This is a genomic window from Bacteroides sp. AF34-31BH (assembly GCF_003602795.1).
Lineage (GTDB): Bacteria > Bacteroidota > Bacteroidia > Bacteroidales > Bacteroidaceae > Bacteroides > Bacteroides uniformis.
Map to the genome: position 1 here is coordinate 473,615 of NZ_QTLV01000001.1, position 230,686 is coordinate 704,300.

At 46.2% G+C, this 230,686-nt stretch carries 185 protein-coding genes, 1 tRNA gene and 1 pseudogene (2 of these 187 cut by a window edge); 100 read left to right on the plus strand and 87 right to left on the minus strand.

The features are described from left to right. The 8 genes and pseudogenes from DWZ67_RS02065 to DWZ67_RS02100 all read left to right on the plus strand — a co-directional run. A pseudogene (locus tag DWZ67_RS02065) lies at positions 1–188 on the plus strand (YWFCY domain-containing protein) (its annotated part extends 733 nt beyond the left edge of the window); the annotation flags it as partial. A 639-nt stretch (positions 189–827) separates the two neighbouring features. Then, on the plus strand, positions 828–2,480 hold the full coding sequence (gene ltrA, locus DWZ67_RS02070; RefSeq protein ID WP_120138040.1) for a group II intron reverse transcriptase/maturase: 1,653 nt from the start codon (positions 828–830) through the stop codon (positions 2,478–2,480). Between the two features lie 4 nt (positions 2,481–2,484). Further along, positions 2,485–3,705, plus strand: a complete 1,221-nt coding sequence (locus DWZ67_RS02075) for a TraM recognition domain-containing protein (protein WP_120138041.1) — start codon at positions 2,485–2,487, stop codon at positions 3,703–3,705. Between the two features lie 283 nt (positions 3,706–3,988). Further along, positions 3,989–4,228, plus strand: coding sequence for a hypothetical protein (locus DWZ67_RS02080; protein ID WP_243635129.1), 240 nt, complete (start codon positions 3,989–3,991; stop codon positions 4,226–4,228). A 19-nt stretch (positions 4,229–4,247) separates the two neighbouring features. Next, positions 4,248–4,514 carry a hypothetical protein gene (locus DWZ67_RS02085; protein ID WP_120138042.1) on the plus strand — a complete coding sequence of 89 codons (267 nt, stop codon included), beginning with the start codon at positions 4,248–4,250 and terminating at the stop codon, positions 4,512–4,514. A gap of 11 nt (positions 4,515–4,525) precedes the next feature. Then, positions 4,526–4,780, plus strand: a complete 255-nt coding sequence (locus DWZ67_RS02090; RefSeq protein ID WP_120138043.1) for a DUF6926 domain-containing protein — start codon at positions 4,526–4,528, stop codon at positions 4,778–4,780. An 11-nt stretch (positions 4,781–4,791) separates the two neighbouring features. Beyond that, positions 4,792–5,289 (plus strand): hypothetical protein, encoded by a 498-nt coding sequence (locus DWZ67_RS02095; protein WP_120138139.1) that lies wholly within the window; start codon positions 4,792–4,794, stop codon positions 5,287–5,289. Between the two features lie 11 nt (positions 5,290–5,300). After that, a complete protein-coding gene (locus DWZ67_RS02100; protein ID WP_120138044.1) occupies positions 5,301–5,591 on the plus strand; it encodes a DUF4120 family protein in 291 nt (96 codons plus the stop codon). A gap of 59 nt (positions 5,592–5,650) precedes the next feature. Here the strand turns inward: DWZ67_RS02100 and DWZ67_RS02105 are convergent, their stop codons facing one another. From DWZ67_RS02105 to DWZ67_RS02125, 5 genes are all read right to left on the minus strand, one after another. Beyond that, complete coding sequence (locus DWZ67_RS02105; protein ID WP_120138045.1) at positions 5,651–6,505, minus strand: hypothetical protein; 855 nt, start codon at positions 6,503–6,505, stop codon at positions 5,651–5,653. 40 nt (positions 6,506–6,545) lie between these two features. Then, the gene (locus tag DWZ67_RS02110) at positions 6,546–7,763 is read right to left on the minus strand and encodes a transposase (RefSeq protein WP_120138046.1); all 1,218 of its coding nucleotides are present in this window, start codon (positions 7,761–7,763) and stop codon (positions 6,546–6,548) included. A gap of 238 nt (positions 7,764–8,001) precedes the next feature. After that, positions 8,002–8,637 (minus strand): PP2C family protein-serine/threonine phosphatase, encoded by a 636-nt coding sequence (locus tag DWZ67_RS02115; RefSeq protein WP_120138047.1) that lies wholly within the window; start codon positions 8,635–8,637, stop codon positions 8,002–8,004. Beyond that, complete coding sequence (locus tag DWZ67_RS02120; RefSeq protein ID WP_120138048.1) at positions 8,624–9,472, minus strand: nucleotidyl transferase AbiEii/AbiGii toxin family protein; 849 nt, start codon at positions 9,470–9,472, stop codon at positions 8,624–8,626. The genes DWZ67_RS02115 and DWZ67_RS02120 overlap by 14 nt, the downstream gene beginning before the upstream one ends. Next, positions 9,450–10,472, minus strand: coding sequence for a type IV toxin-antitoxin system AbiEi family antitoxin (locus DWZ67_RS02125; protein ID WP_207888798.1), 1,023 nt, complete (start codon positions 10,470–10,472; stop codon positions 9,450–9,452). Before DWZ67_RS02125 ends, DWZ67_RS02120 begins: the two co-directional genes overlap by 23 nt. 896 nt (positions 10,473–11,368) lie before the next feature. Between DWZ67_RS02125 and DWZ67_RS02135 the strand changes: the two genes are divergently transcribed. From DWZ67_RS02135 to DWZ67_RS02145, 3 genes are all read left to right on the plus strand, one after another. Beyond that, complete coding sequence (locus DWZ67_RS02135) at positions 11,369–13,138, plus strand: DUF3945 domain-containing protein (RefSeq protein WP_120138050.1); 1,770 nt, start codon at positions 11,369–11,371, stop codon at positions 13,136–13,138. A 40-nt stretch (positions 13,139–13,178) separates the two neighbouring features. Next, entirely contained in the window at positions 13,179–13,439 is a 261-nt protein-coding gene (locus DWZ67_RS02140; RefSeq protein WP_120130341.1) for a DUF4099 domain-containing protein, read from the plus strand. 105 nt (positions 13,440–13,544) lie between these two features. After that, positions 13,545–15,641 carry a type IA DNA topoisomerase gene (locus DWZ67_RS02145; protein WP_207888799.1) on the plus strand — a complete coding sequence of 699 codons (2,097 nt, stop codon included), beginning with the start codon at positions 13,545–13,547 and terminating at the stop codon, positions 15,639–15,641. Here DWZ67_RS02145 and DWZ67_RS02150 read toward each other — a convergent pair. Further along, positions 15,619–15,921: a hypothetical protein gene (locus DWZ67_RS02150; RefSeq protein ID WP_165852442.1), complete on the minus strand. Its 303-nt coding sequence runs from the start codon at positions 15,919–15,921 to the stop codon at positions 15,619–15,621. The genes DWZ67_RS02145 and DWZ67_RS02150 overlap by 23 nt on opposite strands. On the opposite strand from DWZ67_RS02150, the gene DWZ67_RS20330 reads away from it, so the two are divergent. From DWZ67_RS20330 to DWZ67_RS02190, 9 genes are read left to right on the plus strand one after another with little or no spacing between them, the layout of a single operon-like run. Beyond that, positions 15,842–16,078, plus strand: a complete 237-nt coding sequence (locus DWZ67_RS20330) for a hypothetical protein (RefSeq protein ID WP_120138053.1) — start codon at positions 15,842–15,844, stop codon at positions 16,076–16,078. The genes DWZ67_RS02150 and DWZ67_RS20330 overlap by 80 nt on opposite strands. Positions 16,079–16,090: 12 nt before the next feature. After that, positions 16,091–16,390, plus strand: coding sequence for a hypothetical protein (locus tag DWZ67_RS02160; protein ID WP_243635130.1), 300 nt, complete (start codon positions 16,091–16,093; stop codon positions 16,388–16,390). Between the two features lie 50 nt (positions 16,391–16,440). Next, positions 16,441–16,668 carry a hypothetical protein gene (locus DWZ67_RS02165; RefSeq protein WP_120138141.1) on the plus strand — a complete coding sequence of 76 codons (228 nt, stop codon included), beginning with the start codon at positions 16,441–16,443 and terminating at the stop codon, positions 16,666–16,668. 34 nt (positions 16,669–16,702) lie between these two features. Further along, positions 16,703–17,650 (plus strand): PRTRC system protein E, encoded by a 948-nt coding sequence (locus tag DWZ67_RS02170; RefSeq protein WP_120138054.1) that lies wholly within the window; start codon positions 16,703–16,705, stop codon positions 17,648–17,650. A gap of 4 nt (positions 17,651–17,654) precedes the next feature. Then, a complete protein-coding gene (locus tag DWZ67_RS02175; RefSeq protein ID WP_120138055.1) occupies positions 17,655–17,876 on the plus strand; it encodes a PRTRC system protein C in 222 nt (73 codons plus the stop codon). Between the two features lie 5 nt (positions 17,877–17,881). Next, positions 17,882–18,046, plus strand: coding sequence for a hypothetical protein (locus DWZ67_RS20335; protein WP_243635131.1), 165 nt, complete (start codon positions 17,882–17,884; stop codon positions 18,044–18,046). Between the two features lie 38 nt (positions 18,047–18,084). Further along, a complete protein-coding gene (locus tag DWZ67_RS02180; RefSeq protein WP_243635132.1) occupies positions 18,085–18,990 on the plus strand; it encodes a hypothetical protein in 906 nt (301 codons plus the stop codon). 3 nt (positions 18,991–18,993) lie between these two features. Beyond that, entirely contained in the window at positions 18,994–19,713 is a 720-nt protein-coding gene (locus DWZ67_RS02185) for a prokaryotic E2 ligase family D protein (RefSeq protein ID WP_120138057.1), read from the plus strand. Continuing rightward, entirely contained in the window at positions 19,710–20,498 is a 789-nt protein-coding gene (locus DWZ67_RS02190) for a PRTRC system ThiF family protein (protein WP_120138058.1), read from the plus strand. Before DWZ67_RS02185 ends, DWZ67_RS02190 begins: the two co-directional genes overlap by 4 nt. Positions 20,499–20,565: 67 nt before the next feature. Here DWZ67_RS02190 and DWZ67_RS02195 read toward each other — a convergent pair whose 3' ends face one another. After that, positions 20,566–21,321 (minus strand): response regulator transcription factor, encoded by a 756-nt coding sequence (locus tag DWZ67_RS02195; RefSeq protein ID WP_120138059.1) that lies wholly within the window; start codon positions 21,319–21,321, stop codon positions 20,566–20,568. A 113-nt stretch (positions 21,322–21,434) separates the two neighbouring features. Then, on the minus strand, positions 21,435–22,592 hold the full coding sequence (locus DWZ67_RS02200) for an MFS transporter (RefSeq protein WP_120138060.1): 1,158 nt from the start codon (positions 22,590–22,592) through the stop codon (positions 21,435–21,437). 298 nt (positions 22,593–22,890) lie between these two features. On the opposite strand from DWZ67_RS02200, the gene DWZ67_RS02205 reads away from it, so the two are divergent. The 16 genes from DWZ67_RS02205 (at position 22,891) to DWZ67_RS02280 (ending at position 36,275) form a co-directional block, all read left to right on the plus strand. After that, entirely contained in the window at positions 22,891–23,511 is a 621-nt protein-coding gene (locus tag DWZ67_RS02205) for a DUF1349 domain-containing protein (RefSeq protein ID WP_165852446.1), read from the plus strand. A gap of 6 nt (positions 23,512–23,517) precedes the next feature. Then, positions 23,518–24,075: a sugar O-acetyltransferase gene (locus DWZ67_RS02210; protein ID WP_120138062.1), complete on the plus strand. Its 558-nt coding sequence runs from the start codon at positions 23,518–23,520 to the stop codon at positions 24,073–24,075. Positions 24,076–24,095: 20 nt separating this feature from the next. After that, the gene (locus DWZ67_RS02215; protein ID WP_120138063.1) at positions 24,096–24,770 is read left to right on the plus strand and encodes a DUF1349 domain-containing protein; all 675 of its coding nucleotides are present in this window, start codon (positions 24,096–24,098) and stop codon (positions 24,768–24,770) included. A gap of 7 nt (positions 24,771–24,777) precedes the next feature. Then, a complete protein-coding gene (locus DWZ67_RS02220) occupies positions 24,778–27,132 on the plus strand; it encodes a GH92 family glycosyl hydrolase (RefSeq protein ID WP_120138064.1) in 2,355 nt (784 codons plus the stop codon). A 50-nt stretch (positions 27,133–27,182) separates the two neighbouring features. Beyond that, the gene (locus DWZ67_RS02225) at positions 27,183–27,569 is read left to right on the plus strand and encodes a VOC family protein (RefSeq protein ID WP_120138065.1); all 387 of its coding nucleotides are present in this window, start codon (positions 27,183–27,185) and stop codon (positions 27,567–27,569) included. Then, positions 27,566–28,747 carry an acyltransferase family protein gene (locus tag DWZ67_RS02230; protein ID WP_120138066.1) on the plus strand — a complete coding sequence of 394 codons (1,182 nt, stop codon included), beginning with the start codon at positions 27,566–27,568 and terminating at the stop codon, positions 28,745–28,747. Before DWZ67_RS02225 ends, DWZ67_RS02230 begins: the two co-directional genes overlap by 4 nt. 16 nt (positions 28,748–28,763) lie before the next feature. Continuing rightward, on the plus strand, positions 28,764–29,096 hold the full coding sequence (locus tag DWZ67_RS02235; protein WP_165852447.1) for a hypothetical protein: 333 nt from the start codon (positions 28,764–28,766) through the stop codon (positions 29,094–29,096). Positions 29,097–29,132: 36 nt separating this feature from the next. Further along, complete coding sequence (locus DWZ67_RS02240; RefSeq protein ID WP_120138068.1) at positions 29,133–29,501, plus strand: hypothetical protein; 369 nt, start codon at positions 29,133–29,135, stop codon at positions 29,499–29,501. Positions 29,502–29,586: 85 nt separating this feature from the next. After that, positions 29,587–29,913, plus strand: coding sequence for a hypothetical protein (locus DWZ67_RS02245; RefSeq protein ID WP_120138069.1), 327 nt, complete (start codon positions 29,587–29,589; stop codon positions 29,911–29,913). 27 nt (positions 29,914–29,940) lie between these two features. Beyond that, positions 29,941–30,546, plus strand: coding sequence for an HAD family hydrolase (locus DWZ67_RS02250; protein WP_120138070.1), 606 nt, complete (start codon positions 29,941–29,943; stop codon positions 30,544–30,546). Positions 30,547–30,722: 176 nt separating this feature from the next. Next, positions 30,723–33,050 (plus strand): hybrid sensor histidine kinase/response regulator, encoded by a 2,328-nt coding sequence (locus DWZ67_RS02255; protein ID WP_120138071.1) that lies wholly within the window; start codon positions 30,723–30,725, stop codon positions 33,048–33,050. Then, a complete protein-coding gene (locus tag DWZ67_RS02260; RefSeq protein WP_120138072.1) occupies positions 33,025–34,341 on the plus strand; it encodes a sigma-54-dependent transcriptional regulator in 1,317 nt (438 codons plus the stop codon). Before DWZ67_RS02255 ends, DWZ67_RS02260 begins: the two co-directional genes overlap by 26 nt. A gap of 357 nt (positions 34,342–34,698) precedes the next feature. Further along, a complete protein-coding gene (locus tag DWZ67_RS02265; protein WP_243635133.1) occupies positions 34,699–35,115 on the plus strand; it encodes a hypothetical protein in 417 nt (138 codons plus the stop codon). A gap of 217 nt (positions 35,116–35,332) precedes the next feature. Beyond that, entirely contained in the window at positions 35,333–35,650 is a 318-nt protein-coding gene (locus tag DWZ67_RS02270; RefSeq protein WP_120138073.1) for a helix-turn-helix domain-containing protein, read from the plus strand. A gap of 20 nt (positions 35,651–35,670) precedes the next feature. Continuing rightward, the gene (locus tag DWZ67_RS02275) at positions 35,671–35,967 is read left to right on the plus strand and encodes a helix-turn-helix domain-containing protein (RefSeq protein ID WP_120138074.1); all 297 of its coding nucleotides are present in this window, start codon (positions 35,671–35,673) and stop codon (positions 35,965–35,967) included. Further along, entirely contained in the window at positions 35,964–36,275 is a 312-nt protein-coding gene (locus DWZ67_RS02280; RefSeq protein WP_120138075.1) for a helix-turn-helix domain-containing protein, read from the plus strand. Before DWZ67_RS02275 ends, DWZ67_RS02280 begins: the two co-directional genes overlap by 4 nt. Positions 36,276–36,344: 69 nt before the next feature. Here DWZ67_RS02280 and DWZ67_RS02285 read toward each other — a convergent pair whose 3' ends face one another. Next, positions 36,345–37,646, minus strand: coding sequence for a site-specific integrase (locus DWZ67_RS02285; protein WP_120138076.1), 1,302 nt, complete (start codon positions 37,644–37,646; stop codon positions 36,345–36,347). A 22-nt stretch (positions 37,647–37,668) separates the two neighbouring features. Beyond that, a complete protein-coding gene (locus DWZ67_RS02290) occupies positions 37,669–38,892 on the minus strand; it encodes a site-specific integrase (RefSeq protein WP_120138077.1) in 1,224 nt (407 codons plus the stop codon). A 470-nt stretch (positions 38,893–39,362) separates the two neighbouring features. Between DWZ67_RS02290 and pfkA the strand changes: the two genes are divergently transcribed. After that, positions 39,363–40,343, plus strand: a complete 981-nt coding sequence (pfkA, locus tag DWZ67_RS02295) for a 6-phosphofructokinase (protein WP_005827137.1) — start codon at positions 39,363–39,365, stop codon at positions 40,341–40,343. Between the two features lie 60 nt (positions 40,344–40,403). On the opposite strand, the gene DWZ67_RS02300 is transcribed toward pfkA, so the two are convergent. From DWZ67_RS02300 to DWZ67_RS02325, 6 genes are all read right to left on the minus strand, one after another. Next, positions 40,404–41,243 (minus strand): SDR family oxidoreductase, encoded by an 840-nt coding sequence (locus DWZ67_RS02300; RefSeq protein WP_005827139.1) that lies wholly within the window; start codon positions 41,241–41,243, stop codon positions 40,404–40,406. Positions 41,244–41,279: 36 nt separating this feature from the next. Next, the gene (locus DWZ67_RS02305) at positions 41,280–42,503 is read right to left on the minus strand and encodes an NADH:flavin oxidoreductase (protein WP_008664036.1); all 1,224 of its coding nucleotides are present in this window, start codon (positions 42,501–42,503) and stop codon (positions 41,280–41,282) included. 72 nt (positions 42,504–42,575) lie between these two features. After that, entirely contained in the window at positions 42,576–43,346 is a 771-nt protein-coding gene (locus tag DWZ67_RS02310) for a DUF1295 domain-containing protein (protein ID WP_120138078.1), read from the minus strand. Positions 43,347–43,592: 246 nt separating this feature from the next. Continuing rightward, positions 43,593–44,936: a citrate/2-methylcitrate synthase gene (locus tag DWZ67_RS02315; protein ID WP_009037962.1), complete on the minus strand. Its 1,344-nt coding sequence runs from the start codon at positions 44,934–44,936 to the stop codon at positions 43,593–43,595. 12 nt (positions 44,937–44,948) lie between these two features. Beyond that, on the minus strand, positions 44,949–46,109 hold the full coding sequence (icd, locus tag DWZ67_RS02320) for an NADP-dependent isocitrate dehydrogenase (RefSeq protein ID WP_120138079.1): 1,161 nt from the start codon (positions 46,107–46,109) through the stop codon (positions 44,949–44,951). A 3-nt stretch (positions 46,110–46,112) separates the two neighbouring features. Further along, positions 46,113–48,356, minus strand: a complete 2,244-nt coding sequence (locus DWZ67_RS02325) for an aconitate hydratase (RefSeq protein ID WP_057087214.1) — start codon at positions 48,354–48,356, stop codon at positions 46,113–46,115. A gap of 132 nt (positions 48,357–48,488) precedes the next feature. Between DWZ67_RS02325 and DWZ67_RS02330 the strand changes: the two genes are divergently transcribed. Then, complete coding sequence (locus tag DWZ67_RS02330) at positions 48,489–50,384, plus strand: AAA domain-containing protein (RefSeq protein WP_120138143.1); 1,896 nt, start codon at positions 48,489–48,491, stop codon at positions 50,382–50,384. Positions 50,385–50,445: 61 nt separating this feature from the next. Here the strand turns inward: DWZ67_RS02330 and ilvC are convergent, their stop codons facing one another. From ilvC to ilvD, 5 genes are all read right to left on the minus strand, one after another. Further along, positions 50,446–51,489: a ketol-acid reductoisomerase gene (ilvC, locus tag DWZ67_RS02335; protein ID WP_005833131.1), complete on the minus strand. Its 1,044-nt coding sequence runs from the start codon at positions 51,487–51,489 to the stop codon at positions 50,446–50,448. A gap of 50 nt (positions 51,490–51,539) precedes the next feature. After that, positions 51,540–52,289 (minus strand): acyl-[acyl-carrier-protein] thioesterase, encoded by a 750-nt coding sequence (locus DWZ67_RS02340; RefSeq protein WP_120138144.1) that lies wholly within the window; start codon positions 52,287–52,289, stop codon positions 51,540–51,542. Further along, positions 52,289–52,849, minus strand: coding sequence for an acetolactate synthase small subunit (ilvN, locus tag DWZ67_RS02345; RefSeq protein WP_005833135.1), 561 nt, complete (start codon positions 52,847–52,849; stop codon positions 52,289–52,291). Before ilvN ends, DWZ67_RS02340 begins: the two co-directional genes overlap by 1 nt. Positions 52,850–52,881: 32 nt before the next feature. Further along, on the minus strand, positions 52,882–54,633 hold the full coding sequence (ilvB, locus tag DWZ67_RS02350; protein WP_057087213.1) for a biosynthetic-type acetolactate synthase large subunit: 1,752 nt from the start codon (positions 54,631–54,633) through the stop codon (positions 52,882–52,884). 91 nt (positions 54,634–54,724) lie between these two features. Then, entirely contained in the window at positions 54,725–56,527 is a 1,803-nt protein-coding gene (ilvD, locus tag DWZ67_RS02355; protein WP_044467846.1) for a dihydroxy-acid dehydratase, read from the minus strand. Between the two features lie 489 nt (positions 56,528–57,016). Here ilvD and DWZ67_RS02360 point away from each other — a divergent pair, with 489 nt between their 5' ends. After that, complete coding sequence (locus DWZ67_RS02360; protein WP_005833142.1) at positions 57,017–57,589, plus strand: peptidylprolyl isomerase; 573 nt, start codon at positions 57,017–57,019, stop codon at positions 57,587–57,589. Positions 57,590–57,688: 99 nt separating this feature from the next. On the opposite strand, the gene DWZ67_RS02365 is transcribed toward DWZ67_RS02360, so the two are convergent. Both DWZ67_RS02365 and DWZ67_RS02370 read right to left on the minus strand, forming a co-directional pair. Continuing rightward, positions 57,689–58,966 (minus strand): serine dehydratase subunit alpha family protein, encoded by a 1,278-nt coding sequence (locus DWZ67_RS02365; RefSeq protein WP_034532834.1) that lies wholly within the window; start codon positions 58,964–58,966, stop codon positions 57,689–57,691. A 119-nt stretch (positions 58,967–59,085) separates the two neighbouring features. Continuing rightward, positions 59,086–60,279 (minus strand): DUF4925 domain-containing protein, encoded by a 1,194-nt coding sequence (locus tag DWZ67_RS02370; protein ID WP_057252979.1) that lies wholly within the window; start codon positions 60,277–60,279, stop codon positions 59,086–59,088. Between the two features lie 374 nt (positions 60,280–60,653). Here DWZ67_RS02370 and aroC point away from each other — a divergent pair, with 374 nt between their 5' ends. From aroC to DWZ67_RS02390, 4 genes are read left to right on the plus strand one after another with little or no spacing between them, the layout of a single operon-like run. Continuing rightward, complete coding sequence (gene aroC / locus DWZ67_RS02375) at positions 60,654–61,730, plus strand: chorismate synthase (protein ID WP_008664052.1); 1,077 nt, start codon at positions 60,654–60,656, stop codon at positions 61,728–61,730. A 9-nt stretch (positions 61,731–61,739) separates the two neighbouring features. Beyond that, a complete protein-coding gene (locus tag DWZ67_RS02380; protein WP_057255780.1) occupies positions 61,740–63,095 on the plus strand; it encodes a dipeptidase in 1,356 nt (451 codons plus the stop codon). Between the two features lie 15 nt (positions 63,096–63,110). Beyond that, positions 63,111–64,190 (plus strand): anhydro-N-acetylmuramic acid kinase, encoded by a 1,080-nt coding sequence (locus tag DWZ67_RS02385; protein ID WP_005833148.1) that lies wholly within the window; start codon positions 63,111–63,113, stop codon positions 64,188–64,190. Between the two features lie 14 nt (positions 64,191–64,204). Then, positions 64,205–64,759 (plus strand): NUDIX hydrolase, encoded by a 555-nt coding sequence (locus tag DWZ67_RS02390; RefSeq protein WP_005827192.1) that lies wholly within the window; start codon positions 64,205–64,207, stop codon positions 64,757–64,759. An 11-nt stretch (positions 64,760–64,770) separates the two neighbouring features. Here DWZ67_RS02390 and DWZ67_RS02395 read toward each other — a convergent pair whose 3' ends face one another. The 3 genes from DWZ67_RS02395 to mutA form a co-directional block, all read right to left on the minus strand. Beyond that, a complete protein-coding gene (locus DWZ67_RS02395; protein ID WP_120138080.1) occupies positions 64,771–66,960 on the minus strand; it encodes a DNA topoisomerase 3 in 2,190 nt (729 codons plus the stop codon). A gap of 313 nt (positions 66,961–67,273) precedes the next feature. Continuing rightward, positions 67,274–69,421, minus strand: a complete 2,148-nt coding sequence (scpA, locus tag DWZ67_RS02405) for a methylmalonyl-CoA mutase (protein WP_005833154.1) — start codon at positions 69,419–69,421, stop codon at positions 67,274–67,276. A gap of 46 nt (positions 69,422–69,467) precedes the next feature. Beyond that, positions 69,468–71,366: a methylmalonyl-CoA mutase small subunit gene (mutA, locus tag DWZ67_RS02410; RefSeq protein ID WP_005833156.1), complete on the minus strand. Its 1,899-nt coding sequence runs from the start codon at positions 71,364–71,366 to the stop codon at positions 69,468–69,470. Between the two features lie 270 nt (positions 71,367–71,636). Here mutA and DWZ67_RS02415 point away from each other — a divergent pair, with 270 nt between their 5' ends. Continuing rightward, a complete protein-coding gene (locus DWZ67_RS02415) occupies positions 71,637–73,298 on the plus strand; it encodes a putative transporter (protein WP_044467851.1) in 1,662 nt (553 codons plus the stop codon). Between the two features lie 77 nt (positions 73,299–73,375). Here the strand turns inward: DWZ67_RS02415 and DWZ67_RS02420 are convergent, their stop codons facing one another. Together DWZ67_RS02420 and DWZ67_RS02425 are read right to left on the minus strand one after the other, a co-directional pair. Next, entirely contained in the window at positions 73,376–74,005 is a 630-nt protein-coding gene (locus DWZ67_RS02420) for an AAA family ATPase (protein ID WP_044467857.1), read from the minus strand. A gap of 104 nt (positions 74,006–74,109) precedes the next feature. Continuing rightward, positions 74,110–75,462, minus strand: a complete 1,353-nt coding sequence (locus tag DWZ67_RS02425; protein WP_044467852.1) for an MATE family efflux transporter — start codon at positions 75,460–75,462, stop codon at positions 74,110–74,112. A 257-nt stretch (positions 75,463–75,719) separates the two neighbouring features. Between DWZ67_RS02425 and DWZ67_RS02430 the strand changes: the two genes are divergently transcribed. The 5 genes from DWZ67_RS02430 to DWZ67_RS02450 all read left to right on the plus strand — a co-directional run bounded on the left by DWZ67_RS02430 (position 75,720) and on the right by DWZ67_RS02450 (position 81,316). Further along, positions 75,720–76,127 (plus strand): HU family DNA-binding protein, encoded by a 408-nt coding sequence (locus DWZ67_RS02430; RefSeq protein ID WP_098032130.1) that lies wholly within the window; start codon positions 75,720–75,722, stop codon positions 76,125–76,127. A gap of 93 nt (positions 76,128–76,220) precedes the next feature. Then, the gene (lysS, locus tag DWZ67_RS02435; protein WP_120138145.1) at positions 76,221–77,951 is read left to right on the plus strand and encodes a lysine--tRNA ligase; all 1,731 of its coding nucleotides are present in this window, start codon (positions 76,221–76,223) and stop codon (positions 77,949–77,951) included. A gap of 98 nt (positions 77,952–78,049) precedes the next feature. Continuing rightward, positions 78,050–79,045, plus strand: a complete 996-nt coding sequence (locus tag DWZ67_RS02440; RefSeq protein ID WP_009037944.1) for an NAD(P)H-dependent glycerol-3-phosphate dehydrogenase — start codon at positions 78,050–78,052, stop codon at positions 79,043–79,045. Positions 79,046–79,093: 48 nt separating this feature from the next. Continuing rightward, on the plus strand, positions 79,094–80,431 hold the full coding sequence (locus DWZ67_RS02445; protein ID WP_016273016.1) for a glucose-6-phosphate isomerase: 1,338 nt from the start codon (positions 79,094–79,096) through the stop codon (positions 80,429–80,431). Between the two features lie 129 nt (positions 80,432–80,560). Next, positions 80,561–81,316: an HAD family hydrolase gene (locus DWZ67_RS02450; protein WP_008664065.1), complete on the plus strand. Its 756-nt coding sequence runs from the start codon at positions 80,561–80,563 to the stop codon at positions 81,314–81,316. A gap of 55 nt (positions 81,317–81,371) precedes the next feature. On the opposite strand, the gene DWZ67_RS02455 is transcribed toward DWZ67_RS02450, so the two are convergent. Next, the gene (locus DWZ67_RS02455) at positions 81,372–81,998 is read right to left on the minus strand and encodes a hypothetical protein (RefSeq protein ID WP_016273017.1); all 627 of its coding nucleotides are present in this window, start codon (positions 81,996–81,998) and stop codon (positions 81,372–81,374) included. Between the two features lie 202 nt (positions 81,999–82,200). Between DWZ67_RS02455 and DWZ67_RS02465 the strand changes: the two genes are divergently transcribed. Next, complete coding sequence (locus DWZ67_RS02465) at positions 82,201–82,638, plus strand: PepSY-like domain-containing protein (RefSeq protein ID WP_005833165.1); 438 nt, start codon at positions 82,201–82,203, stop codon at positions 82,636–82,638. A 421-nt stretch (positions 82,639–83,059) separates the two neighbouring features. Here the strand turns inward: DWZ67_RS02465 and DWZ67_RS02470 are convergent, their stop codons facing one another. The 5 genes from DWZ67_RS02470 to DWZ67_RS02490 all read right to left on the minus strand — a co-directional run bounded on the left by DWZ67_RS02470 (position 83,060) and on the right by DWZ67_RS02490 (position 86,286). Continuing rightward, positions 83,060–83,941 carry an alpha/beta hydrolase gene (locus DWZ67_RS02470; protein ID WP_117958956.1) on the minus strand — a complete coding sequence of 294 codons (882 nt, stop codon included), beginning with the start codon at positions 83,939–83,941 and terminating at the stop codon, positions 83,060–83,062. 108 nt (positions 83,942–84,049) lie between these two features. Beyond that, positions 84,050–84,880, minus strand: a complete 831-nt coding sequence (locus DWZ67_RS02475; protein WP_005833169.1) for a MerR family transcriptional regulator — start codon at positions 84,878–84,880, stop codon at positions 84,050–84,052. 90 nt (positions 84,881–84,970) lie between these two features. Beyond that, positions 84,971–85,444, minus strand: coding sequence for a hypothetical protein (locus DWZ67_RS02480; RefSeq protein ID WP_005833171.1), 474 nt, complete (start codon positions 85,442–85,444; stop codon positions 84,971–84,973). A 6-nt stretch (positions 85,445–85,450) separates the two neighbouring features. Continuing rightward, the gene (msrA, locus tag DWZ67_RS02485; protein ID WP_225982599.1) at positions 85,451–86,002 is read right to left on the minus strand and encodes a peptide-methionine (S)-S-oxide reductase MsrA; all 552 of its coding nucleotides are present in this window, start codon (positions 86,000–86,002) and stop codon (positions 85,451–85,453) included. A 211-nt stretch (positions 86,003–86,213) separates the two neighbouring features. Continuing rightward, positions 86,214–86,286, minus strand: a tRNA-Arg gene (locus tag DWZ67_RS02490). A 212-nt stretch (positions 86,287–86,498) separates the two neighbouring features. Here DWZ67_RS02490 and asnA point away from each other — a divergent pair. Together asnA and ung are read left to right on the plus strand one after the other, a co-directional pair. Continuing rightward, positions 86,499–87,536: an aspartate--ammonia ligase gene (gene asnA, locus DWZ67_RS02495; RefSeq protein WP_008664075.1), complete on the plus strand. Its 1,038-nt coding sequence runs from the start codon at positions 86,499–86,501 to the stop codon at positions 87,534–87,536. Positions 87,537–87,640: 104 nt separating this feature from the next. After that, a complete protein-coding gene (ung, locus tag DWZ67_RS02500) occupies positions 87,641–88,303 on the plus strand; it encodes a uracil-DNA glycosylase (RefSeq protein WP_005827240.1) in 663 nt (220 codons plus the stop codon). Positions 88,304–88,306: 3 nt separating this feature from the next. Here the strand turns inward: ung and DWZ67_RS02505 are convergent, their stop codons facing one another. The 3 genes from DWZ67_RS02505 to DWZ67_RS02515 form a co-directional block, all read right to left on the minus strand. Next, positions 88,307–91,084: a putative LPS assembly protein LptD gene (locus tag DWZ67_RS02505; RefSeq protein WP_087331656.1), complete on the minus strand. Its 2,778-nt coding sequence runs from the start codon at positions 91,082–91,084 to the stop codon at positions 88,307–88,309. 79 nt (positions 91,085–91,163) lie between these two features. Continuing rightward, complete coding sequence (locus DWZ67_RS02510) at positions 91,164–91,700, minus strand: HD domain-containing protein (RefSeq protein ID WP_005827246.1); 537 nt, start codon at positions 91,698–91,700, stop codon at positions 91,164–91,166. A gap of 27 nt (positions 91,701–91,727) precedes the next feature. Beyond that, complete coding sequence (locus DWZ67_RS02515; RefSeq protein ID WP_120138081.1) at positions 91,728–93,461, minus strand: ArnT family glycosyltransferase; 1,734 nt, start codon at positions 93,459–93,461, stop codon at positions 91,728–91,730. A gap of 187 nt (positions 93,462–93,648) precedes the next feature. Between DWZ67_RS02515 and DWZ67_RS02520 the strand changes: the two genes are divergently transcribed. The 7 genes from DWZ67_RS02520 (at position 93,649) to DWZ67_RS02550 (ending at position 97,845) form a co-directional block, all read left to right on the plus strand. Then, positions 93,649–94,026 (plus strand): GtrA family protein, encoded by a 378-nt coding sequence (locus tag DWZ67_RS02520; protein WP_005833184.1) that lies wholly within the window; start codon positions 93,649–93,651, stop codon positions 94,024–94,026. Between the two features lie 51 nt (positions 94,027–94,077). Then, positions 94,078–95,049, plus strand: a complete 972-nt coding sequence (locus DWZ67_RS02525; RefSeq protein ID WP_022401421.1) for a glycosyltransferase family 2 protein — start codon at positions 94,078–94,080, stop codon at positions 95,047–95,049. A gap of 380 nt (positions 95,050–95,429) precedes the next feature. After that, positions 95,430–95,717, plus strand: coding sequence for a hypothetical protein (locus tag DWZ67_RS02530; protein ID WP_044467809.1), 288 nt, complete (start codon positions 95,430–95,432; stop codon positions 95,715–95,717). A 256-nt stretch (positions 95,718–95,973) separates the two neighbouring features. After that, on the plus strand, positions 95,974–96,456 hold the full coding sequence (locus tag DWZ67_RS02535; protein ID WP_087331997.1) for a GNAT family N-acetyltransferase: 483 nt from the start codon (positions 95,974–95,976) through the stop codon (positions 96,454–96,456). Beyond that, the gene (locus tag DWZ67_RS02540) at positions 96,453–96,812 is read left to right on the plus strand and encodes a DUF3795 domain-containing protein (protein WP_087331652.1); all 360 of its coding nucleotides are present in this window, start codon (positions 96,453–96,455) and stop codon (positions 96,810–96,812) included. Before DWZ67_RS02535 ends, DWZ67_RS02540 begins: the two co-directional genes overlap by 4 nt. Positions 96,813–96,843: 31 nt before the next feature. After that, on the plus strand, positions 96,844–97,425 hold the full coding sequence (locus DWZ67_RS02545) for a Crp/Fnr family transcriptional regulator (protein ID WP_016273024.1): 582 nt from the start codon (positions 96,844–96,846) through the stop codon (positions 97,423–97,425). 144 nt (positions 97,426–97,569) lie between these two features. Continuing rightward, on the plus strand, positions 97,570–97,845 hold the full coding sequence (locus DWZ67_RS02550; RefSeq protein WP_229078164.1) for a hypothetical protein: 276 nt from the start codon (positions 97,570–97,572) through the stop codon (positions 97,843–97,845). Between the two features lie 12 nt (positions 97,846–97,857). Here DWZ67_RS02550 and DWZ67_RS02555 read toward each other — a convergent pair whose 3' ends face one another. After that, complete coding sequence (locus tag DWZ67_RS02555) at positions 97,858–98,811, minus strand: transporter (protein WP_009037935.1); 954 nt, start codon at positions 98,809–98,811, stop codon at positions 97,858–97,860. A 200-nt stretch (positions 98,812–99,011) separates the two neighbouring features. Here DWZ67_RS02555 and DWZ67_RS02560 point away from each other — a divergent pair, with 200 nt between their 5' ends. The 3 genes from DWZ67_RS02560 (at position 99,012) to dnaA (ending at position 102,891) form a co-directional block, all read left to right on the plus strand. Then, the gene (locus DWZ67_RS02560; RefSeq protein ID WP_120138082.1) at positions 99,012–100,247 is read left to right on the plus strand and encodes an N-acetylmuramoyl-L-alanine amidase; all 1,236 of its coding nucleotides are present in this window, start codon (positions 99,012–99,014) and stop codon (positions 100,245–100,247) included. A gap of 13 nt (positions 100,248–100,260) precedes the next feature. After that, complete coding sequence (locus DWZ67_RS02565; protein ID WP_005827282.1) at positions 100,261–101,154, plus strand: MlaD family protein; 894 nt, start codon at positions 100,261–100,263, stop codon at positions 101,152–101,154. Positions 101,155–101,505: 351 nt separating this feature from the next. Then, the gene (gene dnaA / locus DWZ67_RS02570; protein ID WP_005827286.1) at positions 101,506–102,891 is read left to right on the plus strand and encodes a chromosomal replication initiator protein DnaA; all 1,386 of its coding nucleotides are present in this window, start codon (positions 101,506–101,508) and stop codon (positions 102,889–102,891) included. 78 nt (positions 102,892–102,969) lie between these two features. Here dnaA and DWZ67_RS02575 read toward each other — a convergent pair whose 3' ends face one another. Further along, the gene (locus DWZ67_RS02575; protein WP_044468986.1) at positions 102,970–103,704 is read right to left on the minus strand and encodes an NADPH-dependent oxidoreductase; all 735 of its coding nucleotides are present in this window, start codon (positions 103,702–103,704) and stop codon (positions 102,970–102,972) included. Between the two features lie 417 nt (positions 103,705–104,121). Between DWZ67_RS02575 and DWZ67_RS02580 the strand changes: the two genes are divergently transcribed. The 3 genes from DWZ67_RS02580 (at position 104,122) to folB (ending at position 110,124) form a co-directional block, all read left to right on the plus strand. Beyond that, a complete protein-coding gene (locus tag DWZ67_RS02580) occupies positions 104,122–106,659 on the plus strand; it encodes an adenosylcobalamin-dependent ribonucleoside-diphosphate reductase (RefSeq protein WP_005827290.1) in 2,538 nt (845 codons plus the stop codon). Between the two features lie 131 nt (positions 106,660–106,790). Further along, positions 106,791–109,484 carry a 4-alpha-glucanotransferase gene (locus tag DWZ67_RS02585; protein ID WP_009037932.1) on the plus strand — a complete coding sequence of 898 codons (2,694 nt, stop codon included), beginning with the start codon at positions 106,791–106,793 and terminating at the stop codon, positions 109,482–109,484. 274 nt (positions 109,485–109,758) lie between these two features. After that, complete coding sequence (gene folB, locus DWZ67_RS02590; RefSeq protein WP_005830212.1) at positions 109,759–110,124, plus strand: dihydroneopterin aldolase; 366 nt, start codon at positions 109,759–109,761, stop codon at positions 110,122–110,124. Positions 110,125–110,777: 653 nt separating this feature from the next. Here the strand turns inward: folB and DWZ67_RS02600 are convergent. From DWZ67_RS02600 to mtaB, 4 genes are read right to left on the minus strand one after another with little or no spacing between them, the layout of a single operon-like run. Continuing rightward, positions 110,778–111,296 (minus strand): methylglyoxal synthase, encoded by a 519-nt coding sequence (locus DWZ67_RS02600; RefSeq protein WP_005833226.1) that lies wholly within the window; start codon positions 111,294–111,296, stop codon positions 110,778–110,780. 47 nt (positions 111,297–111,343) lie between these two features. Further along, positions 111,344–112,360: a glycosyltransferase family 2 protein gene (locus DWZ67_RS02605; protein WP_005830203.1), complete on the minus strand. Its 1,017-nt coding sequence runs from the start codon at positions 112,358–112,360 to the stop codon at positions 111,344–111,346. After that, complete coding sequence (locus DWZ67_RS02610; RefSeq protein ID WP_016273035.1) at positions 112,353–113,252, minus strand: lysophospholipid acyltransferase family protein; 900 nt, start codon at positions 113,250–113,252, stop codon at positions 112,353–112,355. The genes DWZ67_RS02605 and DWZ67_RS02610 overlap by 8 nt, the downstream gene beginning before the upstream one ends. 54 nt (positions 113,253–113,306) lie before the next feature. Beyond that, the gene (mtaB, locus tag DWZ67_RS02615; RefSeq protein WP_044469108.1) at positions 113,307–114,623 is read right to left on the minus strand and encodes a tRNA (N(6)-L-threonylcarbamoyladenosine(37)-C(2))-methylthiotransferase MtaB; all 1,317 of its coding nucleotides are present in this window, start codon (positions 114,621–114,623) and stop codon (positions 113,307–113,309) included. Between the two features lie 85 nt (positions 114,624–114,708). Between mtaB and DWZ67_RS02620 the strand changes: the two genes are divergently transcribed. From DWZ67_RS02620 to DWZ67_RS02630, 3 genes are all read left to right on the plus strand, one after another. Continuing rightward, on the plus strand, positions 114,709–116,382 hold the full coding sequence (locus DWZ67_RS02620; RefSeq protein WP_120138084.1) for a long-chain fatty acid--CoA ligase: 1,674 nt from the start codon (positions 114,709–114,711) through the stop codon (positions 116,380–116,382). A gap of 157 nt (positions 116,383–116,539) precedes the next feature. Beyond that, positions 116,540–116,752, plus strand: coding sequence for a hypothetical protein (locus DWZ67_RS02625; protein WP_005833237.1), 213 nt, complete (start codon positions 116,540–116,542; stop codon positions 116,750–116,752). Positions 116,753–117,086: 334 nt separating this feature from the next. Next, the gene (locus DWZ67_RS02630; protein ID WP_005830186.1) at positions 117,087–117,332 is read left to right on the plus strand and encodes an RNA recognition motif domain-containing protein; all 246 of its coding nucleotides are present in this window, start codon (positions 117,087–117,089) and stop codon (positions 117,330–117,332) included. Between the two features lie 253 nt (positions 117,333–117,585). On the opposite strand, the gene rplI is transcribed toward DWZ67_RS02630, so the two are convergent. From rplI to rpsF, 3 genes are read right to left on the minus strand one after another with little or no spacing between them, the layout of a single operon-like run. Continuing rightward, positions 117,586–118,035: a 50S ribosomal protein L9 gene (rplI, locus tag DWZ67_RS02635; RefSeq protein ID WP_005830185.1), complete on the minus strand. Its 450-nt coding sequence runs from the start codon at positions 118,033–118,035 to the stop codon at positions 117,586–117,588. A 15-nt stretch (positions 118,036–118,050) separates the two neighbouring features. Then, entirely contained in the window at positions 118,051–118,323 is a 273-nt protein-coding gene (rpsR, locus tag DWZ67_RS02640; protein WP_004288442.1) for a 30S ribosomal protein S18, read from the minus strand. A gap of 2 nt (positions 118,324–118,325) precedes the next feature. Continuing rightward, positions 118,326–118,670 (minus strand): 30S ribosomal protein S6, encoded by a 345-nt coding sequence (gene rpsF, locus DWZ67_RS02645; protein WP_005657357.1) that lies wholly within the window; start codon positions 118,668–118,670, stop codon positions 118,326–118,328. A 159-nt stretch (positions 118,671–118,829) separates the two neighbouring features. Here rpsF and DWZ67_RS02650 point away from each other — a divergent pair, with 159 nt between their 5' ends. Next, positions 118,830–119,276: a MarR family winged helix-turn-helix transcriptional regulator gene (locus DWZ67_RS02650; RefSeq protein ID WP_005830183.1), complete on the plus strand. Its 447-nt coding sequence runs from the start codon at positions 118,830–118,832 to the stop codon at positions 119,274–119,276. A gap of 200 nt (positions 119,277–119,476) precedes the next feature. Continuing rightward, the gene (locus tag DWZ67_RS20030) at positions 119,477–119,653 is read left to right on the plus strand and encodes a hypothetical protein (protein WP_005830181.1); all 177 of its coding nucleotides are present in this window, start codon (positions 119,477–119,479) and stop codon (positions 119,651–119,653) included. An 88-nt stretch (positions 119,654–119,741) separates the two neighbouring features. Here DWZ67_RS20030 and DWZ67_RS02655 read toward each other — a convergent pair whose 3' ends face one another. The 3 genes from DWZ67_RS02655 to DWZ67_RS02665 form a co-directional block, all read right to left on the minus strand. Continuing rightward, entirely contained in the window at positions 119,742–120,443 is a 702-nt protein-coding gene (locus DWZ67_RS02655; RefSeq protein WP_005830176.1) for a response regulator transcription factor, read from the minus strand. Between the two features lie 5 nt (positions 120,444–120,448). Continuing rightward, entirely contained in the window at positions 120,449–121,993 is a 1,545-nt protein-coding gene (locus DWZ67_RS02660) for a sensor histidine kinase (protein WP_005830174.1), read from the minus strand. A gap of 300 nt (positions 121,994–122,293) precedes the next feature. Further along, complete coding sequence (locus DWZ67_RS02665; protein WP_005830172.1) at positions 122,294–124,450, minus strand: elongation factor G; 2,157 nt, start codon at positions 124,448–124,450, stop codon at positions 122,294–122,296. Between the two features lie 250 nt (positions 124,451–124,700). On the opposite strand from DWZ67_RS02665, the gene DWZ67_RS02670 reads away from it, so the two are divergent. Both DWZ67_RS02670 and DWZ67_RS02675 read left to right on the plus strand, forming a co-directional pair. Next, a complete protein-coding gene (locus DWZ67_RS02670) occupies positions 124,701–126,470 on the plus strand; it encodes a gamma-glutamyl-gamma-aminobutyrate hydrolase family protein (RefSeq protein ID WP_009037926.1) in 1,770 nt (589 codons plus the stop codon). A gap of 147 nt (positions 126,471–126,617) precedes the next feature. Beyond that, positions 126,618–129,938, plus strand: a complete 3,321-nt coding sequence (locus DWZ67_RS02675) for a beta-galactosidase (protein ID WP_117680595.1) — start codon at positions 126,618–126,620, stop codon at positions 129,936–129,938. Between the two features lie 114 nt (positions 129,939–130,052). On the opposite strand, the gene uxuA is transcribed toward DWZ67_RS02675, so the two are convergent. After that, positions 130,053–131,234, minus strand: a complete 1,182-nt coding sequence (gene uxuA, locus DWZ67_RS02680; protein WP_009037924.1) for a mannonate dehydratase — start codon at positions 131,232–131,234, stop codon at positions 130,053–130,055. 162 nt (positions 131,235–131,396) lie between these two features. On the opposite strand from uxuA, the gene DWZ67_RS02685 reads away from it, so the two are divergent. Next, the gene (locus DWZ67_RS02685; protein WP_118273904.1) at positions 131,397–131,969 is read left to right on the plus strand and encodes a DNA-3-methyladenine glycosylase I; all 573 of its coding nucleotides are present in this window, start codon (positions 131,397–131,399) and stop codon (positions 131,967–131,969) included. On the opposite strand, the gene DWZ67_RS20340 is transcribed toward DWZ67_RS02685, so the two are convergent. The 4 genes from DWZ67_RS20340 to DWZ67_RS02710 form a co-directional block, all read right to left on the minus strand. Next, positions 131,929–134,088 (minus strand): glycoside hydrolase family 88 protein, encoded by a 2,160-nt coding sequence (locus tag DWZ67_RS20340; protein ID WP_243635134.1) that lies wholly within the window; start codon positions 134,086–134,088, stop codon positions 131,929–131,931. The two genes, DWZ67_RS02685 and DWZ67_RS20340, sit on opposite strands and share 41 nt — an antisense overlap. Positions 134,089–134,284: 196 nt before the next feature. Continuing rightward, positions 134,285–135,373, minus strand: coding sequence for a hypothetical protein (locus DWZ67_RS02700; protein WP_120138146.1), 1,089 nt, complete (start codon positions 135,371–135,373; stop codon positions 134,285–134,287). A 103-nt stretch (positions 135,374–135,476) separates the two neighbouring features. Then, complete coding sequence (locus tag DWZ67_RS02705; protein WP_120138085.1) at positions 135,477–137,462, minus strand: RagB/SusD family nutrient uptake outer membrane protein; 1,986 nt, start codon at positions 137,460–137,462, stop codon at positions 135,477–135,479. A 12-nt stretch (positions 137,463–137,474) separates the two neighbouring features. Then, positions 137,475–140,795: a SusC/RagA family TonB-linked outer membrane protein gene (locus tag DWZ67_RS02710; RefSeq protein WP_120138086.1), complete on the minus strand. Its 3,321-nt coding sequence runs from the start codon at positions 140,793–140,795 to the stop codon at positions 137,475–137,477. A 379-nt stretch (positions 140,796–141,174) separates the two neighbouring features. Here DWZ67_RS02710 and DWZ67_RS02715 point away from each other — a divergent pair, with 379 nt between their 5' ends. Next, the gene (locus DWZ67_RS02715) at positions 141,175–145,242 is read left to right on the plus strand and encodes a two-component regulator propeller domain-containing protein (protein WP_120138147.1); all 4,068 of its coding nucleotides are present in this window, start codon (positions 141,175–141,177) and stop codon (positions 145,240–145,242) included. A gap of 136 nt (positions 145,243–145,378) precedes the next feature. Here DWZ67_RS02715 and DWZ67_RS02720 read toward each other — a convergent pair whose 3' ends face one another. The 9 genes from DWZ67_RS02720 to DWZ67_RS02760 all read right to left on the minus strand — a co-directional run bounded on the left by DWZ67_RS02720 (position 145,379) and on the right by DWZ67_RS02760 (position 163,224). After that, a complete protein-coding gene (locus DWZ67_RS02720; protein ID WP_120138148.1) occupies positions 145,379–148,474 on the minus strand; it encodes a glycoside hydrolase family 2 TIM barrel-domain containing protein in 3,096 nt (1,031 codons plus the stop codon). Between the two features lie 177 nt (positions 148,475–148,651). Then, positions 148,652–150,601, minus strand: coding sequence for an alpha-L-arabinofuranosidase C-terminal domain-containing protein (locus DWZ67_RS02725; RefSeq protein ID WP_120138087.1), 1,950 nt, complete (start codon positions 150,599–150,601; stop codon positions 148,652–148,654). A 54-nt stretch (positions 150,602–150,655) separates the two neighbouring features. After that, entirely contained in the window at positions 150,656–152,647 is a 1,992-nt protein-coding gene (locus DWZ67_RS02730; protein ID WP_165852448.1) for a glycoside hydrolase family 127 protein, read from the minus strand. A gap of 57 nt (positions 152,648–152,704) precedes the next feature. After that, entirely contained in the window at positions 152,705–155,248 is a 2,544-nt protein-coding gene (locus tag DWZ67_RS02735) for an alpha-L-arabinofuranosidase C-terminal domain-containing protein (protein ID WP_120138088.1), read from the minus strand. 225 nt (positions 155,249–155,473) lie between these two features. Beyond that, positions 155,474–157,420: a glycoside hydrolase family 97 protein gene (locus DWZ67_RS02740; protein ID WP_057252946.1), complete on the minus strand. Its 1,947-nt coding sequence runs from the start codon at positions 157,418–157,420 to the stop codon at positions 155,474–155,476. 30 nt (positions 157,421–157,450) lie between these two features. After that, positions 157,451–159,391 carry a family 43 glycosylhydrolase gene (locus DWZ67_RS02745; RefSeq protein ID WP_120138089.1) on the minus strand — a complete coding sequence of 647 codons (1,941 nt, stop codon included), beginning with the start codon at positions 159,389–159,391 and terminating at the stop codon, positions 157,451–157,453. Between the two features lie 110 nt (positions 159,392–159,501). Continuing rightward, positions 159,502–160,629 (minus strand): glycoside hydrolase family 88 protein, encoded by a 1,128-nt coding sequence (locus DWZ67_RS02750; protein WP_005833269.1) that lies wholly within the window; start codon positions 160,627–160,629, stop codon positions 159,502–159,504. 17 nt (positions 160,630–160,646) lie between these two features. Next, positions 160,647–161,978 (minus strand): BNR repeat-containing protein, encoded by a 1,332-nt coding sequence (locus tag DWZ67_RS02755; protein ID WP_057087279.1) that lies wholly within the window; start codon positions 161,976–161,978, stop codon positions 160,647–160,649. Further along, on the minus strand, positions 161,971–163,224 hold the full coding sequence (locus DWZ67_RS02760) for a DUF2264 domain-containing protein (RefSeq protein ID WP_005830116.1): 1,254 nt from the start codon (positions 163,222–163,224) through the stop codon (positions 161,971–161,973). Before DWZ67_RS02760 ends, DWZ67_RS02755 begins: the two co-directional genes overlap by 8 nt. Before the next feature lie 505 nt (positions 163,225–163,729). Between DWZ67_RS02760 and hemW the strand changes: the two genes are divergently transcribed. From hemW to DWZ67_RS02790, 6 genes are all read left to right on the plus strand, one after another. Beyond that, complete coding sequence (gene hemW, locus DWZ67_RS02765; RefSeq protein WP_009037910.1) at positions 163,730–164,860, plus strand: radical SAM family heme chaperone HemW; 1,131 nt, start codon at positions 163,730–163,732, stop codon at positions 164,858–164,860. Positions 164,861–164,880: 20 nt separating this feature from the next. Beyond that, positions 164,881–165,426, plus strand: coding sequence for an RNA polymerase sigma-70 factor (locus DWZ67_RS02770; RefSeq protein ID WP_057097576.1), 546 nt, complete (start codon positions 164,881–164,883; stop codon positions 165,424–165,426). A gap of 286 nt (positions 165,427–165,712) precedes the next feature. Further along, positions 165,713–166,231 (plus strand): DUF4974 domain-containing protein, encoded by a 519-nt coding sequence (locus DWZ67_RS02775; RefSeq protein WP_117963324.1) that lies wholly within the window; start codon positions 165,713–165,715, stop codon positions 166,229–166,231. Positions 166,232–166,233: 2 nt separating this feature from the next. Next, positions 166,234–168,963 carry a TonB-dependent receptor domain-containing protein gene (locus tag DWZ67_RS02780; protein ID WP_243635073.1) on the plus strand — a complete coding sequence of 910 codons (2,730 nt, stop codon included), beginning with the start codon at positions 166,234–166,236 and terminating at the stop codon, positions 168,961–168,963. A gap of 12 nt (positions 168,964–168,975) precedes the next feature. Then, complete coding sequence (locus tag DWZ67_RS02785) at positions 168,976–170,109, plus strand: DUF4249 domain-containing protein (protein WP_117963326.1); 1,134 nt, start codon at positions 168,976–168,978, stop codon at positions 170,107–170,109. Positions 170,110–170,399: 290 nt separating this feature from the next. After that, a complete protein-coding gene (locus DWZ67_RS02790) occupies positions 170,400–170,753 on the plus strand; it encodes a hypothetical protein (protein ID WP_005830102.1) in 354 nt (117 codons plus the stop codon). A gap of 138 nt (positions 170,754–170,891) precedes the next feature. Here the strand turns inward: DWZ67_RS02790 and DWZ67_RS02795 are convergent, their stop codons facing one another. Continuing rightward, entirely contained in the window at positions 170,892–171,644 is a 753-nt protein-coding gene (locus DWZ67_RS02795; protein ID WP_005833286.1) for a LytR/AlgR family response regulator transcription factor, read from the minus strand. Positions 171,645–171,776: 132 nt separating this feature from the next. Further along, positions 171,777–173,807: a histidine kinase gene (locus tag DWZ67_RS02800; RefSeq protein WP_117749108.1), complete on the minus strand. Its 2,031-nt coding sequence runs from the start codon at positions 173,805–173,807 to the stop codon at positions 171,777–171,779. A 345-nt stretch (positions 173,808–174,152) separates the two neighbouring features. Here DWZ67_RS02800 and DWZ67_RS02805 point away from each other — a divergent pair, with 345 nt between their 5' ends. The 7 genes from DWZ67_RS02805 to DWZ67_RS02835 all read left to right on the plus strand — a co-directional run bounded on the left by DWZ67_RS02805 (position 174,153) and on the right by DWZ67_RS02835 (position 182,860). After that, entirely contained in the window at positions 174,153–175,598 is a 1,446-nt protein-coding gene (locus DWZ67_RS02805) for a serine/threonine protein kinase (RefSeq protein WP_005830096.1), read from the plus strand. Beyond that, entirely contained in the window at positions 175,585–176,355 is a 771-nt protein-coding gene (locus DWZ67_RS02810) for a BACON domain-containing protein (RefSeq protein WP_005830094.1), read from the plus strand. Before DWZ67_RS02805 ends, DWZ67_RS02810 begins: the two co-directional genes overlap by 14 nt. 72 nt (positions 176,356–176,427) lie before the next feature. Further along, complete coding sequence (locus DWZ67_RS02815; RefSeq protein WP_117749107.1) at positions 176,428–177,252, plus strand: double zinc ribbon domain-containing protein; 825 nt, start codon at positions 176,428–176,430, stop codon at positions 177,250–177,252. A 12-nt stretch (positions 177,253–177,264) separates the two neighbouring features. Next, complete coding sequence (locus DWZ67_RS02820; protein WP_005830090.1) at positions 177,265–178,539, plus strand: FHA domain-containing serine/threonine-protein kinase; 1,275 nt, start codon at positions 177,265–177,267, stop codon at positions 178,537–178,539. A 16-nt stretch (positions 178,540–178,555) separates the two neighbouring features. After that, positions 178,556–180,298 (plus strand): FHA domain-containing protein, encoded by a 1,743-nt coding sequence (locus tag DWZ67_RS02825; RefSeq protein WP_005830088.1) that lies wholly within the window; start codon positions 178,556–178,558, stop codon positions 180,296–180,298. Positions 180,299–180,306: 8 nt separating this feature from the next. Then, the gene (locus DWZ67_RS02830) at positions 180,307–181,365 is read left to right on the plus strand and encodes a PP2C family protein-serine/threonine phosphatase (RefSeq protein ID WP_120138090.1); all 1,059 of its coding nucleotides are present in this window, start codon (positions 180,307–180,309) and stop codon (positions 181,363–181,365) included. Positions 181,366–181,381: 16 nt separating this feature from the next. Next, positions 181,382–182,860, plus strand: coding sequence for a serine/threonine-protein kinase (locus DWZ67_RS02835; RefSeq protein WP_005833302.1), 1,479 nt, complete (start codon positions 181,382–181,384; stop codon positions 182,858–182,860). A 59-nt stretch (positions 182,861–182,919) separates the two neighbouring features. Here the strand turns inward: DWZ67_RS02835 and DWZ67_RS02840 are convergent, their stop codons facing one another. Next, the gene (locus DWZ67_RS02840; RefSeq protein ID WP_057087163.1) at positions 182,920–184,050 is read right to left on the minus strand and encodes a DUF2027 domain-containing protein; all 1,131 of its coding nucleotides are present in this window, start codon (positions 184,048–184,050) and stop codon (positions 182,920–182,922) included. 127 nt (positions 184,051–184,177) lie between these two features. Here DWZ67_RS02840 and DWZ67_RS02845 point away from each other — a divergent pair, with 127 nt between their 5' ends. Then, entirely contained in the window at positions 184,178–185,407 is a 1,230-nt protein-coding gene (locus DWZ67_RS02845) for an S-adenosylmethionine:tRNA ribosyltransferase-isomerase (protein WP_120138091.1), read from the plus strand. A 5-nt stretch (positions 185,408–185,412) separates the two neighbouring features. Continuing rightward, positions 185,413–185,916, plus strand: coding sequence for an NUDIX hydrolase (locus DWZ67_RS02850; protein WP_120138092.1), 504 nt, complete (start codon positions 185,413–185,415; stop codon positions 185,914–185,916). A gap of 16 nt (positions 185,917–185,932) precedes the next feature. Here DWZ67_RS02850 and DWZ67_RS02855 read toward each other — a convergent pair whose 3' ends face one another. The 9 genes from DWZ67_RS02855 to DWZ67_RS02895 all read right to left on the minus strand — a co-directional run bounded on the left by DWZ67_RS02855 (position 185,933) and on the right by DWZ67_RS02895 (position 197,159). After that, complete coding sequence (locus tag DWZ67_RS02855) at positions 185,933–187,288, minus strand: alanine/glycine:cation symporter family protein (RefSeq protein ID WP_016273073.1); 1,356 nt, start codon at positions 187,286–187,288, stop codon at positions 185,933–185,935. Positions 187,289–187,387: 99 nt separating this feature from the next. Beyond that, positions 187,388–188,776: a phosphoglucosamine mutase gene (gene glmM, locus DWZ67_RS02860; protein ID WP_120138093.1), complete on the minus strand. Its 1,389-nt coding sequence runs from the start codon at positions 188,774–188,776 to the stop codon at positions 187,388–187,390. 25 nt (positions 188,777–188,801) lie between these two features. Beyond that, positions 188,802–189,413: a DUF4827 domain-containing protein gene (locus DWZ67_RS02865; protein WP_005830068.1), complete on the minus strand. Its 612-nt coding sequence runs from the start codon at positions 189,411–189,413 to the stop codon at positions 188,802–188,804. Positions 189,414–189,516: 103 nt separating this feature from the next. Then, a complete protein-coding gene (locus DWZ67_RS02870) occupies positions 189,517–190,554 on the minus strand; it encodes a DHH family phosphoesterase (RefSeq protein ID WP_005830066.1) in 1,038 nt (345 codons plus the stop codon). Between the two features lie 86 nt (positions 190,555–190,640). Continuing rightward, positions 190,641–192,677 (minus strand): ComEC/Rec2 family competence protein, encoded by a 2,037-nt coding sequence (locus tag DWZ67_RS02875; RefSeq protein WP_120138094.1) that lies wholly within the window; start codon positions 192,675–192,677, stop codon positions 190,641–190,643. A 58-nt stretch (positions 192,678–192,735) separates the two neighbouring features. Then, complete coding sequence (gene rpe / locus DWZ67_RS02880; protein WP_120138095.1) at positions 192,736–193,386, minus strand: ribulose-phosphate 3-epimerase; 651 nt, start codon at positions 193,384–193,386, stop codon at positions 192,736–192,738. Between the two features lie 265 nt (positions 193,387–193,651). Next, complete coding sequence (fmt, locus tag DWZ67_RS02885) at positions 193,652–194,623, minus strand: methionyl-tRNA formyltransferase (RefSeq protein WP_120138096.1); 972 nt, start codon at positions 194,621–194,623, stop codon at positions 193,652–193,654. A gap of 173 nt (positions 194,624–194,796) precedes the next feature. Beyond that, on the minus strand, positions 194,797–196,587 hold the full coding sequence (locus DWZ67_RS02890; RefSeq protein WP_117865985.1) for a chloride channel protein: 1,791 nt from the start codon (positions 196,585–196,587) through the stop codon (positions 194,797–194,799). Positions 196,588–196,595: 8 nt separating this feature from the next. Further along, on the minus strand, positions 196,596–197,159 hold the full coding sequence (locus DWZ67_RS02895; protein ID WP_005830050.1) for an L-threonylcarbamoyladenylate synthase: 564 nt from the start codon (positions 197,157–197,159) through the stop codon (positions 196,596–196,598). A gap of 80 nt (positions 197,160–197,239) precedes the next feature. Here DWZ67_RS02895 and DWZ67_RS02900 point away from each other — a divergent pair, with 80 nt between their 5' ends. Together DWZ67_RS02900 and DWZ67_RS02905 are read left to right on the plus strand one after the other, a co-directional pair. Then, positions 197,240–197,674: an acyl-CoA thioesterase gene (locus tag DWZ67_RS02900; protein WP_005830048.1), complete on the plus strand. Its 435-nt coding sequence runs from the start codon at positions 197,240–197,242 to the stop codon at positions 197,672–197,674. Positions 197,675–197,741: 67 nt separating this feature from the next. Beyond that, positions 197,742–198,914: a xylose operon transcription regulator XylR gene (locus tag DWZ67_RS02905; RefSeq protein ID WP_117865986.1), complete on the plus strand. Its 1,173-nt coding sequence runs from the start codon at positions 197,742–197,744 to the stop codon at positions 198,912–198,914. 1 nt (position 198,915) lies between these two features. Here DWZ67_RS02905 and DWZ67_RS02910 read toward each other — a convergent pair whose 3' ends face one another. The 12 genes from DWZ67_RS02910 to yaaA all read right to left on the minus strand — a co-directional run bounded on the left by DWZ67_RS02910 (position 198,916) and on the right by yaaA (position 218,798). Next, a complete protein-coding gene (locus DWZ67_RS02910; protein WP_120138097.1) occupies positions 198,916–200,364 on the minus strand; it encodes a PA14 domain-containing protein in 1,449 nt (482 codons plus the stop codon). A gap of 12 nt (positions 200,365–200,376) precedes the next feature. Then, positions 200,377–202,698, minus strand: a complete 2,322-nt coding sequence (locus tag DWZ67_RS02915) for a glycoside hydrolase family 20 protein (protein ID WP_016273081.1) — start codon at positions 202,696–202,698, stop codon at positions 200,377–200,379. Further along, entirely contained in the window at positions 202,695–204,146 is a 1,452-nt protein-coding gene (locus tag DWZ67_RS02920; protein ID WP_005833321.1) for a glycoside hydrolase family 125 protein, read from the minus strand. The genes DWZ67_RS02915 and DWZ67_RS02920 overlap by 4 nt, the downstream gene beginning before the upstream one ends. Positions 204,147–204,160: 14 nt before the next feature. Beyond that, positions 204,161–205,765: an MGH1-like glycoside hydrolase domain-containing protein gene (locus DWZ67_RS02925; RefSeq protein ID WP_005830037.1), complete on the minus strand. Its 1,605-nt coding sequence runs from the start codon at positions 205,763–205,765 to the stop codon at positions 204,161–204,163. A gap of 21 nt (positions 205,766–205,786) precedes the next feature. Further along, the gene (locus DWZ67_RS02930) at positions 205,787–206,929 is read right to left on the minus strand and encodes an alkaline phosphatase (protein ID WP_120138098.1); all 1,143 of its coding nucleotides are present in this window, start codon (positions 206,927–206,929) and stop codon (positions 205,787–205,789) included. A 13-nt stretch (positions 206,930–206,942) separates the two neighbouring features. After that, on the minus strand, positions 206,943–207,806 hold the full coding sequence (locus DWZ67_RS02935; RefSeq protein ID WP_044468243.1) for an endonuclease/exonuclease/phosphatase family protein: 864 nt from the start codon (positions 207,804–207,806) through the stop codon (positions 206,943–206,945). 18 nt (positions 207,807–207,824) lie between these two features. Beyond that, positions 207,825–210,755, minus strand: coding sequence for a GH92 family glycosyl hydrolase (locus DWZ67_RS02940; RefSeq protein WP_120138099.1), 2,931 nt, complete (start codon positions 210,753–210,755; stop codon positions 207,825–207,827). 202 nt (positions 210,756–210,957) lie between these two features. Beyond that, entirely contained in the window at positions 210,958–212,595 is a 1,638-nt protein-coding gene (locus tag DWZ67_RS02945) for a RagB/SusD family nutrient uptake outer membrane protein (protein ID WP_005833325.1), read from the minus strand. A 22-nt stretch (positions 212,596–212,617) separates the two neighbouring features. Next, a complete protein-coding gene (locus DWZ67_RS02950) occupies positions 212,618–215,800 on the minus strand; it encodes a SusC/RagA family TonB-linked outer membrane protein (protein ID WP_005833326.1) in 3,183 nt (1,060 codons plus the stop codon). 173 nt (positions 215,801–215,973) lie between these two features. Beyond that, positions 215,974–216,798, minus strand: a complete 825-nt coding sequence (locus DWZ67_RS02955) for an ROK family protein (RefSeq protein WP_005833328.1) — start codon at positions 216,796–216,798, stop codon at positions 215,974–215,976. 83 nt (positions 216,799–216,881) lie between these two features. Beyond that, positions 216,882–217,877 carry a phosphatidylinositol-specific phospholipase C gene (locus tag DWZ67_RS02960; protein WP_005833330.1) on the minus strand — a complete coding sequence of 332 codons (996 nt, stop codon included), beginning with the start codon at positions 217,875–217,877 and terminating at the stop codon, positions 216,882–216,884. A 147-nt stretch (positions 217,878–218,024) separates the two neighbouring features. Next, positions 218,025–218,798 carry a peroxide stress protein YaaA gene (yaaA, locus tag DWZ67_RS02965; RefSeq protein WP_005830017.1) on the minus strand — a complete coding sequence of 258 codons (774 nt, stop codon included), beginning with the start codon at positions 218,796–218,798 and terminating at the stop codon, positions 218,025–218,027. 195 nt (positions 218,799–218,993) lie between these two features. On the opposite strand from yaaA, the gene recJ reads away from it, so the two are divergent. The 9 genes from recJ to DWZ67_RS03015 form a co-directional block, all read left to right on the plus strand. After that, positions 218,994–220,709 (plus strand): single-stranded-DNA-specific exonuclease RecJ, encoded by a 1,716-nt coding sequence (recJ, locus tag DWZ67_RS02970; RefSeq protein WP_005833333.1) that lies wholly within the window; start codon positions 218,994–218,996, stop codon positions 220,707–220,709. Between the two features lie 210 nt (positions 220,710–220,919). Beyond that, positions 220,920–222,830, plus strand: a complete 1,911-nt coding sequence (locus tag DWZ67_RS02975; protein ID WP_005830014.1) for an ATP-dependent DNA helicase RecQ — start codon at positions 220,920–220,922, stop codon at positions 222,828–222,830. Positions 222,831–222,942: 112 nt separating this feature from the next. Continuing rightward, complete coding sequence (locus DWZ67_RS02980; RefSeq protein WP_005830011.1) at positions 222,943–223,902, plus strand: tetratricopeptide repeat protein; 960 nt, start codon at positions 222,943–222,945, stop codon at positions 223,900–223,902. A 21-nt stretch (positions 223,903–223,923) separates the two neighbouring features. Further along, entirely contained in the window at positions 223,924–224,673 is a 750-nt protein-coding gene (locus tag DWZ67_RS02985) for an endonuclease/exonuclease/phosphatase family protein (RefSeq protein ID WP_005830009.1), read from the plus strand. A gap of 294 nt (positions 224,674–224,967) precedes the next feature. Further along, entirely contained in the window at positions 224,968–225,816 is an 849-nt protein-coding gene (locus DWZ67_RS02990) for a prephenate dehydratase (RefSeq protein WP_005830004.1), read from the plus strand. Beyond that, positions 225,791–226,972, plus strand: a complete 1,182-nt coding sequence (locus DWZ67_RS02995) for a pyridoxal phosphate-dependent aminotransferase (protein ID WP_120138100.1) — start codon at positions 225,791–225,793, stop codon at positions 226,970–226,972. The genes DWZ67_RS02990 and DWZ67_RS02995 overlap by 26 nt, the downstream gene beginning before the upstream one ends. Before the next feature lie 214 nt (positions 226,973–227,186). Continuing rightward, entirely contained in the window at positions 227,187–228,254 is a 1,068-nt protein-coding gene (locus tag DWZ67_RS03000) for a bifunctional 3-deoxy-7-phosphoheptulonate synthase/chorismate mutase type II (protein ID WP_005829998.1), read from the plus strand. Positions 228,255–228,271: 17 nt separating this feature from the next. Further along, positions 228,272–229,045 carry a prephenate dehydrogenase/arogenate dehydrogenase family protein gene (locus DWZ67_RS03005; RefSeq protein WP_120138101.1) on the plus strand — a complete coding sequence of 258 codons (774 nt, stop codon included), beginning with the start codon at positions 228,272–228,274 and terminating at the stop codon, positions 229,043–229,045. 492 nt (positions 229,046–229,537) lie between these two features. Next, positions 229,538–230,686 carry the 5' end (the start) of a response regulator gene (locus DWZ67_RS03015; protein ID WP_022401361.1) on the plus strand. 1,956 nt of this gene lie beyond the right edge of the window, so the window shows 1,149 of its 3,105 coding nt (coding positions 1–1,149); its start codon is at positions 229,538–229,540; its stop codon lies beyond the right edge, outside the window.

Here is a 230,686-nt window from a genome sequence, read left to right on the forward strand (position 1 = left end):
TAGCCTACAACCATCTGCTCAAGCACAGACAACATTACAAGGTCAAGCCGGAATTCTATGTCATCAATTTCGACGACCCCAGACGCAGCCACCGGTGCAATCCCATCAACCCCAAATTCATGGCGGATATATCGGATGCCTACGAAAGTGCCTACACGATAATGCTCAATTTGAACAAGACCTGGGTGTGACCTGGAAAGTCACGTAATTGATTGTTAAACAACAATGTATATTGTAAGATTTAACCCGCTGTTCCGTCAGCGGTAGCCTACTATAAGGTGCATCTCCAGTGATGGGTTGTGCCAAGCTTATAGGACAAAGTACACTTTCCGAAAGGACAAGACTGAACCGTGAGGGAAAGTCAAGGGTGGTTAGTATCATACTGCCAAGTGGCGAGGCTGGATAGCATGGTTAACGTAAGTGAACTGACTTTAGCCGTCGTAAGGTTTGAAGGAGCGCAAGATACTTTAGCTCTCACCAAAAGGTAAGCAGTCGGATAACCCTTGCCCATGTTAGGGTTACACGGACACAGAACTGCCGGCGGACTTGGCAGAACCTAAACTATCCGTTTGTCAATTACGTGGAACAGGGCAAGCCTGTATCTCTCTCGTAAGAAAACGAGTAAGCAAACCGCAAGGCAAGCCGAATGGGGTGCAGGTATGAGATAACGGAAAAAGCGAACGCCATCCTGTAATGGGGTGGATACGGATTGAATCGACATCACGGGTTGCTGTTGGTGACATCATCCGACACGAAAGTGGGCAGACTTCCGTATATGGTAACTCTTTACAAGATAACTTATAGAACTTTCAAAAGGAGGAAAGCAAATGAACGAAATTAAAACATCGTGTGCGCCTGCTGACAACAGGAATCAGACTTGGGACGGTATGGACTGGTCCAAGTGTGAAACCTATGTCCGAAAGCTACAAGCGCGTATTGTAAAGGCTCAGAAAGAAGGCAGACATAATAAGGTAAAAGCCTTACAATGGATGCTTACTCACTCTTTTTACGCCAAGGCATTGGCGGTAAAGAGGGTTACTTCCAACAAAGGGAAGAATACGTCTGGAGTAGATAAACAGCTTTGGGATTCTCCCAAGCGCAAGTACAAAGCAATTGATGAACTCAAACGCCGTGGTTATAAACCTCAACCGCTCCGTAGGGTTCATATCAAGAAAAAGAACGGCAAACTTCGACCGTTGGGAATACCGACAATGAAAGACAGAGCGATGCAAGCATTATACCTAATGGCTTTGGAACCGATAGCCGAAACGACAGGCGACCGTTTTTCCTATGGTTTCCGCAAGAAACGCAGGACAATGGACGCTATCCGTCAGATTGACACGGTTCTAAACCGCCAACATTCCCCCGAATGGATTTTGGAGGGAGATATTAAAGGCTGCTTCGACCACATCAGCCACGACTGGCTTCTTAATCATATTCCTATGGATAAGACGATACTCAGAAAATGGCTGAAATGTGGAGCTGTATTCAATGGCAAACTGTTCCCGACAGAAGAAGGTACACCACAAGGAGGTATCATATCACCGACACTTGCAAATATGGCACTTGACGGACTTCAACCACTCTTGGCCGAAAGATTCAAAAGACGTTTCATCAACTATAAGACATTCCACTACAAAGTGAATCTTATCAGATATGCGGACGATTTTATAATCACTGGTCGGGATAAGGAGCTTTTGGAAAACGAGGTCAAACCTATAGTAATAGAATTTCTCAAAGAAAGAGGTCTTACTTTATCCGAAGAGAAAACTACCATTACAAACATATACAACGGTTTTGATTTCTTAGGTTTCAATATAAGGAAGTTTGGCAAAAAGCTATACACGTCACCGTCAAAAGAGGCACAGAAACGCTTTAGAGCTAAAATTAGTGACATCGTTAAAGGACATAAAACGTGTAAGCAGGAATCGCTGATACGAATGCTCAATCCTGTAATTACAGGCTGGGGAAATTACTACCGATATGGTGCATCAACCGCTGCTTTTCATGATTGCGACTACCACATTTATAACCTCACGAAACAATGGGCTTTACGCCGTCATCCGAAGAAACGCATAACCTGGGTGGCAGACAAGTATTGGCAGGAAATTCGGGGGCGTAAATGGACATTTGCATGGAAATATGAATCAAAGAACAAGAAAGTAAATTACTTGACTCTTAAAAGGTTGTCGGATATACATTATACTCCGTATAAACAAATCAAGGGTGAAGCAAATCCTTTCGACCCTGACTATGATGATTATTTCTCTCAGCGAAAGGAACAACAAATGCTGGAATCTCTCAAAGGACGTAAGTCTCTCTTATATTTATGGAACAAGCAGAATCGGACATGTCCGTTATGTGGAAAAGTTATAGATTGTACAAAAGCATGGAACGTCAACGAAATACATGTTAACGGTTCGATTGTACGACAACTTGTCCACAACAACTGCTACAAGCAAAATAAACGAAAATGTTGAAAGTATGAGCCGATTTCTAATAACAAATAGGAATATTGAGTTGCTTGAGCCGTATGAGGGGAAACTCTCACGTACGGTTCTTAGGGGAGGAAGAGGCAGCAATGCCTCTGACTTACCCGATATACAGAAACAGGGTGATTTCTTCGTGGAGTCACCGATTATCCTGCTTGCCGCCATCATCTGGTATTTGCGGATTTACAAGGACGGCAAGTACTGCACGTTCCCTCACGCGATAGAGTTTTTGAACAAGCCGTATGCCGACATTTTCACGATTCTGACCTCGTATCCTTCGCTGGAAAACTACCTTTCTCCTTTCATGGATGCCTGGCAAGGGGGCGCACAAGACCAGCTCCAAGGCCAGATAGCTTCGGCGAAAATCCCGCTTTCAAGAATGATTTCACCGCAGCTTTACTGGGTCATGACAGGCGATGATTTTACGCTTGATTTGAACAATCCCGAGCACCCGAAAATCCTTTGTGTGGGCAACAATCCCGACCGCCAGAACATCTATTCGGCTGCATTGGGACTGTACAATTCCCGTATCGTGAAATTGGTGAACAAGAAGGGACAGCTGAAGAGTTCCATTATCATAGACGAGCTTCCGACCATTTATTTTCGCGGCATCGACAATCTGATAGCCACCGCCCGAAGCAACAAGGTGGCGGTCTGTCTCGGCTTTCAGGACTTCTCGCAGTTGGCCCGTGACTACGGTGATAAGGAGGCGAAGGTTATCCAAAATACGGTAGGAAACATCTTCAGCGGCCAGGTGGTCGGCGAAACCGCCAAGAACCTTTCGGAACGCTTCGGAAAGATACTCCAGCAGCGGCAGTCCATTTCCATCAACCGGCAGGATACATCCACCTCCATCAATACGCAGTTGGATTCCCTGATTCCCGCTTCCAAGATCGCCAACCTCTCGCAGGGCACATTCGTGGGCAGTGTGGCGGACAACTTCGGGGAGGAGATAGACCAGAAGATTTTCCATTCACGTATTATTGTCGACAGCGAAAAGGTGGCGGCGGAAACGAAAGCCTACAAGAAAATCCCGGTCATCAACGAGTTCAAGGATGCGGACGGCAACGACATCATGCAGCAACAGATAGACCGGAACTATTCGCGCATCAAGGCGGATGTGATGCAGATAATAGAAGATGAAATGGAACGTATCAAAAATGACCCTGATTTGCAGCACCTGATTCCGCAGGAGGATGACGACGAGGAATAATATCAGACAGACCGCTCTTTTATTTCAGCCTGCAAAGTTCGCCCCGTGCCTGTTTGGATTGAGCAAGGCCGTGCCCTTACGGGTTTCCGCAAAAATCATCCTCGCTCCGCTTGCGGTATTTTTCCGTAAAGCCTTGCACAATCCGGCACGGAACGGTATGGCAGGCAAGAAATAAAATATCGGCTCACGAGCCGGTAAGTGTTTAACTGAAAAACGAATGGTCATGTGTACAACAAATGTGAACAATGCTACAAAAGGACTGTTAAGTTAAATTTCCGGAAATATGAAAAATATAGTCATCGGACAGATTCATTGGAAAGGATGTGCCTATCCCGTCAGGAAAATAGATACCGAAAGACAGACATTCAGGGTATCCGTGGAGAGTCTTATGGATGAACTGATAAACGATATGCGTAACGGCATATATGAGGCAATGGAAGCGTGTGAAGAGATTGACGGCTTTTGTACCGAAGAAGAACTGAGAACACTGTCTGATAGCGAATTGTACAGAATGTATTGTTAAACTATAAATATAAAAAGGCATGAAAAAGAGAAGCAACTTCACACCGATGGAAAGATTCCATGAGATTCTCATCGGTCATGGTCTGAGCGCAATGAATGTGGGAATTAACCATATTCGTATTTTCTTCAACGGCAAGAAGCTATTTGACTACTATCCGCTGAGGATGAAACTCTTTGACTACCACAACTGGCATCAGCTGACTTATCCCTCTTTCGGGAACGGTGACGGGAAATGGGAAACCGAACTTGAAGGCATTATCAGTAGACTTATCGCATTACCCCAATAAATAAAGAAACCATGGATGACAATAAAAAGGAAACGCTCGTTTGGGACAACATTCCCGAATGGGCGATTTTTTCATTGGAATACGGAATTGAGGAAGAACTGTTCCTGACCGATGAAGACAAGGATTTGATAACCCGGTTTATCACTGAAAACTTCCCGAACGGGTACACGATGAGCGTGGACTGGGAATCATACAAGGAGTTCGACTGTTATCCTGCTTTCGGGAAACCGTGCAAGACTTATACGGTCAAGTTTTGTAATTTATAAATCAGATGAATATGAGAAAGATAACATTAAGTGAATACAACGCCATTCCGGAAGACTACCGTGGAATCTGGACTGTGGAGCGTTGGGACTTGCCGGATTGGGCTGAAAAACGTGAAAGGCATATCGGTAAACGCACCATGATGGTCAATGACAACGGCACGTGCCTGTTGGTTGAAGGAATGGGCTTTGAAATCGTGGATGACAGTACATGGAAAAAGCCCGGTGAAGTCAGACGGGAAATTGGCGGCCTTTATCTGAAATTCTACAGCGGACAGGGACGTGAACCTCATTATGCGGATTGTGTCATCCGCTGGCGTGACACTCTGGAAACGGTAGAGGCAAGGATTGCCTTGTCTATGGACTCCGATACAAAAATGGATGACGAGATATTCTATTACTGCAACGGGGTAGATGACCTGAAATCATTGGCGGATAAAAGCATGGAGGACTTTACCATAGCAGAGTGCCTCGGTTTCGGCATATATGAAGAACTGTTACAAACAACTTAAAATTATCGGATATGAAAATCAAATGTCAGGAACACTACGACAAGGTGCTGGAGTATGCCAAGAGCATTGGCGACACAACTTTTGAGAAATGTATCGAACGCCTCAAACAGTGGGAGAAGAACTCCAACGGCAGGTATGAAATTGAACTCTATTGGGATTTCGCGCCGTATTCATTCGGTTTTGCTGAGGTGGCTGCGGACGGAAGCAGGGGTGTTGTCGGTGGATTGCTATACCATGGCAAACCGGATGAATCTTTTGCCGTAATCATGGAACCGTTCCACGGCTGGAGCATTCACACGTAATACAAATCTCTAAAAGCCCATTCATATAGATTCTTTAGCTTGAATGGGCTTTTGATTTTTTATGGAACAGGAAATATTATTCTCCAATTTTCATCTGGATTATAAATATCATTTTCGTTAGTATCAATGCACCATGCTCCAAAAAAGTCCTCTACCATACCTTCAGTCATAGTATTAATAATTGAAAGAGGACGAGCAACTTTTCTTTGAATATAATTCAATCGATAACCGTCTTCAGAATCTATAAATTGAAAGTTTTTCTCACCATATACATAGGTTCGAATAATTTCCATTTCATCTATTGGATAGTGTTGCGTAACATGTTTTGCAATGGCAGCTTCTAAAATGGCACTTTGCAACTGTGCAATTTCACATAAAAGGCGACAAACAATGACCACATCTTCAAAATTTATTAGATGGCCAGTCAATCCATTTGCAGGGAATTTATAAGAAAAAATCTCCCTATATTCTCGCGCCCAATCTATAAGTTTCTTTATTTCATCTCCTTTTTTCTTATTATATTTTGCAACAATATCACCAATAAGATTTATTGTTTTAGAATGAGTCATTGTTACCAAATCATCACTCCACCCTATATGTGGATTCGTAAAAATAACAGATCTTGCACAGCTAAGAAGAGGGTAATATAATAAATAAGGTTCTACGATTCTTAAATTTTTAGATTTAGCATATTGTGCGGATGTTAGCAACACGGAAGAAGCTAAAATCATTTTTGATGCTAAATAAGTTCGTATAATCCACTGTGTATTAGATTTGATATCAAATACTTTTGCTATTTCAGTAAAAGGTGGGCGTAAATCGTTTATTCTTGTTTCAATTATTTTTTCACCAAAGTTTGAATACAATTCTTTATATTCAAAATAATCGTTTTTTATTCCAGACAAATAATCCATAAATTATAATTTTCAATAGTTCGTTAAAAATTAGCCCAGCCTAAACGGCTCTGGCAGTAAATAAAATGAGTTCTTTGAAAAGTTTGTCAATTAATTGCGTGTTTGGTTCAATCCCAGACACGCAAATAAATCGTTCAAGCATGTAAGCATTGTGTATGACTGACTTGCATGATGATATGGAATATTTTATTCCCATCTTCTTACAGGCAGCTTTGGCAAGGTTTATCGCAGCAAGTGATGCATTAAAGTGAAAAGCCAGTTTCCTGAAGTCTGTAGACTGACAGTTTGTTATTCCGGCATGTTGCTTTGCATCGCGAAAGCAGAATTCCAGTTGGAAACGTGTCCTGTAAAAGTCCAGAACATCCTGTGCGTTCTGTATTTCGTTTGTAGAGAAATACAGTTGCCATTTGTCCGTTCTTCCATCCATAGGATACCATACAGCCAGGCTCACAAAACGTTTGAGTGCTTTTGAGTATGCTTTCAGTCCGTAAAGTTTACCTTTGTTCACTTTGTAGTCGGTACATCTTGTGATGTCCAGATTTTCAAAGTCAATCTTTCCGTCATACAATTTTGGACGTCCGCGTTTTCCTGTCCTATTTTCTAAGGTGGGATAAAACAACACTGCATCATTTCTGAAACGGCTTATAACGTGGAATCCGTTCTCGCACAATGGTTTGATGAAAGTTGCCTTTGAAAAGAACGCATCACATACGACAGTGCCAGAAATACGTTTCAGATGTTCCTGTATGCTGATAAGGTAAGAACTGTACCAGTCTACAAGATTCTTCCCGCAGCTTTCCAACGTTGCGTTGTCAGGTGTCTGTACAGAGCCCAAAGTCATACATTCATGGTTGTCAACGTCAATAACTCCGATACCCGTTATTTCCAGTCCACGCCTGTATTCGCCGGCACAACCGGACCAGAAATAGCCAATCCACGGTGTTTTGCTGCCTGATTTTGGAATGAAAGACGGATCAACGGCTATCGCCTTGCGACCACCTTTAAGGTGTTCCCTTATGATGGCTTCATTGAAGGAAAACCGGTCAAAGTCATCATTTTCAAAATTGTTCCGGTATGTCTGTTCCGAGAAACATCCATATCGTCCCATTTGAAGGAAATTGATGCGGTCAGGTATGGCCATGAACAATTTCATTGCATCCATGAATACTTTCTGAAAAGATTTGCTTATATTTACAGCTGATTCGAGAGCGTTTCTGCACTCGGATTGGTATTGCATAAGGAGTGATTCTTTAGTCATAATTAAAAGTGGTAGAATACTTCTAATTTACTAATAATCAACGAATTATGCAATACTTTTCCTGCTAATTTTCAGCTGTTTAGCATATCTTTTTCATCCCTTTTCTTACTCCTTGACGATTCATTCTTGACAGTATTTCAATGATCTCTTGAATATATTTTTGAACCGGATTATGCCGATTCTATGTTTAATTTTAATTTATCGGTAAAAATTTACCGAAGTATTGTAATTTTAATAACTATATTAAATTAATTTCTAATAAAGAGCTGTCATCGAACATGTTCTTCGCGGAAATAATGAAATTCTGTCCAGCCAATTCTGCGAAATCCACATATTGATAACAACCATCGGAACAGATGTATATTCTGTCGGTTTGTTCCAACTTTTCTTGCTTAATTGGAACTTTGTCCCGGTATCCTTTACCATTGACGCATCGTGTCAAAAACGGGCCTTCTACATCGGTTACAATATGGTCTGTGCTCAACAGTATCAGTTCTCCGTTACAGACCTTATACAACCTCACATTGCCTTGCCAAGCGTAATACAAAAAATCATCAATTATCAAAGCCACGGTTACAGCGGCTCCCATCCTACATTTCAATTCCTTGCATTTTTTAGATATAGCAGTATCGGCTGCGTCGAATGCCATACACAAAACATCTTCCGGTGAACTATCCTGAACATGATCAAGAATTGTTGTCATTATGGATTCAGATACAATTTTTGCGGCCTCTGCACCATAAGACAAGCCTCCCATGCCATCCGCAAGAATGGCAATAAGACTATTGTCGGACAGCTTATGGCATAAGATATAATCCTCGTTGATTTTATCTTTTCCGGAGTAACTGATAGTTTTGAACTCAATCGTTTTCATCCTCTATTGCTTTTTGAAAAACATCTGCAATGATTTGCCATGTCTCCTTTACTGTTTCATAGGTCAAGTCATAACTGTGTTCTATAATTTGATTGAATAGTCTGCTCTCATCATCTTTCTCAAGCTCCTTTTCAATGCAGCCCTTATAATAGGCTATCTGTTCCTTGGTCAAAAGAAGAAGCAAATCTCGGGCAAGCCAATACCCGCCGACAATATATTCATCGAATTTTTCCCAATCATAAACTTCGGGATAAGCATTACGGTCGAGGTTAGCCATGAAATAATTGGATAGAATAAACGACATATCTTCCGCATCTTTACTTGTTTCGATGTTCCTATCCAACCACGCATTGAATTTCAAAAGGAACAGACCGTGAAGAGAGGCTATCTTGATATCAAATTCATTATCTATGTTGACAGTAATTGCTTCCGATAACACTTCATCAAAACCCTTCACCGACATCGCAATCTCTTCTTCGGGCGGCCAATATATGTTATCGTCTTCTTTAGCAACGCCATACGGAACAACATCCAGTTCATATTCACCATAGTAGAACCGTTGGTGCATGTGCTGTGATTTCTGAAAACCATCGGCAACCAATCTTTCTTTGATTTCATCGAAGACACTCCAGTCAGGTATTGCAATCGCAATATCCAAATCCTTTGTCTTCCTTCCGGAAGTGGTACCGATAAGCTGACGGATAATTATATCACGGGCTGTTGCTCCGATGACATAAAACTCCCGCCCCATACGATTGAAACTATCCGTCAGTTTCTCCAGCAATTCCACTAATAACGGATTGGCTATTTTCTCACTTGTAATCTTTAAGTCCATAATCCAAAAGTCTTTCTGCCATTTCCAGACAACGGCTGTTACCACTACCTATCAAATCCGCATAGATAAGCATCAAAGGAACGAGTTGATTGTCCGTTTCCCATTTCCAGAATTTTTGATAGATTCTTATCTCTCCATTCTCATTTTGCATTACCATCCCTGTCTTCAGGAGGTTTGCAGCAGGAATATCTGTATATATGTCAAATACCCCCGGTTCCAAATAACCATCTATCTTATTTGCTCCGCCTTCTCCTCCCCAATACATGCCTTCTGGCAACTTCAATGCAGTCCAATTCATCCGCTGGTCATTCGTTCGGAAACTCATTTTCCCAAGCAACAATTTGGGTTTCAACACTTGATTGTAATTTTCCGCCCAAAGATTGAAAAGAGCGTTTACGTTTTTGAGAACTCGTCTTCTATTGGTTTGCAAGATGAAATTTCTCTCCGTCAAGGCATCGAATACATTCTTAATGGCTCCCAAAGAAATCCCGGTTGCGCCTTGTATTTCTCTGTAAGGCTTGTTTACATTAGCAATATCCTGTAATAGATAAAAAATTACTTTCAATCCAGCTTCCTGAAATGCCGGATAAGGCTTCTCTGCTATTAAAGTGTTTTTTTCTCCTTTATTTGTCAGGTGAAATATCACCTTATTTTCTTTTTCATATCTGATATAGCAATTACCGGCACAATCAAGCGTGTTGATACCATTGTTTGCCAAATCGTCCATAACGGTTGGCGTGATATATTTGGCAATCAACAATACGGGTTGCTTTTCCGCTGTTGCTAATGCCTTTAGGCGGCTTGCAACATTCCCGACAGTTGCAGTTGTCACCGTGTTTTTGACTTCACATAGAAAATCCACATTCATAATTCGGATGACAGCATCAAAATTCCGGTATGGATTGTTCTCCATTTGAATGACTGCTGTTTCAGGTAATGTCAATTTTTCCCGTAATGCCTTCAATGCTAAATTCAATGTCTCATGTTCTGTCAACACCATATCTTGTTCATTTTATTGTTGTGTTCATTTATAATGAACACTGCAAAGGTAGTGAACAAACTCCAAATCACCAACAGTTTTGTTCATTATTTCTATTTGTTCATTAAAAATGAACAAATATTTAAGAGTGAACAAAAACTGCTTTACAAAAATAATCAAAAAGAGATTACCTATGGTACTATTCAATAGAGTCATAGTATCTTATTCCATATTCCTCCATAAAATTCCATCCTAAGTGCGCTTCCCTTGTCAAGTCCCATTAAGAAGTTAACTCGGAGGGACGATACCTTCCACGTTCAAGCCTCCGGTTTTCGCGCAAAAAATTCCTTTCAGTAATTTTTCACCCGAAAAAACGCTCCGGTATCGCCGTCCGAGTTGAGGAATGGGTCGGGACTTAGCAAGCGAAGCGACCTACGACGCATAGGACAATTCTAAAAAACAACATGACGGCTATATTTTATCGGTTAATGTTGTCCCAATGCTCTATGCCATCTTATCATTTCCCAACCTTACACTGCCTTCTGTCTTATAGAGTGCCACAAGAAAGCGGGGACTAAAGACAGCTCGCTCCCAACTCTGCATAAGACAGGTTTTCTTTCTTTTTGTCGCTCGTTTTTCCACTTTTCGGTCTGTTTCGCGCTTTTTCTTTCCCAGCGTTCCCTTTTTATGCTTTTCCCTTTTGCGGTTGTGTGCCATTTTCAGGGCGTTTTCATGCTTTCTCCCTCCGTTTTCTCTCTTTTCTCTCTTTTCTCTTCCTCTGTTTTCCATCCTGCGGTGAAACGTGATGACAAGCGATGAAACTTATAGTCTAACACATTGTAAATTAATTATTTATCAAAATTCATCCTATATATTTGCACTGACATTTTTAAGTATCAACTCTAAAAACCAAAGTTATGGCAAAGAAAAATGGAAGGGACGATCCCCCTAAACCGCAAGTCACCGAGAACGAACAGATGAGCGACATTGTGTTCATCCTCGACAAGATGGAACTGATTTTACAAGCGGTGTCTGAAATCAATAAGGACGGCCGGTTCAAGACGGTTCCGGCAGACAAGGAGCACCAAAACTCCTTTCTGAAAATCGACCGCTACGCCAACCTGTTCGAGAATTTCCTGAAGAACTTCTGGAGCCAGCTCAAAGACCCGACACGGTTCGGCATCCTCACCGTCAAGGAGGACACGCTGGATAACCCGGAAGTAAGGCAGGCAGTAGAGGACATGGCGACAGGAAAGCAGACGAAAGCCGTGGAGGAATTTCTAAAGAAGTACGAGATTGTTCCACGCGACAAGGAAAACCAAAGTATCAACCAAAAAAATCAAGAAGAAATGGCAAAGAAAAATGAAACCACGCAGCAGGCAGTCCAGGAGGGCGGCCAGCAGCAACCCAAGCACCGCTACAACGAATCCATGATCAACTGGGAGGAGCTGAAGAATTTCGGGCTGTCCCGAGAGTACCTTCAGGAACGCGGACTCCTCGACCAGATGCTCAGGGGCTACAAGACCAATCAGGTCGTGCCCATCAGCATGAACTTCGGTTCCGCCGTATTGCGCACCGACGCACGCCTGTCGTTCCAGCAGACCGCCGGCGGCCAGATAGCCCTCGGCATCCACGGCATCCGCCAGAAACCCGAACTTGACCGCCCGTATTTCGGGCACATCTTCTCCGAGGAGGACAAGAAGAACCTGCTTGAGACAGGCAACATGGGGCGTGTCGTGGAACTGAAGGGGAGAAACGGCGAATACATCCCCTCTTTCGTCAGCATAGACAAGCTGACCAACGAGGTGGTCGCCATGCGTGCGGAGAACGCTTTCATCCCGAGGGAAATAAAAGGCGTGCAGCTCACCGAACAGGAGCAGAACGACCTGCGTGAAGGCAAGAAGGTGTTCATCGAGGGGATGATTTCCAACAGCGGCAAGGAGTTCGATGCCCACATCCAGATAAATGCCGAGCGCAGGGGCGTCGAATTTATCTTCGAGAACGACAAACTCTTCAACCGTCAGTCATTAGGCGGGGTGGAGCTGACCAAGCAGCAGATTGAAGACCTCAATATGGGCAAGGCCATTTTCGTGGAGGGAATGGAACGCAAGGACGGTGAGATTTTCTCCTCGTATGTAAAGTTGGACGAAGCGACCGGCAGACCCGCCTATACCCGCTACAACCCGGATTCGCCGGAAGGAGCACGCGAAATCTATATCCCGAAGGAAATCAACGGCGTGAAAATCACCGCCGAGGAACAGCAGCAGCTCCGCGAGGGCAAGACCATCTTCCTCAATGACATGGTGAACCGCAAGGGCGAAGAGTTCTCGTCGTTCATCAAGGCAGACCTTGAAACCGGCAGGTTGAGTTACTCCCGCACCCCAGACGGCTTCGAGCAGCGTGCCGAGTTCAAGATACCGGCAAAGGTATGGGACGTGGAACTTACCCGCAAGCAGCGTGCCAACCTTCAAGACGGAAAGGCGGTCCTGGTCGAAGGAATCAAGGGTTATGATGGCAAGACCATTTCGCAGTATGTGAAGGCGAATTTCAACCAGGGCAGGCTGGACTTCTACAACGAGAACCCGGACCGGAAACGCGATGCGTCACAGCGTAATGTGGTGGCCAACGCACAGAAGCAGGGACAGGAACAGAACAACCGGAAATCCAAAGGTGTGGGTATAGCCTAAACTAAAGTCAAATGAATGTAAAATCTCAAAATTCAGCAATATGAACAAGAATAATGGCAACAACACGCCTTTCAAGGCGGAAGACGTGAACTGGGACGAACTGGCAGGCATCGGTATCCTGAAGGACGAGCTTGAAATGTCGGGAGAACTTGATACCCTGCTTAAAGGGGAAAAGACGAAGGTCCTGTCTCTAAGCCTGGTGCTTCTCGGTGTGGACGTGGTGATGGACGCCACCCTTCAACTGGTACGCAAGGACGGCGAGCCGCTGATTGAAATCCTCGGTGTAAAGCCTTCGGCATAGCCATCGGAAACAGTCGAATCAACAAATAAACAAGTAAAAATGTCAAACCGCCGTTTCCTGTTTTCCAGTTCCGGTAATGGGGAACGGCTTAAATTTTATCCGAACATGAAAGCAATCATAGCAGAAAAACCGAGTGTAGGAATGGATATAGCCCGCGTAATCGGGGCTACAGAAAAAAAGGACGGCTACTGTATCGGCAACGGGTATATGGTCACATGGGCGTTGGGGCACCTCGTGTCGCTGGCATTGCCCGGCACATACGGCTACACGAAAACTGCCGCCGATGATCTCCCGATGATTCCCGAACCTTTCCGGCTGGTCGCCAGGCAAATAAAGACGGCCAAAGGTCTGGTGACAGACATAACCGCCAACAAACAGCTCAAGACCATTGATGAGGTTTTCTCCAAGTGCGACAGCATTATCGTGGCAACGGATGCGGGTCGGGAAGGAGAACTCATCTTCCGTTGGATATATGACTATTTGGGCTACACAAAGCCGTTCCAACGCCTGTGGATTTCCTCGCTGACAGACGAAGCCATCCGCGAAGGGATGGAAAACCTCAGGGACGGCAGCGACTATGACAGCCTCTATGCCGCCGCGGACAGCAGGGCGAAGGCGGACTGGCTGGTGGGCATGAACGCCAGCCGTGCGTTGGCGATAGCTTCCGGCTCGGCAAACAGTTCCATCGGCCGTGTGCAGACCCCGACTCTCGCCATGATATGCGCACGCTTCAAGGAGAACCGCAACTTCGTTTCCACCTCATACTGGCAGCTGCATATCACACTGAAGCAGGGAGAGGTGCACCGCCAGTTTGTCCACCCGGAAGAGTTCAAGGACAAGGAAACGGCCGGGACGGCATACGGGAAAATCACTTCCGGTTCCGTCGCGATTGTCACTAAGGTGGAACGAAAGAGGACATCCCAGCAGGCTCCGCTATTGTACGACCTGACAACCCTTCAGAAAGACTGTAACATCCATTATGATCTGACGGCGGACAAGACCCTTTCCATCGCCCAGGCGTTGTACGAGAAGAAGTTGATATCGTATCCGAGGACCGGAAGTCGGTATATACCGGAAGATGTCATGGCGCATATCCCATCCCTGCTGGAAAAAGTCGTGGCTATGCCCGATTTCAAGGAATATGGGGACACTCTCGATTTTTCCGGTCTGAATACGCGGAGCGTGGACAATGCGAAAGTGACCGACCACCACGCCATGGTCATCACGGGTATCGCGCCACAGGAACTGTCCGAGGCGGAATCGGCCGTCTATACCCTGATAGCCGGCAGGATGTTGGAATCCTTCTCCCCACCCTGCGAGAATGAGTCGCTGGTCATGGAATGTACCTGCGAGGGGATGGATTTCCGTTCCCGATCTTCCGTCATTATCAGTCCAGGATGGCGCGGCGTGTTCCGCAGGAAAGAGGACCGGGACAAGGACGAGCCGGAGGGCAACGGGGGAAGTGCAGAATTTGCCGAAGGAGAGAAAATCATGGTCATGGGACACGGGCTGGCGCAGAAGAAGACCATGCCCAAACCGCTTTACACGGAGGCCACCTTGCTGGCAGCCATGGAGACGTGCGGCAAGCACATCACGGACGAACAGGCAAGGGAGGCTATAAAGGATTCCGGTATCGGTACGCCAGCCACACGTGCCGCCATCATCACCACGCTGGTGGGACGTGACTACATCGCACGATCAGGCAAAAGTGTCGTACCGACCGAAAAAGGAATGCTTGTCTACGAGGCGGTGAAGGATATGCGCGTGGCGGATGTGGAGCTGACCGGCAGTTGGGAAAAAGCCCTGTTGCAGATAGAGGGGCATACCCTTGATACGGAGACATTCATGCGCTCCATCCGGGACTACACCGGCAAGGCGACCGGCGAGATACTGCGACTCAGTTTGCAGGCAATGCCGGGCAAGGTCTTCACCTGTCCCAAATGCAAGACGGGGAAAATCATCATCCGTTCCAAAGTGGCCAAGTGCGACCATGACGGGTGCGGGCTGCTGGTGTTCCGCAAATTTCTGAACAAGGAACTGACCGACCAACATCTGGAGCAGTTGCTTTCGTCAGGCTCTACCAAGCTGATAAAGGGTTTCAAGGGCAAGAAGGGAGTTTCTTTCGACGCGGTGGTCGCCTTTGACGAGGGCTTCAACCTCAAGCTCTTATTTCCAAAGCCTAAAGGCGGGAAAGGCAAATAGCACGGTCATTCCAATTCACGGGCAAAGGTAGCGCACCGCCTTGTTCCGCCTGCAAGGTCAGGCCTTTCAGGTTTCGGGGAAAATCATCCTCACCGTTCCGGCTCCGGTATTTTCCCCGAAAACCTTGCCTGTGGAGGCGGTACGCTTTCCGGCCCCGGAAATTGGAAATGACATGTTTCACCTCATAATAATGTAAGGTCATGAAGGCAAGGGAATGTATCGAAAAAGCAAGGACAAGCAGATGGATACGGATAGTATCATTGGCTGTTGTCGCATTCATCGTGTTCAGTTACCTGTACACGAGAGGCATATCTCCGGTATGGGCGGCGGTCGCCATCGTCTGTTTCAGGGGATTCTTCAGGTTCATCTACCGGATTGCCTGTTTCCTGTTGGCGGCAGCGATACTGTTCTGCATCCTCAGCTATCTGGTTTTCTGACAAGATGAAAATATGAAACGGATATATCATACGGATTTCTGTAAAACCTTACAGAACGGAGCTGTCCTGCCGGGCGGCTCTTTTTGTATCCTGAACTTAGTGAAACTGATAACAGCACGGATAGAGAAGAAAAAGAAGTCAATACAGCCATTGACAGACCGAAGAACTACCGGGCAAAGTTGGCAAACGCTTCTTTCGGACGGCAAGGTCGGGCCTTGCGGTTTCGGGAAAAATCATCCTCACCGTTCCGGCTCCGGTATTTTTCCCGAAAACCTTGCCTTACCGGAAGCGTCCGCCGTAAAGCCCTTGTAGTTCAACGGGCTGCCAAAGCCCGAGTATTCACAAATAAAATAAATAAAATCATGAACCAGGCAATCATCACAAGACCGCCGATGGCACCGTTGCAGATACGTACACCGATGCCCGCAACAAGAAGGAAAAGGACAGTGGAACCGAAACCGGCAGTAAAGTTCCCGCCGCGTGGAACGACAGGGCCGGTGCATATTTCCACTCTATTGAATCCGATTTTGGAAATATGCCGCCATCCCGACAGGGACAGGCTGCTGGCAGAGCTTTTCAACGAAATGTAAATCAATTTTTCAATAACATCAAAAAATCAAGATTATGTTTTTCTCGACAATCCACCAGATGATGACCGATGGCGTGGACCTCACGCTCGTCATCCGCAAAGCGAACGGACAACTGACAGTATCCACACTGCCGAAGTCAAACGGGTTGAAGGACGAAGCCCAAAACCACATCGTACCGCTGACGGTCAGCGGACAGCCGCAGGAACTGGATGCAGGATTCCTGCAAGCCATCGCACGGCCGATACAGAAAGCGGCAGGTCTGCTCACCAACATGGCGCAGTTCGAGGCGCAGGCGGAGAAAGCCGCGTCCGAAAGCAAGGCTGCCAAAGAAGTAAAGGCTAAGGAAACGAAAGAGGAGAAGGAGAAACGCGAGAAGTACGAGAAGCACTTCAAGAAAGCGGAGGAACTGATCACCGCCAAAAAGCACAGCGAGGCTGTCACCGCCCTCGGTCAGGCACGCCTTTATGCCAAACCACAGGACCAGAAGAAGATTGACGAGATGGTTGCTGAACAGAAAAAGGCGATGAATGCGGGCAGTCTCTTCGAGCTAATGGAAGAATCTGCGCCTCAATCACAGGCACAACCTCAGCAGCCTCAAGTGCAACAAGCACCTCAGTATCCGCCGCAACCGCAAATGCAGAGACCGGTGTCCGCACAGCCGCAAAACGGGCAGCGGAATCCGCAACAGCAACAGCAGACCATGTGGCCGCCACAACAACCTGCTCAAAGGCCGGTGCAACGTCAGGTTCCTACACAACCGCAGTATGGCGCACAGCCGCAGATGCCACCCCAACAGCCGCAACCGGTGTATGGGGAGCAATATGGCGCGCACTGGCAGGAACAGGCTTGCCGTCAGGAGGATATGTATCCGCCTTACGGACAGAATGAACCCGCCTATCGCCCGGAGGATTACGAGGAATATCCAGATTTTCCCCAGTCCATGTTAGAACATCATACTTCACATTACGCTCAAACAGTTTAAGATTATGGCACTCGAAATTACAGGAATGACACGTTCATTCACATTCAAGAAAGGTAACGGGATGGTCACGCTTGATGACCCGAACCCGTCGGACAGCCCGGAAATGGTCATGAGTTATTACTCCAACTTCTACCCGGAACTGACAACAGCAACGGTACACGGACCGGTCATCAAGGATGACAAAGCCGTGTACGAGTTCAAGACCACTATCGGAACCAAAGGATAGGATATATGAAGAAGAACAGCAAAAAAGAGAAATCATGTGTACCATTGGACGAACAACGGCTGGGACAACTGGCAAGGCTCATCATCGGGCAGACCAAACGGGAAACCCGGTACGGGGTGGACAGGAAAGAACGGATTGCGGCTCCAAGCGGGGCTGTAATTCTTTTCTGAGCACGGCACTTGCTCCGATAGCACAGAAGAACCTTGTCGTGGATACATACGACGGCAACAGCATCAACGTGGTCACGCGGGAAAACTACGAGTTCCTGCGTGACTCGTTTTTCAATTATGCCCTTCTGTTGAAAAAAGAAGCTGTGCATACTCCGGGCAACAGTATCGGTGAAAGCATCGCCAGGCTGTATGACGAAATGGACAATCTTATTGGAGACAATCTGAATGTGAATATCGAGCAGGAAGAAGGCAGGCTCTTCTTCCGCTTATGGAAGGACCACAAATGGGGAAGCTATACCTTGTATTATTTCCCGGTGAAATTCGTGGAATTGCTCACTCCGGCTTTAAGGAAGATTGCCATTACATTTATCCATAAGTTGATGAGAGCGAACGGCATTTGGACATTTTTAGATTACGAAGAGTCGGACTTCATGTTTGAAATGCTGGCGGAAGATGACGATTCCGATTCATCGGACAGTAAGGAAAGAATGAAATTGTTGGATTCCTATCAAAATGGAAAAATCAAAAAACTGCTCAAAAGGGTGGAATCGAAGTCCTATTATAAGAACTTGCAGAAATCACTTGAATCGTACACTCCGCAAAACGGTTTTGAAATGCAGTTGATTGAAGTGATGAAGAAAGGACTTCCGTTCCTTATACCGGGACAGGGCATAATGCAGTACGCCTACGATGCCTATTATGAGGAAAATCCTGATTTTCATCCTATGTACCTGCAACAGCAGATAAGGGTGGTGTATGATACCAATGATATAGTCACGGATTATCTTGTCGACTATTACAATTCCTATAGTCGTGAAACATACGATATTGTGCCGATAACGACCTTTGACCTGTCACCAAACACAAAAGAATTGTTCCGAATGGACGATTATCCGGAACGATTCTTCAAGTGGGCGGATGAATTTATCAATGTAATATGTTAAGTCATGCTTGAAACTAACGAACTTACAAGAAAATTGAGGACGCTGCTTCACCCGCAAGCGGCGTTGATTGTCTATGCTGAAGAAAAAGACAACCACAACACTTATAGCAATAATTATTTTGTCGAAGTCAGGGATATAGAAGAAAGCGGAAGAATGGGCGAAGGCCGTCCGGTGACAGTAGAGTTCATGAACGAGCTGGTACGGGGATATTCAGAAAGTCATAGCACTACACCATACGGCAGGATTCCGTCCAACCTGTTGTGGTGCGAACCAAGCAAGGGCAGCGAGAAATACATCTGGTACAACCCGCCCCAAAAGCGCATGATGTTCTTCCGTGATGTCCTCAAGATTGAAAGCGCGGAATACAACCTGCCGGGTGTAATCTATGAGGCGGGAGAAAGCTGGCTGAATGTCTATGCCTACAAGGACAAAATACTGACGGACAAGACGGATCTTTTTGCAGCACCGTTCTTCAACGTGACTGGAGCAAGTGTCTGTTTAGGTTCCGCAAAAATAGAAAAGCCGAAAGACCTGACCTACGCAAACCTGCTGGAGTATTGGGAAAAGAAGTTCTGGCTGACAGAATTTTCTCATCTCGGCGGCGGTGGAAATCCCACGAAATCCAATCTGGTACTGGTGACGAAAGCGGCAAAGGACAAGCCTTTCAATCTTGAAGAACTGAAACCATTGAATAAACTGAAACTAAAAGACATATTACGATGAAAAGAGTACATTATACAGACAGTTACCTGATGAACCCGCAACATCCGGTGACGGTGAATATCATTGGTGCAGGCGGCACAGGCTCGCAAGTGCTGACCTGTATGGCAAGGCTGGACGTCACTCTCCGTGCGCTTGGGCATCCGGGATTGTTCGTGACACTTTACGACCCTGACATCGTGACGGAGGCGAATATCGGACGGCAGCTTTTCGGACCGATGGACTTGGGGCTGAACAAGGCACAATGCCTGGTAACGAGGATAAACAACTTTTTCGGCAACGACTGGAAAGCGGAGGCAAGGCTCTATCCATCGGTATTGAAAGAAGTAAAACGGAGTGAAATCGCAAATATCACCATTACCTGCACGGACAATATCAAGTCCAGGCTCGACTTGTGGAATGTGTTGGGGAAAATGCCGTTATCCACCTATACGGACAACAACACTCCTCTCTACTGGATGGATTTCGGGAACACACAAACAACCGGGCAGGTTGTGCTTGGAACCGTGCCGAAGAAAATAAAGCAGCCGGCTTCCACGATGTATGAAACGGTCGGCTCCCTGAAAGTTATCACCCGGTTTGTGAAATACGCGAGAGTGAAGGAGGCTGATTCCGGACCGAGTTGCTCGCTGGCGGAAGCATTGGAAAAACAGGATCTGTTCATCAATTCCACGCTGGCGCAACTCGGTTGCAATATCCTCTGGAAAATGTTTCGGAACGGCATGATCGAGCATCACGGGCTGTTTCTAAATCTGGGAACAATGAAAGTGAATCCTATAAGTTTATAGAGATTGCTATTACATGCGAATGACATACTAAGAGCCATATTGCACACTCATACAGTAAACTATTACCTTAAATCAATTCCAAATCTTTTGCGACACGGCAGGCTTCGATAGAATTCTTTACTTGAAGTTTTTCCAAAATTTCCTGACGATGCCTACTGACAGTATGTACGCTAATGGAAAGCATCTGTGCAATTCCCTTGCTCGACAATCCTTTGGATATCAGAGCTAAAATTTGCTTCTCTCTGGAAGATAGAATTTTAGCATTGTTTTGTTTTTCCTGTTTGATGATTTCGCCGTTGGTAGAATTGACAAATATACATTGCGATGGAATATTGAATACCAACGGGCTGTAAAGGCAGATGGCAAGCCACAATGTACCATCAGACGGAGTTGTTACATAAAATATTCTGTGCAACACTTGGATATAGGAATCTGTTCCCGTCTTCATCCGCAACTTTGCCATCATATAATAGTCAGAACGGTTCCTTTTGGGCTGTTTCTTTATAAAATGGTAAAAACAGAGTTCCTGCAGATGCTTGGCCGCCAAATCATCAGGATGAATCAGCCTGAAAATCTCATCTTCCCAAATGGAAGCCACTTCGGTATTCTCCTGCACGACACCCGTATCCAACATTCTGGCAAAACCGCCATAATAGATATAACTAACCTTAGACTTCAGGTCGCTCAAAACAGCAATAGCATTTTCCATCTTGGAATAATTACATGCCACGGTTTTGTACGTGTTCAGCATATCGGCATATTGTTGTGTTTCCGAAAAATCCTGCGTGGAAAATTCCTTGTTCAATTTGTCTATCGTATCCATATTAGAAAATGGTTAGTTGAAATCATTTTTTTGCAAAGAATTGCATTTTAACCATGCAAATATACGCAAATTATATGGTTATCTCCTGGATACGCTGTCTTTTCCTGAAAAAATTATTTTCGTGATTTAATACAGAATGAGAACACCGACACAGCAAGCCCAAGCAAGGAAGCCAATCCGAGAGCAACGCGGAGATTTGTCATGTCCGAAATAAGTCCGATAACAGGAGGACCAATCATAAACCCGATGAAACTCACTGACGATACGACTGTGATGGCAATACCGGTAGGTATCTTATTCTGATGCCCTGCAAGACTGTAGCAGATGGGAATAATGGAAGATATTCCTGTACCGATAAACATAAATCCTATTGTTGCCGGAACAAGATATGGAAATGATACGGCTGTCAGCAAACCAATGGTTATAAGACTGCCGCTGACTTTCAGTACGGCACTTTCGTTGAAATGCTTCAGGAATCGCCCTGCAGTAAACCTCCCTATAGTCATCATTGCAAATCCAGCAATATATCCCAAACGGACAAGACTTGCAGCAGGCTTCACAACAGTGGCGAAATATACATTGCTCCAGTCATATAGAGTACCCTCGCAGCACATTCCGCAGAATGCAATCACCCCAAGCAGCATAATCGATTTATCAATATCAGACAAAGAAAAGCGGGGTTTTGTCTTGGCAGTCTCTTCCGAAGAGTCTTCTTTCAAAAGATGTGTGTCGGCATAAGCTATCACAATCAACGACATTGCCATAACCGCAAGGAAATGCGCCGCAATCGGCATATTTGTCTGGGCAAAAACTGCTCCCAAAATACCACCGGAAAGCCCGCCCAAACTCCAGACTCCATGAAAGGACGGCATTATTGTACGTCCGTATATATTTTCAAGAAAGCATGCTTGAGTATTGGCAGCTATATTTTGCAGATTGGCACTTATCCCGAAAACGACCAGAACGGCAAACAATCCTGCAAAACTTTCGGTAAAAGGAATCAAATTAAGTACCATAACATATGCAATAGTTGAAATAATAAGAGTTATCCTGCTGCCGTAACGATTCACGAGAAAACCGGACACAGCCATCATCAATAACTGACCGAGTGGAATGGCAAACAGAACGAGACCGAGATCACCATCGCTCAAACCGAGGTTCTGCCTGATATCCGGTATCCGGCTTGCCCAGCTTGCGAATGTCAGACCTGTAACAAAGTAAAAAAGGCATATTGATATGCGTGTAATCCGTAAATTCCTATCAATTGTCATATATCTGTATATTAAAACCGCAAAATTACTCGTTTTGGAATTTATGCACAATGGTGAATATTAACCATTATTTACCCACTGTTTTCCTATCCCACTATTTATCGTCAAAAAATGGTTATTTTTGACTATTGTGTAATGATACATAATGCAATACCTTTGTATCGACATTACATAATATGGTTGTTTCAAATTAAAAAAAATACTAAATATGAGTAAGTATTTATTTCAGGTATTAGCCTGTACTCTTATTCTGCATGCTTGCAACAATAATAGCGAAAGTCTAAACTTATCGACAATTATGGATAAAAACATTATTGAATGTGGGGACTACCAATTTACCCATTCACTTAACCTAAAAAAAGAAGCTGTAAGAGCCGAAAGAGACACGTTGTCTCTGACAGCCGGTGAACAGACGGATCTATTCTGCGACCCCAAAGGAGTGGCGACAAACACTTCCGCTCCGCTGCTGTTTTCCACTGTGGACAACACCAAACCATTTACGTTTACTGTGAAGGTTAAACCTCTATTCACCAATACCGGCACATACTCAGCCGGAGCTATCCTTGCATTCGTTGACAAAAGCCATTGGCAGAAGCTATGCTTTGAACAAGACGAGGAAGGTAATCATCGCATTGTAACAGTGCGTACCGTTGAAACTTCTGATGATAATAACCACGAGAGTGTGGATTCTGCTTCCGTGTATCTCCGTATGTCATCAGACACCAAGGTTATTGGAAATTATTATTCTGAAGACGGTAAGAATTGGCATTTGGTCAGAATATATAAGAACGAGTATCCTGCTGAATTTTATCTGAGCATAAGCAGCCAGAGTCCGAAGGACAAGGCTCATACATGCCTTTTCTCAGATATAATATTGGAATACCGTCCGGTAATTGATTTTAGAAAAGGTAATATGTAAGGAAATATGTCAAGCGAAAAAGAAAAATGTCTCCGTGGAGAGTTGTATGATGCCAATTACGACCCGGAACTGATTCAGGAAAGGCAGAAAAGCAAGGAACTGCTGTATGATTATAATCGTCTGCGACCATCGGAAACTGAACGCAGGACGGAAATCATTAGGCTGCTCTTCGGAAAAACCAGAAAGAAGTTCATAATAGAACAGCCGTTCCACTGTGATTACGGTTACAATATAGAAATAGGGGAAAACTTCTATACAAATGTCAACTGCGTGATTTTGGATGAGGCAAAAGTTGAATTCGGGGATAATGTCTTCATTGCACCGAACTGCGGTTTCTACACGGCGGGTCACCCTTTTGATGTGGAACAGAGGAACAGAGGTCTGGAATATGCCAAGCCGATAGTGATAGGCAACAATGTTTGGATTGGCGCTCAGGTTTGTGTGTTGCCGGGCGTGACAATCGGTGACAATAGCGTCATCGGTGCCGGAAGTGTCGTAAACAAAGACATTCCGGCAAACACACTGGCGGCAGGTAATCCGTGCCGAGTTATCCGAAAATTATAACAATATGAAGTGAACAAAATATGAAAAAATTAGTATTATTAAGTGGATTGATGATTGCGGCATCTATTTCGGGTTTTGCGCAGTCATTGGACAAAATGCAATGGTTCAACGAACCGGAACAATGGGAAATCAGAAATAATACACTATCTATGGACGTTACCTCGCACAGCGATTACTGGCGTATCTCCCATTATGGATTTACAGTGGATGACGCACCGTTCCTCTACACAGTGCGCGGTGGCGAATTTGAAGTGAAAGTCAAGATTTCGGGAGACTACAAGACTCGTTTTGACCAGTCAGGACTCATGCTGAGAATCGACCATGAAAATTATATTAAGGCTGGAATCGAATTTGTTGACGGAAAATACAATCTGAGTACTGTCGTCACCCACAAGACAAGCGACTGGAGCATCATCCCGCTTGAAAAACCTGTACCTTATGTATGGATAAAAGCAGTCAGGAGACTGGATGCTGTGGAAGTGTTCTATTCATTTGACGACAAAGAATATACAATGATGCGCAATGCCTGGCTTCAGGACAACCATCCCGTAATGGTGGGAGTTATGAGCGCTTGTCCCGACGGCAACGGCTTCAAAGCAAAATTCGAGTATTTCACCATCAAACACCTGCCTGACATCCGCAGGACTGAATGGTTGAAGAAAAACAACTCTGAAACCGAACCCGGCAAAAAATGACAATGAAATGATAAAGAAAATAAAATCCTTTAAGGCTGCCGGAGTGCTTCTGGTAGCTTTGTCGCTGTTCTCCTGTGGTACAGAACATGAACAGGTATCCCTGGTAGATTATGTTGAACCCAGAATCGGAACCGCACATTGCAGATGGTTCCATTTCGCTCCCGGAGCCATGCCTTTCGGACTGGCAAAACCTGGCCCAGCCACAAATGCAAGTCTCGGAAACCGCTCGGGTTGGGAAGCGACAGGTTATGATTACAGGGACAGTTCAATCGAAGGTTTTCCCTGTCTTCACGAATTCCAGGTCGGAGGAATCGTGCTGATGCCGTCGGTCGGAGAATTGAAAACTGTTCCCGGAAAGCCCGGAACGACTGGGGAAGGCTACCGTTCCGCATTCAGCCATGACAATGAAGAGGCAACAGCAGGATATTATTCAGTTCTTCTCGATGACTACAATGTCAAAGCGGAGGTAACTGCAACAGAAAGAGTTGCCTATCAGCGTTTCACTTTCCCAGCTTCTGATTCATCGCATATTATTTTTGACATCGGAAACCGTCAGGGAGAAAGCGGTGCAGCCAAAGATGCAAGAGTTGAAATTAAGGATGACGGTACCATCGAAGGATGGGTGACTACATTGCCGGAATATGTCAACAAATATCAGAAGGGTTCCACTTTGACCATGTATTTCTCCGCAGCATTGGACACGAAGCCTACCTCATACGGAACTTTTGTCGGAAAGGATGTCCATGCCGGTTCCAATCTGTCTGAAGGAGTGGGCGCAGGTGCTTATCTTACGTTTGAAACTTCTGAAAATCAGTCGGTCACAGTGCAGGTAGGCCTTTCTTACACTTCTGTTGAAAATGCCAGACTCAACAGAACCGTCGAGACTGACGGCGGCAGACTCACTTTCGATGTGGCAAGGGATAATTCCAAAAAGACATGGGAAAGTTATCTCGGCAGAATCAGGGCCGAGGGAGGAACTCATGATGATCTGGTCAAATTCTACACAGGACTCTATCATGGTTTGCTCGGCAGAGGACTCGCCGGCGACGTTAACGGTGCATATCCCAAAAATGACGGTACCATCGGTATGATTCCGTTGGAAAACGGCAGACCTGCTTTCAGATTCGTGAATACCGACGCTATTTGGGGCGGCCAGTGGAATCTGGTCCAGCTGTGGGCTCTGGCATATCCCGAATATCTTTCAGATTATGTCAGGACACATCTCCAGGTCTATAAGGACACAGGTTGGATTGGCGACGGACTTGCCTGCAGCCGCTATGTTTCAGGTGTTGGCACCAACCAGTTGAGTCTTGCGTTTGCCGCCGCATATCTCAACGGTATCAGGGACTATGATGTGGAACTTGCGTACGAGGCTATCAGAAAGAATGAACTTGACGGAGTGGACAGACCTCGCGGAGCCGGATGTCTGGACAAAGACAAGTTCGTGGAATACGGCTATGTTCCTCACCTTGATGAAGGGCCGGCAGGAATTGACGAGGCGTGGAAGTTCTCCGCTTCCCACACGTTGGAATATGCTTTCAGTTGTCATGCCGTTGCGGAAATGGCCAAGGAAATGGGCAGGACGGAAGATTACGAAAAATTGAACTACCTGTCAAAAGCATGGGACAGAATCTATGACAACGCCCTGAACCTCGTGCATCCGAAAACCGCCGACGGCAGATTCATTGACAATTTCAATCCGATGGAAGTATGGAGAGGATTTCAGGAAGGAAATGCATGGCACTACACTTTCTATGTGCCACATGATGTAAAGGCACTTATTGCCAAAGTGGGTGAGGAAGAGTTTGTCAGACGTCTGAACGACATCTTCGAGAAATCCCGGAGCAAGATTTTCAGCGGTGGTACCACAATTGACGCATTCGCCGGTCTTGAAACCTATTATAACCAGGGCAATCAGCCTTGCCAGCACATTTCATGGCTGTTCAATGATGCCGGAGCTCCGCATCTCACACAGAAATGGACCAATGCAATTCTTGATGAATTCTACGGCACTGACGGCATCCACGGATATGGATATGGTCAGGATGAAGACCAGGGGCAGCTGGGATCATGGTATGTCATCACGGCACTCGGTCTTTTCGATATCTCCGGACTGGCTGAGAACGATGCTAACATGGCTGTAGGATCTCCGAAGTTCGACAAGGTGACAATCACTCTGAACAGGAAATATTATAAAGGAGACAAGTTTGTTATCGAGACCCGCAATAATGCTCCGGAGAACGTTTATGCAAGTGAAATGCTGCTGAACGGCAAGGCGATAACCAAGCCTTTCGTCAAATTTTCCGACATAACAGCAGGTGGGAAACTTACAGTCGTGAAGTCTGCGGAAAGCGGAAAATAATTCGGCTGGTCAGGATAATTGTGATAGTATGATAATTAAACATTAAAAACATGAAAATAGATCATCTTGCAATCTGGGCGGAAGATCTTGAACTACTCAAAGATTTTTACACCAAGTATTTCGATATGGACTGTGGGAAAATGTACCACAATCCCAAAAAGAATTTTAGTTCCTATTTTCTGCGCTCCGCAGAAGGAGGCGCAGCCATTGAACTGATGAACATTCCCGGAAAAGACGCTCCTGCAAGCAGAGGCGACCTGAAAGGACTGGCGCATTTCGCAATATCTGTCGGAAGCAAAGAAAAAGTGGACTCATACGCAGAACGTTTCCGTGCAGACAGTTACACCATTCTCAGTGCACCGAGAATCACCGGAGACGGTTACTATGAATGTGCCATCGCCGACCCCGAAGGCAATTATGTGGAGGTTGTGGCATGACATCAACTTATCTTGCATCAAAACAACGCTACGAAATTTTGGACGGACTTCGTGGTGTTGCTGCCATGATTGTAGTGGCTACTCATTTGTTCGAGTTCTATTCACCCACTACTTTTGAGAGGCTGTTCAACCACGGCTATCTGGCAGTAGATTTTTTCTTTGTACTTTCCGGCTTTGTCATCGGTTATGCTTATGACGACCGCTGGGACAGAATGACGACATGGGACTTTTTCAAACGCCGTCTCGTCAGACTTCATCCTATGCTTGTTTTAGGAACTCTGATAGGAGCCGCACTGTTCTACTTCGGTGCCGGTGCAGCTTTTCCCGAACTGATAGATGTTCCATGGTGGAAAATGCTGCTGATGACCCTGTTGGGCTGTCTGATGATTCCGGCTCTCACATCTTGGGACATAAGAGGATGGTCGGAAATGAACTCATTGAACGGTGCTACGTGGTCACTTACATGGGAGTACCTCGCAAATATACTTTATGCACTTGCAATCCGCAGATTCAACAAGGTTCTGCTGATGATATTCGTATTCATATCAGCCTTTTTCACTCTTGACGTAGCTTTGAATATCAACATCTTCGGTCTGCTTTCAGACCGAAAGGACGCTGCATTCACACTCATCGGCGGTTGGTGCATCACTCCGGAACAACTTTATATCGGAGCGACAAGACTGCTGTATCCATTTTTTGCAGGACTCCTGATTTCAAGGATGCACAAACTCATAAAAATCAAAGGCGGATTCTATTGGTGCTCACTGCTGATATTCGTAATTCTTACAATGCCGCGTATCGGAGGCGAGACCCACATGTGGATGAACGGAGCCTACGAAGCATTTTGCGTACTGATTCTTTTCCCTCTGATTGTATCAATCGGAGCCGGCAGCGAGATTGCTGGGAAACGTTCAGTCGCAGTGTGTAAGTTTTTAGGAGAAATTTCCTACCCACTCTATGTAACTCACTTCCCACTGATTTATATGCAGATAGCATGGGCGAAAAGATTCCCTGACGCACCGTTAGGCACCCATATAACTGTTTGCGTATTTGTATTCATCCTCGCTGTAGCAATAGCATATGCTTGTCTGAAACTCTATGACGAGCCTGTTCGCGAATGGCTCAAACAGCGAGTTCTGCACAAGAAAAGCAAAACTATAAAACAATCAATTGTTTAACGATAATACATACAACATGAGTAAAACATCCTTTCCTCTTTATGACCTGCACTTGCACAGATTAGCTAAACAAAGTGTGCAAGATATGGTTGACAAGGCTGGTAAAAATGGCTTTGAATGCTTCGGTATCGTGCATAATGTGGCACCGTGGGGCATCAAGACAAACGATGACCTGCAAAAATACATCAATGAAGTAAAAGACTACCCTTGTCTCATGGGGTTACAACCTGCAGCTCCGGGTTGGAGCAAGAATCTGTCAAGAGACTTGATTGACCAAGTTGATTATATCTTAATGGATCCACAATATATGCCGGACGGCAACAAATATGGTGACCAGATGGAAGTGTAGGATCACAACTGCTACATTGATGATCCGGAAGATTTCATGGAGCGTAATATGAAATGGTACATGACCATTCTGAACGGTAATGAGCCGCTTGACATCTTTGGCTGGCCGCTGTACCTCCCGTTGAGCATCCAGAGAGAATATAACAACCTATGGACACAGGAGCGTATGGAGCAAGTTATCGAAGCTGTACGCAAACGTAATGTGGCATTGGAAATTAACGATTTGGCTCATACCCCTCATGCGGAATTCATTCTTATGGCCAAAAAAGCGGGTATAAAATTTACTTTCGGTTCAGATACACGTGACGAACGTTCTTTCCGACTGGACTATTGCAAGGCAATCGCTAATCTGTGTAACCTGACGGAAGACGATTTTTTCATTCCTAAACGTAAACCAAGAAAATAGTCATTATGAATTCCAACCTACATTCAGCGATGGATATAGTGAGAAATTTAATTTCTCTGGTAATCAGATTACCGAATCATCCGCAGTGGAAATAGAATTGGAGCCATCATACAGCATCGGGAAATGGAAAATATGGGCGAGTGCACGGTACTATAGCCGTCAGTATGTGAATATCACTAATTCGTTATATTTCAAGCCGCGATGGGAAACGTTCGCCGGACTGCAATTTAATCTGAATGACAAGGTCGGTTTCGGAGTCGATGTGGTGAATTTCCTTAATCAGACCGGCGCCAGTGCAGGCATTCAAGCAGCGTCTCTCGCGACCGATGCTTCCGCTTTCCGGAATTATCTCACATCCGGTACTTATATACGTCCTTTCACCCTTGAATTCAGCACTTCACTTCGCTTCTGATGTAACAACAAAGCATAATCAAAATAGATGACAACAATTAAGAATATTATTTTTGATTTCGGAGGAGTTTTAGTCGACTGGAACCCACGCTACTTCTACCGCTCCTACTTCAATGATGACGAGGAAATGGAATATTTTCTGTCAAACATCTGTACTACTGAGTGGAATGCCGAACATGACAGAGGGGTCAGTTTTGCGGAAAACATCTCGCAACTGCAGGCAAAGCATCCGGAATGGAGCGAAGCAATAGGCATGTTCAGAACCGGCTGGGAATCGATGATGCGCTCCTATATCCCCGAAAGTGTGGAGTTATTGAAAAAACTGAAAGCTCAAGGATTTCATCTGTACGGTCTTACCAACTGGTCAGCAGAAACCATTCCCGTAGCATACAAACGCTTCGGCTTTTTCAGTTTCTTTGAAGGCATTGTTGTATCCGGAGAAGAAGGTTTTATCAAACCGGATTTGCGTCTTTACAACATCCTTCTTGAACGCTACCAACTGGTCCCAACAGAATGCATATTCATTGACGACAACGAACTCAATGTCACCGCAGCCAACACACTCGGCATACACGGCATATATTTCACCGGAGCGTTATCTGTCAAAGCCAGTATTTGTGCAATAACGAAGTAATAACAATTATACAAGCCTTGTCACAAAACAAGTTGCGACAAATACGGAATCCGATCCGCAACGCATGCAGCAATTGAGGACAAAGGGAATAAACAAAAAAGGTTGTTTAACTCAAATTCACCATTTAATTACTTTTGAAGTAATAACCATTAAGCAGAATAAAATACAATCATTGAATGAAACTGTTATTGAAACACAAAATAGTTGCGGGCTATTTACTATTGATGGCGGTCATCGGTTGTATGGTCGCCATAGTTCTACATGAGCGTAAACGTGTAGCGGAGATAGAGCAAGAGTCTATAGGCATATTCCAAACTCAAAATAACATCAACACCGCCCACCGTTACATCACCGTGCTGGCTACTTTCGGTGAGTCCGTTATGATATGGAACGACAAGGACAGCGAAACATATCATGACCGTCGCCTGAAAGCAGATTCTTTGCTGCAAGTTTTAAGCTGGCAATGTAAAGAATTTATTCGCCCGGAACAGGTGGATTCACTTCGTACCCTCTTGCTTAACAAAGAAGAGTACTTGTTCCGGATGAAAGAGATTTTCCAGGAACAAAAGCAGATTGACAGCCTGCTGGCCAATCATTATTCACTTGCAGCATCTCAAACAAGCGCACCCCGCACCATAACCCGAAAGAAAAAGGGAATCGCCGGATTCTTCGGCGGTAAGGAAACCGTGCCGGTGCCATCCGTCAATTCAAAAACCAAATCCCGTAATAGCGAATTGATTTCCTTGCAGGAAGAACGGCAACGTGATATAGAAATCCTCACGGACAGTTTGCGTTTACACAATCGTGAACTCAACCGCAAACTGCGCAGCCTGATAACCAATTTGGACGAACAAAGTTTACTTGCTTTTCAAACTAAAGAAGCACGCCTGAAGAAATCATACGAGTATTCCACTTCCATCATAACCGGGTTGATAATCTTCTCCATACTTCTGTTGGTCGTTTCGTACCTAATTATCCAGCGCGACATACGAGAAAAAGCTAACGGCAGGATGCGACTGGAAGAAACCATAAGGCAGAATTCCGCGTTACTGGAAATGCGGAAGAATATTATCCTGACCATCTCCCATGACATCCGCGCCCCGTTGAACATTATCAGCGGCAGTGCCGAACTGGCCATGGATACCCGTGAGAAGAAACGCAGGAACTCCCACCTGAATAACATCAGAATTGTTTGCAAGCACGTGGTGCACCTGCTCAACAACCTGTTGGACGTGTACCGTCTGAACGAGGCAAAAGAAACCCGGAATGATGTCCCGTTCAGCCTTAATGACTTGCTCGAACGTGTCGCATCGGGCTTTTCCCATGTAGTCACTAACAAGGGAATCCTGTTCAGGCCGGATTTCAAAGATACCGATGTCAATCTGTATGGAGATGTGGACCGCATCGAACAAATAATGGATAACCTGCTGACCAATGCAGTCAAGTTTACTGAATCCGGAGCCATCGAACTGAATGCCCGCTACCATGACGATGTATTGTTATTAGAGGTAAAGGATTCAGGCATCGGTATGAGCCCGGAAACGCTTTCACGCATATTCCGACCGTTTGAACGCCTGACTTCCGCAACGAACGTGGATGGTGTCGGGCTTGGATTGCCTATCACGAAAGGGATTGTCAGACTGCTCGGCGGCGAAATAAAAGTAACGAGTGATATAGGACAAGGTACAACTTTCCGTGTGACACTTCCTCTCAATATAACAGATGAACCGGTGGAGAGCGAGAACAGGATACTTCCGCACCCGGAACATCTGCCCCAGAATGTGCTTGTAATCGACGATGACACGATGTTTCTTGACGTGATAAAGGAAATGCTGGAGCGTAACGGCATAACCTGTACTTTATGCCGGACAGCCAAAGAGGTAGTCAAAGCAATACGAAGCAAAGATTATGACCTATTGTTGTCTGATATACTGATGCCAGGAACCAGCGGCTTCGATTTGCTGGACCTGCTCCGTAACTCGAATGTCGGGAACTCCCGTGAGATACCGGTCATAGCCATGACCGCACGGGGCGACAAGGAAAAAGATGCGTTCCTTAATGCTGGTTTTACAGAGTGCATCTACAAGCCGTTCTCTTCAACGGAACTGCTCAGCCTGCTTTCTACAATAAAGACAGGTCGAACGGAGGAAAAACAGAAAGCGGACTTCAGTATGATACTCGCGGAGGTCAGTGACAAACCTAAGACACTCAGGTCTTTCATTGCCCAATTGAAAAATGACCGCAAGGAACTTGAGGCTGCCATGAGACATGGTGACAGACAGAGCCTGCGTGAGCTTACACACCGGATGCAGCCGATGTGGGAGTTATTGCAAACCGAAGATGTATTGCTTGGTTTACGTTCCTTATTGAAAAAAGACGATTATAATGACAGCGAGTTGAACAGTCATATCCAAAAAGTAATAGACACCGTCTCCGTCCTTATCACTGAGGCGGAGGACGAGATAAAAAAGTTGGCGAATGAAACGGAAAATATTAATAGTTGAAGACAACATAGGCCTGTCGCAGATGCAGAAAGACTGGTTCGGACAGGCAGGATATGATGCCATAACGGCGATGAATGAACCCATCGCCAGGTCGCTTATACGCAAAAACAATTTTGACCTTATCATATCGGATGTGAGATTGCCCGAAGGGGACGGAATTTCCCTTCTGAAATGGCTGAAAAAGGAAAAGATGGATATACCGTTCATCATCACGACGGAATATGTCTCTGTGCCCGATGTGGTACGCACCATCAAGCTGGGTGCAAGGGATTATCTGCCTAAGCCTGTACACAGGGAACACCTGCTGGAACTGGCTGAGGATATATTCCGTCCGATCGCGACCAGATGGGAGCAGAAAAGGGAATTGCTCAAACGTACATGTCCCAAGATGCTCGAAGTGGAACGGTGCGCAAAACTGGTTGCCCCATCCGATATGTCTGTACTGATACTCGGTGCAAACGGGACGGGAAAGGAATCCGTGGCACAGAGCATTCACGAGGGCAGCGAACGTGTAGGGATGCCTTTTGTGGCTGTCAACTGCGGTGTATTGCCTCGCGAACTTGCATCCGCCATGCTGTTCGGGCACGCAAAAGGGGCTTTTACCGGTGCGGACACGGCAAAAGAAGGCTTTTTCGACATGGCCAAAGGTGGCACTTTGTTTCTGGATGAAATCGGGACGATGCCTTTCGAGATACAATCCATGCTGCTTAGGGTATTACAGGAAAATACTTATATTCCTATTGGCAGTAACAAGGAGCGCGTTGCGGATGTGCGCATTGTGGCCGCGACGAATGAAAATATTGAAAAAGCGATTTTGGAAGGCCGGTTCAGGGAAGACCTTTATCACCGTTTGAACGAGTTTGAAATCCGACAGCCATCCTTGGCGGAATGCCCGGAAGACATCATTCCTTTGGCCGAGTTTTTTCGTAAACGCTTCTCGAAAGAGCTGAAACGGGATACTACCGGTTTCTCTGATGCGGGTATGTGCAGGTTGCGTTCTTATTCCTGGCCGGGCAATGTCAGGGAGTTGCAGAACAGAGTAAAAAGAGCCGTGCTGCTTGCCGAAGGACCGCTACTGGATTTTGCGGATTTGGAAATGAAGAAACAGCCGGACAAGGTGGCCTTGGTTCCTGCTCTTGTCATATCCCCATTGAAAGATGAAGAGAACGAAAAAGAGACTATCATCAACGCGCTGAAAGCCTGCAACGGACATCGTGAGCAAGCAGCTCGGCTGTTGAAAATCAATCCGTCAACACTGTATCGGAAAATGAATAAATATAGATTAAAATGAACAAGTGTTTATGATTGTGACATTTGATAGGATGAATAAAATGCAATAACGATTGAAACTGTTTTCTATATGGATGAAAATTCGTAATTTTGCAAAAGATTGAACGGGTCATGGGTCCGTGAAAATCTGAACATAAAAAAATAACAGCGGAGTCTAATCGCCCTGCTGATTATATACATAAGTCGTAAAACGTCTCGGACGGGAATCTGACAAATTCAAAAATACAGAGGCTTTTGCGTGTAGCTTATGCTATGCTTTATGGCGTGAGCTCATGCAAGTTTCTGTATTGGGCTTTGTCAGAGCCTCCGTCCGAAACCGCGTGAGTTTCACGCTTTTTCTTTATAACAGGATAGAGGTATGGCAAAAGTGCAAATCATAACGGCTATGACATTGGACGGTTTTCTTCCCGGTGAGAACGAGGAACTGTTCAAATGGGTAAAGACGGACAAACGGGGGTTCCCGTTCTGGCACGGGAGAAGTACCTTTATGCTGTCCATCGGCTATCCTATGCTGGATCTGATTTGTGAAAAGGACGAAAAGAATGTCTCCTGTATCTATACGGCGGAAATCTCAAACAAGGAAAGTCTTGAATTGCTGCATAGTCTTTCCATCTATCATCTCATTGACGAAATTGTAGTCTATATCCTTCCTCTGACATACGGGAAAGGGAGTGCTGTCCTCCGGCAGTTGCCCGCCACCCGTTGGCGGCTGCATGAATCCACCATCACCCGTAACGGCATCTGCCGTTTGGTTTACCGTAAGTTCTCGCGATAGTCCATTGCATCCTGCAAGGAAATCTTGCATTTTGCAAGATTTTCCAAATCACCTATTTTACACCATAAAAATTTTATTCCGCTGATATACAATGTTGTATCGGCGCTTTTTGGTGTCTATCGGTGTCATTGGTATGCTGTTAGCCCTTTAATATGATATAACCTGTTGCGCGACAAGGTGTAAGCAAACGATTATTTACACTCAAAACAGATTAGTCATGTTACAAATAAACAATGAGACCGCCCACAAGATGTTCTTCCAGATCATGGAACGGTTCGACAAGATAGACCGGGCATTGGAACGCATGAACAAGCTGAAGGATTGTCTGGACGGTGACACGCTTTTAGACAACTACGACCTGTGCCAGTTGCTCGGCATCACCAAACGCACGCTGGCGCGTTACCGCCAGAAGAAACTCGTCACCTATTACATGATTGACGGGAGAACCTACTACAAGGCGTCAGAAGTGGAGGCTTTTCTCAATCAAAAAGGGAAGTCATTGCCGGCAAGATTCAGGCAACAGGCGAATGTCTAACTACAAACAGAGCAAGAATTATGGAAATCATATGTATTGACAAACAGACTTTTGAAGAACTCCGTGTCCGCTTTTGCGAGTTCGAGGAACGGTTGACACGTGTATGCCGTCCGGCTGAAGACCTCGGTCTGAAAAACTGGCTGGATAATCAGGATGTATGCGAAGTGCTGCGCATCTCCAAGAAGACCCTTCAGGTATATCGTACCAAAGGCATCCTGCCTTTCAGCCGCATCAAGAACAAGCTCTTCTACAAGCCGGAAGATATACAGAGATTATTGGAATTGAATTATCACCCTTTAATAAAGAACAAATCATGAGTTATCATTTTATAGACAAGAAAGACCCGCGTATCGACGTGATGTTCCAGGGGATGGAAAAGATGGAGAAGATGCTCGCCAGAATAGAAGATGTCCCCAAATCCCTCTTCAACGGGGAACGGTTTCTCACGGACGAGGAACTTTCCAAAATACTGCGGATAAGCAGGCGCACTTTGCAAGAATACCGTACTTTCGGGGTGATTCCTTATTATATGGTACAAGGGAAGGCACTTTATAAAGAATCCGACATAATGAAGATTCTGGACGATGCCTACAAACGCTGCCGGGAGGAGCAACGCTGGGTATAGCCACGCACATTCAGACAGAGACGGAGAAACGACTGCCCGAACTGCAAGTCGTTTCTCCGTTTTTTCATTTCATACGGTCTGTGGTTTTCTTTTTCGTTTCTTTTTTGCGGTGAAATCCTCTTCGCAAAGGTCAATCCGACTTGCGAAGCCTGTGGATCTCAATTTCTTCATGTCCTCATCCACTTTATTATCCGTTACCTGCGCATAAAGTTGGGTGGTGGAAATGGAGGTGTGCCCCATCATGCGGCTGACCGTCTCTATCGGCACACCGAGCGAGAGGGTGATATGGGTTCCGAAATTATGCCTGGCCTGATGAAAGGTCAAATCAAAACCATAAACCTTTCCCAACTCCCTCGTGAGTACAATGAAATAACCACGCTCATAAACATTGAATACCTTATCTCCGGTCCTTTGACTGCGGTATTTTTCGATGATTTGAAGGGGAATATCCAACAGGCGCACAGACGAAAGCGTATCCGTCTTTTGCCTGTGGATGTGAATCCACCATGTGCCGTCCTCAGCTTGCGTAATATCATTTGTTGACAGTTTCTTCAAATCCGCGTACGCCAGTCCGGTGAAAGTTGAGAATATGAACATATCCCTCACGAATTGCAGTTGTGGTTTCTCCACCGGTGTGGTCATCAATGTCTTGAGGTCCTCCAGTTTCATGTGGCGGCTCTTCCTTTTGGGCAACTCGGGATGCAGGCGACAATATGGGTCACGGCGCAATGTCCCCTGGCTGACCGCCCGCATCGTGAGTTTCTTCAGACGGTACAGGTGCTCATGCACGCTCTTGGGTTTCAGGTTGCGGTCCGTGCGCAGGAACAGCTCGAAATCATCATAAAACACACAGTCAAGGCTTCGCAAAGTCACATCCTCCACGCCTTTCTTTTTCTGAATAAAAGCGGAAAGATGCTTGTATGACCGCTGGTAGGAATCGAATGTCTCCTGTATGCGGTCTATCCCGACACGCTTCTTGAACTCCTCGTTATGTTCCCTGAACAAGGCAAGCAGGGTGAGCGGTTTCTGACCGATACCCTTGACCGCGTTCTTGACCAGCTCAGCCGTGATAAAGCCCAGGCTGTTCTTTATCCGAAGATAATGTCCGGTTATCTCGTTTGTCAGATCATCTATGGCGCGGTTCACGGTGACGGCATTCTCGCTGCGTCCGTCAGCCCGTCCTTTTTCAGGATTCCAAATGTTTGGATTGACGGACACTTTAGTCCCTATCTGTACCCATTCCGCATCAATGCTCACCTTGCACAGGAGCTGACACATCCCGTCCTTGCGTACTTTCGTGCGGTTGATATAAAACAATACGGCAAAAGTGCTGCGACGTTTGGTGTTCTGGTTTTCTGCATTTTTTCCCATGTTCTTGTTTTTTAAGAGATAATCAAATTACTACGGTGAAATGTTCCGATATTTTCCTGTTCAAAGTCTTTGTATCGGAATCAATCTTGTTGTCTGTCACTTTCGCGTAAATACGTGTGGTTTCAATCTGTCTGTGTCCAAGCATCTTACTTACGGTTTCAAGAGGAACTCCGTGGGAGAGCGTGATTTCTGTCGCGTAGGTATGCCGGGCCGCGTGAAAGACCAACGGACGGTTGATGTTGCAGATCCGGGCAATCTCTTTCAGGTAAAGATTCATGTTGGAATTACAATACATCGGTAGCAGCCTGCTATCAGAGGTGGTATCGCTATACTTTTTAATAATCTGCAAAGGCAAGTCCAATAAGGGTATCTCAAATTCTATTTTGGTTTTCTGTCGGGCACTTTTAATCCACCATGTACCGTCTTCCGCAAGCGACAGGTTTTCTTTTGTCAGCGAGCGCATATCCCTGTATGAAATACCGGTGAAGCAAGAAAACAGGAACATGTCACGGACAAGGTAAAGGGTCTGCTTGTGAAGCGGAGTGGTCATGAGCCGTTGCAGTTCCACATCGGTAAGGTATTTTTGCACCGCTTTCGGACGAATCGGTTCGTAACCCATGAACGGATAAGCGGTAATGATGCCGTCCGCGATGGCTTCACCGACAATGGTCTTCAACTGGACAGTCAGGTTGATAATGGTTCCGGGAGCGAGATTGCGTTCTGTCCGCAGGTACAGGTCATATTTGTCTATGAAGGAACGGTCCAATGCCGAAAAAGGAATATCCGTCAGCCTGTATTTTTCTTGCAGGAAGTTCTCTATATGCCTGTATGCATTGCGGTATGCTTGCAGACTTTTTGCTGTGCGGTTGACCCCGACTCGCTTTTCAAAGTTGTTGATGAATTGCTTGAAATAGCTCAAAAGCGTTTCCTGTTCGCTTGCCATTCCAAGCAAAATGCTTTTTACTTCCTCGGCGGTCACACCGTCACGGACGGCAGACTGTTCGCTATAGATACTCAATGCCATCGCACGGATTTCATCCAACCGGTTATTGATTTCCTTCGCCGCCACACTCTTGCCGGAGGCACGCCCCGAAGTCCACCGGGATTGCGGCACTTTCATCTTCACACTGAATGCCGCTTCGGAATATTTTCCGATGTTCAACTTAGCCATTACGGGACAATTCCCGTCGACATCCGCCTCGCTCTTTTTCAGGTAGAACGACACCTTTACATTTGCCTGATTCATAATCAATTCCTTTGTTTGCAAAATTATTATATAGCGAGCAAATGAAAGGCATGAAAAATATAGCGGAACATAGAAAAAAGCCCCTCGATTCTCAGACAAAGCCTGTATTTTTTCCAGTACGGAAAATTTTGACTAACTTTGCATTAGCAAAAGATAGACAGAAACAGCGTTCCTTGCGGAGGCGAACAGGAGAATAAAACAGTTTTGGAAGTAAAATCCATACCGATTTTCAATCCCGAAAAGGCAACGGATAAGTAGCGATTTGTTCTCCTAACTCCATCAAAAACGGCTAAAAACCGCTAAAGGAAGAATATGGTACAACGCTACATATCCCATTCGATTTCAAACACTTTGCATTATTCCTCCGAAATCCATCCGTATGTGGGCGAGTTTTACTATCTTTGCGGCATGAAAAAATAGTCCAAATCTATTTTTCATCATGATTATTAATACTAAACAAAAAGATTGTTATGGGAACAGTTAAGTGCATTGGTATCTTGACATCAGGAGGTGATGCTCCGGGAATGAACGCAGCCATACGTGCCGTGACACGTTCGGCTATTTACAACGGACTTTCAGTTAAAGGTATATATAGAGGTTACAAAGGTCTGGTAACCGGCGAAATCAAAGAATTCAAAAGCCAGAATGTCAGCAACATCATCCAGCTGGGTGGTACAATCCTGAAGACAGCCCGCTGCAAAGAGTTCACGACTCCCGAGGGCCGCCAGATTGCTTACGACAACATGAAGAAAGAAGGCATTGACGCCTTAGTGATTATCGGAGGCGACGGTTCGCTGACCGGTGCTCGTATCTTTGCACAAGAGTTTGACGTGCCTTGTATCGGGCTGCCGGGAACTATCGACAATGACCTTTATGGAACAGATACCACTATCGGCTACGACACCGCGCTGAACACGATCCTGGATGCTGTGGACAAAATCCGTGATACAGCCACTTCCCATGAGCGCTTGTTTTTCGTAGAAGTCATGGGACGCGATGCCGGTTTCCTCGCTCTGAACGGCGCCATCGCCTCCGGAGCAGAAGCAGCCATTATCCCGGAATTCAGTACGGAAGTGGACCAACTGGAAGAATTCATCAAGAACGGTTTCCGGAAATCCAAGAACAGCAGTATCGTACTGGTAGCCGAGAGTGAACTGACCGGCGGTGCAATGCACTATGCAGAGCGTGTAAAGAACGAATACCCCCAATATGACGTACGCGTAACCATCCTCGGTCACTTGCAACGCGGTGGTAGCCCTACGGCACACGACCGTATCCTTGCCAGCCGTCTGGGCGCAGCCGCCATCGACGCCATCATGGAAGGACAGCGCAATGTCATGATAGGCATTGACCACGATGAAGTGGTATACGTTCCCTTCACGAAGGCCATCAAGAATGACAAACCCATCAAGAAAGACCTTGTAAATGTATTGAGAGAACTGTCTATCTAATGACAGACAGTTCAGATACCCCATAAACAGAGAAGGCGACATATGCGCCTTCTCTGTTTTTTACAACCATTTTTTCACTATACTTTCCGTCCTCTCCCACAGTTCTTCCATCTGTACATGCCGGGTGTACTTCTCCGAAAGAGACTTGGGACGGCAACTGGCATTCAATGTCCCCGTACGTTTACCGGCATCCTCATCCAGCAATAAGCCGACAGCCGTTGCAGCTCCCTTACGGGGAGTACGGATAAAAGGCCTGAAAAGTATATCTGTCAGCGGGTCAAACCACATATGCATGGTGATGATATTGGTAGACACAATCCCCGGGTCGGCCGCATTCACAACAATACCTTTGTGTTTGACGCGACTGGCCAAGTCGATGGTGAACAGAGTCAATGCCAGCTTCGTGTTGCTATATATAGGAATGCGCCAAAAGCCACCCTTCCTTCCCCGGAGGAAAAAATCCGGAAAGTCAAGATGACCGATGGCATACGTACAAGATACCATATTCACAATACGGCTCCCCTCTCCCATCAATGGTAGCAGCTTGCGGGTCAGCAGGTAAGGGCCTACATAATTGACACTCACCGTCCGTTCCAGTCCGTCTTCGGTAATGCGGCGTTCCGTTTCCATGGTTCCGGCATTGTTCATCAGCAACGCCAACGGCTCTCCCCGCTTCAACAGATGCTCTGCAAATGCGGCCACTGAAGCCAGAGATGCCAAATCAATGGGAGCAGTCTCAATACGCGGATTACCGGTTTCACGCATCAGTAGTTGCCGCTTGGGTTCGGCAGCTTGGGGGTCACGGCATGCCATGATGACCTGATAGCCGGCAGTTGCCACTGCGCGGGTAATTTCCATGCCCATGCCACCGTCTGCCCCGGTTATAACAGCTAAATTCACTTTAATAATTAAAAATTGAAAATTAAAAACTAAAAATCAGCCTTTCGCTTCGATTTTCTCTATCTCCCTTTTCAGACAAGGTGGAAGCTCCTCCTTCAAATGCTGATGGCATGCCATCTCGATGGAATACATCCGGGCAATGCAATAATTACTATGCCGGCAGTTGCAACGTGCATTCTCTTCGGCACGCATGCGGTTGACAAACCCCGGCTCATTGAGCAGAGCGCGTGCCATTTGCACAGCCTCGAAGCCGTCATCCAGCACCTCATCTATCTTGTCCCTGGAAACCAGGCCACCCACATAAACCAACGGTATCTTCAAGGCGGCACGGAATTTCAAGGCATCTTCCAGGAAATAAGCTTCCTTAAACGGTACGCTCGGTATCATCCATTTGCCTACCATGCGTACACCGTATTTCAACCACCAGCAGGTCATGTAATGCGTCATGCTGCGGATAGGCATTTCGCCCCGCATGACATACATCGGCGCCTTACTGACGAACCCACCGCTCAAGACCAGCGCATGTGCTCCCGACTGCTCCAGCCTGCGCGCCACCTGCATCGTCTCGTCCAGCTCCATCCCTCCACGGAAACCGTCGCGCATGTTCATCTTCACCAGCACAGCCATATCACTGCCGGCAGCCTTCATCACTTCTTCCATCACCATATCCATAAACCGCATACGGTTCTGCAACGAGCCCCCGAATTCGTCTTTCCGATGATTGGTGGACGGGGACAAGAACTGGCTGATGAGATAACCATGCCCTGCATGAATCTCTACAGAATCAAATCCGGCCTCCCGTGCCAGATTCACCGAGCGTCCGTATGCACGCGCCATCTCCGGCAGCTCATCGGCACGAAGTCCGCGCACAAAGGTAGGAGAATAAAGATTGAATCCGGAAGATGCGCCGACGGGCATACAACCGCAAATACTTTTATGGGACATGTTGCCACAGTGTCCCAACTGGATGCCTGCCGCAGCCCCTTCCGCATGTATGGCATCAGTCAGCCTACGGAGTCCGGGGATAATCTCGGGACGCATCCACAACTGGCGGTCAAAAGACAGGCCGCTCTGAGTAACTGCCGCATAAGCAACAGTAGTCATACCTATACCTCCCGCCGCTACCGACCGATGATAGTCGAGCAACATGTCCGACGGAGCGTTTCCGGGACACATGCTCTCGAAAGCAGCCGAACGGATGGTACGGTTACGCAAGGTCAACGGTCCGAAAGTGACGGGTGTGAATAACTTGGATTCCATCGTTATGAGTTATGAGTTATGAATTATAAGTTATGAATTATTCATTTTCCATTTTCAACTTTCCATTTTCCATTAATAAAGAAATGGAATGATGCGTTTGCGCTTTCCTACCGCCTCATCGCCAAACTCCTCCCGATAACGGCGGTGAATGGCATCGGCACGGGGAACAAGGTTGGCAAACGTCCACCAGACGAACACCCAGGCGGCGGGAGAAGCTGTGAGTATGGCAAACCCCGTCCATTCCACCAGTTCACCGAAGTAATTGGCAGAAGTGACGTATCGGTAAAGTCCTTTTCCGGGAAGATAATGCTTCGTATCACCCGGCCTGCGCAGATGACGTATCACATAGTCGGAATGCAAATTGATGAACATACCCGCAAAAAACAGAATGACTCCCAACAAGGCATGAGGTTTCAACAAATAGGCCCAGCCATCGGCATACAAGCCTTCGGGAGCGAAATAGAACAAACCGCCCGCCTGCATCATCCCGTTCAAAAGGTTGAAGACGATACCCATCGCCATAATAGCTACCGGCATCCGGCTTTTACCTTTCAGCAGGAACGGAAAAATAAAGGCCCGCTGAAGATAGTGCAACTGAAACAGCAGGAAGAAGAAATATACCGGCACGGCAAATCCCGCTCCACTCTTCCCCCACAACCCAAACATGACGATGAATACCGGCGCTTCCATAAGCACCCACGCCAGTTTATTATTGATGGAGATTCCCCACGAGGCAGTACGGAACATGCCATAACCCGCTTTGACAAAATAGAGCGCAATAAAGACAACCAATGCCACAGCACTCATTACCCACAGAAATATCTGAAAAGTTTCCTGATTCATAGTTCTTTATTTATGCGAAGCAAAGATAAAGAAAACTCACAACAAACAAATCGTTTTCCCCGGATAATTGTTTTTTCATGCAAAAACCAGTGTTTTTTACTGAGAAGATTAAGCAGTAGAGATACGAAAATCTAATCGTTCCATCATGGAGTAAATTTCATTCCACCATGGAGAAAAAATCGTTCCACCATGGTGGAACGATTTTTCCCCCGTGATGGAACGATTTAAAAGATACAAGTCTAATCCTTACCGTTTCTTAATGGGCACATAAGCCACCTCATCCAAAACATTCTTATAGGCAGGACGGATAATACGCTTACCTTCAAAGTTCAATTCTTCATTGCGATGTGCACACCAACCGACAATACGTGCCATGGCAAACAAAGGCGTGAAGATTTCCTGCGGCAGCCCAATCATCTCGTAGACAAAGCCCGAATAGAAATCCACATTACTCGAAACCGTCTTGCCATTATTCTTCACACGGCCAAACACATCAATGGCGCGCTCCTCGAGCAGTTCAAGGAAAGCGAACTCGCGTTCTTTCCCTTTTTCGCGGGCAAGGTCGCGGGCAAGCTCCTTCAGCAGAATGGCGCGCGGGTCGGAAATGGTATAGACGGCATGTCCGATACCATATATCAAGCCGGTCTTGTTATAGGCTTCCTTGTTGAGCATGCGGGTGAAGTAAGTATCAATCTCATCCACATTCGTCCAGTCCTGAATGTTTTCCTGCAGATGGTGGAACATATCGGCAACCTGGATATTGGCACCTCCATGAAGCGGCCCTTTCAAGGAACCGATACCTGCCGCTATCGAAGAGTAAGTATCCGTCCCGGTAGAAGAAGTGACACGTACGGTAAAAGTGGAGTTGTTACCACCACCGTGCTCGGCCTGAAGAACCAGCAGCAAGTCGAGCGTGCGGGCATCCAGCTCCGTGTAGTCCTTCTTCAGCATATAGAGGAAATTCTCGGCAATGGAAAGGTTTTCCTGCGGATGGCGGATATGCAGTGAACGGCCATGGGTGGCATGGCGAAGCATGTTATAGGCATACGCAATGATGGTCGGGAATTTCGAAATAAGCTCAATGCTCTGCCGCATCAGATTATCGCGGGAAGTGTCATCTGCATCAGGGTCAAAACGATACATCTCGAGTACGCTGCGCGCCAGGATGTTCATAATGTTGTTTCCTTCGAGTTCAATGATATTCATCTTGGTCTTCTGCTCCAGCGGCATGTTGTCGTTGATGAGTTCACGGAAAGAAGAGAGTTCTTCCTTGTCGGGCAGGCGACCGGAAAGCAACAAGTAGGCAATTTCCTCAAAACCGAAACGCTTCTCTTTGATGATGGCGTGTGCCAAGTCATCCACATCATAACCGCGGTAGAACAATTTGCCGGGAATAGGCTTCAGCCCTCCACCGGGGATGCGTTCATAGCCGACCACATTGCCTATTTTGGTCAACCCCACCAAGACTCCCGTGCCGTCCTCATTACGCAAACCGCGCTTCACATCAAACTTCCTGAACAGTTCATTCTCAATCCGGGTAGCTTCCTTCAAATCTTCGGAAAGCTTGTAAATCAGATACTCCTTCTTCATAATCGTTTCGTTTTATTCGTTATTCCCATTTTCTATTCTCCTTACAATCTCCCGGGTGAAAGCCGAAGTGGACAGCGAGACGCCACCCGGCATAAAACGGGCCAAGTCGGCAGTAGCACGGGCTTCTGTGAAACTTTGCTCCAAGGCGTTCTCTATAAGAGAGGCTGCTTCCTTCCAACCCAGATATTCAAGCATCATCACAGCGGAAAGGATGATGGAACAGGGATTCACAATGTCTTTCCCGGCAATGTTCGGAGCCGTCCCGTGAGTAGCCTCAAAAATGGCATGCCCCGTTTTATAGTTGATATTCGCACCCGGTGCAATGCCGATGCCGCCTACCATGGCAGCCAGTTGGTCGGACACATAATCGCCGTTCAGATTCAACGTGGCAATCACGGAATATTCTTCGGGGATAAGCAACGTGTTCTGCAAGAATGCATCGGCAATGCAGTCCTTGATGACCAGACGCCCTTCTGCCAGTTCTTTACCAAACTCACGTTCTGCCAGTTCGTACCCCCACTTCTTGAAGCCGCCTTCCGTAAATTTCATGATGTTTCCTTTGTGTACCAACGTCACGGAAGGCAGATGATGCTCAAGGGCGTATCGGCAGGCGGCACGCACCAAGCGCTCTGTTCCTTCTCTTGAAACGGGCTTCACGCCAAACGAGGAGGTTTCGGGAAAACGGACTTTTGTCACCCCCATGTCATCATGGAGAAAACGATAGAACTTTTCAGCCTCCGGAGTTCCGGCTTCCCATTCGATGCCTGCATAAATATCCTCGGTATTCTCACGGAATACGCACATATCCACCTTCTGCGGCTCTTTGAGTGGAGAAACAATGCCCTTATACCAACGTACCGGACGTTGGCAGACATACAAATCGAGCGTCTGACGCAAGGCTACGTTCAAGGAACGGATACCTCCACCGACGGGAGTTGTCAAAGGACCTTTGATGCCCACCTTATAGGTGCGGAAGGCTTCCATGGTTTCGTCCGGCAACCAGGAGCCGGTTTCGTGGAAAGCACGTTCTCCTGCCAGCACTTCTTTCCATTCAATGCCACGCCGGTCACCATAGGATTTCTTGACAGCGGCATTCACGACAGCCTGCATGGATGGGGTCACTTCTGCTCCCACTCCATCGCCGGTAATAAAAGGTACAGTAATTTTTTCCATATTCTATCTTGCATTAAGTGCAGAACCGGCCCGGAACCAGGCTATCTGCTGTTCGTTATACGTATGTTGTACTTCAAAACTTTCTTTACTCCCGTCCTCGTGATGAAGAACCACCTTCAACGTACGTCCCGAAGCAAAATCTTTCAACCCCATGACAGAAATCAGGTCGCGTTCCCGAATCTTGTCATAATCGGCCTTATCCGTAAAGGTCAGCGCCAACATGCCTTGTTTCTTTAAATTCGTCTCATGGATACGGGCAAAGCTTTTCGCCAAAATGGCGCGTACATTCAGGAAGCGTGGTTCCATGGCAGCATGCTCACGGCTGGAACCTTCACCATAATTCTCTTCGGCAACGACAATGGAAGGGATGCCTTCTGATTTATACAGCTTCGCAGTGCCTGACACTGTTCCATAGGTATTGGTGGAGCGGTTCCAAACCTTGTTCGTCTCTCCATTGAAAGCATTGACAGCCCCCATCAGCATATTGTCCGAAATATTCTCCAAATGTCCCCGGAAACGGAGCCATGGCCCCGCCATAGAGATGTGGTCGGTGGTACATTTCCCTTGCACTTTAATCAATAAAGGCATATTCAGCAAGTCCATGCCATCCCAGGCAGGGAAGGGAGTCAGCAGTTGCAAGCGCTGTGAATGAGGATTGACCGTAATTTCCGTCTGTCCTTTGCCTGGAGCAATGTATCCTTCCTTTCCTCCTATAAACCCGTGTGCCGGCAGTTCTTCACCGACCGGTTCGGACAGTTTCACAACCTCTCCTTTGGCATTGACCAGCGTATCCCTCAACGGGTCGAAACAAAGGTCACCGGCAATGGTCAGCGCCATCGTTATCTCCGGGGAAGCGACGTAAGCAAAAGTGTTGGGATTTCCATCGGCACGTTTGGCAAAATTACGGTTAAAAGAGGTGACGATGGAATTTTTTCGTTCAGGGTCATCAGTATGGCGCTTCCACTGGCCAATACAAGGTCCGCAGGCATTCGCCATTATCGTTGCGCCAATATCTTCGAAAGCGGCAATCATGCCGTCGCGTTCAGCAGTGGCACGTATCTGCTCCGAACCGGGGTTGACAATCAGCGAGGAAGCAACCTTCAAATTCTTTTCCTTTACCTGCCGGGCAAGGGAGGCTGCGCGGCTCAAATCCTGATAGGACGAATTGGTACACGACCCTATCAGGCCGACTTCCATCCGGCGGGGATAGTTATTGGTTATCACTACCTCGGCAAATTTCGATATCGGTGTTGCTGCATCCGGCGTAAAGGGCCCGTTGATATACGGTTCCAACAGCGAGAGGTCTATTTCAATGATGCGGTCGTAATATTTTTCCGGATTTGCCAGCACTTCGTCGTCGGCGCGAAGGTCGGCAGCTACGGAAGCAGCCATTTTTGCCACTTCTTCACGTCCGGTAGCCTTCAAATAAGTACCCATGCGCTCATCGTAAGGGAAAAGGGAGGTAGTCGCCCCCACCTCTGCCCCCATATTGCAGATGGTAGCCTTTCCAGTGGCAGACAATGAAGCGGTTCCCGGTCCAAAATATTCAATGATGGCATTGGTTCCCCCTTTTACAGTAAGAATACCCGCCAACTTCAGAATAACATCTTTGGGAGCTACCCAGCCACTCAATTTACCCTTCAAGTGTACGCCTATCAGACGCGGCATTTTCAGTTCCCATTCCATGCCGGTCATCACATCCACCGCATCGGCACCACCCACACCAATGGCCACCATGCCCAAACCTCCGGCATTGGGCGTATGAGAGTCCGTGCCTACCATCATTCCACCCGGAAATGCGTAGTTCTCCAATACCACCTGGTGAATAATGCCTGCTCCCGGCTGCCAAAAACCTATGCCATAGCGGGAAGAAACATCACGGAGAAAATTATAGACCTCCTCGTTGGTCTTCGTAGCAGTCGCAACATCTTCTTTTGCACCTTTATATGCTTGAATCAAATGGTCACAATGCACAGTGGAAGGCACGGCAACCTGCTCACGGCCTGCATTCATAAATTGCAATAAGGCCATTTGAGCCGTTGCATCCTGCATGGCCACACGGTCGGGACGGAAATTCACATAGTCTTCTCCCCGTCTGTAGTTCTTCACTTTATCCCCATCATACAAATGAGCATACAAAATTTTCTCCGCTAAAGTCATCGGACGCCGCAGTACGTTCCGTACGCGTTCTATCTTCTCCGAATAAGCGGCATAAAACGTTTTGAGCATCGTTAAATCATATACCATAACCACTATTTTTTAGTTTTTCATTATTGTAAAGATTACAAATTAATATCATAAACAAATAAAAAGGCTGAATAGTTTAACAAAATAAAGCATTTTTTCCGTCGGAAGCGAAGAATGATTACCTTTGCAACCATGAAGGAACAAGATTCAAATAGTCCTATTATTCACCTCCAGCAGCAACAACTTTTGCTGCGCATGGAATACGAATACGAAAAAGAGGAATTCAAACGCCAAACCGAAAACATGGGAGTTGCCCGGAAAGTGAAACGGGGACTTTGCTGGTATCCTGCCACTCCGGGACGAAGTTACTATAATTCACTGAATCAATTAGTAATAGAAATTACACACACAGAAAATACCGATATAGAACATAATTTTGAGTTCGGCCGTCCCGTATGTTTTTTCCGCCAGTCTGCCGATGGAAAAATAACCTATATGAACTTCACCGCTACCGTAAGCTATGCCGACGAGACACGGATGGTAGCGATAATGCCCGGAGCCGGTGCCGTTATGGAAGTGCAGGAAACGGACAACCTCGGCGTGCAACTTTATTTCGACGAAACATCCTATCGGACCATGTTCGAAGCCTTGGAAGATACGTTACGCTCCAAAGGCAACCGCCTGGCCGAATTGCGGGACATATTGCTGGGAACCTCGAAAGCCGGTTTCCGAGAGCTCTATCCCGTACGGTTTCCCTGGCTGAACTCCACGCAGGAGACAGCTGTAAACAAAGTGCTGTGTGCCCGCGACGTGGCCATTGTACACGGTCCTCCGGGAACCGGAAAAACGACCACCTTAGTGGAAGCCATCTACGAAACCCTGCATCGGGAACCGCAGGTACTGGTATGTGCCCAAAGCAATACTGCCGTCGACTGGATTTCGGAAAAACTTGTGGACCGTGGCGTCAATGTCCTGCGTATCGGCAATCCGACCCGTGTCAACGACAAGATGCTTTCCTTTACCTACGAGCGTCGTTTCGAGAACCATCCGCTTTATCCGGAACTGTGGAGCATCCGGAAAAATCTCCGTGAACTGGGCAGCCGTGCCCGCCGTGGCAGCTATGACGAACGCGAAGGAGTACGCAGCCGTATGAGCCGCCTGCGCGACCGCGCCACCGCATTGGAAATACAAATCAATGCAGAGCTTTTTGATGGGGCACACGTCATAGCCTCCACGCTGGTAAGCAGCAATCACCGGCTGCTGAACGGACGCCGTTTCGGCACCCTTTTCATTGATGAAGCAGCCCAGGCCTTAGAGGCTGCCTGCTGGATAGCTATCCGAAAAGCAGACCGCGTGGTATTGGCGGGTGACCACTGCCAACTTCCGCCCACCATAAAATGCCACGAAGCCGCCCGTGGAGGTCTGGAACGAACATTGATGGAGAAAGTGGTGTCCAACAAACCTGCCGTTGTCTCTTTGCTGAAAGTGCAATACCGCATGCACGAGGAAATCATGAAATTTCCTTCCCAATGGTTTTATAATGGCGAGTTGGAAGCCGCTCCCGAAGTGCGTTACCGGGGCATCCTGGACTGGGATACCCCTATCCACTGGATTGACACCTCCGAAATGGATTTCAAAGAAGAATTTGTGGGAGAGACTTTCGGACGCATTAATAAGGCGGAAGCGGACCTGCTCCTATCAGAACTGAAAATCTACATCAACCGTATCGATGGCAGCCGCATTCTGGAAGAAAAAATAGACTTCGGCATCATCTCCCCTTACAAGGCACAAGTGCAATATCTCCGCAACAAGATAAAGGCAGACGCTTCACTCAAGCCTTATCGCAGCTTGTTCACTGTAAATACGGTGGATGGCTTCCAAGGGCAAGAGCGCGATGTTATCTTCATCAGCCTTGTCCGCGCCAACGAAGAAGGGCAGATAGGATTCCTGAATGATTTAAGGAGAATGAATGTAGCCATCACCCGGGCACGCATGAAGCTGGTAATATTGGGAGAGGCAGAGACGCTGAAACATCACGGTTTTTACCGGAAGCTATTGGAGTTTATTCAAAATATAGGGAATCAATAATAAAGAAATACCCCCTCCGGTAACACCGAAGAGGGTATTTCACCTATTTATATAAAGCTGATTAATTGTTTTCCGGACGAAGTTTACGAACTGTAACAGCTGTCTGCCACATTTCGCTTTCACGCAAGGCTTTCAATTCTGCATTCAGCTTCTCACGATAATCGGGTTTGGAGTTACTGTCGATAGAAATCTGAGCTTCGTTGCCCGACTTCACACTTGCATACAATTTCTGTACAACCGGCTTGATGGCATCATGGAACGGGGTCATCCAATCCAGCGCACCACGCTGTGCCGTAGTAGAACAGTTGGCATACATCCAGTCCATACCGTTCTTGGCAAACAATGGCATCAAAGATTGAGTCAACTCTTCCACTGTTTCATTGAATGCTTCAGAAGGAGTATGGCCGTTTTCGCGCAATACTTCATACTGAGCCAACAGCAATCCCTGGATAGCACCCATCAATGAACCGCGTTCACCGGTCAAGTCGGAAGTGGCTTCGCGGATGAAAGTTGTCTCGAACAAATATCCCGAACCGATACCGATACCCAGTGCAATCGTCTTGTCAAAAGCCTTACCCGTAGCATCCTGATAGACGGCATATGATGAGTTCAAGCCACGCCCTTCGAGGAACATGGTACGAAGTGAAGTACCGGAACCTTTGGGAGCAACCATAATAACATCAATATCTTTAGGAGGAACCACGCCGGTACGGTCGTTCCAGGTAATAGCAAAACCATGAGAGAAGTAAAGAGCCTTTCCGGGAGTCAAATAAGGTTTGATAGTCGGCCATACAGACATTACAGCCGCATCAGACAACAGACACATGACGATAGTACCTTTCTGGCAAGCCTCTTCGATGCCGAACAAGGTCTCACCCGGCACCCATCCGTCAGCCACAGCCTTTTCGTATGTCTTGCCCGGACGTTGTCCTACAATCACATTGAAACCGTTATCACGCAAGTTGCAAGCCTGGCCCGGGCCTTGTACGCCATAACCGATTACTGCAATTGTTTCATCTTTCAAAATCTCACGTGCTTTTTCCAAAGGAAATTCTTCGCGGGTCATTACATTCTCAATAACACCGCCAAAATTCAATTGTGCCATTTTTTGTTTTAATTTTTATTTGTGGCTTACGCCAACGTTGATAAATTTATTTATTTCTCTGTAAATATCACTTTAGAGCGACAGACCACTTCGCTGCCATTCTTTTTCACCTCCACATCGTAAACGCCCTCACCGGCATCATCCATGAACAAAGTCAACTCATCCCCATAATAGCTTTCGGCTACATATGCCATCTCAAAACGACGGATGCGCTTCTCCTTATACATCTCTATCGGGAACAAATCAAGGATATGCTCGATGTAACGGATGCTGTTCACATGCCCGTTAATGTCAATATCACTGTATTTGGCTACCAAAGCAGCAACCGGTTCCTTTGAGGCCACCTTTATCCGCGAAGGTTTTTCTATCGGGCAAGGCTCATCGCAAACATAATCTACAATGCTGCCACTATGAAGAGCCAGCAAATCTGCCGGCTTACGGGTATTCATGCTAATCATCGCCCAAACGGAACGTGCATACCCAATCTTCTTGCCCTCCTTATCGATGATAGTGAAATTACGGTCTGTAAAAAGGCGATAGACATTCTCCACCCAAGTCTGAATGGAGAAATCTTCGTACTGATAAGGCATTTCATCCAGTTCGACAGCCAGACGGGACAATACCCAAGTATAATTGTCCTCGTTTAGAGTCGCGATGCCAAAACCGCGGTCGCTGGCATGGAAACCCGCACAATTCAACAAATGGTTGCCTAATACTCCCATTGTCAGCCGTCCGGTAAAGTCGACATGAAACGGTTCGGCAACAAACTTGTAGGTACCTATCTTATTGTTCTCGCTCATCATGATTCTTGGTGTTTACTTTGACGATATTTTGCTTCACGGTCCGCCAGATATTCATTGACACGCTCAAAGCAGCTGGTCGTAATGGCTACGCGACCCGAACGGACGAACTGAAGTACGCAATCCAACTGGCGCAACTCCTCATAAAGATTGGTTATTTCCTCACTCATGCCATTCTTCTCAACAATGGCAAATACAGCATTCACCTCCACAATACGGGCATTGTACTTACGGATTACTTTGGACACCTCCGGTTTTTCTTCCAGCGTAGGGGTCGTTATTTTATAGAGAGCAATCTCGTGCTGATAGATTTCATCATCCGTAAAATAATGGGCTTGCAGCACATCTATTTTCTTGGTAATCTGCTTGGTCACCTTTTCAATGGTATCCTTGTCCGTCCAAGCGGTAATGGTATATTTATGTACCCCCTTGATGGAGGAGGCCGATACATTTAAACTTTCGATGTTTATCTGCCGACGGGTAAACACAGCCGTCACTTGATTCAGCAAACCGGCAAAGTTTTCCGAATGAACAATGATTGTATATAGTTTTTTATCCATAGATAGAGTAAATTCTTTAATTTCGCATGACTTCAGCATTCCAACAACATCTGATTGACCGAACCGCCCGGAGGTGTCATCGGCATTACATTTCCTTCTTCCTCCACACAAGCTTCGAGCAGGAACGGTCCGTCGGTTGCTATCATCTCGTCAATCGCTTTTGCCAGCTCCTCGCGGGTCATTACCCTGCGTGCAGGAATATCATATGCCGAAGCAATCTTCATATAATCCGGATTCATCATCGGAGTAAACGAATAACGACGATTGAAAAACATCGCCTGCCATTGACGAACATTGCCCAAGAAGTTATTGTTCAACAGAATCATCTTCACCGGAGCCTTTTGTTCCATGATGGTACCCAGTTCCTGCAGGTTCATCTGCAAGCCGCCGTCTCCCATGAATACGCATACCGTGCGGTCCGGACGTCCAAAAGTGGCACCGATAGCTGCCGGAAGGCCGAAGCCCATAGTACCCAGGCCACCGGAAGTAACAATGCTACGTTCCTTGCTGTATTTGAAATAACGGGCGGACATCATCTGATTCTGGCCGACATCAGTCACCAATATCGCCCCGTTATGGGTAGCCTCACTCACAGCACGCACCACCTCACCCATGCTTAGCGCTTTTCCTGCCGGATGTAATTCCGGACGGATTACCTTTTCCTCTTCCACTTCCTCGTATTGCCGGAAACTGTCAATCCATTCCTGATGGTTGGCGGGTTCCAGCAATTGGGTAACGGCAGCCAGTGTCTCTTTGCAATCTCCCAGGACAGCAACATCGGTCTTTACATTCTTATCTATTTCGGCAGGGTCAATATCAAAGTGGATAATCTTCGCCTGCTTGGCATATGTTTCCAATTTACCCGTCACACGGTCATCAAAGCGCATGCCTACGGCGATAAGGACATCACATTTATTGGTATTGATATTGGGCCCCAGGTTACCGTGCATACCAAGCATTCCTTTGTTCAACGGATGGTTCGTAGGTAATGCGGAAAGTCCCAATAAAGTGCATCCGGCAGGCATTCCGGCTTTCTCAATGAAAGCACGAAGCTCTTGCTGGGCTTCTCCCAGCTCCACGCCTTGTCCTACCAGCACCAAAGGCCGTTCCGCACCATTTATTAATTCAGCAGCCTGCCGTATGGCCTCCGGCTCCATTTCGGGAACGGGAAGATAGCTACGGACATAGTCCACCTTAGTAGGCGCATATTCTGTTTTCTCCACTTGGGCGTTTTTAGCAAAATCCAGCACGACCGGTCCCGGACGTCCGCTCTTTGCCACATAGAAAGCACGTGCCACTGCCCAGGCCACATCTTCTGCACGACGAATCTGGTAACTCCATTTCGTGATAGGCTGAGTAATGCCTACCAAGTCCACTTCCTGAAATGCATCCGTACCCAAGAAGTTCGTCCCTACCTGGCCGGCAATGACAACGATAGGCGTACTGTCAATCATGGCATCTGCAATGCCCGTGATAGTATTGGTAGCACCCGGTCCACTGGTAACCAGACAAACGCCAACCTCGCCTGATACACGTGCAAAGCCTTGTGCCGCATGGGTTGCTCCTTGTTCATGACGAACCAAGATGTGGTTCAATTCCTTCCGATGGTCGTATAAGGCATCGAATACCGGCATGATGCTCCCTCCCGGATAACCGAAAATAGTCTTTACTCCCTGATGCTCCAGAGAGCGCATCAATGCTTCTGCGCCTGTTATTAGAGCCTCACCCCGACCCTCTCCTTGGGAGAGGGAGGAAAAGTTACTCTTTTTATTATTATCAGCCATACTTTATCTATTCATTATATTTAAAAGCTCAATAGTAGCTTGAAAAATTTGTTTCATTCTCTCCTCCCCTCGCTTTCGGAAAGGGGGGCTTTTAATCAATCAGCCTCACAGCCCCTTTGTCAGCGGAACTCACCATACTGGCATATGCTTTCAATGCTTTGGAGACTTCACGGTTGCGGGTTACCGGAGTCATAGGGCGTGCTGCAAGCTCTTCATCCGTCAACTTCACATTGATAGAACGGTTCGGTATATCAATTTCGATAATGTCCCCATCCTTAATCTTGCCGATATTACCACCGGCAGCCGCTTCGGGAGAAACATGTCCGATACTTAGTCCGGAAGTACCACCACTGAAACGCCCGTCGGTAATCAATGCACACTCCTTACCCAGATGGCGGGATTTGATATAAGAAGTAGGATAAAGCATCTCTTGCATACCCGGTCCACCTTTCGGCCCTTCGTGAGTGATGACGACGACGTCTCCACTGACCACCTTTCCACCCAGAATACCGTCACAAGCCGCATCTTGTGAGTCGAAGACTTTCGCTGGCCCCGTAAATTTCCAGATACTCTCGTCTACACCGGCAGTCTTGACAACGCAACCGTCCTGAGCTATATTTCCCTTCAAAACCGCCAGACCGCCATCCTTGCTGTATGCATGTTCCAAATCACGGATACAACCGGTCGCACGGTCCGTATCGAGTTCCTTATAAGACGCATTTTGTGAGCCGAGTACCAGATTGAACTTTCCGGCTGCCGCACTGGAGTATTTCTTGATTGCCTCTTTACATACATTAGAGCTGGTAATACTATACCGGTCGATTGCCTCTGCCAACGTCATTCCATCCACACGGCGGACATTCGTATCGACCAATCCGCCCTTGGCAAGCTCATCCATGATGGCAATGATGCCACCGGCACGGTTAACGTCTTGTACATGATACTTTTGGGTATTGGGAGCCACCTTGCATAAGCAGGGGGTCTTGCGGGAGAGCATGTCAATGTCGTCCATCTTAAAATCCGCTCCGGCTTCGTGAGCCACAGCCAACAAATGAAGTACCGTATTAGTGGAACCGCCCATCGCAATATCCAGCGTCATGGCATTCAAAAATGCCTCGCGGGTAGCAATACTGCGCGGGAGTACACTCTCATCCCCTTCTTCATAATATCTAAAGGCATTCTCTACAATCAACCTGGCTGCATCCTCAAATAGTTTCTTGCGATTTTCGTGAGTGGCTACAATCGTGCCGTTACCGGGCAGTGCCAATCCAATCGCTTCATTCAAGCAATTCATGGAATTAGCGGTAAACATGCCTGAGCAGCATCCGCAAGTGGGGCAGGCATGTTGCTCAATCTGTGCCACCTCTTTATCGCCCACACTTTCATCAGCAGATTTAATCATGGCATCAATCAAATCCAAATGCTGTCCGTTCCATTCCCCGGCTTCCATCGGACCGCCTGAAACAAACACAGTCGGTATATTCAGCCTCATAGCCGCCATCAGCATCCCCGGAGTAATCTTGTCACAGTTACTGATGCAAACCATAGCATCTGCCTTATGGGCATTTACCATATACTCCACACTATCGGCAATGATATCTCTTGAAGGCAGGGAATAAAGCATACCGTCGTGTCCCATAGCGATACCGTCGTCAATGGCAATCGTATTGAACTCCGCAGCAAAACACCCCAGTTTTTCAATCTCTTCCTTTACAAACTGGCCTATTTCGTGCAGATGTACATGCCCGGGGACGAATTGTGTAAATGAATTGACTATAGCGATAATGGGCTTACCCATCTGTTCCTTCTTCATACCATTCGCCGTCCACAATGCACGGGCCCCCGCCATGCGGCGACCTTGTGTGCTGAACGAGCTGCGTAACTGATGCTTCATTTTCAAATCTCCTTTTAATGAAAAAGCCTCTCCCACTATAGTGAGAAAGGCTTAATAAATTATCTTCTAACGTACGAATACATACATAACCTTTCTCACGCTCTTGATGCCACCACCACGACGCGAATAATATGCAGGACTGCCAGGTTAATAGATGTATGTAAATTCATAACTTAATTCTTCTTTTTTGTTTCAAACGTGCTGCAAAGGTAAGGGCTTTTTTATAATCTCCAAACAAATTGATGAAAAAAATAAGATAAATATGAATAATCGTAAGAAAATGTCGCCCTAAAATCCTATTTTATCACTTAACAGTTCTAAATAGAACCATTCAGACAGCCAATGTAAATGTATTGCCAATCATTGAAACCATTTAATAATCTGAAAATTACCAAAGGCTCTCTACATCCCGAAACAAATAATTCGTATCTTTGTCTCTTCAAATACTCAAAAAAAAGTATTTACTAATTAAATAAAGATAGAAAATTAATGGAAACAGTAGAAAACAAGTACATCACCGTAGCATATAAGCTGTACTCAATCGAAAACGGAGAAAAAGATTTCGAAGAAGAAGCACCCGTAGAGCATCCTTTTCAGTTTATCTCAGGTCTGGGAATGACACTCGAACCCTTTGAAGCCCAGATAAAAGACTTGCAGATAGGCGATAAATTCGACTTTACCATTCCGGCATCAGAAGCTTATGGTGAATATGACGACGACCATGTTATTGACCTCCCCAAAGAAATCTTCATGATAGAAGGAGAATTCGACAGCGACCGTGTAGTGGAAGGCGCCGTCATCCCCTTGATGACTTCTGAAGGTCAACGCATCAATGGAAGTGTAGTAGAAGTAAAGGAAGACGTAGTTGTAATGGACATGAATCATCCACTCGCAGGTTGTGATTTGAACTTTACCGGAGAAGTGGTGGAAAGCCGTCCGGCTACGAACGAAGAGCTTGCTGAAGTTGCCCGTATGATGGGTGGCGGTTGCGGCAGCTGCGGTTGTGGTGACTGTGGCGACGGATGCGGCGACCATGAATGTGGAGGCGGATGCTGCCACTAAAGAATTAAGAATTAAAAATTAAAGAATCAGACTACACAGTATTAAGCATGCCGCATGGTAATTCTTTAATTTTTAATTCTTTAATTTTCAAATTCTATATTATTTACTTGTCATTATCTCCAATACCAATTTATCCGTTTCATTCATTCCTTTAGAACCGATTTTTGTCAGATTACGGATACTCTGATCCACATCCTCATCAATAATACCTTCTACGGAAGTCACACAACGGTTTTCCATGGCCATGATGGCTGAAAGCACTGCGGTTGAAACTCCGGTAGTTACTTTCAATGCACAACTGGGTTTGGCACCATCACAAATCATTCCGGTAAGATTGGCAATCATGTTCTGCACAGCATATGCCACTTGTTCATAAGTTCCTCCCATTAGCCAGGTTATACCGCAACTGGAACCCGTGGCAGCAACCACACAACCGCATAAGGCAGATAAGCGTCCCAAACTCTGCTTGATATAGATTACTGTTAAATGGCTCAACATCAAGGCACGAATCAATTCTTCTTCCGATTTTCCATTTTCTTCGGCATAGACCAGTACGGGAAGGGTAGCGGATATCCCTTGATTGCCACTGCCGGAATTGCTCATCACCGGAATCATGGCACCGGCCATACGGGCATCACATGCTCCCGAAGTGTAAGAAAGGATATGAGAGAAGACACTGTCGCCCATAATCCGGTGTTCGTAAGTGCCACGTAGGATTTTACCCAGTCCATGACCATATTCACCTTCGAAGGAACGTTCGGCGGCAGTCTTGTTCAGTCGTGCCGTATCAAGAATAAAACGGATGTCGTCTAATGGGGTTGTCATGGCGAAGTCATACACTTTGCGTAAAGTCAAGTCCAATACATCCTCCTCTTCGATACAAGAGGCAATTTGTTTGTCCAATAAGATGTCACCGTTGCGCGTTATATAAGTAAAGCAAGTATGCCCACCGGCAATAATAGCTGTTGCCTTGTTCGTATCAGCTTCACAACATACTTCTATATAAAGCTTCTCTTCCATATCGTTTTTTAAAGATATATGAATACGCTTTTCTTCTATGAAACGCTTTCCTGCCTCCACTGCATCAGGAGTACTTTCTTTCAAAACCTCCAATTGATATGCCGACTTACCTATTAAGGCGCCAAGCGCCACAGCAATCGGTAATCCAATCATCCCCGTACCTGGAATACCCACTCCCATTGCATTTTTCAGAATATTGGCACTCAGCAATACAGTTATCTTTTCGGGACGCTTATTCAGCACTTCCGCAGCCTTTGCTACACACAATGCCACAGCTATAGGTTCTGTACAACCAATGGCAGGAATTACTTCAGATTTAACCAAAGCAATAATCTGTCGTCTTTCCGTTTCTGTCATATCATTTCTACAATTTGATTATTTATCATGCAAATGTAGGAAAAAACAAACAAAAATCCCTCCTCTATAACCTGAAAATCAGGAGACAAAGGAGGGAAAATTCTATATCGAAAAAAAAGTTATTTAGCGGCAGTCAAGTTCAAACCAACTTCCAAACGAGTTGTTTCATTAATTATTTCAGGTAAACCCTTCAACATACCTTCTGCCATACCGGCCATACTTCCAAAATCAGGATCAGCTTTCATTGCTTCGATAAGCATATTTACAAACTCCTCATCCGAGAATAAAGGAGCAACTATATTTTTCATCAAAGGCAATAACAAATCCGTATTCAAATAAACCTTTAATTTACCTTCGTTCTTTTCGTAAGTCAAAGGCACACCGTCAGTTACCAAAGGAAGCAAAGACGTAACAGCCTGAGACAAAATTTCACTCATATCTATAGCCTTGGTAGAACTGCCCAGACGTTTTACATTGGCAATGATGGCATCCAGATTCAAATATACCTTCATTTGGGTATCACTGAGAACTACATATTGTGCAACATTCGCAGGAGTCTTAACAACAGAGGTACCTCCCTGAGCGGCATCAACATAAGAAGCTGAAATATTACCGTCAACACCCAAAGTAATATCATGCAACACACTACACAACATATCCTCTACATTCACTTTATCATCACCACCTGCGTCAATTAAAGGCATACGAAGAGCTAACGTCAAAATTGTTTGAATCGGTAGCTCCCAGCCAGGCATTACCTCTACATTCTTATTGGATTCCCAAATCAAATGAATCGGTTCTTCCGTATAATCAGAATTAAGGGGTGTAGGAACCCAAGTTGTTCCGGATAAAGCGGAATTTTTCAATGCGACATTAGTTAAATCTAATTTCAAGGAAGAAGCAGTAACCTTTCCTGCATAGTCAAAAGTACAATAATCGGTCTCACTTGTGCCGGAAAACGAACATTCATCACCTTGTATATTCAAAGTAACCGGAAGGGTTACAACCGGAGAACCAGGGAATACGCCTGCACCAAAAGAACCGGAAGCCGCTTCACGTGTAAGAATACCGGAAAGATCCAAATTGCCAGCCAATACCAAAGTAGCCTTGGTTGCATCAGAAGCATCCGGAGTAAAAGTTACTTTCTTTCCCAACATTGATCCACCGTTATAAGTCAAGTTCAAACCTGTTGCAACTGTAAACTCTGTTTGCGGCACAGGACATACTACCTTGTCATCGTCATCATCACTACAAGCCGTGAATAAACTCATTGAACAGATCAATGCAAATAAATAAAATAAATTCTTTTTCATACTTTTTTGAGTACTTGTTTAGTTAATAAAAAGCTTCCCAAGGGAGCTATTAATTTCCCATTTTAAATCAAAGGTGCAAAGTAACACTTTTTAAGGTTACAGTACAAGGTCTTTTCTAAAAAATAAATGTTCCTTTTTTCATCATTACGAGTGAAATTCAGATGCAGATTTCATAAAGAGTAAGCCATTTTTATAAAGAACAAGCCATTGACCAAACTCTGGCAAAGGCAGGCAACTTTATGCGGAAAAGACTTTTTATCTTATTTCCTTAAACGTTTTATGAAAAAAAGTTGTTATCTTTATAAAGTCAAAAGCATTTCTTATAAAGCGTATTGGCACATTAACCTCATATATAAACCTTTAAAGCATTTGATATGTTCAACTCATTTGGAAATATTCTCCGTCTTACCAGTTTTGGGGAATCGCACGGTAAGGGCGTGGGAGGAGTGATAGACGGATTCCCTGCAGGAATAGTCATTGATATGGATTTCGTCCAGGCAGAGCTCGACCGACGCCGCCCCGGACAGTCACGTATCACTACCGCCCGGAAAGAAGGTGATAAAGTGGAGTTCCTCTCCGGCATCTTCGAAGGAAAATCCACAGGCTGCCCCATAGGATTCATTGTATGGAACCAAAACCAACATTCTGACGATTACAATAATCTGAAAGAAGTCTACCGACCGTCACATGCCGACTATACTTATAAAGTGAAATATGGCATCCGCGACCACCGCGGAGGTGGACGTTCATCAGCCCGTGAAACAATCTCGCGTGTAGTAGCGGGTGCCCTGGCCAAATTGGCGCTGAAGCAGCTGGGTATACACATCACGGCGTACACTTCACAAGTAGGTCCTATCCGCCTTGAAGAAAATTATACCGCATACGACCTCGACCTGATAGAGACCAATCCGGTCCGCTGCCCCGACCCGGCGAAGGCAAAAGAAATGGAAGAACTCATCTTCAAGATAAAGGGAGAAGGAGATACCATCGGAGGAGTGGTGACTTGTGTCGTCAAAGGATGCCCCATCGGACTGGGACAACCCGTATTCGGCAAGCTCCATGCAGCACTTGGAGCAGCCATGCTCAGCATCAATGCAGCAAAAGCATTCGAGTATGGAGACGGTTTCAAGGGATTAAAGCAGAAAGGCTCGGAGCAGAATGATGTGTTCTACAACAATAACGGACGTATCGAGACCCGCACCAATCATTCGGGCGGTATACAAGGTGGAATCAGTAACGGGCAAGACATCTATTTCCGTGTAGCCTTCAAACCCGTGGCAACCGTACTGATGGAGCAACACACCGTGAACATTGACGGTGTAGACACCACCCTGAAAGCCCGAGGACGCCATGACCCGTGCGTATTGCCACGCGCAGTACCCATCGTGGAAGCAATGACAGCAATGACATTGTTGGATTATTACCTGATTGACAGAACAACACAACTATAATATTCACCCATGGAAATAAAGAAATACATCACCGAGAACGAGCCTAAAATGCTGGAAGACTTGTTCAGCCTCATTCGCATTCCAAGCATCAGTGCCAAACCCGAGCATCACGACGATATGCTTGCCTGCGCCGAACGCTGGGCACAGTTGCTGCTCGAAGCCGGAGCGGATGAAGCCCTCGTAATGCCCTCCAAAGGTAACCCGATTGTTTTTGGACAGAAAATCGTAGACCCGGACGCCAAGACCGTATTGGTATATGCCCACTACGACGTGATGCCAGCCGAACCTCTCGAACTTTGGAAAAGCGACCCCTTTGAACCGGAAATACGCGACGAACATATCTGGGCACGTGGTGCTGATGATGACAAAGGGCAATCTTTCATACAAGTGAAAGCGTTTGAATACCTCGTACGCAACGAACTGCTGCAAACCAACGTAAAATTCATCTTCGAAGGAGAAGAAGAAATCGGTTCGCCCAGCTTAGAAAGCTTCTGCCAGGAGCACAAAGAGTTGCTGAAAGCAGACGTCATTCTGGTTTCGGACACCAGCATGCTTGGTGCAGACCTGCCTTCACTGACCACCGGACTGCGCGGACTGGCCTATTGGGAAATAGAAGTGACCGGCCCCAACCGCGACCTACACAGCGGTCACTTCGGCGGTGCTGTTGCCAACCCCATCAATGTACTTTGCCAGATAATCAGCCAAGTGACGGACGCAGAGGGACGTATCACCGTACCGGGCTTCTATGACGATGTGGAAGAAGTTCCCCAAACCGAGCGCGACATGATAGCCCGCATTCCTTTCGACGAAGAGAAATACAAAAAGGCTATCCATGTAAAAGCACTTTTCGGAGAGAAAGGTTACAGTACGCTGGAACGTAACAGTTGCCGTCCGTCTTTCGACGTATGCGGCATCTGGGGCGGATATACGGGTGAAGGGTCCAAGACCGTGCTCCCATCCAAGGCATACGCCAAGGTATCCTGCCGGTTGGTTCCCCACCAGGACCACCACAAGATATCCCGGCTCTTTGCCGACTACATTCTGGACATAGCGCCGGATTCAGTACAGGTAAAAGTCACTCCGATGCATGGAGGCCAAGGATATGTATGTCCCATCACCCTACCCGCCTACCAAGCCGCCGAAAAAGGTTTTGAAAAAGCTTTTGGAAAGAAACCGCTGGCAGTGCGTCGGGGTGGAAGTATCCCCATCATCTCCACTTTCGAGCAAGTACTGGGCATCAAAACCGTTCTGATGGGCTTCGGGCTCGAATCCAACGCCATCCACTCACCTAATGAGAATATACCGTTGGACATCTTCCGTAAAGGAATAGAAGCTGTTGTCGAATTCTACCTCAATTATAAATAAAACAAGAAAATCAGGATGAAAGACTTCCAAATTCAAGCCATCGGCCTGATGTCCGGCACTTCCCTTGACGGGCTGGACGTATGTTGTTGCACTTTCCGGCAGCAAGCCGGAAAATGGTCTTTCCACATAGACTGTGCAAAAGGCTATAGCTACCCCGACGCCATGAAGCAGATATTGGGTACCGGTGCACAGACAATGAGTGCTTTGGAGTTCATCACTTTCCACAGCTCCTATGGAAAGTTTCTCGGTGAACGTGTCAACGAGTTCATGCAAGAATTTGGAGTCCACCCCGATATTATCGCCTCCCACGGGCATACCATCTTCCATGAGCCTCAAAAGAGAATCATGTACCAAATAGGTGACGGAGCCGCCATTGCCGCTGAAACCCGTATACCTACCGTTTCGGATTTCCGGCGGCTGGACATCATGCTGGGTGGGCAGGGCGCTCCACTCGTACCTATTGGCGACCGGTTGCTTTTTGCCGACTACGACTTCTGTTTGAATATCGGCGGTTTCTCCAACATCTCATTCGAGCAGGACGGGCGGCGCATCGCTTTTGACATCAGTCCGGTGAATTACGTCATCAACCATTACTGCCGGCAAATAGGATTGGAATTTGACCGTGACGGCGAGATAGCACGGCAAGGCAACATCTGCCAAGAACTGCTGGACGAACTGAACGGAATGGATTTCTACCATCAGTCCGGACCGAAGTCATTGGGACGGGAGTGGGTGGAAACGCTGGTATATCCCATGCTCGAGCGTTATGGCTTGAGTATGGAGAATATGCTACGTACCTTTTACGAGCATGCCGCCTGGCAAATATCACGCATCATCACCGCCCGCCCCTTGCCCGATGGTAACGGAAAACTGCTGATTACCGGCGGAGGTGCATTCAACAAGTTCCTCATAGAACGTATCGACGCCTTGTGTCCGTGTGAAATCGTGATTCCCAGCCGGCAAATCATAGAATACAAGGAAGCCCTAATCTTTGCTTTCCTGGGTGCCCTCTATATGGCGGACACACCCGGATGCCTCGCCTCGGTGACGGGAGCCACGACAGATAATATCGGAGGGATGCTGTTTAAAATATAGTCAATTCTACCATTATGGAAAAATCAAAAGACACCTGGACCGTCTTATCCAGCGAATACCTTCATCGGGCCCCATGGCTCACTGTGCGTAAGGACCATGTAGTACTGCCCAACGGCAACCACATTCCCTCCTATTATATATTGGAATATCCCAACTGGGTGAATACCATTGCCATCACCCGTGACGGACAATTCGTCTTTATCCGCCAATACCGGCATGGCATACAAGAAACATCCTATGAACTCTGTGCAGGGGTATGCGAAGAAGAGGACGGCTCTCCGATGGTTTCCGCACAACGGGAACTTTTGGAAGAAACCGGCTATGGAAACGGAGTATGGAAAGAGTTCATGCAAATCTCTCCCAATCCAAGTACCCACACCAACATTACCTACTGTTTCCTGGCTACGGACGTGGAGAAAATCTCCGAGCAACAGTTGGAAGATACGGAAAACCTGACCGTACACCTGCTTTCCTTGCAGGAGGTCAAGGAATTGCTGCAGCAAGGAAGCATCCGCCAGGCGCTGATGGCTGCTCCCCTCTGGAAATACATGGCGGAGAGAATTATTTAATGTGATTACCCTTATTCAAACGGCTTACGGAATGTGCATCCGGATTTCCATTCGGAACAACCGTAAGCCGTTTTCCCCTTGATAACGGTACCTTTTCCGCAAAGCGGACAAGGCTGACCGACGAAATCGTCAGCTTGTACGGAAGCCTCCGTACTTGAAGCTGCCACAGCGCCCGAAGCCTGCTCCGTCTTTTTACCTGCAGCGGCAGACTTTCTCGGTGTTCTTTTCTTCGGCTCCTTTTTCGGCTTATCGGCAGCCTCTGTCTTGGCAGAAGCCTTACTGCCCTTTTCGGGAGCAGGCGCTTGGATGGTGATGTGGCGGTTGCTGTTATCAGAAAGTACACTCATCACGACTTCCGATACCATCTGCTTCAATTCTTCCAAGAATTGTCCGGCATTGTAAGTTCGTTTTTCTATCTCACGCAGTTTCTTCTCCCAAATACCGGTCAGTTCCGCCGACTTCAACAGCTCCTCATGGATAATCTGTATCAGCTCCACACCGGTAGGAGTGGCTATCAGGTTCTTCTTTTCCTTGCGGATATAGTTTCGTTTGAACAGCGTCTCGATGATGGCTGCACGGGTAGACGGACGACCGATACCATTTTCCTTCAGCGCATCACGCAGTTCGTCGTTATCCACCAGCTTGCCCGCCGTTTCCATAGCACGCAGCAGGGTGGCTTCCGTATAAGGCCGGGGCGGCTGCGTCCACTTCTCATATAAATCGGGAACGTGCGGCCCGCTTTCTCCTTTCACAAAAGCCGGAAGCACATTCTCCTCTTCTCCCTTTTCCTCTTTCTCCTCCTGCGATTGTGCCGAGGGGGTGCCGAAGATAACACGCCAACCCGGTTCCAGAATCTGCTTGCCGGTGGCCTTGAACTCTATGCTCTCTACCTCTCCCAATACGGTGGTAGTGGCAAACTTACAATCGGGATAGAATACAGCAATGAAACGGCATGCTATCAAATCGAATACGCGACGCTCCATATCCGTCAGATTCTGCGGATGCTGGCCGGTAGGAATAATGGCGTGGTGGTCTGTTACCTTCGAGTTATCGAAAACCTTTTTGGACTTCAACAATGCAGTTCCTGTCAAAGGGGCTGTAAATGTCTCGTAATCACGCAGACCTTTCAAGATGCCGGGGCATTTGGGATAGATGTCATCACTCAAATAGGTAGTGTCTACACGTGGATAGGTAGCCACTTTCTTCTCATACAAAGACTGGATGATTTTCAGCGTCTCATCAGCGGAATAGGCAAACTTCTTGTTACATTCCACTTGCAAAGAAGTCAAGTCAAACAAGCGGAGTGGCGCCTCCCTCCCCTCTTTCTTGGTGACATCCGTCACGGTAAAAAGAGAATTCTTAATCTGGTCCAATAAAACAAGCCCACGTTCGCGGTCGGTAATGGGGTCGATACCCCGATTCTCTTCTTCTTTTTTAGGTTTCTTCCCGGCAGCTATAGCCTCTTTCTGCTTCTCGGCTTCCAATACCAGTTCCTCCTCACTTTTCCGGAGGATGGTGGAGAAAGTGGTATCTCGATAGACAGTCTTCAGCTCCCAGTATTGCTTGGGAACAAAATTCTGTATTTCCAACTGACGGTTTACAATCAGTGTCAGTGTCGGTGTCTGCACACGGCCAATAGAAAGTACCTGCCGGTTCTGCCCATACTTAATGGTGTAGAGGCGGGTGGCATTCATCCCGAGCAGCCAGTCGCCAATGGCACGCGACAAGCCTGCCTCGTACAAAGGCTGGAAATCCGACGCATCGCGCAGCTTGGCAAAGCCCTCACGGATGGCTTCCTCTGTCAATGAAGATATCCAAAGACGTTTCACCGGGCAACGTGCCCCGGCTTTCTGCATCACCCAGCGCTGTATCAATTCTCCTTCCTGCCCGGCATCACCGCAGTTTATAATCATATCGGCATGTTGCATGAGGTTCTCTATCGTATGGAACTGGCGCTCGTATGTGGGATTGCTAATCAGCTTAATGCCGAAACGGGGAGGTATCATGGGGAGGCTTCCCAAACTCCATGACTTCCAGTTAGGGGTATATTCATGCGGCTCCTTCAGCGTACAAAGATGGCCGAATGTCCAGGTCACCTGGTATCCGTTTCCTTCGATGTATCCGTCCTTCTTTTCTTTCGCTCCCAATACATCGGCTATGTCACGCGCCACAGAGGGCTTTTCGGCAATACAAACTATCATTCGTTATTCTTTTAGCGGGACAAAGGTAATAAAAAGGGGGCAAGAACGAAACGATAAGCAAGAAACGATAACATAGACCAGGTGATTTTTCTCCCCCAAAGCTGACGTACGGACATAAAAAAAGGAGTACCGCTGTACTCCAACCTTTGTTAACCTTAAATCTAATACTATGAAAAACACATTGCAAAGATACGGACTTCTGATAAATCTGCAAATTATCCAACTAAAAAAGTATGTTCTATAACACAGATTAAGAAAAAGGGACGGATATGTAAACACATACCGTCCCTCTTTTAACATTTAACGTGTCGGATTATTCTTCATCCAACAAGATTTCCAATATCTGGCAAGCAGCCTTGGCAACCGGAGTACCGGGGCCAAAGATGGCAGCTACACCTGCCTTGTAAAGGAAGTCATAGTCTTGTGCGGGAATTACACCACCGGCAATCACTACGATATCCTCACGTCCCAACTTCTTGAGCTCTTCGATAATCTGCGGAACTAATGTCTTGTGTCCGGCAGCCAATGAAGAAACCCCCACTACATGAACGTCGTTCTCAACCGCTTCGCGGGCAGCCTCGGCCGGTGTCTGGAACAAGGGTCCCATATCCACATCGAAGCCACAGTCGGCATATCCGGTTGCAACAACCTTGGCACCGCGATCGTGACCGTCCTGGCCCATCTTGGCTACCATGATACGAGGCTGACGTCCCTCTTTCTTCGCAAACTTCTCCGCCAATTCACAAGCACGGTGGAAGTCGCTGTCATTCTTACTTTCTGATGAATACACGCCTGATATAGTTCTAATTACTGCTTTATAACGTCCTACAATCTTTTCGCAAGCATAAGAGATTTCCCCCAAAGTGGCACGGACACGGGCTGCCTCGACTGCCAGTTCCAGCAAGTTTCCCTTACCGGTCTTTACACATTCAGTAATAGCCTCCAATGCCTTGTCCACTTCCGCCTGGTTACGTCCTTCCTTCAGACGCTTCAGGTTCTCAATCTGTTCCTGACGGACAGCCGTATTGTCGATTTCAAGAATATCAATCGGAGCTTCTTTCTCCAGACGATACTTGTTCACACCGACAATGGTCTGCGAACCGCTATCGATACGGGCTTGTGTACGCGCAGCAGCCTCTTCGATACGCATCTTGGGGATACCGGTTTCGATGGCTTTTGCCATACCGCCCAGCTTCTCTACTTCCTGAATCAATTCCCAAGCCTTGTGAGCCAACTCATTAGTCAAACTTTCCACATAATAAGAGCCACCCCATGGGTCTACATTCTTGCAAATGTAAGTTTCTTCCTGAATATAAATCTGCGTATTACGTGCAATACGTGCAGAGAAATCCGTCGGCAAGGCAATAGCCTCGTCAAGAGCATTGGTATGCAGTGACTGGGTATGTCCCAATGCAGCAGCCATCGCCTCGATACAAGTGCGGCCCACATTGTTGAACGGGTCTTGCTCTGTCAGCGACCAGCCGGAAGTCTGGGAGTGCGTACGCAAAGCCAGCGACTTCGGATTCTTTGGGTTGAACTGCTTCACAATCTTTGCCCACAACATACGTGCGGCACGCATTTTGGCAATTTCCATAAAGTGGTTCGTTCCGATGGCCCAGAAGAAAGAGAGACGCGGTGCGAAAGCATCGATGTCAATACCCGCAGCCGTTCCGGCACGCAGATATTCCAAACCGTCTGCCAGGGTGTAAGCCAACTCGATGTCTGCCGTAGCACCCGCTTCCTGCATGTGGTAGCCGGAGATGGAGATAGAGTTGAACTTAGGCATTTTCTGGGAAGTATATTCAAAGATGTCAGAGATAATCTTCATAGAGAATGCAGGCGGGTAGATATAGGTATTACGCACCATGAATTCCTTCAAGATATCGTTCTGGATAGTACCAGCCATTTCTTCCAACTTGGCACCCTGCTCCAGACCTGCGTTGATGTAGAATGCCATAACAGGAAGTACGGCACCGTTCATAGTCATAGAGACGGACATCTTGTTCAAAGGAATTCCATCGAACAACACCTTCATATTCTCCAAGGAACAGATAGATACACCTGCCTTACCAACGTCACCCACTACACGTTCGTGGTCGGGGTCGTAGCCACGGTGAGTGGCCAAGTCGAAAGCTACGGACAAACCTTTCTGTCCGGAAGCCAAATTACGACGGTAAAAGGCATTTGATTCTTCCGCTGTGGAAAAGCCTGCATACTGGCGGATGGTCCAAGGACGCAACGTATACATCACCGAGTACGGACCACGCAGATAAGGAGGAAGCCCGGCAGCATAACCCAAATGTTCCATTCCCTCAAGGTCTTCTTTTGTATAAACAGGCTTCACCTCAATGTGTTCCGGCGTTTTCCAATCAGCATGGATGCCGTTAGCCTTTTGCCACTCAGCACCATTGACGGGTTGAAAAGCGGCATATATATCTAAGTTTTTAAAATCTTTTCGCATCATGTTATTTACGATTTGACGATTTACGATTTACGATTGAAGTTGCTTACTTCAAAAGTTTGGCGTTGAATTCTTTTAATGTCTCTAATACGTTGACACGGACATGGATAAAGTTCTCGATACCGGCAGCCTTCAAGTCGTCCATGCAAGCAGGAGCACCGGCTACGATAAACATGGCACGGCCATTCAGAGCCTTGAAGGCAGGAACAGCATATTCTGCATATTCATCATCACTTGAACACAATACCACGATGTCGGCCTTGGCAGCCATAGCTGCTTCTATACCTTCTTCTACGGTGGGGAAACCGAGGTTATCCACAACTTCGTATCCGGCACAAGCCAGAAAGTTGCAAGAGTACTGTGCACGTGCCTGACGCATGGCCAGATTACCGATAGTCAGCATAAACGCTTTCGGGCGTTTGCCGGAAGCCTCTGTTTCGAGACGCAACGCTTCAAATTCACTGGCAGCACGGTCAAAGTTCAGTGTCGGAACATCTTTTTCGCAGGTATGTCCGCCGCCGCAACAGCAAGTAGCCTCAACCGGTTTCTTATCTCCCGCCTTTTCATTAAAGTTGGGGAACTGGTTGGTACCCAGCAACACTTCCTTACGCTTGGCGACTGCAGCATGACGTGCCTTGTTGCTCTCGTTTACGGCAGCCTGCACTTTTCCGGCTTTCACGGAAGCATAGAAACCACCGTCTTCTTCTACAGCGAGGAAGAGGTCCCAAGCCTGCTTGGCAATAGAGACGGTCAAGTTCTCGATATAGTAAGAACCTGCAGCCGGGTCTATAACCTTATCGAAGTGCGATTCTTCTTTCAACAGCAATTGTTGGTTACGCGCCATACGCTCAGAGAATTCGTTAGGAGCATCATAAGTCTTGTCGAACGGAGTAACCGTCATTGAGTCAACACCAGCAAGGGCGGCACTCATCGCCTCAGTCTGCGTACGCAACAAGTTTACGTGTGCATCAAACAAAGTCAAGTTGAATGAAGAAGTTTCCGCATGAATCTTCATCTTGGCTGCACAGCGACACTCGTTATCCTTACCCTTGTTTTCGCAGTCGCGCAGACACTCAGGACTGTAAGAAGCCACAATATTAGCCCACAGCATACGTGCAGCGCGGAATTTGGCTATTTCAAGGAAGTAGTTGGAACTGATACCGAAATTAAACTTAATCTTCTTGGCTACCATTGCAGCCGGCAGACCGGCATCAACCAACTGATTCATATATTCATTACCCCAAGCCAAAGCGTAACCCAACTCCTGGAAAATATAAGAACCTGCATTGTTTAATGTCAACGCATTCACATTCAACACACGGTATTTCGGAAGGGAAGCGGTAGCCTCGAGCAGCGCCTTGGCTGTTGCCACCATATCACCTTTTTCTTTACCTTTGGCCAGCATCTTGTTGAAGTAGTCATAGTTGATGGAGCCCTGCAATTTCGTCAAGTCATAATCCTTTTTCTGGAAATAAGCGACAAGAAGTTCTGCAAGTTCCACCACATGCCCCTGGCAGGTAGAGAAATTCAACTCGACACATTCCGCGCAGATATCTTTCAACAAAGTTTCAATATACTCTGCGTTCAATTCCTTGGCCTTTACATGGAAAGAGAGTGAATCTACACCTTTATTCAAGATGTCCAACGCCTTGGCATTGGCCTCTTTGGGGCATTCCACTTTGATTTCCTGACGAACAAGCCATTCATTGTTGTCTTTCTTGGTACCTCTGAGATAAGGAAACTCGCCGGGAAGGGCATCTGTCGTCTTCAAACCTTCCAGGTCCTCCATACGGTAGAAAGGTTTCACCTTAAATCCTTCGTTTGTCTTCCAAACGAGCTTCTTCTCGAAATCCGCCCCTTTCAGGTCTGCGGTAACTTTCTCCATCCACTGCTCAGTGGAAACGGGAGAAAAGTCGGAGAAGAGTTTTTCTTTACTGTCTGCCATAGTTTATTTAAAATTTAAATAGATGAATACTATTCATTTTTGTCATCAAGAGACTTGCAAATATAAACAAATACTTAGAACAAAATCTTTTTTTAGAGAAAATTGCACTTACAGATGACTCCGTGTCCATACGGATTCAGCGTATTCACCGGAAGCATACTCTACTTTTGCAAAGTTGATATAGCAAAAAGTACCACAAAGCCTTTGCTACCTCCTTTTTATTAAGTAATTTTGCGCGAAATTTAAAAAACGACATATTAATAAGGTACTATGAATTGGTTAGAAAGCTTGCTATGGGACCCTTCATCTGTCGCTCACATCGTTTGTTTGTATGCATTCGTAATATCTGTGGGCGTATTGCTGGGTAAGATTAAGATTTTCGGGGTATCGTTGGGGGTTACATTCGTCCTCTTTGCGGGTATCCTGATGGGGCATTTTGGCTTCACGGGCGAAACACACATTTTGCATTTCATCCGCGAATTCGGTTTGATTTTATTTGTATTCTGTATCGGTCTGCAAGTCGGGCCTTCCTTCTTCTCTTCCTTTAAAAAAGGGGGGATGCGGCTGAACATGCTTGCTGTTGGTATCGTGTTGCTGAATATCGCAGTAGCATTGAGCATCTACTTCATTGACGGAGGGATAGACTTGCCAATGATAGTAGGTATTCTCTATGGTGCCGTAACCAATACTCCGGGTCTGGGTGCCGCACAAGAAGCCCTGAACCAAATAAACTATACGGGAGACCCCATCGCATTGGGATATGCCTGCGCCTATCCGCTTGGTGTGGTAGGTATCATAGGTTCCATCATAGCCATCCGTTATATCTGCCGGGTGAACCTCAAGAAAGAGGAGCAGGAACTCAATACGCAAGAAGCAGATGTAAAGCATCAGCCGCACATGCTTCACCTCGAAGTACGCAACGAATCAATTTCCGGAAAGACCCTGCTCCAGATAAAGGATTTCCTGGGACGTCCGTTTGTCTGTTCACGCATACGCCATGAGGGGCACGTCAGTATCCCCAACCATGAAACGGTATTCCACGTAGGAGACCAGCTCTTCATCGTATGCTCCGAAGAAGATGCCGAAGCGGTAGCTGCCTTTATCGGAAAAGAAATACATGTAGACTGGGAAAAGCAGGACACCCCAATGGTTTCCCGTCGTATCCTCGTCACTAAGTCCGAAATCAACGGTAAGAAGCTGGGAAGCCTCCACTTCCGCAGTATGTACGGTGTAAATGTAACCCGTATCAACCGCTCAGGTATGGACTTGTTTGCTGATCCCAATCTGGTACTTCAAGTAGGTGACCGCGTAATGGTGGTTGGCCAGCAAGATGCCGTAGAGCGTGTAGCCGGTGTATTGGGCAACCAGTTGAAACGTTTGGACACTCCGAATATCGTTACTATTTTCGTGGGAATCTTCCTAGGAATCCTGCTGGGAAGCCTCCCCATCGCATTCCCGGGTATGCCGACACCGGTTAAGTTAGGTCTTGCAGGTGGTCCGCTGGTAGTGGCAATCCTTATCGGACGTTTTGGTCACAAAATGCATCTTGTGACGTACACCACCATGAGCGCTAACTTGATGTTGCGTGAAATCGGTATTGTACTCTTCCTTGCCAGTGTAGGTATAGAAGCCGGTGAGCATTTTGTACAAACAGTAGTAGAAGGCAGCGGATTACTGTATGTAGGCTATGGATTCCTGATAACCGTCATCCCTTTGTTGATAATCGGCATGATAGCCCGTTTCTATTGCAAAGTGAACTACTTCACCCTGATGGGTTTAATAGCAGGTAGCAACACAGACCCTCCTGCATTGGCATACGCCAATCAGACATCAGGCAATGATGCTCCGGCAGTAGGTTACTCCACGGTATATCCATTGACAATGTTCCTGCGAATTCTGGCGGGACAGATGATACTGCTGACAATGATGTAGGAGGAAATTAAGGAATTAAAATTAAAGGCTGCGCAATGTTGGTTTAACCCAACTACGCAGCCTTTAATTTTAATTCCTTAAAGTCTTAGCTTCTTCTTGACGAACTCTTCTATAAAGTCCACCGTAGCCTCAATACCCAATACGGAAGAATCGATACACAAGTGGTATGTTTCGGCAGCTCCCCATTTTTTGTAGCTGTAGTAGTTATAGTATTCGGCACGCTTCTTGTCCGCTTTGTTCATCATCTCCTCCGCTTCACGCTCAGAAATGGAATACATTCGGCAAATACGCTTGATGCGCTCCTCATTGGAGCAGGAAATGAAGACATTGGCACAGCGTGGATGTTCTCGCAGAATGTAATCGGCACAACGCCCCACAAACAAGCAGGACTTCTCCTCCGCCAATCTGCGTATCACGTCACTCTGCACTTTGAACAGAGCATCATTACTCAGGCAATTCGTGGCCGGGATAGCCCCGTCACTGACAAAAGGGAAACGCATGCCGAAGAGCCCTCCAATAATACCTTGTGAAGCTTTCTCATCAGCTTTCTCAAAGAACTCACAACACAGTCCACTCTCTTCAGAAGCCAACCTAATCAGTTCCTTATCATAAAAGTCAATACCCAGACGGGCAGCCAGTTTCTCGCCTATCTCCCGTCCGCCACTGCCCAGTTGACGGCCTATATTGATTATAAAATTATTGCCCATACGCTTATTCATCTATTGGTTTGCAGATAGCAAATATAAATATTCTTACGGAATATCTGCAGAAAGTAGGAAGAAAAATTCAGAGCCTCTCCCCCGACCTATCCCTACAAGGGAGAGGTTCTGAATTTGCGGAATTGACAAACCAACATCACCAATGCTATCAAACTTGCAAGCAAATCGGATACCGGCATGCTGTACCACACTCCTGCCACTCCGAAGAACTGCGGCAGGATAAGCAGGCAAGGAAGCAGAATCAGCATCTGTCGGGTAAGGGAAAGGAATATCGCTTTGCCTGCCATGCCTATGCTCTGGAAAAAGTTGGAAGTCACCATCTGGAAACCGATAATCGGGAAGAACATTACCGTAATGCGCAGTCCCGTGACCGAAAGCTCTGTCAGTTCCGCATCCGATGTAAAGATGCCCACTACCAGGTCCGGCACCAGCATACCGACCAGAAAGCCGAAAGTGGTCACTGCCGTGGCATAGATTATCGTCAGTTTCAGCACCTTGTTCACCCGTCCGTACAGCTTCGCCCCGAAGTTATATCCGGCAATAGGCTGCATACCCTGATTCAGCCCCATCACAATCATCACTACAATGAAAACCAGACGGTTCACGATGCCGAAAGCCCCGATAGCCAAGTCGCCGCCATACTTCTTCAACCCCTGATTGATAATGATAACGATGAAGCAGGCTGCCAGGTTCATCAGGAAAGGAGACATGCCGATGGCGAGCGAATCGAATACAATCTTACGTTTCAGACGGAATATCCCCCGGTGGAAATGCAACAGCTCATCCTTATTGCTGAAAAGCTTGAACTGCCACGTCAAAGAGATGATTTGCGCCACAATGGTAGCGACGGCAGCACCACGTATGCCCCAGCCAAAACCATAGATAAACACCGGGTCGAGTATGGTATTGATAACCACCGTGGCTATAGTGGCGTACATCGCCTTCTGTGGATGCCCTGAAGAGCGCAGCACTGCATTCAGCCCCAGATAGAGGTGCGTAACGGCATTTCCCAAAAGGATAATCTGCATATAATCCCTCGCGTAGCCCACCGTCTGGTCACTGCCTCCGAAGAAATAGAGAATCGGGTCGAGAAAGAGCATGACAATGATGGTAAAGGCAATTCCCAGTACCATGTTCAGCACAAAAACATTGCCCAGCACACACTGTGCCGTGTCATAATCCTTCTGCCCCAGCTTGACGGAAATCAGTGTAGAAGCCCCCACTCCTACCAACGAACCGAACGCCGCAGCCAGATTCATCAACGGGAAAGTCAACGCCAATCCCGAAATAGCCATCGTCCCAACGCCGTGACCGATGAAGATACTGTCTACCATATTATATAAAGAGGATGCCGTCATTGCGATGATTGCCGGAACGGCATATTGCATCAAGAGTTTACCTATACTTTCCGTTCCCAACGCCGTGGGAGTCTTTTGTCCTGCCATATTATATACCTATTTCTTTTTAGCGGGTGCAAAGGTACTCTTTTTTTAAAACAGAACAGCAGAAAAAACACCTTAAACCTGCACACTATGCGGATGATTTATGCTATCTTTGCGGTTCAATGATAAATCATAAGATATGATTACCATAATCATACCGTATGATTGATATAATCATACCGTATGATTGGCACATTCATACCGTATGAACCATGCCTGACCTACCGGTTGAGCCGGACACATAATAACAACAAGCCCCCATGGCATTCTATAAGAAAGTAAAACAGAAAGGCGACGACAAATGGCACCCAAGAGCCGTCACCAAAGGACATCCCTATACAACGGATGAAATAGCCCGATTATTGTCGGAAATGTCTACGGTAACCCCGGGAGATACCTATGCAGTATTAATGAATCTTGGTGAAGTGCTGGGCAAGCTGATGAGTTCGGGACACTCCGTAAAGTTCAAGGGCATCGGGACGTTCTACTACACCTGCCGTTCGGAAGGCACCGGGGTAGACACCCCAGAAGAAGTGAGTCCGGCGCAAATCACTGCGGTGCAGATACGCTTCATCCCCGAATACTACCGCGGGCAATGCGGACAAGTGACGGAACGCACCCTCCTCTCCCCGCACATCGAATGGGTGGATGCCGAAGGAGAGGGTTAATGTCACCCCCGTTCCCTATATTTCAAGGAAAAAGGTTCTCTATCTGAAAAATGTTTCGTACTTTTGTACCCAAATTGAGTGAAATATAGCGAAATGAACGTATTAGAACTAAGTGAACAAGAAATCATTCGTCGCAACAGCATGAATGAACTTCGCGCGATGGGCATCGAGCCTTATCCCGCAGCAGAGTATGTAACAAATGCTTTCTCTACCGATATTAAAGCTGAATTCAACGATGATGCAGAGCCTCACCAGGTGTCCGTTGCCGGACGTATCATGAGCCGCCGTATCATGGGTAAAGCATCTTTCATCGAATTGCAGGACTCCAAAGGACGCATCCAGGTATATATCACCCGCGATGACATCTGCCCGGACGAGGACAAGGAGATGTACAACACCGTGTTCAAACGTTTGCTCGATTTAGGCGACTTCATCGGCATCGAAGGATTCGTATTCCGTACTCAGATGGGCGAAATCAGCATCCATGCCAAGAAGCTGACCGTACTTGCAAAGAGCATCAAGCCCCTGCCTATCGTGAAATATAAGGATGGTGTGGCTTACGACTCTTTCGAGGACCCCGAACTGCGCTACCGCCAGCGTTATGTAGACCTTATCGTAAACGACAGCGTGAAAGAAAAATTCCTGAAGCGTGCCACCGTCATCAAGACCATGCGTGCCGTGCTGGATGAAGCCGGCTACACGGAAGTGGAGACGCCGATTCTTCAATCCATCCCCGGTGGAGCAAGCGCCCGTCCGTTCATCACCCACCATAACTCTCTGGATATGGACCTCTACCTGCGTATCGCCACCGAGCTTTACTTGAAGCGACTGATTGTGGGCGGATTTGAAGGTGTATATGAAATAGGCAAGAACTTCCGCAACGAGGGTATGGACAAGAACCATAACCCGGAATTCACTTGTATGGAGCTGTACGTGCAGTACAAGGACTACAACTGGATGATGAGCTTTACGGAGAAATTGCTGGAACGCATCTGTATCGCCGTAAACGGCTGCACAGAAACCGAGATAGACGGCAAGAGCATTAGCTTCAAAGCTCCCTACCGCCGTCTGCCCATCCTGGAAGCCATCAAGGAAAAGACCGGATACGACCTCGAAGGCAAGAGCGAGGACGAAATCCGCCAGGTGTGCAAGGAACTGAATATGGAAATTGACGACACCATGGGCAAGGGCAAGCTGATTGATGAAATCTTCGGAGAATTCTGCGAAGGTACTTTCATACAGCCCACTTTCATCACCGACTATCCCGTAGAGATGAGCCCGCTGACCAAGATGCACCGCAGCAAGCCGGGACTGACCGAACGCTTCGAGCTGATGGTGAACGGCAAGGAACTTGCCAACGCTTACAGCGAGCTGAACGACCCGATAGACCAGGAAGAACGCTTCAAAGACCAACTCCGCTTGAGCGAAAAGGGAGACGACGAAGCGATGTTCATCGACCAGGACTTCCTGAAAGCATTGCAATACGGTATGCCTCCCACATCGGGCATCGGTATCGGCATCGACCGTCTGACCATGTTAATGACGGGCGAATCCTTTATCCAAGAAGTGCTTTTCTTCCCGCAGATGCGTCCGGAAAAGGTTATCCCCAAAGATGCTCCTGCACGATACACAGAGCTGGGCATCCCCGAAGACTGGGTGGCTGTAATCCAGAAAGCCGGCTACAACCTGGTGAGTGACATGAAAGATGTGAATCCGCAAAAACTCCACATGGACATCTGCGGTATCAACAAGAAATATAAATTGGAACTGGCAAACCCGACCGTAAACGAAGTTGCTGACTGGGTCGGAAGAATTAAGAATTAAAAATTAAAGAATTAAATAGGCAAGATTAAAGATAAGAGGAGGAGGAAGGTACTCCTTTCCCCTCTTTTAATTTTTAATTTTTAATTATTAATTTCGATATGAAACTACCCGGTAAGATAGCCATCATGGGCGGAGGAAGTTGGGCAACTGCCATTGCAAAAATGGTTCTGTCACAAGCGGAGTCTATAAATTGGTACATGCGACGCGATGACCGTATTGCCGACTTCAAACGGCTTGGTCATAACCCTGCCTACCTGACGGGCGTCAAGTTTGATACCAAGCGTATCAACTTCAACTCCAACATCAATGATGTCGTGAAAGAATCTGATACGCTCATCTTCGTTACACCTTCCCCTTATCTGAAGGTTCACTTGAAGAAACTGAAGACTAAGATTAAGGATAAATTCATCATCACTGCCATTAAAGGTATTGTGCCCGATGACAACTTGATTGTCTCGGAATATTTCACTAAGGAATATGGCGTCCCGGCTGAGAATATTGCTGTATTGGCAGGTCCCTGCCATGCGGAAGAAGTGGCTCTGGAACGCCTTTCTTATTTGACCATTGCTTGTCCCGACACCGACAAGGCTTGCACCATTGCCCGCAAACTGGCCAGTTCATTCATCAAGACCTCTGTCAGTAATGACGTTGCCGGCATTGAATACAGTTCGGTGCTGAAGAATGTATATGCCATTGCAGCCGGTATCTGCAGCGGTCTGAAATATGGCGACAACTTTCAGGCTGTGCTCATGTCCAATGCCATACAGGAAATGAACAGATTCCTGCAAACGGTACATCCGCTGAACAGAAACGTAAGTGATTCCGTTTATTTAGGTGACCTGCTGGTGACGGGATATTCCAATTTCAGCCGCAACCGCACATTCGGTACGATGATTGGCAAGGGATACTCCGTGAAAAGCGCGCAGATTGAGATGGAAATGATTGCTGAAGGATATTACGGTACAAAATGTATCAAGGAAATCAACAAGCATTATCATGTCAACATGCCTATTGTAGATGCAGTATACAACATTCTGTATGAGCGTATCTCGCCGACGATTGAAATCAAGCTGCTTACCGATTCATTCCGGTAAGCGCGAAAAAAGATAAAACGAAATACTGAATTTAAAACCTAGAATATTATGATTAGTTTGAACATTGAAAAGACTCTTGGATTCATCTCCAAAGAAAACGTTTTCGCCTATGAAGCCCAAGTAAAGGCTGCACAGGAAGCATTAGAGAATGGTACCGGTAAGGGCAACGACTTCTTAGGCTGGCTGCACCTCCCCTCTTCCATCACTAAAGAGCACCTGGCTGACCTAAAGGCTACCGCACAGACGTTGCGTGACAACTGCGAGGTAGTAGTAGTTGCCGGTATTGGCGGAAGTTACCTCGGTGCACGTGCGGTGATAGAGGCTTTGTCAAACAGCTTCACTTGGTTGCAAGACAAGAAAACGGCTCCGGTCATTCTGTATGCAGGACACAATATCGGTGAAGATTATCTATATGAACTCACCGAATACTTGAAAGACAAGAAATTCGGTGTTATCAACATCTCCAAATCCGGTACTACCACTGAAACGGCCTTGGCGTTCCGTCTGTTGAAAAAGCAATGCGAAGACCAACGCGGCAAGGATATGGCAAAGAAGGTTATCGTTGCCATCACCGATGCCCAAAAGGGCGCTGCCCGCGTAACGGCCGACAACGAAGGCTACAAATCCTTCATCATCCCCGATAACGTGGGCGGACGTTTCTCCGTACTGACTCCGGTAGGCTTGCTGCCCATCGCAATAGCAGGTTTCGACATTGAGAAATTGGTTGCAGGTGCAGTTGCCATGGAAAAGGCTTGTGGAAAAGATGTTCCGTTTGCAGAAAATCCTGCTGCCATCTATGCAGCTACGCGTAACGAGCTCTACAAGAACGGTAAGAAAATTGAAATCCTCGTAAACTACAATCCCAAACTGCACTACGTAAGCGAATGGTGGAAGCAGCTTTATGGTGAATCCGAAGGTAAGGAAAACAAGGGTATCTTCCCTGCTGCCGTAGATTTCTCCACCGACCTGCACTCCATGGGACAATGGATTCAGGAAGGCGAACGTACCATCTACGAAACTGTCATCTCCGTGGAGAAGACACAGCACTCCCTACAAGTACCTTCGGACGAAGCCAACCTCGACGGACTGAACTTCCTGGCAGGCAAGCACGTGGACGAAGTGAACAAGATGGCTGAATTGGGCACACAGCTTGCCCACGTTGACGGCGGCGTACCCAACATGCGCATCGTTATCCCTGCACTGAATGAAGAAAGCATCGGAGGTCTGCTCTACTTCTTCGAAATAGCTTGCGGTATCAGCGGTTATATTTTGGGAGTCAATCCGTTCAACCAACCGGGTGTGGAAGCATATAAGAAGAATATGTTTGCATTGCTGAACAAGCCCGGCTACGAAGAAGAGTCCAAAGCTATCCAGGCAAGACTTTGATAAATTAAGAATTGAGAGTTGAGAATTGAGAAATGGCTGCACAACAAGTGCGAAGAGAACCGTTCCCCGATTCTCAACTCTCTATTTATCTACCCCGCATTTTTAAATTCTCAATCCCCAATCTACCAAGTGTTCGAAAACTCTATCGCCCGTTATCTGGAAAAGCACGGGCACCCCTACATCCAACTGAAAGCCGTTCTTTTTGACATGGACGGTGTGTTATTCAACTCCATGCCCTACCATGCCGATGCCTGGCATAAAGTAATGGAACGTCATGGCCTGCACTTGAGCCGTGAAGAGGCATACATGCACGAGGGACGTACCGGAGCCTCCACCATCAACATCGTTTATCAACGCCAGTATGGCAAGGATGCCACTCCCGAGATGATAGAAAGCATCTATGCAGAGAAAAGCGCCGAATTCAGTACCCACCCGGAACCGGAACGTATGCCGGGTGCTTGGGAAGTGCTGCAAAAGGTAAAAGCGGCAGGACTTATTCCGGTACTTGTCACCGGTTCGGGCCAACACTCCCTGCTGAACCGCCTTGCCCACAACTTCCCTGGTATGTTTCAGCGCGACCACATGGTGACCGCCTTTGATGTGAAATACGGAAAGCCTCATCCTGAGCCTTATCTAATGGGACTGGAAAAAGCCGGAGTACAAGCCAACGAAGCTATAGTTGTAGAAAATGCACCTATCGGAGTACAAGCCGGAACAGCAGCCGGCATATTCACTGTGGCAGTCAATACCGGTCCGCTGGACAGGCAGGTATTACTGGATGCCGGAGCAGATTTATTGTTTCCGTCCATGCAGGCGCTTTGTGACGACTGGGAAAGGTTGCAAACCGCATTAGATGCCAGTAATAGCCTTCGCCACAAAGATTGACGGCGACCCAAACAATATAACAGTTGATTGGAGCTTATATAACCAAGTAATACCATTACTTGATATACAGAAGGCATCTATTGTCTTTCTTCTTAAAACGCTCCAATCTACTCATTTTCTCCTTCTCGGTTTCTTTAATAGGGAACGTTATCCTACGAGTATCTTTATCATAATCGTACAATTCTCTGGCAGGAACTACATAAACAGATTCCGGACCGTCACCACACCATCCAAAGCCAAAAACATAAAACAAGTTTTTTATCGGACGGTTCAACAGATTAGAGTTCATATACCTTTCGTACTTTTCAATGTCTTTTATATCGAGATAAAAACCTATCTTACTTCGCCATTTACATTCTACAGCTATAATATCTCCAACTTCATGAATGGTACTCGTAGTGGTAACACACTCCATCAACAAATCCGGAGATGATGAAGACAGAGGTCTATAACCCTCAATGTATTTATCACCTCTCCAATCTAAAAGCCGCCAAAATATTTTCTTGTCACAGAGGTCCGGATAACCTTCTTTACTAATATTAGAGTTCTTCACAACCCATTCCTCAAATCTATCTCCCAAATATTTACTTTTCTTCCTTTCTTTAAAATATTGAAAGGTATCCATAAACCGATATTGGAAAACACCTACAAAATCATCGATAAACTGATTTAATATTTTCATAGCCATAATAGTCTATTGTGTCTTTAAATAATATTCATTGCAAACAAAAATTCATAGGTGAAGAGCCGCAACACCCATTTTCAAAAATAGATTTTTTTTCATTTCCAAAAATAGAGTTTTTTTCCCAATTCTTTCCAGATTTCCTTCCCATCTTTGCAATACAGAAAACAAATAAAGTATTAATTATTAAAAATAGAAAAGTATGAAAAAGTTAGTTATGATGTTGGTTTGTATGTTTGCAGTGCACACAATGGTAATGGCAGATAATGATAAGCCGATAGAGGTGAGCCAGTTGCCGGCGAAGGCGCAGACATTTATCAAGACTTATTTTAAAGACCATAAGGTGGCAATGGCTAAATTGGAGTCGGGAATGTTTTATAAAAGCTATGATGTGGTGTTCACGAATGGGGAGAAGGTAGAATTTGATAAATCGGGAGAATGGAAGGAGGTACGATGCAGACAAAGTGAAGTTCCTGCACAGATTGTACCGGAAGCGATACGTAACTATGTAAAGACCAATTATCCGGATGCAAGAATTCTTCAGATTGAGTACGATGACAATGAGTATGAGATAAAGTTGTCTAATCGTTGGGAAATTACATTTGACTCTAAAATGAGGGTGATTGACATTGACGATTGATGACAAGAAAGATTTAGAATATGTAGATTATAAAGTTAAGTATCAAGAAGCTGAAAACAGTTGCTTGGAGAGGGTTTCTCCAGGCAACTGTTTTTTTATGCACTTCCGTACGGTAGCAGGGCATATGGTGCTGCGCTCATTGTACAACAGTAGTTGTACTACTATTCCAATTGCCCGGAGTCAACGAAGCCCCGGCTGCACTTTTGCAGTTTTTTAATCAGTGTGTCCGGAGAAGGACACTCAACCTTCTCCGGAGCTGAAAATACTGATTTATAAGGAAACGGCGCTTCTCGGCGCTTCCTGCCGGAAGGCGACTCAGGCTATGACGCTTTTAGGATTTTGGCAGACCTCACCATGGTATAGGTAGTCCCCTTAGTACAATGGCGCATATCATTCAGCTTACTGAAAAATAGATTTTTTTTCAGAGAGGTTCGTTCGGCAGAGAAATTCCAACCGCAGAACGGAAGAACAACGTTTTCAGTCCGTCATAAAATCCCGGAAGAGCAACCGTTCCATGCGTCTCTTCCGGGAACTTTTTTGATACCACCCGCAAATGCCGCTTCTCCATACGAGGAACTGCACTCCCTATAAAATCATCTGTCAGGGGAAAGTGGATCAGCTTCCTATCAAGACGCGGCTGAGTGGCAAACGCAACATACAGTTGCTTTCCTGAAAAGTCAACCTTATCCACCTGCCGTTCTACCTGTTTCTGAAAATATCCTTTATCCCACCATAAACTGGGGTCTATGGCGATGTATGTATCAAATGCACCGGGATAATTCAGCAAAACATGCAGCGTGAACAACCCGGCATAAGAATGTCCGGCCAACAAGTGTTGTCCATTCACCGGCAAGTCTTGTTCCACTGCGGGGCGTAGCTCCTCCGTCAGAAAACGGCAAAATTGTCCTGCCCCACCCCCTTCCGGTTTATCGCCCGGACGGACAGTTCCGTCACGCCGGGCAGCGGAACAGGTTGGCGTAAAGTCTCTGGTTCTGTTTGTATTCAGGACAGCCACAACGATACAGGGCGGTAAGGAAGAAACTTTGGAGGTGGAAAACAAGCGAGTAAAACCTACCACCGAATGAAAAAAAGAATCACCGTCCAGCAAATAAAGAACCGGATAACTTTCCTCTTTTTCACCCGGGCGGGTTGCAGGTACATACACCCAATATTCTCTAGCCTCATTCAAGACATGCGAAAACAAAGTGTGGCGAGTCCCGATAGAAATAGCTTCTTGCGCTCTCAGCGGAAAACCGAGCCAAGTGACAACTACCAATATGAACAGAATATGCAGGCTTCTCATTTCAATTCTTTTTTCAGTCTGCAAAGTTCGCAGAAAATAAGTTGACTACCTATCCCTATTTTTAGGTATTCTCACGGTTGAAAGCTTTCCGCAGAAATCAAAGGCTGATTAAGAAAGTTTGATGGGCAACTGAATTTCCGTCATCCATTCATCCACCGTTTCTTTGTTCCAAATGCCGTCAATATGGCAAAACCGGGCACGGTCAATGACCTCGTATCCATTTGTCTCGGCATACGCAAAAAGCTCGGCGAAAGTTTCGGGCATATGCTCATAAGCACCGTAATGGTTGACACAGAGCGCAACCGGCACTTCCGGAAGTTCCTTGAATTTAATCAGTTCCGAATCTTCCTTGCGTTCAGCCACCGCTTCAAAAAACTCGATATCAATATCAACCCCATATTCCTCATTATATTCCACCGTGAAACAATATTCCGGGGCAGGACATTCACAACCCAAACGGTACATTTCAGGCCCGATAATATTCGGACAAAGATTGAACAGCTCCTGATAAGAGTCTATTTTACGGCGATGGGTAGCAAAAATTCTTGAAGGGAGGGATTTCTTAAACACTTTTTCCATAACATTCTCTTGTTTATGGAGTAAATTTTCCAATTTGGCAAGTTCGGTCTGCCGCCATATCAAGTGTTCAATCTCGTTTTTGCAACGTTCTATTTTAACCTTCAACAATTCAGCATCCGGAAATTCCTTGCCATCGGCAAACAACTCGGATATCTCTTCGAGGCTGAACCCTAATTGCTTGAGGTAAACAATACGGCTCATACACCGGAGCTGGCTGATGTCGTAATAGCGATACCCCGTCCACTCATCCACTTCAACGGGTATCATCAATCCTATCTCTTCATAATGACGAAGCGTCTTAACGGTCACCTGGCAAAGTTTGGAAAACTCTCCGATTTTAAACTTCATTTTATTCTTCATAAACTCATGCGCATTTTGTTTATGATGCAAAGATAGGTCCTGCCCTTAGGGACGAGTCAAGAGATTGCTTCAAAAAAAACACATATTTCACTATTCACAACGGCAATAGGTGTTTGCACCGCACGTACAATGGGGTAACAACTGCCCACTCAGTTCATCGCGGTAAAATTCATACAGCCGCCGGTACATGGTTTCATAGAGTGCGGCAATTTGTTGCTCCTGCTCACTTTCATTTTGAAAACGATTTTTAAAGGGGTCTTCAAAATTAAAATGCACCTGCTGCTTGGCATCCAGAGTGATAAATTTCAGTTCTTCTCCGGCTTCTTTACATAGGGTAATCACGTAGTCCCACGACCGGTGCGTATAGGTCCCGACACCAGACGGTTTCTTGCGAGACACGCTGAAACCATTCTGTTCCATCACATTGCACACGGCATCGGGAACGCAGTTCCCCTCCATAATTCCTGCCGTAGAGATATTCATTCCCCTGCCAAATGCATGCAGGAGTTCCTGCGCGATACGGCTGCGGCACGTATCTTCATTACTTATTAACAGTATATCCATTGTCCGTTACTTTTCCAGGTTTAAATACTCGCCATCTCCTTCTTTCTTCATCTTCGCTTTACGTGCCAGGTCGAACAAGGTGGGGTTAATGTGGCAATATCCACCAGGATTTTTGTCCAGATAGTCTTGATGATAATCTTCGGCGAGATAGAAGTTCTTCAAAGGCTCTATCTCTACAACCAACGGACGGGAGTAGTTGGCAGCCAGCCGGTCAACGGTTTCACGAATAACAGGCAGGTCGGCGGTATCCGTATAATAGATACCCGTGCGATACTGTGTACCTCTATCCCCCCCTTGCTTATTGAGGCTGGTAGGGTCAATCGTTTTGAAATAAAGGTCGATAAGGAAAGGCAAGTCCACCTCATCGGGATCATACTGTACTTTTACGGTTTCGGCAAAGTCCGTGGTACCGGTACATACCTGCTGATAGGTAGGATTGGCTATATTTCCATTGGCATATCCCACCTGGGTAGCCTCCACACCTTCTATTTGTTTCAGGAAATGTTCGGTACCCCAAAAACATCCTCCTGCCAGATAAATCTCTTTCATTGGTTTCATGTCTGTTCTCCTTTCTGACCGTCCTTCCGGCTTACCGGCATAGGACAGACAAGTCATTAACATTGCAAAAATAAATATTATTTGTTTCATACCTCTAACTCTATGGAAATTATAACAAGAAAGAGAACCGTATGGTTGACTTTTCTGGATGTATTGTATAAAAAGAAACTCCCTTTGCAAAATATTCATGCAAAGGGAGTTCCTTTCTTTGTGACCCCGGTGCGATTCAAACGCACGACCTTCAGAACCGGAATCTGACGCTCTATTCACTAAGCTACGGAGCCAAATGTGGATGCAAAAGTATAAAAAAATTAGCAGATTCCTAACATTCAAACGCTTTTTATATCAAACCGAGGAATATTTTTATTATTACTTTGAGAAGACTAACCGCAATTACACAAACATTTTGTTCTTTTTTCCCACAAAACAGAAGCAAGTATCAATATTATTCCTATCTTTGCCGAGCAATTTAATAGAAGTTATACTGAATAAATTTATGAGCTACCTGATAACACCTGAAGGTTACAAACCTTTATTGGACCTAAAACAGACTGAATTAGGGATTAAACAAATTAAAGAGTTCTTCCAATTGAACCTCTCTTCCGAACTGCGCCTGCGACGTGTGACAGCTCCACTGTTCGTATTGAAAGGAATGGGTATCAATGACGACCTCAATGGAGTGGAACGTGCCGTAACTTTCCCTATCAAAGATTTGGGCGACGCCAAAGCTGAAGTGGTGCACTCCCTCGCCAAATGGAAACGCCTCACGCTTGCCGAATACCATATCGAACCGGGATATGGCATCTACACAGACATGAATGCCATCCGTGCCGATGAAGAACTGGGCAATCTGCATTCCCTTTATGTAGACCAGTGGGACTGGGAACGCGTCATTACTGCCGAAGACCGCAATGTGGAATTCCTCAAGGAGATAGTAACCCGTATCTATGCAGCTATGGTGCGCACAGAATATATGGTATATGAGATGTATCCGCAAATCAAGCCTTGCCTGCCCCAGAAACTTCACTTTATCCATGCCGAAGAATTGCGCCAACTGTATCCGGACTTGGAACCCAAATGCCGCGAACATGCCATTTGCAAGAAATACGGTGCAGTGTTCATCATCGGTATCGGATGCAAGCTGAGCGACGGCAAGAAGCACGACGGACGCGCCCCGGACTACGACGACTATACCAGCAAAGGGCTGAACGACCTCCCCGGACTGAACGGTGACCTCCTGCTATGGGACCACATCCTGCAACGCAGCATCGAACTTTCCTCCATGGGTATCCGCGTAGACAAGGAAGCCCTGCTTCGCCAGCTCAAAGAGGAAGGCGAAGAGGAACGCCTGGAACTTTACTTCCACAAACGCTTGATGAATGATACACTGCCGCTTTCCATCGGTGGCGGTATAGGGCAGTCCCGCCTCTGTATGTTCTATCTGCGCAAGGCGCATATCGGTGAGATACAAGCCAGTATCTGGCCGGAAGATATGCGCAAAGAGTGCAAGGAACACAATATACACCTGATTTGATATACATTTATCCCGTCATATAATATAAAGTTCACCCCCTCAAAAGGTTGGACTTTATTTTTTATTTTGTACTTTAGCATCCGAAACTACTAACAGATCCAATTATGAATGTTCAAATAGAAGAAAGCTGGAAAGCACATCTGCAACCTGAATTTGAGAAAGATTATTTCCGTACATTGACTGATTTTGTACGGGACGAATATGGGAAATATGCAATATATCCTCCGGGAAAGCTGATATTCAATGCATTCAACCTATGCCCTTTTGACAAAGTAAAAGTCGTGATAATCGGTCAAGACCCCTATCATGGTCCGGGACAAGCACACGGACTTTGTTTCTCCGTAAATGACGGTGTTCCTTTCCCTCCTTCCTTACTTAATATTTTCAAGGAAATAAAAAATGACATTGGCACTGATGCCCCCACTACCGGCAATCTGACACGCTGGGCAGAGCAAGGCATATTGCTGCTCAATGCTACCCTCACCGTACGTGCACACCAAGCCGGTTCTCACCAAAACCGAGGTTGGGAAACATTTACAGATGCGGCTATCCGCATTCTCGCCGAAGAAAAAGAGCATCTTGTATTTATTCTTTGGGGAGCCTACGCCCAACGTAAAGGGGCATTCATCGACCGTAGCCGACATCTGGTACTTACCTCGGCACATCCATCTCCCCTATCCGCTTATAACGGCTTCTTCGGGAACAAGCATTTCAGCAAAACAAACGAGTATTTGCGGGAACATGGAGAGACGGAAATAATTTGGTAAACATCAATACCACTGAATATTACTCTGAGTCTGGCTTCTCTGTTCCCATTTCAAGTCTTGCAGGATACTTGCATTGGCACGGATGGTAAAGTTATAGTATTTCCAGCGTCCGAAAGGTGATATGGCAGCCGTCATGCTGAAACAGTGCAGGTCACGTGTGATGTTGAAAGCGGTCTGCGTTATCTCCTTCGCATTGAAGTCATAACCGGAGTTGAAGCTGATAGCCCATTTGTTGGTAAGCTTGACGTTACCGTTTATATTAAGGGAGTTCAGGCTGAATTTGTACGGATAACGCATGTTCTTACGATTAATGGGCTTACTGGTGTCTTCCGTTATATTGAAACCGGTACTGAAGTTGATGGACCAAGGCATTTTGAATACTTGATAGCCGTCAGCATCGGCAGCAGCCTTTTCCTTCTTCTTCTTCGGAGTGCCGTCCTCGGTGGTTTCGCCCTCCATGTCACTGTCTCCCTCCGTCGAGGCATTCTGGTCTTGGTCCTGCTCCTCGTCATCCTTCTGACCGGTGAAGAAGTTCCTTATTTTCTTCCACGAATCATTGTTCACGGTCCAACTGAACGACGTACCATATCCCGACCAACGACCGAAACGGCCATACGACCATTCCGTACGGTTACCGGGCACCACCCTTCCGTTCTCATCAAACTCGTAAGCATAAGTGGCAAAGGTAGAGCTCATACTCAACGTATAACTCTTGCTCAACTTCAGACGGAGATTAAAGCTCAAGTCACTCCAAGGACGCACCTGGGCAGCCGTGTTGTAACTGATACCCATACTCAAATCGTCAATCAGGCTCACCTTGCGGATAGAGTCATTCTTATCCTTGAACTTCATTTCAAGGTTATTGGAGATATTGAAACTGATAAGCCCCTGCTTTCCTCCACTTGGCGGACTGAACACCTGACCGGCATAATAGGAATACTGCACGGTATCGCGAATGCCGTTCTGGTCTTTTATATAAGAGTCATAATAGCCAAAACGGGACGAAGTGAAATCGGGTGCAGCGCTGAAACTGATGGAGGGAGTGATGACGTGACGTATCTGTATCTCCTTCTTCTTCATAAACAATGGCTTGTACATACCATAAACTTTGGTATTGATACCCAGACTGGCACTGTAGTCGTATACACGGTGAAAACCGTAGGTCGTATCATTCACCTCCTTGCCTTGCTCATCGTCCCAGTCCTTCTTCACCTTGCGGGTGTACCAACGCTCCGTATAGTTTACGGTAGGCGTCACATTGAAGTACTTGAACAAAGTAAACGTGGCACTTACCGGAATCTCATGCTGCATACCGTTCTCCCAATCGCGTATCAGGTTCTTCTTGAACAACAGATTGTCCTTCGTCTTGATACTGTTCTTCACACGGCCAGTATAGCGAACGGAAATCTTCTCATACCACTTTTCATCTCCCACTGCATGTTTGCGCTTGAAAGGGAAAATGGTACTCAAGGAAATGGTCATGTCCGGTAAAGTCACCGCGATAGAGGAGTCGCGCATGGTCTGGGCAATATTACCTGAAGCGGAGATGCTCAGATGCTGGTCGGGAAAGTTACGCGAATAGCTGACACTGGAAGTCTTGGTATTCTGCGACATTGCCTGGGAGTTGTACATATTGCCGATATTGGTACGCTCATAACTACTGGTAGCAAAGTTTACACTGGCAGAAAAGGTAGAATTCGGACTCGCTTTCGGGTCCTGCCGGTGAGACCACACCACCTTGAAGTCTTTGGCAACCGAGTAGTCGGGCAAGCCTTTGTCACCGGTCTTGGTCACCTGATAGCTTGCCTGCAGCAAACCGGAATATTTGTAACGCTTCACATAGTTCGACTCCATATTCAGCGCCCAAGAACCTTTCGTGAAGATATCCGCCCGCAGCTTCAAGTCCATTTGGTCACTGATGGCGAAGTAATATCCACCGTCCGTCAGACCGAAGCCACGATTGGAGTCATCCATATAGGTAGGCATCAGAAAACCGGACTGGTAACTGCTAGAAAACGGGAAAAAGAAAAATGGAACGGCAAGCGGAAGCGGCACATCCTCTACTACCAGATAGGCAGGTCCCGTCACCACGTTCTTTTTCGGACGTACCTTGGCATAAGTCATCTGCATATAAAAATGGGGGTGGTCATGATGGTCACAAGTCGTGTAACGACCGCTCCTCATATAGAGTTCATCATTATTCCCTTTCTTGGCATTATTACCGGTCACGTATCCCTCGCCCTGCTGGCTGACAACATTGCTGATAAGACCTCTTTTACTCTTGAAGTTATAACGGATAGTATCGGTTTCGTAGGAGGTGTCCCCGTCTTTGAAGACCGGTCTTCCCTTGGCTGTTCCTACAGAATCGACCACGCCACGGGCAAAAACCGTACTGTTGTCCATATCCATAGAGATGACATCAGCCTCCAGGTCAGCACCCGGATAACTCACCTTTCCCTGGCCGTAAAGATGGGCAAAGCCACTCTGCGTAAATACAATGGAGTCATTGGCTTCGTAGGCTACGGGAGCATCCAATGCATCCTTCTTGGGAGGCGCAGCCGCTACCGTATCTTGTTGCAACGAATCGGCAGGAAGCCCCTTTCCCCCTTGCAGGGAGTCTCCCATCTGCAAACTATCCCCTACCTGCAACGTGTCTGTCCGCTGAATATTCGGAGGCGCGACCTTCGCTCTACGGCGCTGAGAAGCAGCCCCACCGGAGAGAAGAAGCAAGACGAATAGTAGTATGAATGATATGAATGTATTTGCTTTCAATGGCGTCATTAACTAATAGTTTACGCTTGGAGGGGCAAAAGTACATAATTTATACGGATAATCTCCCTTTTTAAAGAAATTTAGATTGCTACAAGAACTGTTCGCACCAATTATCAAAGCGCCGTACCCCTTCTTCACCATAACGTTCCAAACTTTTACGGGCTTTTTCTACACTTTTCTCCTTTTCCAAATGAGTTTTTGAATAAAACTTATCGGCAAAACAGATAGCTTGTTCTTCCAAGCTGACCGGAACCATTTCACGATGCGGTACGGGCAAATCCTGCGCAATGATTCCCTCCAATGAAAGTCCGGCACCCGTATGGCGTTCACAAACCAAAGCATGGCGGGGATAGCCTTCGCCGCGTATCAGGTCGGCTCCCAAATAACCGTGACAGATATAAGGCTTGTCGCCAAAACAATGGATACCTGCTGCATCTGTAAGAAAAATGCCTATATCGTGCAGCATGGCAGCCTCGTACAGAAAATCCTTATCCAATGAAAGTTCCGGATGGCGGTCGGCAATCCATAACGACTTGTCGGCTACGGAACGGCTGTGCGTCAACAGTATATGCCGCAACTCATTCTCTTCCGGATAATATTTGTTAATGATATCTATCGGATTCATTTTAAGTTATGAGTTATGAGTTATAAATTATGGGTTATGAATGTCAATCGCCCTAAATTTATACATGCAGATTTCATTACGCATATCACAACTGCGTCTGTCTGTACGGAATATCTTTTCCAGATGATACGTCTGTTCCAGCTCTCCCAACATATTCTCCTCCTCCTTTACGGGAACCAACAAATAGCCCTCCTCGCTGGACGGACGTTCCTTTTCAATGTGCCGCATGCGGTCTTTCAGATAGAAGTTAACACCATAGAAACTCATTTTCGAGTAAGAATAGACCACACCTTCCGGAACATACGTATTGACCCTTTCAGCCAAATGTTTATCTGATTTCACAGCCAGCACCGTGGGCTGATAAACCGAATCCAATGATACGAAAAGGCAGAGCATACATCCTGCTATGCCATATAATAATGACCGGCTATCCGCACGCTTTATCACCATGCGTAATGTGCAGACAGCGGCTACTACGGGAAGCGCTACCAGGAGCCACTTGGGAACAGACAAAGCCACATCCTCCAACGCATGCATAAAGGCTACATTCTCAGCGGCATGGCGTCCGCTTCCAAAAACGCTGTCGGGAACCAGGCCGAGACGAACTACGACAAAAACAAGCGTAAGCAACAAGCCCAAAGAAGCAAAGATGATTGCACAAATCCTGAAAACTCGTGCCCCCTTTTGTACCAAAGCCAACAGATACTCAGCTATCAGCACTGCCATAAACGGATAGATGGGAAGCAGATAAACGCTCCGCTTACTCTTGGGGATGCAGTAGAAGACAAAGATTATCAGAATGACCAGCCACGTGAACAATTGTACCGGAGACTGGTTGCGGAAAGCAGTCCAGCCCTTCTTCAACCGCAACAGCAGGGTCTCCCCTTCCGGCAGACAACGCATGTTTTTCCACTTCAAGCCAAACAAGGAAATTACCAGAACCAACGTCCAGGGAATCCATCCCCAAATCAAAGTCAGGAAATTATACCATATAGGATTTTCATGGGACTCGTAGGACATTTTGCCCATAAACCGCCCGGTATTCTCCTCCAGAACCAAATCGAGGAACGGTTGTCCACCTAGTCTGTAAGCTACGTATACCCAAGCTAAATAAGGAACAAAAGAAAGCAAGCCGATACCTACCAACGAGAAAAACGCTTTCCAGAAAGAACGTCCGCGCAACAACTGATACACACCGATACACGCGCAAGGGAATATGGAGCCTACCGGCCCTTTGGTCAACGTGGCACATCCCATCAGCAACACCGCAAGCCAGGGCACTCCGCGGCATCCCTTCTCATCCCAGCGGAACAGCAGACAAAGGGAAATAACGATAAAGGCAACCTGAACCATATCGACCCGACAAGCGACAGCCGCCCGATGCACCTCGAAAGAAGACAAAAGAAGAATAGAGGCCAGAAACGCCGTTTGAACGTTTTTACGTTTTGCCACAAAGGCAAAGAACACCAACTGCATGGCTAAAAAAGCCAATGCAGACGGGAAACGGGCGGAAAACTCCGTCACCTCTCCAAAAAGGGAAGAGACGGCGGCTATTGACCAGTAGAAGAAAGGGGGTTTATAAGCAATATCAGTACCATAGTTCACCGGAAGTATCCAGTTTCCACTTTCCAGCATAGAAAGGGCAACAATCGCCTCCCGCGGTTCCCCCTTGGAATAAAAAATGGTTTCTCCCAGAAAGGGAACAACCACAAGCACACTCAGCAGCGCAATAAACCAGAACGCCTTCTTTCTGTCCGACATACCTTATTTGTTTTTTATGTTTTCTGGACGCAAAGATAGCGCAAACCGAAAGCAGATGCAAATTTATTTGCAATTTGCTGAGATGCAGCTTAATTTCGCAAAGCAAAATTACAAATAATTCTGAAACAATGCCTAACTTTGCCGCCCCAATGATAATGGCAACAGAGAGTAGATATTTAATGTTAAGATGAAGCGGCTGAAACAACTACCGGAATTTGTACGCTTCGTAATGGTGGGCATCTTTGCGACAGCTCTGCACTACGGATTGTATTTTGTATTACAACGGGTTATCAATGTAAACATAGCCTATACACTGGGATATGCTCTCAGCTTCATCGCCAATTTCTATCTGACTGCTTACTTTACCTTCGGCCGGAAGCCCTCATGGAGAAAAGCCTTCGGATTTGGAGGGGCACACTTATGCAGCTATCTGCTACACATGGGGTTGCTGAACCTCTCTCTCTGGATGGGCATCCCCAAACCTCTGGCCCCCATTCCGGTTTTCGCCATCGCCATTCCGGTCAACTTCTTACTCGTACGTTTCGTTTTCAAAAGAAAAGAGTGATAATTTGTTTTTCTCCCGATTTCTTACGAATATTGCAAAAAGATTTGTTCTATGATGGAAAACTCTCCCATACTCGCCGTTGTCGTACCTTGCTACAAAGAAGAGGCAGTGCTGCATGAAACCCATAAACGATTGAGCCAATTATTCGACCGGCTGATACAAGCCCGGCAAATTTCCCCGGAAAGCTATATATTATATGTAAACGACGGAAGCACCGACCAGACATGGGCTATCATCAAAGAACTGCACCAAAATACGGCCTATGCCTGCGGACTGAACCTGGCAGGAAACGTAGGACACCAGAATGCCCTGCTGGCAGGACTCAATGCAGTAAAAGAGCGTTGCGAGATAGCCATCTCCATTGATGCAGACTTGCAAGATGACATCCAGGTGATTCCGGACATGATAAACAGCTATAAAGCGGGCAATGACATCGTTTATGGCGTACGTAAAGAACGGAAGACCGACACTTTCTTCAAACGCAACACCGCTTTGGTCTTTTATCGGCTGATGAAGGCAATGGGGGTAAAATCCGTCTACAACCATGCCGACTACCGCCTGATGAGCCAGCGGGCTATACAACACCTATGCCGCTTCCGCGAGCGCAACCTTTTTCTTCGGGGGCTGGTTCCCCTCATCGGCTACCAGACGGACAGCGTGTACTACAATCGTGACAAGCGTTTTGCCGGAGAATCAAAGTATCCTTTCCGGAAGATGCTTAATTTTGCCATCGACGGTATCACTTCCTTTTCCGTCAAACCGGTCCGTATGATTTTTTGGATAGGCTGCATCTTTATTCTTGTGGCACTATGTGTCACCGGATGGACACTTCACTCTTACACACAGCATAACGCCGTCCCCGGATGGTCATCACTGATGATTTCCGTCTGGCTGGTAGGAGGTGTGATACTTGTGTCGCTGGGGATTGTAGGCGAATACATCGGTAAAATATACATTGAGGTGAAGGACCGACCGCGCTACAATGAAGAAGAACTGCTGATGCCGTCCGGCAAAACAGAATAAAAGAAGCCCATCATCATTCTACACAAAAGTTTTAAAAAGGAAAAACACTTGTCACGCTATCACACTATAATAAAGGTATAGGGAACAGTGTGTGTCTTTCTTGCCGACAAGTTGGCAAGATTTTGCCACCCTATTGGCAAGACTTTGCCACCGCGTTGGCAAAACTTTGCCATAGGCATGGCAAAAGTTTGCCAAAAGCATGGCAATGGGTTGGCAAAATTACTCTCTGGCAGACAATGAGTTAACATAACTATCAAAATAGTATCGTCACATCAGTTTATATCAAAAAATACAAAATCGCTTGCGAAAGCGACATAAATGCCGTATCTTAGTACACGTGCAAGTAAACCATTTTGCTTACACATGATAAAAATCTGCTTATGGGAACATTAGGCTGCATCAATGACATGCTACAAAGGGATAAAGAGAACCGTGCTCTCCGCAAGTTGAGCAGAGGACGGATGCGGGAACACTACAAATACCTTGTAGACAGAAAAGGTCCTGAGAGAGCCGATGTAACCATTGAGGAAATAGAAAAAATCCGAAGAAATACTACTGAAAAGGAATTATCAGATAAAGAACATCTATTCAGGGCAAAGACGATTCTTGCAGCATGTGCTTTAGTCTTGCTTTTATTGGGAGTACTTTGTTATAAATTGTTCTTATAAGCAGGTCTGAAACCGATTGGCAAGAAATCTACCCGGTTAAATTCATCAGCCATTGGCTGGCGATTGAAAGCAGATTCCCATGCTTCATAAAAAATTCGCATACTTTTTATATTCGAAGCAGAGAATCAACAACTTGGTTTCCTAAACCAATAAATTAGAAATGAAAAGATTATCTTTGCAAACACAATAAATACATTGAAAGACTTTCTGTTAAAACATGGAACATCTAAAAGCATATATTTTAGCACTTAAAAACATGAATACAGATTTTACAATTAGAATTGCCCAACAGTCTGATGCCCTTGAACTTATGAGTTTGTTTCAAGAGACAGTCCTCCATATAAACAAGCGTGACTATTCAGAAGCAGAAGTGGCAGATTGGGCATCGTGTGGAAACGACCTCTCCCACATAAAAGACATGATTAAGACACATTATTTTATTGTGGCAACCAATCAACAGTCACAGATTGTCGGCTTTTCATCCATTACCCACCAAGGATATCTGCATTCTATGTTTGTTCATAAAGATTTTCAAGGTAAAGGCATTGCTACCATACTTCTAAATGAGATAGAACGGTATGCAACCGCAACAGGAATCATGCGAATTACATCAGAAGTAAGCCTGACAGCCCGTCCATTCTTTGAGAAAAGAGGCTATATAGTAGAAGTGGAACAGAAACGCAAAGCCAACCAACTTTATCTCACCAATTTTTGGATGGCGAAAAGGCTGGCTGAATGAAATCGTATAACGGACGTATTCCTGCTTGTGGTGTCTTTTGTGGTGGTTGTCCCATATACACAAGAGAAAAAAGTCCCTGCAAAGGAGCAGAACAGAATGGTTCTCGCTGTGAAAAATGTAAAACATTCCATTTATGTTGCTTGGAAAAAGGAATAACACATTGTTTCCAATGTTCTGATTTCCCATGTACTAAATTCAAAAGATTTACCAAACGTTGGCTAAAATACGGACAAAACTTCATTGAAAACCAAAAGCTTTTAAAAAACGTAGGTGAAGTTAAATTTTTAAAGTATTATAATAAGAGAATCCACAACCAACTTACCAACAATGACAGAAAATCAGGAATAAAACAATAATTTTGTACCTTTCGAAAAACATGTGTTGTAAATGACAGATTTTAATTCATACATGGGCAATATAGACACTGACTTTTTTAGGGAACTGTGTTTAAGAAACGGAGAACTACGGTATTATAAAAGAAATGAGTTTATCCTCCGAGAGGGAGAAGTCGGTTCTTTCTTCGGATTTATTGTATCCGGTGTAATCAAATATACCTGCATCAACCAAACTGAAAACAAAACATATAATGTAGGTTTTTCTTTTGCCAATGAATTTATCTCTGATTATCCCAATTGTTTATATAACATAAAATCTGAATTGAATATACAAGCAATAACCCCATGTAGAATCTACATCTGTTCTTCCGAATTACTTCTACAAGAATTTGAAGAGAACAAAGAAAATCAACGAATAGCCCGTATTGCAGCCGAACAATTATTTTTTCAGTCGTATTCACGTTACTTGGATTTGTTCAGATTTACATCGGAAGAACGCTATCTCCAACTTCTTAAAAAATGTCCAGAAATCCTACAAATGGTACCCCTAAAAGAAATTGCGTCTTACTTGAAAATAACCCCTATTCACATGAGCCGCATCAGACACAAACAGAGCTTTGACAGCAAAGAATAAACATAGGTTTAGAAATTCAACCATTTAACAATATTCCAAGACAATATTGATTCTGTCAGGAAGTTCTCTTTTATCTTTGCCCTATCCTTTGGCTGATTCAGCGAAAAGCAAGAATGAAAGGAGTTAAAACATAGAGTCCTATATATGAGAACAAGAAAAGTATTTAGAATGCCACTTGATAAAATTCTTTGTTTATCAGCCAATGCTATATTAACCATTATTGCACTATGGAGTATTGCATCAGTCTTTTTCGAAAACGTCACAATTGATTCTATAATAGCCCGTTTCAGCGTGGCTTCTGCCTGCATGGCCAACCTATTTTCAAAACATCGCCTTATCCGGATAATATTCCTCATTATGGCATTTGTACTGATAATTGTTGCAACCGCCCTCTATGTCCATAAAGCAAATAAGATGTAAAATACTCAGCAGTTATTCCGTCTCATTTTTCCTTTTCTTCCACAGCTGATAACTATTGATTATATTCTGCCACAGCACATACGATCCCGGACCGACGGAAGATAACGGATTAAGATAAGTATATGCCATCCAGATGGCAAGCACCGTATTCTTTTGCCCCAGCGCCTGCCCTCCACTGATGCGCTCACCATAATGACCGCCGATTCTCTTTCCCAAATAGAATTGTATACAGCAGGTTATCAGTCCCGCCAGGGCTATCAGCAGTTCAACAAATACCGGTGCATCACTATTGACCAATGAACGTACCGTCTGCCCTGAGACAATGGCAAGAGCTACCGCCCACAAATAGAAGGCTGCATCATGGAAACCCAACAGAAAATGATGCACCTTCGGCACAAACGCACGCAGAAACCATGCCAGCAAGAAAGGACAAAGCAGCAATGGAAAGACTTTACTCAGAATTTTCAGGAATGCAACAAAAAAAGTAATGTCAGCATGAGGCTCCACCAACGGGAAAACCAAAGGAACAGCCACAGCCGCCAGAAGATTGGACAACAACGTATAGGTCGTCAGGCTGGATGCGCTTCCACCCAGTTTACCGGTAATGACAGCCGCAGCGGTTGCAGTAGGACAAATGAGACAGACCATTGCACCTTCAAACACTTCCCGGTAGACCTCCTCCATAGGGCAACACACCAACAATACCGCAACAATCAAGCAAGAAACCGTCTGGAACAGCAGTAACCATCCATGCCACGATTTGGGTTTCAGTTCATGCACCTCCACCTTACAGAAAGTGAGCAGAAGTTGGGAAAAAATCAAAAGTGGAGTCAGGAAAGCCACTAACACATTCACATAAGGTTTGGCAGGCGCCACAAAAGGAATGTCTGCAAAAAAGAAATATCCCAAAGTACCGGCAAGCATTGCCAAAGGCAACGTCCAGTTCTTTATAAAACGAACCAGCATACTTGATTTGCTATTTTAATTATCTGCCGCAAAGTTACGCATATTATCAATACATTGAGCCACTAATTACTCAAACACAGACATTAATTACACTAAAAATGAGAAGAAGAACAATAAAACTGAACATAATCCATTAGTTTTCTATAAATTTCCACTACATTTGCCAAGCGAAAAGGAAGCATTGTCTTTGCTACAATTATATGAAACTATACAGACGATACATATTATATATAAGTATATGCTTAGGGCTGCTTATCTCCCCCTTTTGCAGTAGCAGCGCTGAAGCGAAAGACTTTGTTGTCGTTATAGACCCCGGACACGGTGGACACGACCCGGGTGCAGTGGGAAAAATTTCCAAAGAGAAGAATATCAACCTGAATGTAGCACTCAAACTTGGCAAACAAATCAAGAAGAACTGCCCTGATGTAAAAGTTATCTATACGCGGGACCGGGACATATTCATCCCCCTGGACCGGCGCGCTGAAATTGCCAATAACGCCAAAGCTGATTTGTTCATCTCCATACATACCAATGCCCTGGCCAAAAACCGGACGGCCAAAGGAGCCTCCACCTGGACACTGGGTCTGGCAAAATCGGATGCCAATCTGGAAGTAGCCAAGCGCGAAAATGCCGTTATCCTCTACGAAAGCGACTACAAGACGCGGTATGCCGGCTTCAATCCCAACTCGGCAGAGTCCTACATCATCTTCGAATTCATGCAAGACAAATACATGTCACAGAGTGTGCACCTCGCCTCCCTCGTACAAAAGCATTTCCGCCAAACCTGCAAACGTACAGATCGGGGCGTGCACCAGGCAGGTTTTCTGGTATTGAAGGCCAGTGCCATGCCAAGCATACTGGTGGAACTCGGATTCATCTCCACACCGGAAGAGGAACGGTACCTGAACACTGAAGCAGGAACCACCTCACTTGCCAACGGTATCTTCCGCGCTTTCCTCACCTATAAGCGCGAGCAGGAAATCCGGTTGAACGGAAGCAGCAATACCATTCTTCCGGAGGATGTACCCGAGCCCGTTCAAGAAGAAGGCAACGCAGCTACAGCGACACCGGAAAAGAAAAATGCACCTCAAGCGGAGAGTAACCAAGCTGCCCAACGCCCGCAAAGGTCAGAAAATGCAGCCGTTTCCCAAACAGAACAGAGCGGCATCGTGTTTAAGATACAGATACTCACTTCTTCACGTCCTCTGGCCAAGAATGACAAAAGACTGAAAGGACTGAAAGACGTGGATTATTATAAAGAAGGCGGAATCTACAAATATACGTACGGCGCATCACCCGATTACAACAAGGTGCTGCGCAGCAAACGTAGCATTACGGACAAATTCAAGGACGCATTCATCATTGCGTTCAAGAATGGAGAAAAGATAAACGTCAACACAGCCATCAGCGAATTTAAAAAGAACAGAAATAAATAACAAAAGATACATCATGAAGTATATTACAAAAGAAGTTAGAATAGGAATAGCAGGCATAGCTGCACTTTGCATATTGGTATACGGCATCAACTACCTGAAAGGGATAAATATGTTCAAGCCCTCCAGCTATTTCTACGTAAAATTCCAGAATGTCAATGGACTGACAAAATCCAGCCCGGTCTTTGCCGACGGCTTCCGCGTGGGTATTGTCCGCGACTTGTACTACGACTATACCCAACCGGGCAAAGTCGTTGCCGAAATAGATGTTGACCCAGAGCTACGCATTCCCAAAGGAAGTACGGCAGAACTGGCAGCCGAAATGCTTGGCGGCGTAAAGATGAACCTGCTGCTTGCCAATAATCCACGGGAGAAATACCAGATTGGAGACACAATCCCCGGCGTGCTGAACAACGGAATGATGGAAAAAGTTGCCACCATGATGCCGCAAGTAGAGAAGATGCTGCCCAAGCTGGATTCCATCCTCGCATCCTTAAATGTCATACTAGCCGACCCCGCCATCCCTGCAACCTTGCATAACGTACAAGATTTAACAGCAAGTATGGCCGTCACAAGCCGCCAATTGCAAACTCTAATGAAGGATGATATTCCACAACTGACCGGCAAGCTCAATACCATTGGAGACAACTTTGCACTCATTTCCAACAACTTAAAGGAGATAGATTATGCTGCCGCCATGCAAAAGGTAGACGCAACTTTGAACAATGTAAAAATGATTACAGACAAATTGAACCAGAAAGACAATACCGTCGGACTTTTGCTAAACGACCCTTCTCTATATAATAATCTGAACGCCACCACTGCCAACGCAGCAAGTTTATTGGAAGACTTGAAATCGCATCCGAAACGATACGTCCATTTCTCCCTATTCGGCAAGAAAGATAAGTAAAAGATGGACGTTATATAGATTTTGTCTAAATAATAAGTCTATAAAGGAATTAAAAGGAAAGCCCTCATTTGCTCTATACAAGGAGCGAAAAAGGGCTTTTTCCTGCTCTGGGCACAGAAGGAAAACAAGAGACGCAAAGCTACATAAACCACTATATGACAAAGTATTAGATAAATGCAAGACACCTTATATAAGGAGTATACTCATAGTAACCGATAAGTAGCTGAAAGTAAAGAGCTTATTACTTTCCCTAAAAACGCAAGAAAAAAAGGATTTGTTTTTCTCGAATAAGATTGCCAATTTTGCAATCGTAGAAGTTATGCTTAATTAATAAATGTATTTATAGCCGTTATGAGTGAAATAGATCATGTCGGGCTGTGGAACCGCTGTCTTGAAATCATCAGAGACAATGTTCCGGAGCAGACATACAAAACATGGTTTCTTCCCATCATACCTTTAAAATATGAAGACAAAACGCTGGTCGTACAAGTGCCCAGCCAGTTCTTCTATGAGTTTTTGGAGGACAAATTTGTTGATTTGTTGCGCAAGACTCTCTATAAGGTCATTGGTGAGGGAACTAAATTGATGTACAACGTAATGGTGGACAAGAGCTCGCGGAAAACCGTCGACCTGGAGTCTACACAGCGCACCATCATACCGCAAAAACAAGTGATGGACAAAAGGATTCCGCAGATTCCCGTCCCCGAACTTGACCCGCACCTTAATCCAGAATACAACTTTGAAACCTTCATCGAAGGTTACAGCAACAAGCTGTCGCGCAGCGTTGCAGAAGCTGTCGCTCTCAATCCGGCTAAAACAATCTTCAATCCGCTGTTCCTATACGGAGCATCAGGTGTAGGCAAAACCCATCTTGCCAATGCTATCGGAACCAAAATCAAGGAACTATACCCGGAGAAAAGGGTATTGTATGTATCTGCACACCTATTCCAAGTGCAATACACCGATTCCGTACGTAACAATACGACTAACGACTTCATCAACTTCTACCAGACCATTGATATTCTAATCATTGATGATATTCAGGAATTTGCCGGCGTGACCAAGACGCAGAATACATTCTTCCATATCTTCAACCATCTGCATCAGAACGGCAAGCAACTTATCCTTACCTCCGACCGTGCACCGGTATTGCTGCAGGGCATGGAAGAGCGTCTGATTACACGTTTTAAATGGGGAATGGTGGCTGAGCTGGAGAAACCTACCGTAGAACTCCGCAAGAACATTCTGCGCAACAAGATACACCGTGACGGCCTGCAGTTCCCCCAGGAAGTGATTGACTATATTGCAGAGAACGTGGGCGACAGTGTACGTGACCTGGAGGGCATCGTCATTTCCATTATGGCGCATTCCACCATATACAATAAAGAAATAGACCTGGAACTGACGCAACGTATCGTCCGCAAGGTAGTGAACAGCGAAAGCAAGGCAGTGACTGTCGATGAAATCATCAACACCGTATGCAAGCACTTCGGATTGGAAACTGCCACCATCCACACAAAATCCAGAAAGCGGGAAGTGGTGCAAGCACGACAAATAGCCATGTATTTAGCCAAAAACCATACAGACTTCTCTACTGCAAAAATCGGTGCGCTAATTGGACATAAAGACCATGCCACCGTATTGCATGCATGTAAAACCATCAAAGAACTGAAAGAGGTGGACAAATCATTCCGTGCGGAAATCGACGAGATTCAAGCCGCACTGAAAAAAGGATAAGAATAAAGGATAAGGGATTAAATGCAGCTAAGTATGCATTAGCTTAACCCCTTATCCCTTATCCCTAATCCTTAATTTTCAAAATCCCTGCTTTTTCATTATCTTCCAAAGATTCTCCGACATTGCCTCACTGTCTTTCTTCGTATAACGCACATCTGTAAAGACCTGCGCCAGCGTTTCCTTATTGTTCTCCAAGATGAACTGCTTGTTCTCAGGAAGCGATTCTTTATAGGCATACAACCGGTCAATGTCCTGAGGAGTATAATCATGATAAACCTCTTCGTGTACAATGGCCTCCAGCGGCAAACGGTCCACTTGTTCCGGCTGTTCGGCAGGCCATCCCACTGTGACTGTCGTGATGGGAAACACCAATTCCGGTAACTCCAACGCTTCGACAATCATCTGAGGGTTGTAAGTGGTAGTTCCCAGATAGCAAATGCCCAACCCCTTCTCCTCGGCAGCCACACAAAAAGTCTGTGCCACCAGCAAGGTATCGACAGCCCCCGTCACAAACCACTCAAAGTTGTTGTATCCCGGCTCAGCCTTACGTTGCTCACACCACTTGCTGAAGCGGCGCAAATCTATGCAGAAAGTAAGCACTACCGGCGCCGTCCGAACCATCGGCTGATTGAAATGTGCAGGCGCCAGTTTGGCTTTACGCTCTGCATCACGCGTCACAATCACACTATAAACCTGCATGTTCCCGACTGTAGAAGCCCGGAAAGAGGTTTCAAGCAAATCATTTAACAAATCAGCAGAAATATCCTTCTGCTGGTATTTTCGGATTGTTCTCCTTTGTTTCAAGCTTTCCATTCTTTCTTTTTTTGCAAAGATAATGTAATCCACGAACAATTCATTCAAGAGTTCACACTTTTTTTATCATCATATATCCGGAATAAAATACATCTTTTCAACAAGAAATGAACAATTATTATCTCTACGAGCAGATAAAAGTAACCTTATGTTCGACTAAACCGAGAACCTTTCAGCCCAACAAGTTGTTAATAAATTCCATTTTGGAAAACTTATTCGTTTACTCAAATCATTAAAACATTATAAACCAATAAATTAATAGCAATCAATAGAAAACTATACATCGGTTGATAAAAACATTCATTTTAATTTTGCCAAGTTGAAAAACATTCATAGCTTTGCAAATGCATTTGTTAACGATAAGTACAACTTCTACAACTTTACTTATTTGTAACTAATCCTAAGAGATACAACATTGTGGAAAAGAAAAATTATTCTTATGACGAAGCCTACGGAGAATCTTTAAAATACTTCCAAGGCGACGAGTTGGCTGCCAGAGTTTGGGTAAACAAATATGCAGTCAAAGATTCTTTCGGAAATATTTACGAAAAGTCTCCGGAAGACATGCATTGGCGAATAGCCAATGAGGTAGCCCGCATTGAGGCCAAGTACCCCAATCCATTAAGTTCAGAGGAACTTTTCGGCTTACTCGACCACTTCAAGTACATTGTTCCGCAAGGAAGCCCGATGACCGGAATCGGAAACAACTATCAGGTAGCCTCTCTGTCCAACTGCTTTGTTATCGGTGTGGACGGCGAAGCGGATTCTTATGGTGCCATCTTCAAGATAGACGAAGAACAAGTACAGCTGATGAAACGCCGTGGCGGCGTGGGACACGACTTATCCCATATCCGTCCGAAAGGTTCACCGGTAAAGAACTCGGCACTGACCTCCACCGGCTTGGTTCCCTTCATGGAACGCTATTCAAACTCTACACGCGAAGTAGCTCAAGATGGACGCCGCGGCGCACTGATGCTCAGCGTATCCATCAAACACCCCGACTCGGAAGCCTTCATCGATGCCAAGATGACTGAGGGCAAAGTGACCGGAGCCAACGTTTCCGTAAAACTGACCGACGACTTCATGCAGGCCGCCATCGAAGGCAAACCATATACACAGCAATATCCGATTGACGCCACAGAGCCGGCATTTCAAAAAGACATTGACGCATCCGCATTATGGAAAAAGATTGTGCACAATGCATGGAAATCGGCAGAACCCGGTGTATTGTTCTGGGATACCATATTAAAGGAATCCGTGCCCGACTGCTATGCAGACCTGGGCTACCGTACCGTATCCACCAATCCATGCGGCGAAATTCCACTGTGCCCGTACGACTCCTGCCGTCTGCTCGCCATCAACCTTTACTCATACGTGGTCAATCCGTTCAAGCCGGACGCCTACTTTGACTTTGAGCTATTCAAGAAGCATGTAGCTTTGGCCCAACGCATCATGGACGACATCATCGACCTTGAGCTGGAAAAGATAGAACGCATCATGAGCAAGATAGATGCCGACCCCGAAAGTGAAGACGTGAAACATACAGAACGCGTTTTGTGGCAGAAGATTTACAAGAAAAGCGCCCAAGGCCGCCGTACCGGTGTAGGCATCACGGCAGAAGGCGACATGCTTGCCGCCCTGGGATTGCGTTATGGCACTGAAGAGGCAACCGAATTCTCGGAGCAAGTACACAAGACGGTGGCACTCAACGCCTATCGCTCCTCCATAGAAATGGCCAAAGAGCGCGGCGCATTCGAGGTGTACGATACAGAACGCGAAAAGAACAACCCGTTCATCAACCGCCTGCGTGAAGCTGACCCGGAAATGTACGAGGAGATGAAGAAGTACGGACGCCGCAACATTGCCTGTCTGACCATCGCCCCAACCGGCACCACCAGCCTGATGACTCAAACCACCTCCGGTATCGAGCCCGTATTCCTGCCCGTGTACAAGCGCCGCCGCAAAGTGAATCCCAACGATACGAACGTCCATGTGGACTTCATCGACGAAACCGGAGATGCCTTTGAAGAATATATCGTGTTCCACCCCAAGTTCGTGACTTGGATGGAAGCACAAGGATACAACCCCGCCAAACGCTACACGCAGGAAGAAGTGGATGCCCTGGTAGAGAAATCACCTTATTATAAAGCAACCTCCAACGACGTGGACTGGCTGATGAAAGTCAAGATGCAGGGACGTATCCAAAAATGGGTGGATCACTCTATCAGCGTAACCATCAACCTGCCGAACGACGTAGACGAAGACCTCGTGAACCGTCTGTATGTAGAAGCATGGAAATCCGGCTGCAAGGGCTGTACGGTTTACCGCGACGGTTCGCGTTCCGGCGTGCTCATCTCTACCAAGAGTGACAAGAAGTCCGAACTTCCCCCGTGCAAACCGCCTACGGTCGTTGAAACACGTCCTAGAATATTGGATGCAGACGTTGTCCGCTTCCAGAACAACAAGGAGAAATGGGTGGCATTCGTCGGCTTGCTGGACAATCATCCCTACGAAATATTCACCGGTGTGCTGGATGATGATGAAGGCATCATCCTGCCGAAGAATGTGGTGTCGGGCCACATCATCAAGAATGTGGATGAGCACGGAAACAAGCGTTACGACTTCCAGTTCGAGAACAAGCGCGGATACAAAGTCACCATCGAGGGTCTGTCCGAGAAGTTCAACAAAGAGTATTGGAACTATGCCAAGCTGATTTCCGGTGTATTGCGCTACCGCATGCCTATCGAGCAGGTCATCAAGCTGGTAGGTTCACTGCAACTGGACAGCGAAAACATCAACACCTGGAAGAACGGTGTGGAACGCGCCCTGAAGAAATACATCCAGGACGGCACGGAAGCCAAAGGCAAGAAATGCCCCAACTGCGGTAACGAAACACTGGTTTACCAAGAAGGTTGCCTCATCTGCAAGACGTGCGGAGCTTCTCGCTGTGGATAATCCCACGGCAAGCACAAACGTTTGCATAGGAATTTAAATGACTTAGATAACGGTAGCTGCATGATTATGAGGAATAATTTCTATACTTGCATAATCATTGCAGCTATTGCTATTTCTAAATCTAATATAATATGACACTAATATTCAATATCGAGTATCGCACCAGCTGGGGTGAAGAAGTCAGAGTCCTGGGTTCCATCCCGGAACTTGGCAACAACCAGCCCAACAAAGCCACCCCCCTGCACACTGTAGACGGCATTCACTGGACCGCGGAAGTGGATATCCAGATTCCCGGTAATGGAAGCGTCGAATACAGTTACCACATCTATCGAGATGGCAGAACCATACGGACAGAGTGGAACAGCCTGCCACGCATCCTGCACGTTGCAGACAATCCGAAGAAAGTTTACCGCATAGAAGATTGTTGGAAGAATCTGCCCGAGCAGCAGTATTTTTATACATCCGCTTTCACAGAATCCCTGCTGGCGCATCGCGAACGCAGTGCCGCCCCGAAAAGCTACAAAAAGGGGTTGCTGATAAAGGCGTACGCCCCCTGCATAGACAGTGACCATTGCCTGGCACTCTGCGGAAACCAGAAGGCGCTGGGTGACTGGAACCCGGACAAAGCTGCCCTTATGAGCGACATCGACTTCCCCGAATGGCAGGTAGAAGTGGATGCCGGCAAAATCAGCTTCCCGCTGGAGTATAAATTCGTCCTTTACAACAAGAAAGAGCGCCGTGCCGTGGCCTGGGAGAACAATCCCAACCGCTATATGGCCGACCCGCAGATAGCCGCCAACGAAACGCTGGCTGTCGGCGACCGTTATGTATACTTCAATCTTCCTGCATGGAAAGGTTCCGGAGTAGCCGTACCCGTATTCTCCCTGCGCTCCGAGAAAAGCTTCGGTGTAGGCGATTTCGGCGACTTGAAGCGCATGATTGACTGGGCAGTTGCCACCAATCAGAAGGCGGTGCAGATTCTGCCCATCAACGACACTACCATGACGCATACCTGGACAGACTCCTACCCTTACAGTAGCATCTCCATCTATGCCTTCCATCCCATGTACGCCGACCTGAAGCAGTTGGGCAGCTTGAAGGACAAGAAGGTGATGGCCGAATTCAACAAACGCCAGAAGGAACTGAATGCCCTGCCCGCCGTGGACTACGAAGCTGTGAACAAGACAAAGTGGGAATACTTCCACCTCATCTTCAAGCAGGAAGGGGAAAAGGTGCTGGCATCGGATGCTTTCCGTAATTTCTACGAAGCCAACAAGGAATGGTTGCAGCCATATGCCGTCTTCAGCTACCTGCGTGATGCCTACAAGACCCCGAATTTCCGCGAGTGGCCCAAGTATGCCACCTACGATGCCAAGGAGATAGAGACATTGTGCCGGCCGGACTCTGCCGACTATCCGCATATTGCCATCTACTACTACATCCAGTTCAATCTGCACCTGCAACTGCTTGCCGCCACCGAACATGCGCGCGCCAACGGCGTAGTGCTGAAAGGCGACATCCCCATCGGCATCAGCCGCAACAGTGTGGAAGCCTGGAAGGAACCCCACTACTTCAACCTGAACGGCCAAGCCGGTGCACCGCCCGACGACTTCTCCGTGAACGGACAGAACTGGGGCCTCCCCACCTACAACTGGGATGTCATGGAAAAAGACGGTTATGCCTGGTGGATGAAACGTTTCCACAAAATGGCAGAATACTTCGATGCCTACCGCATAGACCACATCCTCGGCTTCTTCCGCATTTGGGAGATACCGATGCACGCCGTACACGGGCTGTTGGGACAATTCGTCCCCGCCCTGCCCATGACGCGCGAGGAGATAGAAAGCTACGGGCTGGCATTCCGCGAAGACTTCTTCCTGAAGCCCTATATCCATGAGTACTTCCTCGGACAAATCTTCGGCCCGCATACAGACTATGTGAAGCAGACCTTCATAGAGCCGACAGACACGTGGGAGGTTTACCGCATGCGTCCCGAGTTCGACACCCAGCGCAAGGTGGAAGCCTACTTTGCCGGAAAAACGGACGATGACAGCATCTGGATTCGTGACGGGCTTTACGCCCTTATCAGCGATGTGCTGTTCGTGCCCGACCGCAACAATCCGCACGAATACCATCCGCGCATCGGCGTGCAGCACGACTACATCTACCGCGCACTGAACGATTGGGAAAAGGCTGCCTTCAACCGGCTGTATGACCAGTACTACTATCACCGCCACAACGACTTCTGGGGACAGCAAGCCATGAAGAAACTGCCGCAACTGACACAGTCCACGCGCATGCTGGTATGCGGTGAGGACTTAGGCATGATTCCCGATTGCGTGGCATGGGTGATGAACGACCTGCGTATCCTTTCCCTGGAGATACAACGTATGCCGAAAGACCCGAAACAAGAATTCGGCCACACAGACTGGTATCCATACCGTTCGGTCTGCACCATCTCCACGCACGACATGTCTACCCTGCGCGGCTGGTGGGAAGAAGACTTCCAACAGACGCAGCGTTACTACAACACCATGCTCGGGCACTACGGTGCCGCACCGGCAACGGCCACGCCGGAGCTCTGCGAAGAAGTGGTTCGCAATCACCTCCATAGCAACTCCATCCTCTGCATCCTCTCCCTGCAAGACTGGATGTCCATGGACGGCAAATGGCGCAACCCGAACGTGCAGGAAGAACGCATCAATATTCCTGCCAACCCGCGGCACTACTGGCGCTGGCGCATGCACCTGACACTGGAACAACTGATGAAGGCAGAAAGCTTGAACGAGAAAATAAGGTGCATGATAGAAAGCACCGGAAGATAAGAAAGGATTCTTAGCAAAGTATTATTTTAGGCACGGATTACATGGACAATCACGGATAATATTGAAAGCAACCGTGATAACTCGTATAATTCCGTGCCTAAAATAGTTCGATAAGTTTATTCCGACCCTCACATAATTGTATTCTATAAAAAACAATTTCGCGCTATTTTTATATTTTACAGAATACAATCCGCAACCTGAATCGTAATAACCGGATACTGATTTGCCCGTACCACAAAATATCAGTAAGTTTGCAGAAAACAATCTACAAGTAATGACCAGTTATATTTTCCTTGACACGCTTCGCTTCTTCGCCCATCACGGCGTGGGTGAACAAGAAACCGTGGTAGGCAATGAGTTTACCGTCAGCCTGCGCCTGCAAGTTGATATCCGGCGTGCGGCAGAAACGGACGACGTAGCCGACACCGTGAGCTATGCCGATGTACATACAGCTGTGAAGGCAGAGATGGACATTCCTTCCAAACTATTGGAACATGTATGCGGGCGAATTATAAACCGATTGTTCCACGACTTCCCACAGATAGAGGAAATAACCCTCAAGCTGGCAAAGCGCAATCCACCGATGGGCGCGGATATAGAGGCTGCAGGAGTGGAAATATGCCAACGCCGCGGAGAATGACAGATTGCCGAATCACCCCATTCACTATTGATACACAGACACTTCCCACTGCAAAGACACTGCATGCTTTTTGCAGTGGCGCTGCAAACGGTTTGCAGTAACACTGCACATATATTTGCAGTAGTACTGCAACAGCTTTGCAGTGACGCTGCAACAGATATGCAGTAGCACTGCAAAATGTATACAGAAGTTCTGCAGTGAGCATGCAGCAACTTTTCTGCCGTAGAATACAACCATTGATACCAATATTCCGTACCTTTGCCCCATCATCAACAAAAAGTCAATGAGAAACGCTATACGACGACTGGCATTACTCCCCATCGTCGCTCTCTTCCTGCTACCGGCCGCTTGCTATCAAATACAGCTCCGAGTTTCATTGGAGAAATGCCCTCTACCTGCCCACCCCTTACGACTTTACAAACCCATACAACTATGCAGACTTCAGAAGGAATGAACTATTGAAAATAAACCTCACAGAGTTCCGCTTCCCCTACCAATACCTCAACGACATAGAATGGGCAGATTCACCAACACCATTATTGTGCAACTCTATGACTTCAAACGGCAAGGGTGGGTTATCGCACCAGTGTGGGCTGTCCATGAACGAAGGGTAGCGATAGATTAAGAATGCCCAGTAGAACCGAGTTTCATCCTTATTTTTTCCGTTTCCGCTTCTTTGCCGATTCCACCGCTTCGGCCACCACCGGCTTATTTGCAAACCGCTTGGTGTAGTTGCTGTAATCGGGAACAGTGCGTTCATACGTCGGGTCGACAAACAACGGGCTGGAAATGATATGGTCTGCCGTACTGCGGTTACAGCAGAACACGATGTTCTCCACACCGGCAAGGCGGGTCAACGCCTTCACATCCGTATCGTGCGGCTGAAGGGTCATCGGGTCGGTGAAAAAGAAAAGATAGTCAATCTCTCCGTCCACAATGCGCGAGCCCATCTGCTGGTCACCGCCCAAAGGACCGGATTTAAGGATAGTGAAATCCCACTCCACATCAGGATGTTTCTCCCGGAGGGCTTCGAGGATAAGGGTACCCGTGGTGCCCGTACAATAGAATTTATGCCCCATCAGCAATTCCGAGTTCCACAGTACCCACTCGATGAGGTCTTTCTTCATGGCGTCGTGTGCCACTAATCCGATTTTTCTAACTAGTTTTTCCATAATTCAAAACCTTTAATAGATTGAACAATTATAAAAGGCAACAGTTCCTACAATTGGGAAAAGAATTTCTTTCCATGCAGATAAAACTGCGCCAATATACTGTTTTTTGTCCGTTCCGGTATTACGGCAAGCGTAGTTTTTTTCAGATTCTCTTTGCGGGACGCTGCTAATGAAGTGCGGAGGGAGTGGTAGGCACGGCGCGCACGGAATACGGCCAAAGCATTGGGTAACTGGCCTTTCAGCATGAAACTGAACGCAGCCACATAATCGAGCACCGCACGTACACGCATCACGGACGCCAAGTCCTCCTGCGGCAGATTCTTATAAAGCATGACAAGGTTATTACGAAAATTGAGGAAGGTCTTGCGCGGATTCTCCTTCTTCAAAGTGGCCCCTCCCACATGAAATACCACACTCTGCGGTATACATGCCAACTGTCTGCCACGGGCACGAAGCCGCCAACATAAATCTATCTCCTCCATGTGGGCAAAAAAACGTCCGTCCAGCCCACCCGCTTCCCGGTAGTCTGCCAGACGGATGAACAGAGCCGCCCCCGTAGCCCAGAAAATGGGTATCACCGTGTCGTATTGCCCCTTGTCCTCTTCTACCACGCCCATAATACGGCCGCGGCAGAAGGGATAGCCATAGCGGTCGATGAAACCTCCCGCAGCTCCGGCATACTCAAACTGCCCCTTGTTACGCCAACTGCGTATCTTCGGCTGGCAAGCGGCCGTCTCCGGATAGGCATCCATATACTCTGCCAACGGGACAAGCCAGTGCTCGGTGACCTCTACATCGGAATTGAGCAGCACTACATATTCTGCCTCCACCTGCTTCAATGCTAGATTGTATCCGTCGGCAAAACCGTGGTTCTCTTCCAGCAGAATCAAGTGCACAGAAGGAAACTCGCGACGGAGCATTGCCACGGAAGCATCCGTAGAGCCATTGTCCGCCACATACACCACAGCACCATCCGCCTCCGAAAAACGCACAACAGAGGGAAGGAAGGAACGGAGCATATCACATCCGTTCCAATTCAATATGACAACAGCAATCTTATCCATGTTGCACAGATTCTTTTCGTTTATTTTTCCAGCGTTTATGAGACCAGAACCAATAAGCCGGTTCGCGCCGGATGGTCTGCTCCAGACGACGGGCGAAGCACTCGGTTATCTCGCCATCCGCCGTCTGCTTGGGAGTTTCGGTAACCAAATCGAAGAGCACTTTGCAATATCCCCTGGATGTCCGTTCCAATTCACAATAAAAGACGGGGAAGTCCATCAGCTTGGCAATGCGCTCGGCGCCATCCATGAACACGGTGTCCTGATTCAAGAAAGTGGTCCAATAATGGGCCTCGCTGCGGTTGGGCGACTGGTCTGTAATCAGGCCGATGGCTATCCGCCTGCCTTCACGGCGAAGCTTTATCACTTCGCGTGCCGTGGAATGTTTCGCCACATTGTATCCTCCGAACCGGGCGCGGATATGCTTAAACATCTCGTCCAGATACTTATTGCTTAGCGGTTTGTACACCTGCACCGGGATGTCGCCCGGATGCATGATGGCCCCCATGCCTATAATCCACTCAAAATTGGCATAATGGGGAATCAACAGTACAATGCCTCCATGCTTCTCTATCATGGCAAGGTATTCTTCCTTATTATCATACTTCATCCGGCGGCAGAGCTCCTCGAAAGACATGCGCAGCATCTTCACCTCTTCCAGCATATAGTCGCAGATATAATGGTAGAACTTGCGCTCTATCTCCATCAATTCGGTTTCCGACTTCTCCGGAAAGGAATTGCGAAGGTTGCGGCGAACGACTTTCTTCCGATAATGCACGACGTGGCGCATCAGGAAGTACAGCCCGTCGGACAACACATAAAGCGCCCGGAAAGGCAGAAGTGCCACAAGCCACATGCCCGCATAAGTCAGCCAATAGACAATTTTTGATTTCACTTCGTCAGTTATGAGTTATAAGTTATGAGTTATTTGTTGCAAAGGCGGCATTCCTCATTCTATTGCTCCCAAGAGTGCAGTGCCGTCGGCATTGAAATCGCCCAGGCGCACAGACACGAGCTGGTTGTCCAAGGCAGCATCATGAGGGACTTCCACACGGATATAATTGGGAGTGAAGCCGTGCATCGGCAGTCCGGGTTTGGGACGTTCCAGCAACACCGGCATCGTCTGCCCGATATGGCGCGCATAAAAAGCACGGGTCTTTTCGTCCGAAAGCTCCAGCAATTGCTGGCTCCTGCGGTGCTTTTCTTCGGGTGCCACCACGTGGTCTATCTTCAAGGCCTGCGTGCCGGGACGCTCCGAATAGCTGAAGACATGGAGCTGCGTCACGTCCAGGCTCTTGATAAACTCATAAGCCTGCCCGAAATACTCCTCCGTCTCTCCACGGGTACCCACAATCACGTCTACCCCTATAAAGGAATCGGGCATCACTTCCTTTATCTTCTTTATCTTCGAGGCAAACAAGGCGGTATCGTAACGGCGTCGCATCAGCTTCAGCACCTCGTCACTGCCCGACTGCAGCGGTATATGGAAATGAGGCATGAAACGCCGGGAACGGGACACGTATTCTATGATTTCATCTGTCAGCAGATTCGGCTCGATGGAGGATATGCGGTAACGCTCAATGCCTTCCACCTCGTCCAGCGCCTTCACCAAATCGAAGAAAGTCTCACCGGTAGACTTGCCGAAGTCTCCGATATTGACACCGGTCAATACAATTTCCTTTCCACCTTCGGCAGCCGCCTGGCTGGCCTGCTCCACCATAGAAGCAATGCTGCCGTTACGGCTACGTCCGCGGGCAAAGGGAATGGTGCAATAGGAACAATAATAATCGCAGCCGTCCTGCACTTTCAGGAAGAAACGGGTCCGGTCGCCACGCGAACAAGACGGAGCAAACGAACGTATATCCTTCAAAGCGGAAGTGTAGGCCTCGCCGGTCTCGTGCTTCTGTAGATTGCCCAGGTAGTGGAGCAGGTCCTTCTTCTGCTCGGCTCCCAGCACGACGTCCACACCTTCTATCTTTGCCACCGTCTCCGGTTTCAACTGGGCATAGCAACCGGTCACCACGACAAATGCACCCGGATGTTGCTTCACCAGTTTGTGGATGGCCTGGCGGCACTTCTTGTCTGCCACTTCCGTCACCGAGCAGGTATTCACTACACAAATATCCGCTTTCTCACCCTTGCGCGCCGTACGTACGCCCGCTTCCCGCAAAATTTTACCGATAGTAGAGGTCTCCGAGAAGTTCAGTTTGCACCCCAACGTATAGTAAACCGCCGTCTTATCTTGAAATATATTGGTATCTATCATGAGCTTATAAACACATTTATGCTGCAAATATATACATTATTAATCTATTTTTCCTACTTTTGCACACTCAACTAAAATTTGTGCAATGATACAAGAGAACTTTATCAAACTATACGAGCATAGTTTCCGCGAGAATTGGGACCTCCCCTGCTATACCAACTATGGAGAAAACGAGAGCTATACTTATGGCGAAGTGGCACAAGAAATAGCCAGACTGCATCTTATTTTCAAGTACTGCCAACTGCGCCGCGGCGACAAGATAGCCGTCATCGGCAAGAACAATGCCCGCTGGTGCATCGCCTATATGGCCACCATCACCTACGGTGGTATCGTAGTCCCCATTCTGCAAGACTTCAACCCCAATGATGTCCATCATATCGTAAACCACTCCGAATCAACGTTCCTCTTCACCAGCGATGCCATTTGGGAACATCTGGAAGAAGAACGGCTTACTGGACTTCGCGGTGTGTTCTCGCTGAGCGACTTCCGCTGTCTGTATCAGCGGGACGGCGAAACCATCCAGCGTTTCCTCAAGCATCTGGGCGATGAGATGGAAGCGACCTACCCGAACGGGTTCCGCAAGGAAGACATCGTTTACACGGACCTTTCCAACGACAAGGTCATGCTGCTGAATTATACCTCGGGCACCACCGGATTCAGTAAGGGCGTCATGCTGACGGGAAACAACCTGGCCGGCAACGTCACCTTCGGCATACGTACCGAGCTGCTGAAGAAAGGGGACAAAGTGCTCTCTTTCCTGCCTTTGGCACATGCATACGGCTGCGCATTCGATTTCCTTACCGCCACGGCCGTCGGCACACACGTCACACTGTTGGGAAAAGTGCCTTCCCCAAAGATTCTGATGAAAGCTTTCGAGGAAGTGAAACCCAACCTGATTATCACCGTCCCCCTTGTCATTGAAAAGATATACAAGAATGTCATACAGCCCATCATCAACAAAAAGACCATGAAATGGGCGCTCAGCATTCCCTTGCTCGACGGACAGATATACGGGCAAATCCGCAAGAAACTGATTGACGCACTGGGCGGACGTTTCAAGGAAGTCATCATAGGAGGCGCAGCCATGAACCCGGAAGTGGAAGAATTCTTCCACCGCATCAAGTTCCCCTTCACCATCGGCTACGGCATGACTGAATGTGCCCCTCTCATCAGCTATGCTCCCTGGAATGAATTCGTCCCGACTTCCTCCGGACGGGTACTCGACATCATGGAAGCCCGTATCTGCAAGGAAAACCCGGACGACAAACTCGGCGAAATACAAGTACGTGGCGAGAACGTGATGACGGGTTATTACAAAAACCCCGAAGCCACCAAAGAAGTCTTCACCGAAGACGGATGGCTTCGCACCGGCGACTTGGGTACACTGGACGACGACAACAACCTATACATACGCGGACGCAGCAAGACCATGATTCTCAGTTCCAGTGGACAGAATATCCTCCCCGAAGAGATAGAAGCACGGCTCAACAACATGCCTTTCGTCCTGGAAAGTCTTGTCATCGAACGGAATAAAAGACTGGTAGCGCTGGTTTATGCCGACTATGAAGCCTTGGATTCTTTAGGGTTGAACCAGCCGGACAACCTCAAAACCATTATGGATGAGAATCTCAAAAATCTGAATAATAGTGTGGCAGCCTATGAAAAAGTAAGCCAAATCCAACTTTATCCAACAGAATTTGAGAAAACGCCCAAAAGAAGTATCAAGAGATACTTATACAACAGCATTGCCGAAGATTAATATGTTGTAAAACATATAGATAGGGGTAAAAACAGCCGAAGCTCCAAAAAAAATATAAAAAAAGTTGGGGTTTCGAGAACAACATATTCAAAAAGTACATACCTTTGCAACGTTTTAATAAAGCAATTGATTGTATTACGTTTTAAAAGTAAAGAAAATGAAAAAATTAGTTTTGATGGCTGCAGCTATCGTAGCAGTATCTTTCGCATCTTGTGGCAACAAAGCAGCTAACGCTGAACAAGCAACTGCAGATTCTATCCGTATCGCTGACTCAATCGCAGCTGTAGAAGCAGCAGCAGCTGAAGCCGCAGCAGCAGCCGCAGCAGCTGACACTGTAGCAGTAGATAGCGCAGCTGTTGTAGCTGAATAATTTTCAGTACAACACTCGAGAGAATTGAAAGTCTGACGTGCATATAAGCACACCAGACTTTTTTTATACCCTATCCTCCCCTTCTATTCCCTTCCAATTGTTAAGTCTTGGTCTTATTTCACAAAAAAGGATATTATACGGCAGATAAACGATAAAGTATAGTGCATATACCAAATAAAAGCCGTTACTTTGCATCAACAAAACAATAAGAGGTTTATTACGATCTGCTTTTCATTATGTTTCTCCTCGATTAACCACATTGAGAATTTTCATTTCTGACTACAACTTCCTAAGACTCCTTTATTGAATTATTAATTTTTTATTTTTGTATTTTATGAATATGTACATTGGAAACCTTAGCTACAACGTTAGGGAATCAGATTTGAGACAAGTAATGGAAGAGTATGGAACAGTAGAGTCAGTAAAACTGATTATGGACCGTAATACAAACAGATCAAAAGGTTTTGCCTTCGTAGAGATGCCCGAAGCTGCTGAAGCCCAACAAGCAATCAACAAACTGAATGGAGCAGAATATGTAGGCCGCCAGATGGTAGTGAAAGAAGCATTGCCAAGAAACTAAAAAATTGTTGACTGACAATAAGGCAAAGAGCATACCCCTGAGTGGGTATGCTCTTTTTTGCATTAGTAACCTCGTAAAGAGACACAAGAGTATTCTTGCCAAACCTCTATACCGCGCGCGTAAACCTCTATGTCAGCATGCGTAAACCGCAGCTTTACGTATCCCTCAATAAGCCCACACACATACGCTCCGAACATAGAAAAGCCCGGTCCTTTATCAGAACCGGGCTTCCTTATCATTATGAAGTCTTTTCTTATGCTTCTTCAGCAACTACTTCGAAAGGAATTTCTACAGAAACTTCCTTGTGCAGCTTAACGATAGCCTTGTAGTTACCCACTTCTTTCACTGCGTCCTTAACAACGATAATCTTACGATCGATGTTGTGACCCAATTTAGCCAGCTCTTCAGCTATCTGGATATTACCAACAGAACCGAAGATAGTACCAGTAGAGCTAACCTTAGTAGCAATCTTCAATGATACGCCTTCCAGCTTAGCAGCCAGTTCTTCAGCATCCTTTTTGATTTTCTCCAGCTTGTGAGCGCGTTGTTTCAGCTCTTCAGCCAACATTTTCTTTGCAGCCGGTGAAGCGATGACAGCTTTACCAGTCGGGATGAGGTAGTTACGACCGTAACCAGACTTTACTGTTACGATGTCGTTCTTATAACCCAAGTTTACGATGTCTTCTTTCAATATAATTTCCATACTTTCCTCCTCCTATTATTTCATCATGTCAGTTACATAGGGCAGCAACGCCAAGTGACGTGCTCTCTTCACAGCTTGAGCTACACGACGTTGGAACTTCAAAGAAGTACCGGTAATACGACGCGGAAGGATTTTACCTTGCTCATTCAAGAATTTCTTCAAGAATTCGGGATCTTTGTAGTCGATGTACTTAATACCGCTCTTTTTGAAACGGCAGTATTTTTTCTTCTTAACGTCTACTGAGGGCGGAGTTAAATATCTGATTTCTGATTGAACTTGTTGTGCCATGATTAATCCTCCTTTTTAGTTGATTTAACACTTCTTCTCTTCGCAGCATATTCAGCAGCGTACTTGTCTTGCTTGAAAGTCAAGAAACGGATAACGCGCTCATCACGACGGAAGTTTATTTCCAATTTCTCAATGACAGTAGGTTCTGCATTGAACTCAATCAGCTGATAGAAACCGGTTGACTTCTTCTGGATAGGATATGCCAGCTTCTTCAGTCCCCAGTTTTCTTCATTTACAATCTCAGCACCTTCAGCAGTAAGGATGCCTTTGAATTTTTCTACCGCTTCCTTCATCTGAACATCAGACAAAACGGGAGTCAAAATGAAAACGGTTTCGTATTGATTCATACTCGTTTAATTAAATAAATAAATTATTCGTTTTAAAAATGCGGTGCAAAGGTAGACATTTTATTTTGAACTACAAACATTTAATGTTTTTTTGTGTAGGGATATAGGAATTGTCTTCGGCTTGCACTATCTTTGCAAAGTTGTTTAAACAATAATTTCATGATAGAGCAATTCAACTTTGATATCCGCCTTATCTTTGCCATACTGAACGGTAAAGTGTCGGCTGCCATTAACCGAAAGCTGTCCCGCAACTTCCGCCAGAACGGTTTGGAGATTACTCCGGAACAGTGGACCGTCCTCATCTTCTTATGGGAAAAGGACGGGGTGACGCAACAAGAGTTGTGTAATGCAACTTTCAAAGACAAGCCCAGCATGACGCGCTTGATAGACAATATGGAGCGTCAGCATCTCGTCGTGCGCATATCGGACAAGAAAGACCGCCGAACCAATCTGATACATCTGACCAAGGACGGCAAGGAGCTGGAAGAACGCGCGCGCGTCATTGCCAACCAGACCCTCAAAGAAGCCTTGAAAGGCATCACCATCGAAGAGCTCAGTGTGAGCCAGGAGGTGCTGAGGAAGATTTTCTTCAATACGAAGGACTAAGATATAGGGATTAGGGGTTAAGGATTAGAGATTAAGGGAGGAGAAAACAAGGGGATGAAGCGTCATTTTTCATTCCTCATCTTCCATTCTTTATTAAAATATGGATTTTTTGCAAAAATAATTTCGCTTGTTAAAGAATTATGCTTTTCTTTGTGACAAGAATACGAAAGAATATAATAATCTAATTAAAATACACACACATGAAAGGCTTATTAAAAAATCTGGGATTGATATTAGTCGTAATAGGAGCTGTAATCCTGGTTGCATGTTCTTTTACCGGCAATGTTAACAACAATGCCATCTTGGGCAGTTCTGCCGTTTTGGTTGTAGTGGGATTGATTTCCTACATTGTCATCAACAAGAGAATTGTCGACTAATATCAAAAGAAAAGAAATAAAGAAGGCGGTTGCATATACATGCAAACCGCCTTTTTTATTTTCTCTCCCCCAGAGGAGCCGAGTCTCATCAAGACTCAGCTTCCGGAGTAATCAGTTTATATCCTTTTCCGTGAATGTTGATGATTTCAATCGAATCATCTTCTTTCAGGTGCTTACGCAGCTTTGTGATATATACATCCATACTACGTGCATTGAAATAGTTGTCATCAATCCAAATAGTCTTCAACGCAAAGTCACGCTGCAGAATTTCGTTGGCATGTGCACAAAGCAAGCCCAGCAGTTCGGATTCTTTGGTGGTCAGTTTAGTCTGCTTCTCGGCAGTCGCCAGAATCTGTTTCTGCGTGTCGAATGTAAACTTACCAATCTTATAGATGTTGCTCTCCTTGTTCTTCTTTCCGCGAACACGTCTCAGGATAGCTTCAATTCTGAAAGTCAGCTCTTCCATACTGAAGGGCTTGGTGATGTAGTCATCGGCACCAATCTTGAAACCTTCCAGAATATCTTCCTTCAATGTTTTTGCCGTCAAGAAGATAATAGGTATTTCGGCATTGGCCGCACGCACTTCTTGTGCCAGTGTGAATCCGTCTTTCTTTGGCATCATCACATCAAACACACACAAGTCATATTTATTCTTCAGGAAAGCCTTGTATCCTGCTTCTCCATCGGGATATAACTCGGCAGCGTAACCTTTTGCCTGTAAATATTCTCTTAAAAGCATGCCAAGATTTTCATCATCTTCGCACAATAAAATACGCAGTTTCTCGTCCATATCAATCAATTTTTTAATAAAGGTAATGCAATAATAAATTTAGTTCCTACGTTCAGTTCACTTTCTGCCCGGATAGTTCCCTTATGATCCATGATAATCTTCTTCACATAAGCCAGTCCCAAGCCGAAGCCTTTCACATCGTGCAGATTACCTGTATGCACGCGATAGAACTTCTCGAATATCTTTTTCAAATTCTCCTTCTTGATGCCGATGCCGTTATCTTGGATGGAAATCATCAGTTTGCCAGGCTCATTCCAAGTCTTCACCGTCAGTTGCAGATCCGCATCCGGACGTTTATACTTCACTGCATTATCCATGAGATTGAAAATCACATTGGTGATATGCATCTCATCGGCAAAAATGGCAGAGTTGGTAGCTTTAAGCTCCGATTCAATCTTTCCATTATAACGCTCCACTTTCAGTGTAAACGTGTTGATAACACCCGCTATCAGCTCGTTGGCATCCAGTTCCTTATTCTTCAAAGTAGCCTTCTGACGGTCAAACATCGACATCTGAAGCACTTTTTCTACCTGGAACCTCAAGCGCTTCGTTTCATCGTTGATGACACCCGATATATGCTGGAACATAGTCGGAGACTTGCCCACAGCCGGGTCTTTCAACATCTGTGCCGCCAGAGAAATCGTCGATATCGGCGTCTTGAACTCGTGCGTCATATTGTTGATGAAATCATTCTTCATCTCCGTCAGCTTCTTCTGGCGGAATACGATGTAAATCGTAAAGATGAACGTCACCAGCAGTACAAAAGTAAATATCATCGACGGTATCATAAACCTGACCGAATCGAAGATATAATCCTTCTTTCCCGGAAAATGTATCTTGACGATACTCATACGGGCTGGTGGGTCATTCAAAAACAATGGCTGCGAATAAGAGCTTTCACTCCCTGCATCGCTATAATCCGCACAACGGTATACCTCCCGACCTTCCCGGTCTATCACCTTGAAGTGATAATCCATATCACCGAGACCATTCTCTATCAGACCTGCTTTTAGATACTGGTCCAGACTTTTGAAATTAACACGCTCCTCAATCGGCTTGTCGCTGGCATTGTATACCATCTGCAACACCACCTCGTCTACCAATGCACGCTGGTAAAGATAGCGGTTTTTAAGCATCTCTATCTGCGAGCGTGAAGTCTGAGGAATGGTTTTTGCTCCGTGTTTGCGTGAAATCATTGCTCTTGGCAATTCAGAAGGCTCGTTACTGAAAGTTTTCAATTCCACCGAAGAACGGACACTGCCATCCGGAGCTGTCATCACAAACCGCTGGGTACGCATCACTCCGCTACTGCTTTGCGATTGTTCCCACGCCTTCTTTTCTGCCTCGGAGATATCCTCATTCAGCCAACGCACAACCTCTGCGGACTCTGCCTCTTTCGAAGCAGCCATCAACGCACGCTTCACCGATTCATCAAATTGTCCGTTACGCATCTTCACCATTTCCTCAATATAGCTTATCTGCAGATACAGCAAACTAAGGAAGGAAAGCCCCATAACAACACCTAATATCCATATAGTTGACTTTTTCATAGTCACAAAATTAACACTCCCTAATTAACACTCCTAACCAATTAACCTGATTTAACCGGACGTTCTCGTAAATTAACCGAAGACCATTTTTTAGGTTGTATTATGAGCATTATAACAAAAACACAAGCCTTTGGTTTGCAAATTTAATAAAAAATTAATCATTCAATTCACAATTCTGCATGTTCTTAATCTACGTTAATGAAAAAAGCCGTTATTACTTGCCATGAAGTAACAACGGCTTTAACAATTGTTATATTAGCAGCCGGTAGTTACAACAGCCAAACTACCAACCCCTGAAAATCATTCTTCAGCTTGCTTTGCCTCAAATTCCTTAATCAGTTTATCCTGCACATCACTCGGAACGAGTTCATAGCTGGCAAACTTCATAATGAACGAAGCACGTCCACCGGTCAGTGAGCTAAGTGCCGTAGAGTAGGATGACATTTCCTTCAAAGGCACCTTAGCACTCAGTTTTTCGTAACCGGCCTCGCTGCTCATACCCATAATCATGGCACGGCGTCCCTGCAAGTCCCCCATCACATCACCCATCTTGTCCGACGGAACAAATACTTCCACGTCATAAATGGGTTCTAGAATCTTCGGGCCTGCATTCTTGAACGCTTCGCTGAACGCATTCCGTCCCGCCAGCATAAAGGAGATTTCATTGGAGTCAACCGGATGCATTTTTCCGTCATATACGATGACACGTACATCGCGAGCATACGAACCAGTCAACGGTCCCTGCTCCATACGTGACATGATACCCTTCAAGATGGCCGGCATGAAACGTGCATCAATGGAACCACCCACAATACTATTGACGAATACCAGCTTGCCACCCCATTCCAATGGAACTTCTTCAGTACCCTTGACGTTCATCTTGAACTCCTGACCATTGAATTTATAGGTTTCGGGCAACGGCATGCCTTCGTAGTAAGGCTCAACAATCAGATGAACTTCACCGAACTGGCCTGCACCACCCGACTGCTTCTTATGGCGATAATCCGCACGGGCAGCTTTGGTAATCGTTTCGCGATACGGTATTCTCGGTTCTTCAAACTTGATTTGCAGTTTTTCATTGTTTTCCAGACGCCACTTCAAGGTACGCAAATGGAATTCACCTTGTCCGTGTACAATAGTCTGACGCAATTCTTTAGACTGGTCTATCACCCACGTCGGGTCTTCCTCTCGCATACGGTTCAAAGCAACCATCATCTTTTCTGTATCCGACTCGTTCAACGGCTTGATAGCACGTGAGTATTTGGAGTTCGGATATTTAATGAAGTTGAAACGGTTTTCAGAGCCCTTACCGTTCAATGTATTGCCGGTATGTACATCCTTCAGTTTCACTGTACAGCCGATGTCACCGGCTACCATTTCCTCTACCTTGATACGGTTGGCACCGGCACAAGCATAAATCTGCGCGATGCGTTCCTTGGAACCGCGGTCTGCATTGGTAAAATCATCACCTTCGTGCACTTTACCACTCATAACCTTGAAGTATTGAACATCACCGATATGCGGCTCAACGGCAGTCTTGAAGAAATACAAGGAAGTCGGTCCGTTAGAATCCGGCTTCACCACCTCACCGCGTGTATTGTGCACCGGTGGCATTTCGTCCACAAACGGCACCACATTACCCAGGAACTCCATCAGACGGCGTACACCCATATCCTTGCCGGCACAGACGCAGAATACCGGGAACATACCTCGTGAAGCCAGTCCCTTGCGGATACCTTCGCGCATTTCGTCTTCTGTCAAAGAGTCCTGCTCAAAGAATTTTTCCATCAGGCCTTCGTCATGTTCGGCTGCAGCTTCTACCAAAGCCTTGTGCAGTTCTGTAGCCTTTTCCATTTCTTCGGCCGGAATCTCTTCAATAATGGGAGCGCCACCTTCGGGTCCCCACGAATATTTTTTCATCAAAAGTACATCGATCAACGAATTGAAGTTCGGTCCGGTAGCCAGCGGATATTGCACGGGCACCACCTTCGGACCGTATATGGTTTGCAACTGCTCAAGCACCATATCATAATCGCACTTTTCATTATCGAGCTGGTTTACCAGGAAAATAACCGGTTTGCCCAGTTTCTCGGTGTAGCGGAAATGGTTCTGCGTACCTACCTCGGGACCGTATTGCCCGTTCAGCAGCAGAATGGCAGTATCTGTAACGTTGAGCGCCGTCATGGCAGCCCCTACAAAGTCATCACTACCCGGGCAGTCAATGATATTCAGTTTCTTGCCGTTCCACTCCACATGGAAAACGGTGGAAAACACAGAATAGCCGTATTCCTGCTCCACCGGGAAGTAATCGCTGACTGTATTCTTGGCAGTAATCCTGCCGCGACGTTTTATAATACCACTCTCAAAGAGCAGCGCTTCCGTGAGAGTGGTTTTACCCGAGCCGTCATTGCCAAGGAGGGCAATGTTCTTAATTTCATTCGTCTGATATACTTTCATGATATATTAAGATTTTAAGTGAATAACCTGACATACAATGATGCCGTTAACTTTTTGTGAGGCGCAAATTAGGCATTAATTCAAAGAAAAGCAACATCGGGAAGCATGTTATATAACACACTTCCTCCACCAACAAAGAATATAATGTTCTTCTGCCAATAAACTGCCCGAATTCACAAGTCATCCAACTTCTTGGACGGCTTAAATATTTCTTATAACTTTGCAGGAAAAAGAATCCCCCCCGAAAACCATGAACAAACTACTGTTAACAGCACTGCTCGTTCTATGTCCATATTTGGCAATGGGACAGTCCAACCAAAAAACAACCAGGAAAGCCCCTCTCATCGGCATTTCCTGCTCACATCCGGGCCGAAGCTCATCTACACAGATGACGTATACCGAGTCTGTAATCCAGGCAGGTGGAACACCTATACTGATTTCCATCACTACCGATAGCCTTGTCTTGACAGACATTGCCAACCGGCTGGACGGTATCATTCTGATAGGAGGAGGAGACATCCACCCTTCCTATTTCAATGAATCGCCCATCGAACAGCTGGGAGAGGTGGACTCCCTGCGTGATGTATACGACATGGCACTCATCCGCCTGGCTACCCGGCGTAACATTCCGATGTTTGGCATCTGCCGGGGAGAACAGTTAATCAATGTAGCTTTCGGTGGAACCCTTTATCAGGATATCCCTACCCAGCATCCCGACACCACTGTCTGCCACCAGCAGCAGGAACCGAGCAGTATACCAACTCATACCGTCCACCTCACTCCCGGTTCTGCCATGGCATCCATAACCGGACAGACACAACTTTTCACCAATACTCACCATCACCAGGCGGTCAAGCAAGTTGCCCCGGGATTCAGCGTAACGGGTTGGTCGTCAGACAGTATTCCCGAAGCTATAGAGTCTTCCCACGAATATCCGATATGGGGTGTGCAATTCCATCCCGAAGCTCTGGCTACGGCAGGCGACAGCATCTCTGCCAGATTCTTCTATTTTCTGGTTCAAAAGGCAGCTACCTACCGGCATGCCAAAGAGATTCATCGCCGCATCCTCTCCCTCGACACGCATACAGACACCCCACTTGATTTTGACGTTTCCTATAATATAGGTACGCGCGAAAAAACGCAGGTTTGCCTGCCCAAGATGCGAGAAGGAAAATTGGATGGACAATACCTGGCATGCTGGGTGCGTCAAGGCCCGTGCGATGAAGAGAACAGTCTGAAAGCCATTGACCGAGTGGATGAGTTGATACGCCACATCTACCGACAAGTGGAGATGAACGGGGAGCAATGTGCCATAGCCCGCACGCCCGATGATTTGTCCAGGCTCAAGACCGAAGGAAAGAAAGCCTTTTATATTGGCATCGAAAACGGATACGGCATCGGCAAGGATTTGAAGAATATCACCCGTTTCCATGATGCAGGCGTTACCTATATCACCCTTTGCCACACCCGCAACAATGACATCTGCGACAGTTCTTCGGACACGACTGCCCGTTGGAACGGCTTAAGTCCTTACGGTAGAAAAGTGGTGAAAGAAATGAACCGGCTGGGAATAATGATAGACCTTTCCCATGCAGCCGAAAGCACCTTCTGGGATGTACTGAAATATTCAAAAGCACCGGTCATAGTCTCCCACTCCTCTGCAAGCGCCATCTACAGACACGACCGCAATCTAACCGACGAACAGCTACGCGCCCTTGCCGCACATGGCGGTGTGGCTCAAGCCTGCCTGGTAGACGAGTTCCTGAACCCGGATGCCAAGAAAACCAACCTTACGGACTTCATGAAACACCTGCTGCACATGGTTGAAGTGGCAGGCATAGACCACGTGGGCATTGGCTCGGACTTCGACGGTGGAGGCGGGGTCAAAGGATGCAATGGGGACAATGATTTCATCAATATCACCGTCCGTCTGCTGGAACATGGATTTACAGAAACAGACATCGCCAAGATATGGGGTGGAAATTTCCTCCGGGTGATGAAACAAGTACAAACCAAATAGAAAAGACCGAAAAACATCACAAAAAGGAGAGATTAGAGCTATAATCTCTCCTTTTTGACACATTTACATACCCTCCATTTCTCAACTTTCGCATATCTTTGCCCAAAACATAAACGATTTATTAATTATCTAATACCGAATTCTTAAATGAAAAGGAAAATTATTTGGAGTTTTGCATTGCTGGCCTGCCTTTGCTGCCTGCCATCTGCAAAAACAAAAGCACAAACGAAAAATGCCGCAATCATACCCGGGGAAGTATGGAAAGACACCGACGGCAATCCCATCAACGCCCATGGCGGCGGCCTTCTTTACCACGAAGGGACCTACTATTGGTATGGCGAATACAAAAAAGGGGGAACCATCCTGCCCGAATGGGCTACGTGGGAATGCTACCGCACCGACGTAACCGGTGTCAGCTGCTACTCTTCAAAAGACCTGCTGAACTGGAAGTTCGAGGGTATTGTACTTCCTGCCGTGAAAGATGACGAGAAACATGACCTGCACCCCAGCAAGGTGTTGGAACGTCCCAAAGTGATTTACAACGAAAAGACAAAGAAATTCGTCATGTGGGCGCATGTGGAAAGCGCCGACTACAGTAAGGCATGTGCCGGCGTAGCGGTCAGCGATTCTCCTACCGGGACATTCACCTATGTAGGCAGCTTCCGTCCCAACGGTGCGATGAGCCGCGACCAAACAGTGTTCGTTGATGATAACGGCAAGGCATATCAGTTCTACTCGTCGGAAAACAACGCTACCTTATATATAAGCGAACTAACGGATGACTACCTGAAGCCCACTGGTCGCTATACACGCAATTTCGTAAAGCAAAGCCGCGAAGCACCCGCCGTATTCAAGTATAACGGCAAGTACTATATGCTCTCTTCCGGTTGTACCGGCTGGGATCCCAATGTTGCCGAACTGGCTGTGGCCGACTCCATCATGGGGCAATGGACTACCATCGGCAATCCGTGTACCGGTCCTGATGCAGATAAGACCTTCTATGCACAAAGCACTTACGTGCAGCAAGTATACGGAAAAGGAAATGCCTACATTGCCATGTTCGACCGCTGGAAAAAGAAAAACCTTGAGGACTCACGCTACGTATGGCTCCCGCTTGAATTCGGCAAGGACGGCACAATCGCGATACCCTGGCGCGACAGCTGGGACCCGCGTACCCAATGGGAAGGACAAGGCGACTTCTCTGCCGGCAAAGGAACATTCCTATTGAATGGCAAGCCGTTTGTCATCAAAGCCGCAGAGCTGCACTATCCACGTATCCCCAAAGCCTATTGGGACCAACGCATCAAGCTATGCAAGGCACTGGGCATGAACACCATCTGCCTTTATGTATTCTGGAACTCCCACGAGTCTCAGCCGGGAGTGTTCGACTTCACCGGACAGAATGACCTGGCGGAATTCTGCCGCCTATGCCAGCAGAACGACATGTATGTCATCCTGCGCCCGGGACCGTATGTCTGTGCCGAATGGGAAATGGGCGGACTGCCCTGGTGGTTACTCAAGAAAAAAGATATCCGCCTGCGCGAATCCGACCCCTACTTTATGGAGCGTGTAGGTATCTTCGAAAAAGCCGTTGCCGAGCAGGTAGCCGGTATGACCATACAGAACGGAGGTCCCATCATCATGGTACAAGTAGAGAACGAATACGGCTCCTACGGGGAAGACAAAGGCTACGTATCGCAAATCCGCGACATCGTACGCGCCAACTACCCCGGCGTAGCACTGTTCCAATGCGACTGGGCGTCCAACTTCACCAAGAACGGACTCCACGACCTGGTATGGACCATGAACTTCGGTACAGGAGCCAACATCGACCAACAGTTTGCACCGCTGAAGAAACTCCGTCCTGATAGCCCGCTGATGTGCTCCGAATTCTGGAGCGGCTGGTTCGACAAGTGGGGAGCCAACCACGAAACCCGTCCGGCTGCCGACATGATTGCCGGCATTGACGAGATGTTGTCCAAAGGCATCTCCTTCAGCCTCTACATGACCCACGGAGGGACCAACTGGGGACACTGGGCAGGAGCCAACTCACCCGGATTCGCCCCTGACGTAACCTCTTACGACTACGACGCCCCCATCAGCGAATCGGGACAGACCACTCCCAAATACTGGGAATTGCGAAAAGCATTGTCCAAATACATGAACGGCGAGAAGCAGGCTAAAGTTCCCGCTTTAATCAAGCCCATCCGTATTCCGTCTTTCCAATTTACAGAGATGGCTCCTTTGTTCGACAATCTTCCTGCTGCCAAGAAAGACCGCAATATCCGTACCATGGAGGAATATAACCAGGGATTCGGAAGTATTCTCTACCGCACCACACTGCCCGAGATGAAAACCCCGTCCCTGCTCACTGTGAACGATGCGCACGATTATGCCCAAGTTTTCCTGGATGGCAAATACATCGGCAAACTGGACCGCCGCAACGGTGAAAAGCAACTGGAATTCCCCGCCTGCCCCAAAGGTGCACGCCTCGACATTCTGGTAGAAGCCATGGGCCGCATCAACTTTGGACGTGCCATCAAGGACTTCAAGGGTATCACCCAAAGCGTAGAACTTACCGTAGACATCGACGGCCGTCCTTTCACCTGCAACCTGAAGGATTGGGAAGTCTATAATCTCGAAGATACATACGATTTCTATAAGAACATGAAGTTCCAGCCCATCGGCTCACTGAAAGATGAGTTAGGACAACGCATTCCGGGTTGCTACCGTGCCACCTTTAAGGTGAACAAGCCCAGCGACACATTCCTAAACTTTGAGACTTGGGGCAAGGGACTTGTCTACGTCAACGGGCACGCCATGGGACGCATTTGGGAAATCGGCCCGCAACAGACCCTCTACATCCCGGGATGCTGGTTGAAGAAAGGTGAGAATGAAGTGATTGTCTTCGACATCATCGGTCCCAAAGAAGTTAAGTCCGAAGGACTGAGCGAGCCATTACTGGACCAGTTGCTCGTCACCAAACCGCTGACGCACCGCAATGAGGGTGAAAATCTCGACTTGTCCGGTGAGCAGCCCGTCCTCTCCGGCAGCTTCAATCCCGGCAACGGTTGGCAGGAACGCAAATTCGACCAACCCGTCACCGGACGTTATGTCTGCCTGGAAGCCTTGAGTGCACAAGATGGAAAAGACCTGGCTTGCATTGCCGAAATGTATCTGCTGGATGAGAATGGGGAACGTCTGTCACGCGAACCCTGGATTGTCAATTATGCCGACAGCGAAGACGTATCCCACGTCAACTGTTCTGCGGACAAAATCTTCGACCTCCAGGAATCAACCTATTGGAGCACAACAAAAGACACTCCATACCCGCATTCTGTCGTGATTGACTTGGGTAGTACCCGCACCCTGACCGGCATACAATATCTACCCAGAATGGAAAGCGAGGTACCGGGTGGAATCAAAGACTTCAAGGTTTACGTAAAATCCAAGGCTTTCAACTATTAGGCCGGATTTACAACACTAATAGATTCTTTAGACACGGATTACATGAAAAATCATGGATAATAAATGAAGAATATCCATGATTTTTCGCGTAATCCATGCCTAACTTAAAATCAATCAAACAGATTTTCCGTACAATTCATCGTCTACCACAGCCAGCATTCCCTCCACTTGAGCCAATGCCAGCATACGGCCATGAAAAGAATAACCTGCATTGTACCCTTTATCCTCGTCGCCCAACATCATGCGACCGTGGTCCACACGCATCGGCAATCCCGGATTTTCTTTCTCAAAGATACGAATCAAATCAATGAGGTGTCCCCTTCCCTCCAGATGGGAACTTTCGATAAAGTTTCCACCCGGTATTGCCTTCGTACTGCGCAAATGCACAAAGTGGGTACGCCTGGCAAACTTCCTTGCCAGTTCACGGGTATCATTCTGTTCACCCGCACTCAATGAACCGGCGCAAAAAGTCAGGCCATTATGGGGATTGTCCACTGCACTCAGTATCCAGGCAATATCTGCCTCGTCTGTCACAATGCGCGGCAACCCCAATACCTGAAAAGGAGGGTCATCGGGGTGTACACACATATTCACCCCATATTCCTCGCATACCGGCATGATGGCAGACAAGAAATAACGCATATTCTCGCGCAGAGCCTCCCGGTCTATCCCTTTGTATAGCGCCAGCAAACGTTTGAACAGGGTTACCGGCTCCTTGTCACCTTCCTTGATGTTGCCATTTACGAATCCTTGTGTCTTTACGATAATCGTATCTACCAGCTCTGCCTTTTCAGACTCCGTAATCACCTTATCCAGTTCTGCCACCTTGTCCAGCTCTTCCGGAGAATAATCGGCTTCCGCATTCTCCCGTTCCAATATCTTCAGGTCGAAGTAGGCAAAACGGATTCTGTCGAAATAAAGAGAAGATGTCCCGTCTTCCCAGGGATGTTGTAAGTCCGTGCGAATCCAGTCAATCACCGGCATGAAGTTGTAGCATACCGTCCGGATGCCTGCCTTGCCGAGATTGGCAAGGCTTATCTTGTAGTTCTCTATCAATCGGTCACGCTCACTCCCCGCATATTTGACAGCCTCGCACACCGGCAGACTTTCTACTACAGACCAGCGCAATCCGAAGGATTCAATATAATCCCTCAAATCTTCAATGGCTTCCAACGTCCATATTTCACCGTTGGGAACTTCATGCAAAGCAGTGACAACGCCTTCCACTCCTATCTGTTGCAACATGGCAAGGGTTATCTTGTCTTTCTTGCTAAACCATCTCCAAGTCTTTTCCATTCTTTATTATTAATTTTCTTGTTTTTCAGGCGTTCAAACCACCCGTTACCTTTTTGCAAAAGTAAGAAAGAATATGAGAACTGTCCATTCTGAATGGATAGATTTGTTTGTTCGCAATGAAAACAATATCTTAGCACTTCATTACATATATTAATTACGCTTATGCAAGACATAACAAACGGACGTTGCGGCTGGTGCGGAACCGACGAGCTGTATGTGAAATACCACGATGAAGAGTGGGGAAAAACGGTAACAGACGACAAGACACTATTCGAGTTTCTTGTATTGGAAAGTGCTCAGGCGGGACTGAGCTGGATAACCATCCTCAAAAAGCGGGAAGGCTACCGCAAAGCCTTTTGCAATTTCGATGCCGCGCAAGTGGCGCAAATGACCGACGAAGACGTGGAACGGCTGATGCACTTTGACGGCATCGTGAAAAACCGTCTGAAAATCAAGTCGACCATCACCAATGCAAAGCTGTTTCTTGCCATACAGAAAGAATTCGGCAGCTTTTACAACTATACGCTATCCTTCTTCCCCAACCGGAACCCCATTATCAATCATTTTCAGTCATTGAGTGAGATTCCGGTATCATCTCCCGAATCAGATGCCATGAGCAAAGACATGAAAAAACGGGGATTCAAGTTCTTCGGCTCTACAATCTGCTATGCCCATCTGCAAGCTTCGGGGTTTATCAACGACCATCTGACGGATTGCATTTGCCGGAAAGGGTAAGATAAGGCATCCCCTCTTCATCAAACCGGACCGGAATCCAAAGATATTCCGAATACATCAGGCTCTTGGGCCGCCAAATATCGGCCATGAAAAGGTAGCGGTTACCGGGAAGCTGCAATACGTAAGTGCTTTGACCGCCGAAAGTCTTATCACTTCCCTCACCCCGACAAGGGTTGGGATGCTGTGTCCACGGTCCCCAGATGGAAGGAGCCGAGAACAGACGCGCCGCATTGGGTGCCCAACCGGTACAGCCGGAGGTTATCATCCAGTAAGTGCCGTCTTTCTTGAAGATGGCCGGCGCCTCGTTGTGTCCGGCAGGGAAGATGCGGATGTAGCGTCCCGAATGGGAAAGGTAGTCCTCCGTCAGCTCGGCTATCTGCAAAGTCAGATTGTCCTCCGAAGAATAGATATGATAGGCCTTGCCGTCATCATCCTTAAAGAGAGTCATGTCACGTGACATCTGCCCGCCTTGCCAGTCGCGTTTCACAAACATCCCCTTCTCTATGGCCTCATGCCATGCCGGTGTCCACCATTTCCGATATTTTTCATCCTCCCAAGTGGCGTTCCGTTCCTCTTCCGTCATATTCAGGGGCCATCTGCCCGGACAGACACGACCGGAAGAAACGAAGCGGTAAGGCCCTTCGGGGCGGTCACTGACAGCCACTGCAGCACGTGCTGGTCCATATCCCTTGCCTTTCAGTTCCAGATGGAACCATAAGACAAACTTACCCGTTTTTTCGTTGTATATCACTTTAGGACGCTCCATGATACATCCACGTTCTATGTCCGAACCCTCTTCCTCGGACACAGCCAGAGCCATCCCTTCGTACTTCCAGCTTTTCAAATCAGCGGATGAATAGCAGGTTATCCCGACTTGTGTGGAGAAACCTTTTGCCGGGCGGTGTTCGCCAAACCAGTAATATCTACCGTCGTAAGGCAATATGCCGCCTCCGTGGGCATTGATGTAATCTCCATCCACATCTTTCCAGTTCTCCCGCTGGAGATAGCGGTATCTCTCGCAGGCAGCCAGCAGAAAGGCGCCTACCCCGAAATTTGCCGTAGAGCCTGCACTCAGCACCTGGTCGGGAATGGCGCTTCCACCAATGGGCTGCACATATCCTACACTGCCATCGGGTTGTAAGGCTACGGTGGACAGATATTTCCAAGCCTTGTCTACCACCGGTTGATAAACTACACCGTCGAGCAGGCCGTTATTGATACCCCATTGCAATCCATAAGCGAAGAAAGCCGTACCGCTTGTTTCCGGTCCCGGAGCAAAATCATGCTGGAGCAGGCTACGGGTCCAGTATCCATCGGGATGCTGGCATTTGGCCAAAGCTCCCGCCATCGCAAGATACCTGTCGATATAAAGCTGGCGATGTTTGTCGGTTTCCGGCAAATCCTGCAACACCTTGGCAAAAGCGGCAAGTACCCAGCCGTCACCACGCGCCCAAAAGTCCTTCTTGCCGCCGAGGATGGAATGCTTGGGATAGACAAAGCTGCCGTCACGGTAGTACAACCCTGCTTCCGGGTCGTACATCACACTGTCTGCATACGAAAAGTATTCGTACAACTTTTCCAGATAAAGAGGATTTTTCGTGATTTTATACAGTTTGGTCATCACGGGCATCACCATATAAAGCCCGTCAGCCCACCACCAGTAGTCATTTTTATCAGTCCCCATCTGATACTCCATCACTTCACGGGCACGGGCTATCCTCCGGTCATCACCCCGGATGCCATACAAATCGGCATAAGTCTGGAAGCAACATTGCCAATCGCCGAAGAGCACATACTGCGGAGTCTCGCCATAACCGTATTTCCACTCCGCCTTATTGTCCGAAGCGGCTCCTTTCCAATGGTTGTATTCCGCCCAATCGGTGGAATATTTCAGATAAGGGGGGGTACCGGTCAATTCATAGACCTCCATATTGCCCGTGTGATAGGCAGCATTGTCCCAAAAAGAACGTACTTGCGGAGAGTTGTTTTCCTGCCAGTGACGGTTCACTTTGTGAATGATGCGCAGCAAGTTTTCAGCAGACTCCGTAACTCGACCGAAAAGCTGCAACGGAGTGCTCAAGATAAAAAGTAAAACAAAAAGAAATTTAACTGTCTTCATACAAAAAGGGACTATTATGTTATGCTTAAAAAATAGCCTGGTACATAAATGGGAATTTATTTCACCACAGAGGACACAGAGTTCACAGAGGATGAAGAAGAAAAGATAAAAACCTCCATGCCCTCTGTGTCCTCCGTGGTGAAATTTCAATTGTCATTTTAGTACCAACTTATTTTTTAATGATTACTATACAAGTTTATTCAAGGGCTGTTCCCGTCAATCGGATATATCTTATCGTTTTATCTTGAAGTAAGTGAGCCAGTTTATATGCCTTCTCCATTTCCTCTGAAGAAAGTTCCGTCATTCCCACATTTTCCAACCACTCAAACAGCAAGCCATAAAAGAAAGAATTGACCGGAGTATCAAAGGCTAGTTTCAGCTCGTTCTGAACATCTTTCAAATAAAAGACAGGTACGAAATAGAAATAATCATTGATGGAAGAAAAGAAGAGATTATACTTAAAGAATGAACTTCCCATTATCTTTTCAGTCAACCACGATGCACCGTCCTGGTCTGTCACAAAATAAGCAAAACCATTATTCGGGTTACAAAGGCCATGCCTTCCCGGAACTGTGATGACGTCACCCACTCCCTCTGGCTTTATATTCAGATGTACGGAAGCTTCCGAAACGAGTTCCACACAAAGGGAACCGCCCAGACGTCTGCCGATAGCCTCAAATACAGGAGTAATGGCATCGCTTACAAATTCTTCTACCGGTATCTGGCTTCCCTTCCATTCTATCGATGATAAAGAAGGATTCAAAAAGCCAAAATCCAATGATTGCCCGCCAAACTCAAAAAGAAACTTCTTTCCTGCAAGAACTGAAGAAATTATAGAATAGGTTAAATTCAAATTCAATATACCCTCTTTATAAACTCCCTTCACAACGAGTTCGTGTTCAGGTTGCTTAAACATCCCATCCAGTATAACCTCCTCCGGTGAAGCAGATGCCTCAACCTCCAAAGTTACATTATCGAATACCGGCAGCGTATTCACTGTAGCCAGATTCGGCCAAAGTGGAGGCAACGTCAATAGTATTTTATGATTCCCCTCCATCTCATCTTTAGAATGATTATCCAAAGACTTCATTGTCAAGGAGACATTCCCCAAAGCAGGCATATCTTCACCATTAAAGGTCATTTTTACTTGTTGCGGAGTATAAACTCCACAGATATCCTGAATATCAATTGAGGCAGGAGTTTCGGCGTCATTGCTGCAAGCGTCAAGAATACCCATACAAAATATACTGCATGCAATAAAAATAAAATGATTCAGTTTTTTCATGGTCATTAAAGTTAAAAAGGAAAAGAACCCACCCTTTCCGGCCAAAGAGTGGGCTCCCTACAATAGTACCTATTGAAAACGAGTGATTTATTATAAGAATTATTTATTCCGTGATATCCTCATCAGCTACTGCATCTTCCCAGTTATCCCACATCTGGATATTGGCATCATAACCGTCATAACCATAATTCTGTGCCAATTGGGCCTTGTTATTGGCGGTAATGGCATCGTTAGGAATTGGCCAGTATACATTACGCTTATCCAAAGTGAAATACAATGTGTTAGGACCGGACGTAATACCGTCAGGATTCTGATTGTAAACAGAATAACGTGTCAAACGCTGATACCAGTAACTACCACCGGTTGCATCGGTACCCGCCTGCTTGTCCCAATTATCCTTACTGTACGTGTTCCCCCATTCATCGGGTTTCCCACTCAGTGCAAGACAATACGAAATACGCTTCAACTCCATAGCACGCCATTCTTCAAGATACAATTCGCGAGCACGTTCGTTAGCTATATCACCGATATTTACAGAAGTGTAAAATTGTGAACACTTGGCACGTCTACGCACTTCGTTTACATCCGACGTAGCATCTTTACCTTGATATAATTTAGCCTCTGCACGCAGCAGGTAAGTTTCTGCCAAACGGTAGAGATACCAGTTTGCATTACTTCCGGTAGTGGCACCATTAAATTGATTAGCTCCCTGATTGGCTTCAGCTGTTGCGTCATCCAAGAAGATTTTGTAATGCGGGAAATCAAACCAGTCACGAATCAAGTTTGTACAGAGTATTTTACCCTGGTCGTCATAGAGCTGTAAGTTCTTACCATAATATTCAGACTCAGGATTATTGTACTTCAAGTCTTCCATACGTACCCAGTTACCCACTTCATGGTTGTGGCGCAAGTCTTGTGTATCTTCTACACCATTCACCACCCACATTCCATGTTGTTGGAAATCGGTAGCACCGCTGACAGTAGCGATACCACGGCCAAAAGCACGTAAAAAGTCAAGACTTTTGTCATAATTCGCATGATTGCGTGCATAATTCACAGCCCCCGCCTTTCCATCCGGAGACAACAGATAGCCATTATCACTCCACATCGGACCAAAGATACGCATAGTCAAAAAGTCTGTATGAGAATTTGCCGTATTGTTGGGCATACCCATTATCACCTCTTTATTAGCTGCAATCAGTTTGTTTTCAGGACGGTGTAAATCCCAAATCACATTGTCTGTGATTTTCCAAGTTTCCGGTTCCCCACCATCATTAAAAGTGCCGAAAGTCTCTTGCATTAAAGAATAACCCGACTGATTGATGAGGATATCAGCTTGGGCTTCAGCTTCAGCAAAACGTCCGGTAGCCAAATAACATTTAATAAGCAACTGACGGCAAGCTCCCTTATTCACCATACCAATATATTCGGTCTGAGCTTGTTCGGGTACCCATTCTACCGCTTTCTCCATATCCTGAGTAATCATTTCCAGAATAGCTTCCTTCTTGGTGGATTTATAGTTACGTTTTGGACCTTCCAGAATCTTCGTCACCAAAGGTACATCTCCAAATTGAAATACGAGGGCCAGATAACGATAGGCACGGTGAAAATAACCACGGCCTTTATATTCATTTCTCTTTTCTTCACTCAACCCTTCTACTGCATCAATGTAGCTCAAAATTGTATTGGCATATTTGATACCGGAATAATGCTGGTCCCAGAAATATTTAATTTGGTTGTCGTCACCATTGGCTATGCCACTTGTCGGTGTCAACCGGGTAGCCCAGGTTCCATAGGCTCCACCCACATTATCCGTCTTACCGTAAATGGCTACATCCGAGAACAGATATTCAGTACCAATAGGTACACGTATATTATTGGCCTCATAGTTGGTCCAGTACAAACGCAGATGGCGGTCGCACATGGCAAGTACGGACTTCAAACCGGATTCTGTTGTAAATGTTGTTTCCGGTTCATAGAAAGACAAGGGGTCAGGTTTCAAGAAATCATCTGTACAGCTTGACAGAAATGCTGCTCCCATAAGAATCAGAAAACCTTTAGAAAGCTTATTTTTGATATTATTTTTCATTGTTTCTAGTTTTTAGAAGGTTAAATTTAATCCAAATGTATAGGTACGGGTAGCCAAACCACCGGTTTCAGGGTCGGCATATTCCCAATCGGCAGCCCAAGTGGCTACATTACGTACGGTAGTATAAAGCTTTACACGGTCAATCTGCCATTTTTTCGTCAGTTTCTGAGGCAACGTATAAGCCAAAGAAATATTATCCAGACGAATGAAATTACGGTTATGGAGACGTTGTGCACCGGTCGCACCATCGGGGCCCTGCGCCTCAAGGCGTGCATAGGTATTGCTCGGGTTTTCAGGCGTCCAATAATCCTTCTTGAAAGTATTGAAGCCATATGTCATCAAAGAACCTCCATTATCATTGTTAAGATAGTAACCTTCAAGGCTCTTATGCCCCATATAAGAATAAAGGTTGAAAGAGAAATCTATATTCTTCAGAATAGTGAACTCATTACGCAAAGACCAACGGACAGGAGCATTCGTAGTACCCAAGAACTGCTTGTCGTTATCATTGTAAACCGGAGTGCGGCTACCGTCAGCATTGATTTTATCATCAGCTGTGTAATAGTTCTCGACCTTCGGATCACCCGGTTTCTGACCTACCTTGGCAGCTTCTTCCACTTCATCCGTCTGCCAGATACCCGTTACCTTATAATCCCATATCTCACCGATAGGCTTGCCGATAAACCATTTGTTACTGGTATCATCCTGCTCTTTACGACCGACCACATTACCATTCTCATCCAACACATCCTCATACTCATAATAGAGATGCTTGATTTGATTCTTATTATAAGCAAAGCCAAAAGTGGTACGCCATTCAAAGTCACTGTTACTGATATTGACAGTGTTCAGAGAGAATTCAAAACCATTGTTCTGCACTTCACCCAAATTAGTGGTCACTTCACCGAATCCGCAAAAACCGGGAAGACGTTGACTCATAATCATATCGTTGGTCTTCATGAAATAGGTTTCCAAGCTACCACTAATCCGGTCGTTCAAGAAACCGAAGTCAAGCCCGAAGTTCCAGGAAGATGTCTTTTCCCATTTCAAGTTGGCATTAGCCAAACGGTCAACACTTAGGTATTTCATATCAACATAATCCGAACCGGTATAGTAACCCATTGTACCTCCGGTACCCGAAGCCAAATTTGCCAAAGCAAGATAAGGGTCTGCTAACTGGCGGTTACCATTCTTACCCCAAGATACGCGCAACTTACCGGTACTCATAGGTTCCCATTTGAAGAACTTTTCATTGGCAAATGACCATGCTACAGAAAGTGACGGGAAAGTAGCCCACGGATTGTTGGCACCAAAAGCACAATAACCGTCGCGGCGAACGGTACCGGTGAACATATAACGGTCATCGTACGAGTAGAACAAACGTCCCAGATAAGCGGCAGCCGTTTCATGCGTGTCGTTTGTCTTGAAATTGCTGTTGTCCTTGGTTCCGTTCTGAGTATTATGGAAACCCAGTGCATCCGAAGGCAGGATATTGCGGGCTTCTATCTTGTCATTCCAATAACGGCGTTCTTCAGCCTCTTGTACCAATGTCAGTATCACATGGTGCTTTTCAGCAAAAGTATGATCCCAGGTAATAGTGTTATTCAAAGAATAATCAAAGCGTTTGCTGTGTTCACGGTCTACACCACGGCTTGTAGGGCTGCTGTCCGGCAACTCAGCCGACATAAAGTAGTAGTTATGGAAAAACTCATATCGCGGAGCTATATTAAAGTCATAGGTTATATTAAACGGCAACTTCACCTTAGCATTAAATATAGTATTCAATACCGTATAGCCTTTATCCAAATCAAGATATTGGCGATCGAATTCATAATTATAGCCGCGTTTCACTGTACTACCCATCGGATATTGTACCAAACTGCCATCTTCATTAGTATAGTCAGAATACGGACTGTTGCGCAGCATATTGGCATCCCAGTAATTGGTTCCCAGACTGACGGCAATATCCCCATCCGTGCGGTCCTGGAAATTCACATTGGCACCGATTTCCAACCAGTCAGTCACTTTACCAGACACCTTCAAGTTGGCACGCATGGCACTATAATCATTACCCTTGACAGCACCCTCATTCTTTTGATAACCGAAAGACATGTAGTAGCTCATACGTTCACTGGCACCGGATACACTGGCATTGTAGTCCTGATTGATACCGGTACGGAAAGTCTGGTCATACCAGTCATGAGTTTTTCCAGTCAAGAAGTTTCGCAGCACAGCATCCTCCAAGCCCAAGCGCTTGGCATAAATACTTAATGCCGATTCTCCTGACTCATTCTTGCTATATGCCATCCACTGCTCCTGCGTAACTCCATATCGCCCCAAATTGTCCGGATGATCGTAATAACCCGGATTAGTCTGGCCAGTCTGGTAAGCTTCGTACTTGCCGGTTGCCGGATTCACGCCGTATGTACCGACTTTATACCAATCCTCGCGGTATTGCATATACTCAGAAGCGTTGAATACATCACGGTAAGCGCTCTTAGTATTGATACCAAGTGTTGCACTGACATTAATTGTCGGCTTGCCCATCTTACCCTTCTTGGTAGTCACTACAATAACACCATTGGCACCCTTCGCACCATAGATAGCAGCAGCCGAAGCATCTTTCAATACATCTATCTGACCGATATCCTCCGGATTGATTTCTGAAAGCTCGCCATAGAATTGCATACCGTCAAGGATAATCAACGGTGTATTGTGCGTATCATTGGCAGGATTATTCTTATCAGTCACATAAACAGAACGCTGTCCACGTACCATCATCGTACCGCCTCCCTTTGCATCGGCATTGTAACCGATATTTAGTCCTGGAGTACCGCGTAATACATCCTGTACAGTCTTGGGAGCTTCATTGGCAAGCTTGTCGGGACGAATCTGCACAACAGACCCCGTAAGGTCTTTCTTACGCATTGTTCCGTAACCCACTACCACCACTTCTTCCAGCATCTCACTGTCATCTTTTAAGATTACATTCAGTGGCTTGCCTGCGACGGCCTTTACTTCTACCGTTTTATAACCGATAAAAGAGATTTCCAATGTCGCATCCGGATTCACTTTGATACTGAAATTACCGTCAATATCGGTAATAGTACCATTACTGGGATTGCCTTTTTCACGGATATTGGCACCGATAACCGGTTCACCCGTGGAATCTTTCACTACACCCGAAACGGATTGTTTCTGTTGTTGGACCATCTGCACAGCAGGGACATTTTCTTCAGCAAATGCTGCCAAAGGATGTGCTGCAATGAAACCGGTGCAGATCAATAAGGCTGTAAGTGCCTTGCGATTTCTTTTGAACGAATTAAGATTCATCGTTTTCTTTGTTATTAGATAAGTAAGGTAATTGATAATTTCTCTCTTTCCATTTCCTACATATATAGAATAAAGGTTAACTTTTCGTCTCCCATTTCTCTAAACGAAGGTTAATTCTATGTTTTCATATGCATTAAAGATTTAATAGTTGTTTTCTCTTTTCAATGCAAACTTAAAAAATATTATAATATGGAGGAGAATAAAAACTAGGCAAGAAGGATAGAAAATCGTTCACGGAAAGGAATAAGTGTATATTTGACCATTTATTTACCTTTTAGTGACGAATTTTTAGTGGTAGAATGCAGAATTTCTACTCGCCTCTGCAAGAACATCATTCAAAGAAATGTGCTATTTTTGTGCAGACAAAATAAACCGCACCATGAAACACACCGGCATTATCTCTGCAATTCATCTTTTAGTCCTGCTGGCCATAACAGCCAATACATCAGCACAACCCTACCGCATCTCGCATTTGGGGGTAGACGACGGACTTTCCAATAATTATATAGTCAGCCTGGCACAAGACCGGAAAGGCTATATCTGGATAGCTACAGAATCAGGACTGAACCGTTTTGACGGGCAGCAGTTTATTATTTACAATAAAAACAATTCCGGACTGAGCAGCAATGAACTGAATGCCCTACTTGCCGATCCTAAACAAGATAAGATATGGATAGGTACCCAACGCGACGGATTGTGTTGCTTTGATTATGAAACGGAAACAATCACCTGCATAAAGACCGGAGAAAGCCAGCTTGCCAGTAATGACATCCCCTACCTCGCCCGGGCATTGGACGGAGGAATCTGGATTACCCACTATCACATGGGAATACAGCACTATGATATACAGAAAAAGCAGTTCTCCGCTGCTTATAACTATAAGACTATAAAAGGACTGCCGGGACGCTACTGGATTGGAATGGATGACGGAGAAGGCAATCTCTACATCGGGCATGTGACCGACGGATTAAGCATCATAGACATGAAAAGAAACACCTTCCGAAACTATCGGCACGACCCGCACAATCCCAACAGCATCCCCGGTGATGAAGTCTATTCCATCTGTATCGACCACAACAAAAACATATGGGTAGGAACCAACAAAGGAGCGGCCCTCTTTCATCCGGATACCCAACAGTTCACCGTATTCCAGCATAAAAAAGAAGATGAATACTCCCTGCTCCCCGGAACAGTGATGGACATCAAGCAGATGAAAAACGGCGACCTTTGGTTTGGCACCAGTATGGGAGGTATCAGCATACTGAACATGCAAAGTAACACTTTCACGGATGCCCGCAATATCCGCTTCCGAAATATCACCGCCACAAATGACGAATACGGACTGACCGGCCCCTATGTGCGACGCATGCTACAAGACTCTTTCGGTAACATCTGGATAGGCAATTACCGTGACGGACTGGACTTCATCAGCTATGAACCAAACATTTTCAGTACCCTGCGCTATACAACGGAAAAACAAGGGAGAACCCGCTACAAACAAGTGTGGAGCCTCTGTATGGACCACAACAAACAGTTGTGGATGGGCGGAGAAAGCGAGCTGGCACTTTATAGGAAAGGAGAAAAAGTACAAGTAATACCATTGCCTACTTCCACTTCCCATCCGCATGCACACATCAGAGCTATTCATGAGGACAATAAAAACAGAATCTGGATAGGAACCTGGGAAGCAGGGCTATTCTATTATGAACCGGAAAAAAGAAAATTCACCCAAATTCACGAAAACAACTCACAGCCTTCGGATGTGCGGTGCTTTTATGAAGAACCGGATGGAAAGTTATGGATAGGCAGCCGAAATGGAATCTACTCCTTTTCCAATGAAAAGCTGGTCTGTGAACAACGTATAAACGAACAGTTAGAGGACCTTATCATACACGGTATTCATCGTGACTCACAAGGCAAATTGTGGGTAGGGACTTTCGGCAAAGGAATCTTCATTTTCAGTCCGCAAGGAAAACTTCTGAAAAACCAACAGAAAGACAACGGGTTCCCCTCTAACGCCGTAAATTCTTTGACAGCCGATTCGCAAGGACGTATATGGGTAGCCACGCGCGAAGGTGCCATCCTCTTTCAGGATACCCGCACACCCGACGATTATCTTACTTTCGGTAATCCCGAAGGCTTGGAAAACACGCAAGTCCGTGCTGTCTGTGAAGACCGGGACGGTAATATTTGGGTCAGTACCAACGCCGGCATCTCCCGACTGAATGAAAGCCGGAAAGTGTTCTATAATTATGACTATCGTGACGGCATTCCCTTAGGCGACTTTATGGACGGGGCCTCCATATTGGACAGTGACGGTACACTGTATTTCGGCTCACAAAATGGTACATGCTATTTTGACCCTTCATCACTTTTCGCCGCACAAATCATAGCGCCCGTCACCATCACCCGTTTCTTTGTATACAGCAAACAGACGGAAAGCAAAGATGTAGAAACACCGCTACCTCTGGCTTCCGGCAGAATTACATTGCCATACAATGAAAACACCTTCAAAGTTTCGTTCAATGTACTGGACTATACACAAAACTCGCAAGTGGAATTTGCCTATATGATGGAAGGGCTGGAAGATGTATGGTATAACACCCAAGGAGAAAAGCAAGTAACTTTCCGGAATATCCCTCCAGGAAAATATACTTTTAAAGTGAGAACCCGATTCCGCAACCAAGAATGGGAAGAAAAGATTGCCACACTTCCCATTATCATCCGTCCTCCCTTCTGGTTGGCATGGTATGCCAAATTACTTTATTTCTTTATAGCAGCTACTCTTGTATATATTCTTATCAGTTTCTATAAACGTAAATTAGACCTGGAAAGCAGCCTTAAAGTAGAGCGCAAAAACAGTCAGAACAAACAAGAACTGAACGACGAACGCCTACGCTTCTACACCAACATCACCCACGAGTTACGCACTCCGCTAACCCTGATTCTGGGGCCACTGGAGGACCTGCTCAGCGACAACAGCCTTTCTCCCAAGCATGCCAATAAAATCAGTATCATCCATGATAGTGCTGCCCGTCTGTTGAATCTGATTAATGGTATATTAGAATTCCGAAAAACGGAAACGCAAAACCGAAAACTCTCCGTAGCAAGAGGTGACCTTTCAGAACTGGTACAAGAAATAGGATTACGGTATAAAGAGCTGAACCGTAATCCCAAAGTCAATTTCCACGTCCACATCAATACAGAAGAAACACTGCTTTTTTATGACGCAGACATGTTGACTACAATTTTAAACAACCTCCTTTCCAATGCGGCCAAATACACCTCAGAAGGTAACATCACTCTCAGCTTAAATTCTATAGAAGAAAACAGCGTGAGATATACAGAAATAAGTGTCAGCGACACCGGACACGGAATCTCTCCGGAAGCTTTACCACATATTTTTGAACGTTACTATCAAGCCAACAGCAAATACCAAGCCTCCGGTTCCGGCATCGGACTGGCTTTGGTGAAAGGATTGGCCGACCTGCACGAAGCTACTCTCGACGTCAGCAGCCAGCTGGAAGTCGGCACCACTTTCAGGCTACGTTTGTTAACAGACAATATTTATCCCAATGCCCTGCATACCGACATTCATCCGTCAAATGGGCAAAACGAATCTGAAGCCAAAGACAATCTGTCGGAAGAAAGCTTCAATATGGAAGAACAAATTGAAGAGAGCCGTCCGTTACTGCTTGTAGTAGAAGATAATCAGGATATACGCGAATACATACGCCAGTCTCTCGGCGATGATTTTGACATACTGACGGCTGAAGACGGCAGCAGAGGCTGGACGTTGGCCCAAGAACGGATTCCCAACATTATAGTCAGTGATATCATGATGCCGGTGATGGACGGTATACAGCTTTGCCGGTTAGTCAAGGATGACATCCGGACCAGCCATATTCCTGTTATACTGCTGACAGCCAAAGACTCCCTGCACGACAAGGAGGAAGGCTATACCGCAGGCGCAGACTCCTACCTGACCAAGCCGTTCAGTGCCAAACTGCTCCATAGCCGCATCAATAATCTGCTGGAAGCACGCAAGAAGCTGGCCGCCGGCCTGGCGGTTGCCACCCCTCATTCGGAGCCTGCCGACGAAACCGCCGATTCAATGAATCCGCTGGACAATGAATTCGTGCAACGCATCACGCAAATCATTGAAGACAATCTGGAAATGGAAAAAATGGATATTGCTTTCATTGCCGACCAAATGTGCATGAGCCATTCCACTCTCTATCGGAAAATCAAAGGAGTGGCAGATATGTCGGCAAATGAGTTCATCCGCAAGGTGAAAATGAAGAACGGGGTAAAACTACTGCTCTCCGGAAAATACTCCATATCAGAGATTGCCTACATGACGGGATTCAGCAGTGTAGCCTACTTCAGGCAATGCTTCAAGAATGAATTCGGAATGACGCCGTCGGAATACGTGAAGCAGAAATGATAAAATCGTCAATGAGGGTGTCAAAACTCTCCCTCTAACAGAAATCACCCCTGCTACAAATGCTTGCAACAAGGGTGATTTCTATATTATATTGGAGCATTTTAACTTTACCTTTATACTCAAAGAGGCTTAAACATCATTCCACTCCTACCTCATTTTTCACCGGCATCATGATAAACGTAAATTCATAGTCGGCATAAGGAACCTGATATTCCGGACGGGCTATACGTCCCCAACTGTCTTCGCAACCCAGACCAGCTTGCACCTTGTCGATACAGAGATTAGTCAAATCAGCTTCATCCACCTCTTGCGAGTGTCCTTGCTCTTTGCTCCAGCCTTCATCTAAAGACTCGATGGTATAGTGCAAGGCAGATGCGGAGAAGGGAGCGGCCGCCACAATCTTGATGCCATTACCAGACTGATCCAACATCTTCCACCAACGAATATCGGTCTTTGTTCCATTTTCCTGCGGACGGATGTAGGGATAGAACTGCTCGGCCACACTTTGGCGATAAATGCCTAAGTCGGCACAATGATTACGGTCAATATAGTTTTCAACCGGACCGCGTCCATAGTATTCAACGGTTTCAAAGCTGCGCGGCATAGACATCTGCAGACCGAAACGGAACATGTTCGATACTTTGGCATTCTTGTCGGCAGTCAGCTTCTGGGTCACCTTGACGGCACCGGCATTGTTGATGACATAAACAAGGTTCAGCTTAGCTGAAACACCCGGCATGTCGTAAGCAGATTCTACAATCACCTGATTGTTCTCCGTGCGCTGTTTGAAAGAGGTCAGTTTGATCTCCGGATTCTTCCAAGCGATATATTTGCGTTGCAGATTGGCACCGTAGTCGTTGTCAACAGGCGCACGCCAGAAGTTTGGTTTTAAAGCCTCGCCGTCTTTAATCATATCCCGGCCATTCACTTCGTACTTGGTCAGATAACCGTTGTGCTTGTTGATTTCTACACGGAAAGCATCACCGGAGACGATGAGGTAGTTCCAATCGTTATCCTGTACTTGGGGAGCCGTCATCTCGATATTACTCTGTTCGCAGTTCTTCAATTCCATGGAAGGAGCTTGGTAAGGATTGAGCGTCAACTGGTCTTTTGCCACTACATGTCCGGCGGAAAGCAATCCTTCACGGTTCTTCAGCTTATAGGAAACATTCAGCAACCACTCGGTGCATTGGCAAGTCTTGCCCAAGTCCAACTTGATTTTGGCTGTCTGTTGGGGAGCTACATTCAGATTATCCACACGACCGGTCCGTATCACCTTACCGCCTTTCAGTACCTCCCACTCCATATAATAGGCAGAAAGATCACGGAAGAAGTATTCATTGAACACATTGATTTCGCCGTTCTTCAAGTCGGCCGGAGTAGTCCAGATGTCCTGATAGATACGGCCTACCTCATACATGTGGGGATTGGGCACACGGTCGGGGCTGATAAGACCGTTATCGCAGAAGTTACCGTCGCTGGCATCAAAACGGTTAAAGTCACCGCCGTAGGCATAAATCATCTTACCGTTCTTTCCTGTCCAACGTACAGACTGATCAACAAAATCCCAAATAAAGCCACCTTGGAATTTGGAATATTTACGCACCAAATCCCAATATTCTTTAAAACCTCCTTGCGAGTTTCCCATCGCATGAGCATATTCGCACTGAATCAGGGGCTTTGTCATAGAATCATCCTCACTGTATTTCTTACATCCGTCATAGCCATAATACATCGGGCAATAGATGTCTGTCTTGCCTGTTTTACCGGCTTGTTCATATTGTACGGCACGGCTCGGATCTTCAGCCTTTATCCAATCGTAGGCAGCTTCGAAATTAGCGCCATAGCCGGCTTCGTTGCCCAAAGACCAGAAAATGACGCTGGGATGATTGAAGCTACGCTGCACATTGCGCTGGTTACGCTCCATATGTGCTTTCCTATAGTCCTCACGTTTGGCAAGTGTCTCTTCCCCATAACCCATTCCGTGGGATTCGATATTGGCTTCGGCCACTACGTAAATACCATATTGGTCGCAGAGGTCGTACCAGAGATTATTGTCGGGATAGTGGCAGGTGCGCACGGCATTCAGGTTGAACTGCTTCATCACCTGAATATCCTGAATCATGCGTTCGCGAGAAATGACGTAACCACCGTCCGGATCCATCTCGTGGCGGTTGGCTCCCTTGAAGAGAACGGGCTGGCCGTTGACAAGTATCTGACTTCCTTTCAGCTCTATCTTTCGGAAGCCCACCTTTACGGGAATCACTTCACTGCTGCCTTGCAAAGTGGCACGCAGGGTATACAAGTAAGGCGTTTCCGCCGTCCACTTATGAGGATTCTCCACATTTATCAAGGCAGTAGCGCTACCTTTGGCGACAGCTGTAGCCACCTGTTTTCCGGCAGCGTCCAGCAGTTCAAGACTGACATTGCCGCCACCCTTCACATCAAGCTGTACTTTCAGGGAACCGTTCTTATAAGCAGTATCCAAATCGGGAGTGACACGGATGTCCTGAATGCGCTTCTTGTCACGGGCATACAAGTAGCAATCGCGCCCTACACCGCTATAACGGAAGAAGTCCTGGTCTTCCAGATACGTCCCGTCACACCAGCGGAATACCTGAAAGGCTATCAGATTCTTTTGTCCCGGCTTCAAGTAGGGTGTCAGGTTGAATTCAGCCTCCAGTTTGCTGTCCTCACTATAACCTACGTACTTGCCGTTTACCCACAAATACATATTGGAAGTCACGGAACCGAAATGAGCAATGATGTCCTTACTCTTCCAGTCGGCAGGTATTACAATCTCACGACGGTAGGAACCTACATTGTTATTCTCCGTTGGCACCTGCGGTGGATTGTTCTTGAACTGATTGCGCCAGGCATATCCGGTATTCACGTAGATAGGGTCGCCGAAACCGTTCAGTTCCCACATACCGGGAACGGCCATATCGCTCCATCCCTTGTCGTTGAACCCCACTTTCCAGAAATCCGTGGGACGGGCATCGGCATTCTTCACCCAGAAGAATTTCCAGATACCGTTCAGAGTCATGTAATTGGAAGAATGTTCTTTTGCTCCACGAGCCGCAGCATCTACCGACTCATAGGCAAAATAGTTGGTGTGCATCGGAGCACGGTTCACGGCATTCACTTCAGGGTTTTGCCATTCAGTGAAGGACTGTGCGCTTGCGGCAATGGCAAAAGTCGCAAGCAGTCCGGTAATGAAATGTTTCTTCATGGTAAATAGTTTATAAAAATTAGCAACGGCATACAAGCAGAACCGGTATGCCGTCACAAAGATACGCCTATCCTATAATTAAAAGGAAGAATAATCGTTCAAAAAAGGCTGAATTTAATTCTTTAAATAAGTGTTCATAACTAGTTCACATAATTAAATAGGTGACTAAATGGGAATTTATTTTGATTGAGTACTTATCCGCAAACGATAGACTCCGAACGAACGGGGCTGAAGCTCCAGGCTCAGAGAACGGGAAGCCACCTCCACCGGACGAATACGTGGAACAATAGCCTCCTGCTCCAGTGTATTCTTGGCTTTCCAGTCATCACTTTGCAAATAGGTGCAGGAACCCGAGACAAGCTGCCGCTTCTTCAATCCGCTGAACTCTATCTGCACCTTCTCCGATCTGCTGCCCGCATTGACAAGCTTCAGAATTACTTCTCCCGTAGGAGCATCCAGCACTGCCGATGCATAAAGGCTGTCCTGCCCCGTCACGGGTTTTCCGTCCATTTGCAGGTTCAGCACATCTGTTCCGGCATTCATACCGTACATCTGCTGTACGTAATAGTTGGGAGTCCGCATCATACGGAGATTGTCGAACCAAATCAAATCGGGATTCCACTGCCAGGCATCCACATGGGCAAACAACGGAGCATAGGTAGCCAGGCGCACCACATCGGCATTACGTTCCAGTCCCGTCATAAAAGCTGCTTCGGACAGTGCCGCCAAGAAATTATTGGCTTTCCCGGTGGGGTGGTCATGCGATGCATATTCACCGGCAAAGACTTTCGGTCCTTTACGGTCATAGTCATCATAGCGGGCAGCATTGGCAAAGAACCAGTCGGGAGCCATATAATAATGCTCGTCCACCAAATCCACCCCGATGCGTTTCATTTCGGGCCAGAGGTAATCGAACTTGTCCCCATCTGCACTCGGACCGGAAGAACCTACAATCTGCATATCGGGATATTCCGCACGGATGGCTTTCGTGAACACTTCCAGACGCTCGGGATAGACTTCCCCCCACTGTTCATTGCCGATGGCAATCATTTTCAGACCGAACGGTTCGGGATGTCCCATATCGGCACGCACCTTTCCCCACTTGGAGGTTGCAGCACCGTTGGCAAACTCGATGAGGTCGAGGGCATCCTGCACGTACGGGCCGAGTTCTCCAAGGGGAACCACTTCGTTGCTTTCGTATTGGCAGGACAGCCCGCAGCTCAGTACCGGCAGAGGCTCTGCACCGAGGTCTTCACTCAGCAGGAAATATTCGTAAAAGCCAAGTCCGTAACTCTGGAAATAATCCGGGAAAGCTTTATGCTTGAATGTATAGTTCCAGCGATTTTCGTTCAAAGGACGGTTCTCTACCGGACCCACGGAATTCTTCCATTGATAACGGGTGGCAAGGCTGTTGCCTTCGATGATACAACCGCCGGGAAAACGGAATACTCCGGGATTGAGGTCATAGAGGGCTTGTACCAAGTCGACACGCAATCCATTCTCACGCTTCTTCCAAGTGTTCACCGGGAAGAGAGAGATGTGGTCCATATCTACTGTACCCTCCGTCTGCAACACAACACGCAGACGCGAGCGAACATCGGTAAAAGGAGCTTTCAGCACAGCCGTCAGCTTCTGCCATTCACTGCCTTTCACTTCCAGTTCCTTCTTCAGGAGATTCTCTCCGTTGGAATTCACCAGTTCGACGGAAAGCTTCATTGGTTTGGTATCCGGCGTACGGACATAGGCGGAGAAACGGTAATCTTCTCCTTTTTTCAGGCCGATGCCACGATAACCTTCATTATCCAGTCCGGCACGCAAAAGACAGCCGTCATTGGTAATGCGCACATAATGCGGATTGCGGTCGAAGCAGGGCCGCTCGTCCTGTACCGTCACCTCGCCGAAAGGTATCCACCCCACCAGCGGCTGCGGGAACTCAAAAGAGCGGTTCTTTACCAGTTCGGCATACAAACCACCGTCCGCACCGAAATTAATGTCTTCGAAGAAGATTCCATACATGGCAGGATTTATCCGAGCCGTCGGTTTTGATACATCAACAGTCATCACATGCTGTTGCGCCTGCATGCCAAGAACAACGAACAATGTCAATAGAAATAAAAGTCTTTTCATGGTTTTAATCTGTTTATAACGATAGCATAAGCTAAATTATGACGACATACTTACCTATTCTACATCAATCCTATTTACCGGCAACCATACATCCATCTTGCCCTCACCCCGGTGTGCCCATGCATAATAAGGTATCAGGGTCAGCGTCACATCTCTGGTTGCCAACTTTCCGGCAGCATCAAAACCAAGAGCCTGCACTTCTGTGGTAATTTCGTTGACGCCATACAGCAGTTCGGGCTTCTCCGTCACCTGGAATTTCGGATGACGGTTCAGGATGATATTCTGTATATTAAAATCATTATCGGCCCACTCGGCACAATAAACGATAGGACCACGCTCAACGGCCACCCGTCCACGGTCGGCAACCACTTTTTCATTGGCTTTCACCACACGGGGTTGCATGTCGAAATGCACCTCTACCACATCCCCTTTCTTCCACTTCCGGTCTATCCGGAGATAGCCTTTACGAAGTTCACCGGTCACCTCCTCGCCATTCACCAATACACGATAGCCCAACTTCAGGTCGTCGGCATACGAATAAAGGTCACTCGGAAGTACACTGCCGCGCACCCAACCCGGAATACGGATATTCATCGTAAACGGCAGGTTGCCCTGAGCCACCTTCACACGAATATCTCCGTTCCAGGGGTATCCGGTTTCCTGCTCCAGCACCACTTTCTTTTCATTCAACTTCAGCTCGGCACGGTTGGACAAGAAAAGGTTGACGTACACCTGATTGTCTTTCACGGCATACACATATCCCGGCAAAGAAGGAATGAACCGGCTGATGTTGCTGGGACAGCAGGCACAACCAAACCACGGCTGGCGTGTAATCGTATGGTCGGCATTAAAGTGATACTTACCATCGCAAGACAACGGATTGGGATAGAAGAACTTGCCTCCGTCCAATGAAACGCCGGAGATTAATCCGTTGTAAAGCGTACGTTCCAGCACGTCGAAATACTTGGAATCGCCATGCAGCAGGAAGAGGCGGTAATTCATGTAAACATTGCCGATGGCGGCACAGGTCTCATTGTAGGCAGTCAGATTCGGCAATTCATAGTTATCACCGAAAGCTTCGCCCGCATGACGCGCACCGATACCGCCGGTAATATATATCTTCTTGCCGACGATATTCTCCCATATCTTGTCGATAGCCTTGATGTAGGAGCTGTCACCCGTAATGGCAGCCACATCAGCCATACCGGAATACATGTAACCGGCACGTACGGCATGTCCCACTGCCTCTTCCTGCTCCAGTACAGGCTTGTGCGACTGCAAATAGATGTCCTTGCGTGCCGTAGTGCCGCGCGCGTCGAGGAAGAACTTGGCCTGGTCGAGATATTTCTTATCTCCTGTCACGGTATAGAGGCGTACCAATGCCATTTCGGCAATCTGATGTCCGGGAATCACACGCTTCTGTCCGGGGCCTTCACCGATATTCTTGCATACGCAGTCGGCATAACGGATGGCTATATCCAGGAAGTTCCGCTTGCCTGTAGCTTGATAATAAGCCACAGCCCCTTCCACCATGTGACCCAGATTATAGAACTCGTGGCTCAAATTCTCCACCTCCGACCAGCGTTCCGGCCCCGACCAATCGTGCGGATGCTTGGGGTTTATGGTACGTGCGGTGTAAAGATACCCGTCCGGTTCTTGGGCGGCGGCCACTATGACCAATACGCTGTCGATATATTCTTCCAGTTTCTTGTCCGGGTAAGTCTGCAAGGAGTAACTTGCACCTTCAATCGTCTTATAGACATCCGTATCGTCAAAGGAGAAGCCTCCCACCTTATACTCATCACTGGGATGAGTAGCTTTCACAAAGTTTTCATAACGTCCGGTTTCCTCACACTTACTGAAAGCCAACGGGATGGTTACCTCGCGGCTTGCCTTCAAGCGTTGTCCCCAGAAACTGTCCGTCACCTTCACTGAAGTGAAAGGAACCGGGTCGATGGGATAACCGGAATGCAAAGTCTGTTGCTTTTGTGCCGACACACTGCCGGTCATGGCTGCAACAAGTGCCAAAGTCAATAATCGTATCATATCTTTTAAGTTTTTAAGTTCTTAAGTTCCCACGCACGGAATTACACGGATTTATCCTTATTTCCCCTTATTCTCATGGATACGTATCACCGTAAACGAATAGGCAGGCAAGGTATAAGGAAACTCCGTACCGCCGATGTCGACGAAGGCGGAAGTCACGGAACGTGCCTGCTTGTCTTTCGGGTCACCCGTCAGGAGCGTCTTCACTGCCGAGGGATTCTGCAAGTCGATGCCCTTCAGCTTCACTGTAGAGGAAACCTCCACCGGAAGCAGGTTCACCAGCTTTACAATATGGTCACCCGTGGCCTCATCCTTTACCACCGAAACACCGACGCGCTTACGGACAGCCTCTTGCCCATTATTCAGTGTGACGTGCGAGGTGATGTACTGCGTACCCGCATTCTGTCCGTACATCTGCTGTGTGTAGTAGCCCACGGTAGGCTTCACTTCCGTGTTATTGAAATAAATCAAGTCGGGATTCCACTGCGTATGGCCTTCCTTCGCCAGCAACGGGGCGTACGAGGTCATCTCCACCACATCGGCATTACGTTCCACCGAAGTCAGATAGAGAGCTTCTGCCAACGCTGTCTCTATGTTGTTGGGACGTCCGGGCAGGTGGGCGGCATATTCGCCCAGATAGACCTTGGACTTGGTACGGTCATAACGGTCGTAGTAGTCCTGGTTGTGAATCATCCAGCCCGGATCCACGTAATAGTGTTCGTCCACCATGGGCACGCCCAGTTCCGTGGCAAGGCGCCAGCCCTCCGCATAGTCCGTGCCTTCGTAGAAGGGACCTACAGTGCCGACAACCGTAATTTCGGGATGCTTCTCCCTGACAGCCTTGTATATCATGGCAAAGCGCTCCTCAAACACTTCGGTAATCATATCCTCGTTGCCGATGCCGATATACTTCAGATTGAAAGGCTTGGGATGGCCTGCCTCAGCACGCTTCCTGCCCCACACGGTGCGGCGTGCATCGCCGTTGGCATACTCTATCAGGTCGAGCACATCCTGGATATAGGCAGGCATCTCTTCCATCGGGATGCCACCCTGCTGGCCGTAGCGCATCAGTTCCTTGTTGGCCCCCTGCGGACAGTTGTCGGCATAGTGCGAGTGTGTGCCCGAATTCTGGCACGGCACGCCCGCTGCCAATACTGGCAGAGGTTCGGCACCTATATCTTCGCAGAAGCGGAAGTACTCGAAGTAGCCCAGTCCGCGTGTCTGATGATACCCCCACAGATTGCGCAACGGCTTACGAGCCTCGAGCGGGCCGATAGAGCCTTTCCAGTCATAGATATTGTCGATGCCGTCGCCATGAGCCACGCAGCCGCCGGGGAAGCGGACGAAGCGTGGATGCAGGTCGGCAAGCGTCTGCGCCAGGTCGGCACGCAAGCCGTTCTTATGGCCCTTGAATGTATTTTGCGGAAAAAGGGAAATCATATCGAGATGCAGTGTCCCCACCGTCTGCGGCTGAAGCGAGAGCACGGCGGCACGCACATCGGCGTTTGCCGTCAGCACCGTCTGCTGTTTCTTCCACTCTTTGGAGGACACATTGACGGAAGAGCGGGCAATCTCACGGCCCGTCTGGTCGAGCAGGCAAACAACCACCTTGCCTCCCTTGCTGCCCGGTGCCACGCGGGCGAAGAGAGAGAAATCGTACTTCTCCCCTTTCTTCAAGCTGATGCCGTCGAAACCGTCGTTCTGCAATGTCACTCCGGGACGCGCCTCCAATACGGCATAATGAGGGTTATTGGGATGAATGGGGTCGGCAGCGGCAATGGTAACGGCAGCCGCAGCATCGCCCTCTTTCACCGCCCAGGCATATGTGCCGTCCCAACCTTGGTGTGAACCGTCCTTAGACGAATACTCGAAGTCGCGGTTCTGTACCAGCTCGGCATACAGTCCTCCATCCGCAGCATAGTTGATGTCTTCGAAGAAAATACCTATCAGATGCTTGCTGATGGGTTTTGCACATTCCGTCTCCACTTCGATAGTCGCCTCCACCGGTTTCAGTCCGGCAAAACGTACGGGGTCTTGCTCGGTACGTTCGGCATGGAGTGCCTGGCGGTACTTCTTATGCTCTGCAAAGGAGATGACACGCTGCACCGTTGCATACGGTACACGCTGCATCCAACCCTGCTGTACGGTACCGTTCAGCAGAACCTCCTTCCGCACGTTAGGATAGACCTCCGCCGGCCGGTATTCGGCAAGGCGAGAACGGTCAAAGTATTTCTGCGCTTTCCATTGCAGCAAGTCGGGAGACTCGACGTATGCAAGGGAGTTTCCGCTTTCCGTCAGTTCCCAGATACAGTGCCAACGGTCGTCGGCACGGGTCTGCATCAAGTGCGGTTTCAGCATCCGCTTCATTTGCCCCCAGGGGCCGAAGTCCGAGTTGACAAAGGAGCTGCCCTCTGCCACGCTGAACCATCGGTTGCCATTGGGACTCCAGGCTAGTTTCAGACCGCCACTGCCGTCGGCATGGGAGTAGGAAAAGAGATAGACTGAATCGGGTTCATTCGCCACTCCATTCGTTATAGCCTGCAAAGGAACGGTCAGTGTCAAGAACAGACACAAGGACAATAATTTCAAGAATCCATTCATGGTATTAAGTCGGTATTAATCATTTACATTTAGTTCGATAGTCACAATCAGCCGTATTCTGAATGCCATTCAGTCGTATAGTGAATAGGGTTCAGTCGTATAGTGAATGCCATTCAGTATACGACTGAATCAGGACAATTATAGACCTCTGATAATCAAAGATTTGCAAAAGGAGTAATCCGTTATGATATATCATTATAAAACAAGGATTGCTCCATGCCTTCTTTATTCCACGATTACCGCCCCTCCCTGCGGCTGAACCGTGAGTTGCAGAGAGCCGTCAGCCTTTATCCTCTGTAGCTTTAATTGAGGCTGCATCTTCTTGTCATCACTATACAGAGACACCTCTTGTCCTGCCAGCATAGGAAGGTCAAGTTTCAGTTTCAACGGTTCCACCGTTGCATTGGCAGCGGCTATGTACCACGTGTTTCCATGACGGCGGGCAAGAACAATATATCTCCCCGGATAGCCGTCAATGAAACGGGTCTCGTCCCAAGTAGTGGGCACTTGTTTCATAAAGTCGAGGCAGATTTGCGGAGCATCCGTCAGGTTATTAGGTGCCAAGGCGAAGTTCTGGATAGGATTTTGAAACAGCACTGCCGTTGCCAGCTGAAAGATGTCCGTGGTGCGGCGAATAGTTCCACCATCGTTGCTGCGGTTCAAACGCTTGTTCAGGAACACACCGCCAAACTCCATGCATCCCACAGCATTGCGGATGAAAGGGTGCAGCGTGGCATTGAAGGCCTCGTTATCACAGAAATGTTGGCTAAATACCAGATTCTCGGAAGCCAGCACCGCCTCGCTGCCTACGTAATTGGGATACATCCGTTCCCAGCCGCGAGGCAAGGTACAGCCGTGGAAGATAACCATCAGACCGTGGTCGTCGGCATCGCTCAGAATCTCCTCGTACAAACGCAGGGTCTCCTGCTTGTCACCGCCGAAGAAGTCTACTTTGATACCCTTCACACCCAGACTTTGCAACCAGCGCATCTCTTGCTTGCGGGCAATGGAGTTATCCATCCGGTTGACGGGACTCTGCTCTATATCGTTCCAGTAACCACTGGAGCTATACCACAAGAATACCTCCACACCCTTGCTACGGGCATACTTGATAAACTGTTCCATGCGGTCGCGACCGATGTTGTTGTCCCACCAGTTGTCAATCAATACATATTCGTATCCCATGGCGGCCGCCAAGTCAACATAGCGCACCTGGTCGTCGTAGTTGATGCTGCCGTCCTGCCAGAGAATCCAGCTCCATGTGCCACGGCCCGGCTTGTAATCATGGGTGGTGGTATAGCGTGGTTCCACTACATCCCAGGGGACGGTGGTTTCCACAATCGGCTTCAAGGTTTCCCCCACCGTCACAGTACGCCACGGCGTGGAGCCCGGCAGGGAAAAGGCAGGTGACACCGTTCCGTTGCCGTTGTTCTCTTCCGGCATGGGGAAAGCAATGCGATACACGCCGTTATCCCAATCACTCAAACGCGAGCCACAATAACGGCTGTCCACTCCGGTTTCACTGAGCAGTACCCAGCCGTCATCCCCCACCTTGAACAAGCAGGGAAATGTATATCCATGTCCATAGCCCGAACGTTCGTTCATCGGGGCATCTGCCTTATATTCTTCTTCGTAACTGGGTTTGGTACGCTTCCACCCTATCATGGCGTCGCTCTGCGGACAAAGGAAAGTGGTGGTCTGCGACGGGAAGCGGAAGCCGGTCCGTTCGCTGTTCACCGTGACGCTTCCTTTTCCCTGCTCCCTCGGCAGGGTGTAACGGAAAGCCACGTCATTGTTGCTGACGCGGAAAGTTATCTGCACATTCTTCCCCTCACCGTTGACGAATGAACAAAGCAATTCGTTTGCCCGGTAATGGATGTGCGAAGCTTTGATTCGGGATTGTTCATAAACCGTATCGAAAGCTGTGACTTTATGTTCCTTCAACTGCAATCCTCTATAGAAATCACCCACATTTGTCTCCATCCCCAAGGGAGAAGATTCCAGCATTTGCTTTCCATTGTAGGTGACGGCGTAAGACACTTCGCCGTTGGCTGACGGACAGGATACCGTAAGCTGCAATTTTCCATCCGGACCATTGACAGATACACTCTGTGCTGCCAGCGGACCTGAGAGGGCAAACAACCAAACCAATAATTTCAATCTATTCTTCATGGTATTAAATTATTATGTTATATCATTAAATTAAAAGGTAGGCACCACCGGCCTGATGGTTCCGTCTTCATTGAACTCCATCCGGTCTATGCAGACTTCACGATGAACGCCGGGGCCATCTTTCAAGTACCATTTATTAATACGGTGGTAAACGATTCTCCACTCATCTGTACCGGGAATCTGCAATACAGCGTTGTGTGCCGGACCGTAAATTTCCTTTTCCGGATTCTGAATCAGCACAACGGGTTGCTTGGCAACTTCGATAGGACCGAGCGGCGACTTGGATGTACCGTATGCCACATGGTAATTGGGCGAACCGGTATCGTCTACCGACCACATGAAATAGTAGAGCCCGTTGCGATAAAAGACATAAGCTGCTTCGCGGAAAGCATAGTCCTGCAAGGTGCCTCCCGCCGGTGTCATCACCGTAACGGTATTTTCCTTGATGGACACCATATCGTCGTTCAGCTCGGCACCTGCCAGGTAGCCGTTGCCCCAGTAAAGATAGGATTTGCCCGAAACAGGGTCTGTAAACACATCCACATCAATCTGTTGCCCGCCACCGACGGGCGAGGCAGTAATGATAGGGCGTCCCAAATCGGTGAAAGGACCGGTAGGAGAATCGCTCGTAGCCACTCCAATCTGCTTGCCACCGCCATTCTTGGGATTTCCACTGTAATAGAAGAAGTATTTATACTTGCCGTCCACTTTTTTCTCTTCAATGCAAGGCGCCCAAGCATTGCCATCTGCCCAAGGCACTTGCTCCGACTTCAAGTCCAACATGACGCCTTCATCCTGCCAAATCTTCAAATCCGTGGAGGAGAATACGGTGAAATACCAGCCTCCCCAACCCGGCTGTCCGTCCGTAGTAGAATAGATGTAATACTTTTGGGTCTGATGGGAATAAAGGATTTCCGGGTCGGCATGGAAACCCGGCAATACGGGATTGTTGGGCAATGCGCCCAGTTCTGTCGGCTTGCCCCATTCATCGGTAATGCGCAACAGCTCATGGCGGGTAATGGGGATAATGGTCCCATGACGGGGATGGAAGTTCATCTTCACCTCGCTGTCTATCACCTTAAAATTCTTCAAGTCAGTGGTTTCCGTAAACTGATAGCTTCCTTTCATATAGACGTCGTACATCAGGATATACTTATCCTGCCCTATCAGTTTGAAAGTGCCCGCACCCTCTACGGCTTCCTTAGTCTGTTGCTTGTAATCGGGTTCTTCCGTCCATGCCCCGGAGGTCAAGGAACGGGTGGTGGCTACCTTTATGCCGTTTCCATGCCCTTCCGTCTTATAGAAAAGGTGGAAAACACCATCCTTATAGACAATGTCTCCATCGATGCACGATTTCCCATTCTTCGGCAGAAACAATGGCTTGGGCTCTCCCTCCAAATCCGTAAACTCCGCATTGGCATAAGCATAATATATGACATCGGCTCCATCACCATGCAGCATGGACCAATACACCATGTACTTTCCCGCCTCTGGGTCGTAGATAGTCTGCGGAGCCCATACACGCTTCAAATCCTCCTGACCTGAATAACGTTTCTGTATATTGATAACGGAGTGGGACCAGTTGACCAAGTCGGTAGATTTCAGCAAAACCATGGCACGGTTGGAACTCCATCCATTGGCTGAAACCATATCTGTCACTACCATATAGAAAGTCTTGCCATCCTCACAACGAAGGATATGCGGGTCGCGGACTCCCCCGGTGGAGCTGATGACTTTCGAGTCGATTACCGGTTCATTATCATTCAATGCCCAGTAGGTATAACCGTCCATGCTTACAGCATAGCGCACAGCCTCTTCATCGCCACTATTCCCAGTGAAATAAGTGAACAAATAAGCTACATAATCTTTTTCGGGAAAGGATTTTTGCCAGGAATATCCCGGAAGTGCAAACAACGACAATAACATTGCCGCCAAAAACATCCGGAAAGTGTTTTTCATCCGTACAATCATAATCTTTTTATATTAAACCTTTTAACGGGTGTAAAATTAACACTATATACATTATAATACAAAGAAAGTGTATATGTTGTGTAACATATACACTTATTTAATCTCTCCAATCAGTCGGCATTCAAAAAACGCACCATCTCACAAGCTGCCAGCAGAAATGCCCCTACCCCAAAGTTAGCAGTAGAGTTGGCATCAACCACTTGTCCGGGAATGGCTTTCTCGCCAATCGGCTGTACATACCCTATGCGGCCATCGGGCTGCAAGGCTACAGTAGTCAGATAATTCCACGCCTTCATCACTACGGGTTGATAAGCAGCCTTGTCCAGCAAGCCGTTGTTCATCCCCCATAACAGACCATAGGTAAAGAAAGCCGTACCGCTGGTTTCAGGACCGGGAGCATGCTCAGGGTCGAGCATACTGCGTGTCCAGTAGCCTTCCGGCTGCTGGCAGGCAGCCACGGATTTGGCCATCGTCTGGAAGCGGTCTATGTACTCTTGGCGGTATTGGTCTGTTTCGGGCAGGTCTTTCAGTACCTTTGCCAAAGCAGCCAGCACCCAACCGTCGCCACGTGCCCAGAAGTCTTTCTTACCATTCACACTTTTGTGTTTTGGATAAATATATTTGCCGTCGCGATAGTATAGGCCTTCCTCCGAATCGTACATGATACTGTTGGCATAGGTCCAGTATTCATGCAGTTTCTCCAGATATAACGGATTGCCGGTCAGCTTGTACATCTTTGTCATAACGGGCATTACCATGTAAAGTCCGTCCGCCCACCACCAATAATCGTTCTTGTCCGTACTCATCTGGTATTCCATCACTTCGCGCGCACGGGCTATCTTCCCGGAATCCGGCTTCACGGTATACAAATCCGCATAAGTCTGGAAACAAATCTGATAATCACCGAAAAGCACATAATCATCACTCTCCCCATAGCTGTACTTCCACTCTTCCTTGTTGTCACTCTTCGCGCCTTTCCATTCATTATGTTCTGCCCACGCCTCGGAATAGGCATAGCATTCCGGATTACCGGTCAGGAAGAACACCTCCATGTTTCCCGTATGATAGGCGGCATTGTCCCAGAAAGAGCGCCCATGTTGCGGATGGGTCTCCTGCCAATAGTTGTTCACCCGATTGATAATCTCAATCACTTCTTCCGGTTTCGGCTGCTGAGCGGTACATGAGGACAGTCCCCAGCAAAAAGCCAAACCCAATAAAAATAAGCATGTCGTTTTCATATACTAATACTGTTCTTTTATCTTATCACTTCCAATACATATACCGGTTGCGGTGCAAACTCCACAACCCGCTCTCCGTCTCCTTGCTTGGCATGCTGCACAAACAGATGCAGCCGCTTCCTGCTCTTCCACAATTCCGTGTCATGAGACGGTTCCCAGGCACCGACAGTGAAGTCGGTCAAATCGCTGATGCTCCACTTACTGTTTGCCACATCCGTAGCGTGCGCCAAAGAGACTTTGCTCCCCCGTTCTTCATCCCTGAATACATAAAATATCTCCCCGCCATCTACTACGATGCGCGGACGGGCCATCGGAATCATCTTCGTGCCTCCACCTTTCAGGGAAAACGGAGTGGTACGCCCGGAGACCTGGCGGCTGTGCCACATCTGCCCGTCATGCCAGACAATCCGGTATTGCGGGACGTCGCTGTCCGGGTCGCGCCAATAGGAAGCAATGTACGGATTGCCGCCTGCATCGGCACTCATGCTGGTCTGGTTTATCAGTTCCGAATTCTGAGGAATGCGGCAGGCATACTCTGCATTACCCAGACGGATGGGCAAATCATATTTCTTGCCATTTGCCTTATACCATGTTACGCCATTGTCAAAGGAACGGGCGTAGCATAGGTCATGGTTGGTTTCCACATGCCAAGTCTCGCGCCAGACCCACGACAGATGGATGGTTCCAAGCTCATCTACATATAGCTGCCAGTAAGCATTGCGCTTGTTCTCGCCATCAATCAGTACATCCTGCACACGGCTCCATTTCTTCTCCTTCAAGGAATAGCGGTTCATCACCAGGTTGCCCCGGCCGGAAGAACCGGAACGGTATGCAAACAGCAGGTCGCCTCCGGACAGCAGATAAAACTCCGGATAGGTTACATTGCCTTCATCCACGCCCGTCATGGGCTCCTTCTCACCCAATTCCAGCGAATGGGGTGCAATGCTGCGACAGTAGTTCAAGGGCTGTCCGTGATGGTCGAAGGCTACATGAATATACCCGTCACCGTCCAGCATCATGCTGATGACGTTATGGGCATCCTTCACATTCCCTTTATACTGTGTGCGGTGCAGTGTCCACTGTCCGGCATGGAGGTTCCGTTTTCCAAGAGTCAGAAACCCTTCCGCATCATAGTAACTGATGTATTGCTCGTCACCTTGCGTCACCAGCGAATTATTACGGAATACGGCAGTGTTGACGGAAGTCTGGCTGTATCCTTTCCCCACTTCCACCAGATGCGTTTCGGGAAGGACACCGGCAGCACCCTGTGCACAGAGTGCCACCGGAAATCCACCAATCCCCCAAACAATTAATATAAATACTATAAAAAATGAATCAGTCTCACTCATAATAGGCATGGTCTTTGGGGAATTCTTCACCACCCCACGCCTTTTTCGAGGTCCATGCCTGCGGAGCATCTGTCCAGAACGGATGGTCGGCGGGCAAGCCCAGGGGCAAGAATGCCAGGGAAGCCATGTAAAGGCTGCCGTTGTTAGTATACCAGTCGGAGATATGAGGCTGGGAACCATTGAATCCCAATGTCAGAAAACCTTTCTCGTTGAAGTTCCGGTTGTCACCGAACATACGGTTGATGACAGCTGTCATGGCAGCACGTACCTGTCCGTTCGACAATTCCTTGGGCAACCATCCACGCCATGCCAACAAAGCCAATGGTTGGAGGGTACCGGTGCGGTAGGTAATGGAACGCCCGAATACGGGGAAGGCCCCCTCGGGAGAGATGAAACGTTCCAGAATCATGCCGAAACGCTGCATGCGCTTCTGGGCACGCTGGAAATTGCAATCCGGCGCATTCCATATCTTATTTTTTCCACTGTTCGTAAAGACTTCCAGACACTCCACATACATGGGATGGAGTACGAAGCTGTTGTAATAGTCAAAGGCAAATCCCGGTCCGTCGCTATAGAAGCCGTCACCTACATACCACTCTTCCACCTTGCGCAGAGCGGAGACAATACGGTAAGCATCACTCTTAGCACCAGCCTTGCGCAGGAAACATTCTACCGTAGACGAGAACAGCAGCCAGTTGGTATAAGGAGGGTCCACACGGCGCAACTGGGTAAACTCTTCAATGTAACGCCGTTTAGTCAAACTATCCAGAGGCACCCACAAAGCATCGTATCCTCGCAGGAAGCTTTCAGCAACATAAGCGGCATCGACCAGCGGCTGTCCCTCTTTCCGCCAAAGTAGGTAATCCTGACTTTCCGGGTCTACCGCCTGCGCATAACTTTTCAATGCCCATTCGCGGAGCTGCCTGCGCTGCTTGCCTTCGGCAGTGTCATCGTCCGGCAAAGAGAGCCAGGGCGCCAACCCCGCCATCAGACGTCCGAAACATTCCATATAGGTCACCCGTTTGTCGCGTCCATCCCAAGTGGGGCTAAGCTCCACCTGCATATTTTCCTGGAGCTTCCCTTCACTCATATTGCTCAGTACCGGAGCAGCCATTTGATACAACACCCCGGCCCAAAGTTCGCGGTCTGTCACTTCCTTCTCTTTTTTCTTCTTGGCAGCCATTTCCTGAGCGGGCAGCAATAAAACTGCCACCAGCAGCAGCCATAAGTAGTTACTTTTTCTCATGATATTATTTAAGTTTGTTTTTCAATACTGCAAAATTACCCCATTCCCGGTAATTTCGGGGGCACTATTGTTTCAAAAAGGGGTAAATATCGGTCATTAGTACCCCAAAAGCTCAGAAATCACAAGAAAAAGCCTAAGATTAAACCGTGCTACGACGGAAGTGAATAAAGTATTTGCCGCTATATTTGTTTCTTCATGAACTGCACCAGTACGAGGGCAATGCAATAAGCTATAATCTGTTCAAACCAAAAGTCAAGTCCTTCAAACATATTACTCATTATTTTAATAGACACCCATTCCTTTTTCTGATAACAAAGGAAAGGAGTTTATTCGGAATAATAAATTTCCATACGACTCAAAAAATGTTCTATTTTTCCGGATTACAGACAAAACTGAGAATATCCACCAAGACACTGACTACTTCCATATTACATTAAATGTCCCGAAAACCGATATATTCTCCTGCCAAAAGACTATTTTTGCAACAAATATCCATAAGCATACCATGGCAGGCATCTATATTCATATACCTTTTTGCAAGACACGCTGTATCTATTGCGATTTCTATTCCACCACTCGCAGCGAATTGAAGCAGCAGTACATCCGTGCCTTGTGCACTGAACTGAAAACCCGCAAGGGTTATCTGAAGGAAGAACCGATAGAGACCATCTACTTTGGCGGAGGAACTCCCTCACAGCTCGCTCACGAAGATTTCGAGCAGATATTCCGGACTATCAAAGAGGTGTATGGAACAGAACATGCCGAAGAAATTACCCTCGAGGCCAATCCCGACGACCTGACGGAAGAATATGTGTCCATGCTGCGCACCCTCCCCTTCAACCGCATAAGCATGGGGATACAGACATTCGACGCCCCCACCCTGAAACTGTTGAACCGCCGGCACAATGCCGCGCAAGCCATCGCAGCCGTACACCGCCTCCGCCAAGCCGGCTTCCGGAATATCAGCATCGACCTTATCTATGGACTGCCGGATGAAACAGACCAACGGTGGGAACGCGACCTGCAACAAGCCGTCGGCCTTGATGTGGAGCATATCTCCGCTTATCATCTGACTTACGAAAAAGGCACCCGCATCTACGAAATGCTGCAGAGCCATCGTATCAGCGAAGTAGATGAAGAGAGTAGCGTGCGCTTCTTCTCGGCGCTCATGGACACCCTGGGAGCCGCGGGGTATGAGCATTACGAAATATCCAACTTCTGCAAGCCCGGCATGTACTCACGCCACAACACTGCTTACTGGAAAGGCATTCCGTATTTGGGCTGCGGCCCTTCAGCCCACTCCTTCAATGCGGAGACAAGGGAATGGAACACAGCTTCTCTGGAAGGATACATAAAGTCCATTGAAGAGGGACAGCGTTCCTCCGAAACAGAAATCCTGGATAAAGTGACCCGTTACAATGAATACATCATGACTTCCCTGCGTACCATGTGGGGAGTCTCCCTGACATATACGGAAGAAGCCTTCGGCACAGAGTTGCGCCAATATTGCACGAAGATGGCAGCCCCCTACCTCCAAAGCCACAAACTGGAGATGCAGGCAGACCGCCTGCACCTGACCCGGGAAGGCATCTTTGTTTCGGACGGTATAATAAGTGACCTGATGTTCATTGAATAACAACAAAACCGGGAGACTGCATGACCGAACAAGAAGTCAGACGCTACTTGCGCCAAATGAAGGAAGAAGACTCGGAACGGGCTTTTCACAGTTTCTACAATCTGTGCTACGACCGCTTGTTCCGTATTGCCTGCTATTTCGTGAAGCACGAAGAGTGGGCGCAAGAAATTGTGCTCGACGTCTTCATGAAGCTTTGGGAACAACGCGCCCGGTTGCCGGAAGTGAACAACATAGAGGATTACTGCTTTATCCTTACCAAAAACGCCTCCCTCAATTACCTGGAAAAAGAGAACCGACACCCTACACTCTCGTCCGAACAGCTTCCCGAACTTTCCGGCCAGGCCGATTCTCCCGAAGACACTCTTATCAGCGAAGAACTGTTTGCCCGATATGTCAAGGCGCTCGACCGCCTGCCGGAGCGTTGCCGTGAAGTATTCATCCGCCTGCGCGAAGAGAAACAAAGCTATGCACAAGTGGCAGAGGAGCTGAACATCAGCACAAAGACAGTAGACGCGCAACTGCAAAAAGCACTCACAAGACTCAAGGAAGCATTGCTGACGGAGTGAACTCTGCTTCATCTTCCTCGCAAGAAGCCCCGTATGCATGTATGAGATGCACATCTCAAGCTGCATGAGATGTACATTTCGCACAACATGAGATGCACATCTCATGCAGACTTTCCCTATTGATTGAAACAGAGAAGCAAGGAAGTCACACGTAGGCAGGACGGACTTTCACGGACAAAGAGCTTTAGATTAACATTATTTCAGGATATAGGCATAGGGAATTCCTGAAAAGCAGCTGTCTTTACATACGGAAAAGGAGTCATAGGCTCTTAATAAATTGCCAAAAATGAAAGTGAATAACGAGAATTTCGACAAGGTACTGAACAAACTGGTTGCTTCTACCCGTTCCCCACGAGGACGCTTTACGGCAGAGAACAGCTGGAGGCTGCTGGAAAGCCGTTTGCTAAAGCGCCGCAGCATGAAGCGGTTCTGGATGCGTACAGCCAGTGCCGCAGCCGTAGTCCTGCTCTGTGTAACGAGCTGGGCAGCCTATCAGTTCTTATACGTAGCACCACAACAGGAAGCCATTCCCACAGAAGCCGTACATACTACCGAGGAAACCCAAGTAATCCATAGCGTACTGACATTCGACCAGCAACCCTTGCAGGAAATCGTCCGTCAACTTTCCGAAACGTTCCGTACCGATATACGTATCGAAGGAGACAGCCTGAAGAACTATCACATGACAGCCACCTTCCGCGAAGGGGAGAGTCTTACAGAAATCCTCGACCTACTGAAGGACGCCGGCAACTTTACCTATAAAAAAGAAAACAACACTATTATCCTTACTACTAAACTTAACTGACAATGACCAGCTCTACTATCTGTTCGCACCACCGCATCAGAACCGTACTTCTGATGTGTGTGGTTCTTTTAAGCGCCTCACTCCATGCACAGGCACAAAACAAGGAAACACGTATAAACCTGAATATCCGTAACGCAACTTTAGAGAGTTTCGTGAAGCAACTGGAAAATGCAACCGGATTCTCCTTCATCTATGGGGAAGAAGTAAAGCTCACGCACCGCATCACACTGGAGATGAAACAAAAGAACATCAGTGAGATATTGCAACGTGCCTTTGAAAATGAACCCATCACGTTCGAAATATCCGGAAAGCACATTCTACTCCATAAGCGGCCCGTGCCGCAGAAACCCGTTAGCCGTAAGTTCACCATCAGCGGATACGTGACCGACGGAGCGTCTTCCGAGACGCTGATTGGTGCCAATATCCTTGAGAGTCGTCGTTCCACAGGTACTGCCACCAATCCTTTCGGTTTCTATTCCCTCACCCTGCCGGAAGGGGAAACGGAACTGGTTTTCTCCTACCTGGGCTACGAAAGCCGGCATAGCCGGTTCGAACTGACGAAAGACACCTTACTCAACGTCAGGCTGGACAGCAATAACCAGCTGGCAGAGGTCGTAGTGCTCTCGGACAAGCGGGAGGCCGGCATAGAAAGCACAGCCATGGGAGCGCATGAGATACCGATGACACAAATCAGGCATACCCCGTCCATATTGGGAGAAGCCGACCTGCTGAAGACCATTCAGCTGATGCCGGGTGTGCAAGCCGGTATGGAAGGTTTTGCAGGCATGTATGTGCGAGGGGGAGGTCCCGACCAAAACCTGGTTATGCTGGATGGAATTCCTGTTTACAACGCAGACCACCTGCTGGGAGTATTCTCCATCTTTACGCCCGAAGCGGTAAAGAACACCACACTCTTCAAAAGTTCTTTTCCTACCCGCTACGGCGGGCGTCTTTCGTCTATAGTAGATGTACGGACCAACGACGGGGACATGCATAAATACCACGGCGCATTCAGCATAGGCCTGCTGACGGACAAACTGCATATCGAAGGCCCTATCTGGAAAGAACGGACCTCCTTCAGTTTCAGCGCACGAGCCATCCCCACCCTATTCTTCAAAAATCTCATTGTAGACAAAGACGACACCTATTCCGACAAATACAACTACTATTTTTACGACGTCAATGCAAAGGTCAACCATAAGTTCAGCGACCGTAGCCGCATCTTCCTCAGTTTCTACAAGGGGAAAGACCACTATCATTATGACAGTGACTACCACGGTGACAATTACGACAACAGCATTAAGAATTATTCCAAGGACAACAGCCATCTGAATTGGGGAAACACCATCGCCTACGGCCGCTGGAACTATGTATTCAACAGCAAGCTGTTTTGCAACACCACCGTCTCATACAACAAATATGAGATGGGGCTGGACGGAAACATGGAAGATACCTATACTGTCGCCAATAAAGTACAAGACAGATACTATTACTCCTCCAAGTTCAACTCCGGTATCCGTGACTGGAGTGCGCGTATGGACTTTGACTACACCCCCATGCCGCAGCACCACATCAAGTTCGGTGCAGAGTACATCCACCATACGTTCCGTCCGGGAATAGCTACCTCGAAAATACAAGATATAGATAATGGCGCCCTCCAGGAAGATACGGTTTACAATACCAGCAACAGCCATGCCATGCGCGGACAAGAAATCTCCCTTTACGCCGAAGACAATTTCAATGTAAACGCCAGGCTCAGTCTGAATGCAGGTGTACGCACATCGCTGTTCCACACACAAGGGAAAAGCTACTATTCGCTGCAGCCCCGCCTTTCCGCCCGCTATGACCTCGGACAAGGATATTCCGCCAAAGCATCCTATACGTGCATGGCACAGTATGTGCATCTGCTGTCCTCCACTCCGCTGTCTATGCCTACCGACCTCTGGGTGCCCATTACCAAAGACATCAGTCCGATGTATGCCAACCAGTTCTCCATAGGAGGCTACTATTCCGGACTGCCGGGTTGGGAGTTCTCCGTCGAGGGATATTATAAACAGATGAAACACATACTTGAATATCAAGACGGTGTATCCTTCTTCGGCACCTCTACCAACTGGGAAGAAAAAGTGGAAATGGGCGAAGGCCGCTCCTTCGGTCTGGAACTGATGGTACAGAAAACATTGGGCAAGACTACCGGCTGGCTGGCATATACCCTATCCAAGACCGATCACCGTTTTAAGAACGGTACCATCAACCAAGGCCGATGGTTCCCCTACAAATATGACCGCCGCCACAGCATCAGCCTCAATCTCAGCCATAAGTTCAGTGACCGCATTGATGCAGGAGCTTCCTGGATATTCAATACCGGTGGATGTATCACTATCCCCGAGAGGGCCACTATTATCGTCAGCCCCGATGGAGTCATCGAAGAGACCGGCTACATCTCCGGACGCAACAACTATCGCCTGCCTGCCAGCCATCGTTTGAACCTAGGTGTCAACTTCAACAAGAAGACCAAACATGGCATACGTACCTGGAACATCAGCGTCTACAATGCATACAATGCCATGAATCCGAACATCGTTTACAGCAAATACAAGAAAAGCAGTTATCTATACCAACCGGATGGTAATGGAGGATTCATAGAACATAAAGAGGAAGGGAAAATCAGTATCAAAAAACTGACCATCCTGCCCTGCATCCCTTCAGTTACCTATACTTACAGATTTTAAACACATCAGCATATGAAGATCCAAATGAAATTACACCTATTATATATAATAGCTATTGTCTTGTTGGCATCATGTGAAAATGAAATTCCTTACAATCCAGACAACCAACAACCGCTACTCATCATGAATGCCCAACTGGATGCAGGAAAAGACGTTAATGAAGTCTTTCTGCACTTGAGCAAGGGCAGCAGCATAGTACGTTTGAACGAAGCTACACTGACCTTGTTTATCAATAACCGCATTGCTGAAACTCCTCAAGCACTGACACCGGAGGAAATCTTCGGTCCACCGGAAAATTATCCGGAAGACGCCATCTTTGTATACGATGCTATCTTGTATAAGCTGTTTCGCCTCAACACCCCTTTGCATCCCGGCGACAACATACGCCTAGAAGCCACTGCCGAAAACGGAAAATACCATGCCAGTGCCGAAGTCACCGTGCCGCAACCGATAGAGAGCCTGCACGTGGACACTTGCTTGGCCTACCTGCGCGAGTACAGCGGACAAACCCTTTACCGCCAATACAAAATTACATTGCAAGACCGCCCCAACGAGAAGAACTACTACCGGCTGGACATTTGGAATGACCGTAGTTACTATTGCAAATGGAAAGAATACCTGGAAGATGAAAACGGCAGCCTCATCAAAGTGGAAGACGAGGACGGCTCTTGGCATTGGGCCTCCATACCCAGAGACACTACCATCCTTGCTCCCCGACAGAACGAAATCATCAACCGGGAAGATGTTATACTGACTGACGGCCACCCTGGCAACTATGATGATGAAGAAAATGAATTGTTTCCCACCATAAATAACAAATACAACATATTCAATGATAACACTTTCCGTGATTCGTATGCCACATTAAAAGTATATACCCCTCTCTACCAAGAATATTATCCGGTAGAGGGACACTACTACGACCATATATCCCGCAAACAAACCATCACCGTACGGCTGCTTAGCATCACTGAAGCCGAATACCGCTACCTGAAAGCCTTAAACTGCCTGGATGATGGGGATTACGACGATGCTTTAATGGAACCTATCAGTCTGCCTTGCAACGTCATAGGCGGATTAGGCTTTGTGGGAGTCTGCTCGGAAAGCAGAGTAATCATAGAATTGCCCGAAACTGTTTGGCGATAACATTTTGACTAATAAAACCCCTTTTATCCATTATAATAAACTGAATTTCATTTAACCCACATTACATTCGTATTACAAAAAGCATCCAAACAAAGCATTTTCACACTACAAAATTGATTTAAGTCAAGAAATGAAGGTATAAACTACACTTTTTCACGTATTCATTTTTGTGTTATAAAACATATACCTATATTTGCATAGGTAAAAAGAAAAAGCTAAGCGCTTAGAGAGTTTTCAATAGGTATTAGATTGAGATTAGTTTTTAGGAATAACAATTAAAAGTAGGTATTATGAAACGTTTAGGATTAACATTAGTGGCAGCAGTCTGCCTGACTGCTACAACATTTGCAGCAGGAAACCAACCTACAACTGCAAAATGGGAAGGTAACATCAACATAACAAAGTTGAGCAAGTATTTGAATCTGGATTCCAACCAGCATGAAGAAGTGGCAAACATCTGCGAATATTTTACAGAACAGATGGAACGCGCTACAAATTCCAAGAAGAATCAGGAGAAGTTACTCCGTAATGCAGTTTATGGTAATCTGAAGTTGATGAAAAAGACTCTGAATGAAAAGCAGTATGCTGATTATGCCAGAGTATTGAACGTCACACTGCAGAACAAAGGTATAGAAGTGAAATAAACTTCGCTTCTGATAAATACGAAAATAGTATTTGATAAATAAAAAGGCATTGGACTTTAGAGGTTCAATGCCTTTTCTTTACGTCAACGCCACCAAAACCTGCGGCGTCAACTCCCTAACCAAATAATTCTTATCACTTTACAAGCAGAATCTGTCTTGCAGCTCTTTCTTATACTTTCTGGAAACCAGTAGTTCCGTCACTTTGTCAAATGGTGGATAAAGCATGCATTTGCTATCCTTTATAATCATCAGATAATCAATATTGATAATATACGATTGATGTATCTGCACGAAACTGGATGAATATTGAGTAATCTGCTCAGCAGTCATTCCGCGACGCAACACCAACGGCGGCTGGTTGTTTAGTATCACCTCCCATTGTTTACGCTCGGAACAATAGCGAAAAAAACCGATTTCAGCCGGACGCAACGCACGCATATCATTAGTTGGCGTAAATACGATAAATGTCTGTCCGGTATGCAACGGTGCACCAATGGGATATGACATTCTCTGCCCAGCCTCTGCCTGCTCTACAAAACGCGCAAGAATATCCCGCAACTCCTGCTCTTCAAAAGGTTTCAGCAGATAGTCGAACGCAGCCTCCCGGATAGCCTGAATCATGTACTTATCATAAGCCGTATAGAAAACAATCCGCATATTCCACGAAACACTGTCACGTATTTCCTGCAGTAATTCCATTCCAGTCATGTCCGGCAGTTCCACATCCAAGAACAACAAATCCGGCTGTACCTTGGCAATGAGTTTTTTCCCTTGTTTACCATTACGGGCAGTTCCTTTCAAAAAGAAGCGTGCATCCTTTCCCAATTCAAAACTCAGATTCTCAAGAGCCACCTCATCGTCGTCAACTATTGCAACCTTATATTTATCCATGTTCCTTTTATGTTTTTCTTCTCGCGAATATATACATAATCCTACTCCCATACAAAGCAATAGAAGGTCATTTACGGACTATTTATCCGTAAACATGCCTATCCTTGCAAAAAATAAGATTAAACGGTTCTTTTAAATTCCGTAATCGTAGTTGTCAGGCAACCAGAAAGTCACCTCACAGCCCATCTCACCACTCTGTAGAGAGACATTGTGCACCAAAACATCAATGGCCTCCTTGTTCTTATTGTTGAGAATCTGAATGGTCTGCATAATGACTTTCATTCCCGTCCCCGTGCCCCGGTTCCGACTGTCCGGACGATAACCGCCACCATTATCCGTTATCTTTATACAGATACCGCTTCCCCGGCGGCAGACCGAAACCCAAAGATTACGTTCACCTTCCTTCTCGCGCAACGCATGCTTCACTGCATTTTCAACCGGAATTTGAATCATCATAGACGGAATCCTTATTTGCTCCGGCTGCACATCCTTTTCTATCTTCAGTTCCGAATGAAAATCCGGACCTAAAGAACGGCGTTCCAGATTAATATATGTTTTCACAAAATCCAGCTCCTCTGCCAAGGTTACACACAGTTGTTCCGCCAATTCCAGATTGCGACGCATCAGTTTTACCAGCGACGAAAGCTCTTGCTTTCCTTCCACATTCCGCTCCGCCATCTCCCGGTTCAGCACATTGAAGATGAAATGAGGGGACAAGCGGTTACGGATATTCTCCAGACGAAGTGTAGAGACTGTGCGATGATTCCGTGCAAGCAACAAAGCACGTTTCTTTTTGCTGTACAGATAAAGGAAAACCGCCGTCAATATAGATACAACAGCTACAGCAAACACGACAAACTGTGTCTGCCTCAGCACCAGCACCTCGTTTTTCTGCTCCTGAAGCAAAACCCGATGTGCCATCAAGGTAGAATCCTGCTGATAACGCAAAGTCAAGTCTGCCGTACGCATCCGGACACGCTCATTCCTGATAGAATCATCAAGCTGGTTGTTCCTCTGCAGATAGTGATAAGCCCTCTTGTAGTTGCCGGTTTCCTCGTAAAACTGCTGAAGGTATTTATTACGGATATGTACCATATCAGGGTCGATGCCCGGAGGGACTACACTCTCGGACAATAAACGACGTGCCTCTTGAAAGTCTTTCTGAAGCAGAGCCAATTCTATTTTCTGCGTATCGATATAATATAGTGCAGTACTTACCCCCATTTCCTCAAAAAAAAGTTGGCATTCATTTATATATTTAACAGCCAAATCAACCATATTCAGTTGAAGATAACAGTCTCCTAAATTCAACCTCCCCAGATTAAGTTCAAAACTCATATCAGCATATCCTTCGACTAAATCAATAACCTTTTGGAAATATTTTATCGCTGTCTGGTAATCCTCCCTATAATAGTAAGAAGTCCCTCTATTATTCAAATAAATATATTTTTCATAAGGTAGCATACTATCATAGCTTTCTCCTGCTAGATTATAATAGTAATCACACTGTTCAAAATCACGCATGGTAACATATACTTGTGCCAAACCATAATAAATGGGAGGTTTCTTGGTAGAAGCTATATGCAAAGAGTCGCACATCAACAAAGCTCTCCTATACCAAGCTGCCCCTATATCCAATTTTCCTAAACGGTTATTCGCATCTGCAAGATTCATCAAAATATCCGGCACCACTTCAATCCTAGTCCCTCTCATCCGTAATTCATAAGCCTTCCGGAAACAAATTTCGGCAGAATCCATATTCCCAACACGTGCAAAGATATTTCCCTTCATATTGAAACATTCAGACTCCAAATCTGCCATTTGAGAAGAACTATGCTGCCTTTCTATAAAGTCATGTATCTGCTGGATTACGATTTGTGCCGAATCAAGCTGTGAAGTAATCAAATATGTTTTCAGTGTCATTGCCAGATAATTATACTTGACCAAGCTATCCTTTGCCTCTTCCATCTTTTGAAAAGCCTTCAACCTTACCTTTCGGGGCACAATGGCCACAGAATCTCCATTTATATGGGAAAAATCCTCAAAAGCTCTCATTTCTGTGTATACGTCCTCTTTATCTCCGGGCGCACAAGCTCCTAGAAGCACAAACCCTAATATCCAATAAATGTAAAATCGAATTCGCTTATCCATCCTCTCTCCCATGTTTCTCGTAATTAGATTATTTATTCAATACATCTGCAAACTTAAAATATTTTTGCGAAATACCGTCAAGCATAAGGCGTATTTCTCAACCACAAAAGAGCATACGCTACCGCTTTATTAAAACGAAACAAAAAATCACATCATAGTACAATATTTAGCTACATAAGCCATTAAAACAACATTTTAGTACATTTCAAGCTTTTTCTCATTTTCTTATTTACATTTTTATTAATTACTTTGTGGATAAAGAATTGCGAATATACTCAATCAAACAAAATAATACAATCACACAAAGAAAGGCTGTTTCCAAAAGAAAACAGTTCTTTTACATAATTTATAAGTTCTATGTTAGACAGTGGACAAATCATAGCAGATAGATACGAGCTACTCAAACAACTAGGAAGAGGAGGATTTTCTGAAGTTTGGCTGGCACAAGACAAACTTACGGATGTTAAGGTCGCCATAAAAATATATGCTCCGGGGATGGGGCTTGACGATGCGGGGATATCCCTTTTCACACAAGAGTTCTCCCTCGTATTTGATATGAATCATACCAATTTACTGCATCCTACTTATTATGACTGCTGGGAACGGATGCCATACCTGATTTTGCCTTTTTGCAAAAATGGTTCGGCCTTCCAATACCTTACTGACAACAACCGGATAACAGAAACGGAAAGCTGGCATTTGCTCCATGATGTTGCAGAGGGACTGGCTTATCTTCATGCAAAAACTCCCCCGGTTATCCATCAGGATATAAAACCCGATAATATTCTGATTAATGATGAGAATAGGTATATGATTACGGATTTCGGAATCAGCGCACGGATTAGAAGTACATTACGCAGGAACCAAGGCCAAGAATCCAGTGGAGGAACTTTGGCCTATATGGGACCAGAACGTTTTGGTCCATCTCCCGCCCCTATTATGGCCAGTGACATTTGGTCATTGGGAGCAACAATGTATGAGCTTCTAACCGGTATGCCGCCCTATGGTGATCATGGAGGCGTATTGCAAAAAAACGGTGCAGACATTCCACTTATCAACGAAGACTTTTCTCAAGAATTAAAGGATATCATTTACAAGTGCCTTGCCTTAAATCCATGGGACAGACCCACAGCCAGACAAATTGCAGACTACACTTCCCAACATATCAATGGAAGTCCCGTCCCCTTTAGTCTGTCAAACAACAGCCATGATACTTTGCAAGAGGAAGAGGACAAAACCCATGAGGATTCCATTAGCGCACACTCTTCTGACATAAATAAGATGTCACCCTATCAAGACAAAGGGAAACGCAAAAAAGTTATAGTCGTAGCAGCAATCACAGCTATATTCGCAACAATTGTCATCATCTTTTCGCTAATAAGCGGCAAAGAACCAGTAGTGGAATCCATACCGGAACCGACTCCAACGATTGATTACGACCAAATGTGTCTGTCAATCATTCAAGAAGGCGAAAACTCTAAAATACAAGGAGATGTTTTCCGATTTGACATTGACACTTTAAAGCAAAACAATGATTCCGTATTTGAGGATTTTTACATAAATGCCATTGGCAAATACCGCCAAATAAATTACTACAAAGATTCCATCTCCGCGAAAATATACTTAAATGCAACAGAACTGAAACAGCAAGTAGAGGCCATACTGGATTCTGCCTATCATGTTTTTAAAGAAAAGGCAAATATCATGAAAGACCTTGACCAAGCCGTAGCAGCCCAGGCTTTTGAAGACCGTGCAAAAAAAATAGAACCATATATAAACATAGACAACAATGAAAATGAATAAACTTATCAGACTGATTGTTTTAGCGTTCGCTCTCTCTATGCCAATAAGTATATGGGGGCAATGCGCCTCCATCTATCAAAAGGGAGAGACATACATGAAAAGAGGAAGATACAGAGACGCTATTAAAAGTTTTAAAGCAGCCATGAAATGCGACAGCAATCTGGAGCAAGCATGCAAAAATAAAATCAAAGAGTGTGAGGAAAAAATAAATCCCGCTCCCAAGCCAGCGCCTCCTGCCGAAATCACCAGACTTACCATAGACAGAAAAAGCCTGGAATTTGGGTGTGAGACAAAGACTGCAGAAAGTATAAAAATAGAAAGTCTTCCAGAACAATGGACTGCAATATCAGATGCAGACTGGTGTCAAGTGACTCCCGGTGAGAAGAAACTCTCCATAAGCTGCCAGACCAATTGGCTGACTACCGAACGTAAAGCCACCATTACAATCAGTAATGAAAAGATGAAAGCTACGGTCAGTGTTACCCAAGGTGGCCAAGAAGAATTCATTAATATCGCATTAGATAAATTGGAATTCGGCTCCAAAGGAGAAATTAAGGAACTGCAAGTAGACTCCAATGCCGAATGGGAAGTTGCAGATATTCCTGAATGGTGTGAAGCTATAGCAAAAGACCGTGGCAAACTCATTCTAAAAGTGGGAAAAACCAAGAAGGCCAGAGAAGGAACTCTCATAGTTAAAAGCAAAGGAGGAAAAATATCTTCAATTATTCTCTCCCAGAAAAAGGGAGGTCTATTCTAAATTCATGGTAAACCGACAATGGTGAGAAACTCTGATTTATACAAAGTAATTCCATTATTAAAGTAAAATCTTATGAGATGTATGAATTGCGGTTGGGACAACCATTCCAACACAACAGTATGCCTGAAATGCGGGCAACCTTTGCGAATGCCGGAGAATTATGCCAATAGTCAGGACATTTTTATTTCAAAAGAAGGCCATGGAGAAGCTATACCCAAACCGACAGTATTGAATGTCAGCTCCAATGAAGAAAAATGCAGAAAAACTGTGGTGTTTTCCACAACAAATGAAGAAGAGAATCATTCTACTGTTGTACAGCCAATTATAGAATGTCCCAATTGCAATTACCCGGTAGTAGGAGATTTCACAAGTTGCCCTTGCTGCGGAACTCCATTAAAAAGAGCAAACATATCAACAAACAATGAATACAAAACAATAAGAGTAGAAGAGGAAGTACCTTCCGTTTCTGAAGAGAAAATGCTCTGTCATGAATGTGGAAGTAAGATAGCAATAACCTGCTCTTTTTGCCCGAACTGCGGTGTCCGCGTACATCGGCCAACCATACGCCGGCAAATAAAGAACATCACAGAGACAGAACCGGAAACCAAACCTCACTGTTCATTAACAATTATACCGGAAGAAGAAGAGAACATTCTTCCGGAAAGATTTGAATATGAAGGGAACTCCATCATCTTGAACCGGGAAAATACAGAAATGTCTAATCGTACAATCACCTCAAAGGAACAAGCTGAAATAGTTTTCGATGATGGTCATTGGTATCTGCTTGACCGAAGTATGCTTCAAACGACCTATATCCAGGTAAACAGAAAAATAGAAATCATACCGGATGATATCATTGTACTAGGTGACCGAAGATTCAAGTTTGAATGTGACTAAATATAACCTCTTGTGAATAACCGGACTGTCGACAGATGTGATTATAATGTAGGGGAATATATCAATAACCGTTATAGGGTTTCCCAAACATTAGGCGAAGGTTCATTCGGTAAAGTATATCGGGTTACGGACAGCGCAAGCAAAGATTATGCGCTTAAACTACTGAGATTATGGGAAGTTCCTCCTGAAATACGTAAACCATTAATGGAACGTTTCGAGATGGAATTCAAAACTGGGCAAATTGATTGTGACTATTTAGTGCGTTCATTGGACTACGGTACAGTTGGAGGCAACCCTTATATTGTAATGGAATACTGTTCCGGAGGAGATTTAACACCTTATTTAGGTTCTGGAAGCAGTAAGATTCCTCTAATTTGCCAACAAATTCTAATAGGTTTACATGCTTTGCATACCAGAGGCAAGGTTCACCGTGACCTAAAGCCGGAGAATGTCCTTTTCAAGAGTAACGGAATCGCTGCGTTGACAGATTTCGGTATAGCAGGGGATAGAAACAAACGTATGACCGAACGCAATATTTTTGGTAAACCCAACCAAATTTTCGGGACTTATGCATATATGCCGCCAGAACAAGTGAACCGCATGCGAGGTGAGGCCACTGTCCTACCCACTACGGACATTTTTTCTTTTGGAGTATTAGCCTTTCAATTATTGACTGGTAGTTTACCCTTTGGCGAATTGAGCAGTCATAATGAATTGGCACTATATCAGAAACGTGGGAAAAATGGAGATTGGAACCGGCAGAAATTGACACAGTTGAAACATAGAGAGCAGTGGCAGCAACTCTTTGCAGGATGTCTTAATCCAGATTTCAAAAAACGTTTCCAGTCTGTGCAAGAGGTGTTGGAACACCTGCCAGCAATAAGCCAAGTCCCTATGGAAAGAGGATATTGTCCACCGCAAACAGTCAATGGTTTCTGTATACGTATTATGCAAGGTGAAGAGTACGGAAAAATATATCAATTAAGTGAACTTATAAAATATGGCAATAGAATCCTTACTATCGGGAGAGAACGCGACAATCTGCTACATATAACGGAACAGCAAAGTGCCTATATATCACGCCATCATTGCACAATAGAAACAAATCCCGCCACTGATAAATGGATTATTCGGGACGGGCAATGGCAGAAGGAGTTAAAGTTGTGGCAGGAGTCCAGTAATGGGACTTATGTCAATTCCACCCAAGTCACCAAACAAGGGCATATACTGAAAATTGGAGATATCATCTCCATTGGAGATGTAAAAATGAGATTTGAAAACTATTAATTATATATCAAGTAGTATGGATACACAAAATTACAAACGTACCTTAGCCGGCTCAGTAGGGGCTGGTATGGGGGCATTAATGGGTGCTTCCGGTAGAACTTACTTTATTTTGGAGCACAAGACCTCTTCAAAGTATCATCAAGCGGGAGAATCCCAAAAAATCATTGTCGACCAAGTAGAATTAGGTAGAGACGCTTCCTGCCAAGTACGCTTTGATGAAAGTTTCGAAACAGTCAGCCGCAAACATGCTGCAATTGTACGCGACGGTGAAAACTGGAAACTTATCCACCTTTCACACTCCAATCCGACATTGGTCAACGGACATCCTATAAACGGTTCCTACTATTTACAAACAGGAGATGAAATACAATTATCCGTTGGCGGACCACGCTTGGGATTCATTGTTCCACAAGGTCGCCAAGCATTAACTTCCAGCATTGGATTGACTGAGAGAATGAGCCTTTTCCGCAAACAAGCCTTACGCCCCTACAAGACCGCATTAACAATCATGGGAATTGTTTTCGTACTGGCGGTGGCAGGATTGGCTGCCTGGAACTACAGTTTAGGTGTAAAAAATGATTTGTTGGCACAGAAGACAGAAGAACAAGAACTTCAACTGAAAGGATACCAAAACCAATTGGATTCACTGGGGACCGAAAGAGCATCTCTAGAAGCACAGCAACGGGAGTTAGAGACCAAATTACGAAACAGTGACGGTAATGCAGAGGCCTTAAAAACACAGTTGGACAACGTTAATAGTCAATTAAAGAATGTCAATGCAAGTTTCTATAAGGTCAAATCAGACTTGGACAATCTCTCAAACAGCATAAGCACTAAAAGCATTGAGAATTCAAGCAATGCCATTAACGCAAATATACAAGAAGGCACCAGACTCTCCAAAGACCAATATTATGAAGACCCTGATATAGCAGATGAACAAGACAGTAATGCTTCAGGAGATTTGAAAGATTATTATGATTATATCTATACAATTAAAGTCGACCGTATTGAAATCGAATATAATGGAACAAAGTTTGATCCGGGCATACAAGTTTCAGATATAATCTGCGGAACTGGCTTCATGCTATCAAACGGAATGTTTGTAACAGACAGGCAGAATGTCGAGCCATGGATATACTCCAACACAGAGTGGAAAGACCCATGGCGTAAACTATTGGCTGTATACAAAGGAGCAGGATGTAATATCATTATCCATTACCGTGCATACAGTACCAAAGGAACTGGAAAGCCTCTGACATTTACCAGTAGCGATTTTGCCAAAGACGGACGAAATGATGTACAAGTGACCGAAATAGAAGTAGATAAATCCATCAGGGTACAACTAAGGGAACATGGGATAAAATTGACCTATACACGTAGGAAATATATCAGTGTCAGCATTGTTACCCCTGCTGCCAACAGTTGGGCATACATTAGAGGAAAAGGCGTTTATGGTGAGGGATTGCCTTACGACATTACCGCCGCAGACAACATGAGTGGAGGTACAGAAGTTCAAATGGTGGGCTATGCAGGTTATGCTGATATTCATAATCTTACTCCGGCTCATTTCAATGACCATACCAATATAGCCGATACAAAATATGAGACTACCATATTACAGAATCGTGTGGCAGAGCCCGGTTATTATGGTTCTCCAGCATTCCTTCTAGAAAATGGTTCTTACAAAGTAGTGGGTTTCATGGTAGGAAGCATAGAGGGTAAGGATCGTTTAGTACCAATCAGAAATTTAATACATTAAAATTAAACATGTCCGAGATAAGCATTAAATTAGCGGCAGGTACCAATGTTGGTTTAGTCAGGAAAAACAACGAAGACAATTTTGTTGTCAATCGTGATTTATGCCAATCAGAGTGGATTATCCCCCAATCGATAGAGCCCATTTCTTTAGGACGGTATGGCAGCATATTGGTAGTGGCCGACGGAATGGGCGGCACCAATGCCGGAGAAGTTGCTTCTGCCATAGCCATTGAGACGGTGCAAAATGCATTCACCCCCGAGAATTTAGGAGATATCGTTACGCAGGAAGGCATTGTTACCTCAGAAGAAGCCGTTGAAGAATTTCTGGGCAGAACTGTCAAAACCGCTGATTTAAATATTGTCAATGCAGGTAAAGAAGATAGTAGTACCCAGGGAATGGGTACTACTATTGTCATTGCTTGGATATTGAACGATAAAGCCTATATCTGTTGGTGTGGCGACAGTCGTTGTTATGTATTCAATGCCAATTCAGGTTTTTGCCGTTTATCTAAAGACCATTCCTATGTACAAGATTTAGTAGATCAGGGAAAACTAGATCCTGAAAATGCGTTTGACCATCCTTACAGTAATATCATTACCCGCTGTTTGGGAGACCCGACCAATCGTTCCAATCCCGATTTCCGTTCCTATAATTTAAAGGATGGCGATACTCTCCTACTGTGTAGTGATGGGTTATGTGGTTTATGCCACGACGAAGAGATAATGCAAATTATAGAAGAGAACCAGGATGATTTAATGACATGCAAGGATAGGTTGATAGAAGCTGCTCTTGAAGCAGGTGGATATGACAATATTACGATTGTGTTATGCCACATCATGCTACAGGATACCGAGCCCAAAGTAAAGTTGAATAATACAGTGTTCAGCAAACCCAACCACCACAAAATCCGGAAAATTCTTCTGTTACTCCTGGTACTGGCTTTAGCGGCAGGCTTCTATTTATATAGAAATCCACAGCAATATGCAAAATGGAAAACGATAATATATCAGGCAGATACGGTTCTGGTTACAGAGACAGACACTACTAACACTACCCTAACAGATTGATTACTATTGCGAAACTATGCAACTAAAAAATGGTGATATATTTGCTGAACACTATCAGCTGAAGAAACTATTAGGAGTCGGAAGCTTTGGTGAAGTCTGGCTTGCCCGAAATATATTGGCAGATGTAGACGTTGCCATAAAGTTGTACGGACTGTTGGATGACAACGGCATAAAAGATTTCCGGGAAGAATTCAAACTTGCCTACAAATTACATCATCCCAATCTATTGCACCTTAATCATTTTGATGTTTTTGGACAGTGCCCTTTTTTGGTAATGCCTTACTGTCCCAAAGGGTCCTCAGCGAGCTTGAAAGGCAAAATGTCTGAAAAGCAAATCTGGCGCTTCATACGCGATGTATCATGCGGATTGATGTTTCTTCATAATCAGAATCCTCCTATCATTCATCAAGATATAAAACCCGATAATATTTTGATAGGGGATGATGACAAATTCATCATCTCAGATTTTGGCATCAGCCGTAAACTGGAGCATACTTTTCGTAAAAGTATCAACAAAGTAGAAAGTTCCGGAACACTTGCCTATATGGGACCAGAACGTTTTGCAGAGAAACCACTGATTGTGGCTACCAGCGATATATGGTCTTTAGGGATGAGTGTTTATGAATTATCCACTGGTCTTGTATTATGGGAAGGTATGGGAGGTTGTGTCCAACTGAATGGTGCACATATTCCAGCATTAGATGAGAAATATTCTTCCCAATTGTCCCAGTTTGTTCACGCATGCCTTGCCCTCAACACTTGGGACCGACCCACAGCCCAACAAGCCTATGAGTTTGCTTGCTCCATACTAAAACAAACAAAGACAGACTCTCCTTCAGTACAGCTGAAGCCTATTGCTCCACTTTTTCCTAAAACAACATCACCACGCCTTAAAGAAAAGTTCTGTCCTTCGAACATGCATAAACGCATAGCAGGATGGACCGGCCTTGGTATAGTATTGATTCTATTGCTTGTCAAAGGAGGTTCCATATACTTTAGACACCTTGAAGAAGAGCGCAAGTACGCTGCATGCCGTACAGAAGAAGACTACAGAGATTTTCTAAAAGAATACCCCTCCTCATCTCATGCAAACTTTATAAAACAATTTTTGGGAAACAAGGTAAATCCAATCTCCCCAATAAATAGAGAAGAAAACATCGTTATGGACTCGGTAAAAACGGATACTGCAAAACTTGAACAGTTCCAAGAGGAACCTAAAAAACAGATTGTCCACCCACATCCACAACCTTCTTCACAGCCAGTTCTTCCCATTACTGATATAAGAGAAGTCAGAAGAGAAAATGAAGAACGCCTCTTCTATAGTTGCCAGTCAGTAGCAGATTACGAAGAATATTTGCGAAAATATCCCAAAGGCAGGTTTGTACACAAAGCCAAAAGAGCAATCCAGCAAATAGAATCAGAAATGATGCAGTCCAATCCTTCCACTCAAGAAATACACATAAGAAAAAATACAAGAGTCAATGTCAGACTATAAATAATGAATAGGGCATTCCAACGTTTGAACTGCCCTATTCACTATTCAAATACTTGATTTTATTTAATCGTCACCATCGTCGCCCCAAATCCATACTCCTGGAACGAAGCATCCTGATGGCGGCAGTCAGGATATTTACGTTTCAGCTCGTCCAGCAAGGCTTTACGCAACACTCCATCTCCCTTGCCGTGAATAAAGACGATGCGTTGTTCGCGCTTTTTCTTGTATTGTTCCATCACTTCACGAAACTTATCCAACTGATAATTCAATATTTCGCTGTTGCTCATACCGCAGGTGTCATCCAGCAACTCGCCGATATGCAGGTCAATCTCGACAATCCCATTCTTGCCGCCACGCTTGATAACCGTCTGTGGTTTGGACGGAGTATCTGCCGTTTTTTTCTGTATCAAAGCCTCCTTCAGTTCCTCTGCCGAAACATACACCTGCTTGACAGGCTGGTCATTCCGGACAATATCATACACCAAGGCCGGTGTTTCAAAGAAAACCGTCTGCTGGAATGTATGCAGTTTATAGAACTTTACCATATCTATGCGGACTTCCACACTGACAGCCGGTTTCATTGTGAACGCACGGTTATCTTTGAATGCCACCAGCTGTACCATCACACGTTCACGGTCGTTCAACTCGGACTTTTCGAACTCCTCCAGCAGAAGTTTCGTATTCGGCTCTATCAAACCATGCGAACGGGCTGTCCAGGACTTTCCTTCGGCACTCGAATAGGTATAATACATATAATAATTACTATCGTTCACCAAATATGTCTCGAAAGGTGTAGTGCTGACAGCCTTGATATCCTCCGGAACAAAGGCCAGAAAGACATTCAGGATATCTCCACCTTTCATCTCGGGCTGACGATAAACAGATATCTGCGGTTTCTCCAAACGGACCGATTGAGGCTCTGAAACCTGAGACTCCATAGCAGACGGCCTTGCCGCAGTAGCGGCCGTGCGCAATTGTTGCTCTTCTTCCCGCTTCTTCTTGGCAGCCGCTTTGGCTGCCGGAGTGGGGATATTATAATCATCGGTCTCTATCACCACACATTCGTTTATGGGCATCGGTATGTCAAAACCGTCGGCATCTTCCACCAACACGATGTTTTTCCCTTGAAATCCTGTCACAACACCGCCCCCAACTTCGCTGAGGAAACGAACTTTATCTCCTATCTTCATAGTAACTTATCTTTTAGTTTGTCTTTTCCTACTTTCTTCCTGCAAAGTTAGGAATTATTTCCCTTATTCTTCAAATCTTCCCAAATATCCGTACCTTTGCAGCCGATATAATAAAGAGAAAGCCATCATGAAAGAAGACCCCAGACATATCAGAATCAGCGAATTCAACTACCCGTTGCCGGACGAACGCATTGCAAAGTTCCCATTGTCCGTACGTGACCAGTCCAAACTGTTATTGTATCGCCACGGAGAAGTTTCAGAAGACAGATTCACTTCACTGCCGGAGTATCTGCCATCGGGAAGCCTGATGATATTCAACAATACCAAAGTCATCCAAGCACGCCTGCATTTCCGGAAAGAAACGGGAGCACTGATTGAAGTATTCTGCCTGGAACCCATACAGCCGAACGACTACGCCCTCAACTTCCAGCAAACCGAGCATGCCGCCTGGCTCTGCATGGTCGGCAACCTGAAAAAATGGAAGGAAGGCATGCTGAGACGTGAGATGACCGTGAAAGGCAAGTCACTCACCCTGACCGCCGAACGGGGTGAATGCCACGGAACCAGCCATTGGATAAATTTCCGCTGGAATAATCCGGAAGTGACTTTTGCCGACATTCTCGAGGTCTTCGGTGAATTGCCCATCCCCCCCTACTTGAACCGGGAGACCCAGGAAAGTGACAAGGAGACTTACCAGACTGTCTACTCCAAAATCAAAGGTTCGGTGGCTGCCCCTACAGCGGGACTGCATTTCACCCCACGCGTATTGGACGCATTGCGCAATAAAGGAGTAGAATTGGAAGAGCTGACACTCCATGTGGGAGCCGGAACCTTCAAACCGGTGAAAAGTGAAGAAATAGAAGGGCACGAAATGCATACGGAATACATCTCTGTCTCGCGCAACACATTGGAAAAACTCATAGCACACGGCGGCAAGGCAGTGGCCGTAGGAACAACTTCAGTGCGCACATTGGAAAGCCTTTATCACATCGGAGTCACTTTACTGAATAATCCAGAAGCCACAGAGGAAGACTTGCACGTCCACCAATGGCAACCTTATGAAATGTCTGCCAAGGTCACCGCCACCTCTGCAGTGGAAGCCCTGCAAGCCATTGTTGCCTATTTGGACAGACATAGCATGGAGACTCTGCATACCAGCACTCAAATCATCATCGCTCCGGGATATGAATACAAAATCGTGAAGGCTATGGTGACTAATTTCCACCAACCGCAAAGCACCTTGCTGCTGCTCGTATCAGCTTTCGTACACGGTGATTGGCAAAAGATTTATAACTATGCACTGGCACATGATTTCCGCTTCCTGAGCTATGGAGATTCATCATTATTAATACCCTGAGCACAATGAACCACGATAACAATCAAGAGATGTTCCCCCTTGTCGACGAACAAGGCAACATCATAGGCGCCGCCACCCGTGGCGAATGCCATAACGGCAGCAAACTGCTGCATCCGGTAATCCATCTTCATGTATTCAATTCCAAAGGTGAGCTGTATCTGCAGAAACGTCCCGAATGGAAAGACATACAACCGGGGAAGTGGGACACCTCCGTAGGCGGACACGTCGATTTAGGTGAAAGTGTAGAGATGGCGCTGAAACGCGAAGTACGCGAAGAGCTCGGCATTACCGACTTTGTTCCCGAAACCGTCATGCATTACGTCTTCGAGTCTGCCCGCGAAAAGGAACTGGTCTTCGTACACAAAACTGTCTACGACGGTGAAATACATCCCAGTGACGAGCTGGACGGAGGACGTTTTTGGAGCACTGATGAAATCAAGGCAAATATCGGCAAAGGTGTATTCACCCCGAATTTTGAAGGAGAGATAGGAAAGGTCATCAACTTGTAGTGGAAGCTGCTTTCTATCAGTTCGCAAAATATTCCTTCATCTTTCTCCTGACCCGTGGAGCAAGTAACAGCAGTGACGTCATCGTAGGCAATGCCATCAAGGCAAAAGCCAAATCCATGATGGCAACCACTGCTCCCAACGGAATCATGGCAGCCACAACAATCATCACCAAATAGAAGTAGTTATAATACTTGGCATTCTCCGCACCAAACAAGAAGTTGGTGCACTTCAGTCCATAATACGAATAAGAGAACATGGTAGAAAAGGCAAAGAAAAAGACCATCACCATCAACAGATAATGCCCATAGCCGGGAAGGAGCTGCTCAAAAGAATTCAAAGCAATATAAAGGCCTTTTATGCCTCCTTCCGACGCATAGTTTCCAGCTATAAGAATAGGGAAGGCCGTCAATGCACAAACAAGCCCCGAGTCGATGGCCGGTCCAATCATGGCTACCAGCCCCTCACGAATGGGATTGTCATTACGGGAGGCGCCATGCATCATAGAGGCCGTACCTACGCCTGCTTCATTGACGTAGGCAGCACGGCGGGCACCAGTCAGTGCAGTTCCCAAAATTCCACCGATACCGGCTTCCAGGCTGAAGGCAGACTGGAAAATGGAAGCCAACACTCCCGGCAACTTATCAAAATTCAAACAAAGAATAACGAAGACAAGCAGCATATAGCAAGTAACCATCACCGGCACTATTTTAGCCGAGATAACCGAAATGCGCCGGATGCCACCGATAATGACCGCCCCTACCACCAGGCTGATGACAATACCCATCACAAAACGCAGACCGAGTGTATTCTCTATTCCTGCCGGAGTAGTAAATACCGTAGTGACAGACTCGACCAACTGATTGGCTTGCATTACACACAACGTACCTATCAACCCCACCACCGCAAAGAAATAAGCAAACGGTTTCCAGCGTTCGCCCAACCCATGAAGAATGATATACATCGTCCCCCCTTGCGGTTCTCCGGCAGAATCGTGTCCTTTGTACATAATGGCAAGAGCCCCTTCAAAGAATTTGGTGGACATACCCACAACGGCACTTACCCACATCCAGAAAATGGCTCCGGGACCTCCTACTGTAATAGCGATAGCCACCCCCGCAATATTCCCCATACCCACTGTTGACGCTATGGCGCTCATCAAGGCCTGGAAAGAACTGATTTGTCCTTCGCCCGCCACTTCCGATTTATAGCGCAAGGCCTTTATCGAATATCCGATGCGGCAGAGGGACACAGCTCCGGAATAAAAGAACAAGAAAAGTCCTCCCCCTATCAGAAGGATAAATAAGGGATACCCGCAGACAAAGTCACTGACAGTGGTTATTGCTGAGCCTATAGAATCTAAAATACCATTCATAGTAGTAGTTTGATGGAGGAGTTCATGGGAAGGTTTAAAAAAAGTCCCACTTCTCTTTCACGGGAAAGTGGGACATTCATTATAACATTTCGTTCGGCCTTATTTAGCCAGGTCTTCAATCACCTTCATAATCTGCTGGCCGATTTCCTCGGCAGCCTCCGGTGTGGCAGCCTCACTATAGACACGGATAATCGGTTCCGTATTGCTCTTACGCAGATGAACCCATTTGTCGGGGAAGTCAATCTTCACACCGTCTATATCATTGATTTCTTCATTCTTATACAGCTCCTTCACCTTGGCAAGAATAGCATCTACATCTGTTTCAGGAGTCAAGTCTACACGATTCTTTGCCATGAAGTATGCAGGATAGGATGCACGGAGTTCGCTCACCTTCTTACCTTCGTGTGCCAGATGGCTCAAGAACAAGGCAATACCTACCAAGGCATCACGTCCATAGTGGCTGGCCGGATAAATTACCCCACCGTTTCCTTCGCCACCGATAACGGCACCTACTTCCTTCATTTTGGTAGTTACATTCACTTCACCTACGGCGGAAGCGTAATATTCTTGCCCATACTTGCGGGTTACATCGCGCAAGGCACGGGTCGAACTCAAATTGGATACCGTATTGCCCGGAGTATGTTTCAATACGTAGTCGGCAACAGTAACCAGCGTATATTCTTCACCGTACATCTTGCCGTCTTCGCAAATCATTGCCAGACGGTCTACATCAGGGTCTACAACAAATGCAACGTCTGCCTTCCCTCCTTTCATCAGGTTCATGATGTCACCCAAGTTCTTTTCCAGAGGCTCGGGATTATGCTGGAAGTTACCGGTCGGTTCGCAATAGAGCTTCTCTACGTGCTGAACACCAAGCTGCTCGAGCAGCTGCGGCAATATGATACCGCCCACAGAGTTTACACAGTCGATGGCAACACGGAAGTTTGCCTTTCGGATAGCTTCCACATCTACGAGGTCAAGTGCCAATACACTGTCGATGTGTTTCTGGTTGTAGCTTAAATCCTGACGGTACGAGCCAAGTTGGTCCACTTCGGCATAGTCGAATTCTTCGGCGGCGGCAATGCGGAGTACCTCCTGGCCTTCGGCAGCGTTCAGAAATTCGCCCTTTTCATTCAGCAGTTTCAACGCATTCCACTGCTTGGGATTGTGCGAGGCAGTCAAGATAATACCTCCACTGGCACCTTCCATGGTTACAGCCAGCTCGGTAGTCGGAGTAGAAGCCAAATCAATGTCCACTACATCCCAGCCCATACCCATCAAGGTACCGACTACTACGTTCTTGACCATCTCACCGGAAATGCGGGCATCACGTCCCACTACAATTTTGTTACTTTTTACAGTACACGTCTTGCGAATCAAGGTAGCATAAGCTGAAGTGAACTTCACAACGTCGAGCGGATTCAATCCCTCGCCAGCACCACCGCCAATTGTTCCGCGGATTCCAGAAATAGATTTGATTAGAGTCATAGGTTAATGATTTAAAATTTATCGGTTAGTTCCAAATTTGGAGTTTATGTAAATCGTAATAATAAGGATGAACGTCCCGCATAGCATCCGACTGTCCCATCTTGGAAGGAACAATCAGCTTCACATGTGCTCCGTTACGAATATAATTCAACGCAACCAGCCAGCCAGCAGGTACAGACGAACCATGATATATAAGCATATAGCCTTGAGTGAAAAGTCCGGCAATAGACGAAGAAGTAACAGAATATCTAAACTCATCCACAACAGTCGGACTATTCATATTGGTTATATACGATTTCACCCCTCCAACAGCTATCAACCCTTGTTCTTCAAAGCGCACCAAAATCAAATCATTCGGTTTAACTGTATCTGCAGGATTCGTCGAACCTTTATCCACAATCTGCATATACACCCCGCTTGCCAGCTGCACATACTCATTCCTGCTTACATCCGTTGTCGAATCTTGCGCATAGAATTCACTTTGAGAAATAACGACAATGCTACTGTCTTTGATAAATGCTTTGATGGCATCTTTTTCTTCCTCAAGCATTTCGGCATAAGTTTTAGAATTATCGCATGCCTGGAAGGCTAAACAAACTGCAAGTAAGGCAAAAAAGAATAAAGTAAGTTTCTTCATTTCTGTTATTTAGTAATTTCGTACAAAAGTATCTGATTTCCTTGAAAGTTGAAAGCTGCGGATAGAAAGTTCGTAACTTTTAACCTTTACAACTGAACTTTTTTTATCCTTTGGCATTCAGCAGCGGTTTGTATTTCTCCAAAGCCTGCTCAAAGACCTTGCGGGCCTCATCCATCGTTCCATAAAATTCACCGCCGGAAGCATTCAAATGACCGCCGCCGCCAAAGAACTCGGCAGCCAGCTGATTGCAGGGGAATGTACCGACCGAACGTAAAGAAATCTTTATCATCGGCTTCTCCGTATCTTCACGCAGGAAGCAAGAGAAAATCACCCCTTTGATGCTTAAAGGAATGTTCACAAACCCTTCACTATCTCCACGCACATAGTCGAACTGGCTTTGTTCGGCTTTAGTCAGAGAAATTAAGGCTGCATGATAGTCCGGATAGACCTTCATTTGTGACAAGACATATCCCATTAGGCGCAAACGGCTTTCTGAATAAGTATTGAACACCTTACGGTAAATCTCGTCCTTGTCAATACCTTTCGACAACAGTTCGCTGATGATGAAATAGATTTCCCGGTTATTGGAATTGTAAGTAAACCCGCCGGTATCCGTCATCATACCCGTATAGATGCACTCTGCTCCTTCCCTTGAAATGTCACTGAAATAGCCCATACGGCAAATCAGGCGGAAAACCAGTTCCGAAGTGGAAGATATCTCCGGATGGGAAATGATAATCTTGCAGAAATCCTCCGGATGGAGATGATGGTCTATCAGTATTTTTCTTGCCGGGGATGCAAGAACAGCGTCACCCATGGCATCTATACGATGGATAGCATTAAAGTCCAGACAACAAATGACATCCGCCTCGGCAATCAGCTTGTCAGCGAACTCCTTGTAGCGGTCGTACAGAAGGACGTCCTTGCTCCCGGGCATCCATTTCAAGAAGTCGGGAAAGGCGTTCGGCACAATAACATTCGCCGTCTTTCCCTGCGAGCTGAAGAAGTGCCACAAGCCCAGAGAAGAGCCGATGGCGTCCCCGTCGGGACCCACATGCGAAACGATTACTATCTTGTCTGCACGGTCAAACCATTTGGTGAAATGGTCTATCTTGGATTGTTCTATTACTTTGGTCAACATATTTTTATTTACTATTTGACGATTGACTATTTACTATTTGGCGTTTATAACAAATTGAAGGGGCAAAAGTACGAAAAGTTTGTGATTTATAACAATATGCGGTAAGAACCTTTTTGAGAAAGAAGAAGATAGGGAATACCTAAGCGAACGCAATCATAGGCAATCTTATTCTGATAATAGTCTGAAAGAGAAGCGTCAAGCACCACCATGCCCATGGAAAAGAGCGAAGTAAGTTCCTCTATCCCACCTTGATACCCCTTGGAGACATACAGATAATCAACTGAAAGGGGATGGGAAGAGTTCTTGTTTCTCCAACGGTTGTCGGAAAGAAGACAGATGCGCTTACCGGCGTAAGAGACAATCTGGTTACGCATGGATAAGCCGGAAGTGGTATAATCTCCGGCAACCAATCGGGGAGTCTCCAGACGCAGGCGGTTCCAATGCGGAGAAAGGGCACGGCACAGACGCGGCATATCCGGCAAGCTATCGGCACATGCCAACCAAGAATGACGGTTGTCTGCCATGCAATGGACAACGGGACAGCCTCTCACGCTATAAAAAGCAATCCCCTGCCGGGGAGCATTGGACATGATGGAAAGGGAATGCCAGGAAACCACTGCCAACAATGCCAGCAACGCAAAGCATACTCTACGTACCGTAAGGCGTAGAAAGCCATAATATGCCATCCCCAAGAACAGATAGACGAGCAAAACACCCCATATATCCAGCCAAATATCATCAACAGCAGCGCCGGGAAGATGCTCTATCCAGCGGAGCACTTCATTCTGGACATGTACCAATGCCTCTACTACCCTTGCAAACAGATGTTGTACAAAAGGCAGCGGCGTAAGCATCAACAGAAAGACAGCAGAATACAGAACGAGCGACACCATGGGAATTACCCAAAGATTAGTCAACAGAAAATGAGTGGAAAAACGGGAGAAATAGAAAATGACCAAAGGGGCCGTGCCCAGCTGAGCCGCCACAGACACTGTCATAAGTCCCCACAAATATCGCAGGAAACGATTGTCAACCTTCCAAAGGGCATATAACTTAGGCTGTACAAGTACAATAGCTGCAACCGCCGAGAATGACAACTGAAAACCGACATCAAACAACCAGACCGGCTTGCACAGCAGCATCAGGAAAGCAGTTGCCGCCAGCGTATTCAGAGTCAGCGGCTTTTCCGGCTGCAAACCGGCAAACGCCAACAAAGAGAACATGACGACCGACCGCACCACCGAGGAAGACAATCCCGTGAAAAAAGCAAAACTCACCAAGAAAAGGACCAGAAGCAAAAGCAACAAAGGTTTTAACCGCCGCCATCGCCTCCACAAAGGACGAAGCACAAACAAGAGCAAAGCATACAGAAAACCTATGTGCAACCCCGAAAGTGCCAGTACATGGCTGGCTCCCGAAACGGAGTAGGTCTCCACAATATCATCACTCAGTTCCTCTTTATCCCCCACTGTCAACGCAGCAAGTACCGCCAATTCATCAGTTTCAAAACCCAAACTCCGGTATAAGCCAACCACTTTCTCCCTATAATCCAGTGCCACCTGGCTGACAGTGCGAGAGGCATCATGCCCCGTCTTCCGCCAATGTCCGTCAGCCACGTAAGCCGTGCCGCTATAGCCTTTCCGCCTCAGGTAGCGGGCATAGTCAAACTCGTCGGGATTACCATTGTTTGCCGGAGGAACAAGCCGGGTAGATACCAGCAACTCATCACCACGGCGCAAAGTGGCCGTAGCAGAATCTTTCGGAAAATAAGCCAGAAAAAGATGATTCCGGGGGCAACCCGTAACTGTATCCTTCTCTACCTCTCCCAGCAGGGCAACCCTGCACAATATGCTGCGCTCCCTCTCTTCGGGATGCTCGCGGATACAAACCCTATAAACAGCAGGTTTGCCCGAAAAGGGAAATACCGTCTTTCCCTGCTGCCAACTCATCAAGCAGCCCCCCGTACCACCCAAGAAAAGGTATACCGCCGCTCCATACACCCATCCGGTATGCTTGTATCTACCTATAATAAAAAGAAAAAGCAGAAAACCTGCCACATACTCCCATGCAGAAAGCACGTGTGGAAACGCATCTCCACACAAAATACCAACTACCAACGGCATCAACAGTCGAAGGAAAGGATGCCGTTGCCAGCTGTCGATTATCAATCCAGAAGACGGATTACAGATTCCTTAATGCACGGATAGCTTCCTTCGGATCGGGAGCCGAGAAAACGGCATTGCCTGCCACCAGTACATCTGCTCCAGCCTCTACCAGGCGCGAACCGGTTTCCAAGTTTACGCCACCGTCCACTTCTATCAAGGCCTGCGAACCGGTAACCGTTATCAATTCACGCAACTCGCGTACTTTATCAAGAGAATGCTCTATGAACTTTTGTCCGCCGAAGCCAGGATTTACGCTCATTATCAGCACCATGTATACATCATTAATAATATCCTTCAACAAGGATACGGGAGTTGCCGGATTAATTGTTACCGCCGGCTGCATCCCTGCTTCGCGGATTTGCTGCACCACACGGTGCAGATGCGGACAAGCCTCGTAATGCACATTCATGACATGTGCCCCCAGAGCCTTCACCTCCGGGATGAACTTCTCCGGCTGCACAATCATCAGATGCACATCCAGCGGTTTCTGCGACAGCTTTGCCACATACTTCAGTACCGGGAATCCGAAAGAAATATTAGGGACAAACACACCGTCCATGATGTCGATATGTACCCAGTCCGCCTCACTTTCGTTAATCATTTCAATGTCTCGTGCCAGATAACCAAAATCGGCAGAGAGAATAGAAGGGGATATGATTGGTTTCATAATGTTATGTTCTAAAGTTTACGAACTTTGTTATGTACAAATATAGAGAAAAGATTTAATTCAGCCTAACATTGGAAGTCAAAACTCTCACTGCAAACTTACTGCATACCTTTTGCAGCGTCACTGCAAACGTGTTGCAGTGCTACTGCAAAGCAGTTGCAGTCACACTGCATATTAGTTGCAGCAACACTGCAAAGCGGTTTGCAGTGACGCTGCAAAACGAGTGCAGTAGTCTTGCAGTAGGAAGTTATTGAATGACAATCAGTTATTTCATCACGTATCCTTCCGTCAACCGGAAGCCGCGTAGCAGTTCATCCGTTTTCAGTTTCTTCTTGCCCGGAAGCTGGAGGGAGCGGATGCCGACAAAGCCATCTTCGGCAGCAACGCGGATATAGGTCTTCCCGTCTGTCTGCAAGGTTCCGGGAGCCAGCTGATGGGATTCCCCTATTTTCTCCGTCTCGAAGATTTTTACCACAACAGATTCTCCACCGGGTTGGACCAGCTCCGTCCAAGCGGCAGGATAGGGAGAAAGGCCGCGTACAAAATCGTAAATACGCTTCACCGGGCGGTTCCAGTCAATACGACAAGTATCTTTGAAGATTTTCGGTGCCGGACGCAGTTCACCCACGACGGCCATTTCTTCTTGAGGAATACTTTTCACTGTACCGGCAAGAATGGCATCTACGGTTTCTACCACCAGGCGACCGCCCAACAGCATCAGTTTGTCGTGGACGATACCCACGTTGTCCGTATCGGCAATGGGTACCCGTACCTGCTGGATAACCTCACCGGTGTCAATCTCATGTTTCAGGAAGAAAGTGGTGATGCCCGTTTCCGTATCACCATTAATCACCGCCCAGTTGATGGGGGCTGCGCCGCGATACTGCGGAAGCAGGGAAGCATGCAGGTTGAAGGTGCCCAATCGCGGCATGTTCCATACCACCTCCGGCAACATGCGGAAGGCAACGACTATCTGCAAATCGGCCTTCCATGCACGCAACGCCTCCACAAAAGCCTCATCCTTCAGTTTCTCCGGCTGAAGAAGCGGAAGATTATGTTCCAGTGCATACTGTTTCACCGGAGAGAATTGGAGCTTATGTCCCCGTCCGGCAGGCTTGTCGGGCATCGTAATGACACCCACCACATTGTAACCTCCTTCTACCAGACAACGAAGAGCCTCCACCGCAAAGTCGGGAGTACCCATATATACAATCCTCAAATTCTTCTTTTCCACCATTTCATTTACAATTTACCATTTACAATGTACCATTTGCGAGGCAACTCATTTGCCCATTTACAATTTACCATTTACAATGTACGAAGCATCTTCTTTGCGATTTACAATGCCCCATCACCCCGAACGGCAAATAGTAACTTGTAAATAGTAAAATAGTAAATACCAAAAAGTCCTCAGTCTTCTGAAAAATGTACCAATACTTCACGGTACGAGTTGAATATCTTCGACTTGGACACGAAGCCCAAGTATTTGTTTTCCGCATCCACCACCGGCAGATTCCACGCCTTCGTATCATCAAAGGTGCGCATCACCTGCTCCATACTGTCCGTATCATACAGACGTGCCGGAGCCGAAGTCATCAGTTTTCCCACCGTGAAGCGATGATATAACTCCTGGCGGAACATAATGTTCCGGATATCGTCCAACAAGACAATGCCAATCAGCACCCCTTCCTTATCCGTCACGGGAAAGACATTGCGATGCGAGGCAGAAATGGCCTTTACCAGTTCGCCCAAATCCATTTCGGGATGCACGGTCACAAAATCCTTTTCCACCACATTCTCCATCTTCATCAGGGTAAGGATGGCCTTGTCCTTATGGTGCGTCAACAGTTCTCCTTTCTTGGCCAAACGCATGGAATAGATACTATGAGGCTCGAACATGATGATGGTAAGATAGGAACTGACGGAAACAATCATCAGTGGCAGAAACAGGTCGTATCCTCCCGTAAGCTCGGCTATGAGGAACACGCCGGTCAGCGGAGCGTGCATGACCCCACTCATGACCCCCGCCATTCCCATCAAGGCAAAGTTCTTCTCGGGCAGATAAGCCGTCATCTCTATTTCATTGCTGAAATGTGAAAAGACAAAACCGGCAATACAACCCAGATACAACGAAGGTGCGAAGATACCGCCGCAACCGCCCCCGCCATTCGTGGCACTCGAGGCAAAGACCTTGAACAGAATAATCAGTATGAGGTATATCAGCAACAGATTGCCGTGCCCGTAGAAGAAGGAATTATTCATCACCGTGTCCCATTCGGCATTGCTCATCCCATTCAGCAACAATTCTATCGTATCGTAACCTTCGCCATACAACGGTGGGAAAAGGAATATCAGGATACTCAGCATGGCACCGCCCATTATCAGTTTCTTATAGGGAGTTCTCAACCTTCCGAACACGCCTTCCACAGAGTTCATGGCCCGGGTAAAATAAAGGGAAACCAATCCGCAGAAGATACCCAGCATAATGACATACGGAATACGCTCCAATTCGAAAGCTTGGTCCAGATGGAATTTGAACATGGCATCCGTACCCGTCACGATATAGGAAACAGTTGCAGCCGTCACCGCAGATATCAGCAACGGCAACAAGGAGGACATTGTCAAATCTATCATCAGTACCTCCAGCGTAAATACCAGACCGGCAATCGGCGCCTTGAAAATGCCTGCAACCGCACCGGCAGCACCACATCCCACCAATAGCATCAGCGTACGATGCTCCATCTTGAAGATGGTTCCCAGATTGGAACCGATAGCCGAACCCGTCAGCACAATAGGCGCCTCTGCCCCGACCGAACCACCGAAACCGATGGTAATGGAACTGGCTATGATGGACGACCAAGTGTTATGCCGTTTGATGCGTCCCTGCCGCCGCGAGATGGCGTATAGGATTTTGGTAACACCATGACTGATGTCGTCCTTCACCACGTAGCGGACAAACAATCCGGTCAGGAAGATACCCACTACCGGATAGACCAGATAAAGGTAGTTGGCTTCCGTCGCATTGAAATTGTCCGTCAGGAAGTTCTGTATCCAGTGTATGATGACTTTCAGTATCAGTGCGGCAAATGCCGTAAAGATACCTACAAGGAAACTGAGAATCAGTATGAACTGCTTTTCCTTGATATTCTTTTCGCGCCATATGATGAAGCGCTGCAACAAACTCCTCTTGTCCTCTGCCATTTTTCCTTTTATTCGCGAATAATCTTAATGACTCCGCCCTTGCCCAACTTGATGATACTGGACGGTTTCGGGCGTCCCGTTTCCTCCTGGCGGTATCCTACTATATAATCCACCGCAGACTTGATGTCTTCACTTATTTCACTGAAGTTACCGGGAGACGGTTGCCCGCTGACATTGGCAGAAGTAGAGACTATCGCCTTGCGGAACTGCTGACAAAGCCGTTTTGAAAATGCCTCACTGGTGACACGGATACCTACACTACCATCTTCGGCAAGCAAGTTAGGAGCCAGATTACGCGCTCCGGAATAAATTATGGTAAGGGGCTTGTCAGCCAGTTCTATCAAATCCCAGGCAACCTCCGGAACATCCTGCACATAGAAATCCACCTTTACCGGAGAATCTACCAATACCAGCATCGCCTTACTGTCAGAGCGTTGCTTGATTTCATATACACGGCGCACCGCTTCTTCATTGGTAGCGTCACAACCTATACCCCAAATCGTATCTGTCGGATACAGAATTACCCCGCCCTCGCTCATTACCTGGCAGGCTTTTTTGATGTCTTCTATCATTTCTTGATATATAAGTTCACGGATTAACACGCAAAAATAGTATTTTTGCAGCGATTATAAACAAAGTTTAAGAGAAAACAATGGAAGAAATTCAATTTAACCACACCCTGCCCATACAACTACGCTTCAATGACGTCGACAAATTCGGCCATGTAAACAACACTGTTTACTTCTCTTTTTATGATTTAGGAAAAACGGAATATTTCGCTTCCGTATGCCCGGATGTAGATTGGGAAAAGGATGGTATCGTTGTCGTCCATATTGAAGCAAACTTCCTCGCACAGATTTATGGTTCGGACCATATCGCCGTGCAAACTGCCGTCACTGAGATAGGAACCAAAAGCTTCCACCTCGCCCAACGGGTCATTGATACGGAAACCCAAGAAGTAAAATGCGTATGTACCTCCGTCATGGTAGCCTTCGACCTCGCCAAACACGAGTCCAAGCCACTGGAAGAAAAATGGATTGAAGCAATCTGCAAATATGAGGGAAAAGATTTGAAGAAAAAGAAATAAAATCCTATATTTGTCAATTAAGCTAACATTTGTATAAGTAACAATCAGTTACATTTAGTCAACTGCTATGATTCGATTGATATTATTGACCGATTTTACAGAGTCCTTTTCGTACAATCTGCTAAAGGGGGTATTGGCCTATTCCAAAAGCCATGAGCCATGGGTAGTATGCCGTATGCCACCCTCCTACAAAAACAGTCATGGTATAGAAGGAGTCTTGAAATGGGCAAAGACATGGCAGGCAGATGCAATCATCGGCAGATTTGACAATGATGACAATGTGGAGCTATTCCGTGAAAACGGAATTATCGCATTGGCCCAGGATTATAAATCAAGGTTCAGCAATATTCCAAACATCACCGGCGATTACCGCAAGACCGGCAGAATGGCAGCAGAGTTTTTTCTGAGTAAAGGCTTTCAGAACTTCGCATTCTACGGTTATCGCGATACGGTATGGTCACAAGAACGCTGCGAGGGTTTCTATGAATGTATAGCAGCCCAAGGGTTTGGAAACAATTTCTATTCTTATCAGGACCAATCCCTTGATGACTTATGGTTTTATGAAGCACCGCCCCTGCTCAACTGGTTAAAGTCATTACCACAACCTACGGCACTCATGGCTTGCGACGACAATCAAGGTAACCGCATTACGGAAATCTGTAAAGTCAACAACATCAGAGTGCCCGACAAGATAGCAATATTAGGAGTCGACAATGATGAGATTATATGCAATCTTTCAGACCCTCCCCTATCCAGTATCAGCCAAAACATTGTAAGAGGCGGATTTGAGGCAGCCGCCCTCATAGAACATCTATTGAATGATGAGGAGGCCACTTATCGGGACGTAGTGCTCCAACCAGTCAATATCATCAACCGGCTTTCGACCGACTTCTATTCCACCACCGATGCCCATATCCAAACCGCTCTGAAATATATCCATCAGAATATAGCGGCTGATATCACTGTATCGGATATAGTGAAACAAGTACCATTATCACGCCGTTTATTGGAGATTCGCTTCAAGCAAGTCACCCAGCAATCCATCCACAAATACATCTTCAACCTTAGGATGGAACGTTTTGCCCAATTGCTGTTGGCCAGTGATGCTCCGATTGCAGATGTGGCGGAACAAGTCGGAATAAACAATCTGAAGAACTTGTCCCGCCAATTCAAAGCTTTGAAGAAAGTCTCTCCCAATGAATATCGGAAAGAGTACCAGACAAAGAGTTACCAGCGCTGATTTAATCCGGTACAAACAACATGGTATCAGGTAACACGGTTTCCAGAACATTCCGTCCCGAATACCCGACTTCCAATTCCTGGCCCATGTAATCTTCGAAATACAGCAGGTGCAACTCGTGGTACCCTGCTTCGAGAGCGACTTTCCCTTCGGCACGGCGCCCGCTGTGTCCGCCGTCATTATCAACAATAAATTTACCGTCTATGTATAGTTTAGAGCCATCATCGGAAAAAGTATAGAAACGGTATACTCCCCTTTCTGGAATTTTCACCAACGTACGAAAATCATAAGCAAAATGATCAGGGACGGCTGCTTTTTCAATCGAGAAGTTCTTCATCACCCCTTCCTTCACTTTATTGCAGGCGGCAATATCGGCAACACGTTTACATTTGCCTTCATAATAGGTATATGCCACACCCTGCTTCTTGGGAGAAGTTCCCGTAGCCGGCAAATAAGCCATACTCTGCTCCTCATCCGAATTCAGGCCTGAAGGGTAATAGTAGGCAGCCTCCTTTCCCGAAGGAGTGGAAATCCATGTATCAAATTTGAATTGGTCTTCGTACAGTTCAATGATACGGGCTCCTCTCGTCAACTCTCCATACGCATCCGCACCGGTCACCCGTCCGTATCCCAATGCAATACCTTTATCTATTCCTATAAAATCGTTATCATGGTCATGTCCTACAAATACTCCCATTACATCCTTCATGTCAAGGAAGGAAGCAAACATACCGGAATTGATGTTAGCGGAGGCAACTCCACCTTCTTTGTCATTGCCATAAGTTTTCCCGTCACCTCTGATTTCGTTGTATTCAATCAGCGGAATATGGAAAAAGGCCAAAGCAGGAACGGGATTACCACCGTTCTTCTCTGCAAAGTGCTTACTTTGCTTTCTGTACCATTCTATTTGGTCGAAATGAATCCAGTCGTAAGCACCATAGATTTTATTAGGCTGATAGTCGTTGGAATCCATGCAATAGAGCAATGCCTCTACCTGGTCCTTCTTCTCCGGACTATAAATAGAAATCACACAATTACCACATCCCATAATATCTTCAGGGCCTTTTGCACCCACATAGTAGGGAGACTTCAAGAGGAAATCATAGATTTCATTGCGCGTCAAGTATTCTGCATCATGGTTTCCCATCATCACCACAAAAGGCATCTTGGCTTCATTGAAAATATCCACTACACTTTTCCATCCATCCATAGCAGGGTCATCGGTCACCACATCCCCACTCAGTATAGCAATGTCCGGATGTTCGGCTGCCAGGACAGCACGGATAGTAGCTGCCGTTTCGGCACACTTTGCAGAACCCGGCATCCAGTGCAAATCTGTAAACTGTGCTACTACAAACCTGCCATCCTTAAAAAAGAATTGCTTCTGCGCAAAAGCCGTTACCGGCATACAGCCCAACAGTACAACTAAAAGAACAACTATTTTCTTCATAATTTCTTGAGATTAATATATTTCTATTTCATCTATTGCCAACTCACTCTGCAACCCTTCATGAAAATATCCTTTCGGGCACAAGCCACCACTCAATAATTCCAAGCGGACAAATGTAGCTTCCGTTTCGGCAAATGAAAGAGATGCCGGAAAACGGGTGCCTTCCGTCAAGCTAAAATCATAAGTCAGCCGTTTAGTGCCCACCGGAATAAAAGTCTGACCATCCATTGAAACAGAGACACCCATCGCTCTTGCCGGCCATATCTCATTTACCGGCCGCCATAAAGAAGAAAAGGCCACTTCCTTGACTTTTTGAGGTTTCTTCAGTTCCACTACAATCTGTACAGTATCCTGGTAGAAGCTAATCCAGCGACGCATGTCGCGGGCATAGCCACGTCGTCCATCAGTCAGCCCGAAGCCTTTATTCAAGTGTTCCCATCCTGCTTTAGGATTACAAGTATAGTCACATCCGGTTGCCTTGTTTACAGCAAAACTCTTGCGGGTCACTTTCCCTAGCGGCTTACCGCTTCTGTAAACTGCCGAATAAATAGTTGCATCCTCGTCCAACGGTATCGGAGTCTCATAAAGGGAAGATGAAGTGTTGACCGTTGAATCATTTACCGCATAGTAAATATCGGCATCCGGACAGAAGGTGTTCAAAGTCACCTCATAAGTCTGCTGCGACTTGTTCCACGCACCAGCCTGATTGACTTCATAGAAGTTACGGCAAGCATTCACTCCGCAATAATCCAATCGTTCAAACTCCTTATCCAGCCTACGGGCAAACGACTCGAAGTCCTTATGTTCCGGCTGTGTCCATTGCACCTCTGACATAGCCAGCAAACGAGGGAAAGCCATATATTCAAAATATTCGGGAGTCTGTATGTACTCTCCCCAGATATTGGCTTGTACACCTATTATATAAGCTTGTTCTTCCGGAGTCAGTTCAGCAGGAAGCGGGTTATAATTGTACACCGTATCCAACGGAAGAAAACCGCCGATAGCCAACGGGGCAAATTCCGGACTTTCCTGATAGTAGTCCAAATAACACTTCTTGCCGGGTGTCATAATGACTTTATGCCGTTGGCGAGCCGCTTCGATACCTCCTTTCTCGCCACGCCATGACATGACGGTAGCATTAGGAGCAAGCCCTCCTTCCAGAATCTCATCCCACCCGATGATGTCACGCCCTTTACTGTTCACAAATTGCTCAATCCGATGGATAAACCAACTTTGCAGAGCTTCTTCGTTGGGCAGACCTTCCCACTTCATCAAATGCTGGCAATGGGCACACTTCTTCCATGCTTTCTTGGGACACTCATCTCCACCAATGTGGATATAATGGCTGGGGAAGAGTTCCATAACTTCGGTCAGCACATTTTGTAAGAATTCAAATGTATGCTCTTTGGGACAATAGACCTCATCAAAAACATCAAAATAATCACGCACCACATAAGTCTTTCCCAGTCCGCAAGAAAGTTCCGGATAGGAAGCCAGTGCTGCGGATGCATGTCCCGGCATTTCAATTTCGGGAATGACCGTAATGAAACGGTCGGATGCATATTTCACAATTTCCTTTATTTCTTCCTGTGTATAATAGCCCCTCTTTTCTTTTCCATCGTAGCGCCGTGGGAAATAGTAATCCGAATGTCCTATCTGGGTCTGTTTACGATAAGAGCCTATTTCGGTCAGTTTCGGATATTTCTTTATTTCTATCCTCCACCCTTGGTCATCCGTCAGATGAAAATGGAATTTATTCAGTTTATAAAATGCCATCAAATCAAGAAACTTCAGCACTTCCTCTTTTGGCAGAAAATTACGTCCTACATCCATCATGGCCCCACGATGAGGGAAACGGGGAGCATCCGTAATGCTGACAGCAGGAATCCTAATCTTTCCTTCGTATTTCCGGTCACCATCATAAATGGCTGCCGGCATGAGCTGCAGCAAAGACTGGACACCATAAAAAAATCCGGCGGCAGTTTCATTGGAAGATATATTTATCCTATCGGAAGAAACCTCCAATGTATAGGCCTCATTGGGCAAGGAATTATCTATAGATAAGCAAATATCGGCCTTTCCCGTTTCCGAAATATCCTTCAGCGTTACAGAAGTGTTTTTCAACGCATCCTCCAAATAATGAAAAACTTTCATCGCGGCTTCCCCGGAAGGGACAGCCACTGTTTTTTTCCCTTGCAAGACATACACTCCCTGCATTGGAGCAAGTTCATTCGGCATGGGTATAATACCATAGTTTGCCTCTACATCATCAGCCACTCTCCCACAAGAGAGAAAAATGAATGACATAGCCAGTAACCAATATCTTATCTTCATAGTATTTGGGATAATAAGTTGGGATATTCCTTGATTGTATTCAGTATCAGTTCACCGAACAAAGTATTTGTCCAGGCAAACCAGGAACGAGTAAAGTCCGCGGCATCCTCCGAATGGAAAGACTCATGCATAAAGCCCGTCCCTCCATCCGTATCACGAAGTTGCTTCAGACAAGCACGTATTTCTTCGGAATCATCCGTTGTAAAAGCCTTCATAATGATGCTCATCGGCCAGATATAATTCAATCCCACATGAGGGCCTCCTACCCCTTCACCGGCTTTTCCTTTAAAGAAATAAGGATTATTGCCGCTCCATATCATTTTACGGGTATTCTGATAAATCGCATCTTTAAAAGAACAATAACCCAGATAAGGCGCAGCCAGCAAACTGGGTACATTGGCATCGTCCATACAAAGCGCGTTACCAAAACCGTCGACCTCAAAAGCATAAATACGCCCACAAACCGGATGATTGAAAGTACCATACCTACGGATAGCTGCATCCACTTCATCTGCCAATGTTATACATTCTCCGGAGAAGTCCTTGTTTCCATAAACTTTATCCTCTATCTCAGCCAATTGGCGCAATGACACAACCGCAAACATATTAGCAGGAATCAGAAAACCGTATTGTGTAGCATCATCTGACGGACGGAAAGAAGAAACGATTAAGCCGACCGGCTTTACCGGTGCTCCCCATCCGTTGTTAATCTGCGAATCTGTAGGGCGGTCGCAATCGCGCGTAAAGCTATAAGGTCCTAAGCCTTGTTTCCTCTGTTGCTCTTTAAAGGTCTTGACCACCAGCAGCATAGCTTTATGCCAATTTTCATCGAACACAGACGTGTCTTCCGTGTATTGCCAATAATGATAAGCCAGACGAATGGGATAGCACAAAGAATCTATCTCCCATTTGCGTTCATGCAGTTCCTTAGCCATATGTTGTGTATGGTCGGTTTCCCAATAGCTGCCCAACGGCCCGTCGTTGAAGGCATTGGCATACGGGTCTATTAAGATACATTCAGTCTGTCTGTTGACAAGTCCTGCCACCATCAACTGCAAGTCCTTATCTTTCTTCATCAACGGCAGATAGGGCCATACTTGCGCTGAAGAGTCGCGCAACCACATGGCATCTATATCACCTGTAATGACGAAAGTATCTGGTCTGCCATTCTTCACTCTATATCTGACAGTAGTGTCAAGCGTATTGGGAAAACAGTTCTCGAACATCCAACGCAACTTCTCGTCCTTTATTTTAGGCTTTGCTTCTTCAATGGCAGCATCTACTGCCTTCGAAATGAAGTTCCTTTTGCTTGCAGAAGGACGCAACGAAACATATCTCTGGCTGAAAGTCCCGGATGAAGATAATACGGAAGCGGGCTGAAAGGTCATTGCAGCCAAGGCAAGCCCGCCAGTCTTCAGAAATTGGCGTCTTGACATATTGTTTTTCATGATTGATTTCTTCTTTAATAGGTATGCTTACCGGATGTCACATTTATCTTTTTCTCTTTTCCACCATAGAGTACACACAGTTCAAAATCGATATTGGAATCTACTGTAATACGAGGTTCATCACTTGCAGAACGGCGTGCTTCAGCTTTTAAGGAGATAAGCCCTTCGGGACCAAAAGGATAGCGTTCTATGCCGTTAATCTCCGTCAAATTCATATCCCAGATAATCTGCTTTTTGGCATAATCTCCCCGAATACCGATAATAAATTCTATCAATTCAGCAATAGGAGGAAGTCCTGCCCAACCCACAAAATTATCCCTTGCCATAAATCCCGGCTCAGCACTTTCCGGAGCATAATATTCCCAAAAAGTTCCAGTCTTCTTATAGACCTCAAACACCTGGGCATAATGATTCAAACAAATCTCCCGTGCCAGTTTACCATAACCTTTCTGCACAAGGCCCTGCATCACCATGTAATTAGTTCCCGGCCATACGCCACCCTGCCAATAACGGCCATTCTCCTTGTACTTGGGATTATCGGCAGACAAAGAAGGAATACGGTGTTTCCGGTTGAATGTGGCAGGATTATCCAATTCCTTCACCATGCGGTCCAACTGTACAGAATCCAATACATCAGTAAACAGAGCCCAATAGGCACCTATTCCCTTGGTTGTACAGAGCGTACCGTCAGCATACTGGTCATAAAGGAAACCGGTCTTTTCATCCCAAAGATTGTCATGGATATATTTTCCCAGCATTTTGGCTTCGTCTTCAAACTCTTCTATCTCTTGCCAACGTTCCAGATAAAAGCCCATCTCAAGTAGTAAATTGGCAGTAAATAATTGCTGTAGGTTTGTATCTAACCAAATCATATGCCCGTGACTGTAGATAGGGCTGTATTCCGACGGAACACGGGGCATATTATCCATGCCGGTCCCCCATCCGCTTGACCAGTAGGTTCCATTTCTCCAAGTATGGTTCAATTTCAACCACTTATAATAAGCACAAAGTACCGGAAATATCTTGTGCAGGCGTTCCGTATCACCAAACTGATGGAAATAGACCATCTCACACCAAGGCATCAAATTCGGTCCGGTACTCACCGGATCATAGCGTTCAAAGCAATCGGCACCATCCGCCTTTATTTCACGGCAAATGAAACCGTCGGGATGCTGCTTGGCGTAAAAGTTGTTCAGCGTATTCTGGAAAGGAAAGAAACGGGTACCATAGCGGGCAAACATCAGAATGAAAGAGGAATCCCACATAAAGATATTACCATTATAAGCTGTATCCAAATAGCTTGAGACAAAACCCGAGCCTGCTTGAGGAGCACGAATATTGCCGATAGCTATTTCCCATGCCTTCCAATACATTTCAAGTTCCTTGTCATGTCCACCCCAAATGGGATTGGGAAGAATCTGCCGAGCTTCTTCGAAGCTTTTCGGCACAATCGTCTCAGGTTTTGCCACACGATACTCATTTTCAGTGACCAGCGGTTCCTTTACATATGTATTTTTATAAGGCAAATGATACTTTTCATCATTGCCACAGCTCTGAGCTTTCAGCAAAGGGAGAGTGGAAAAAGAAAGCAAGCTTACCAATAAAATGTGTTTCAACATAGGAAATAGTTATTTTTTAAATTACAAATTGAGCAGTTTTTTTATCTTGTCAAAGATAGCAGTATTTTCAAAAATCCCTGTAAACTCCTCTGCACCGGGACCAAAAGCATACACTGGTACCATTACACCGCTATGACCACCGGTAGAGAACTTACATACGATTCTGCCTTCTGCCAAATCTCCATCAACCAACGTAAGTCCACCAGTCTCATGGTCTGCAGTAACTACTACCAATGTTTCTCCATCCTTGGCAGCCCATTCATAAATGGCACCGATAGTACGGTCAAAGTCATGTGTTTCCTGCATCAGCAAATCAATGTCATTGAAGTGTCCGTAGTCATCCAGCTGCGAACCTTCTATCATCATAAAGAAACCGTTTTTATTTTGGTCCAGCAATTCGATACCTTTCAATGAAGCACGTGCCAAAAGGTCGCCACGTTCAGCAGGAAGAGGAGTATCGACGGGATAAGGTACGGCAAATACCTTACCACTCTTTATGCCAGCCAATTCATCCCAACTGCGAGGAGTCTGAAATCCTTTATCGCGTAGTTCCTTAAACAAGTCACGTCCATCTTCACGGTTTTCGAAAAGCTTGGCACCTCCACCGAATACATAATCGGCACTGCAATTAACGTAATCTGCTACGATTTCAGCTTCCGCATCCCTATCCTTGTTATGGCAACAAAAATCAGCAGGAGTGGCATCCCACAGACGGCAAGTCACCGCTATACCGGTCGATTTACCTTTAGCAGCAGCCAGGTCTACCAATGATTTCAAAGGACGTCCTTCGGTATCTACACCCACAGAATGATAGTTTGTCTTCCGCCCCGTAGCTATGGCTGTTCCACCCGCTCCCGAGTCTGTAATCAGCTTGTTGGCACAATAGGTTTTAGACAAGCCTACTACCTGGCAGTTATCCAAAAACAACTTGCCTCGATTGGCTGTCCAAGCAGAATATACGTGCATAAGGCTCATGCCATCACCAATCATCAAGATGACATTCTTTATCTTCTTACCTTGGGGAGCAGCAATCTTTGTCACCTCATAGGGATGTTCCAAGACATAGGTCTGTTCTTTATCACGGCGGCTTTGTGCCGATAACTCTACCGGCAGTAGCAAGACTGCCAAGAGCATAACGATACATATTCTTAATATCTTATTCATAATTATTGTTTTATTATTCAACCGTTACTAAGATAGGGGCATGGTCGGAAAGGAAAGCATTATTCTCTGTTTCAGCCAATACACCATACCTCAAAACTTTCAGTCCATTACGTACAAATACGTAATCAATCAGCGGACGTTTATCGTAAGGAATCTTTCCGAAATCATGGAAACTCCATGCCGGACCATAAACAATTGCCGATGCCTGGCGCGCATCTGTCAAGTGTTCCGGATTGGAAGGGTCAGTCACGTGTTTGATGACATCCGATTCCGGACTAGCATTAAAGTCGCCCGTTACTACTACGGGTAAGTTACCACTCAACTCATTTACTTTATCCAGCATAAGGCTTATACCTTCACGACGTGCAGCAACACCTACATGATCCAAGTGGGTATTCAATGCGAAGAACTCCTTGCCACTTACTTTATCTTGCAGTTTTGCCCATGAAGCGATACGCTCACAAGCTCCATCCCAGCCCTTGGAACCGGCAACTTCAGGAGTCTCGCTCAACCAGAAATAGCCGGAATCCAGCAAGTTGAAACGATCTTTCTTATACCAGAGTGCACTATATTCACCCTTTTCCTTTCCATCTTCACGACCTACACCGATGACTCCGTATTCCGGCAATCGTTGTTTAAGGTCTTCCAACTGATTATGAAGCACTTCTTGCGTACCCAATATATCCACATCATAAAAACGGATGGCATTTGCCGCGCGGTCTTTACGGTATTGCCAGTTGTCCAAGCTATCTTCCGGATTGTCATAGCGAATATTGAAACTCATGACATTAACGGGCTCTGGTGCAGATGCCTGCTGCTTCACCTGTCCGCATGATGCAGCGAACAAAGGTAAAAATAACAAAAATAACTTTCTCATAGCATATATATTAAACTATTATTTCACAAATAAAGCCGATGCAGGAATGGGTGCCAACTTCTCGGCAGAAGGCAGTTTCCAAGCCCAGCTTAAATGCTCACCTTCATAATCTTCAAAGTAATAGAGCTTGTAAGGATGAAAACCTTTCTTCAGTGCAACCATTCCGGTAGCAGGAATTGCAGCATGGGAACCATCATTATTGACTACCTGCTCATCGTGAATGTACAAGACACTGCCGTCGTCCGAACGGGTCTGGAAAGTATAGACTCCATCTTCGGGAACATTTATCAATCCAGAAAAGATATAACCGAAATGATCCTCCTGCTTAGCACCCTTAATAGAAGGTTCGGGCATGACACCAGACTCCAGCAACGGTGACTTTTCTACATCAGCCACTTTCTGGTAAGTGCCTTCAAAGTACTTATAAGATGTACCGTTCTGAGTAGGATTTACAGAAAGAGCAGCCTTTAATTCAGCTTTCGTTGCCGATATGGATAATGTTCTGCTTGAACGGAGACCTTCCTTGAATCCTTTGGCTTTTATCAAAGTGGTCTTGTCCAGTTCAAAAGGTTGCCCGTACACTGCCGACTGTTCTGTGGGCTCGCTGCCATCCAATGTATATCTGATTTCGGCATCCTTGGTTGTTGTAGCCAATGCAACCGTTACCTTATCCATAAACAAGTTCAAATCCTTATCCACATAGGGAATGGAAACGACTTCATCTTTAGTATAGGAATAAGGGGATGCTTCAGAGGAAACACCTCTCTCCATATTCGGCTTGTCGGACAAAGTAAAACGAAGTTCTCCACCTTCCATCAACTGTGCATAAGTAATGAAATTTACATCTATCGGTTGACCGTTCAATTCTACTTTTGTGATATAGACATTCTTCTTCGGATTGTTGGCTAGGATGGTCAAAGTCTTTCCATTTGCCAGATTGACAACCGCTTTCTCAAATAGAGGAGTAGTCAGTGCAAACTCATTGCTTCCTGGACAAACTGAATAAATACCCAAGCTGGATAATATATACCAACCGGACATCTGTCCACAATCTTCATTACCAATGATTCCTTCAGGCGTAGGAGCGTACATTTCATGGAGCAGACGACGTGTTATTTCTTGCGTCTTCCAAGGCTGTCCCACGTAATCGTACAGATAGGCGATATGATGGCTCGGCTCATTGCCATGAACATACTGACCTATCAGTCCGGTAATATCCACTAAATCGCCATGTATATCCGACTCTACAGTAAAGATAGAATCGAGTACGGTAATAAACTCTTCCTTACCACCAAACAGTTGTGCCATACCGCTTACATCGTGAGGTACAAAGAAGCGATACTGCCAGGCTGTGGCTTCCGTATAGGCACGACCTACCTCAATAGGATTGAAGGGAGTTTCCCAGTTCCCATCCATCCGCTTGGGGCGGAAGAATTTTGTATTACCATCAAAAACATTGATATAGTTCTGGGAACGTTGAATATACTTTTGATAAATATCATCCTTACTCATTTCCTGAGCCATACGTGCAATACACCAGTCATCATAGGCAAACTCCAGCAAACAAGAGATGGACTCTTTCTTTATATTAGAAGGAATAAAGCCATTCTGAATATAGTAATCAGCTCCCTTTTTGTTCTTTTCAGAAGAAACTACCATAGCTTCCAACGCCTTTTCCGCGTCAAATCCTCTAATACCCTTCATATAAGCATCTGCTATAACGGACACTGCATGATAACCAATCATAGTTCCCGTCTCTCCGGCAGAAAGTGGCCAGATAGGAAGTTCACCCGAAGATTCGTAAATGTCCAGAAAGGAATTTATCATATTATTGACCAAAGTTGTATCAATCAAAGTCATCAACGGATTCCATGCACGGAAAGTATCCCAAAGCGAAAATGTAGAATATTGCACTTTACCTTTTGGCAGTTGCCCAACCTCCATATTATGACGGCGGTACTCACCATTGACATCACTCACGACATTGGGTACAACCATAGAATGATACATGGCTGTATAGAAATTCTTCAAGTCGTCCGTATTGCCGCCTTCTACCGTAATAGCAGAGAGAGCTTGTTCCCAAGCGGAACGGGCAGCACTACGCACGGCATCAAAATCGAAACCTATCACCTCGGTTTCCAAATTCTCACGTGCATTCTTTTCACTGACAATGGATAATCCAACTTTGGCTATAACCGGCTCTCCATTACTATTATCGAAGGACAAGCAAGCCTGCAAATCGGTACCGATCAACTTAACTCCTGCAGAAACCATCTTTTTATTCTGTATAAAGTCTATGGCCTGAAAAGGTTTCGAGAACTGGGCTACAAAATAAACGTACTGATTGTCCGTCCATCCCCTGGTTCTGCGCATACCTATTATTTCGTTGGCGGCAGTCTGTTCAAGTTCAGCCTCATAAATATATTCGTTATCAAGCAAATGAGTCAAATCTATAATAATAGATGCTTCTTTGCCGGAAGGAAACGTATAGCGGTGCATACCGGCGTGTGCCGTTACCGTCAATTCAGCTTTTATTCCTTCTTCTTTCAGAACAACCGAATAATATCCGGCAGAAGCATCTTCGTCTTTATGGGAAAAAGCCGCCGGCTGGTAAATGTTTTCGGTAGTCAAATCCGGTTTCAGCGTAGTAGGACGAAACAGTATATCCCCAAGATCAATGCATCCGGTCCCACTTAAATGTGTGTGTGAAAAACCTTTTAGAGTCGTATCATTATAATGATACCCCGAACAAGCATCCCAGTTTCCGGCACGCGTGTCAGGACTTAACTGTACCGCCCCGAACGGAACGGTTGCCCCCGGATAAGTATGCCCATGAAAGCCGGTACCTATAAAAGGGTCTACATAGTCTACGGGAGATAGTTCACCGGATGTACAAGAGCAGCAAGCCCAAAAGGCAGTAGTTGCACATATAAGAGTTTTTAATTTCATCAGACTGTATATTTGAAGAGCGCTGCAGACTGTCGGGAATGCCGTCTCTCCGTATATTAAAATGATTTTATGAATAGCCTTTGCAAATGAAAAAAAAAGAAGAAATATCTGCAAGGATCAATACCCGAAAATACCAACCCCTGCAGATTAGACCAATGGCAATGAGGTCTTTTTTTATATTTTATCTCTTTCAGAGAAAATATCAATCATAATGAGGATTCTGTTTTAACTTACCATCAGATTTGGTAATCTGAACCGAAGGATAAGGGAATACGATCATGTAATCCTGATAAGCAATCTTATCCGTATAATCCTCATACTCACCTACAACGAATGTGGAAGCAGGGTCCTGGCGGTTGGCATAATGACGTACGCGCGGACGGGCATTCAATTCGGCAGCAGCCAAAGCCTTTATTTCAGTATTGCCTGAGCGATACCAGCGTTTCAAATCATATAAATGGTCTGTAAACTCAAATGCCAATTCACAACGGCGTTCATGATATAGGTCAGCCATAGTAGCAGTGCCCGTCAATAATGCAACATTGGCACGTTTACGAATGCGATTCAAATCAGCCGTAGCCAAGTCCGCTTTATTAGTCATCAAATAAGCTTCCGCACGGAAAAGTAACATTTCTGCAAAACGGATAACCGGGAAATTAATACGTACCGTCGGCCAGTCTCCGTTTGTATTGATATACCCCTTATTGGCTGCATCTTCATACTTAAAGGGATCCATGTATTTATTAATCATAAAACCGGATTCAATATCCGAGCTTGAATAAAAAGCACGGGATTCACCCAAGAATTGAAATTCCTGACCATACTCTAAAACCGTACGAACCAAACGGTCATTACCAGCTCCGTCTTTCAACATCTCTTCGTAAATATCATAAGACGGCTTGTTCTGTCCCCAGCCATTATATTGTCCCCAGCCTTTGTTCTCAAGGACAACTCCCGGAAACTCCGAACCGCCACCTTGAGAGCCACCATTTCCAGGAATAGTCCAAATATACTCTTTATTCCACCATTTAGAGAAATCAGAAGAGAACAACTCTTCATAAGTACCGGCTAAATCACGTCCGTAAGCAGTTTCCAGTTCATTGACCATACTGATTACATTTCCCCATTGTGTAGCATCCCAAGTTGCCCAATAAGCATAAACTTTAGCTTTAAAAGCTACTGCAGCCGCATCGTGCGCGCGTCCTCTATCATTATCTCCATACTCTTCAAAACGGGGCAAATACTCTATTGCCTTGTCCATATCCGAGATAATCAATTTATAATTATCGATGACCGAAGCTTGCTGAGGAGGAATAGAATTGTCATAGCCACCTTCAAAATCTTCATAACGGACAAAAGGTACCCCTTGTGTATCAAGACCGTAACGATAAGCGATCAAGAAATGAGCCCATCCACGAGTGAAGTAAGCTTCACCGAGACTTCTCTTTTCAATATCACTCAAAGTGGTGCTTTTCCCTTTCTTAAGCAACTCTTGTATTACCCAGTTGGAACGTGCCATCACTTTGTACATAGTATCAAAAATAGTACGCAAAGGGGATTCGTCTCCTGTATATTTCAATGTAGCAAGTGTTGGAAAATCACGGGTCTTTCCCCACACAACGTCGCACGCGGCACCTTGTTCCCAAAACAGTTCGCGTCCATATACAGCTTCCTGATGAAATCTTTCATACAATGCATCTACAGCATCAATAGCCTGCAGGTCATTGGTAAAATAAGTCGTTGTAGTAGCATCTCCCTCTGGTTGCACATCAAGGAAGTCACTGCAAGAACTCATAAGCAATGTGGCAGACATCGCAAAAAATAATATATTTTTTTTCATAATCATTCTTCTCTATTAATTATTAGTAAGTCAATTTTACACCAACAGATAATACGCGAGATACCGGATATTTCAAAGCATCCCAGCCACCACATTCAGGATCCATACCAGAATATCCAGTGATAGTAGCAAGATTTTCACCACTGAAGTACACAGACAAACGGCTGTTACGGTCATTCAAATGAGACCACTTGCGGAATACATCGCTTAAATCATAAGAAAGGGTTACATTCTTCAAACGCAGATAAGAAGCATTCTCCAAATACCAATCAGATGCAGTCGTAAAGTTTCCATTCGGGTCATTCTTTGACAAACGAGGAATATCAGAACCGGTATTTGTAGGACTCCAAGCATTCAATATCTCGCTGGAACGGTTAAAGTTTCCTTCTACATCACTCAACAGCATGTACTTTCCTACATATAAAGCTTTTGCTCCACCTACTCCCTGGAACATGGCACTGAAAGAAAGTTTTTTCCACGTCATTCCCAATGTAAAGGCAAAAGTCGTCTTCGGAGTCGCACTACCCATATACTGACGGTCTGCATCCGTAATTTTACCATCGCCATTATGATCCACAAACTTCAAGTCACCAGCCTTGGCATTCGGCTGAATACCTACCCACTCTTTTTCACCATTATCATTGGTCACATATGTTCCATGTTTAGCATTCCACTCGGCAACTTCTGCATCACTTTGGAACAAACCATCTGTCTTAATCAAGTAGAAGGAATTCAGAGGTTCCCCTTCCGTACTCTGCATCATATAAGGGATGCTACGGAACCTTTTATCATTAGGCCACAAACCCGGATTGCCATCCGCATCCTTCACACCTATATCTGATACCCAGTTCTTTAAATACGAGAAGTTACCCGATACGAAATAAGAAAGGTTTTTGTTAATCTTATCGCTCCAATTAGCTTGAATCTCAAAGCCACGGTTACGCACTTCACCTTGATTGATTAACATGGCATCGAGTCCCATAGTAGAAGGCCACCCCATTGATTGTGTCTGAATCAAATTGAAAGTACGTTTATCAAAATAGTCTAATGATACCGACAAACGGTTTTTAAACATCTCAACATCCAAGCCCAAGTCAGTCTGTTCTGAAGTTTCCCAGGTCAAATCAGGATTTAACGCAGAGCCGTTGTAAATCAAAGTATTCCAGATATTATTTGCCTCAGGACCATATTGTGCTTGTTCTGTCCACGAGCTTTTCTTCAACAAAGCAGACTTATAATTAAGCCCTATAGAGCTCAAATTACCTACACGCCCCCAAGAAGCACGCAATTTCAGCAAACTGATAAAATCACTCTTCTTAAAGAATTTTTCATTAGATATTTTCCATCCAAGGGTCACTGCAGGGAAATCACCATAGTTATTTTCCTTAGGCAAACGTCCAGCATAATCACGACGCCAAGATGCAGTAGCAAAATAACGGTCATTATAAGAATAAGCCAAACGGGCAATCAACGACACATTGGCATCAGGTCCAGTCAAATAGTCAGATGCTGTCACTGATCCTGCATATGCCATGTATTGTAAAAATTCCGATTCATCCGCAAAATCCTTACCCGTCACTTCCAGTCCACGCGTTTCAGAATGATCTGCCGTAGTCGAGAACAAGGCACCAACCGTATGTTCACCGAATGTCTTATCATAAGTCAGGGTATTTTCCGTCTTCCAAGCATCTCTACGGTAAGTAGTTTCTTGAAGATTATTCGACAAAGCCGGTTTACCTACTTCATCACGAATAGGATTGAACTTCTTGTAATGATTAGTCTTCATATTATAAGTAAAACGACTCGTAAACTTCAATCCAGGAAGTACATTAGCTATCTCCAAGCTGGTAGTGCTCCATATGTCACTTATCTTGTCATACAAATTCTCTGCTTCCAATAGACGTACCGGATTTACAGCATCCCCGTGGATATCAGAGAAATTCGAACCATATTTTTCAATATAGGCAGGATCTTCCGTAGTCACACCACCATAACTTCCGTCCAACGGATTATAGACAGTGGCACTTGCCGGCATGTAGATAGCCGAAAGGATAGGTCCTGTATAAGCATCGTTATCCGTAGCTTTGGAACGTTGGGTAGTGTTCTGCCATACAAAATCCTCACTGACGCTCACCCACTTGTTCAGCTGCATTTTACCATTATAACGTAATGTAAGATTCTTCTTGAAAGTATTAATCAAAACACCTTCATCATTATCGTAAGCAAAAGATATACGATTTGAAAAATTATCAGAACCTACATTCAACGCTACGTTATGACGTTGGTAGAAGGCAGTGCGGAAAATCTCATCCATCCAATCAGTACGAGTCGTACCTATCCATGGATTTTTGGTAACATCCCAACCGACTGGAAGCGAAAGTCCTGCATTTTGATGAGATATCTTACGCATCTCAATCTGCTGCTCCGCATTCAGTGGTTCTATCAAATTGGTAGCCTGACGAATACCAAAAGTGCCGTCATAAGTCAACGAAGGAGCACCTTGTTTCGCTTTTTTGGTAGTTACCAACACAACACCACCTGCACCAGACTGTGCGCCATAGATAGCAGCAGAAGCAGCATCCTTCAAAACAACGATACTTTCAATATCATTCATGGATGAGATAGGTGCACCGGGAACACCGTCCACAACCCAAAGTACATTGTCTCCATCTTGTGAGCCTTGACCACGAATCACAATGTTAGGAGAAGAAGTTGGGTCGCCACCATCGGCCGTAATGGTAACACCTGCCAGCTGTCCCTGCAGCATGCCTTCGGTAGAAGTTACCGGGCGAGCAGCCAATTCTTCAGTATTACTTACTACACCCACTGAAGCAGACAAGTCCTGCTTACGTGTATTCGCACCATACCCTAATACAACAACCTCATCCAGAAGTTCTGTATCCTCTTTAAGCACAATTACCATTTGTTTTTCTGCCACTGGTACTTCCTGAGTCACATAGCCGACAAAACTGATTACCAATACGCCGTTTTTATCGGCCGAAACATTAAAGTTTCCGTCAACGTCCGTAATCACTCCATTAGTCGTCCCCTTTACTAATACATTGGCACCAATCACAGGTTCGCCAGTCTGATCCTTTACTGTTCCTTTCACAGAAATCTGCTGTGCATAAGCACCTGCCGACAAGAACAGTCCCAACAATAGGGTCAGAATCGTTCGATAGATTCTAAGATTTACTTGTTTCATGCATTCAAAATTTAAAGTTTATAATATAGAAAATTATAATTCCGCCACAAAGGTCAGAAAGCAGAATTACATAGTTATTACAAAAGAAGCAATTCTCTAACAGTCCTTATTTATGCGTAAAATAATACAACTGCAAATATTTATTATCTTTCAATCAAACCGTATAGGGATTATTACTCAAGAAGAGCGGCAGCACCCAATAAACTGGAATCCTTTTGATGCGAAGCCACCACACTCACATTATCCGATATAATCTTGTAGGGAAAACTTTGCATTGTTTGTTCCATAGCATTTTTAAAGAAAGGAAAAGCCGATACAATACCGCCTCCTAAAACAATAGCCTGGGGAGCATAGGCAAAAAGAATTGCCTTTATAAGATTACCCAAATGCCTCCCAAACTCTTTCCAAATCTCCAATGCAGCTTGTTCTCCTTGCTGGGCTTTTTCAGCTACTACCGCACCGGTAGTGCCATAACGTTTAAACAAGAAACTACTGCAATAGTGTTCAAAATCAGAGTCCAAATAAGGAAATGAGCCTATCTCACCGGCTCCCATATATTGCCCACCATACAAACGACGGCCAATGACAACGCCAGCTCCAATTCCGGTCCCGATAGTAACGCCTACCATGTTGGTATAAGATTTTCCTTCGCCGTATAGGCTCTCCCCCAAAGTGAAACAGTTGGAATCATTATTAATGGCAACTGCCACCTTGAATTCGTTCTCCAAAATCTCCTTCAAGTGTATTTCTTTCCAAGAAGATATATTTGCTACATTATATACAATTCCTTTCTCCGGATCAACAATTGAAGGGACACCGATACCGATACCATCTACCTGCTCATTCATCATATTCCGAATAAGCTGGGAAAGCTGGTTTAGCACAGTAGAAGCATCTTGCTGAGCTAAACATGGAACCGACACTTTATTCAAGCAGTTCCCTTTTTCCACTTGGGCTATTCGAATATTGGTTCCTCCTAAATCTATTGACAGTTTCATAGTATATAACATTAAGGTGTTCAACATGTGCAAAATTAAGAAAATGCTTTTTTTTCAGTATTCCCAATTGCGCATATAAATCTTCATTTTGCGCAAACATTACTGTCAATCAAATATTCCACCAAATCTTTTCCTCCAGGTTCACTGACAAAATCGATAAAAACAATACCGCAATTCCGGCTATTCTTTTGTTTTAAATAGTCAGCAATAGGCTTGTTTACCTTATCAGCAAAGACTTTAGGGGTTCCCAAGGGCAGCCCCGTCGCACTTACAAAAGTAATTCCCCACCGACGTGAGGAAACCGGCTCAGCAGACATCCCTTCAATATTACGGACACAAACCCCTACCTTCTTCCCGGCCTCCTCACCCGATTCATATTGATATTTATCTTCGAGCAAAGCCACTCCTTCCTTACCATCTTTATTGCGAAGAGTGAGCAGGCAAGTACTGTCATCCTCCCAACCTACACATGCTGCTCCAGGATAATTATCCATAGCATGATCCCTATGCAGGAAAAGAATCTTTCCACGGCAATCTTTCAGCGTCAGTTCAGGGCGAAAGTCCATCACGAAATAACTTTGATACTCAGGGCTGCTTAAAGAAACGGACAGCAGAGAAGCATAATCCCGCAATTCTCCCCCTTCCTTTTTCAAGGAAACAATCAAAGTCTCAGAAGGATATGTTTGCAGAAAGTGTATAAAAGCAGGTAAAACATCATCTTCCCAATATATATCCTGAAAGGCATGACTGTGAAACACCCCCAGTTTATTACCCTTCTTTTCCAAACGGATATCGAAAGCACGGATGCCTTGCCGTAATTGAGCAGGAATATCTGTTGCTTGTGTTTTCAACATATGCCCTCCTTTGATACTACCGCTATCGTGTGAACCAGGAATAGAAATCTTACATATAGGAAGCGTATCATGGAGAATCCTCATCCACTCAGGCCGCAGTGCAACCTCATCCCGCGCCTCCGCACAAGTATCCTGCAATCTGGAAGCTGTAGCACAAACCGGAGCATTCAATAGAAATATGGTCAAAGCTAATACAACAACTGTTCTTAATCCGTTTCTCTTCATAGTATATTGCTTTTAAGTTTACTGCATGCAAATGTAGAGAGTTCATTCTTTTCCCTCATCCTAAATTGCGTATTTAGTTCTTCATTTTGCGCAAACATCGAAAGCAACATATAGTAACATCTGAGCCAAACGTAATGTACCTTTTCATTACATAAATGTACCTAACGAAAAATGCCATACATTCTCCGTACTGCGTATCTCATCCCAGACGAAGCCCTCCCAAGAAAAGGATTTCAACTCCTCAGGACACTCCAGACGGTTCTTGACAATAAAACGCGTCATCTCTCCGCGACACATCTTGGCATAGATAACGACAGTCTTCGGCTGTCCGGCCTTCCAAACTTGAAACTCGGGCGTAATAACACGCACCTCTTGCTCCACCCGCTTCCAGTCGAACAAATCTTTCATTTCAGCACTTGCCAAATTAATGAGAACACCGCCACAGTTTTTAATTTCCTCTATGAAGTAATCCGTCAACAAAGGCTTCCAATAATCAAACATGGATATTCCACCTTTTTCGGGCAAACGGACATCTCCTTCCAAACGATAGGGTTTGATACCGTCCAGCGGGCGAAGCAACCCATAAAGAAAAGAAGTGATACGTAGATGTTCTTGCGCATAACGAAAATCCTCCGCTGAAAAATCTTTCGGAAGAATGCGTTTAAAAACAGCTCCCGTGTAGGCGCAAACGGCTGGCATCGAACGATTCTCCTCCGAACAGAAATCATGAAAACGCAAACGGTTCTCGGCAGCAATTTTGGTATTCACCCGAAGAAGCCTTTCCAATTCGGATACTGAATACTGCGACATTTCCAACGCATTCCGCACAGCCTCCGTTTCGAATTTCGGGACTGTGACTTCGGGCACGACAACAGAGCAGCGCGCTGCCATGGTCTTTGCACAAGAGATAAAAACAAGCATAGCGATATTTTTTAATGGATACAAAAATAAAGTTTTTTAGTGGAGAATACATATACTTATAAAGTTTTTCCGCAGAATTCACCTCCGTTTCAAGAGTTTTTCATACCTTTACACCTTGTTGGAGAAAAGTGCACGTATTGCCCCCCTCTACTCCCCCAACATCTTGAGATAGAAAAAGAAAAAATAATATATAAAATGACTCACAAATGGAATTATCAACCCATTACACCCGAACAGGCAGAAGCAAGCCAACAACTGGCCCAAGAATTGGGAATTAGCCCAATATTGGGAAAATTGCTGGTGGAGCGGGGAATAACAACGGCAGCGGATGCCCGGAAGTTTTTCCGCCCCCAACTACCGGACTTATACGACCCATTCCTGATGAAGGATATGGATATAGCCGTAGAGCGCCTGAACAAGGCAATGGGAAAGAAAGAGCGCATTCTTGTTTATGGAGATTATGACGTAGACGGTACCACGGCTGTGGCATTGGTCTACAAGTTTATTCAACAGTTCTATTCGAACATCGACTACTATATCCCCGACCGTTACAATGAGGGGTATGGAGTTTCAATCCAAGGAGTAGACTATGCCGCAGAGAGTGGTGTAGGTTTGATTATTGTATTGGACTGCGGTATCAAAGCCGTCGAAGAAATCACATACGCCAAGGAGAAAGGCATTGATTTCATCATCTGCGACCATCATGTCCCCGATGATGTACTGCCCCCTGCTGTAGCCATTCTGAATGCCAAACGGGAAGACAACACCTATCCTTATGAACATCTGTCCGGATGCGGTGTAGGCTTTAAGTTCATGCAGGCATTTGCCCTCAACAACGGTATCGAGTTCCATCACCTTATCCCTTTACTGGACCTCTGCGCCGTCAGTATCGCATCGGATATTGTCCCCATTATGGGTGAAAACCGCATTCTCGCCTACCACGGTTTGAAGCAGTTGAACAGTAATCCCAGCGTAGGCCTGAAAGCAATCATTGATGTCTGCGGACTGACGGACAAGGACATCACCGTCAGTGACATTGTATTCAAAATAGGTCCCCGCATCAACGCCTCCGGACGTATCCAGAACGGGAAAGAAGCTGTTGACTTGCTTACTGAAAAAGATTTCTCTCTTGCCCTGGAGAAAGCCGGACAAATCAACCAATACAACGAGACACGCAAGGACTTGGACAAGACCATGACCGAGGAGGCCAACAAGATTGTAGCTGACCTGGACGGACTTGCCGACCGACGTTCCATCGTATTGTACAATGAAGACTGGCATAAAGGCGTCATCGGCATCGTAGCCTCCCGGCTGACGGAAATCTATTACCGGCCGGCAGTAGTACTGACACGTACGGATGACATGGCAACCGGTTCTGCCCGTTCCGTCTCCGGATTCGATGTCTACAAAGCCATTGAATACTGCCGCGACCTTCTGGAAAACTTCGGAGGTCATACCTACGCCGCCGGTCTTTCCATGAAGGTGGAAAATGTACCGGCCTTTATCGAACGCTTCGAAGAGTTCGTATCACAAAATATCCTGCCGGAACAGACATGCGCCGTCATCGACATCAATGCCGAGATTGATTTCAGAGACATCACTCCGAAATTCTTCAGCGACTTGAAGAAATTCAATCCATTCGGACCGGACAATGCCAAACCCATTTTCTGTACGCACAATGTCTATGATTATGGTACCAGCAAAGTCGTAGGCCGCGACCAGGAACATATCAAGCTAGAACTGGTGGATAATAAATCGAACAATGTAATGAACGGCATCGCTTTCGGGCAAAGTTCCCACGTACGCTTCATCAAGACCAAACGTTCCTTCGACATCTGCTATTCCATTGAAGAGAATACCCATAAGAGGGGTGAAGTGCAGTTGCAGATTGAAGACATAAAGCCGAACTGAAAGCCTCTCCCCTAACCCCTCCCCCACAGGGAGGGGAATAAGAATAGTCTCCTTATATTAAGGAAATGATGAAAATTGGTTGATGCTATAAGATTAGTAATCACTACTATTAGCATAGAGAAGGAAAGAATATCAATTCAACGATAAGAAGTAGCAAGAAAGTTCAATAAGACCATGAGCAGCAGTAGTAACTTCAAAACTCCCCTCCCTATGGGGGAGGGATTGGGGGTGAGGCTTCTGAAGCAATACTGGGGATACGATACCTTCCGGGGAATCCAGGAAGATATCATCAACAGCATTACCGAGGGACGGGACACTTTGGGACTAATGCCCACGGGAGGAGGAAAATCCATCACTTTCCAAGTTCCGGCACTTGCTAAAGAAGGACTTTGCCTGGTCATCACTCCGTTGATTGCCCTCATGAAAGACCAGGTACAAAACCTGAAAAAGCGGGGAATCAAGGCGCTTGCCATCTACTCAGGCATGAGCAGGCAGGAAATCATCGTCACACTGGAGAACTGTATATTCGGCAATTTCAAGTTCCTCTATATCTCCCCCGAAAGGCTCGATACTGAAATCTTCCGCACCAAACTGCAGAAGATGAAAATCAGTATGATTACGGTAGACGAAAGCCACTGCATATCGCAATGGGGCTACGACTTCCGTCCTGCCTATCTGAAGATAGCCGAGATACGCACACTGCTACCCGGTGTACCCGTGCTGGCACTGACAGCCACTGCCACTCCGGAAGTAGTGAAAGATATCCAGGCCCGTCTGCATTTCCGTGAGGAAAATGTGTTCTGCATGAGTTTCGAGCGCAAAAATCTCGCCTATATCGTCCGTAAAACGGAAAACAAGACGGGAGAGCTGTTGCACATCCTGCGCCGTATGCCCGGAAGCGCCATCATCTATGTGCGCAACCGTCGCCGTACCAAGGAAATTACCGAACTGCTGCACAACGAAGACATCACCGCCGATTTCTACCATGCCGGACTGGATGACGCCACCAAAGACATCCGCCAACAACGCTGGCAAACAGGAGAAAGCCGTGTCATGGTCGCCACCAATGCATTCGGTATGGGTATCGACAAACCGGATGTACGGATTGTCATCCACATGGATCTGCCCGATTCCATAGAAGCCTACTTCCAGGAAGCAGGACGTGCCGGAAGGGACGGACAAAAAGCCTACGCGGTCGTCCTTTACGCCAAGTCGGATAAGGCAACACTGCACAAACGCATTCCCGACACCTTTCCTGAAAAAGAATATATAAAGGAAGTATATGAGCATCTTCAATACTATTACCAGATGGCAATGGGAGATGGACAAGGCTGTGTACGCGAGTTCAATATAGAAGACTTTTGCCGAAAGTTCAAGTACTTCCCCGTTCCCGTGGACAGTGCCTTGAAGATTCTGACACAAGCGGGATACTTGGAATATACAGACGAACAAGACAATGCATCCCGGCTACTGTTCACTATCCGTCGAGACGAACTTTATAAACTGAGAGAGCTCGGCGAAGATATGGACAAACTCATCCAAACCATTCTCCGCTCCTATACCGGGGTCTTCACAGACCATGCTTTCATCAATGAAGATTCACTGGCCATACGCACTGGACTCACACGCCGGCAAGTGTATGAACAGCTCATCCACCTAGCCAAGCTACGTATCGTCAGTTACATCCCCCGCAAAAAGACACCATATATAATATACACGCGAGAGAGGGTTGAAATGCGCCACCTGCAAATCTCTCCCGCCGTGTACGAGGAACGCAAAGAGCGGTATGAGAAACGCATAAGTGCCATGCTGGATTACGTGAGCAGCGATACCGTGTGCCGTAGTCGAATGCTGCTACACTACTTCGGAGAGAAGAACGAGCATAACTGCGGGCAGTGCGACACTTGCATCAATTTGAAGAACAAGAAACCTTCCGGCCACCTTTCGGAAAAGGAACTTTCTGAAAAGATTCTTCAAGCCCTATCTGATAAACGACAAACTCCAGCCACTTTGGCAGAACAGATAGCAGACGATAAAAACATGCTCATCGATGTGTTACATGGATTGTTGGACGAAGGCAAGGTAATTGCTGTCAACGGAATGCTTCAAATCAAAAAATAATTCATTACTTTTGCCGTTGGAAAAGAATGTCCTGCCGCTGAGAGGAACATCTCCTATCAGCCATGCCCCTCCTTTTCCTTTTTAATTTTTAATTCTTTAATTTTAATCACCTATGGGATTCTTTAAATCTTTTTTCTCCGGCAAGTCAGACAGTCCGGCAAATGAGAAACAAAAAAACGAACAGAAGAATTTTGAGATATTCAAGTATGACGGTATGCGCGCACAACGCATGGGCCGTACAGACTACGCCATCAAATGCTTCACTGAAGCCCTTGCCATTCAGGAAGACTTCGAGACCATGGGATATCTCGCCCAAGTCTACACCCAGACCAGCGAACTGGACGAGGCGCACAAACTACTGGAACGCATGACCGAAATAGAGCCGGAACATATCTCCACCTACCTCAGTCTTGCCAACGTATGCTACATGCAGGAAGACTATCCCGCCATGGCAGGAGCGGCAAAGAAGGCTATCGAAATAGAAGAGGGCAACGCCATGGCACATTACCTGCTCGGCAAAGCAGACAATGGGCAAGGGGACGGCATCATGTGCATCGCCCATCTTACGAAAGCCATCGTACTGAAAGATGATTTCATCGAAGCACGTCTGCTCCGTGCCGAAGCCCTGGTCCAAATGCAGCAATACAAGGAAGCGATGGAAGACATAGACACCATTCTGGCACAAGACCCGGAAGACGAAAGTGCCATCTTGCTCCGCGGAAAGATAGAAGAAGCTACGGGAGACAAAGAAAAAGCAGAAAGCAGCTATCAGAAAGTGACGGAGTTGAATCCCTTCAACGAACAAGCCTTCCTCTACTTAGGACAGCTTTACATCACCCAAAACAAACTGGCAGAAGCCATCGAGCTCTTTACGGAAGCCACAGAACTGAACCCTAATTTCGCAGAGGCCTATCATGAGCGCGGACGTGCCAAGTTGCTGAACGGCGACAAGGAAGGTTCTGCAGAAGACATGAAGAAAGGACTGGAACTCAATCCTAAAGAGATACAGAACTTTAACGGACAATATGGTAACCAACCGGGGGGAAGTACCGGTAATATCCTGGGATTATGACAAATTCAATTATTGCCGCCAATGAAACGAAATTTATTTCTATCAGTACTTTTTGTACTGATGTTCGCACCTGCCCATGCACAGCAAGTGAACATATTGTCCTATAACGTACATAATTGCATAGGTATGGACAAGGAGTACAATTACCGGCGCATTGCCAATGTTATCAGTCAAACTTCTCCGGACATAGTCGCCCTGCAGGAACTTGACAGTGTAACGGTGCGCAACAAAGGAATCCATGCTCTCGGAGAACTAGAAAAACTGACCGGAATGCACGGGACTTATGCAGCAGCCATTCCTTTTCAGGGTGGAAGCTACGGCATCGGAATCCTCTCCAGAGAGATACCCATAAAATACAAAATCATTCCAATGCCCGGACGGGAAGAAAAACGTACCCTCATTATTGCAGAATTTAAAGATTATGTATTTTGTGCCACACACCAGTCCCTCACTCCAGAAGACCAGCTCCTTGCCGTACCATTGATAGAAAAAGCCTTGCAAAACGTCGATAAGCCCATCTTTATGGCAGGCGACATGAACTCTGCACCAGCAAGCGTTCCCCAGCTGGAATTGGCAAAACATTTTGCCACCCTCAATGACACAACCTCTTATACTTTCCCGGCAGACCGTCCCAACCGATGTATAGACTACATCTACGGCTATTCCAAGAATGGGTATCGGTTTGACGTACAATACCGGAAAGTCATAGAAGACACCATTTCATCCGACCATCGTCCGGTTCAAGTCATTGTACAAGTTAAAGGGAAATAAGTTAAATTGCTACTATCCCTAAAAAAAACATTGTTTTTTGTTTGTATATAAAAGAAAAGCATTACTTTTGTCACGTAATTCAAAAACAGAGAATACAAGTATGAAGTCATTTACTTATGCATATTACTTCTTTTTTTACTTTTACTTTAGCCAGAAAGTAGAGCGGGAGTTTGTATGTATCAAGTGACAGTGATGCTTAAGGACTGAATAGAGAAACAAGTAAATATACAGAATCCCGCTCCATCGTATGGAAGCGGGATTTTTTTTTATAGCATAACCAAGAAAATAAAAATAATGAAAAAGGTAGCCATTCAAGGAACATTAGGCTCGTATCACGACATCGCCGCACACAAGTACTTCGAAGGAGAAGAAATAGAGTTAATCTGTTGCGCCAACTTTGAAGACGTGTTCGGTGCCATCAAAAAAGACAGTCAGACCATAGGAATGCTGGCGATAGAAAACACCATTGCAGGTAGTTTGCTGCATAACAATGAGCTATTACGCCAAAGTGGCGCACAGATTGTCGGCGAGTACAAGCTGCGTATTTCCCATAGTTTTGTCTGCCTGCCCGATGAAGACTGGGATGATATTACCGAAGTCAACTCCCACCCTATCGCCCTGATGCAATGCCGTGAATTCCTGGGACAACACCCCGGAATCAAAGTGGTGGAAGGCGAAGATACCGCCCGCAGTGCCGAAATCATCCAACAGGAACATCTGAAAGGCCATGCAGCTATCTGCTCCAAAGCTGCTGCAGAGCGTTATGGCATGAAGGTCCTGCAGGAAGGTATCGAAACCAACAAACATAACTTCACCCGTTTCCTGGTCGTAGCCGACCCTTGGCAAGTAGATGAACTGAACCGGCATCGCAGCAAGGACGTCAACAAGGCAAGCATGGTATTCACACTTCCCCATACTGAAGGAAGCCTTTCCCAAGTATTGTCTATTTTGTCTTTCTACCGCATCAACCTGACCAAGATACAATCACTGCCCATCATCGGGCGTGAATGGGAATACCAGTTTTACGTAGATGTCGTCTTCGACAATGTACTGAGATATAAACAATCCATTGCGGCCATCACACCGCTGACCAAAGAGCTGAAAATATTAGGAGAATATGAAGATGGAAAATCAAACGTGTAGAATAAAGCCTGCCGACCGCCTGGCAAGCGTAAGCGAATACTACTTCTCGAAGAAGCTGAAAGAAGTGGCACAAATGAATGCCGAAGGAATGGATGTCATCAGCCTGGGAATCGGAAGCCCCGACATGCCGCCTTCCGAAAAGACAATCCGGACACTTTGCGAAGCTGCCTGCAATCCGGACGGACATGGTTACATGCCCTACGTAGGTATCCCCGAACTGCGCCGCGGTTTTGCGGACTGGTACCAAAAATGGTACGGTGTAGCATTGAATCCCAACACAGAGATACAACCGCTCATCGGCTCCAAAGAAGGCATCCTGCACGTGACGCTGGCCTTTGTCAACCCCGGTGAACAAGTATTGGTTCCCAATCCCGGCTATCCCACCTATACTTCATTAAGCAAGATTCTGGGTGCCGAGGTCGTGAACTATAACTTGAAAGAAGAAAACGGCTGGATGCCCGACTTCGACGAACTGGAACGGATGGACATGAGCCGTGTAAAACTGATGTGGACCAACTATCCCAATATGCCCACCGGGACGAACGCAACACCGGAACTGTACCGGAAACTGGTGGACTTCGCACGCCGCAAGGACATCGTCATCGTAAACGACAACCCCTACAGTTTCATCCTGAACGAACATCCTATCAGCATCCTCAGCATTCCGGGTGCCAAAGAGTGCTGCATAGAATTCAATTCCATGAGCAAAAGCCACAACATGCCGGGCTGGCGTATCGGCATGCTTGCCTCGAATGCCGACTTCGTGCAATGGATATTGAAAGTAAAAAGCAACATCGACAGCGGTATGTTCCGTGCCATGCAACTGGCAGCCGCCACTGCCCTGGAAGCAGAGCAAGACTGGTATGACGGCAACAACGCGAATTACCGCAACCGCCGTCAGTTGGCAGGAGAAATTATGCATACCTTGGGTTGCACCTACGACGAAAACCAGGTAGGCATGTTCCTCTGGGGCAAAATCCCCGACAGCTGTACAGACGTGGAAGAACTGACTGAACACGTGCTGCATAAAGCCAGAGTGTTCATTACTCCCGGGTTTATCTTCGGAAGTAACGGGAAACGGTATATCCGCATCTCCCTCTGCTGTAAGGACAATAAACTGGCAGAAGCATTGAAGCGTATCAAGGACATGAAATAAATGCTTACAAGTAAGAGATGAACACCCTAAAGCCGGAATCCCGTTTACTAAAACTCCACCGGAGATTTACTAAAACGGGAGGAACGATTTAGTAAATCTTCTCCGACGTTTTACTAAATCTCCGGGACCTTGCTCAGAAAGTCTTCTGAAAAGGAGGAAACGTCACAAGGAAGAAAAAGCATAATTAAAGAATATTATTAAACAAATAAAGAATATGGAACTCGAATTAGAACCTATCACATTACCTGGTGTTGAAGACAAACGCCCTATGGTAATAGCCGGCCCCTGCAGTGCCGAAACCGAAGAACAAGTAATGAGCACCGCCAAACAATTGGCAGACAAAGGCCTCAAGCTATTCCGTGCCGGCATCTGGAAACCGCGCACCAAACCGGGCGGCTTCGAAGGAGTAGGCGTAGACGGCCTTGCATGGCTGAAGGAGGTAAAGAAAGAAACCGGCATGTACGTTTCAACAGAAGTAGCTACCGCCAAACATGTATACGAATGCCTGAAGGCTGGAATTGACCTTCTTTGGGTAGGTGCACGTACCACCGCCAATCCTTTCGCCGTACAGGAAATTGCCGATGCACTGAAAGGCGTAGATATCCCGGTACTGGTGAAGAATCCGGTAAATCCTGACCTGGAGCTGTGGATTGGAGCTTTGGAACGTATCAACAATGCAGGCTTGAAACGTCTGGGTGCCATCCATCGCGGATTCAGCAGCTATGACAAAAAGCTCTACCGTAACTTGCCCCAATGGCATATCCCCATTGAGCTGCGCCGCCGAATTCCCAACCTTCCTATTATCTGTGACCCCAGCCACATAGGTGGAAAGCGCGAACTGGTTGCTCCACTCTGCCAGCAAGCTATGGATTTGGGCTTCAACGGACTGATTATCGAGAGCCACTGCAACCCGGACTGTGCCTGGAGCGATGCAGCCCAGCAAGTCACCCCGGATGTGCTGGATTACATCCTCAACCTGCTGGTCATCCGCAAGGAAACACAAAGCACCGAGAACCTCAGCGAATTGCGCAAGCAGATAGACGAATGCGACAACAATCTTATTCAGGAGCTGGCCAAACGGATGCGTGTGGCACGTGAAATCGGTACATACAAAAAAGAGCATGACATGACCATCCTGCAAACCGGACGCTACAACGAAATCCTCGAGAAACGCGGCTCGCAAGGCGCATTGTGTGGCATGGATGCTGAATTCATCAAAAAGGTATTTGAGGCGATACACGAAGAGAGTGTAAGACAGCAGATGGAAATTATAAATAAGTAATTGGCACATTAAACATCATGAGAATATTAATACTTGGAGCCGGGAAAATGGGCTCTTTCTTCACAGACATCCTGAGTTTCCAGCACGAGACGGCTGTGTTCGACGTCAATCCGCACCAACTGCGTTTTGTCTACAACACCTACCGCTTCACCACACTGGAAGAAATCAAGGACTTCGAGCCGGAGCTGGTCATCAATGCCGTTACGGTGAAATACACGCTGGACGCTTTCCGCCAAATGCTGCCGGTACTGCCCAAAGACTGCATTATCAGCGACATCGCTTCGGTAAAGACCGGATTGAAGAAATTCTACGATGAAAGCGGCTTCCGCTACGTGTCGACGCATCCTATGTTCGGTCCCACTTTTGCCAGCCTCAACAATCTGAATACGGAGAATGCCATCATCATCAGCGAAGGCGACCACTTGGGGAAAATCTTCTTCAAGGACCTCTACCAGACCATGAAGCTGAACATCTTTGAATATACCTTCGACGAGCATGATGAGACTGTGGCATACTCCTTATCCATTCCGTTTGTATCCACTTTCGTGTTTGCAGCGGTAATGAAACACCAGGAAGCTCCGGGCACCACCTTCAAAAAGCACATGGCCATTGCCAAAGGCCTGCTGAGTGAAGACGACTACCTGCTCCAGGAAATTCTCTTCAATCCGCGCACCCCCTCACAAGTGGAGAACATCCGCCTGGAACTGAAGAACCTGCTGGAAATCATCAGCAATAAGGATGCAGAAGGCATGAAGAAGTATCTGACTAAAATCAGGGAAAAGATTAGATAAACAATCAACAAGTGTGTGCCTCGATGCCAAGGTACACACTTTTATCCCAACTAAACACCCCGGATGAAAAAGACAGTCACCACCTCAGGCTATCCGTCGAAGTAGCCCTTTGAAGAGGTGCATGAATCACCGGAAATCCTAACAGTTGACACTAAAAGACAAAAAAATGTCTCCGGTACCATTTTCAAAAGCGGGTGCAAAAATATCACTTTTTTCAAGATGAAAATATCCTTTTTATCTTTTTATTACAATCTGCCAACTTCCTTTTCTATCTCCTCTCACCCTTGTACTCACTTGCTAGACAACACAAAACAGATATATAAAATAATAATTACATTAAACTTCCAGTGTATAGAATAAAAAGACGCCGTTAATTATTTTTAATTTTAGCAACTATATTTTACGATTAAAATGCATTTGTATTATTTTTGTATAAATAACACGTGGCAATTAAATTGCCATTAGACAATATACTACTTGAAAAATCAGGTTATGAAAATTTTTCTAGATAAAAGATGCATAATCAATTTATGTTTCCTTTTTTTATATTTAAGTTCGGCTTTTGCCACAGCAACCATAGTCGGCAAACACCGCAGATTACTTATTATAAACTCGTACAATGAAAGCGCACCCTGGAGCCAAGAACTTATAACTCCCATCCTGCTGCAAACATCTCCTATAGAGGACATCACAGCCGATGTAGTACACATGAACGGGACGTTCATTCGTAATGACTCATTGTATATCCGGATGGAGAATGGCATTTTCGAACGTTTCCAGGATAAGAAACCCGATTATCTTGTACTTCTCGGCAACATGGCTTTTACTTTAAGGGAACGTATTTTGAGTGAGTGGGGAAATATTCCAATAGTATTGATCGGCAACGAAGACACGTATGCTCCACGGGAATATTATTTCACCGGACGTCCTATACACATTTCCAATGCCATCACATCTCCTCTGGTTGACCTGCAGCCGCAATACAACTTTACTTTTATCGAAACGCCGTATATGTACAAAGAGACCATCGACATGATGGTACAGATGCTGCCAAAAATGAAAACGATTGTATTCGCAGCAGATGAACTCTATCATAACCAAGACTTGGACCGGCTTATTCATGCCTATATAACGTCAAAGTATCCAAACCTCCACTATGAACGCTTAATAGGTAATGAAAGAAACCAAAACGAATTACAGGCATATCTGCTAAATGATGAACCGGAGACGGGTATGCTATTTTCCACATGGTTTTACGAGCGTAAGAATCTACTCGGTTTTCCTACACTCATCAGTGGAGACTTTCAGTTAGTTGCATCATCGCCTCAACCCGTATTTGCATTAAGGAATGCCTATGTGGGTAAAGAGGGGTTTGCGGGAGGATATTTCTATGACCGCATGGAAGTGCAAAACGCGCTTTCTTCAGCCCTCAAACAGATATTTGCAGGAGAGGATGCACGGAATATCCCATTTACATATAGCAAGAAATCCTATCCCTTCATCAACTACCAGCAACTGCAGATGGACGGTCTGGACACCACACTCTGTCCTAAAGACTCGGTATTCATCAATAAACCGCTTACATTCTGGCAGAAGTATCAATGGTGGATTATTTGCGGAGTAGTGTTGATACTCTCACTA

Bases quoted from the DNA above. Each gene is read 5' to 3' on its own strand.
- DWZ67_RS02370 (WP_057252979.1), bottom strand. From the start codon at position 60,279: ATGAAAAAGAATTTATTTTATTTATTTGCATTGATCTGTTCAATGAGT.
- DWZ67_RS02960 (WP_005833330.1), bottom strand. From the start codon at position 217,877: ATGAAGAGAAACGGATTAAGAACAGTTGTTGTATTAGCTTTGACCATA.
- DWZ67_RS02075 (WP_120138041.1), top strand. From the start codon at position 2,485: ATGAGCCGATTTCTAATAACAAATAGGAATATTGAGTTGCTTGAGCCG.
- DWZ67_RS03005 (WP_120138101.1), top strand. From the start codon at position 228,272: ATGAGAATATTAATACTTGGAGCCGGGAAAATGGGCTCTTTCTTCACA.
- DWZ67_RS02935 (WP_044468243.1), bottom strand. From the start codon at position 207,806: ATGAGAAAGTTATTTTTGTTATTTTTACCTTTGTTCGCTGCATCATGC.
- DWZ67_RS02250 (WP_120138070.1), top strand. From the start codon at position 29,941: ATGACAACAATTAAGAATATTATTTTTGATTTCGGAGGAGTTTTAGTC.
- DWZ67_RS02480 (WP_005833171.1), bottom strand. From the start codon at position 85,444: ATGGATATACTGTTAATAAGTAATGAAGATACGTGCCGCAGCCGTATC.
- DWZ67_RS02445 (WP_016273016.1), top strand. From the start codon at position 79,094: ATGATTAGTTTGAACATTGAAAAGACTCTTGGATTCATCTCCAAAGAA.
- DWZ67_RS02550 (WP_229078164.1), top strand. From the start codon at position 97,570: ATGAGAACAAGAAAAGTATTTAGAATGCCACTTGATAAAATTCTTTGT.
- DWZ67_RS02440 (WP_009037944.1), top strand. From the start codon at position 78,050: ATGAAACTACCCGGTAAGATAGCCATCATGGGCGGAGGAAGTTGGGCA.
- DWZ67_RS02835 (WP_005833302.1), top strand. From the start codon at position 181,382: ATGCAACTAAAAAATGGTGATATATTTGCTGAACACTATCAGCTGAAG.
- DWZ67_RS02850 (WP_120138092.1), top strand. From the start codon at position 185,413: ATGAACCACGATAACAATCAAGAGATGTTCCCCCTTGTCGACGAACAA.
- msrA (WP_225982599.1), bottom strand. From the start codon at position 86,002: ATGAAACCAATGAAAGAGATTTATCTGGCAGGAGGATGTTTTTGGGGT.
- uxuA (WP_009037924.1), bottom strand. From the start codon at position 131,234: ATGGAAAAGACTTGGAGATGGTTTAGCAAGAAAGACAAGATAACCCTT.
- DWZ67_RS02995 (WP_120138100.1), top strand. From the start codon at position 225,791: ATGAAGATGGAAAATCAAACGTGTAGAATAAAGCCTGCCGACCGCCTG.
- DWZ67_RS02975 (WP_005830014.1), top strand. From the start codon at position 220,920: ATGGGGGAGGGATTGGGGGTGAGGCTTCTGAAGCAATACTGGGGATAC.
- DWZ67_RS02235 (WP_165852447.1), top strand. From the start codon at position 28,764: ATGAGTAAAACATCCTTTCCTCTTTATGACCTGCACTTGCACAGATTA.
- DWZ67_RS02415 (WP_044467851.1), top strand. From the start codon at position 71,637: ATGAATTGGTTAGAAAGCTTGCTATGGGACCCTTCATCTGTCGCTCAC.
- DWZ67_RS02470 (WP_117958956.1), bottom strand. From the start codon at position 83,941: ATGAGAAGCCTGCATATTCTGTTCATATTGGTAGTTGTCACTTGGCTC.
- DWZ67_RS02220 (WP_120138064.1), top strand. From the start codon at position 24,778: ATGATAAAGAAAATAAAATCCTTTAAGGCTGCCGGAGTGCTTCTGGTA.
- DWZ67_RS02665 (WP_005830172.1), bottom strand. From the start codon at position 124,450: ATGAAAGTATATCAGACGAATGAAATTAAGAACATTGCCCTCCTTGGC.
- DWZ67_RS02430 (WP_098032130.1), top strand. From the start codon at position 75,720: ATGGCATTCTATAAGAAAGTAAAACAGAAAGGCGACGACAAATGGCAC.
- ltrA (WP_120138040.1), top strand. From the start codon at position 828: ATGAACGAAATTAAAACATCGTGTGCGCCTGCTGACAACAGGAATCAG.
- DWZ67_RS02910 (WP_120138097.1), bottom strand. From the start codon at position 200,364: ATGAAGAAAATAGTTGTTCTTTTAGTTGTACTGTTGGGCTGTATGCCG.
- hemW (WP_009037910.1), top strand. From the start codon at position 163,730: ATGGCAGGCATCTATATTCATATACCTTTTTGCAAGACACGCTGTATC.
- DWZ67_RS02305 (WP_008664036.1), bottom strand. From the start codon at position 42,503: ATGGAATCCAAGTTATTCACACCCGTCACTTTCGGACCGTTGACCTTG.
- ilvC (WP_005833131.1), bottom strand. From the start codon at position 51,489: ATGGCACAATTGAATTTTGGCGGTGTTATTGAGAATGTAATGACCCGC.
- DWZ67_RS02360 (WP_005833142.1), top strand. From the start codon at position 57,017: ATGGAAACAGTAGAAAACAAGTACATCACCGTAGCATATAAGCTGTAC.
- DWZ67_RS02600 (WP_005833226.1), bottom strand. From the start codon at position 111,296: ATGGAAAAACTAGTTAGAAAAATCGGATTAGTGGCACACGACGCCATG.
- DWZ67_RS02715 (WP_120138147.1), top strand. From the start codon at position 141,175: ATGAAACACACCGGCATTATCTCTGCAATTCATCTTTTAGTCCTGCTG.
- DWZ67_RS02785 (WP_117963326.1), top strand. From the start codon at position 168,976: ATGAAGATCCAAATGAAATTACACCTATTATATATAATAGCTATTGTC.
- DWZ67_RS02290 (WP_120138077.1), bottom strand. From the start codon at position 38,892: ATGAATCAGGCAAATGTAAAGGTGTCGTTCTACCTGAAAAAGAGCGAG.
- DWZ67_RS02620 (WP_120138084.1), top strand. From the start codon at position 114,709: ATGATACAAGAGAACTTTATCAAACTATACGAGCATAGTTTCCGCGAG.
- DWZ67_RS02330 (WP_120138143.1), top strand. From the start codon at position 48,489: ATGAAGGAACAAGATTCAAATAGTCCTATTATTCACCTCCAGCAGCAA.
- ilvN (WP_005833135.1), bottom strand. From the start codon at position 52,849: ATGGATAAAAAACTATATACAATCATTGTTCATTCGGAAAACTTTGCC.
- DWZ67_RS02685 (WP_118273904.1), top strand. From the start codon at position 131,397: ATGCAAGACATAACAAACGGACGTTGCGGCTGGTGCGGAACCGACGAG.
- DWZ67_RS02160 (WP_243635130.1), top strand. From the start codon at position 16,091: ATGAAACGGATATATCATACGGATTTCTGTAAAACCTTACAGAACGGA.
- DWZ67_RS02340 (WP_120138144.1), bottom strand. From the start codon at position 52,289: ATGAGCGAGAACAATAAGATAGGTACCTACAAGTTTGTTGCCGAACCG.
- DWZ67_RS02210 (WP_120138062.1), top strand. From the start codon at position 23,518: ATGTCAAGCGAAAAAGAAAAATGTCTCCGTGGAGAGTTGTATGATGCC.
- DWZ67_RS02175 (WP_120138055.1), top strand. From the start codon at position 17,655: ATGGCACTCGAAATTACAGGAATGACACGTTCATTCACATTCAAGAAA.
- DWZ67_RS02990 (WP_005830004.1), top strand. From the start codon at position 224,968: ATGAAAAAGGTAGCCATTCAAGGAACATTAGGCTCGTATCACGACATC.
- DWZ67_RS02230 (WP_120138066.1), top strand. From the start codon at position 27,566: ATGACATCAACTTATCTTGCATCAAAACAACGCTACGAAATTTTGGAC.
- ung (WP_005827240.1), top strand. From the start codon at position 87,641: ATGAATGTTCAAATAGAAGAAAGCTGGAAAGCACATCTGCAACCTGAA.
- DWZ67_RS02185 (WP_120138057.1), top strand. From the start codon at position 18,994: ATGCTTGAAACTAACGAACTTACAAGAAAATTGAGGACGCTGCTTCAC.
- DWZ67_RS02565 (WP_005827282.1), top strand. From the start codon at position 100,261: ATGAAGTATATTACAAAAGAAGTTAGAATAGGAATAGCAGGCATAGCT.
- DWZ67_RS02870 (WP_005830066.1), bottom strand. From the start codon at position 190,554: ATGTTGACCAAAGTAATAGAACAATCCAAGATAGACCATTTCACCAAA.
- glmM (WP_120138093.1), bottom strand. From the start codon at position 188,776: ATGACTCTAATCAAATCTATTTCTGGAATCCGCGGAACAATTGGCGGT.
- DWZ67_RS02875 (WP_120138094.1), bottom strand. From the start codon at position 192,677: ATGCCGTTGGTAGTTGGTATTTTGTGTGGAGATGCGTTTCCACACGTG.
- ilvD (WP_044467846.1), bottom strand. From the start codon at position 56,527: ATGAAGCATCAGTTACGCAGCTCGTTCAGCACACAAGGTCGCCGCATG.
- DWZ67_RS02315 (WP_009037962.1), bottom strand. From the start codon at position 44,936: ATGAAGAAGGAGTATCTGATTTACAAGCTTTCCGAAGATTTGAAGGAA.
- DWZ67_RS02845 (WP_120138091.1), top strand. From the start codon at position 184,178: ATGAAAGAAGACCCCAGACATATCAGAATCAGCGAATTCAACTACCCG.
- DWZ67_RS02805 (WP_005830096.1), top strand. From the start codon at position 174,153: ATGTTAGACAGTGGACAAATCATAGCAGATAGATACGAGCTACTCAAA.
- DWZ67_RS02285 (WP_120138076.1), bottom strand. From the start codon at position 37,646: ATGGGAAAAAATGCAGAAAACCAGAACACCAAACGTCGCAGCACTTTT.
- DWZ67_RS02395 (WP_120138080.1), bottom strand. From the start codon at position 66,960: ATGATAGTTTGTATTGCCGAAAAGCCCTCTGTGGCGCGTGACATAGCC.
- DWZ67_RS02365 (WP_034532834.1), bottom strand. From the start codon at position 58,966: ATGACAGAAACGGAAAGACGACAGATTATTGCTTTGGTTAAATCTGAA.
- DWZ67_RS02660 (WP_005830174.1), bottom strand. From the start codon at position 121,993: ATGAAAAAGTCAACTATATGGATATTAGGTGTTGTTATGGGGCTTTCC.
- DWZ67_RS02530 (WP_044467809.1), top strand. From the start codon at position 95,430: ATGGGAACATTAGGCTGCATCAATGACATGCTACAAAGGGATAAAGAG.
- DWZ67_RS02945 (WP_005833325.1), bottom strand. From the start codon at position 212,595: ATGAAAAAAAATATATTATTTTTTGCGATGTCTGCCACATTGCTTATG.
- ilvB (WP_057087213.1), bottom strand. From the start codon at position 54,633: ATGGCTGATAATAATAAAAAGAGTAACTTTTCCTCCCTCTCCCAAGGA.
- DWZ67_RS02080 (WP_243635129.1), top strand. From the start codon at position 3,989: ATGAAAAATATAGTCATCGGACAGATTCATTGGAAAGGATGTGCCTAT.
- DWZ67_RS02770 (WP_057097576.1), top strand. From the start codon at position 164,881: ATGACCGAACAAGAAGTCAGACGCTACTTGCGCCAAATGAAGGAAGAA.
- DWZ67_RS02830 (WP_120138090.1), top strand. From the start codon at position 180,307: ATGTCCGAGATAAGCATTAAATTAGCGGCAGGTACCAATGTTGGTTTA.
- DWZ67_RS02675 (WP_117680595.1), top strand. From the start codon at position 126,618: ATGAAAAGGAAAATTATTTGGAGTTTTGCATTGCTGGCCTGCCTTTGC.
- DWZ67_RS02150 (WP_165852442.1), bottom strand. From the start codon at position 15,921: ATGAATGCGACAACAGCCAATGATACTATCCGTATCCATCTGCTTGTC.
- DWZ67_RS02215 (WP_120138063.1), top strand. From the start codon at position 24,096: ATGAAAAAATTAGTATTATTAAGTGGATTGATGATTGCGGCATCTATT.
- DWZ67_RS02280 (WP_120138075.1), top strand. From the start codon at position 35,964: ATGAGTTATCATTTTATAGACAAGAAAGACCCGCGTATCGACGTGATG.
- DWZ67_RS02090 (WP_120138043.1), top strand. From the start codon at position 4,526: ATGGATGACAATAAAAAGGAAACGCTCGTTTGGGACAACATTCCCGAA.
- DWZ67_RS02515 (WP_120138081.1), bottom strand. From the start codon at position 93,461: ATGTCGGACAGAAAGAAGGCGTTCTGGTTTATTGCGCTGCTGAGTGTG.
- DWZ67_RS20340 (WP_243635134.1), bottom strand. From the start codon at position 134,088: ATGAAGACAGTTAAATTTCTTTTTGTTTTACTTTTTATCTTGAGCACT.
- DWZ67_RS02525 (WP_022401421.1), top strand. From the start codon at position 94,078: ATGATGGAAAACTCTCCCATACTCGCCGTTGTCGTACCTTGCTACAAA.
- DWZ67_RS02425 (WP_044467852.1), bottom strand. From the start codon at position 75,462: ATGGCAGGACAAAAGACTCCCACGGCGTTGGGAACGGAAAGTATAGGT.
- DWZ67_RS02710 (WP_120138086.1), bottom strand. From the start codon at position 140,795: ATGAATCTTAATTCGTTCAAAAGAAATCGCAAGGCACTTACAGCCTTA.
- DWZ67_RS02120 (WP_120138048.1), bottom strand. From the start codon at position 9,472: ATGGACTTAAAGATTACAAGTGAGAAAATAGCCAATCCGTTATTAGTG.
- DWZ67_RS02915 (WP_016273081.1), bottom strand. From the start codon at position 202,698: ATGAAGATAAGATATTGGTTACTGGCTATGTCATTCATTTTTCTCTCT.
- DWZ67_RS02575 (WP_044468986.1), bottom strand. From the start codon at position 103,704: ATGGAAAGCTTGAAACAAAGGAGAACAATCCGAAAATACCAGCAGAAG.
- DWZ67_RS02775 (WP_117963324.1), top strand. From the start codon at position 165,713: ATGAAAGTGAATAACGAGAATTTCGACAAGGTACTGAACAAACTGGTT.
- DWZ67_RS02105 (WP_120138045.1), bottom strand. From the start codon at position 6,505: ATGGATTATTTGTCTGGAATAAAAAACGATTATTTTGAATATAAAGAA.
- DWZ67_RS02650 (WP_005830183.1), top strand. From the start codon at position 118,830: ATGATAGAGCAATTCAACTTTGATATCCGCCTTATCTTTGCCATACTG.
- DWZ67_RS02940 (WP_120138099.1), bottom strand. From the start codon at position 210,755: ATGAAATTAAAAACTCTTATATGTGCAACTACTGCCTTTTGGGCTTGC.
- folB (WP_005830212.1), top strand. From the start codon at position 109,759: ATGACCAGTTATATTTTCCTTGACACGCTTCGCTTCTTCGCCCATCAC.
- DWZ67_RS02420 (WP_044467857.1), bottom strand. From the start codon at position 74,005: ATGGGCAATAATTTTATAATCAATATAGGCCGTCAACTGGGCAGTGGC.
- DWZ67_RS02380 (WP_057255780.1), top strand. From the start codon at position 61,740: ATGGAAATAAAGAAATACATCACCGAGAACGAGCCTAAAATGCTGGAA.
- mtaB (WP_044469108.1), bottom strand. From the start codon at position 114,623: ATGATAGATACCAATATATTTCAAGATAAGACGGCGGTTTACTATACG.
- DWZ67_RS03000 (WP_005829998.1), top strand. From the start codon at position 227,187: ATGGAACTCGAATTAGAACCTATCACATTACCTGGTGTTGAAGACAAA.
- DWZ67_RS02260 (WP_120138072.1), top strand. From the start codon at position 33,025: ATGAAACGGAAAATATTAATAGTTGAAGACAACATAGGCCTGTCGCAG.
- DWZ67_RS02455 (WP_016273017.1), bottom strand. From the start codon at position 81,998: ATGAAAATATTAAATCAGTTTATCGATGATTTTGTAGGTGTTTTCCAA.
- DWZ67_RS02510 (WP_005827246.1), bottom strand. From the start codon at position 91,700: ATGAATCCGATAGATATCATTAACAAATATTATCCGGAAGAGAATGAG.
- DWZ67_RS02100 (WP_120138044.1), top strand. From the start codon at position 5,301: ATGAAAATCAAATGTCAGGAACACTACGACAAGGTGCTGGAGTATGCC.
- pfkA (WP_005827137.1), top strand. From the start codon at position 39,363: ATGGGAACAGTTAAGTGCATTGGTATCTTGACATCAGGAGGTGATGCT.
- dnaA (WP_005827286.1), top strand. From the start codon at position 101,506: ATGAGTGAAATAGATCATGTCGGGCTGTGGAACCGCTGTCTTGAAATC.
- DWZ67_RS02815 (WP_117749107.1), top strand. From the start codon at position 176,428: ATGAGATGTATGAATTGCGGTTGGGACAACCATTCCAACACAACAGTA.
- DWZ67_RS02780 (WP_243635073.1), top strand. From the start codon at position 166,234: ATGACCAGCTCTACTATCTGTTCGCACCACCGCATCAGAACCGTACTT.
- DWZ67_RS20330 (WP_120138053.1), top strand. From the start codon at position 15,842: ATGAAGGCAAGGGAATGTATCGAAAAAGCAAGGACAAGCAGATGGATA.
- lysS (WP_120138145.1), top strand. From the start codon at position 76,221: ATGAACGTATTAGAACTAAGTGAACAAGAAATCATTCGTCGCAACAGC.
- yaaA (WP_005830017.1), bottom strand. From the start codon at position 218,798: ATGCTTGTTTTTATCTCTTGTGCAAAGACCATGGCAGCGCGCTGCTCT.
- DWZ67_RS02275 (WP_120138074.1), top strand. From the start codon at position 35,671: ATGGAAATCATATGTATTGACAAACAGACTTTTGAAGAACTCCGTGTC.
- DWZ67_RS02145 (WP_207888799.1), top strand. From the start codon at position 13,545: ATGAAAGCAATCATAGCAGAAAAACCGAGTGTAGGAATGGATATAGCC.
- DWZ67_RS02950 (WP_005833326.1), bottom strand. From the start codon at position 215,800: ATGAAACAAGTAAATCTTAGAATCTATCGAACGATTCTGACCCTATTG.
- DWZ67_RS02825 (WP_005830088.1), top strand. From the start codon at position 178,556: ATGGATACACAAAATTACAAACGTACCTTAGCCGGCTCAGTAGGGGCT.
- DWZ67_RS02760 (WP_005830116.1), bottom strand. From the start codon at position 163,224: ATGAGAAAAAGTAACTACTTATGGCTGCTGCTGGTGGCAGTTTTATTG.
- DWZ67_RS02625 (WP_005833237.1), top strand. From the start codon at position 116,540: ATGAAAAAATTAGTTTTGATGGCTGCAGCTATCGTAGCAGTATCTTTC.
- DWZ67_RS02385 (WP_005833148.1), top strand. From the start codon at position 63,111: ATGAAAGACTTCCAAATTCAAGCCATCGGCCTGATGTCCGGCACTTCC.
- DWZ67_RS02980 (WP_005830011.1), top strand. From the start codon at position 222,943: ATGGGATTCTTTAAATCTTTTTTCTCCGGCAAGTCAGACAGTCCGGCA.
- DWZ67_RS02730 (WP_165852448.1), bottom strand. From the start codon at position 152,647: ATGATACGATTATTGACTTTGGCACTTGTTGCAGCCATGACCGGCAGT.
- icd (WP_120138079.1), bottom strand. From the start codon at position 46,109: ATGGAAAAAATTACTGTACCTTTTATTACCGGCGATGGAGTGGGAGCA.
- DWZ67_RS02535 (WP_087331997.1), top strand. From the start codon at position 95,974: ATGAATACAGATTTTACAATTAGAATTGCCCAACAGTCTGATGCCCTT.
- DWZ67_RS02810 (WP_005830094.1), top strand. From the start codon at position 175,585: ATGAAAATGAATAAACTTATCAGACTGATTGTTTTAGCGTTCGCTCTC.
- DWZ67_RS02745 (WP_120138089.1), bottom strand. From the start codon at position 159,391: ATGATTGTACGGATGAAAAACACTTTCCGGATGTTTTTGGCGGCAATG.
- DWZ67_RS02325 (WP_057087214.1), bottom strand. From the start codon at position 48,356: ATGGTATATGATTTAACGATGCTCAAAACGTTTTATGCCGCTTATTCG.
- DWZ67_RS02135 (WP_120138050.1), top strand. From the start codon at position 11,369: ATGGCAAAGAAAAATGGAAGGGACGATCCCCCTAAACCGCAAGTCACC.
- DWZ67_RS02555 (WP_009037935.1), bottom strand. From the start codon at position 98,811: ATGCTGGTTCGTTTTATAAAGAACTGGACGTTGCCTTTGGCAATGCTT.
- DWZ67_RS02505 (WP_087331656.1), bottom strand. From the start codon at position 91,084: ATGACGCCATTGAAAGCAAATACATTCATATCATTCATACTACTATTC.
- DWZ67_RS20030 (WP_005830181.1), top strand. From the start codon at position 119,477: ATGAAAGGCTTATTAAAAAATCTGGGATTGATATTAGTCGTAATAGGA.
- DWZ67_RS02115 (WP_120138047.1), bottom strand. From the start codon at position 8,637: ATGAAAACGATTGAGTTCAAAACTATCAGTTACTCCGGAAAAGATAAA.
- DWZ67_RS02750 (WP_005833269.1), bottom strand. From the start codon at position 160,629: ATGAAAACGACATGCTTATTTTTATTGGGTTTGGCTTTTTGCTGGGGA.
- rpe (WP_120138095.1), bottom strand. From the start codon at position 193,386: ATGAAACCAATCATATCCCCTTCTATTCTCTCTGCCGATTTTGGTTAT.
- DWZ67_RS02465 (WP_005833165.1), top strand. From the start codon at position 82,201: ATGAAAAAGTTAGTTATGATGTTGGTTTGTATGTTTGCAGTGCACACA.
- DWZ67_RS02855 (WP_016273073.1), bottom strand. From the start codon at position 187,288: ATGAATGGTATTTTAGATTCTATAGGCTCAGCAATAACCACTGTCAGT.
- DWZ67_RS02240 (WP_120138068.1), top strand. From the start codon at position 29,133: ATGGAGCGTAATATGAAATGGTACATGACCATTCTGAACGGTAATGAG.
- DWZ67_RS02655 (WP_005830176.1), bottom strand. From the start codon at position 120,443: ATGGACGAGAAACTGCGTATTTTATTGTGCGAAGATGATGAAAATCTT.
- DWZ67_RS02705 (WP_120138085.1), bottom strand. From the start codon at position 137,462: ATGAAAAATAATATCAAAAATAAGCTTTCTAAAGGTTTTCTGATTCTT.
- fmt (WP_120138096.1), bottom strand. From the start codon at position 194,623: ATGGTGGAAAAGAAGAATTTGAGGATTGTATATATGGGTACTCCCGAC.
- DWZ67_RS02545 (WP_016273024.1), top strand. From the start codon at position 96,844: ATGACAGATTTTAATTCATACATGGGCAATATAGACACTGACTTTTTT.
- DWZ67_RS02905 (WP_117865986.1), top strand. From the start codon at position 197,742: ATGATTCGATTGATATTATTGACCGATTTTACAGAGTCCTTTTCGTAC.
- rpsR (WP_004288442.1), bottom strand. From the start codon at position 118,323: ATGGCACAACAAGTTCAATCAGAAATCAGATATTTAACTCCGCCCTCA.
- DWZ67_RS02310 (WP_120138078.1), bottom strand. From the start codon at position 43,346: ATGAATCAGGAAACTTTTCAGATATTTCTGTGGGTAATGAGTGCTGTG.
- scpA (WP_005833154.1), bottom strand. From the start codon at position 69,421: ATGCGAAAAGATTTTAAAAACTTAGATATATATGCCGCTTTTCAACCC.
- DWZ67_RS02140 (WP_120130341.1), top strand. From the start codon at position 13,179: ATGAACAAGAATAATGGCAACAACACGCCTTTCAAGGCGGAAGACGTG.
- DWZ67_RS02670 (WP_009037926.1), top strand. From the start codon at position 124,701: ATGAACAAACTACTGTTAACAGCACTGCTCGTTCTATGTCCATATTTG.
- DWZ67_RS02700 (WP_120138146.1), bottom strand. From the start codon at position 135,373: ATGAAAAAACTGAATCATTTTATTTTTATTGCATGCAGTATATTTTGT.
- DWZ67_RS02840 (WP_057087163.1), bottom strand. From the start codon at position 184,050: ATGAAGATAGGAGATAAAGTTCGTTTCCTCAGCGAAGTTGGGGGCGGT.
- DWZ67_RS02255 (WP_120138071.1), top strand. From the start codon at position 30,723: ATGAAACTGTTATTGAAACACAAAATAGTTGCGGGCTATTTACTATTG.
- DWZ67_RS02190 (WP_120138058.1), top strand. From the start codon at position 19,710: ATGAAAAGAGTACATTATACAGACAGTTACCTGATGAACCCGCAACAT.
- DWZ67_RS02790 (WP_005830102.1), top strand. From the start codon at position 170,400: ATGAAACGTTTAGGATTAACATTAGTGGCAGCAGTCTGCCTGACTGCT.
- DWZ67_RS02475 (WP_005833169.1), bottom strand. From the start codon at position 84,880: ATGAAGAATAAAATGAAGTTTAAAATCGGAGAGTTTTCCAAACTTTGC.
- DWZ67_RS02865 (WP_005830068.1), bottom strand. From the start codon at position 189,413: ATGAAGAAACTTACTTTATTCTTTTTTGCCTTACTTGCAGTTTGTTTA.
- DWZ67_RS02890 (WP_117865985.1), bottom strand. From the start codon at position 196,587: ATGGCAGAGGACAAGAGGAGTTTGTTGCAGCGCTTCATCATATGGCGC.
- mutA (WP_005833156.1), bottom strand. From the start codon at position 71,366: ATGGCAGACAGTAAAGAAAAACTCTTCTCCGACTTTTCTCCCGTTTCC.
- DWZ67_RS02225 (WP_120138065.1), top strand. From the start codon at position 27,183: ATGAAAATAGATCATCTTGCAATCTGGGCGGAAGATCTTGAACTACTC.
- DWZ67_RS02085 (WP_120138042.1), top strand. From the start codon at position 4,248: ATGAAAAAGAGAAGCAACTTCACACCGATGGAAAGATTCCATGAGATT.
- DWZ67_RS02930 (WP_120138098.1), bottom strand. From the start codon at position 206,929: ATGAATAAGATATTAAGAATATGTATCGTTATGCTCTTGGCAGTCTTG.
- DWZ67_RS02265 (WP_243635133.1), top strand. From the start codon at position 34,699: ATGGCAAAAGTGCAAATCATAACGGCTATGACATTGGACGGTTTTCTT.
- DWZ67_RS02955 (WP_005833328.1), bottom strand. From the start codon at position 216,798: ATGAAACTGTCAATAGATTTAGGAGGAACCAATATTCGAATAGCCCAA.
- DWZ67_RS02720 (WP_120138148.1), bottom strand. From the start codon at position 148,474: ATGAAGAAACATTTCATTACCGGACTGCTTGCGACTTTTGCCATTGCC.
- DWZ67_RS20335 (WP_243635131.1), top strand. From the start codon at position 17,882: ATGAAGAAGAACAGCAAAAAAGAGAAATCATGTGTACCATTGGACGAA.
- DWZ67_RS02270 (WP_120138073.1), top strand. From the start codon at position 35,333: ATGTTACAAATAAACAATGAGACCGCCCACAAGATGTTCTTCCAGATC.
- DWZ67_RS02125 (WP_207888798.1), bottom strand. From the start codon at position 10,472: ATGGTGTTGACAGAACATGAGACATTGAATTTAGCATTGAAGGCATTA.
- aroC (WP_008664052.1), top strand. From the start codon at position 60,654: ATGTTCAACTCATTTGGAAATATTCTCCGTCTTACCAGTTTTGGGGAA.
- DWZ67_RS02755 (WP_057087279.1), bottom strand. From the start codon at position 161,978: ATGAGTGAGACTGATTCATTTTTTATAGTATTTATATTAATTGTTTGG.
- DWZ67_RS02165 (WP_120138141.1), top strand. From the start codon at position 16,441: ATGAACCAGGCAATCATCACAAGACCGCCGATGGCACCGTTGCAGATA.
- DWZ67_RS02560 (WP_120138082.1), top strand. From the start codon at position 99,012: ATGAAACTATACAGACGATACATATTATATATAAGTATATGCTTAGGG.
- DWZ67_RS02605 (WP_005830203.1), bottom strand. From the start codon at position 112,360: ATGGATAAGATTGCTGTTGTCATATTGAATTGGAACGGATGTGATATG.
- DWZ67_RS02630 (WP_005830186.1), top strand. From the start codon at position 117,087: ATGAATATGTACATTGGAAACCTTAGCTACAACGTTAGGGAATCAGAT.
- DWZ67_RS02735 (WP_120138088.1), bottom strand. From the start codon at position 155,248: ATGAATGGATTCTTGAAATTATTGTCCTTGTGTCTGTTCTTGACACTG.
- DWZ67_RS02110 (WP_120138046.1), bottom strand. From the start codon at position 7,763: ATGACTAAAGAATCACTCCTTATGCAATACCAATCCGAGTGCAGAAAC.
- DWZ67_RS02390 (WP_005827192.1), top strand. From the start codon at position 64,205: ATGGAAAAATCAAAAGACACCTGGACCGTCTTATCCAGCGAATACCTT.
- DWZ67_RS02200 (WP_120138060.1), bottom strand. From the start codon at position 22,592: ATGACAATTGATAGGAATTTACGGATTACACGCATATCAATATGCCTT.
- DWZ67_RS02540 (WP_087331652.1), top strand. From the start codon at position 96,453: ATGAAATCGTATAACGGACGTATTCCTGCTTGTGGTGTCTTTTGTGGT.
- rpsF (WP_005657357.1), bottom strand. From the start codon at position 118,670: ATGAATCAATACGAAACCGTTTTCATTTTGACTCCCGTTTTGTCTGAT.
- DWZ67_RS02095 (WP_120138139.1), top strand. From the start codon at position 4,792: ATGAGAAAGATAACATTAAGTGAATACAACGCCATTCCGGAAGACTAC.
- asnA (WP_008664075.1), top strand. From the start codon at position 86,499: ATGAGCTACCTGATAACACCTGAAGGTTACAAACCTTTATTGGACCTA.
- DWZ67_RS02585 (WP_009037932.1), top strand. From the start codon at position 106,791: ATGACACTAATATTCAATATCGAGTATCGCACCAGCTGGGGTGAAGAA.
- DWZ67_RS02520 (WP_005833184.1), top strand. From the start codon at position 93,649: ATGAAGCGGCTGAAACAACTACCGGAATTTGTACGCTTCGTAATGGTG.
- DWZ67_RS02800 (WP_117749108.1), bottom strand. From the start codon at position 173,807: ATGGGAGAGAGGATGGATAAGCGAATTCGATTTTACATTTATTGGATA.
- DWZ67_RS02925 (WP_005830037.1), bottom strand. From the start codon at position 205,765: ATGTTGAAACACATTTTATTGGTAAGCTTGCTTTCTTTTTCCACTCTC.
- DWZ67_RS02170 (WP_120138054.1), top strand. From the start codon at position 16,703: ATGTTTTTCTCGACAATCCACCAGATGATGACCGATGGCGTGGACCTC.
- rplI (WP_005830185.1), bottom strand. From the start codon at position 118,035: ATGGAAATTATATTGAAAGAAGACATCGTAAACTTGGGTTATAAGAAC.
- recJ (WP_005833333.1), top strand. From the start codon at position 218,994: ATGACTCACAAATGGAATTATCAACCCATTACACCCGAACAGGCAGAA.
- DWZ67_RS02795 (WP_005833286.1), bottom strand. From the start codon at position 171,644: ATGGATAAATATAAGGTTGCAATAGTTGACGACGATGAGGTGGCTCTT.
- DWZ67_RS02205 (WP_165852446.1), top strand. From the start codon at position 22,891: ATGGATAAAAACATTATTGAATGTGGGGACTACCAATTTACCCATTCA.
- DWZ67_RS02195 (WP_120138059.1), bottom strand. From the start codon at position 21,321: ATGGATACGATAGACAAATTGAACAAGGAATTTTCCACGCAGGATTTT.
- DWZ67_RS02740 (WP_057252946.1), bottom strand. From the start codon at position 157,420: ATGAAGAATAGATTGAAATTATTGGTTTGGTTGTTTGCCCTCTCAGGT.
- DWZ67_RS02920 (WP_005833321.1), bottom strand. From the start codon at position 204,146: ATGAAAAACAATATGTCAAGACGCCAATTTCTGAAGACTGGCGGGCTT.
- DWZ67_RS02725 (WP_120138087.1), bottom strand. From the start codon at position 150,601: ATGAAAAGACTTTTATTTCTATTGACATTGTTCGTTGTTCTTGGCATG.
- DWZ67_RS02895 (WP_005830050.1), bottom strand. From the start codon at position 197,159: ATGATAGAAGACATCAAAAAAGCCTGCCAGGTAATGAGCGAGGGCGGG.
- DWZ67_RS02900 (WP_005830048.1), top strand. From the start codon at position 197,240: ATGGAAGAAATTCAATTTAACCACACCCTGCCCATACAACTACGCTTC.
- DWZ67_RS02985 (WP_005830009.1), top strand. From the start codon at position 223,924: ATGAAACGAAATTTATTTCTATCAGTACTTTTTGTACTGATGTTCGCA.